Raw genomic sequence first — 230686 nt, forward strand, 5'->3', positions numbered from 1 at the left:
GTAGAAGACCGCCGTCAGTGGTTTTTGCATCATTCAGAGAAACGTCCTCTCTATGTGAAAACAGATGAGGAAGGAAATATCTACGGCTGGCTCAGTTTTGAAACGTTTTACGGCAGACCTGCATACAACGGTACTGTTGAAATGAGTATTTACTTGAACCAAAACTATCGAGGAAAAGGTTTAGGGTCACTGTTCTTACAAGAGGCGCTCGAATTGGCACCCTCATTAGGCATCCGAACGTTACTTGCCTTTATTTTCGGCCACAACGAAGCCAGCATCAAATTATTTAAGAAGCACGGATTTGAGACTTGGGGACATTTGCCACGCATCGCAGAAATGGACGGCAATCGGTACGACTTAGATATTTTAGGAAAAGAATTATAAACTGAGCGTCTCTTGAAGAAAGAGACGCTTTAGATTGTTGACAAAGGGCTAAAATGAACTTGATTTTAGCCCTTTGTTTTCTTTTCAGCGTGATAGAAAACCTTTGCAGCCCGAGGAAGGACGAGTACTGGCGCGGAGCGAATGTCACATTCGTAAGCACCAGCACGCAGGACTGACAAAGAATGCGAGGGTTTGTCTACACGCTGGAGCGTCTCTTGAAGAAAGAGACGCTTTTTTTATGAAGCATGCACCAACTGCTCAAATTGCTTCGCATTTTGAAGCGATTTTCTTTTCAGAATGATACCATGTTCATCAATCAGAAGCGCTTGCGGAACAACTGTTACTCCATACAACTCCATAATTTGTGATGAGCGCATATAAACAGCTTGCTCCGGCAGCAATTGAAGAAGCGAGGCATCATCGGCTTGTTCATCTCCATTAATAACAATCACATGAGCATCATCATGTGAAGTTTGAGGCTGTACATCAGACAAAATACTTTTACAAGTCATACAAGTAGAATTCACAAATAACAGCATCACAGCTCGCCCATTTTGCAAATACTCCTTCAAGATCACCTTTTCACCTACATGCGAATAACTGCGAAATAACGGAGCCGGGTCACCAATATCCGCTTCCTTCAATTCAATTCCATCAAGAGATTTTATTTTATTCATAAATCTCCCGATAAAACGGGCAAGCAAAAACACGACAGCCAGCTGGGCAATGACAATTAATAACACAATGATTAATAAAATATCTGTCATTTCATTTTATCTCCTTCTATAATTGATCCATCTGCAATCTGGAATGAGTCGATCCACTTTCGCTTCAATAGCACAATTTCTTGGCTGACCGCTATGATCAAACAGACAGCCGCTGCAATGAGAAAACAAATCATTTTCAACCGCAATGAAATCATTTCAACACTAGGATGTACATAAAATAACCCTGCCACAAGAGTAAGCATCAGCAGATTGCGAATCACAATCCCCCAATGCAGGCGATCGTTTTCCAGTAATCCTCCACAACCGCACGAAATATCACGATGCCCCCTCATTAAATTGAACGTAACCGCTCCAGTGTAAATACATAACAGGGCTGTAAGGCCCACTGCAGGCAGGACAGACATGTTCCATATAAACAAATGAATCGTACAAACCAACTCAATCAACAAAAATACATAAAACATGGGTGCCGCGAAAGAAGGCGGCAGCAGCCGATAAGCATTGATCTGCTGGACATGTGCCTTCTGTTTCCTTGCTTTATCCAGCCATGCACCTGCAAAAATGATTCCTAGTAAATAGACTCCTATGAAATAAAAGACACTCACCTTACACCATCTCCTTTTGTTGAAATAGTTGAGATTGTGCCTCGTATAGCCTTCTGTATTCTCCGTGTAATGCCATCAGTTCATCATGGTTGCCCTCTTCAATGAAAGCACCATCTTTCATGACGATGATACGGTCTGCTAAGCGGGCCGCTCCCATACGATGTGTAATAAACAAAACACCTTGATCCTGCGTATGATCGAACAACTTTCGAATGAGTGAGATCTCCGACAATGGATCGAGAGCAGAGGTCGGTTCATCTAAAATAATAAAATCACTTTCTCTAAAGAAGGTTCTCGCCATCGCAAGCTTTTGCCATTGTCCGCCAGACAATTCATGTCCCTCTTCAAAAAAGCGACCTAGCTGCGCATCATATGTGTCTTCCATTTCATTAATTCTTTTCTCTATACCTGCTTGACGGGCGGCTGAAATCAACCGCTCTTCCTCTTCTATATCATCAATACGGCCAAACCCTATGTTTTCTCTCACAGTGAATTCGTACTTCATAAAATCTTGAAAAAGAACAGCCATTCTCGCATGATAGGTCTTTTTATGGATGGTGGAAATATCCTCTCCATTGACTTTGTGCATATTCTGTTGATCTGGATCGTATAAGCCGGTTAAACATTTGATTAAAGTGGTTTTACCGGACCCATTATCTCCTACTAATGCAATTCGTTCACCTTTATTCATATGAAAATGAATATGCTCAATCGCTGGTTTTTTCATATTCGGATAAGTAAAAGAGAGATTGTCTAATGTAATGGACTGGATATGCTCAATTCCCTGAAGCGACGCTGCCTCTTCCGTCTGTTCATGCATTACCTCTTCTCTCTTTAGAAAAGCTCTCATTTCATCAACATATAGGCTCGTTTCATATAAACTAGAACATTCCCTCGTTAAATCTTGAAACCCACTTTGAATGTTTTGTACAGCTTGTAGCACTGCAACAAACGTACCCGCAGCTAATTTTTTTTGAAAAATAAGAAAGACAATCAATAAACCACAGCACACATAGGCCAATGTCATGAGCAACCCGCCTGCCATCTCCCAGCGCACTTGGCGTTTCAGCAAATTATATTTTTCATCTGCACTTTTAACGTAGTGACCTCTCCACTTTTGAAGAAGATAATTCCCTATTCCATATAAACGAACTTCCTTTAAAGAATCTCGCTGTGCGACGAGATCAGATACATAAATTTCTCTTCGATCATTAGCCGTTAACAAACGATTTAATCGATAACGTGCGCCTCCAAAGAAAAGTTCAATCCATAATACAGGCAAGGTAAACAAGAACAATATGACCGCTAAGCCCCAATGAATACCGATCATATAAATAAGAAGTGATACAACAGTAATCAACGCGCTCATCATTGTAAAAATACTTCTCACCATACTGAGAACATGCTGATGACTGTTCATCACACGTTGACTTTCATTGTAAAAGGACGGGTGCTCAAACGTAATAAACGGCAGTCTTATCGCTTTTTGAAGCAATTCACCTTTCAAATGGAGACCAATCAGATTTGTTGCTTTCTGTTGACTAAGCTGAAGAATAAATTGAAGCCCATATCCTAAAATCACAATGACCATTTGCAGTCCAAATAACCACAAAACCTTTTGGATGTCACCTGAAGACGTCATAAATAAAATAATTTCATTAATCAAAGTTTGAATAATCCAGACACTAGCCAAAGGCATAAAACCAACGATCACTTGAATGAACAAAGTTAAAAGAAGATAAGAACGACTTTTTTTCCAAGTATAGGAGATTGCATATAAACAATGGTTCACTGTACTCATGAGATGCTCCACCTTACACCATTTAGTATAATTGACATATTTTTGATATTTGTAATATGATAGCTTTGCGTAACTTCACTTTGAGAGGACGATATACGATGAATTCAATTTTTCTTATACAGCTCGCTCTTATGATTTGCAGTCTTCTATTAACGGCTGGAATTATCATCTATTTAAAACAACAGATGCAGCTTATCATCTTACCTATAGAACACGTGGGGCAGAAACTTGCGCATCCACTTCTCGAACAGCCATCACCCATTCACATGAATGATCTGCTGCAAACAAATCGTACACAACAATTACTGATCTTCACTGACACAGCATGTCCGCACTGCATTCCATCACTCGAACAATTCCTAGAAACAAAAAAGCAGCGTAAACTAAACGTTTCATTGAGTATTTTGTTGAAAAACGGGCAAAAAAAGGACCAAGAATTATATCGTGATAACGAAACAAACTTGCGAATTATTCCGGTAGACGAACAATTGATAAACGCATTCCAAATTCAGGAGTTCCCGTTCTACATCATGGTAGAAGACAATGATACCATCTCATATGCAGCACCTTTTCCAGACGGTCTTTATTCAAGACTATCTGCAAACTAAAGATAAATGAGGCATGTGAAGAGCATCAAACACATGCCTCATTTTTTATTATTGTGAATTTGGCTGAACATCCTTCCTTTTTTCCTCTGCAGCGATTTCATTAGCTTCGCTTGAAGCGGATGTTTGTTCCTCAGCTTGTTCAAACTCACTGCGAGCTTCATTTGAAATGTCAACTTGATCACCGTGCTGATTCACAGTAACGGAAGAAGACCCCTCTTTTTGAACCTCTTTCTCTAGTTCCTTTAATTTAGAAACATGAAGCTCTAAATCTTTTCCTTGCTGAACTAAAGTCAGTTGTTGAAATAACGCCTTTCTCTCTTCTGGAGAATGGTCGCCTTGAACAATTTGCGCTGCTTGGGTCAAAAAAGAATTTGATGTATGGCCAGCTTGACGCTTATTTGACGTCTGCATAGCATTTGTTACTAATGAAATTGGAGTTATGCTCATGCGTTCACACCCTAATAAATAAGATACTTAAATTTAGCAGCCACATTTAACGCGTTCTTGGCTAGTACAAATCTCACCTGTGTCACGATCCACATAGTAACGGAAAGTTCCAACGCCTTGAAGGAAACAAGTTGGTGCTGATTGGCAAGAAGTTACCAATCTTTGCAAAATACATCTAGCAGCTGCAGGTTGAACATTGGTCATTTTGTTTAAAATTCGATCTAACATATGAATTCCACCTTCCAATTTTTATGGTAATACAATACAATAATAACCAATTGATAGACAACTAACAACATATTTTGATAAATTTTCTAATTACTTCAAACTACTTTTCTTATTTACGACAAAATTTTTCGATTATAATTGTAGTAATTGTTACTTTTTTCTTATTCGAAAATAATTTATTTATCCATAAAAAGTAAATAAAAGATAGAAATAAGGTCAATTCACTCTTCCTAAAGTACTACTTGCTCAAGTATGATATAGAGTGAATACATAAAGGAGTGAACACAATTGCAACAAACTGAGAAAATCATTCAATCTCTTCATTCAATAACAAAGTGGGGAAAGGTTGGGAGCATCTTTCTTTATATTTCAGGTGGTCTATCCATCCTCAGTGGGTTTTGGCTTGTTCTTCCTGCTGCCATTGGCGTTTTTCTGATTATGATGGGAATTCATGTCCAAAAATCCGTGAAAGCAGCTGAACAATTGATTCAAGCGCCTGATACTTCTTACGAAGAATTATTGGAACAATATGCTAAGATGATGAAAATGCAGACACTGTTTGCCATTTCAAGTATTGCCGCAGTTATTCTCTCATTCATCGCTATCGTTTTGATGTTTATACTAGGCGGGCTAGCCTTTCTCCAAGAGCTTCCTACCGATGTCCAACAGTACGAAGATTATTACGAAGAAGAACTTGGTGACTTTTATTAATAGAAAGGGGTATCAATAAAATGCGATACCCCTTTTTTATTTGAGTTGGCATAGCCTTGATACTAAACTTGACAATCAGCCTTTATCATTTTAAAATACAAATCGTAATCATTACGGAATAAAGGAGGGTTATAGCACTTATGCGCGTGAAAATCACCTTAGCCTGTACAGAAACAGGTGACAGAAACTATATCACTACAAAAAATAAACGAACGAACCCAGACAGATTGGAGTTAAAAAAATATTCTCCACGATTAAAGAAATACACCCTTCATCGGGAAACAAAATAATTTTTGGGATTCAAATCGTAACAATTACTATTTAAGCGAGGCGGCATACAAAATGATTATGTTCAAAAGGACTAAACCAAATGGATAAGAGAATACCTGTCACAGTTCTAAGCGGCTTTTTAGGAGCTGGAAAAACCACGATATTAAATCATGTTCTACAGAATCGTAAAGGGCTAAAAGTAGCTGTTATTGTCAATGACATGAGCGAAATAAATATTGATGCAGAATTAGTTAAGCAAGGCGGAGAACTCTCTCGATCAGATGAGAAACTGGTTGAACTATCTAATGGTTGTATTTGTTGCACATTGAGAGAAGATTTATTAATTGAAGTAGAACGCCTTTGTAAGGCTGGGAATATCGATTATATTGTCATTGAATCTACAGGTATTAGTGAACCAATTCCTGTCGCTCAAACTTTCTCTTACATTGATGAAGAAATGGGCATAGATTTGACACGTTTTTGCAGATTAGACACGATGGTAACGGTGGTAGATGCAAACCGTTTCTGGACAGATTTCCAGTCAGGAGAAAGTTTATTGGATCGTAAAGAAGCAGTTTCAGATGATGATGAACGAGAGATTTCCGATTTACTTATTGATCAAATTGAATTTTGTGATGTGCTCATTATCAATAAATGTGATCTTGTATCAGCATCAGAACTAGATCGGCTTGAGCACGTGTTAACCAAACTTCAACCAGAAGCAGCCATTATTAGAACCTCTAAAGGTAACGTACAGCCTAGTGATATTTTGAATACTGGTTTATTCGATTTTGAAAAATCTAGTGCTTCTGCGGGCTGGATCAAAGAAATTAATGCTGGACACTCTCAGCATACGCCTGAAACAGAAGAATACCAAATCTCATCTTTTGTTTATGAAAGAAGGCTTCCTTTTCATACTGGCAGACTGAATGCATGGTTAGATCAAATGCCAGAGCAGATTGTTCGAGCGAAAGGATTTACATGGCTAGTGACACATCATGATTTAACCATTTTAATTTCACAAGCCGGAAAATCTGTTGCAATTGAACCAATCGCATACTGGATTGCTGCCTTGCCTGAGCAAGAACGATCACGGATCTTAAATCAGGAACCAGAAATTTTAGATGAGTGGGATGCAGAGTTTGGTGATCGACATACAAAACTTGTCTTTATCGGTGTAGATTTACCTAAAGCAGATATTATTCGTACACTAGATCAATGCTTACTCACACCTGAAGAATTTGATCAAGATTGGACAACGTTTGAAGACCCCTTTCAATGGAACATACACACTTAAACCAGGAGGGTTTTAAATGGCAAAGAAATCAAAAATAGCAAAAGAAAAAAAGCGGCAGCAGCTCGTTTTGAAATATGCACAATTAAGGAAAGAGCTAAAAGAAAAAGGTGACTATGAAGCTTTGCAGAAACTACCTAGAGACTCTTCACCCACTCGCTTAAAAAACCGCTGTGAATTAACTGGCCGTCCTAGAGGTTACTTGAGAAAATTTAAAATGTCTCGAATTGCTTTTCGTGAGCTTGCCTATAAAGGACAGATTCCAGGAGTGAAAAAATCGAGTTGGTAAAGATTGATTTGATCTTAGCATAGTTCCTGTAAATGTAAAGCAGGACAAAATGAATAAAAATCTTTTTTTCATCCTTACTCCGTCAATTTTGAGGTACAAAATAGCATTTTAAAAAAACAGCAGAATCTCTGCTGTTTTTTTATGGGGATGAGCTTATAGGAAAGATTGTCCTGATGTTAAAAGAAGATTTTCAACAGTGATTATAGCATTTTCTCTTCTTTTCAAAAATCGATGATCATGATACTTTGTTGTCATTACCCGCCGATATAGGACATCTCAACTTTTTTCTGATCTTTCTTTTGCTCTCTCTCAGCTGAATATTGATCCTGTCTGTTTGACCAAAGTTCCTTCAATATGTTCACTAGATATTCATCATTTTCTGAATTACGGATGAATCGTCTCAGATCAAAACCCGATGATGCAAAAAGACAGGTGAATAATTCGCCACGTGCAGATAGTCTAGCTCTATTACACGATCCACAAAAAGCATCTGAAACGGAAGAAATAATGCCAATCTCTCCTGACCCATCCTCATAAAAATAACGCTTGGCTACTTCACCTTGATATCGAGGGGGTTCTGGTTTGATAGGGTATTTTGAATGAATTAGCTCCATAATCTCTTTTTTCGTCAATACATGCTTGAGATTCCATTTGTTCGTATTGCCAACATCCATGAATTCAATAAATCGTAGAATGTGTCCTTCTTTTTTAAAATAGGCTGCCATTGGTAAGATATCTTGATCATTCACACCTTTTTGGACAACCATATTGATCTTAATAGCAAGTCCAGCTTTTTTTGCAGCCTCTATCCCATCAAATACTTTTTGGATAGAAATGTGTCTTCCATTCATCTGCTTAAAACGATCTGGATTTAAAGAATCTAAACTAATGGTGACTCTATTCAGACCTGCTTTCTTTAGCTTATCTGCGTACAAAGGTAACAGCGTTCCATTGGTTGTCATCGCGATGTCTTCAATACCTGGAATTTTTGCGAGTTTTTCTATCAAAACGGGCAAATCTTTACGCATTAAAGGTTCACCACCCGTAATACGTAATTTCACCACACCTAATTCCTTTGCAAAAAGCGCAGCAAGTCGTTCAATTTCCTCAAAGCTAAGCAGCTCTTCTTTATCTAAAAAAGGATAATCTGGTCCAAAGATTTCAGCAGGCATACAGTACGTACATCTAAAATTACAGCGATCTGTTACGGATATTCTTAAATCGCGCAATGGTCGATGTCTTTTATCCAAAATACTGACCATACTTAGCCTCCTATTCTGTAATACGCTGATGATGAGTATAGATATTAAAAGATTCTCCTCTTACGAATCCAACTGTTGTTATATTTAATTCTTCTGCCATTTTAAGTGCTAACTCAGTAGGAGCTGATTTTGATATGACGATTGATACCCCTAATTTTGCTGCCTTCAACAGAACTTCAGACGATATCCGGCCGCTAAATACAAGGATTTTATCTCTCAGTGGGATTTTATGAAGTAAACAATATCCATAGATTTTATCCAACGCATTATGCCGTCCTATATCCGTCCTAGTGATGAATAGCTTTTCTGTATCACACAGTCCAGCATTATGGACACCACCAGTATGTTGAAATAACTGACTTTCCTCCTGTAAACATTTCATTAAATGAATACAAGTTTCAGCAGAAATACTGATTCGGTCAATGGCTGTTTTTGCCGTCTTCACATCTTGGAGAAAATAAAAATGTCTTCCTTTCCCACAGCAAGATCCGATCACTCGTTTTGTAAAATCTGAGGATTGGAACTGAGTTGAGTGATGTAAGTCAACATATGCAAAACCCATACTTTCATCTATTGTAAACCTTTTAATCTCTTTTTCAAATCGAATGACTCCTTCTGAAGCTAAAAAACCGATCACCAATTCTTTCAAATGATCCGGTGAACAAACGAGTGTGACAAACTCTTCACCATTCACCAGCACGGTTAAAGGGAATTCTTCTACAACTTCATCTGTTTTACATGTCATTTGACCACTGCGATATTGGTGTATGCGTCGTTTCGTTTTAACAGAAGGATTCATGATCTGATCTTCCTTTCAACACAAATTTAGTTATATGAACCAGACGAATTGTGATATTATTTTAAAAAGTCATAAAAATGTAACATATTTCTATCTTATCAAACTTTTTGTTTGCTTTATATGGAGGGAACACAATGAACAAAACAAAAAACCGTTGGCTTATCGCTACAAGTGCTGTGGGGATTCATTTATCTATCGGATCTGTTTATGCATGGAGTGTTTTTACGAATCCTTTACATCAAACCTTTCAATGGTCATTAACAGAAATAAGCCTGACATTTAGCATCGCTATTTTATTTTTAGGTTTATCGGCTGCCTTTATGGGGCATTTCGTTGAAAAGTATGGGCCGAGGGCATCAGGGCTCTTCTCAGCTATTTTCTTCGGCATTGGGATGACTGGATCAGGGTTTGCTGTTCACATGTCTTCATTACCTCTCCTCTATTTATTTTATGGTGTACTCGCTGGAATCGGATTAGGTGTAGGCTATATTGCACCAGTTTCAACATTAGTCAAATGGTTTCCAGATCGAAGAGGACTCGCAACGGGTTTAGCCATTATGGGTTTTGGATTTGCTTCTCTTATTTGCAGTCCCATTATTCAATTTCTCATTGAAAAAGTTGATATTACAAATACCTTCTATATTCTCGGAATCTCTTATTTTATCATCATGGTCGTTTCATCTCTTTATTTATCACCACCAACACCTGATGATGTCAAACAATTTAACGTGCTAAAAACAAGCCAAAGGAAAATTCCTCAAGATTTATCACAGCTCACAGCAAATGAAGCCATTAAAACACGGCGTTTTTATTATTTGTGGGTCATGCTCTTTATTAATATCACATGCGGAATTGCCATTATTTCTGTAGCATCACCGCTTGCTCAAGAAAGTGTTGGTTTCACGGCCGGTGCAGCAGCTACTCTTGTTGGAATTTTAGGTGCCTTTAATGGGCTAGGACGGATCGGATGGGCATCTTTCTCTGATTATATTGGAAGGCCAAATACGTATACGATTTTCTTTACTATACAGCTCATTGCTTTTCCCTTACTTCCCTACTTAAAAGATCCGCTCATCTTTTCAATCGTGATGGCGATCATTTATACGTGCTACGGAGGAGGGTTTGCTTCAATTCCAGCCTATATAGGAGATTTATTTGGTACGAAGCAGCTAGGTGCTATACACGGTTATATTCTCACCGCTTGGGCCGCTGCTGGTTTAGCAGGACCTTTATTTTCCTCCTTTATTCGTGACATTACAGGCAATTACACACAAAGTCTCATGGTCTTCTCTGGCCTATTTTTCATTGCGTTTATCATATCTCTTCTCATTCGGAAGGATATTAAACAACTTCGTGAATCAAATCTTACTGCTCCTTCTTCTGTCACGGTCCACTCTTAATATGAATTTGACAGAATGACAATCTACAGGTAATTTTTAGATATGAAAACGCTTTACAAAGTAATAGGAGGGTGACGATATCATGGGAAAAACAAAACACAAGGGGCCTATTAAACTCAACAAAAAACCCTCACCAAAGCTATGGGCCTCTTTTGCTCCTATGGGGCTTGGAAAAGTAAAACCGAAACACATTCGAGACACAATGAAAGTGGCATGGGAGAACAAAGATAACCTCCCCTATGCGTACCGTATATTGACTCAGGGCGTTTGTGACGGCTGTGCTCTTGGTGTATCAGGTTTATACGATCAAACACTAGCAGGACCCCATATATGCACAACAAGACTGAATGTGCTACGGCTTAACACAATGCCAGCTATTGATCCAAAATGGTTCGAAGATATTGAGCGGCTCAAACAAATGGATAGCACGTCTCTTCGAAAACTTGGGCGTATTCCTTATCCCCTGATTCGAAAAAAAGGTGAGAATGCCTTTACACGCATTTCTTGGGATGGTGCATTAGATCAAATCGCCGCTAAAATCAAATCGATTGATAAACGTCAGCTTGCTTTCTATTTAACAGCTAGAGGGATTACGAATGAAGTGTACTATACTGCGGCGAAAGCTGCGCGATATATTGGAACAAATCATATCGATAATGCTTCTCGTATTTGCCATTCACCAAGCAAAACCGCTCTTAAACGCTCCCTTGGTATAGGTGCATCCAGCTGTAATTACAGTGATTGGATTGGAACAGATGTATTGATTTTTTGGGGCTCTGTTGCAGCAAACAACCAGCCGGTTTCCACTAAATATATGTACGCCGCTAAAAAGAAAGGAACCAAGATCATTGTCATCAATCCATATAAAGAGCCTGCAATGGAAAAATATTGGGTCCCTTCTATCCCAGAAAGTGCTTTATTCGGCACAAAAATAGCGGATGATTTTTATCAAGTCAATATAGGCGGCGATATTGCGTTTATGAATGGTGTCATCAAACATTGGTTTGAAATGGAAGAGCAAGCGCCTCATTCCGCTCTTGACCATGAATTTATCCAAGCGCATACAACCGGCATAAAAGATGTAAAGCAGCATGTCACTCAGTTAAAATGGTCGGATCTCGAAGCATCGTCAGGCTTATCTAAAGAAAGAATGAAGGAATTCGCTGTACTTCTTTCCAATGCCAATTCAGGCGTGTTTATTTGGAGTATGGGTCTCACTCAGCATCGTTTTGCAACTGATAATATATCACAAGTCGCAAACCTTGCCATGTTACGCGGGTTTATTGGCAGAAAACATTGTGGCGTTATGCCTATTCGTGGCCATAGCGGTGTCCAAGGTTCAGGCGAAATGGGTGCTGATCCATTCGTATTGCCCGGCAGTGATTTTGATGAAGAGAATATTAAAAGAATCGAGAAGATATGGGGATTTGATATTCCAAAATGGCATGGTGACACGATTGGGCAATCATTTGAAAAAATGGCTCTTCCAAAAGAACACCCGCAAAAGCTGAAGATGCTGTTTACTAGCGGTGGAAACTTTTTAGAAACGATGCCAAATCCTGAAGCGATTGAAAAAGCACTATCCGAGCTTGAACTTCGTGTCCATCAAGATATTATTTTGAACACCTCTACACTGGTAGAAGCAGAAGAGACTGTGATTGTTCTGCCTGCAATGACAAGATATGAACAGCCAGGCGGCGGTACATCAACCAGTACGGAACGCATGGTGTATTTCAGTCCGGAAATTGAAGGGCCACGCATTGAAGAAGCCAGAGCTGAATGGGACATTTATATTGACCTAGCAAAAAGGGTTCGTCCAGAAGATGCGAAGCTGATTCATTTTGACCATGCTGAAGACATTCGTCGTGAGATTGCCATCGCAAATCGGAACTATGATGGGATCCAGCATTTGCGTCATAAAGGGGATGTCTTTCAATGGGGTGGCGCATGGCTTTGCGAAGATGGGGTGTGTCCAACACCGGATGGAAAAGGACACCTGCTCCCAGCACAGCTGCCCCAATATCGAAAAACTGAGGGGCATTTCAATATCACGACAAGACGAGGCAAGCAATTCAACTCTATGATTTACAGTGAAAAGGATGCCTTTAATGGCGGAAAGCGGCATTCTATCTTGATGAATGAAGAAGATGCGAAAGAGCTTTACGTCCAAGAAGGCGATCCTGTTGTCCTTTTCAATCAATATGGATCCTACCAAGGAGTTGCTCAATTCGGAGAGCTGAAACGTGGAAATATTGCAGTTTATTGGCCTGAAGGAAACGTGTTAATACCAAAAGGAGTTTACGAAAGCTATTCCCAGATTCCAGAATACAATACCACCGCGATATTAGAAAAAGCCGAAACCTTTCATGCAAGAAAAGATCAGCACTACGTGGAGAAACGGATTGATGAATTAGAAACGACTTTAAATTGATCCTTTATGAAAAAACAGCTGGGGGTTTCTCCCCAGCTGTCTATTCACATCTTATTGACCAAAAGAGTTCGCTTCTTTTTGAAGAATATGATTTAATTCTTCTGCATTTGCTGCTGGTTGATATTGTCCACCACCAGCTTTGGCAACAGATTTTAGACTTTTTGCTTCTTTTTCATTTACATCGAAGCCAATGATATTGACGATTGTGTCAATACCTTCTTCATGTAATTGCTTCGCTGCTTGTGATGGGCTTCCGCCACATGTTTCCTCACCATCGCTGACAACATATACAATATTTTTTCCTTCAGCTTGGTGATCTTCAAAATCTTGTTTCGTATCAGTTAATGCTTTGGCAAGTGGTGTCCAGCCTGTTGGACCATACACATTCAGCGCTTGTTGAAAGGCTGCTTGCTCATATGTTCCAAATCCATAAACTGCTTCGGAACTTGCACAAGAAACGGCTTTTCCTGCATTTTTATTCGTTCCTTCATGACCAAAAACACGAAGCAAGACTTGTGTATCTTCTGATAAAATACTTGCGAAACTTTGGATCGAGCGTTTTGCGATATCGATTTTCTTTTCGCCTTCAACCGATTGTGCCATGCTTCCGCTTAAATCAAGTAAAATTACCACATGAGCAGGCTCCTTTTTCGTTACAGCATGAGCTGGTGAAGAAAGAAGCAGAACAAGACTCGCTAAAATGGTTAATATAATATTTCTTTTCATTAAAAAATCTCCCTTTTTTTCATTTGTACAGAAAAAGAGAAACGAAAGCATCAATCAATCGTTTCCCTTTTCTTCAGCAAGTTATTCGTGTAGTTTTAATGATTCTGCTGTAAGGATAGAACCCATTTCTTTCCCAGTGCTTGCTTGGTAGTAATGACCTTTACCAGCTTTAGCTACTTGCTTCAATTGACCTTCATAGCCATCGTTAAAGTCTAATCCAATCACATTGACAACAGTAGATCCCTTTGAGTTATGAAGCTCTTTCGCTACTTTCACTGGATCTCCACCACAAGTTTCTTCACCATCAGTAATTAAGTACACAATGTGTTTTGTTCCCTTATGAAGCTGTTTATCCGCTTGCTTTGCACTTTCAAGAGCACGTGCAATCGGTGTCCAGCCATTTGGTCCAAGACCGTTTAGAGAGTTTTCGAAACTATCCTTTTCATAAGGCTGAACGCCATATACGCCTCTAATGACTTCACATGATTGAGCTTTACCTGAGTTTTTGTTGTTTCCTTCAGACCCAAACAAACTCATACGGATTTTAGCATCTTTCGGAAGAGACTGAGCAAATTTAAATACCTCTTGTTTTGCTAAATCGAATTTGCGCTCTCCATCCACTTTTCTTGCCATACTTCCACTTGCATCAAGTAAGATGGTCACTCTTACATCTTTCTTATGTTTTTTGGCTGATGCTGCTTCTGCAAATACTGGTGAAGAGATTGACATTGATAATGTCAATACAGCTAAGGTTACGAGTGTAAATACTTTTTTCAACATGCTTTTCCTTCCTCCTTATGTATTTGATTGAAACATCTTAATCGTAAAATATTCTGTCTTGGAATGGTATAGGACTCGATCCCTTTTTCTCTTTCATCAAAATCACTAAAATTCTGTCAGATGTCTAGATATTTTCACCTAAAGACTCTTTTGTCACCCTCGTTTTCTCATTCTTTCGAGGGGCTTTGTATCGGCCATCGGTTCTTGTCGGGATGTAAATGTTTAAGATTTCCTGAGGTGCGTCTTAAGTCGCAATTTGTCACATTCTGTTCAAACCTCTTCACACATAAAAAAAGATGCCCCCATTTTGAGGCACCTTTGCTTTTATTTCTTAGCCATATATGTGTTCAGAAAGCGATCAGCTGATTCAATTTTTATCCCTTGATAATAATGTTTCACGATCGCCTCTACTTTTTTGCCTGACTGTGCCATATAATGTGCACCATACTGACTCATGCCCACACCATGGCCATACCCTTTTGTCGTAATCACGATTTGTTGACCCTTTCGTTCCCATGTAAAGTCTGCAGAGTGCAATCCTAGTGATTCGCGAATGTCTCTGCCCGACAATGTTGTTCCGTTAATGACGGCTTTGGCTACTTGATTGCCTGGTGTTCGTTCTACAATTTCTCCCACCTGCTGCTGGCCAAGGGTCACACCCAGTTTTTGCTGAAATTCACTCACTGTGATGGTTTTCTTGTTTTGGAATTTGGGTGATTTTTCGTCCCATTTACTTGAGACGCTTTTCAAATAAGGGATTTCATTTTTCCAATAAGCTTCTGCATTTTCGGTTTTCCCATTACTTGTTGAAAAGAAGGAAGCATCAATTGGTTTTTCGTCATACGTCAGTACTTTCCCTTGTGTACTGGCGACCGCTTCTGTGACCTTTTTTAATTTCCAATTGTACGCTTTTCCCCAAATTTTCTTCAGTTCCTGTTTATTTTTGTACACTTGGAACATTTGGGTGTCATCTACAAGGGAACCCTGTGGAGATTTGACGGTTTTATCAATGATCATTTGTCTGACGATATACGTTCTAGCGGCGAGTGCCTGTGCCTTGAGCGCCTCTATTTCAAAATCGGCTGGCATTTCTGAAGCGACGACACCGATCACATACTCTTCTAAGGGGATGTTTTCTACCTGCTGATGCGCTGAACGGTAGACGGGAATGGAGACGGGTGATTGTTTCAATTTGACTGAACCTTTCACTTCTTTTTTAACTGATAGTTCTGCTGCTACGTGTTGGCTGGCTGCTGGTTTTCCTTGGAACGTCGGCAACACGAGTAAGGTTGGAATCATTAAAATGATGATGCAAATTCCTGCGATTGTCCATATCATTGGTTTCATATTGGCTGCCCCCATTTGTCATTGAATCTCTTTTATCCTATGGGCAAGGACAAGCTAATATGACAGCTTCTTTCATTCATTGGACAAGTCTTTTGGTGATATGTTGGTGCTCTTGATTTACTGTTCGTCTTTATGAATAAAATTTAAAACGATTGGATACACTAATGATAAGCTTTTGAAAATGAAACCAGTCTATGATTCTAAAAAAAAATCAGCATGCCCAAATGGACACACTGATTTCTTTTATGATTATGCGTTTAGATCTGATACAACTTGTTCTTGTGTCACATCTGCTGATTCATCATTTACTCTTTCAATGTCTGCACCGATTGCTGCTAGTTTTTGGTGGAAGTTCACATATCCACGGTCAATATGCTTCAATTCAGTGACACGTGTATGACCTTCTGCCACTAATCCAGCAAGTACAAGTGCTGCTCCTGCTCTTAAATCAGTCGCTGCCACTTCAGCACCTTGAAGTTGAACAGGTCCATTGATAATCACAGAGCGACCCTCAATTTTAATATCGCCATTCATGCGGCGGAATTCTTCAGCATGCATAAAACGATTTTCAAACACAGTTTCTGTGATCATGCTTGTTCCGTTCGCACGAAGCAATAGCGCCATCATCTGAGATTGCATATCCGTTGGGAACCCAGGATGCGGCATTGTTTTTAGATCGATTGGCTTGAGCTCAGATGGTCCAATGACTCTTAAACCTTCTTCTTCTTCAATGATCTGAATACCCATTTCTTCCATTTTTGCCACAAGTGAAGTCATGTGCTCAGGCACAGCGCCTTTTACAAGAACATTTCCTTCAGTAATGGCTGCTGCCACCATAAACGTACCAGCTTCAATTCGGTCAGGGATGATGTTGTGTTTTGCACCGTGAAGTGTTTCTACACCTTCGATTTTGATTGTACCAGTTCCAGCCCCGCGAACCTTACCGCCCATGGCATTGATGTAGTTTGCCAAATCAACAATTTCAGGTTCTTTTGCTACGTTTTCTAAAATCGTCGTTCCTTCAGCCAATGCTGCTGCCATGATGATGTTTTCAGTTGCCCCTACACTTGGGAAATCCAAATAGATTTTTGCACCTTTTAAACGGCCATTTACTTCAGCCTCGATGAAACCATTACCTACTTGAATTTTAGCTCCCATTGCTTCAAAGCCTTTTAAATGCTGATCAATTGGTCTTGAACCAATCGCACAACCACCAGGTAATGCAACTCTTGCATGACCTGTTCTAGCTAAAAGTGGTCCCATGACGAGCACAGATGCTCTCATTTTACGGACGTACTCAAACGGAGCCTCAGTTTCTAGTGCATGAGATGCATCTACTGATACTTCGTTATTTTCAAAATGTACTTCTGCTCCTAAATGACGTAACACTTCATTGATTGTATATACATCGGAGAGCGTAGGTACATCACAAATTACGCTTTTTTCTGTACTTGCTAACAAAGATGCAGCGATAACTGGTAAAACGGCATTTTTTGCGCCTTCTACTTTAACTGTGCCGTTTAACTTTTGACCGCCGCGGACGATGATTTTTTCCAAGGTCTTCCCCTCCGCGTCCCAAATTCTCTATATTAATATTCAGTCGTTACGATTGGTGTGCCAACCGTAATCGTATGATTTTCGTTCATTTCCGAACTTCTGATGGCAATTTGAACATTCATTTTATCATTTGAAGTCATAATGAACTGTTCCCACTTCTCTGTGTAAGCGGAAAGCGACACAAAATTAGACTCAACGAGATACTCAACTGGTTTTGCTTGAAATTCATTTGCTATCATTTCAGCTTTTTTTTGCAAAACAACATCCATCATACCATTTACATGACCATCGAGACAAGTAAAAATCACAAATTTTTCTTGTAATATGCTTTTTGCATGACGTACGAACTGATCATATGTATGCTCCCAGGTATTCAGTGGGCGAGCACCTTTTTGCTCATATAATAAATACGACTTTTGGTTTGATTTTGTGTCGGTCTTCACGAGTAAAATTTTCGATAATGTATCATTTTTTTCATCTTTGTAAATTCCTGTGACTTTGGTGACATGTTTCTCTTTTTTTTCGGTCCACTCATACTGTCGTAGTTCGTCTTTCAAACGTTTCACTTTTTTTGAAAATTGTTCGGATGAAATGTCTATATTTGTTTTGGCATGAAGCGTCCATCCACTTACTTCGATTTGCTGGTTTTTCATACCTTCTGCTATTTGGGCGAGCGTGGATGTTTCTTCCGCCCGAACACCTTGAATCATCAGAACAAAAAAAAGAATAAATGCAAATAATGGCCAACCTTTTAAATACTTTCTCACTTGTCATTCCCCCTTGCTACAAGTGTTGCCGCAAGGAGATCAATGCATACGTGGAAAAGTCATCAAAGGCCATATTTTTGACACTTCTTTTTACGTTCCCGCAGAAGGCAGTGACCAAACCTTTTATGTTAAAACATATAAGGGATTTGTCTGGAGAAATTTAAATAATCAAGGAAGAAATTGCTGACTGCCGATGCAATAGCAATCGTGAGCAGCATCATGAGCAATCTAGCTTGAATAATTTTTCCTTTTTTAATCAGTGGATCAATATTCACCGCAAGCAATGCCCACCACGTAATGGCGATAAAAAATAGGTGGATCACAATACTGACAATTGCTTGTTGTCCTACGTCTTCCATACACTTGAATCCTCCTTTTATTGATTTCTGTAAAGGAAAACTCCCTTTCATTATATCCTCCAAAATCGGAAAGATGAATCATTTGGAAAAAAGAGCTACATTTAGAGTGAATCCCCTCTTATTCTGATGCGAAGGAGATGATATACTGCGGTGGAAGGAGCTGATCATATTTGAAAGATTCTTTTCCTGACTTTGTTGATTTGTACGGAGAACTGGTTCCCTCATTTGAACATGAATGGGAAGCCATTGCTTTCTACTTTGATTATAGACAGACACAGCTAGAAGAATTAGCACAATTGTGTCATTTTCATAACATTTCTTTGGATTACTCAGAGGAAAGTCTTTATCAGTTAGAGTCATTATACTTCGATGCCTTCCGTCAGCAGCTTTTTGCTGAGTGGAAAATGCCAATAGATGCATTAGAAGCGATGTTGAGTGTGTACATGGGAGAGGTTGTCATCAAGCATCATTCAGATGCTGATTGGGTCGTGCGGCCTTATATGGACTCTTCGCACCAATATACGCTTGGCTTACGCAGAAACAATAAAACATGGCATTGCAGTACGCAATTTTGCGAGCAGTTATATCTAGAAAAGCAAGCATCTCATCCGTATGTGTCGATGTATCAATCTCTCATGTCATCCTAAAAAAATCCTTCTTATCACAGTGATAAGAAGGATTTTCTGTTTTATTTCCCTGCTACATTTAAACGGTTTAATGCCCGTTTTAATGCGAGTTCCGCCCTGCGTACATCACTTTCATTCGGGTGGTTCAAATGCTCTTCAGCACGCTGTTTCGCTGACTTTGCACGATCGACATCAACTTTGTCTGATGTTTCAGCAGCCTGAGCAAGAATGGTTACTTTTTCGGGGCGAACTTCAACAAATCCACCGCTTACTGCAACCAATTCAGTTGATCCACTATGTTTTAAGCGAACTGCACCGATTTTTAGCGGAGCAACCATTGGAACGTGGCCAGCTAAAATCCCAAGCTCACCGCTTTCTGCTCTTACACTGACCATTTCCACATCCGCTTCATACACTGGGCCGTCGGGAGTAACGATATTGACTTGAACGGTCTTCATGCTTTTACCCTCCTAAGGACCAGATTAGGCCTCTACACCCATCTCTTTGGCTTTTTCAACCACTTCTTCAATGCGGCCGACTAAGCGGAATGCATCTTCTGGAAGGTGATCGTATTTACCAGATAAGATTTCCTTGAAGCCTTTAACAGTTTCTTGCAATGGCACATAAGAACCTTTTTGGCCAGTGAACTGTTCTGCTACGTGGAAGTTTTGAGATAGGAAGAATTGAACACGACGAGCTCTGTGTACCACAAGCTTATCGTCCTCAGATAATTCATCCATACCTAAAATGGCAATGATATCTTGCAATTCTTTATAACGTTGCAATGTTTGCTGAACTTCACGCGCGATCGCATAATGCTCTTCGCCAACAATCTCAGGTGCAAGGGCACGAGATGTTGAAGCAAGTGGATCTACCGCTGGGTAAATCCCCATCTCTGTCAACTTACGCTCAAGGTTTGTCGTTGCATCAAGGTGAGCGAACGTTGTAGCTGGAGCTGGATCTGTATAGTCATCCGCAGGTACATAGATCGCTTGAATCGATGTAACCGATCCTACGTTTGTAGACGTGATACGCTCTTGAAGCTGACCCATTTCTGTTGCAAGAGTTGGCTGATAACCTACCGCTGAAGGCATACGTCCAAGTAGGGCTGATACTTCAGAACCTGCTTGTGTAAAGCGATAGATGTTATCGATGAAGAACAATACGTCTTGACCTTGTTCATCACGGAAATGCTCTGCCATTGTCAAACCAGTTAGAGCTACACGCATACGCGCACCTGGTGGCTCGTTCATTTGGCCGAAGACCATCGCTGTTTTTTCGATAACGCCAGAATCTTTCATTTCGTAGTAAAGGTCATTTCCTTCACGTGTACGCTCTCCAACACCAGCGAATACAGAAATACCGCCGTGTTCTTGTGCGATGTTGTTGATCAATTCTTGAATCAGAACGGTTTTACCAACACCGGCTCCACCGAATAGACCGATCTTTCCACCTTTGATGTAAGGAGCAAGAAGGTCAACAACTTTGATACCTGTTTCAAGAATTTCAACTTCTGTAGAAAGTTGATCAAAAGAAGGCGCTTGTCTGTGGATTGGGTCTCTTTGCGCTTCCACACCAAGTGGCTCATCTAAGTCAATGTTATCTCCCAGTACGTTGAATACACGTCCAAGTGTTACGTTACCAACTGGTACTGAAATTGGTTTTCCAAGGTCTACAGCTTCCATACCGCGCTTCACACCGTCTGTTGATGCCATTGCGATGGTTCTCACTGTATCATCACCTAAATGTAGTGCTACTTCTAAAGTTAAGTCGATATCAACTTCACTTTCGCTTTCCGCTTTATGCGAAACTTTGATCGCATTATAAATCTCAGGCAAGTGACCGTCTTCAAAACGAACGTCTACGACTGGTCCCATGATCTGACTGATGCGTCCTGTTTTCATTGCATTCCCTCCTGACAATTATTTCTATTCTAAGGCAGCTGCTCCGCCGACAATTTCTGTAATCTCTTGTGTAATCGCTGCTTGACGAGCACGGTTGTAAGAGAGTGTCAGGCTGTCGATCAATTCTTTTGCGTTGTCTGTTGCACTCTTCATTGCTGTCATCCTTGCAGCATGTTCACTTGCTTTGCTGTCAAGAAGCGCACCGAAAATCAAACTCTCTGCATATTGAGGAAGGAGAACTTCAAGAATTTCTTCTTCAGAAGGCTCAAACTCATAAGATGCGGAACGTTTATTTGGTGTCGCTGCGGCCGAAAGGTCCGTTAGCGGCAATAATTTTTTCTCTGTTACTTCTTGTGAAATGGCACTGACGAAATGGTTATAGAACATGTAAAGCTCATCAAACGCTTCATCAGAGAACATTTGCACTGTACTGCTTGCTAATTCTTTAATATCAGCAAACGCTACTTCGTCTCCAAGCCCTGTTACTTCAGAAATAACTGGAATACCACGCTTTTTGAAGAAGTCGCGTCCGATTTTACCAATCACAATCACCGCATATTCATCAGCAGATTGATGACGAGATTGAATGGCTTGGTAAGCGGCACGTAAAATCGAGCTGTTAAAAGGTCCTGCAAGTCCTCGATCAGATGTAATGACGAGATACCCTGTTTTCTTAACAGGTCTTGAAAGAAGCATTGGGTGCTTAGCACTTGTTCCAGTTGCGATTGCCGCAACGACTTCTTGGATTTTCTCCATGTAAGGAACAAAGGACTTCGCATTATTTTCAGCACGATTCAGTTTCGCAGCTGATACCATTTGCATCGCTTTTGTGATCTGACTCGATTTTTTTGTTGACGTGATCCTTGACTTAATATCGCGTAATGAGGCCAAAGATTTCACCACCTTTTTTCAGGAATCCGTGTTCATTTACGTGAAAAGAGAGAAAAAGAGAATCTTTTTCTCTCGGAAAGATTACTAATTAGTTGCTTGGTGCAAACGTACGTTTAAAGCCTTCGATCGCTGTTTTCCACTCTTCATCAGCAGGCATGTTTCCTGTTTGAGAGATTGTGTCAAACAAGTCTTTATGGTTTTCTTCAATGTACATGAATAACTCAGCTTCAAAGCGTTTGACATCAGCAATCGCTACATCATCTAAGTATCCTCTTGTCAGTGCATAAAGAATCGCTACTTGTTTTTCAACTTTCAGCGGTTTGTTCAAGTCTTGTTTTAAGACTTCAACTGTTCTAGCACCACGGTTTAATTTGGCTTGAGTCGCTTGGTCTAGATCAGATCCAAACTGAGCGAATGCTTCAAGCTCACGATAAGAAGCAAGATCCAGACGAAGTGTACCTGCTACCTTTTTCATCGCTTTGATTTGTGCAGAACCACCTACACGAGATACAGACAATCCTGCGTTTACCGCTGGACGTACGCCTGAGAAGAAGAGATCAGATTGTAAGAAGATCTGTCCATCTGTGATTGAGATAACGTTTGTTGGGATATATGCAGAGATATCACCAGCTTGCGTTTCTACGAAAGGCAATGCTGTGATAGAACCGCCACCCTTTTCATCACTAAGCTTCGCTGCACGCTCTAATAAACGAGAGTGAAGATAGAAAACATCACCAGGGAATGCTTCACGGCCTGGAGGACGACGAAGCAATAATGAAAGCTCACGGTAAGCTGCCGCTTGTTTAGAAAGGTCATCATACACAACAAGCACATGCTTGCCGTTATACATGAATTCCTCACCCATCGTTACACCTGCATAAGGAGCAAGGTAAAGAAGTGGAGCTGGCTGTGATGCAGAAGCTGTGACAACGATTGTGTAGTCAAGCGCACCATGCTTACGAAGTGTTTCAACAACACCACGAACAGTTGATTCTTTTTGTCCGATCGCTACATAGATACAGATCATGTCTTGATCTTTTTGGTTCAGGATCGTATCGATTGCAACAGATGTTTTACCTGTTTGACGGTCCCCAATGATCAATTCACGCTGTCCGCGTCCGATTGGAATCAAGGCATCAATTGCTTTAATTCCCGTTTGAAGCGGCTCATGTACCGATTTACGATCCATAACGCCTGGTGCTTCACTTTCGATTGGACGTGTTTTGCTTGTTAAAATTGGTCCTAGTCCATCAACAGGCTGACCAAGTGGGTTCACAATACGTCCGATTAACTCTTCTCCTACTGGAACCTCCATGATACGACCTGTACGTTTTACGTCGTCACCTTCACGGATATCTTTGTAAGGTCCTAAGATTACGATACCTACGTTAGACTCCTCAAGGTTTTGAGCCATACCCATTACACCGTTAGAGAACTCAACAAGCTCTCCTGCCATAATGTTGTCAAGGCCATGTACACGCGCGATACCGTCCCCTACTTGAATGACTGTACCGACATCTTTTACTTCAATTTCAGATTGATAGTTTTGGATTTGCTGCTTTATCAGCGCGCTAATCTCTTCAGCTTTGATACTCACTAAGGTTTCACCCCTTCTAACGATTTTCGCCTGCAAGCTGACGTTCAATGCGGGAAAGCTTTCCGCTGACACTGCCGTCATAAATGCGGTTTCCGATACGGATTTTCACTCCGCCTATTAGATCCTTGTCAATCACGTTTTCAACACGCAGTGATGTGACTCCGGCTTTTTTGGCAAATACTTCAGATAAAGATTGAATTTCAGCTCCGCTGAGCGGTTTAACTGAATACACGATCGCATCGTCTATTTGTTTCGTACGGTTTGCAAGTTTCACAAACTCAGACGCCATTTCAGGAAAAATATTCGTGCGCCCGCGGTCAATCAGTAAATACATTGTGTGCAAAACATATGTCGAAACACCTTTGAAAGCTTCTGCAATCAGATGTTTCTTTTTGTCTGCCGTAATCTTCGGATGAACAAGAAAGTCATTTAATTCTTGGTCAGCCTTCAGAACTTTTTTGATCTCATTCAGCTCTTTTTCAGTTTCGTCTACTGCCGAAGAAGCAAGAACGATGTCAAAAAGAGCAGAAGCGTAACGCTTAGAGACAATAGTCACGCTCATCGGCTTTCGCCTGCCTCTTTAAGATACTCTTGGATCAATTTCTCTTGTGCTTGCTCATCAAGTTCTTTTTCAATCACTTTAGAAGCAATTAATACAGAAAGTGATGCAACTTGCTCGCGCAGTGCAGCCACAGCTTGTTCTTTTTCTTTCACGATTTCAGTTCTAGCAGACTCTTTCAAGCGCTCTGATTCTTGACGCGCTGCTTGAATGATGTCTTCTTTTTGTTTCTCACCAATCTTTTTCGCATTTTCGATGAGTGTATGTGATTCTTCGCGTGCTTCTTTCAATAAGACACGTTGTTCTTCAAGCAGCTTTTCAGCTTGAACGTGCTTTTCTTCAGCACTTGAAATTTCATTTCCTATATAATCTTCACGCTGTTTCATAATCCCTAATAAAGGCTTAAGCGCAAATTTCTTTAAAAGTGCAAGCAGGATGAGCATAGCGATCAGCTGGAATATGATATCTCCGGTGTTTAGACCTGCTCCTAAAACTACTGGTAACTGAGACATTTAGTACGGCAACTCCCTTCTTTAAATAATATGTTAAGAAACAAAACATAAAGGAATGGCGAAGTTTCGAACTAATCTGATCTTCGCCATTAAAATTCATATTAGAACGCTTCTCACATATTAACCAAAGAATGCCAAGAATGCGATAACGACAGCGATAATTGGAAGTGCCTCAACTAAAGCTACCCCGATGAACATAAGAGTTCTTAGTTCTCTACCAGCTTCTGGCTGACGAGCGATTCCTTCAACTGTTTTAGATACGATTAGACCGTTACCAATACCTGCTCCTAGTGCTCCTAAACCGATTGCAATTGCTGCTGCTATTAAATTCATTAAAAAGCTCCTCCTTTAAAATAACGTCCTTTTTGGACTCTCAATTTTTTAGTGTTCGTCGCTGACTTTATGGGAGATATACACCATTGTCAGCATAGTGAAGATAAATGCCTGGATGGTTCCGACAAACAAACTGAATGCCTGCCATACAATCATCGGCACGATGGCACCTAATGTACCAATGATACCTAGTGCAAGGTTTTGCGAATAGAAATTAGTCGCAAGTCCTGCAAGTAAACCAAGAAGAATCTCTCCAGCGAAAATATTTCCATAAAGACGCAAACCAAGTGTTAATGTGTTTGCAAATTCTTCAATAATTTTCAGCGGTACTAAGAGTGGGATTGGTCTAAAGTAGTCTTTTGTATATTCCTTGACTCCTTTTGCTTTAACACCATAGTAGTGTGTCAATCCCATGACCATAACCGCTAGTGTCATTGTGATTGCAGGATCAGCAGTTGGTGATTTCCACCATAAGTTGTGATCGACCGTAATCGAGAATGGCAGTCCAAGCATGTTTGAAACAAATATGTACATGAGTAATGTAACGCCAAGCGCTAGAAATGGGGCTCCTGTTTTCATGTCCATCGAACTACCTATGATATTTCGAACAAAATCAACAATCCATTCCATGAAGTTCTGCGCCTTTGTCGGACGAATAGCCAGAACACGAGTAGTCAGCACCGCTATGAGAAGAACGATGATACTAGCAATCGTAATCATGAGAACATTGGATAAGTTGAACGTTAACCCTAAAAATTCTGTAGTTTTTGAACTGTGACCCAAAGAGTATTCACCTCTCTTCCATAGTAGAACGTTTAAGTTGAATGAAGGAATCTATCATAATGACAGGATATATTGTCATTAATCCTATAACAACACCTGCCAGATGAACTTCGTTAGGGTAACGCCAAGCAATCGCTACTGCGAGAATTGCGTTGGCCCACCTGGCTGTACTTCCCATTGAACGAATAGATTTTCCTTTTTTAACTGCTCGATCAAAAGCATGCATTCTCCGAATAAGCAGGAATAAATTAAAGAAAGCAAAAATTGTGCCGATAATGAAACCAAGAAACAGTGGTTTAAAACCAGGCATGGCATAGCCAAACACAAAAATTGCCAATAAATAGAACATATATTTACTCTGTCTGCGGAAAATGACGTTTGGATCGTTCATTCATCTGACTCCCGATGAAAAATATTGTAAAAAAGGTGATAAATGGTGATGAAAACTGCGTAGAAGACGCTTATAATAAGCCGTCCTGTTTGAAAAAAATCAATCACCCATCGGTCTAATTGTGCAATCAGACTTGAAATCTTTAGATCTATGGGATTCTGCTTCATTCGCTGATACAAACCCTGATTATTAAAGGGTTCACAATGAGGATTAGTAGAGTGCTATAGGCTATGAAAACCTTACCATAATACCCTCGTTTAGCATACAATAGCGTCTATGATGTGTCAATCCGTTGAAAGTTAAAAAACTTTTCTATAATGAGAGAGCACACAAAATGTTCACAATTTCATCAAACTTTAGGAGAGATGTGACATTCATTCAAAAAAACTGCTAATGTTCAGTATACATTGATTTTTCTAAGAACGATATCAACCGTTTGTCATATTTTTCAAAAAAGCCCACATGCACGTTTGCATGTGGGCTTTTCATGAATCATTCTTATTTTGTTCCATACATACGGTCACCAGCATCACCAAGACCTGGGATGATGTAACCTTTTTCGTTTAACTTCTCATCTAATGCTGCAATGTAGATATCAACATCTGGATGATGCTTTTGCATTTCTTCTACACCTTCTGGCGCAGCAATCAGACACATGAAGCGGATGTTTTTCGCACCGCGTTTTTTCAAGCTGTTTAATGCTTCTACTGCTGATCCGCCCGTTGCAAGCATTGGGTCTACTACGATAAATTCACGCTCTTCCACATCAGATGGAAGCTTCACATAATATTCAACAGGCTTTAATGTCTTCGGATCACGGTATAAACCGACATGTCCCACTTTGGCAGCTGGAATGAGTTTCAAAATCCCGTCTACCATTCCAAGACCTGCTCTTAAAATCGGCACAACTCCGAGTTTTTTACCTGAGATCACGTTTGATTTAGCGACTTGTACAGGTGTTTCTACATCTACCTCTTCAAGCGGTAAGTCTCTTGTGATTTCAAATGCCATTAATGTTGCGACTTCATCCACTAGCTCTCTAAATTCTTTTGTTCCTGTATGAACGTCACGAATATATGTAAGTTTGTGCTGAATAAGCGGGTGATCAAATACATAAACCTTTGCCATTGCTTGCTACAACTCCTTTTCTGTCATCTTCCGGTGAACTTTGCACACTTCCTACAATTCTACATAAAAAGACATCATCTTTCAATATGATTCGCAAATCCTACAAAAAAAACCCACATGCCAAAAATAGGCAAATGGGTCTGCATTTTAATAATCTAATTCATGATATAGAGGGAAACGAGCTGTCAGATCAGATACACGCTTTTTCGCCTCTTCTAATTTCGCTTCATCTTCATGATGTTTCAGAGCAAGCGCAATAATGGAACCGACTTCTTTCATCGCTTCTTGATCGAAGCCACGGCTTGTCACTGCTGCTGTACCTACACGTACACCACTTGTAACAAATGGTTTCTCTGGATCATAAGGAATCGCATTTTTGTTCACTGTGATACCAATTTCATCAAGAACGTTTTCTGCAATTTTTCCTGTAATGCCAAGAGAGCGCAAGTCGATGAGAACAAGATGGTTGTCTGTTCCACCAGATACAAGCTGAATATCCTCAGATAAAAGTGTTTCAGCTAGTTGTTTTGCGTTATCAATCACGTTTTGTGCATATGTTTTGAAATCTCCGTTCAATACTTCACCGAAAGAAACAGCTTTTGCAGAGATCACATGCATGAGTGGTCCACCTTGAATACCAGGGAAGATCGATTTGTCGATCTTTTTACCAAACTCTTCACGGCATAGAATCATTCCGCCGCGAGGTCCGCGTAATGTTTTGTGAGTTGTCGTTGTCACAAAATCAGCGTAAGGAACTGGATTTGGATGAAGACCTGCTGCAACAAGACCCGCGATGTGAGCCATGTCCACCATAAAGTAAGCACCGACTTCATCGGCAATTTCACGGAACTTTTTGAAATCAATTTGACGTGGGTAAGCACTTGCCCCCGCTACGATTAGTTTCGGCTTATGCTCACGTGCTTTTTCAAGTACATCTTGGTAGTCGATATGCTGTGTTTCTTTATCTACACCGTATTCTACAAAGTTGTACTGTACGCCGCTAAAGTTTACAGGGCTTCCATGTGTTAAATGCCCGCCATGTGATAAGTTCATGCCTAGCACTGTATCGCCATGCTCAAGGATTGTAAAGTATACGGCCATATTCGCTTGAGCACCTGAGTGAGGCTGTACGTTCACATACTCAGCGCCAAAAATTTCTTTTGCGCGGTCACGTGCGATATCTTCTACAACGTCTACATGTTCACAGCCGCCATAGTAGCGTTTACCAGGGTAACCTTCTGCATATTTGTTTGTTAAGACAGAGCCCTGCGCTTCCATGACTGCTTCGCTTACGAAGTTTTCTGATGCAATTAATTCGATTTTGTCCTGCTGGCGTTTCCGCTCTAGTTGAATTGCTTTGAATACTTGTGCGTCTTGCTCAGGTAAATGTTTCATCAGCGAAATCCTCTCCAATCTATTTCCATTCGATGTTTTCACCATCTCATTGTACACGGTTTTTGAGTAAAATGTAAAAGTTTTTTTTGGAAAATCGACTTCTTTTTTATGAAAACCCGAATATTCAAGGGGTGAAGCGTCTTCATCATTCAACATTATATTAGAAATATATCCGAACTATGATCTTGTATAAACGGCTCGTTCTCCGCCAATCAGCTTTGGACGAGTTTTTGCAAACGTCACATGTGCTTGTCCTAATTGATGACGGCTGAGACGGACCGGTACGGCTACCCGCTTTAAGTGCATGCCGATGAATGTATCACCGATATCAATACCTGCATGCGCTGAAATGGATTCAACCAGCACAGGGTGTTCCATTTGCTGATACGCATGAGCCGCCATAGAACCACCCGCCTTACGGACAGGTACTGCCGCTACAATCTCTAAGTTAAGCCGGTAAGCCACCTCTTCTTCCACAACGAGGGCACGATTCAAATGCTCGCAGCATTGGAAGGCCAATTCAATTCCTATCTCGCGCCTCAGTTGATCGAGCTCTTGATAAATAGCTTCAGCAATTTGCTCACTTCCCGCTGTCCCAATGTGCTCGCCAGCCACTTCTGACGTACTGCAGCCAATCACTAAAATGTGGCCGGCTCGCAGTTCAACTGTTTGATGAAACTCTTTTAACATCTCAAGCCAATCTTGACCAATGTTCATGTTAAGCGCTCCTTACAGGTGCTTTTCTTCGTAATCAGCGATTTTACCAATCCGCACAGCATGACGTCCTGCAGTAAATTCTGTTGTCAGCCAAATGTGAGCAATCTCTCTTGCCAATCCTGGTCCAATGACTCGTTCTCCCATCGCAAGAACATTTGTATCGTTATGTTCTCTCGTCGCCTTTGCACTGAATGTATCATGCGCCAGTGCACAGCGGATGCCTTTCACTTTGTTTGCTGAAATGCTCATACCAATACCTGTCCCGCAAATCAAAATGCCACGATCGACTTCTCCGTTTGCCACCATATTGGCTACAGGAAAAGCATAGTCTGGGTAGTCTACAGAACCTGATCCACATTCACAACCCATATCAATGTATTCAATCTTTAATTCATCCATTAGTTGTTTGATTTCTTCACGAATATTTGTTCCGCCGTGATCGGATGCAATGGCTACTTTCATCGGGCAATTCCTCCTAAGGGTGAGTTGATCTGTCATGTCTTACATTCATTCTTTATTTACAGTTATATTTTAACCTCTGCCTAGTCATTTGCAAACAAAAGCAGAAAAACCGTTTGCGCAACGGTTTTACAGGTTGTCCATTTATGAGGATTTGTGATCCTGTTTAAGCTTTTTAGCAAGTTGATACAATAGCGTTTCTAGTTCATCTCGTGTCTCCTGATAAATGGAGAGACTCCCTCCAAATGGATCCGACACGTCACCTTCTGATCCTGTCGCAAATTCTTTTAGAGTGAAGACCTTGTCTTTCACATGAGCATATTGCTCCACAATCAACTGCTTATGCTGAATCGTCATGGTGAAGACATAATCTGCTTCATGAAGAAGTTCTTCTGTTAGTTTAGACGATGAGTGATTCAGTGGAATGCTTTTCTCAAATAATGCTTCGACTGCTTGAGGAGAAGCCTTCCCTGCATCAGAGGCGAAGATGCCCGCTGATTTTACAGTGACCTGTAAGCCTTTTTCATCTGCAATGGAGGAAAAAAGGGCTTGAGCCATCGGACTTCTGCAAGTATTTCCCGTACAAACAAATAAGATATTCATCTTTCGACCTCCTTTTCTTCTATTATATAGCATTTCATTCTACATGTTATGTAAGGAGACTGGCTAGAGCGGAAATAATAATTTGATTCCAAAGGCTAGTAAAATAAACCCGCCAAGCGCCCCGCTGTATGAACCTACCCATGACCGAACCTGTTTACCGAGTAATAATCCAAGCCATGTGAGCATCATACTAAAAAAGCCAAACAATAAAATGGTCATCAACACCCGAGAACCGTAAATCCCCAGGCTTAAGCCAACGGAAAAACTATCTAAACTCACACTTGTTGCAAAAAGAACGAGACCGGCCCCAACAGGTGCGATAAATGGCTTATCTTCTTTTCGGATAGAAGCGATGATCATTTGCAGACCCAGCACCAAAAGCAGCGCCCCGCCAATATAGGTTGCTAGGAGCCCAAGCCAGCCAGATAAAAACTGACCTGTCAGCATGCCAAAAAGAGGCATAAACATATGAAATATCCCAATGACAAGTCCAATATAAAGGATCTGGCGGAATCTCAGCTGAATCATCCCCATGCCGAGTCCAACCGAAAAGGCATCCATTCCAAGTGCAAAAGCCATGATACTGAGTGTCAGCAATTCGCCAGCTAGTTCATTCATGTAAATCCCCCTTGGACACGCATTCTCCTTTAACCTATGTTTGTCCAAGAGAGGTTAGAACTATTTGAACGAAGAGAGGGTACGCCCTCCTGCCGCTTTTTGCAGACGGTTCATGATCGCAGAACCAACTCCCTGCTCTGAGAAGGCTTCTGAAATGATTAAGTCTACATCCGTTTCATCAAATTGTCTCAGCACACGATATAAGTTTGCCGCAACCGTTTCAGGCTTTTCTCTCCATCCACAGCTAAAGATAACATCTGCCGCAAACCATTCCTTCTTTTCTTCTGTCGTCAGCACACCTACTTTTAGCCCTTCAGCTCGGTACTTCTGAATGTGCAGCTGCATGTCTTCATCACTTCCATGAAATATATACATTTGTGCTTCAGGTGCATAATGTGTGTATTTCATTCCCGGCGATACAGGCGCCTCATCCTTTTTCGTCAGCCCTGGATCTATGTTGACTGTTCCTACGACCTCTTCTAACGCTTCTTTTGTAATACCGCCCGGCCTTAAGATCACTGGAATCTCGTCTATACAGGATACAACCGTTGACTCCACACCAATACCTGTTGAACCACCATCGACAATGCCAGCAATTCTCCCATCAAGATCACTCGCGACATGGTCCGCAAGTGTCGGCGACGGTTTTCCCGAACGGTTGGCACTTGGTGCGGCAATTGGCAGACCAGCTGCTCGGATGAGTTCAAGCGCAACAGGATGATCAGGCATTCTTACGCCTACTGTAGATAAACCTGCCGTCACCTGCTTTGATAATGTGCCCGGCTTACAAGGTAGAACAATGGTGAGAGCGCCTGGCCAAAAGGCATCCATCAGCGCTGTTACTTTTTCATTTTCTATTTGCGCAAATTCATGAAGCTGTTGAACGTCCGCAATGTGAACAATCAACGGATTATCACTTGGGCGTCCTTTCGCTTCATAAATTTTTTTCACAGCCTCTGTCTCTTTTGCATTTGCCCCTAGTCCATAAACCGTTTCTGTCGGAAAAGCGACCACTTCATTCTGCCGCAACAACAGAGCTGCTTGTTCAATTTGTGGATAGTATGTGGATAAATCCTTTTTTAAATCCACAGACCACCTTTTTGTATTTAACATCATACAAACTCCTTTTAAAAAAGATAAAACTGTTGATATATCTCAATTATCCTTTTGAAAGTATAAAAGATGATGCTAAATAAAACAAGCGTTGTCCACAATTTGTGGATAACGCTTGTTTTACAGTGGATAAGTATGTGAATAAGTCCGGTGTTTTGTGATTAACTAGCTGTTTTTTGCAGCACAACCGCCTGCTCTTTTCCCAACGACTCTTTTGCATGCGCAGATACCCACACACTTTCTGGGATTTCCTCTATAGGCGTAAAGCCCATCAGCGCTAAAAAATCATGCGAGGAGGAGTGATTGGCTACAACATAAAAGGTGTCCACACCTTGTTTTTCCCCTAGCGTTTGAACACTTTGGAACAGAGAAACGATATGCCCCTGACCCAGTTTATCTGATATCACAAGTGATCTTAGCAATCCTTCTTGTTCATTTAGTCGTTCAAGACCTAAACAGCCTGCAAGCTCACCGTCTGCATCTTCCATGACCACAAATGACGTACGCTCTGCAATCGTCACCCCGCCTTTTGCTTGGCCTTTTTCAAGAAAGGCATTAATGGCCGGGGCATCTTCTTCTGTCGCTATTCTTAATTGATAATACATGCTTTCACCTCTTTTTGTTCTCTTACTTCAACTCTATGAGGCAAAAACAGATTTAGACCTTTTTTAAGAGAAAAGACTAGAGACCCATTCGAACAGAAAGAATTTCACTTCACCCGTCTCTTCTTCTTTTACCACTTCATTGACAGATTCATTTGATGGCTCTGCGGCTACCTGCTCTTTATCATCTCCTTCTGGTGAGGCGATCGCTTCTCCGTTTGAAAAATCGATAAAGCAGAGAGGTGGGAATAACACACACCACCAATTGGCTCCGTCTCCTTCCCCTAACGTAATCAAAATGGCTTCATATTTCCCAGCAGGATAAACAAAGTTGCCATATAGCTTTGTTGGAAATGAGGCTTTTTGAAAGCTGACCGATACGGATTGATCAATGTGTTGTTCCTTTAATTTTGCTTTGGCAATACGATTGATGTCTGGAAGCTTTGAACGAATCACACGTCTAGCTTCTTCAATGGATGTGAGGTCTTTCACCCACTCCGTTATATTGGCATTGACCTCATCTCGAATACTTCGTTTCACATCTTGATCTGCCGACTGGTCACTGTTGGCTAAAATGCGTAAACGAATGGCTTCATCTGGAATCACAACAGGCTGATTGGCAGAAGCAGCCGCCGTCTCCTCTTTTCCAAGGTTTGCAAAAGCACCACATAATAATAAAAACATATAAAGACAAATCATCATTTTACTTTTGAACATGATGTGTTCCCCCCACTTTTTCTCTTCGCTACAAACATTGTGTCCAGGAAACTCATCTCGTAAACAGCAAAAATGATTTTTTTAATAGATTATGAGTAAAAAACAACTACATGAGGTGAGCGAATCAATGTTTTTTTGCATGCAAAAAAGCCATTCAACAACTTATGAACGGCTTTTTAGTGAGGATTGGTAATCGGAAGGGTACAGTCTCCCATCCCAATCTCGGCTGATTTTTAATCCCGAATCTGTTTTGATCACTGTCATTGCACCTTTTTTCTCAATTTCCTTTTTGACCTTTCCTTTATGGTCAATAAATTGAATGATCATTTCATAGTCAAATTCAATCCTGTCATCGCTTTCATCTGAAGGTGTAAACGTAATTTTTTTCAGTTTAATTTGACAATCTTGATCTTTTGCTGCTTCTAATACACTTGGAAACATGCTGTCTTGTGTATATTCTTGATATTCATGCTCGGTTAAATAATCCTTTAACTTCTCCTTCATGTCAGATAGGTCATCCGTCCGATTCACTGTGTATTGTGCTTTTTTATAGTTTTCCCCAAATGCTGCTGCTTCTTTTTTAAAGCTCGGTTTACCGCAAGCACTCACAATCAATAGTACACTGACGATGACCAACACCATCGCATACCTTCTGTTCACACCATTCGCTCCTTCAAAACAAATTTATGTAAAAAATCATGATCAGAATGTTCATTCTTCTATATATACGTTTCCCTTTTACCATAAGTTTCATCTTTACATAATAAAATAGTCCGACTTTATTCAGCCGGACTTCCGTTTTGAATGTGTGCGCAAACCGCTCGATCCTTTCCGTTGATGTCCTTGATGATATGAACATCAGCTGAAGGGAACGCCTGCAAAAGAAGCGCTTTTACATCTTGTGCTTGTGTATGTCCTATTTCAAAGACAACCACTGCTTGCTGATGAAGTACCTTGTGGAGATCACAAGCGATACGCTCATAAAACCACAGGCCATCACGTCCATCTGTCAGCGCATTGACAGGTTCATGCTTTGTGACAACCTCTGATAAACCATCCATTTCTTCTGCCGCAATATAAGGAGGATTGGAAATAAACACATCGACTTTGATGCCTTGAGCCATAATCGGTTCAAGTAAATCCCCTTGGACAAAATGAACGTCTGCACCAAGCGCTTCTTGATTTCGCTTTGCTACTTCAAGTGCTTCATGTGAAATATCCGTCGCTGTCACAGTGAGAGATTCTTTTTCAAGAGCTAACGTAATCGCAATTGCACCGCTACCTGTTCCTACATCAACAGCTTTGAGCGGCTGATCATTAGGAAACACACGATTCATCATGTTTAATGCCGCCAGCACCACTTCCTCCGTTTCAGGACGAGGAATCAGAACATGTTTGTTTACCTCAAAAGGACGCCCATAAAAAAATTCAACACCCGTTAAATGCTGCACAGGCACTCCACGCTTGTGCTGCGCGACGAACTCACTGAATTGTGAATCTTGCTCCTCTGGCAGTGGATCATGAAAACGGGCAAGAAGTTCACTTCTGCTCCATCCAAGCACATGCATCAACATTAACTCTGCTGCGTTTTGGTCTCTGCCCGCTTCCGTTAACAAAGAAGAAGCCCATTTAAGGGCTTCAAAGATCGTTCGCTCTTTATTTTGCATTTTGAAGTTTTCTTGCTTGGTCTTCCATAATTAATGCATCAATGACCTCGTCAAGTTTTCCTTCTAAAATTTGATCAAGCTTTTGAATCGTTAATCCAATGCGGTGGTCCGTCACGCGGTTTTGTGGGAAATTGTACGTACGGATACGTTCTGAACGATCCCCTGTTCCAACAGCAGATTTACGGGTTTGATCATATTCAGCTTGTGCTTCACGCTGGAATTTATCATAAATTCTCGCACGCAAAACTTTCATCGCTTTTTCTTTGTTTTTGATTTGTGATTTCTCATCCTGACAGGAAACCACTACACCTGTTGGAAGGTGAGTCAAACGAACAGCAGACATTGTGGTATTAACACTTTGTCCCCCAGGTCCGCTTGATGCGAATGTATCCACACGAATATCTTTTTCGTGGATATCAATTTCAACTTCCTCAGCCTCTGGTAATACAGCAACTGTCGCTGTTGATGTATGAATACGGCCGCCTGACTCAGTTTCAGGAACACGCTGCACGCGGTGTGCACCGTTTTCAAACTTTAGTTTAGAATATGCACCTTTACCGCTAATCATAAAGATGATCTCCTTATAACCGCCAGTTCCAGTGACACTCGCTTCCATGACTTCCGTTTTCCAGCCTTGCATTTCAGCATAACGGCTGTACATACGGTACAGGTTTCCTGCAAACAGCGCAGCCTCTTCTCCGCCCGCTGCACCACGAACCTCCACAATAACGTTCTTATCGTCATTCGGATCTTTCGGGATGAGCAAGATTTTCAGCTCGTCTTCTAAACGTTCTGTTTCCTCTGTGAGCTCTGAAATTTCTTCTTTGACCATGTCGCGCATATCGGCATCGAGCTTATCTTCCAGCATGGCTTTCGCATCACTTAGCTGATCATATGCCGCACGATATTGTCTATATACCTCAACAGTTTCTTGAATATCAGATTGTTCCTTCGAATATTCACGAAGCTTCTTAGGGTCGTTCACCACTTCAGGGTCACTTAAATATTCATTTAGCTTTTCATAGCGTTCTTCAATTGATTTTAAACGGTCTAACATGGTCTTCACCTCTGTTTTGTGCGTAACAGTCTAATTATAGTATAGCGGGGTATGACAGTCAAAAAAATTTCCAAAACAATTGATTTTCTGCAATTTTTCACTAGAAAACACGATCTTTGGCGATTGGTTACTTGTTTTGTCTAACGTGAAGGAACGGATGCTCACGAAAGAGAATGGTACTTGTAATTGAAAAAAGGGAGGGCATTTGGTTTGAATACAAATGAGGTTGCAAAGGAAATTGGTGTATCTTCAAAAACCATTCAGCGCTGGGTCAAACAGCTCAACATCCCTGTCGCCCGGAATGAACTTGGACATTACGAATTTCATGATGACATTGTCCAGCTGCTCAAAGAGGTCCAACACCAAATGAACGAAGGTGTGATTCTCCATGACATTAGACTGCCGATCCATGAAGAAACCGCCCAGCAATTATCACCTACTGTAGAAACTTCTGACTCATCAAAACGGATAGAAGCCTTAGAAGAACAAGTGAAACAGCTCCTTCAAGAGCAATCACATGTCAGTCATATTGAAGCCCGTTTTCAAGAATTAGAACGGAAACTCGCTAAGAAAGCAGATGAAGGCGTTTCCTACCAGCTCCTCCAGCACAGAAGAGAAATTGAAGAATTAACTGCAAAATTAGAACGCCTCACAGCCACATTGACAAAACCAAAACCATCAAAAGAAGAAGAAAAGGAAAAGGCACACCCCGAAATGAAAAAAAAGCGTGCGCTCTTCCCTCTGTTTCATTCATTTCGCTAAGAAAGGCTGCCTAACGAGGCAGCCTTTCTACTATATTATACGGTAAGTGCAATAATGATCGGTAACGTAATGAGTGACATGATCGCACTGATCACAAATGCGGATGCTGTTTCTGCTTCCTGTTTCTCAAATCGAGTGGCGATCATGGCCGCAACAGCTGAACCTGGGAAGGCAACAAGCAATACAGCTTTTGTAATTTCATCCGCCGAAAGACCCATAAGAATGGCGATAAAATACATAAGTAACGGTTGTACAGCTACTTTGAGCAATGCGATACTGAAAGCTGGTAAGCTCAGTTTAATCTTGCGGATACCGACTGTGACACCGACTGCAAAGAGCGCAACCCCTGATGTCACACTTCCAATTTCCTCTAGCATTTCATGTCCGATTTCAGGAAGTTTAAATCCTAAAAGAACAAGAATGATACTTGCTAACGGTGCAAGCGCAAGCGGCTCTGATAAGCCGTGTAAAATCGCTTTCGTCGTCATTTTTAGGAAACTTTCGCCGTCTTTGGCTTTTCCTTTTGTTTTTTCACCGACAGTTGACACAATAATAGCAATTGGATCAAGCAATGCATTTACAACTATTCCGGTAATAGCAATCGGAATTGCAACTTCTTGAGCCCCAAATAAACTGCCCAAGACCGGAATCCCCATAAATGCAAAGGTCGGTTGTGCTGAGTTTAATGAGAAAACAGATGAATCTGTTAAATCATATTTAAAAGCAAATTTCGTAACTAAAAGGATAATGATATAAAAGCCTACGATTCCGAAAATCAATGCAACGAAAAATGGAATTTGACTATAGAATTTATCTTTTGGTGTTGACAGAATGCTGGCGATAAAGTGCGCTGGCAAAGCATACTTTGTAACAAGTGTACTTACACCTTTTGCAGATTTAGCGTCATAGCTGCCGAAGTTCCCTGCGAACCAACCCAGCGCGATAACGAAAAAAATCGGTGCTAGGAGGATCAAAATATTTAAAAAGTCCATCTTACTATTCCTCCTTGAATCCTTTACATGTTTCTTATTTTATAGCGGCATTGCTTACATTACCCGAAACAATGCCGCGTTACACATTTTATTATGCTCTTACAATTTTTTTATATTCAGGAATCCACATAGCATCTTTCACAGCTTGTTCAATGTTTTCAGGTGTTTTTCTTGCGACACCATCTTTAATTGCTGCTTTTGCCACTTCAATAGCTACTTTGATAGAAACTTCTTGTAACTTATCAATGCTTGGAAGTAGACCAGCACCTGGTTTATCATGATCAACCATTTCAGCAATCGCATCCGCTGAAGCAACGAACATGCCTTTTGTGATGATTTTTGATTCCGTTACGATTGAACCAAGACCAAGTCCAGGGAAAACGAACGCATTGTTTGATTGTCCGATTTCATGTTCAATTCCGTTATACTCGACATTTTCGAATGGGCTTCCAGTTGCAACAAGCGCACGACCGTCTGTCCATTTGAATAGATCTTCCGGTACTGCTTCAGCAAGTGGTGTTGGGTTAGACATCGGCATGATCACTGGACGCTCTGTATGAGCTGCGATTTCTTTAATAATTTCTTCAGTGAATGCGCCGCCTTGACCTGATGTACCAATAAGAATAGTTGGCTTCACCTTGCGAACAGCTTCAGCAAATGAGATTTGTCCTTTTTCATCACGAGCCCAGCCTTCTACTTCATCAGAAGAACGAAGGTATGGTTTTTGGAAATCAAGCACTTCATCTTCAAACTGATCTGTTAGCAATCCTCTGTAGTCTAACGTCCAGAATGCATTGTTTGCTTCTTCTTCACTTAGACCTTCAAGAACCATTGTGTCACGCATTTGATCGGCGATTCCGATTCCAGCTGATCCAGCTCCGAAAATCATCACACGGTGATCTTTCAATTGAGTACCAGTTTTCTTGACAGCTGCAAGAACACCCGCTAAAGTAATGGCACCAGTACCTTGGATATCATCATTAAATGTTAAGATGTTGTCGTTGTATTTTTTCATGATGTTACGCGCATTTTTGTTTCCAAGGTCTTCCCAGTGAAGCAATGCTTTCGGGAAGAATTTAAGTGCTGCTTTTACATACGCATCAATGAACTCTTCGTATTTTTCACCTTGTACACGTTTGTGGTGGTTCCCGATGTACAATGGATCATTTAATAATTTCTCATTGTTAGTTCCAACATCTAATACAACTGGAATCACGCGGCTTGGATCAATCCCTGCTGCAGCCGTGTAAACAGCTAATTTACCAATTGCGATGTTGATACCACCAACACCCCAGTCACCAATTCCAAGAATACTCTCAGAGTCAGTTGCTACGATGAGGTCGATGTCGCCTGCTGTTGCATGTAAGTTTTCAAATGCTTTCTCAATACCGTCAATGTTGTCGATTGAAAGGTAGACACCATGAGGTCTTCTGTATTCATGGCTGTATTCTTGAATCGCTTCACCAACAGTTGGTGTGTAAACAACAGGAAGCATTTCACGAAGCTTGTCCGTTAGAAGCTTATAGAATAATACTTCGTTACGGTTTTGCAAATCACTTAAGTATACGTTTTGACGAAGACGATCTGGCTGAGCTAGAAATTGTTTGTATGCTCTCTCTGCTTGCTGTTCTAAAGTCAGAACAGTTGGAGGAAGTAATCCTTCTAGTCCAAGCTCTTGTCTTTCTTCTTCAGAGAAAGCAACGCCTTTGTTCAACGTTGGAATCGATAATACATCTTTACCTGTCAAAGTGGTTTCGAGGTACCCTTCTTTTGTTTTCTTCACGTTGTTCATCAAAAACTACCCTCTTTCTAAAATATAAATAAAGTGAACTATTAATACAAAGAACGATCAAGGAGAAAAATCCTTAATCAAAAAAATTATGACAAGAAATCGAACTTTTCGTTTAAATGCTTTACACTACAGTTAGTCATTTTATGCCTGCTTATACCAAAACGCAAGCGTTGAAAATTAGATAATTTTTTCGTAGCGTTATTTAATTTATTTAAGTACAAATGATGGGTGTTCAGCCAAAAACTCGAAAAACGAAACACAGCGGCATTTGCTATTTTTTTAATTGTCAAGTGTTGTACCAACATCTAGTTTTGGTACTTCATGGTGATGTCTGCATCGTGCTTCGTATGATTCCTGCGCACCTACTAAAATAATGGGATCATCATAGGATGCGGGTTTACCGTCGATCAAGCGTTGTGTTCTACTCGCTGGGGAGCCGCATACCGAACAAACTGCTTGAAGTTTTGTTACAAGCTCTGCACATGCCATTAAATGTGGAACAACACCAAATGGCTCTCCTCTGAAGTCTTGATCAAGGCCTGCAACAATGACTCGGTAGCCTTTATCAGCCAACTGAGTGACAATATCAATGATTGTCTCATCAAAAAATTGCACCTCATCAATGCCAATGACATCGGTTCGTTCTGATATGTGCGTTATTATGTCTTTTGGTGAGGTTACTGCAATCCCATCGACGGATGAACCGTTATGTGACACAACTGAGCTTGTGCTATACCGGTTATCAATCGCTGGTTTGAATATTTTTACTTCTTGTTTGGCAAAGGTGGCTCTTTTGGCTCTCCGAATCAATTCTTCCGACTTTCCAGAAAACATACTTCCGCAGATGACTTCAAGCCAACCGCTTTGTTTCATCACATACATAAGGTCTTCTCCCCCGTTTTAAAGTTCCATCAATCCACGTAAAAAAACAGGCAAGAACGGATTCCTGCCTGTTTATTGTATCTATTATTACTTAAGACCGTATTTTTTGTTAAAGCGGTCAACACGTCCATCAGCAGAAGCGAATTTTTGACGGCCTGTATAGAAAGGATGGCACTCAGAGCAAATCTCGATGCGTACCTCTTCTTTTACTGATCCAGTTTCAAACTCATTTCCACAAGCGCATTTGACTGTAGCTTTTTTGTAGTTAGGATGAATTCCTGTTTTCATCTACTGTCATCTCCTTCCGCCCTGAATCCAATTCGGAAACAGAGTTAATATCTCAGAATAAATTCTGAAACGCACATGATAAAATTATAACAGTGTGAGTCTATGATTGCAAATGTATTTTTTCAGGAAGCTATCTTCTTGATGCAGACATATTTGCTTGTTTCCACTCTTGCGTTAAAATATCGAAAAATTCTTGGTTTGTCTTTGTTTTTCTCATTTTGCGCATGAATTTCTCAGCGAAATCAGGTGTATCTGACATTGATTTTCTCATCGCCCATAGACGATCAAGATGTTCTTTAGGCACAAGCAGTTCTTCTTTTCTTGTACCGGAACGACGAATGTCGATGGCTGGGAAAATTCTTCTTTCTGCAAGAGAACGATCTAAATGGAGCTCCATGTTTCCTGTTCCTTTAAACTCTTCATAAATCACATCATCCATACGTGATCCCGTATCAACAAGTGCAGTAGCTAAAATGGTCAAGCTTCCACCTTCTTCGATGTTACGCGCAGCACCAAAGAAACGTTTTGGGCGATGGAAAGCAGCTGGATCAATACCGCCAGAAAGCGTTCGGCCGCTTGGTGGAATGACCAGGTTGTATGCACGGGCAAGTCTTGTGATGCTGTCCATTAAGATGATGACATCTTTTTTATGTTCAACTAGACGCATCGCACGCTCTAATACAAGCTCTGCTACTTTAATGTGGTTTTCCGGTACTTCGTCAAAGGTTGAGCTAACGACATCACCTGCAACAGATCGTTCGATATCTGTTACTTCCTCTGGACGTTCGTCAATAAGAAGAACAATCAGTTCCGCCTCTGGATGATTTTCAGAAATGCTGTTGGCAATTTCTTTGAGTAAAATGGTCTTCCCTGCCTTAGGCGGCGCAACAATTAATCCACGCTGTCCAAAACCAACTGGTGCCATCATATCCATAATTCTAGTAGACAGATGATTAGGCTGTGTTTCAAGAATCATTTGACGATCAGGGAATAGCGGTGTGAGAGCAGGAAAGTGAACACGTTCCTTTGCTGATTCTGGGTCGTCCCCATTTACCGCTTCTACATGAAGGAGGCCATAGTAGCGTTCATTCTCTTTTGGAGGTCGTACCTTTCCAGACACCTTATCACCATTTCTTAAATCAAAGCGTCTGATTTGTGAAGCAGAAATATAAATGTCTTCAGAGCTTGGGGAATAGTTAATTGGTCTTAAGAAACCAAATCCCTCTGACTGAATAATTTCTAGAACCCCTTCCATAAATAAGAGATCCTCTTGCTCAGCGTTTGCCTTTAAGATGGCAAAAATTAATTCTTTTTTTGTTAGTTTGCTGTAATAAGAGATTTTGTACTTTTTTGCTAACTCATACAGCTCTTTTAATTTCATATTTTCCAAAGATGAAATCGAAACATCTTTCAATATGGACACCACACTTTTCTAGTCAATGTATTTCATTACAAATGCATGACCATTGTATTTGATTAGCTTTTAATTCCGTTTTTTGTTGGAATGACCTTGCTCTCATGGTAACGCTCCCACTCGTTTTATCGTAAAGATAGGAACAATGTGAAATAGAGCTTTGTCAACATAGAGAAGGATAATGAGTATATCGTCATGATGCGGCAGTATTTAAACTTGTTGAAGCTTAAAAGAAGTAAATTCGCAGAAAATTTCGCAGCACTCTTTAGTTTTACCTCATTTGCAGGGAATATTCAACTTTAAAAAGAAAATGATATATATTTGACACCTATATGAAAAGCGGGTAAAGAATACCCGCTTTCAGATTACGGACGAATGACAAGATTCGGTTTTTTCTTTAAACTGTGTCTGCCATCGACGAATCGAACAGTACCTGATTTCGCACGCATGACAACACTATGTGTTGTTCCAACAGAGCCTTTAAATTGAACACCTTTTAATAACTCGCCATCTGTTACACCTGTCGCTGCAAAAATGGCGTCATCGCCTTTCACGAGGTCTTCCATTCTGAGGACTTTTCCAACATCCAGTCCCATTTTCTCACAGCGTCTCAGCTCTTCTTCACTTTGTGGAAGAAGCTTACCGTGGATTTCTCCACCAAGTGCTTTAAGCGCAACAGCAGAAAGGACACCTTCAGGCGCTCCACCTGAACCAAATAGAATATCAACACCTGTGTGATCAAATGCTGTATTAATGGCTCCTGCAACGTCACCATCATCGATCAGCTTGATTCTTGCTCCAGCTTCTCTCAGCTCAGCAATGATCTTTTCATGTCGCTCTCTGTTTAAAATTGTCGCAACAACATCTTCAATATCTTTGTTTTTCGCTTTTGCAACAGCACGAAGATTGTCAATGACAGGCGCTTCAATGTCGATGCAGCCTACCGCTTCTGGACCTACTGCGATCTTATCCATGTACATATCAGGTGCATTCAGCAAGTTGCCATGATCTGCAACAGCAATAACAGCTAAAGCATTCCAGCCGCCGCTTGCCACAATATTTGTTCCTTCCAATGGATCAACAGCGACATCCACACGAGGTCCATATCCGTTTCCAAGCTTTTCCCCAATATAAAGCATTGGTGCTTCGTCCATTTCTCCCTCGCCGATGACCACAGTTCCCTTCATCGGAATCGTATCAAATACATCACGCATGGCACTTGTTGCAGCATCATCCGCTTCGTCTTTTAAACCTCTACCCATCCAACGAGCAGATTTTAATGCAGCTGCTTCTGTCACCCGTACTAGTTCCATCGATAAACTTCTTTCCATTTTTGTCCAAATCTCCTCTCACAGTCAAAGCCTTATGAATTTTGAAGTTCTTCTATTTCTTGGTCATTCAGCTTTTCACGCCAGATGGTTGCACCCAAGCCTTCAAGCTTCTCCTCAAGCATACTATATCCTCTGTCTATATGTTCAAGCCCTGTGATTTCGGTCACACCGTCTGCCATTAACCCTGCAACAACGAGACAAGCACCTGCTCGCAGATCACTTGCTTTGACCTTTGCACCTTGAAGCTGCGTTTGACCTGTAATAATGGCAGATCTTCCTTCCACCTTCATGTTAGCACCCATTCGACGCAATTCGTCAATGTGTTTAAAGCGGGCAGAGTAAATGGTATCTGTCACGACACTCGTGCCTTTCGCTTTTGTTAACAAAGCCGTCATCGGCTGTTGAAGATCGGTCGGAAAGCCCGGATACACAAGGGTTTTGATATCGACAGGCTTGAGTCCTTCATTTCTGCCAACGATCAGCATTTGATCGTTGCTTGTTTCAATTGTAAATCCCATCTCTCTAAGTTTCGCCGTAATTGATTCTAAATGAGTTGGGATCACATTATCAAGCACAACTTCATTCCCCATCGCTGCACCTGCAATTAAAAATGTACCTGCTTCTATGCGGTCAGGGATGATGGAATGCCTGCAGCCATGAAGAGATTCCACACCTTCGATCCGAATCACATCCGTCCCCGCACCTTTGATTTTAGCTCCCATGCTTGCAAGCAGTGTTGCTACATCAATAATTTCGGGTTCTTTTGCGGCATTTTCAATCACTGTTTTCCCTTCAGCTAGCACGGCTGCCAGCATGATATTGATGGTCGCACCTACACTGACAACATCAAGATAAATACGGGCTCCGACTAATTTTTCAGCGCGCAAATAAATCGCACCCTGTTCGTTTGTCACCTCGGCTCCAAGTGCTTCAAAGCCTTTGATATGCTGATCGATCGGTCTAGGTCCTAAGTGACAGCCCCCTGGTAATCCAATGACAGCCTGCTTGAATCTACCGAGCATGGCGCCCATTAAATAATAGGATGCTCGTAGTTTCTTCACTTTCCCATTAGGAAGCGGCATGCTGATCATGGAGGCAGGATTGACAACCATCTCACCTTTTTCAAACGTGACCTTTCCGCCAATCTCTTCTAACAGATCTCGTAATGTGTCAATATCTGAAATATGCGGAAGGCCTTCAATGGTTACTGGAGAATCAGCGAGAATCGTGGCAGGAATCAGTGCCACAGCACTATTTTTCGCACCACTAATATGTACGGTCCCGCGCAAGGGGTCACCGCCGGCAATGTTTAACTTTTCCATATTTGTCTCCCTTCTTAAAGAAGATCACTGTTGGAGTTATACTGTTTGTGGATGTCGCGCTTTAAAAGGTCTTGTCCAAAATTTAGCCAATATCAAGAGAAAGAATACAGGTTAAACGAAATTTGTCGGAAGAAAAATAATCGAAGCTTTGCGAGGCTGTGATGTTCTCTTCTTTGCACAAAACATTTCTTAGCGTATTTAAGGAAAACTGCGGCAAACGGATGCGTATCCGTCTGCCACAATCACTTATTTATTCCAGTCTGCTAAAAATTGCTCAATGCCTGCATCCGTTAATGGGTGTTTTGTCAGCTGCTTGATGACTTTCAGCGGCATTGTGCCGATATGAGCACCTCTAAGCGCAGCTTCTGTCACATGTTGCGGGTGACGAATGGATGCAGCAATGATTTGTGTATCTAATCCATGAACATCAAAAATGGTTTTCACTTCACTAATGAGATCAAGACCATTTTGGCCAATGTCATCTAAGCGGCCGAGGAATGGAGAGACATACGTCGCACCAGCTCTAGCTGCAAGAAGTGCCTGGTTTGCACTAAAAATCAACGTGACGTTTGTTTTAATCCCAAGGTCTGTTAACGCTTTGACCGCTTTAAGACCGTCTGTTGTCATTGGGATTTTAACTGTAATATTTGGTGCAATAGCAGCAAGCTCTTTTCCTTCTTCGATCATTTCTTCTGCTTTGAGGGAAATGACTTCCGCACTAACTGAACCTGATACCACGTCAGTGATTTCACGAAGGCGGTCGTGGAACGATACGTCCTTTTCTTTCGCTACTAAACTAGGGTTTGTTGTCACGCCTGCTAAAATGCCAAGCTCGTGTGCCTCTTTGATGTCTGCGATATTCGCTGTGTCTACGAAAAATAACATAACTGTGCCACTCTCCTATCAATAAATTGTCTGAAATGTAAATTTGATTGCGCTTTCTCAAGATATGGAGAAAACCGCCTGTGACTCAGGCGGCTTTCGGTTCTCATCAAATTATGCTTGGTTAGAAGAACCAAATTCACGCATTTTGCCGATAACAGTCGCTTTAATTGCGTCACGAGCTGGTCCAAGATATTTACGTGGATCATACTCTTCTGTTTTTGCAGCAAGTGTTTCGCGAACTGCTTTCGCAGAAGCAATTTGGTTTTCAGTGTTTACATTGATTTTTGCTGTACCAAGTGAAATCGCACGCTTGATGTCAGCAGTCGGGATACCTGTTCCGCCGTGAAGAACAAGTGGAAGTCCAGTTGTTTTACCAATCTCTTCCATTTCAGCGAAACCAAGGTTTGGTTCACCTTTGTATGGACCATGAACTGAACCTAGTGCAGGCGCAAGGCAGTCAATACCAGTACGTTCTACAAGCTCTTGGCACTCTTTTGGATCAGCATAAATAACGCCCTCAGCGATGACGTCGTCTTCTTGCCCACCAACAGTTCCAAGCTCAGCTTCTACAGATACACCGTGGAAATGTGCAAGCTCAACTACTTTTGCAGTTGTCGCTACGTTCTCATCAAATGGATGGTGAGAAGCATCAATCATCACAGAAGTAAATCCTGCATGAATAGCTTTTGCACAAGATTCAAAGCTTGAACCGTGATCTAAATGAATCGCAACAGGAACTGTTACATTATATTCTTCGATTAACGCTTTTACCATTGCGACAACTGTTTTGAAGCCGCCCATGTAGCGTCCTGCTCCTTCAGATACTCCTAAAATCACTGGAGATTTCTCTTCTTCAGCAGCTTGTAAAATCGCTTGCGTGAATTCTAAGTTATTTAAGTTAAACTGTCCAACAGCGTAACCTTTTTCCTTTGCGTCTTTCAACATTTCTGTCATTGAAACTAAAGGCATGATGAAAAATCCTCCCTATGTAGCTAATTTGCTTACTAAAAAAAGCTCTCCACCCTAGCATGACCAGAATTTCTCGCCATATGTAAACTTTCAAAGTCAGATCGCTTTCTTCTTCTTATCTAGAATACCAATTATTCGACAAATCGGCAACAGAATGACTTGATTCAATCATTTCCATCTAGCCATTTGTTTCGAGTGGCAAGTATTCTTTGACTGCATCACGGATTTCATCAATATCAAATGGTTTAGCAAAATGCGTTAATGCACCGAGCTCTTTAGACTCTTGAATCATATCTAGTTCGCCATAAGCTGTCATAATGATCACGCGGATGTCTTCATCAATTAATTTCATGCGTTTTAAAATCTCAATGCCATCCATTCCGGGAATCTTCATATCAAGCAGGACGAGGTTTGGTCTATGGTTTTTCACAATATCTAATGCCTGTAGTCCATTAGCGGCTTGAAAGGTTTGATAGCCTTCTTTATGAAACACTTCATTCAGCAATATTCTAATACCGTACTGATCATCGACAATTAAAATTTTCTCATTCATCTGTTACACCCCATTGCTTTCATTTTTCGCCATAAAAAGAGCTGTTGTTAAATAATTCTGTTTGATTTTCACATTTCCTTTAATTATAATAGTTTACTTTACGACATTTTCTGAGCATTTTTCCTAATATTCTCTTTATATTCTATTATAAAATGATCTGACAGAAGGAGGAAATGAGTCTTGTTAAAAATTTTCACTACCCAATTATCAGGTATTTTTTCACGTATTGGAGATAAGCAGGCCGAAGCGATCGAAGACGGTGCACGCCTTCTTGCTCAGGCCGTTGTCAGTGGACATGCCGTGTATTTTCATGGCAAGAATGAACTGGCGGCTGTAGCCTTAGAGGCATCCGAGAGCAAGGAGACGTTTCCGGGTGCGAAGGTTCTGCCGCTGGATCAAAAGGAGCGCAGCTTACTTCATCCAAGTGACAGGGTGCTTTTATTTTATTCAGATCCAGAAGATCAAGAGATTCAATCCCTTGTCAAAGAGCTGCACGAACAAGGCACACCTATTGTCGGTGTCGGTCCTGCACAAAAGGAGACATCATTTATTGAAGAGCATTGTGATGTCCACATTGATTTTCAGCTCAAAAAACCACTTGTGCCTGCTGAAGATGGAACAAGGTTCGGCTATCCTGCACTGATGACCTGCTTATATGTCTACCATGCTCTATCGTTTACTGTGAAAGAAATCGTTGAGGAATATGAATAAAAAAACTGCCGAGAAGATGATATTCTCGGCAGTTTTTTGTTTTATTTTGATTCAGATGCCTGTAGTGAAGCACCAACGAAATCTCTAAATAACGGCTGTGGTCTTGTTGGTCTTGAAATGAATTCTGGGTGGAACTGAGAAGCAAGGAACCATGGGTGATCCTTCAGTTCAATGATTTCAACAAGGCGTCCGTCTGGGCTTGTACCAGAGAAGACAAAACCTGCTGCTTCCATTTGCTGTCTGAATTCGTTATTAAACTCATAGCGATGACGGTGGCGTTCGTACACGACTTCGTCATTGTATGCAGCAAATGCTTTTGAGTCTTCGTTTAATTTACAAGGATATAGGCCGAGGCGAAGTGTTCCACCTAAGTCATCAACATCCTTCTGTTCTGGAAGAAGGTCGATGATTGGGAATGCTGTTTCTGGATCAATTTCAGCGGAATGTGCTCCCTCTAAACCTAGTACGTTTCTCGCATATTCGATAGATGCGACTTGCATACCTAAGCAGATTCCGAAGAATGGCACTTTGTTTTCGCGCGCATATTGTGTTGCAATGATTTTTCCTTCTACTCCGCGGTCTCCGAAGCCTCCAGGAACAATAATGCCGTCTACATCTTGAGCGAAATCAGCCATATTTTCTGCTGTGACTTCTTCTGCGTTGATCCATTTGATTTGAACATCCGCATCAAATGCATAGCCCGCATGACGAAGGGATTCAACGACAGAAATGTATGCATCTTGCAGCTCAACATATTTCCCTACTAGACCAATCGTAACTTGTTTTGAAAGGTTTTGTACTTTATCAACAAGCGCCGTCCACTCCGTCATGTCCGCATCTTGACAGTCAAGCTTCATGTGCTCACATACAAGCTTGTCTAATCCTTGTTTTTGTAAATCAAGCGGAATCGAATAAAGGGTATCTGCATCCTGACATTCGATGACTGCTTTCGTATCAATATCACAGAATAGCGCAATTTTGTCCTTCATGTCTTGTGCCAATGGCATTTCAGTTCTGACCACAATGACGTTTGGCTGAATACCAAGACTACGAAGTTCTTTTACACTATGCTGTGTTGGTTTTGTTTTCAGTTCGCCTGCTGCACGGATGTAAGGAACAAGGGTACAATGAATGTACATCACGTTTTCACGGCCGATGTCACTCTTCATTTGACGAATCGCTTCAAGGAATGGAAGGGATTCGATGTCTCCTACTGTTCCACCGATTTCTGTAATGACCACATCTGCACCCGTTTCTTTTCCGGCACGGTACACACGGTCTTTGATTTCATTTGTAATGTGGGGAATAACCTGTACTGTTCCACCTAAGTAGTCGCCGCGGCGCTCTTTCTTCAAAACAGTAGAGTAGATTTTACCTGTTGTAACGTTGCTGTACTTATTTAAGTTAATGTCAATGAAACGCTCGTAGTGACCTAAGTCAAGGTCTGTTTCAGCACCGTCGTCTGTAACAAATACCTCACCGTGCTGGTATGGACTCATTGTCCCTGGGTCTACGTTGATATATGGATCAAATTTTTGAATGGTGACATCCATCCCTCTATTTTTCAGAAGGCGGCCTAACGATGCAGCCGTGATCCCTTTTCCAAGTGAGGAAACAACTCCTCCTGTTACAAAAATATACTTTGTCATTTCGTATGCTCCTCTCTTTTTTACCCTTGCATGACTAGACATGCACAGCTTCATCCTTTTAGAGTGTATCCCTAAATCTCTTGAAAAATAAGAAAGCTCCCTTTCAAATAAATGAAAGGGAGCGTAAATGAACGTATCTTTACGTACTCTTTTTTAGAGAGCCCAAAATACATACTACATAGTTCGCTCTGGAAAGTCAAGACGGTTTTGTCCTGTTTTCAGGACCGGTTTGTGAGGGTTATTTGTCTTCCTCATCATCGTCTAAATCGTCTTCATCAATTTCCGTTAAGCCGTCATCATCTTCATCATCATCTTCGTCGAAGTCTTCTATCTCTTCATCGATTTCTTCATCATCTAGGTCAAGGTCCTCGTCGTCTTCAACAAGATCAAGATCTTCTTCAAGCTCGTCGATTTCTTCTTCCTCTTCAATATCATCGAAGTCTTCTTCAACGACAGCAGCTTTTGTTTTTTTCTTTTTCGCTTTTGTTTTCACAGCTGGCTGAACTTCTTCTTCGATTTGATCAACTGGATACCAGCTGCGAAGTCCCCATCTCTGATCACCTAACGAAATAAAGCGGCCATCTATATTTAAGTCTGTATAAAATTGAGCAAGTCGATCATCAAGATCAGATTTTTGTATCCCTTGCAAACGGACCATTTCATCTATTAACTCGGAAAACGTAATCGGCGTTTTGCTGTCTCTGAAAATTTCATAAGCAAGTTCAACTAAAGACATTTGTTTGAGCTGTTCCTGTGAGTATTCTTTCAAACTCAAGGTCAGACACTCCCTTTCTATTACATGTATGTATCCATTTATCAGTGAAATAATAAGTATTTATACCTTATTCTTACGACAAACCATACCTCTCATTATAAACAAATTAGGGGAGTTTATGCCACCTTTATTGATGTTAATTTTTGATTTTTTCACAAGAGGAGCCTCTAGCGGTCAATCATTTGTGCCGAATTGGCACAATTCATGTGTGAAGCACACGTTTTGCATGCTTTTTTGTCTTCTCTTTTGATGAAGACAAAGCCATTTACTCTTCTTAAAAAAGGGGATTTATTCCTTCACAAAATGTTCACTTACGACGAATTGATACAGAAATCTATAATAAATAGACTAATTTTGAGAGGTTGATCGAATTGCCAATGACAAAAAAAGAAGATATACAATTTGGTGTCTTGATGTGTTTTTGTATGTTTTCAGTGATGTTCTTTTATAACCTATTTCTAAATGGACGGCTTGGACATATGACATGGTTAGAAGGTGTACTCACCTATGTGATCGGTTTTGCCATCACGTTGTTGATTGAGATGTTTATTGTTGGGCCTTCAGCAAAAAAAGCAGCCAACCGTTTTGCCCCAAAAGGCAAGAAAATCTATTTTATTCTCACTCTTTCTATCTTTATCGTGTTTGGGATGGTGTGTCTCATGTCTTTATGCGGATATGTCGTTCAAAGCATCAGCACAGGATTTCAAACACAATCGATTCTATCTGATTACTTAACGATTTTCGGTCATAATGTCATGTTGGCGTTCCCTTTGCAGATGTTGATTATGGGACCACTTGTCTGTTTTGTTTTTTTCAAATGGGTGAAATTAAAACAGACAGCAGCGGTTTAGTCGAATGGATAGGTTACAGCTGAATATTCTGAATGAGTGAAAAAACCAAAGGTACGGTGAATAAAGTGCCCGCAGACACGAGTACAATGAGTTTTCTGCGGCTGTTTTCTTTTTCTTCCTTCTTTTTTGGAGACTTTGAAAGCTCTGTGGAGACCATAATCCATATGATCATCGTGACGATTCCTAAAATGCCAATCAATGTTGTGTTCATCATGATAACCTCCATTTTGATTCTTTTTCCAATTTTACCATAACGATCAGGTGATATGAGATCACATTGGAGAGGATTTCACATTTGAGACAAAAACAGACCACCTCACATCAGGTGGTCTTTACTTGGTTTCTACATATCTAGCAGTTTCCGTGAGATGACCAGCCGCTGGATTTCTTGTGTACCTTCATAGATTTGAGTGATTTTCGCATCACGCATGTAGCGTTCGACTGGGTAATCCTTTGTATAGCCGTATCCGCCGAAGATTTGTACAGCTTCTGTCGTCACCTTCATGGCTGTATCACCGGCAAAGAGCTTGGACATAGCTGATTCTTTTCCATACGGAAGCCCTTTCGTTTCAAGCCATGCTGCCTGATAGGTGAGCAGTCTTGAGGCCTCAATTGCCGTTGCCATATCCGCTAACTTAAAAGCAATGCCTTGCTGCTGAATGATTGGTTTACCGAATTGTTTGCGCTCCTTTGCATAATTGACTGCTGCATCCAGAGCACCTTGAGCAATACCAACAGCTTGTGCGGCAATACCGTTTCTGCCGCCGTCAAGTGTCATCATCGCTATTTTAAATCCCTCTCCTTCTTGACCAAGCCGGTTCCTTTCGGGTATACGACAGTCTTCAAAGATGATTTCTGTCGTTGGCGATGAGCGTATGCCCAGTTTGCTTTCTTTTTTGCCTATTGAAAAGCCTTGCGTCTCTTTTTCTACAATAAAAGCGGTTGTATTGCGCGATGAAGCATCCTGGTCAGTAACAGCAAACACAATATAATAATCCGCAATGCCTCCATTGGTAATAAAAATCTTTGCCCCGTTCAAGACGTATTCATTCCCTGCTTTTACTGCTGTTGTTTTCATTCCGCCGGCATCTGAGCCCGAGCCGCTCTCGGTCAGTGCGTATGCGCCGATCTTCTGTCCCTCTGCAAGCGGCTTTAAATACGTCTCCTTTTGCTCATCTGTTCCGAATGTATAGATCGGCCATGAGGCGAGTGATGTGTGAGCAGATAGGGTGACGCCTGTTGAGGCGCACACTCGTGAGAGCTCTTCAACCGCTATGACATAGGCCAAATAATCACTACCAATCCCCCCATTTTCTTCTGGCCAAGGGATTCCCGTTAAACCAAGCTCTGCCATTTGACGAAAAATAGCGGGATCATACGATTCTGTTTCATCTCGCTCTGCTGCTGTTGGCTCCACTTCATTTTTCACAAAATCTCTCACCATTTTTTGTATCATTTCGTGTTCGTCACTTAATTGGAACTGCATCATGAGCCACCTCACTTCATATTAGCTGTTTACAAATAACCAGCCTTTGTATTTCACTTGTTCCTTCATAAATCTCACAAATTTTCGCATCACGAAAGTACCGCTCTGCTCGGTATTGCTTCGTGTAACCGGCTAGACCAAGCAAATGGATGACTTCTGTACTAATATCAACCGCTGTTTTAGATGCAAATAACTTCGCCATCGACGCTTCCTTCGTGACAGGGCGATTGGCCTCTTTATAAGAGGCGGCTTGATAGACAAGAAGTTTTGCCGCTTCCAGCTTGGTGCCCAGATCGCCCAACCGAATGGTCGTTTCAAGGCCAGCTGGGTGCTGCTTTAAATACGTCACCGCCTCATCTAATGCGGCTTCTGCAATGCCAAGGCTTTGAGCCGCAATGCCAATTCTCCCCGCATTTAAGCTAGACATGGCAATCCGAAAGCCTTCTCCTTCTGCACCGAGCAGCTGTTTTTTTGGAATTCGAACACCGTCAAAATGAAGTGTGACTGTTTTTGATCCATGCAGGCCCATTTTCTTCTCATCTTTTCCGATCGTAAATCCTGGTGTCCCCTTCTCCACAATGAACGCTGATATATTTTTCTTAGCAGAAGCAGGGTCCGTCACGGCAAATACAAGATAGACTTCCGCTTCACCGCCGCTTGTGATAAAAATTTTCGTTCCATTTAACACATAGTGATCGTCTGCCTGCTCTGCTTTCAACTGAATACTAGAGGCATCTGATCCTGCCTTCGGTTCAGTTAGACAAAAGGCGCCCAGCTTCTGCCCGGACGCAAGCTTGGGAACGTAGGATTCTTTTTGTTCAGTCGTTCCAAACGCCAAAATCGGCATCGTCACAACGGATGTATGAACGGATACAATGACACCGATGGTTGCACTTACTTTGGAAAATTCATGAATCGCCATGATATAGGTTGTGAAATCTGCCCCTAATCCGTGATACTTATCTGGGATCGGAATGCCTAAAAAGCCTTGCCGACCCATTTCAGCTAAAAGCGTTTTCGGGAACACGCCCTGTTCCATCGCTTCTATTTCAGGGAATACATGCTGGCGTGCAAATTCTGCTACTCGTTTTCTCCAAAGACGTTGTTTTTCTGTCAGCAACACATCCATCTTGACTCCCCCTATGAGTGGTCGTGGTAAGTGTAAAAACCTCTCTTTGTCTTTTTGCCCAGCCAGCCTGCGTTCACATATTTTTTCAAAAGAGGACAAGGTCGATATTTGCTATCTCCAAGACCCTCGTGAAGGGTATTCATAATAAATAAACAAGTATCGAGCCCGATGAGGTCGGCGAGACGAAGCGGGCCCATTGGATGGTTCATTCCAAGCGTCATGATGCCGTCAATACTTTCTACATCTGCCACGCCTTCATAAAGGGTATAAATGGCTTCATTGATCATCGGCATCAAAATGCGATTTGACACAAACCCAGGGAAGTCTTCCACTTCAATTGGGGTTTTGTCTAATGTCTTTGCGGTGTCAAAAACAAATTGGTACGTGGCATCATCCGTTTGTAGCGCACGGATTACTTCCACAAGTTTCATCACGGGAACTGGATTCATAAAATGCATGCCAATCACTTTCTCAGGCCGTTTCGTCACGGCTGCTAATTCTGTGATCGACAAGGAAGACGTATTTGTCGCAAATATCGTGTCATCAGGTGCAAATTGATCGAGGGTTTCAAAGATTTGTTTTTTGATCTTCATTTGTTCAGATGCGGCTTCAATCACTAAATGCGTCTGCTGTACATCCTTTAGATCTGTTGAAACAGCCAGTCGCTGTGTAATATCACGGACTGCCTGATGTGCCAGCTTTCCTTTTTCTGCTCGTTTCGTCAGTTGTTTGGTCATAGAGGAAATGGCTCGATGAATCTGCTCCTCTTCCGTATCATGGAGCAGGACGGTATAACCTGACTGTGCAAATACTTGGGCAATACCCGAGCCCATTTGACCAGCCCCAACGACCATGACGGTTTCTTCTATACTCATGACAATGAACGCCTCCTTTTTAATCCACCTTGATCATGATCGCATCACCTTGACCCCCGCCGCTGCAAATCGCCGCAATGCCGATCCCCCCGCCTCTTTGTCTGAGTGCATGGATCAAGGTCAATATAATACGTGTTCCGCTTGCTCCAATCGGGTGACCAATCGCGACTGCTCCTCCGTTCACATTCATTTTCCGCCGATCCAGCCCAAGCATTTTTTCGCATGCCAATGCAACCGCTGAAAAAGCCTCATTGATTTCAAACAAATCGATATCCTCTACTCGCTTCCCTGTTTTCTTTAACACTTTTTCGATGGCATAGGCTGGTGTTTTCGGAAAGTCCTTTGCCTCTACTGCCACTTGCGCATGCCCAAGCACAACTGCTAGAGGTTTTTCACCTTGCTGCATGGCGTATGTGTCTTTCATTAATAGAAGCGCACTTGCACCATCATTGACACCCGGTGCATTGCCAGCGGTAATCGTACCTGCCTGATCGAAAACGGGCATCAGTTTTGACAAACGTTCATATGACGTATCACGCCTCGGGGCTTCATCTTCTGAAATCAGCTGATCTCCTTTTTTATTCTTGACGGTAACGGGGATGATCTCATTTTTAAAAAAGCCGCTTTTTTGCGCCTCAATGGCTCGTTCATGACTTCTTAACGCCCAAAGGTCTTGTTCTTCTCGTGTAATGCCAAGCTCTTTCGCCGCCATGCTTCCATACTCACCCATATGAACACCTGTAAACGAACAGGTTAATCCATCTAAAATCATGGCATCTTGTACAGCACCATCTCCCATTTTGTAACCCCATCGTGCTTTTTTCAGAAGATAAGGAGCATGAGACATGGATTCCATACCGCCTGCCACGATCACATTGGCATCTCCCGCTCGAATGATTTGATCGGCTGTCGTGACACTGCGCATTCCTGAAGCACAGACTTTGTTGATGGTTTGCGTCGGAACCGACCAAGGGAGATCTGCATGTCTAGCTGCCTGTCTTGAAGGAATTTGACCTTGTCCTCCTTGAAGGACACTACCCATGATGACTTCATCCACTTCATGAACATTTGAGGCTCTTTCCAGCGCAGCTTTTATCGTCATCCCGCCTAATTCTGCAGCAGTCAAACGACTTAAAGTTCCACCTATTTTCCCAAATGGTGTTCTCGCTCCAGATACAATGACCGTCGTGCTCATTTCTTTCCCCTCCTATTTGTTACCGCTTACATAAATGCTAGACAGCTCATAAAATATCGGTGTCCACTGGCCGATGAACAGTCGATCCATCGGCCTGACACCTTTATGAAGCCTGCGTTCTCGTTTCGCCAAACACTGATTTTTCAAGAAGTTCTGCAACATCAAATGTGCCGACCTGCTCTTCTACTTCCTTCGCTTTCGTCCCATCCCCAAGCATGGTTAAACAATATGGGCATCCTGAGCTGATGATGGACGGCTGTACCTGTAAGGCCTGCTCCGTCCTCGCTGTGTTAATTCGAGTACCTGTCTCTTCTTCCATCCACATTAAGCCGCCGCCGGCACCGCAGCACATCCCGGATTCACGATTCCGTTCCATTTCTTTCAGTGTCACACCCGGAATGGATTTTAAAATATCTCTTGGCGGATCATAGACCTCGTTATATCTGCCTAGGTAGCAAGAATCGTGGAAAGTAATGACTTCGTTCACTTCATGAATAGGCGTTAATTTTCCCTCTTTTACTAGCTCTGCCAGTAATTCTGTATGATGGTACACCTCTGCCTCGAGCCCGAAGTCTGGGTATTCATTTTTAAATAAATTGTAAGCATGCGGATCGATCGTGACAATTTTGGTTACGTCATTTTTTTGGAATTCTTCGATGTTCTTTGCAGCAAGCTCTTGGAACAAAAATTCATTCCCAAGTCTTCTCGGTGTATCGCCTGAGTTTTTCTCTTTATTGCCTAGGATGGCAAAAGAAACCCCTGCTTCATTGAGCAGTTTTGCGAAGGCAAAAGCAATCTTTTGGCTTCTATTGTCATATGCCCCCATCGATCCAACCCAGAATAAATAGTCAAAGGTCTGATCTGCTTTTTTCAGCTCTTTCACTGTCGGGACATGCACATCTTCTCTTAGTTCACGCCAGTTTTCTCTTTCTTTTCGGTTCAATCCCCATGGGTTCCCTTGGCGCTCGATGCTTGTCATCGCACGCTGTGCATCTGCATCCATTTTTCCTTCTGTCAGCACTAAGTATCTGCGCATATCAATGATTTTGTCGACGTGTTCGTTCATGACAGGACACTGATCTTCACAGTTTCGGCATGTCGTGCATGCCCAGATTTCTTCTTCTGTAATGACCTCACCAATGAGAGAAGGATGATACATTGCGCTCGCCGCAGATTCTTCCGCTCCAGCTCCTCTTGCCTGCATCGCCAGCTGATTTCCTGTCGTCTGTTTGAAAGCAAGTTGCGGAACCCACGGTGTCTTTGAAGTAATGGCAGCCCCTTTATTTGTTAAATGATCTCTTAATCGTAAAATCAAATCCATTGGAGACAGCATTTTCCCCGTCCCAGTCGCCGGGCACATATTCGTACAGCGCCCGCACTCCACACAAGCGTAAAGATCGATCAGCTGAGATTGACGGAAATCTTCAATTTTCCCAACGCCGAACGTTTCTTGTGTCTCATCTTCAAAATCAATTTTTTGCAGTTTGCCTGGCGGGTCCAATCTGCTGACAAATACGTTGACCGGGCCAGCGATGAGATGGGCGTGCTTAGACTGCGGGACGTACACTAAGAACGTCAGTAAAATAAGAAGATGCACCCACCATGCGACATAGAAAACAATTGTTGCCGCAAGTGGTGACAGCCAGCCCAGCAAGAAAGCAATGCCGGAAGCAATTGGCTCAGTTGCTGATAGTGAGTGCCCATGCCAAATGATGTTCATTCCGTTTCCCAGTAATACGGTCAGCATCAATCCGCCAATAAACAAAAGGACAAGCCCTGACTTAAAGCCCCTTTTTAAACGGACTAACTTCTCGACATATCTTCTATGGAACGCCCAAACCACCGCCACTAAAATGAGAAGTGTGACCACCTCTTGGAAGAATGTAAAGACACCGTAAAGCGGACCTAATGGTAGCCCGCTGTCTGGAACAAGTCCCTTCATAATAAAATCAAGGGCTCCGAACTGCACTAAAATAAATCCATAGAAAAACAGCACATGAATGATGCCGCTCTTCTTGTCCTTGAGCAGTTTCTTTTGCCCAAACACATTCACCCAAACACGTTCTAAACGTTTTTTCATGTCTTTTTGAAATTCTTCTTTTTTGCCAAGACGAATATACGCCGCTCGTGTTCGAATGAGATAAATAAACAAATACACAGCGTAAGCGGTCACTGCCGCAAATGCAATCAAGTTAACAATTAAAAGGCTATTCATCTTGCTCCCCCTTTCATTCCCCAAGACCCACTTTGTTCCGTTTCCATGTTGTACCTCTATCATAAATAATGAATGAGTATTCAGTCAATATTTTTTGCCCATTTGGGTACACTATCGTCATATGTAAAAAAGGAGGAACCTTCATGATCGCATGGATCATTCTACTCGTCGTCTTCGTCATTGTTCTACTCGTCAGGCTAGATCTTTATATAGGGAGAAAATATTTTTCTACCCATGCTTTTGAACGGTCTTTTGACCAAACAAGCGGCGATGCAGCCTTTTATCATGATGGCGAACCACTGTTTGATCAGCTTCTTACGGATATACAGCAAGCCTCTTCTTCTATTCATATGATGTTCTTTATTGTAAAGAACGACAAGATTGGGCAAAGGATTCTGCAAGCACTTAAAGCGAAAGCAGAGCAAGGTGTTTCGGTTTTTTTGCTCACTGATCGGTTAGGCTCCTATCCATTTGATCAAACATCCATTCAGATGCTAGAAAAAAGTGGCATTCGATTTTACTTTTTAAATAAACCACGCTTTCCTTTTTTCATTTATCGTTTAAACATGAGAAATCACCGAAAGATCACGGTGATCGATGGGAAGATCGGCTACATTGGCGGGTTTAATATTGGAGATGAATATATAGGGAAAAACGGCAGGTTTGGCATTTGGAAAGACTATCACCTGCGCATGACAGGACAGGTTGTCGCAGACCTACAGCATGTGTTTCTGAATGATTTGTACCGGTCATCTGGTATTCACCAGCTGCAATACGAGGTTTTTCCTGCACTGGAACCGGGAACATTACAGTGCACTACACGTGCGACGGCAGGTTTTTCTTTAGAGGCCTTATTTCTTCACGATATTCAACAGGCGAAAAAGCAAATCACCATCTGCACGCCCTATTTTATTCCATCTGCTCCTCTTCTAAGCGCCCTTCTTGACGCACGGAAGCGAGGCGTGACTGTCGACATCATCATCCCAATGAAGGCAGATCACCCGCTTGTGAAAGAAGCTGGATTTCATTATTTGAAAGATCTGATTGCTGCTGGATGTCTTGTGTATCGTTTTTATAAAGGGTTTTATCATGCGAAAGCCATTCTCATCGATCATAGCCGTTGTATGATCAGTACGGCGAACTTTGATAAACGAAGTTTGTTTTTCAACGAAGAAGTGGATGTGGCCATTGATGATCCCGCCTTCACCGCACATGTAGAGGAAAAGATTCGTGAACACATGGAAGTGTCAGAACTGATGACTGAAGAAAAATACAAACAACGCCCACTTCTCACGCGTCCAATTGAGTGGATAGGCGCCCTGTTCTCATATTTTTTATAAAGGAGTTGACCTATGCGTTATCGATTTGGTTATGTATCCAACGCCGTCACTTTATGGGAAGCTTCACCTGCCAAGTCGCTGACCTTTGCAAGATACAGTAAGCTCTCAAAGGAAGAGAGGACAGAGGCTCTATTGCGAACGACGAAAGCCAACCTCGTCAATACATTAAGAACGCTTTATTTTGCGATTGCCCATGATATTCCGCTTTACCGTTTTTCAAGCTCGATTGTCCCTCTCGCCACCCATCCTGAGGTGCGGTGGGACTTTGTGACACCCTTTCGCAAAGAATTTCTAGAGATTGGTCAACTCGTAAAGCGGCACGGATTACGAGTGAGCTTTCACCCCAATCAATTTACTTTGTTCACAAGTCCAAAGCCAGCCATTACAGAAAACGCCGTCATTGATATGACCTATCATTATGAAATGCTTGAGGCCATGCAGCTTGAAAAGGAAGGCTATATGAACATTCATGTCGGAGGTGCATATGGCGACAAAGCATCTGCTTTACAGCGTTTTGATGAAAATATAAAGCAGCTTCCTGCACATATCAAGGCGAGAATGACGCTTGAAAATGATGACAAAACCTATACGTCATTAGAAACGCTTGATGTTTGTGAAAAGCATAGCATCCCGTTTGTATTTGATTACCACCATCACATGGCAAACAAAGATGATGATGCGGCGCTTGATGACATTCTGCCAAGAGTGTTTGACACGTGGGCAAACACTGGCATACCGCCTAAAATCCACTTATCCTCACCAAAATCAGAAAAGGCGATACGGAGCCATGCGGATGGTGTGGAGATGTCCTTTGTATTGCCACTTTTTCAAGCTTTAAAGCCGTATGGTCGTGATGTGGATTTTATGATTGAGGCAAAGAAAAAGGATCAGGCTTTGCTCCGTCTTGTTGAGGAGCTGTCAGCGATCAGAGGCAATCGGCGGACGGGCGGAGGCACCATTGAGTGGAAATCGTAGAGAAAGGTTTACCTCTATCACAACGGGGGTAACAAAGCTATTGTGAGAAAGTATTTAACAGGAGGATATGAAGATGTCACAAATCTATTCAATCCGAATTGCTGCGAAAGCATTGAATTTACATAAGCTTATTTCTCTATACGAAAAGTGCCAGCACGCTCAGCATCGTTTATATGTATATTCTAAAAAAACAATGTGCAACATTAAGAACATCGTAGAGCTAGAAACCTTTAGGCTCACTCATTTAGAATCAGACTATTTAATCGTGGTAGAAGGAAAAGAGGCACAAGACCTTCTACAGCCATTTGAAAAAGAACATGCTTCGTAAAGAAGAGCAGTATTAGAACTGCTCTTTTTCTATATCCACGCTTCTGTCAGCCAAACCTCGCGTGACGTTGCATTCATTTTTACTTGTGTACCGATTGGCATCGTGAGCATCGGATGCGTATGGGCACTGTCAAATTCTGCGATGAGCGGCCTCTTTGTATCTCCCAGTACTTCAAGTAAGAGATCGTGCGGCCTTTTGCCCGTTCCTTCATCATCAAACAGCTCATGTTTCCCTAAGAGGATACCAGATACCCGTTCAAACACACCATTTATCTTTAACAGAGAGAAGTTCTTTTCGACGGTGGAGGCGGTTTTCATACAATCTTCAATGAGAAGGATATCGCCTTTTTGGATTTGAGGCATGAATTCACTTCCCCATATGCCATACATGGCATTTAGGTTCCCGCCGATCAGTCTACCTTCTGCCTGCCCTTCAATGACGCACATCCACTCGTTTGGACGTTTTTCTTTGTCTCTTATTTTCTCTTCCCAGTTGATCCGTTCGTCCGTCCAGAAGGGCGGTTTTTTCACCTGATATGGGATGGGCTGCGGATGAATGAGAATATCCTCGAAAGATTGATATGTATGATCGACAAATGGTTCAAACTCTCCAAAAGACGGCACAAGTGCAGGCCCGTAAAAAACAGGCAGACCCGTTTTTTCATAAGCCGCTAAAAGAATCGCCGTCGCATCTGAATAACCAATCATGATTTTCGGATGCTTCATCAGCAGCTCAAAGTCGAGATAAGGAAGCAAACTATTCGAGTTCGTCCCCCCAATCATTGACATGATACAAGACAAATCTTCTCTCGCCATCAGCTCATTCAGCTCAGCTGCTCGTTCTTGAATTGTTCCCGAACGATAGTGATCCTCTTTCCCTGTTAATGATCCTGGTACCACATTGAATCCTTTTTGTTCAAGCCATTCCTTCGCCCGCTCATACCTAAGAGGGAAGGTGGCAGATGCTGGACTTGAGGGAGAATAAATACCTATTTTATCGCCCTTCTGTAAACGCCGAAGCCCCTTCATTCCATCAGATCCTTCCTACACGAGTTTTTACTATCCTAGCAAAAAAAGCCCTTTTTCAAAAGGGCTAAGATTTAATATAAGAGCTTAAACAGCCCAAACAATATGACAGCAAAACTGATGGCGAGCGTCGCAAATATCTTTTTTTTGCTCAGAGAACTACCTATGATGTTCACTCCAGTATTGATGCCAAACAAAATCATTCCCACATAAAAAAAGACTGGATTGAGTCCAGCGGGAATGATTAAGATAAATAAGCCAACGAGCGTCAAATAGTGAATGCTTTTGATCATGACTGTTTTTGCCGTTTCACTCAAGCCATCCTCTCCTTTTGAATCCAATTGCCTTATAGTATATCAACATTCCATTTAAATGGAAAAGAAGATTTTATCCTATCAAAAAGAGCCCAGCTTAATAACTGGACTCATTCAATCACTTCTCTTCAATGACCAAACTGCGCTTCATGCAGTCTGCTATAGACGCCGCCCATTTGAATTAAATCTTGGTGACGGCCTTGTTCTTCAATGCCTTCCTCTGTCACGACGATGATTCGGTCTGCATGTTTAATTGTCGCAAGGCGGTGAGCAATGACGAGTGTCGTCCGGCCGACTGCCAGTTCGCTTAGTGCGTCTTGGATTGCTTTTTCTGTTTCTGTATCAAGTGCTGACGTCGCTTCATCCAAAATAAGAATAGACGGGTTTTTCAAAAACATCCGTGCAATTGACAGGCGTTGCTTTTGACCGCCGGATAGCTTAACGCCGCGTTCACCAATGACCGTATTCAATCCTTCTGGGAACCGCTGAACGAGCTCCTCTAAATGGGCACGTCGCACCGCCTCCCAAATGTCTGCATCACTCGCTTCTAGGTTGCCGTACGCAATATTCTCACGAATGGTGCCTGAGAATAAAAAGACATCCTGCTGCACAATGCCAATCTGCTGTCTTAAAGAGGACAAGGTCATCGATTTTGTGCTCACACCATCAATGGTGATGTCTCCTTCGTCCACATCATAAAAACGAGGCAGCAGACTGCAAATGGTCGATTTCCCCGCTCCTGATGGCCCGACAAACGCAACCGTTTCTCCTTGTTTGATCTTTAAGTTGATATCCTTCAATACATGACTGTGCTCATCGTAGCCAAATGTCACGTTTCGATACTCAATTTCACCTTTCAAGCCGTAAATATCACGTGCTCCTTCTGTATCCTTCACATCTGGCTCTGTTTCAAGCAAATCGACATAGCTTTTAAAACCGGCAATGCCTTTTGGATACATTTCAATCACCGTGTTGATCTTATCAATTGGTCTGAATAACACATTTGTGATCAAGACAAAGGCGATAAATCCGCCTGCCGTTAATTGACCTTGAAGAACAAACCATGTACCTGCCAGAAGGACAAACAGCGTCACAAGCCTTGTGAGAATATAGCTGATTGATCCGTTAACCGACATAATTTTATAGGAAAGAAGTTTCGCTTTTCGAAAGCGGTTGTTATTTTCAGCAAAGCGCTTTTTCTCAAAATGTTCATTTGCAAAGGCTTGAACAAGACGAATACCGCCAATATTGTTCTCAACCCTTGCATGAAAATCTCCAATGTCATTGTTGAGTTGTGTAATTGCCTGTGTCATTTTTTTATTAAAATGAAGGGCTAACCAGATGATGACTGGCATAATCAAGAACGTTAAAATGGCAAGCTGCCAGTTAATCATGAGCATAACGGCAAAAGCGCCAAGAATGGTCATAATCGCAATAAACAAATCCTCAGGTCCGTGATGCGCCACCTCACCAATGTACATGAGGTCATTGGTCATTCGAGACATAAGCTTACCCGTTTTGTTGTTATCAAAGAACTTAAATGAGAGACGCTGAAAATGATCAAATAGTTTTTTTCTCATATCTGTCTCAATATTAATGCCAAGCATGTGCCCCCAATACGACACGATAAATTGCATCACTGAGCTGAGTGCGTAAATGACAAACAGCGCAAGTGCGGTCCAGGCAATGACCGTCCAGTTCCCTGTCGGCAGTAATGTATCAATGAAGTAGTTCACGATCAGCGGGAAACCTAGTTCCATGAGTCCGACGGCCACAGCGCAAAAGAAATCTAAAAAGAACAGACCACGATAGGGCCTGTAATAGGCAAAAAAGCGTTTTAGCATATGTAAAAGAACCTCACTTCCTCTATAATTGATAATCATTTTCAATTATAGAGGAATCATTATAGAAATACTAGATCAGGAAATGATTTCTTCCCCTGGATTCCCTCACAATACACCTGAAAACAACCGAGCAAACGATTCCTTTAAACGTTCCTTTAAGCCCCTTTTATAAAAATGAACCGGCCCCATTTGCTCACATTCCTTCATATCTTCCTCATAATGAGCCATCAATTGCTCGATCGGTTTCTTTGCCGCTGTAAAGACATTGACCTCAAAATTGAGTTGGAAGCTTCTCATATCAACATTGGCCGTTCCGACAGAGGCAAGCTCTCCGTCTGCAATCATGACCTTTTGATGCATGAATCCTTTTTGATAGTGATACACCTTGATGCCTTCTTTCAAAAGCTCAGAAAAATAAGATCGTGTGGCGTATTGCGTGAGAAAGCCATCGTTTATCTCAGGCACCATCACACGCACATCCACCCCTCTTGTGGCCGCAATTTTTAACGCTGTGCGAATGGATTCATTTGGGACAAAATAAGGCGTCGCAATCCAGACAAATTGCTGTGCATTCGAAATGAGTGCGTCATATAAATCACTCATACTTTCCTTCATATCAGGTCCAGTCGGCACGACCTGTATGACATCTTCTCCTGTCACAGGATGCGGGGTGTGATACTTCGGATCATCAATTAACACTTCATCTGATACATACTCCCAGTCCAGCATAAATATGGAGTGAAGTGTCTGAACGGCTTCACCCTTTAACATCGTATGCGTATCACGCCAAAAGCCGATGTTTTCATCGCGTCCTACATATTCCTTCCCCACATTGAGCCCACCAACAAATCCTGTTTCTCCATCAATAATCACGATTTTTCGGTGATTTCGGAAATTGAATTTTTGATTAAAGAATCCGTATTTTAATGGCAGAAAAGGAGCGACCTTTATCCCCGCCTGCTTCAATCGTTTAATATCTTTTCGTGAGAAGCGAATGCTGCCAGCCGCATCATAGATGAATCGAACCTCTACTCCTTCTTTCACTTTTTCAATCAAGATCTCCATCATCCGGTGACCGAGAAAATCAGATTTGAACATGTAATATTCTATATGGATGAACGTTTTTGCCTTTTTTAATTCTTCAAAAATACGTGGAAAGGTTTCCTCTCCATTCTTTAAAATCTCCATATCACTATTTGTATTTACATGCATACCTGTTGCTTTTTCTGTGTAATGAAAAAAAGCACGCTGATTATCGGTTAAACGCGTCTCATCCGGTTTACTCTCAAGCTCTGATATTCTGCGTAATTTTTCTCGGTTATACATTCTCTTTGATTTAAACAAATGTCCTTTGACATAAAGCTGCCCCGAGAACAAATAAAACATATAGCCGATGATCGGGAAAAAGATCAGTACATACATCCATAACAGCGTGTGCTGTGATGTCCGGTTCTCTAGCATAAGCGAGATAATACTAAATAAAATGATGGCGATATAACTAGCTGCGTAAAGCTGAAAACCCCACGCTGGAACCGGCCACCAAAACACCACATATGCCCCAAATATCATGAAATATAAAAATAGAAATTCCAGTCTCCTCTTTTTCACATTCTCCGCCCTCATTCGTTTCTGTCTTTTTCTCTTCCATACCCTTTGCACAGCTCGTCTGAAACGCACGGTTTGCTGCTTTCTTTTAGCTTTTACAGACTGGAGCGTTTTGATCCGATATAATGGAAAATATGTGAAGGAAGGGACGAATGACTTATGCGTACACCACCTGCTTTAAAAAAGGGAAGCCACATTCGGGTAATTGCTCCAAGCCGAAGTGCCAGCATTTTATCAGAAGAAGGAATGGCTCAGGCGAAAAAACGTTTAGAGGCATTAGGGTTCACTGTTTCTTTTGGACAACACGTGTTTGAATGTGATCTGCATTCCTCTTCTTCTATTGAACAACGTTTATCTGATCTACATGAGGCATTCTCAAATGATGAAGTCGACGGCATTTTGACAGCAATCGGCGGCTTTAACTGCAATGAGCTTTTGCCTTATATAGATTATGATTTGATCCGTCAGCACCCAAAAGTTCTTTGCGGCTACAGTGATATTACCGCACTTGCAAACGCCATTACCGCCAAATGTGACATGGTGACGTACTCAGGTCCTCATTTCTCCAGTTTCCAAATGGAACAAGGACAAGAGGAGCAGACAGACATGTTTCAAGCGTGCGTGATGAGCAGCGAGCCATTTGATTTCACCCCTTCTACAAAGTGGAGTGATGATGCGTGGTATCTTGATCAAGCAAATAGGCAGTTTCATCCGACAACATGGGGGATTTATCAGGAAGGAACAGCTGAAGGCACCTTGTATGGCGGAAATCTTTGTACACTGAACTTATTGCAAGGGACACCCTTTATGCCTCACATCAAGGATGCCATCTTATTTGTGGAGGATGATGACTTGGTCTTTCCTGAAATGTTCGCCAGAGACCTTGCCTCGCTCTTGCAGCATGCCGAATCCATTAAAGGGTTAATCATCGGACGTTTTCAAAAGAAATCCAAGATGACAGAGGAACATTTGAGGTTCATTCTAGATAAACATCCAATGCTCAAACACATCCCGGTGATCTATGATGTAGACATAGGACATACACAGCCAGTCTTCACCTTGCCGATTGGCGGGAGTGCCGAGCTATCCTGCTACGACGGACAAATCCAATGGCGTGTTCATGCATAAATAAAACCTAAAAAGCACCCACATATGAGGGTGCTTTTTCTATGCCTTTATTTCTTTTTAAAATTTTTTTAGAAAAAGTGATCCAATCCTTCATCCCCTTCGTTAAGTAGATGTAAAAAGAAAAGAGAGGAGGCAAAAACATGTTCTCTGATGTACTTAGCCAATTATTCGATTCTATCTCTAACATTATCAATACACTTGGATAATCCCATTAACGCACACATACTACATGCTTGCCGAAGGGAGGATACAAACTATGTTCTCTGATGTACTTAGCCAATTATTCGATTCTATCTCTAACATTATCAATACACTTGGATAATCCCATTAACTTACACATACTACATGCTTGCCGAAGGGAGGATACAAACTATGTTCTCTGATGTACTTAGCCAATTATTTGATTCTATTTCTAACATCATTAACACACTTGGGTAATTCCTATGACACGCACATACTACATGCTTTCTGAAAGGAGGATACGCTCATGTTCTCTGATGTACTTAGTCAATTATTCGATTCTATTTCTAACATTATTAATACGCTTGGTTAATGTTCAAAACCCGCTATCTCTCGAGAATAGCGGGTTTTTTTATATAAAGAAGCCCCGCTCATAAAATAGAGCGGGGCTTTGTGCATTACATTTTTTCCGGTGCAGATACGCCAATGAGTTTTAATGCGTTGGCTAGTGTAATTTGTGTCGCCTTCATCAGCGATAGACGTGCTGTTGTTTTTGTTTCATTTTCAACATCAATGACCTTCTCGGCATTGTAGAAACTGTGAAGGGCTGATGCTAGATCATAGATATAGTTTGTGACGCGGTGCGGAATACGTTTTTCTGCTGCTTCTGCTACAACCTCTGGGAAGCTGCCGATGATTTTCAGAAGATCGTATTCTTTATCGGACTGAATGTGAGAGAAATCTGCTTTTTCAAGGTTTGGCTCGTAGCCTTTTTCTTCCCCTTGACGGAGCATGCTGCAAATTCTCGCATGTGCATATTGCGCGTAGTACACAGGGTTTTCGTTAGACGTAGAAATCGCTAAGTCTAAGTCAAAGTCCATATGTGTCGCCGCACTTCTCATCGCAAAGAAATAACGAGTAGCATCTAAGCCCACTTCTTCAATCAAGTCACGCATTGTGACGGCTTTACCTGTACGTTTACTCATTTTCATCTTTTCACCGTTTTTGTAAAGGTGAACAAGCTGAATGATTTCGACTTCCAGTTTGTCCTCTGGATATCCGAGTGCTTGGATCGCCGCTTTCATTCGAGGAATGTACCCGTGATGATCCGCTCCCCAAATGTTGATGAGCTGGTCAAAACCTCTGTCCAATTTGTCCTTGTGATATGCGATATCTGGAAGCAAGTACGTGAAGCTGCCGTCTTTTTTAATCAGGACACGGTCCTTGTCATCACCAAAATCAGTTGAACGTAACCATGTTGCGCCATCTTCTTCAAAGACATAGCCTTTAGCGCGAAGTGTTTCTAGCGCTGGTTCGATTTTTCCGTTTTCATATAAAGACGTTTCAGAATACCACACATCAAATGGGACACGGAAATTCTCTAGGTCGACACGTAGTTTTTCTAGTTCATATTTTAAACCGTACTCACGGAAGAATTTCATACGCTCTTCTTCTGATTCATGCACGAAACGGTCACCAAATTCATCAGCCAGTTTCTGCCCGATGCCTTTGATGTCTTCTCCTCTGTACCCGTCCTCTGGCATTTCTTTTTCAAGACCGAGCGCCTCAAAGTAACGTACTTCTACAGATAGAGCAAGGTTATTGATCTGATTGCCTGCATCGTTGATATAGTATTCACGGCTCACATCGAAGCCTGCTTTATCAAGGATGTTGCAAAGAGAATCTCCTACAGCGGCGCCGCGGGCATGTCCAAGGTGAAGGTCACCTGTTGGATTGGCTGAGACGAATTCGACTTGCACTTTTTGACCGCCGCCTGTATTCGTTTCGCCATAAGCCTCTTTTGCCTCAAGAACAGCTGGAATAAGCTTTGTTAAATATTGATTGTTCATATAAAAGTTGATGAATCCTGGACCTGCAATATCCAGTTTTTCGATTGACGCTTTGCCTTTATCAAAAGCTTTCACAATGTCCTCGGCGATTTGACGAGGTGCTTTTTTCGCAATGCGAGCAAGCTGCATCGCCATATTGGTGGAATAATCACCGTGAGTTTTGTCTTTTGGCACTTCCAAAAGAACATCCGGCACCTGGCTTTCATCAGCAAGTCCTGCTTTGACGACTGCCGCAATGATTTCTTCTTTTAACGCATCTTTGACCTGTTCTGCGATATTCATGAACGTAAATCCTCCTTATATGAAATCGATAATGTATGTAAATGCTTTTGATCTTCACCTGTCAGCATATCGTACGTAATGTGCAGAAGCCCATTGTCTACATCAAGATCAATGCCATGTGTGTGCACATCGAGCTGAAGTGTGCCAAATGGCATCGTGTAATGTGTCACGGTCGTTTCTCCAGTGAGAAAGCGCTGCTTCATTTGAATCGCACCTGATCTCATGACAAAAATTTCTTTTTCACTTATTTTGACAACAGTTTTTACTTGACCCATTTCATGTTCTTCATGGTAAGTGAGATACGTTTTGTCATTCTTCTCTTGATACGTTCCAGTTGTGCGGAATTCGATCGTTTCAGCCGGTTCCGTCTCTGGTTTCATCACTGACTTTACATGAATTGAAATTTGGTTTTGTGTCATTTTGCACTTCCTTTGCTAAGACCCGTTTAACTAAAATAGTATACCATAATCCCGATTGCCTATCATCCCATCATTTCTCATCTTCGTGTGGATGAAACCCCATTTTTGATCTTCACCTGTCTCTTTAGAAAAAAAGAAAAATGAAGCTCACCCCTATCACGAGTCCAGTCTTGAGCCCTGCGCTTTTTCGATTGATGAGATAAAACAGTGCTTGGATACCTGAACTTGCCAAAAATGCCTGAAACAAATCAAATGGGAGAAGATGCCCTTGCTTATAAACAAACTGCATCAACAGCACGATTCCAGTGAGATAGAAAAAGCCTCGATCCTGAAACAGATGAACCATCTCATCCTTTGCCTCTTTTTTCGAGGTGAACGTGGGCGGACTCGCTGCAAGCTCTCTTTTCAACGTAAGAAAGCCTGCCGCTAATACACATAAAGCGAGTAATACCATCAATACAGAAGAAAACATGACCTGCCTCCTTTATCATGTCACCAATGTAAAAAAAGAGCTTGTCCATATGAGATGACAAGCTCCTCTATCAATGTTATTTCACAAATCCAAGCAGCATTTCTCGTAAAAGTTTGCTTGCTGTATTCGCCGTTTGATCGGAATGATCATATACAGGCGCTACCTCTACAAGGTCTGCACCGACGACATGCACATCAGAACCTGCAATAGCATGAATGGATGCCAGTAATTCTTTTGACGTAATACCGCCAGCATCCACCGTTCCAGTACCAGGCGCATGTGCCGGGTCGAGTACATCGATGTCAATTGTCACATAAACTGGGCGGCCTTTCAGCTTTGGTAATACTTGTTTCAATGGCTCCAGCACTTCAAATTTAGAAATGTGCATACCTGCTTCTTTTGCCCATTCAAATTCTTCTTTCATCCCAGAACGGATGCCGAAAGAGTATACATTTTCAGGTCCAATAAGTCCTGCAACTTTACGAATCGGTGTCGAATGTGAAAGCGGCTCACCCTCATATTCCTCACGAAGATCGGTATGTGCGTCCATATGGATGATGGCCAAATCAGGGTATTTCTTATACATCGCACGGAAAACCGGCCAAGACACAAGATGCTCGCCGCCCATTCCTAATGGAAACTTCCCTTTTTCTAAAATGCTGTCAACATACTCTTCAATTAAATCTAAGCTTTTCTGTGCATTGCCAAATGGAAGCGGGATGTCGCCAGCATCAAAGAATGGCACCTCGTGCAGTTCACGATCTAAATAAGGACTGTATTCCTCTAATCCAATGGATACTTCACGAATACGGTTCGGGCCAAAACGTGAGCCTGGACGGTAACTGACGGTCCAATCCATCGGCATCCCGTATAAAATGACTTTCGCATCTTCCCATGTCGGATGACTTCCAATAAACACTTTTCCTGAGTAAGCCTCGTCGAATCTCATGCAAGATTCCTCCTTTTACGCTTCAAAAAATGCGCAAACTGACATTTGCGCATTTCCATTTCGCTTGATTTATTTGATTAAATCGCTCACAAATTTCGGCAGAACGAATGCCGCTTTGTGCAATTCTTTTGTGTAATATTTCGTATCAATATCAAAGAAGCGGCTGTCTTCTACAGCAAGTGGATCATACTTCTTAGAACCGATAGTAAATGTCCAAAGACCGCTTGGATATGTTGGGATATTCGCTGTATATAACTTGGTAATCGGGAAAATTTCTTTCACATCACGCTGTACATTTGTAATTAACTCAGGTGTGAACCAAGGGTTGTCCGTTTGTGCAACGAAAATACCGTCTTCTTTGAGTGCTTTTGAGATTCCTGCGTAAAATCCTTTAGAGAACAGGTTTACAGCTGGTCCAACTGGCTCAGTTGAGTCAACCATGATCACGTCATATTCGTTGTCGGCTTCCGCAATGTGCATAAAGCCGTCTCCGACTTTCACATCTACACGAGGATCGTCTAGTTTCCCAGCAATTGAAGGAAGGAACTTCTTCGAGTATTCAATGACCTTGCCATCAATATCAACAAGTGTCGCTTTTTTCACACTTGGATGCTTCAGGATTTCACGAATAACACCACCGTCTCCTCCGCCTACAACAAGGACATTTTCCGGGTTTGGATGAGTGAAAAGAGGAACATGTGCCACCATTTCGTGGTATACAAACTCATCTTTCTCTGATGTCATCACCATACCGTCTAAAAACAGCATATTGCCAAACTCTTCTGTTTCCACCATTTCTAAATGCTGAAAATCTGTTTGTTCTGTGTGAAGGGTTTTGTTCACCTTCAATGTAATGCCAAAATTCTTCGTTTGCTTCTCTGTATACCAAAGTTCGCTCATTGTTCATCTTCCTCTCATCCAATAATAAACAAACATCTATTGTTAGCGCCTTTTATCGGCTATGACTATATCGATTGTCCAAGAAAAAAGTATAGTGGATTCGTATCAAATTGTAAAGAACCGCATGAGATAACTTCATTTTTAAAGCGCACCCTTGCAGTCGCCTGTTTAAAACGGTTTTCTTTGTCCCATACTGATAAAAAATCGTCAAAATGGGGGCTTTGCATGGACACAATCATGAGTAATAAAAAAATCCGCATGACCGTGAAAACGATTCGGGCCTGTTTTTTTATCGGCTTGCTCGCTTTTCTATTTGCAGGCACAGTCTTTTTGACGATTCTTTTACTTGCTAAGTGGCAAGGCGCTCCCTCTGTTCAAGTTCCCCAATCCACGACCATTTATGCAGCCGATGGGTCTAAACTTGGCGAATCGAGCTTTGGAGAAAAGAGATACTGGGTTCCGTTAAAGGACATGTCTCCTCATATACAGCAGGCAGTGGTCGCGGTTGAGGATAAAACCTTTTATCAGCATCACGGCTTTGATGTGAAACGAATGGCAGGTGCTGCGGTGGCAGATATTCGTGCAATGGCAAAAGTACAAGGCGCCAGCACGATCACCCAGCAATACGCACGAAATTTATATTTAGATCATGATAAAACATGGAAGCGGAAGTGGAATGAAGCCTTTTACACGATCCGCTTAGAACAAAACTATACAAAAGATGAGATATTGGAAGGATACTTGAACACCATATATTATGGCCACGGCGCATACGGCGTGGAAGCGGCATCCCGCCTTTACTTTGGAAAAAAAGCAAAGAACTTAACTTTAGCTGAGTCTGCCTTGCTTGCCGGTATTCCTAAGGGGCCTTCTCTCTACTCCCCTTATGTGAACGAAGAAAGAGCCGAAGCAAGAAAAAAGATGATCCTAAAGCAAATGCAAGAGGATGGCATGATCACAAAAAAAGCGGCTGCTGATGCCAGCAAGGAAAAGCTGTCCTATCGCCCGCTCAAGCAAAAGCAGCTGCAAGCAAAGCAGGCCCCGTATTTTTATGATGATGTCATTCGCGAACTGAAACAAACGCTGGGTTTAACCGAGGAACAAATTGAAACGTATGGTCTTCATATCGAAACGACCTTACAACCTGAATTACAAAAAATCGCTGAAAAGACTTTAACCAACATCATGGATTCTGAATCAGGTATCCAAATTGGCTTAACCGCCATCCATCCCCAAACAGGGCATGTGCTTGCACTCATCGGGGGAAGAGATTACGAGAAAAGCCCATTCAACCGGGTCACACAAGCGAAAAGACAGCCCGGTTCAACAATGAAACCACTTCTCTATTACATGGCTTTGCAAAATGGGTTTACACCAGCAACGGTGATGCGCAGTGAGGAAACCGTTTTTGAACTGGATGAGCAAGGAAGCGGCGCTGCTTATTCACCAAGCAACTATCACGGCTATTACGCCAATGACGGTATTACGATGCTTCAGGCTTTGGCTCTATCTGATAACATTTATGCGGTCAAAACCCATCTGTTTTTAGGAATGGAACAGCTCGTACGTGCAGGCAAGGCGTTTGGGATTCACGAAAAACTAGATCAAGTGCCTTCACTTGCGCTAGGTACCTCACCTGTCAAACCAATCGAAATGACCAATGCTTACGCGATGCTGGTCAATGGAGGAAAACGCGTCAAACCAACCTTTATTACGAAAGTAACGGACGCAAAGGGCAACGTACTATTTGAGGAGAAACAAAAACGAGAGCAAGTACTAGATGAAAAAGCAGCATTTGTCACCACTGACATGATGTCAGGGATGTTCAATGATCAATTAAATGGCTATACAAGTGTCACAGGACGTACCATTTCAAAAGATCTTACCAGAAATTATGGAGGAAAATCAGGGACGACAGGCGCTGACAGCTGGATGATCGGCTTCTCTCCCCAGCTCGTCACAGGTGTGTGGACCGGCTATGATAAAGGACGCACCATTGACTCGGTCAAAGAAACCGCCTATGCGAAAAAGATATGGGCTTCCTTTATGGAATCAGCCCTCTCAAACCAGCCAGCCTCCTCCTTCATGCCGCCAGACGGTGTAAAAGGCGTATATATCAATCCAAAAACCGGTGATCTCGCAGGCCCAGGATGCGAATCAAAGGTATTTACCTATTTTATAGAAGGAACGGAGCCGACCGGTGTCTGCTATGGTGCCGAGAACAAAGCATCTGAGCAAGACACGGCTCAGGATCAACAGCCTAAGAAATGGTGGGAAAAGTGGCTGAAACGTTAAAAATGGACATGAAAAACCCCGAGATCTGCATCTCGGGATTCTCCATGTCCTAGCTTTAACACCAGTTTACTGAAAAAACGACTGGAATTGGTATCCATTCATCATTCTTCACAAAAATTTCACAATTACTCAGGAACAGCCAATCCTTCTTTTAATTCATCTGTGGATGCTTCCCATAACGCCTCATTGTGACTCTTCAAGAAATCAGCGAGCACCTTTTTCGAACCATCATCCATATGACTGACAACGATTTTACGCTTCATGGATTTATCCATTAAATTCACATGCTCAGGAAGCGACTTATATCCTCTGCGGATCGAGCGGTCAACCGTCATTTCACAAGCTGTGACTCCTGCATAATATGGCCCCTCTTCTCTACGGTCAATTGTCACCCATACGAGCCAGTAAGGTTTTCCGTTAGGTACCTCTTCTTTGGTTTTTAAAAATTTAATTCCTTTTTCGACGGCACTTCTTGCATGCATCGCACCAATATCAATGACGGCTTCCTTTTCCTCCACATCAATGATCACTGGCGAGATATTATCAAGGCTGAGGGCACCTGCCCCAAAACCTCCATGCCCATCCGTTGCATCTGTTTTTTTAATGATATTAAAACCAATTGGTTTCTTCTTTTTACCTTCCATTCATTAAACCTCCTAAAGCAGCGGCTTCAAAATAAGATTAAACCAGTATATGATTTGATCCCGCATTCCGATCAACGGAACAAAAACAAACTGACCTAGCGGCGTGATGACGAAGATGAGGAAAATGATGATTCCATACTGTTCAAATTGCGTCATCTTTGCACGGATGCCGGGACTGACAACATCCTCAATAATACGATATCCATCCAGCGGCGGGATCGGTAATAAGTTAAATAGGAACAAAATCACGTTCAAGTTAATAAAGATTTGGAAGAAATAATCGATCCCCGGCTCAAAGCGAATGAGCGACTCCCCGTCAAATTTCTGAAGAAGCGCATACACACAAAAGCCCAAAAATGCCAAAACCAAATTGCTTAAAGGTCCAGCGATCGACACACATATCCCTGCGAGACGTGGGTTTTTGAAATGGTACCGATTCACAGGTACAGGCCTCGCCCAGCCAAACCCAGCCACAAAGATCAAGATCGTCCCGAAAATATCAAGGTGCTTCAATGGATTGAGCGTCAGTCTCCCTTGATTTTTAGCTGTCGGATCTCCAAAACGATACGCAACATATGCATGCGCCAGCTCGTGCATCGTAAAAGCCACAACAAGCGTAATGGCGACATATGGAATCAGTTCTAATGGATAAACAAGAAATTGGTCCAAAGGCATGAATCCCTCTTTCTTTCTATACAATGATTTACTTCATTCAGTATACTATAAGAAGTCCCTTAAACTAAAGGGAAGCGTAGCATGAAAGGAAAAAGGAGGTTTTCGCCATGCCAATTATCACCGTTCAAATGCTTGAAGGAAGAACAGATGAGCAGAAAAGAGCTCTTGTGGAGAAAGTCACAGATGCCGTTGTTGAAACAACAGGCGCAGGTGCAGAAAAAGTCTCTGTCATTATTGAAGAAATGAAAAAAGAACATTATGCTGTAGCAGGAAAGCGAATGAGCGACCTGTAAGCATATAAAAAGGACAAACACTTTTTCGGTGTTTGTCCTTTTGTCTCTTACCTTATCTGTACCAAGCTTTATTACGGTTCACTTGATTTTTATGAGCCGCATCGAAGTAATCGACAGTGTAAGAATAATCATAATTCATTAAGCAGACAATTCCGCTGCCTTGAGGGTCATGCGGCAAACCAAAGTTATGGCCGTATTCATGTGTAGCCGCTTTTGCTGTATTCGCTGTTCCTTGATCAAGGTTGACACTGAATGCACTTCCGCTCGGTGCACTATTGTAAACATAAGCGATTCCGCCAGCATCAAAGTTTGGATTTGCTGTAAATCCTGTGACAAAATCGTATCCTCTGCCATCAAAGCTGCGCTGAAGGTTAGACAAAATTTGTGATGCATTTGATCCTGAAGACGTCCAAGACCCTACGGCTTGTACGACAAAGTCCACATCATGATCACGGTTAAATGTCACATCCGCTTGCTCAATGATGCTGACAATGCGCGTCTGCCAATCACTATATTTCGCACGATACTGCGCATCAGCTACTGCATAGACGGTCACTTTCTGACTGCCTGTACTAGCTTTTGTTGAAATCGAATCTCCTGTATTTGCTTTAAAGGTTCTAGACCCTACCTGTTTACCAGACTCATCTAAAATCTTTGTTGTCACATCTCTTTCAATAGGAGGTGCCTTCGTCAAATCTTTAAAATCGTTTGCCTTTGGCAACCCTTCACTAATATGTGTTTCAAACGGCGCATGACCATGATCATGCCCATGACCTGCACTTGTAACTGGTGCAGAAGCTGAACTTACCCCCGGTAACAAACTACCTACCAATAAAAATGACAAAAAGACTGAACGCTTTTTCATTCCTATCCCTCCTTTGTTTTTCACAAGGTTATATATTCACTGAAAATTCACCATTTCCCTTCTATTCAGTCAAAAACAGGGAATTGGATATACAGGAAGAAAGTCGAAACATGTCATTTTCACTAATTTTTCGGATATTTTGACACACATTTCATCAAAAAACAGCACTTTTGGTCTGGGTCATTTACATAGTAATCATCCGCCTTTTTCTAAAATGATGTCATAGACCCAGCCACATCATATAAGGGAGAAAAAATTGATATTAGAAAAGATAAAGTCAGACTTTACTGATACCAATTATACTTCTCTGCGAATCTCCCTTATGATGAAGAACATAAAAACAATGCTACTTCAAAACAGAAGGGACGATCCACATGTCTGAAAAAAAGCACATACAATTTGGATTAATGTTACATGGTCCAGGAGGTCATATGAATGCATGGAAGGATGAATCCGTTCCAGCAGATGCAAGTGTGAACATTGATTATTATCAAGCAATGACAAAAAAGGCAGAAGCAGCGGGTTTCCGTTTTGTCTTTGTCGCAGATGGCTTATATATTCATGAACATTCAATTCCTCATTTCTTGAACCGATTTGAACCATTAACCATCTTATCCGCTCTTGCAGCGGTCACCAAACAGATTGGACTTGTGGGCACCGTATCCACTTCTTACAGTGAGCCCTTTACCATTGCACGGCAATTCGCATCCCTAGATAAATTAAGTAAAGGCCGGGCCGGATGGAATGTTGTGACTTCCCCACTTGAAGGCTCTGCTGAAAATCACATCATTCGTCCGCATCCAAGCCATTCACTTCGATATGAAATTGCAGAAGAATACTTAAAAGTAGTGAACGGCCTATGGAGCTCATGGGAAGAGGATGCTTTTATAAGAGATCGATCAACAGGGGTTTTCTTCGATCGGGATAAACTGCACACATTAAACCATCATGGCAAACACTTTTCTGTCAAAGGTCCTTTGAATATCGAACGATCTGAACAAGGTCAGCCCGTGATTTTTCAGGCAGGTGCGTCAGAGGCAGGAAAGGATTTAGCCGCAAAAGAAGCGGACGCAGTATTTACGAATGCAGACTCACTTGAGAAGGCGAAAGCATATTACCGCGACGTGAAAAATAGAGCCGCAGCGCTGGGCAGAAATCCAGCTGATATCAAAATTTTCCCTGGCATCCACCCGATTACAGGGAGAACAGTCGAAGAAGCAGAAGAAAAATATGAAGCCATTCAACATCTGGTTTCTATTGAAGAAGCCCTTCATTACCTGGGCAGGTTCTTTGATCACTTGGACTTCAGTCAATTTCCACTTGATGAGCCATTTCCTGATATCGGTGATGCCGGTTCAAACAGCTTTCAATCCACAACAGAATCGATTAAAAAAATGGCGAAAGAACAAAACTTGACCTTGAGAGAAGTCGCTCTACGAGTGACCACTCCCAAAAGTGCTTTTTTCGGAACTTATGAACAAGTGGCAGACCAGCTGATCCAATGGATCGAAGAAGATGCCGCAGATGGATTTATTTTTGGCGCGCCTATTCTAGCAAGCGGTTTATCTGAATGGACGGAACACGTCATTCCGATATTAGTAGAAAGAGGATATTACGACCCGAATTATCCAGCTCATACCCTTCGTGAAAATTTGGGTCTGCCTATCAAGAAGAATCAGTTTCTTAAACAAACCGTGAAATAAACATGAAAAGAGGGGTGAGCTCAAAGGCTCCCCCTCTTTTCATGTTGGTTGATGCAGTCGATTTTCGATGAGATCAATGAATTGAAGTACGGCTCTTCCTGGCGAATCATTTGTTTTTCTCAATAGACCAACTGGCGGAGAAACATGAATGCCCTTTATCTCTAATACCTTGGTGCCTGGAAGGGTAAAGGAATGAGCAGTTCGTGTAAAAAGAGAGACACCTAATCCAGCCTGAACATAATGTTTATGGGACATGCTGCTCGTAATCTCTAACTTATTGTAATTGGTCCCAATGACATCGACGATTTGTTGTTCGATTTGAATACGGATGGGGCAATTGTGTGGCGTGAATAAAATGGTCTCATCCTTTAAATCGGTCACCTCCACTACCCCTTTTTCCGCTAATCGATGGGAAGACGGGACGAGCAGCACGATATCATCTTGAAAAAGAGGCTTATAGCTATTCTCCATCGAAGCTTCTGGTGCTCCGCAAATCGCAAAATCAATCTCATCATGAGAAAGTAAGGAACTCAACGTATTCGCATCCGCTACTTGCACAGAAAATTCTACATTCGGAAACCTTTCCTTGAATTCTGCAATAAGTGCAGGAAATTCTAAGCTGGCTGTAGGCTCAGAAACACCGATTCTAATGAACCCCGCAATGCCCACTTCTAAATCTTGGAGTGTTTTCGTCAATTTCTCATATTCATTGAGTAAAGAATTGGCTCTTTCATAAAAAAGCTGTCCTGATGCTGTTAACTTTAAGGTCTTCCCTCTTTCTAGAAGCTTCTCTCCAATTTCCTCTTCTAAATGTTTGATGTGCAAAGTGATGGTTGGCTGAGAATAATTCAGCGCTTCTGCTGCTTTTAAAAAATTTCCGTATTTCACGATCGTGGCAAAGGTGCGTATCGCTCGAATCTCCATGAAAACCCCTCTTCTCCCTGTATTTTAAATATCTGAATCGTGTATTTATGATTACTAATTATACTTTTCTATTGGTTTGCCTTATTATAATTTATATTATCAACTATTCCAAGTTGTTTAGAAGGAATTATCAGAAATGGAGGAGACGAATTGGCAAAAGTAACGATTATAGCAGGCGGGCATTCCGTCCAATCTCGGTTAACCGGTGTCCTGCAACACATCCATCATCGTTTGGCGTTACATGGGATTGATGTTCATGTCATTCAAGTCCACCAGCTTCCTAGCAGTGCCTTAATAGGAGCAGATTTTTCAAACGAAGACATTGTCAAAGCCATTGAGCTTGTGAATGAGAGCGACGGTGTCATTGTGTTAACACCTGTCTACAAAGCGTCTTTTTCCGGTATTTTAAAAACTTTTTTAGATCTACTCCCCCAGAAAGCGTTACAAGGGAAACCCGTTCTTCCCTTTGTTTTAGGAGGAACATACGGACATTTGCTCGTCATTGAATATGCACTTAAACCGATCATTCATCAACTCGGTGCAACCGTCGTTCAATCTGGCGTGTATGTTGTCGATCAACAGGTCTCAAAGCAGGATTCAGATAGCTATGTGCTTGATCCAGATGCCACAAACAGATTAAACCTCGCACTATCTCAATATCAAAGTCTAATAGGAGGAACAGCCAATGTCGCTCACCCTTAGTATTCTTGATCAAAGCCTCGTCAGTGAAAACGAGAAAGCAGAGACCGGTATTCAGCATACTGTCAGATTGGCTGAAGCAGCAGATCAGCTTGGTTATCACAGGTTTTGGGTGTCTGAACATCACAATAATTCTCAAGTGGCAGGATCATCCCCTGAAGCCCTCGCCGGTTATCTTTTAGCAAAAACGAACCATTTGCGAATTGGGTCTGGCGGTGTCATGCTTCAGCATTACAGCCCGTTTAAGGTGGCTGAAACATTTCATGTACTGGCATCACTAGCGCCTGGCAGAGTCGATTTAGGCGTTGGGAAAGCACCGGGAGGGTTGAACCTCTCGACACAAGCGCTTCAGGAAGATTATCAAGCGTCACGGAAAGACTTTTCTCAAAAATTAGTGGATCTCAAAACGTATCTTACTGAACAAGCAAATGAGTTAAATGCTCAGCCAATTCCTAGCGTATCACCCGACATGTTCCTTCTAGGCGGCAGTAAAGAGAGCGCGGAATTCGCAGCGAAACTTGGGATATCCTTTGTGTTTGCCTATTTTATTAACGGGGATGACGCATTATTAAAAGAAGCAAGAGAGACTTTTCAAAAATTCAAGACACAGAACACGCACCAGCAATTTCTTCTCGCCATCACCGTATCTGTAGCGGAAGACCACAAACAAGCCATCTCGTACATCAAGCAAAAGGAAACAGTAAAGGTCTCCTTTTCCGATGGAAGAAAGCTTAATGTGACGTCACTAGAAGATGCAGAAAAGCTGGTGAAAGGAACAAAAAAAGAACACTACAACATTCACGTTCAAAAAACCGGTTATACCGCTGGCACAAAAGAAACCGTTCATCACCGGCTGACTGAACTAGCCGAGACATATGAGATCAACGAGTTCATTGTGCTATCTCCGATTGTAGACATTGAAGCAAGAATAGCGTCTATCACATTATTAAAAGAAGCATTTGATCATGAACTAACAGCCAAAAACCAAATAAACCAAGAGGTGAGCGTCTAATGTCAAATAATCAAAAAATCATTTTATGGAGCAAAAAAGGATGCAGCTATTGTCAGGACATTCAGTCCTATTTCAACGAACAGCACATTACTTATTCAACCATTGATGTAACAGAACATGATCATTACAGAAATATTTTAGAAGAAAAATACGGCGTCCGTTACGTGCCAGTAGTAGAAATCAGCCGTGATCCCCACGTGTATCAAGCATTGCTGAATCCAGATATCGATGCGTTACGAAAAGCGTTGAGCTGACATTACACACTACCCTTTTGATTGGAGGTTTGTCATGAGTCGAGATATTTTTCGCATCGCTACCGAAGAAGATGCACCGGCTTTTCTAGAATTGCTGTCCAGTGCATTTAAACCGCTTGGAGAAATGGGCATTGATTGGCCATCCACGAACGCCACACTTGAAATGGTCACAGAAAACATCAAACAATCCGTTGCTGTTGTGTTAGAACGAGACGGGCGTCTCATATCAACCATCACCATACGTTTTCCATGGGAGAGCACTCAACCGGTTTCAGGCTATCCATTTGTTTGGTGGTTTGCCACAGCTCCTGATTTAGCCGGTCAAGGGATCGGAAATAAACTGCTCGATTATGTAGAAAACACCTTGCTCCGGCAGACATTTAAAGCACCAGCATACACACTGGGCACTTCTGGCCGAAAGCACCCCTGGCTTCTAGAGATGTACGAACGAAAAGGCTATACAGCATATATTGAACGTGAAGCCGATAATGGCGACTTAGGTGTATTAATGTATAAAGTACTCATCCCTGAACGGTTCGATGCCGCCATATTAGGCGCACCGCCATCAGAAGAAAAAGTCCAAACGACTTCAACATAGGAGGTGATTCAACATGGGGGAGTTTTTCAAATGGGAGTATGTCGTCACACTCTTCCCTAAAGTATTGTCAGCCCTTCCAACAACCTTACTGATCGTTTTATTTGCCACTTTGATTGGCAGTTTTCTTGGATTCATTCTTGCTTATTTTCGAATTGAGCGTATTCCCATCCTGCATCAGCTCAGTGCAATTTATGTCTCATTTATTCGCGGAACACCTATCCTTGTTCAAATGTTTATTGTGTTTTATGGCCTGCCTGGTGTGCTTGCAACAATTGGGCTTGATATCTCCATGTGGAACAAATTGATCTTTCTGTATATTACATATGGACTCAATACAGCTGGGTATTTTTCAGAAATATTCCGATCTGCCCTATCGAGTGTCCCAGCATCTCAATATGAAGCGGCCGCCTCGATTGGACTGACGAAATGGCAGATTTATAGAAGAACGCTTATTCCTCAAGCAGGGAGAATCGCCCTTCCTAATATCGGCGTGGCCATTGTCAACTTATTACAAAATACCTCCCTCGCCTTTACATTAGGTGTGATGGACATGATCGGAAAGGTTCAAACATTAGGGGCTTTATACTATCGCGTTTTAGAAGGATACTTTATTGCTGCCGTTATATTTATCATTTTAAGTATGGTGTTAGAAAAATCATTTGACCTATTGGAAAAACGGATCAATACACCGAAAACAAAAAAACAGCGTCAGACGGCATTGCTTCCCTTAAAAAGAGCCGAAGCGGCCTTCACTGTAGAAAAACGTGCAAAATAAACTGAGGAGGAATTTACATGAAAAATAACAGAATATTCAGTAATCATTACATCATCGGCCTGCTTCTACTTGGTTCATTGCTCCTTGCCGCCTGCGGAAATAATGAGCAATCGGATGAAATCAAAGCAGAAGCAAACAATAATGACCCAGATGCAAAAGAAATCGTCATTGGGACAGGGAACGCCTATCAGCCCTTCGTTTACTTAGATGAAAACGGCAAATTAACAGGCTACGAGAAGGCTGTATTAGATGAAGTGGATCAGCTGCTGCCACAATATAAGTTTAAATATGAATCCTTTGAGTTTAAAAATATTCTGCCTGCTTTAGATGCCGGTAAAGTTGATCTCGCTGCACACCAATATGAAATCAATGACGAGCGTCAGAAGAAATATCTATTTGGAAAAGTTGGCTACACAGATTATACAAGCTATGTGGTGGTGAATAAAGCATCCGGTCATGACTTTCAAAGCCTGGACGATTTAGCCGGACACAAAGTGCACACCTCTACAGGAAGTAATTTCGCTTATCTTCTAGAGCAATATAACGCAAAGCATGATCGGAAAATTGACATTGTCTACGGGGATGGCGGGAACGAAATTTTAGTCAAAAACCTGCAAAATGGCACGGTCGATGCTGCCTTACTCACAAAGTATGACGTCAATAAGCTAAACAAACAGTTCAATGCTCATCTTGTGACATCCGGAAAGCCTGTAAACGTATCTAAAACGTATTATTTATACCAAAAAAACAATACGAAACTTCAAAAGGACATTGATCAAGCCCTGCAAAAACTGATTGATAACGGCAAGCTCGCTGAATTGTCTAAAAAAATATTGGGCGGAGACTTTACTACATCATAAGAAAGGAGCGATCTGAGTGGATTTTGACGTTGCTTTTATGTTTCAGGCCTTTGTAGCCGCACTTCATTATTTGCCAACGACGCTGCTATTAGGCTTTCTTCCGCTAGTATTCGGCTCCATCTTTGGCTTTGGTATTGCCCTTATCCGTTTTTATCAAGTGCCTGTATTGTCTCCATTGTTCAAATGGTTTGTGGCGATTTTTAAAGCCATTCCTGTTGTATTAATCTTGCTCGTATCTTATCTTATTTTTTCCGATTCGCTCGATCAATTGGCTGCATTTCTTTCGCTGCCCATCCGTTTTAGCGATTTAGATAGACGATGGGTTGCCATTTTCGCCCTTTCTTTATATGCCGTCAGCGGGTTATCAGAGATATTTCGAAGCTCTCTTGCGTCCATCCCAAAGGGTCAATTTGATGCCGCTCTATCCGTTGGTTTCACAGGCAGGCAGGTGTTGCGAAGAGTGATCATTCCACAAGTCTTTCCCATCTCTCTTCCTTTACTGAACAACATGCTCATCAGTTTAATCAAAGCCTCTTCTCTCGTCTCTATGGTGTCTGTGGTCGATATTTTAAACGGCGCTTTAATCAAAGCCAATGTGAATTACCGTTATCTTGAAGCATACATTGCTGTTGCCCTTATTTACTGGGCTTTGTGTGCCTCTATTGAAGCCATCACTGCTGGATATGAGAAATATGTACACAAAAGTAAAAGGGGGCGGTTCGCATGATTCACATCAAACAAGTGCATAAAGCATTCGGTCAAAACCAGATTCTAAAGGGAATTGATTTAACGGTGGAAAAAGGCGAAGTCGTTGTCATTTTAGGTCCGAGCGGCTCTGGGAAATCAACATTTCTCAGATGCTTAAATTTTCTTGAGCGTGCGGATCAAGGTGAAATCAGCATTGATCAGACCACTGTCACATTCAATCAAGCAAAACCGAAAGACATTCTAGCAATTCGCAGAAAAACAGCCATGGTCTTTCAGCAATACGACCTGTTTATTCATAAGACAGCACTTGAGAATGTCATGGAAGGCTTAGTCATTGCCCGTAAACAACCGAAAGACCAAGCCTATGACACAGCACTCCAATTGCTCAAAAAAGTAGGGTTACTAGAGAAAAAAGATGCCTATCCGCATCAATTATCTGGCGGACAGCAGCAGCGAGTAGGTATTGCAAGAGCACTTGCATTGAATCCGGAAGTCATTTTGTTTGATGAGCCGACCTCCGCTTTAGATCCCGAGCTTGTAGGTGAAACACTTGACGTCATTAAACAAGTGGCACAAACCGGGGTCACCATGATCATCGTCACGCATGAGATGAGCTTTGCCTATGATATTGCCGACAGGGTCATTTTCATGGAAGATGGTGTGATTGTCGAATCAGGCACACCAGAAGAAGTCTTTGAACAGACGAAAGAAGAACGGACGAAACAATTTTTAGCAAGATTTTCTTATCATCATTCCTAAAAAACAAGTCGATCCATGAGGTCGACTTGTTTCTGTTTCTATATGCGTACAAAATAAAAACCAGTCTGTTCTAGCCATTGGCTATCACAAACTGGTTCTTGTCGTTAGTTCAATTCCTTCAACTGATCAATATAAGCAAGAGCTGCCTCAAATTCTTCGTCCGTATAGCGCTGCTTGCTTTTAATGGTGAAGACCTTTTCCTTTACCTCATCTTTTGGCAGATCATCAAAGTATAAAATCGTTGAGACAAGCTCTAGAAAACGAGACGATTGCTCATTCATCTGCTGCGTCAGCACTTTGAGGTCAGGCATGTCCACTTCACACTGATCGAGAAACTCTTTCCCATTGTCCGTCAGCGAATAGCGATATTGATAGTATCCGCCCTTTTTTTCCTTCATTTCGTCCAAGAATCCAAGGTTGCACAGCTCTTCAATTCTGAGCGTCAACTCCTCTGAATAGGGGCCATAAAAATGAAAATCGTATTTCTCGTAAAAAGGCAAATCTAGCTTTTTTGCTATGTAAATCATTTTTTGCAGCTTCTTCCGTCCAACGATTTCCCCAGATTCAGAGAACACCTTCATCAACTTTGCATGCTCTTTCAACAAATTCCCGACATCTCCTTTTTCAGTACTTCCTTATCCCAATCCAAGCAGCTTCATGATCGCCTTCTTTTCTTCAGCTTTTTCCGACATATCTACAATTAAGTCCATCGGGAAATAAAGTTTATGATCGGTTCTTCGTTTACCGGAAATGGCGTCAACAATATCTGACTGTCTCGACAGCTCTTTAATATGACCACTTTGCGTCAAAAGGTGGATCGGCAGCCGCTCTTCTTCTTCGCCCGGTCTATAAAAGTCATAAGGCAAATCAGAGGAAGAGTCGACCACTAAATAATAGTCAGGATCAATTCCTGCTTCTTTGAACAAAGCCGTCAGCTTGAAATATTTCGTCATTTCTTCGTTAGGATTAAACTCTGTATATTGGAATAAACGGCGGTTCATAAAACGGCGGCACAAATCAGCCAGCACGTGATCTTCTTCATCTTCCCACGCCTGAAAATAAAATAAGACAATGGATTCATCCAGCTTAATATAGTCCTCTGTGGTGACATTTCCTTCAAAAATTGAATAAAAATGCACAGGAGCATGTGTGAAAATATATCCCGTTTCATGCAGCTCTTTTGCACGATGGAGGATTTTTGTTAAAATGACCTCCGCGCTGCGGGTCACTGGGTGGAAATACACTTGCCAGTACATTTGATAGCGGCTCATAATATAATCCTCTACGGCATGCATCCCGCTCTGTTTCATCACAATCTGATCTTCTCTTGGACGCATCACGCGTAAAATACGTTCCATATCAAAGTGACCATAGCTGACGCCTGTATAGTAAGCATCACGCTGCAAGTAATCCATTCGGTCGGCATCAATTTGACTTGAAATCAAACTGACCACCTGTTTGTTTTGATACGTTTTGGCAATGACTTCTGCTACATGCTTTGGAAAATCGTCACTGACCCGGCGCAGCACTTCATTTACTTCCGTCTGCCCTAAAATGATATCTCTTGTAAACGATTCATGATCTAAATGAAAGACCTTTTCAAAGGAATGAGAAAACGGACCATGTCCAAGGTCATGAAGCAGGGCGGCACTCAGTACAAGCTCACGCTCCCCTTCATCCCATTCGGGTCTTCCTTTAAACACATCATCCACAATTCGTCTGACAATCTCGTATACACCGAGTGAATGATTAAATCGGCTGTGTTCTGCCCCATGAAACGTTAAATAAGTGGTGCCTAGCTGTTTAATTCGTCTAAGGCGCTGGAACTCTCTCGTTCCGATTAAATCCCATATCAATGCATCCCGTACGTGAACATAGCGGTGCACAGGATCTTTAAATACCTTTTCTTCGGATAATTTCCCTTTTGGATACGCCATCGTTTCGTCCCTCTTTTTTTAAGACGTGTTTCTATTATATCGGGTAACTTTTCCCGAAAACATCCTTGAATTTGCTGGCGAATGTGTTCTCATAGATTGAACGGACGTAAAAAGCCCGACCTGACAGGGACGGACCTCTTTTTAGGTCGACTGAACACATTCAGTGACATTTATTTGACTTTTTTTTGAACCTTTTCGAGTAACTCATCTTCTGTTGGTGCGGATAATGGGCGATTGTTCACAAACGCAAAAGCCTTTTTTCGTCCTGGACCGCAATACGATTGACAGCCAATCTCAATTTTTGCATCAGGGTCAACCGATTTAAGTCGAGGCAATAACGTTTTTAGGTTCGTCGCATCACAATCGTCACATACGCGAAACTCATTAGCCATGTTCTTACGCTTCCTTTCAATGATGAAACTTCATTCTATATGAAACAGTTGGACAACTAAGAGTGAATAATATACCACCCAACATTGTACATCGAAGCGACTGGAGTTGCAAGAAGCATTGTCAGCACAGAGACGTATTCACATAAAAGCTAGTATTTTCCACTATCCTTTTAGCAAACTTGTATAAACCTTCTTCAACTTGGCTAATCTAATACCATCAAATCTTATGGGGGTTTAAACACATGTCAAAACAAAGACAAGATGCTTGGTCAGAGGAAAATGATCTCCTTCTGGCAGAAACCGTCTTACGTCACGTCAGAGAGGGCAGTACACAACTGAACGCATTTGAAGAAGTTGGAGACAAGCTAAACCGTACCTCAGCGGCATGCGGATTTAGATGGAATGCTGTCGTGAGGCATCAATATGAAAAAGCATTGGCACTTGCCAAAAAACAGCGTAAACAACGCATGCGTGCACTCGGCAATGGACAGCCTGCGAAAAAACGTTTGCTCTATCAGCCGCAAGTTGAAGAAACGATCACACAGGAAGAGTTCTCTCAAGAACTGGAACCTGCGCAAGAAGAAACGTTTGCACCTGCAGCCGAAACAGCCGACCAGCTTCAGTTTGTGGATCAAAGCTACAATGAAGAGTTAGCTAGTTTATCACATTTATTGTCACAGGCTTCTCAAGTGACAGAGAAAAAGCCAGAAGCCAATCCATTTGGGCAGCGCCAAGAGCTAACCATTGAAGATATCATTGATTTCTTACGCCGCTATGAAGGCAATGGGCAGCAATCTTCTGCCTTACGCATGGAAAACAGCCGGTTAAAACAAGAAAACAATGAACTTTCACATAAAGTGTCGCAGCTAGAAGCTGAAGTGAAAAAGCTTGAAAAGGATCAGCTCACGATTCAAGAAGATTATGAAACACTCGTCAAAATCATGAACCGTGCAAGAAAACTAGTTTTGTTTGAAGAGGACGACAGTGCCGCACCAACCTTTAAAATGGATCGTAACGGCAACCTTGAAAAAATGGCTGAATAACCAAAAAGTGCTCCCCACCTGCGGGAAGCACTTTTTTAAATATCCAAAAATAGCATCACACTAAAAAGGACATTGATCAAGAAGACGAACATAAAAATATACCTAACTTGCCTCACCTGAAAATCACCAAACATAAAAATATAAAGCCCTGCGATACCAAGCGTCAGTACAGGCTGAAGAAACGGCACGAAAAGCGAAATGCCGTAGCCGGCTCCTATGATGACAGGAAGCCATAGTAAATAGAGGTAACCGCCATTTTTAGATTTCAAGAAACCACTCCCTCTCTTTCTTCTATCTGCTTGATTTCAGGCTGAACAAACTTGAGTCCGGCCATTGTACGTCTGCGTTTTTGTGATGTCCAAACCGCAATCGCCGGCTGATCCGTTAGAGACTCTGTGTCAATGGTGATCAGCACTTTCCCATTTAATTCAATTGAATCTTCAAACTCAATTTTGCACCCAGATAAACTGATATCATGTATGATCACCGGCACCTTCTCTTCTAGTCGGTCCTCATAGGCGATCGTGCCTGTCACACCTTGCAATGGCCTTCTCATCCATTTGCGACGCAGAGCCTTTGGTACCTTCTCCGTTTCTCTTAAAAAGCGGAGAAACGTCCGAACAGCATGAGATTTTTTCTCACGATCCGTCATCGCTACATGCTCTCGTGTGAATAAGAAACGGATCAGTGATAAATACTCTGATTTTTTGGTGTCAGTAAAAGCAACACCAACCATCAGCTGGTCTCCCTCTGGATAGCTCCAAACCACGTCACACGACACGCTTTCATTCTCTGAAAAAAACAATTGCGTTTGTCCTTGATAAAGAGAAGACGCTTGGTCCAATGGAATGGATAGACGCGCACCTGAATCACTCATATCTAGTAGAAAACAAGCAATCGACTGATCTTGATGATCAGAACGAAGATGCCCCTCTTTTTCAATGACAAATCGCTCTGATTTCCGGTAACGCGGTCGATCAAACGCCACAAGCAGTGCCATGAATAAGCCTGCACCGTTATAAAGCACCCAAAAAATATTAATCAACATGAGATCAGCGTTCATCGTCCCATTTACCTTCACATCGTAACCTATTTTCACAAGGGCAAGCAATGAGAGCAGCAAGAAGATCAGATGGGGAATCATCGTTTTTAAATGGAAATGCCTTTTGTCCGTTTGAATTCCCTTCGGTGTCACCAGAAATTCAACCCGTTTTTTCAAGAACAGTTCACTGAGTGCCACACCAGCTAAGTGGAATGCCATTGAACTTTCATAAATATGACTCCAAAACATACTTCTTTTTTGATTCGACACAAGTTTAAAAGCTAAATACGAGCTAAAGAACGCCGGCAACCAAAACATGAAAACGGACTGGAAATCTGCCCAGAAACTTTGAATACCAAACAATAAAAACAAAATCGGTGTGAGAATGTAAATCATTTTAAACAAACCGTTAAACCAATACACAATGCCATCTAAATAAAGAACACGCTGCATCAGCGTTAAGCCGCGCACCTTCAAAGGATTAAACTTACGGGCACACTGAATGTTCCCTCTCGACCAGCGATCTCTCTGCTTTAACAGATCAAGCCAGCTTTCAGGTGCCAGACCGACGGCTAATACTTCTCCGACAGACACAGATTTGAATTTCCCTTGGAGAAGCATTCCTGTTGCCATGTCTTCTGTAATCACTCCAGTAGCAAATCCGCCAATTTCATCTAATGCCGTTCTTCTAAATACCGTATTACTCCCAACATACATGACGGCATTAAACCGATCCTTACCAGCTTGGAGAGTTTGCATGAAGAAGTCCTGCTCATTTGGAATTCGATCTTTCGAGAACATATTATATTGGAAAGGATCTTCGTTATAAAACGCCTGTGGAACTTGAACAAACGCAGTTGCCCCATCATGAAAATAGGGCACTGTTTTTTCTAAAAATGAAGGAAGAGGGACCATATCTGCATCAAGCGTCAGAATCAGCTCCCCATCCGTTTGAAACATCGCATGATTTAAATTACCTGCCTTAGCAAATCTGTTATCTGTTCTTGTCAGATAATGAACACCAAACTCAGAAGCAAGCTGCTCTACAACTTCCCTATTGCCATCATCACATAAATAAATTTGAACGCTTTCCTTCGGATAAGAGAGATTCAAACAACCTGCAACAGTGCGTTTCAGCACCTCAATCGGTTCATTATATGTAGCTATGAAAATATCAACTGTCGGCAGCCTGTCAAGATCACTGATCATGACTTGTTTCCGATTTGAAGGCTTCCAAACCAGTGTATAAAACACAAGCAACTGGATAAACCCAATGCATTCACAGGCAACAAGCAAAATGCCCATGACAATATTAAAAGTACCTTCATGCGGCAATGTAAAGAAGAGACGCCAGCAAATATAGGCAGCATTTGTTAACACACATAGCACAATGATGACTTTTTTCACAGTAGAGGCCATTGGCTGGATACGATATATCATATACAACAGAGACAAAATACAAAGCATAAACAGCGGGTAATACGTGGTGATGAGTGACAAAACATTTTCCTTCTTTCTTATGTCATAAAGGACGATCACATATAAAATGTCATAGCAAAGGAGGGGATTCTTCCATTACATTGCCCCTCCATGTCTATATAAATCATTTCCACAATCGATCTAACTGATTTGAATAAAAATCAATGGCCTTTCGATAACTCAAAATAGCAGGATCATTTGTCGTTTCAGTTAAACAGTTCAATAGTATTTCCATGGCTTTGCTATGTTCATTTAAATTATACAAAGTCATGGCATAAAACGTTTGAATGGCTTTATTATGCGGATAAGCTTCCATCGCATGGAGGAATATCTGTTTTGACTTTTCATATTCCCCTAAGGTTCTGTATGTACTTCCTAATCCTAAAAAAGCATCTTCTCTTTCTTCTGAAGACAAACCTAGCTCAAGCGCCCTCTCATAAAAAAAGACAGCTTGTTTTTCCTTCCCTAACACATCATAACTCCAAGCACATTGATAGTGAATGGAGGCATGATCTGGATACTTTTCTACAAGACGGATGAGCATGTCATTGGATTCTTGAAGTTGTCCACTTTCTCGAAGTTCAATCGCTTTCAGAAGTTTCGTTTCCATTACATCACCCCTATTTTCAAGATGGCTGGAAAGATATGTTTACGAGAACACTTTCTCATTCCGCTCAATCATCCGCGTCATGTTTTTCTCAAACTCCAGCTGTTCCTCGGTGGTCAACCCTGAAGCGGTCAGTTGCTCGCTCAGCTTTTGAAGTTCTTCTAGTAAAAGACGCATGAGAAGCGCACAGTCAATGGGTTTTCCAGTTAATTCTGATAGGGATGCCATCGTATCAGGCTGTATATCAGGGAATACCGCTTTCACCTCATGCCGTTTATCCTTTAAAGCCGCCTCATAAAAACGGCGAATCAAATCAGCTCGTTCCCGGCCGCTTCCATCTGCACACAAATAGATTTGCACAGCGACCCCTCCGCGTAATCTACGCTGAGAAATGCCGGCAAATTTCTTTCCATTGATGCTCAAATCGTAGCTACCTGGACAGTAAGAGCCGACAATTTCATAGGCTTCAATGTCCACCTCATACAGCGACAGCATCCGGCGGATCAATTCCACCATCGCATCATATCCTCGGTCAATATCAATGCCCTTCTTTTGTTCAGCAAAGATTAAAGACACATTCAGTACGCCTTCATCCAGCACCACAGCAAGACCGCCTGAATTGCGCACAATCACGCGATATCCCTCTTCCTCAAGAAGCTTTACACCATCTTGGAGAAATGGAAGTCTTGTATCCTGAATCCCAAGAACGATCGTATTGTGGTGCACCCAAGAACGCGCTGTCGCTGGCGAGAGTCCTTTCCCGACCGACGCACAAAGCGTATCATCCATCGCAAAAGATTGCTTTGGGTCTACATAGAGACCAAGGCTCGATTGATCTATGATTCGCCATGTCGGCTGCGTCAATAACTCAATAGGTTCATTTTTCATGTCCTGCATATCCTCTCGTTCATAAACTGTGTTTATTATAACATGGAGGGAGAATGAGAGAGAAAAAAGCTCTATGACAAGGAACGTCACAGAGCTTTTCAACTGGATGCTTTGGTTTTCTTGTTCTTCCTTTTCGAGATGAAATAAACAGCTGCAATCAAAACGACAGGAACCCCAACCACGAGGCCCGCAGCGATCAATGTGTTCCACGGCAAATCGATCATCTCCTTAATAGACTAAACTTCTATGCAACAGCCGTGACTTACCCAACTTAACAAGTCTTCAGCCACCAATTCCGCATGCTGAGGGTCCATCACACCAGCATCGACAATCCACACTTTTTGCTCCTCTTCTGCCTGCCGCATAAGAAATACTCGCCCGCCGCCATCGTCACCAATGGCTACATAGCCGCTTGCATAATGATGGACTTCCCATGTTTTATTGCGTTCCACTATGTCTTCAGTTCCGTATAAAAGCAGGTCGCCTTCAATGGAACATCCATTTGATTGTTTCAGTAAGACTTGATGAGCATGAGGAAACATCATATTTAGTTCAGCTTCTGCCTCTTTGATATGTATGTCACTTGCTGGTTTGTTTATGACCAGGTTGGGAATCTGAGAAAAATGAATCATTTTGAACGCCTCCTAAAAGGTTGAACTAGCGTTTATTCAGCTGATTTTGTCATAATCCTTTTATACACCCGCAGGAGCACCTTTAATAGAAAATAGAAAATGATGACATCGAGTATAAAACCTAAAAATAGAAATTCAACACCATAATTTGAATGCAGGACTAGCCAATCAATGGGAAAACCTCGATAATCCGAACCGGCATGTGGGACATAAACCCCTCTCATAAAAGCTGTCCCAATGACGAGAAGAACACTGATGCTTAATAGCCAATTGACTGTTTTTTTGTTGATGTGTTTTTTCTGATTCATACGAATTCCTTTCTGTGTTTTTGTATCGCTTTCTAATACAAAGACTTCTACCTATCACTATATAATCAATACAACAATTCTTTTAGTAGACTTTCCGCTTTATGTAATTCATCTAAAAATGGATTTAGATAGTCATTATGACTATCCAAGTAAGCCCTAACTCCGCCAATGATAAAGACTTTTTGGAGATCATCATTGGCTTGCATGATTCTTTGGGCATTCTTGTATCTTCTATATATTAATTCAAGTACACCTTGATGGATCTCTTGCGAATATTCTTTTTCTAGGATGTTGATGACCGTTTGGATTTGTTTCGTTAGTTCTTGTTTTTTGTGCATTTAATGCTCCTTAAGACTTTGGCTCATACTAATAAATATCTAACCGTTGACAATTAAAACTTATAAAATCGCCTTCATTTATATCTCCCGGTATATTGTAATCTAATTCTAATAAAAGTCCGCCTACCTTCACTTTTTCATCACGCTTATCAATTAATTGTCCTAAAAAACTATAACTGAAATTATCATCTAATTTTTCAATTCTATACTCTGACAATTCAGCTTTCACTAAGTCTGACACGTCTAAACAATAAATAGGTTCTAATAGTTCATTTTCTTCAAGGTAATTTAATGGTTGAGCAAAACACATTATTTCCAGTTCGCCATCTGTTACAATCACTTCAGCTTCTGAGGCTTCTTGTGAAATCCAGTTTATTTTTTTTATTTTCAATACGATCACCCTTTTTTACTTCTTTGTTTTTATCCCTAAACTTGGTGCTTTTTTAGAAAGTTCTTTAACCGATTTTATATGAAATGTGGTGATATTTCCTGTTTTTCTATCGAGCCCAACAAATCCGTATTTTGCACTTCCCTTTCCACCAACAATTCTCACATATCCATTCAGTTCTGGTACATATTGTCCCTTCTGAATAAGGTGATTTGCATCTTCAAGATAATTTTTAATATTGTATTTGTTTTTGCCCATTGCACCCATTATCTCTTTACTATGCTTTTCAAAATGAATAATAGCTTCATCACCTTTGAATTTAATCAGTTCACCCGTACCCTTTCTTGTCTTCTCAACCCTCTTCACCACATTCTTCCCTTGATCAATCTTAAAGACATATTTCCCGCCTTTAATGATTTTCATAAATGGGATAATAGAGGCTGCGGATAAGGCTTGTTCTGTGCTACTAATATTTTTGCTGGTTTCTGGGTCTTTGCCGGTGACGGCTCGATAACCGTCATAGATTCCGCTGTATTCTAGGATGATGTTTTCGGTTGTTGAGACAACTTCACCGTCTAATATGCGTTTCGCATTGCCTCGGCTCCGGCTTTCTGGGATGTTGTCGACTTCTTCTATTCTAACTTCACCGTTTGCGATATACGTTCGGATGATTTGTTTATTGGCGTAAACGGTGTATCGACCGCCAATAAAATCAATATCGGATGAGTCGGTGACGACTTCATCTGCTATATCGAATTCTTTTAATTTTTTAATGCCTTTGACGTTGTACAGTTTACCATTTATGACCCTGATGTCTCTATGAATCTTGTTTTTCCCGTTCACAGCTTCCCTTTGCAATATCGTAAGTGATGGATCGTTTGCTGTGACTTGTTGATTAATATTTTTATGAGATTCGTCCCGAACCACCGTCTCCACATCCGCCTGTTGTTTCTCTCTCAGCTTCTTCAACATGATCATCATCGGATTGTCTTTCGGGTTGTCTATTTTGTCATTCAATCCGCTGATCGTGCTGCTTATTTTTTCTTCTTTTCCATTTTTGAAAATAGACCCTTTTTGATAGCTCGTGATGTCGATTTTTGGGCCGGTGAACATGGTGCTTAGCGTGTTGATGTATTGCTTCATTGTTTGCAATGCACTTGTTGTTTCATTCATAGCACTTGTTTGTTCTCTGTCAAAGGCATGGAGCAATCCAATGGTTCTGGATGTCTCAAGCCACGCTTTTTGATAGCTCTGTTGAAAAGCAGACTCGTCTACGTGAGGCAAATGAACGATATGACTGACCCTGCCGATCGCCTGGCTCACATCTGAAACGATGTCAGAAATCGTTCGCTCCGCTTTTTTTAAACCTTGATCAAGTTCGTGTTCAATAAATGCTTGTGATATAAAGCCGTGCTGATTTGATTCAAGGGTATGAAGTGCCTGCTTTGTTTGTTTGAGCGCAGAGCTGTATTCCTCAATGACAACCTGAAAAAATTGCAGGAAGGGAATATGGCATTCTGTATAAAAGGAGCGGATGGCTTGTCCCGCCTCTCCCTTTAGTGCGCCATCAAGTGAGATGATCTGTTGGATTTGTTTTTCTATGGAGCTAATCTGTTGTGATTGCTGCTTTAATGTATTCAGCGTTTGGTCAATTCCGTTTATTAGCGCAAAAGCATCAAGGGTTTTCATTGCGTTCTCCTTTATTTTCTTTTACTGCTGGAAGCAAGCGCCTTGTCCGTTTCGATCATGGTGTTCACCGCTTGTTCTGTTTGTACAAGTTGTTTCTGAAGAATGTCTATATAGGATGTACTTAATTCGTTCAGCTGCTGATTGATTTTTTCTAATGTGTCTGCCGTCAGGAGCTGATTTCTTCCTTTGATGGTTGTTGGAAGTGTGGCATTCATTTGAGCGCCTGATTGTTTTGCATGCTGTAATACTCGTTTGACCTGACTGGCATCTATTTTAATTTCTCTGCTCATGTGACTACCCTCTTTTTTCTTCCAGTTGTTTCTGTTTTTCTTTCTCTATTTTTCTTTCAACCGAATGAATTTCATGTTCTAATGAATGGATCTCTGATTTTAAGTCGCTGATTTTCTCATCAATTCGATTCAATAGATTGGTCAGCTGTATACTTTTTATCTCTTGACTGGCGGATGCCATCTCGTTTCGAATGTCATCAAACGTATCTGCGAGATGGCCAAACCATGTATGTGAAGTCAAATCTGGATGAGTCATTTTCTTGTTAGCATCTGCCAGAGCAGACTTTGCTTCTTTTATTTCTTTTCGACACATGTTCAGTTCTATGATTTGTTCTTTTTTTATGGATATGTCTGCCTTTAACGAATACAAGGCTGTTGTATAACCGATGATAGCTCCAGACATCGTCAAACACCTCTATTCCTCAAATAGTCCTCCGTTATGTTACCATTTACTAGCACAAGAGGCATATGATTGAAAACGAATTCACTAAAAAATGAATCGTATGTATTGGGTTTTTATACCTAATTCACACGCACAAAAAAGCTGAATTCATCAACTGAATCCAGCTTTTCATGCTTATTTGAGCGAATCACCTGCTGATGCTGATGGATGATCGCTAAATGAGGTGTCTTTCTTCTCAGGGATATAATGGAGTGAAAACCCGACAAGGCTAAAAAAGGCACTTAACACCAGTGTTGGGTTTTTAAATAGGTTCGTACTAGCAATGATCATATCTCCCTTTTGCAAGAGTATCCCTAGTATTTGACCGAATACCAACAACGTTCCTGACGTTAGGAATAGGACAAGCAGCACTTTAAATAAGAATTCCATCAATACTCTCATCTGTTTCTCCTTTCTATACGGGAAGTATCTCCATTCCAATGAGCCAGCCAATACCAACGATCGGAAGCATATAATAGAGGATCAGTGGGATAAAGGTTTTTTCTGGTCTGGCCCCTGCAAGACCCGAAGCAATGAAAATTGATCCTGATGCAGGCGGGGAAGCGCCTTCAGTTGATGAAAAAGCAAGAATGGCAACTACAGCCACAACTGGGTCCACTCCAACTGAGATTAAAGCTGAAAATGAGACAAGCCCAACTGCTGTTAATGTCGCTGTTGAAGATAGAGGGCCTGCCACCAGTGTGACAAGAACACCCACAATGAGCACCATGAGCCATTTCGGAATGGCAAGTACTGATGTGATTTGCGTCAAATCATCTGCGAGCCCTAATTCAGCAAGCACTTGACTAGCAGCCACTGCAAACAGCATCAAAGCGCCAATCGTTGTGAATTTAGGAATGGCTGATTTGAAAAATTGAGACCAATCTAAAGCAGACGCCTTGCTTCTTCCAATTGTTAGACTAATTAATATCATGAGAATCGGAATCCACGTAATTAAAGAAATTTGATCCATTGCCTCCGGTCCGATGTTTGGATTACTTTTTAAGTAGTTTGCAAACGGACCAATGGTGATCATGATAGGAATCAAGGCACCGAAAAAAATAAAGATCGACTTCCACCCTTGTTTTACCGCTTCCCAGAAAGGAAGAATATCATCTGGCGGCATGGCCTGAATTTTATTCTTTTTCACCAGAAGATACACCAAAATAAATCGGTATACGACTTGATACAGTCCTCCTATTAGAAGGGCAATATATAAATCTCCCTCAGATACAAGGGCGGCAACTGGTGCAAACCCAAGCATGATAAACATGGAAGAGTTCGGAGGCAGTGCCGCTCCAAGTCCGCCATTCCCTGCTAGAATCGTGGCCGTATGGGTCCGGCTCCACCCGGATTTAATCATCCAAGAGGCCGTGATAGAGCCAGTCGCAGCTGTGTTTGCAGAATTTGAACCTGAAAGAGCGCCTAACACTGCTGAACCTAACGTACTCATATAAGCCGCTCCACCAGGAAGTTTGCCTACAACCGAATTTAGGATTCGTAAGAGTGCATGAATTAATTCCAACTTTTCGATTAAATAGGCCATGAATACAAATGCGACAGCTGCATAAAGCACCTCATATGTGGATGCAAATATTAAACCATCCCAGAAAAGTCTTAACGCATCTAATCCGCCAAATAATGTGGTCGCAATAAAGCCTAGTAGCATGGCTTCTCCCATATTCCGTTTCACGACGACATTCCATATAATGATGACAGCTATGAACACAATCAACGCAATAAAACCCATATCGTTTCTTCGCCTCCCCTTTATTAAATAAAACGCTTACAATTTATTCCCCTTGCTGCATCACGTCAATGACTTCTTCCCAGCTAGCAGGTTTTACCCCGTCAAATCGTTCAGCAAAGTGAAAGTCTGCTAATCTCTCAAGCTTCTGTTGTGCTGCCCGAGACATACTGGCATCAATCTCTGCTTCATCTAGCATTTCAATAGAGCCAAGCAGCTCAACCGCCCGTCTTTTTGCATGCAATGCACTCCCTGTCACAAGACGGTTCATGGTCTCTTCAAAACTTTTGCTATCGATTGTATCGCTTAGTGAAGAAATCACTTGATGTTCCACATTATATTTTTTGGAAATTTCCAAAAATTCAATCAAGAGACCGACAATCCCCTTCATATAAATGCTTCTGATTAGCTTTAGTGCCGAAGCATCTCCTGGCTGGTCACTAATTTTTGTGATATTCATGCCATAAGCATTCATCACTTTCATGAATTGGTCAACTCCACTGCCGCTTGCCGTGATCGGAACCTTGTGTTTGTTGATTGGAAGAGGCCCTAGCATGGCGGCATCTACAAATAGAGCTTCTTGCTTTTCAATTTCGTTTGCTACTTGTTTTTTGATGTCTGGTGTTGATGCCGATACATCTACATATAATTGATTCTTTTTCAAACTTCCCGATACGGATTGTGCCACTTCTAAGGTTTTATTCGCTGGCACAGCTGCAATCACAAGATCAGATTTCTCAATGACTTCGCTAATACTGCTCGTTAATTGAACGCCTGTTTGCGATGCTTTTTCTTTCAACGAGCCAGCTAATTTCTCACTTAGTAATAGGACATCATACGCATAAAATTGGTCTAATCCTTCTGTTTTCAATCCCGTTGACAGCTCATATGCTGCTTCACCATATCCGATAAAGCCTATTTTCATCACCGATTCCCCTATCCTTGAAATTTTTTCATTCTGCCTTCCAGCCATGCCGGTGCTAAGAGACTGATGTCTTGCTTTCCTTCGTCCACATACTGTTGAATCGTTTTTAATCTCTGATGTTCATACGCTTGTTTCTCTTCCGCTAGTGTCAGCAGGTGTTCCGCCTTTTCCTTTGGAACGATGACGACTCCATCATCGTCAGCAATCACTAGATCACCTGGGGCTACTTTGACACCGCCGCACGAGATGGTTTGATTCAATTCCCCAGGACCATCTTTAAAAGGTCCGTTTGGCATAAATCCCTTGCTGTAGATTGGAAAAGCCAGCTCCTCTAAAGAGAGTTTGTCGCGAACAAGCCCGTCAATCACGATTCCTTCTATTCCTACAGCCTTTGCTGAATGTGCCATCAATTCCCCTAAATAGGCATGACCCTTATGGTCTTTTCCATCAACAATCAGTACATCTCCTTCTTTAGCAGAGTAGATCGCTTGATGAAGAAATAAATTATCCCCTGGCCGTAAGCTAACAGTAAAAGCTGTGCCGACTACATTCATGCCTTTCGCAACTGGTTTGATTTGATGATCCATCGCGCCGGTGCATCCCATTACGTCTGACAGCAAGGTCGAGTTAAGCTTTTTTGCCCTAGCGATAAGATCATTTGACACGAAATGAACAGTACTCATTGTTTCCATCATCCCCTTTGAGTTATATTCATTACACTTATTTTTATTAAAGTAATATTTATTACTTTCGTGATATGATCATACCACCTCATTTTCAATTAGTAAAGCGCTTTCAAAAATAAAAAAATGAGTTCCACACGACTAATGTGTTGTGTGGTAACTCATTTTCGTTAACATATGATTGATTTGATCTAAACGTGGTTTTGTTCTTTCAGGATCATTCATCGCTAAGGCACTTAAAATGTAATCGACGATAAAGATAGCAGATACGACAGAGTTATGAGAGCCTACACTTGCTGAGGAACATGGTAATACATATTGTGCATATTTGGTTAATGGAGAGCTGTAGCTGTCTGTAATTAAAAGGACTTCCACCCCATAAGACTTCGCTGCTTCCATCAAATCTTTCATACGCTTTGCATAGCGCGGATAGCTGACAGCTATAATGAAATCACCCGAGTTGAAATGAACCAAATCATCCACCCAGTCGCTTTTGTCTGCATCAATGTATTGGCAATTCCCCAATAACCGATTGATTCCGAGTGACAGATACTCACCAACAGGTCTTCCACTTCGAACACTTGTACACAAAACGTGGCGTGCGCTGGCTATTTTCCCAACAATCTGCTGAAAGGTTTCTTCCGTGATATTGTCTAGTGCATACTGGATATTTTGAAATTGCAGTTCTACATGGTCATGCAGGAGCTTATTTTTATTTGAATGCTTGAGATTCGCTTCAAGTCTCGTTTGAGGGTCGGCTTTATGCTTCATAGCTGATTGAAGCTCTTTTTGGAATTCAGAAAAACCGGAATACCCCACAGCAGCAGAGAAGCGCATGATCGTTGCTGTACTCGTCCCGACTTTTGACGCCAATTTATCGACAGTTAAAAAAGCGACTTCCATTGGATTTTGTACGATATAATCTGCAATTCTCCTCTGCGCATCGGTTAATTCCACGACCTTATGCTGAAGTTTATATATTAAATCCTCCATTATAGCACCTGCCTATCCTATCGGCTTTATCTACGATTCGTGTTTTCTTTTCACTCTTTATTGTACACATTTGGACAAAATAAAAAAACAGCCAGCACGAATCTATCGTACTGACTGCTCTAGTCGAGATGCTATTTTATAGTGCTTGAGCTGCTGTAATCAGCGCAAGATTGTAAACGTCTTCGGCATTACAGCCTCTTGAAAGATCGTTTACTGGCTGATTTAGACCTTGTAGGATTGGACCTACAGCTTCAAAGTTACCTAAGCGCTGGGCAATTTTGTAGCCAATGTTTCCTGCTTCAAGGCTAGGGAAAACAAATACGCTAGCATCGCCTTTGATGACGGAATCTGGTGCTTTTTTCGCTGCCACTGAAGGAACGAAAGCTGCATCGAATTGGAACTCTCCATCAAGAACAAGCTCAGGTGCTTTTTCTTTTGCAATGCGAACCGCTTCAGATACTTTGTCTGTTTCGTCTGATTTTGCTGAACCTTTTGTAGAGAAGCTAAGCATTGCTACACGTGGTTCGATGTCAAACATTTTTGCTGTGTTTGCACTTTCGATCGCAATTTCAGCAAGATCTTGGCTGTCTGGTGCAATGTTGATCGCACAATCAGCAAACACATATTGCTCTTCGCCGCGAGCCATAATGAAGACGCCAGAAGTTTTCTTTACGCCTTCTTTTGTTTTAATGATTTGAAGTGCTGGGCGCACTGTGTCAGCAGTTGAGTGTGCTGCTCCGCTTACAAGGCCGTCTGCAAGGCCTTTATACACAAGCATTGTACCGAAGTAGTTTTCATCCAGTAATGCTTTTCTCGCTTGCTCTTCTGTCGCTTTGCCTTTACGTCTTTCGACGAAAGCTTGTACAAGATCGTCAAAACCTTCATATGTATGAGGATCATACACGTCAACACCATCAAGTGTAAGACCTAATTCTTTTGCTTTTGCTTCTACTTCTTCCTTCTTACCTACAACAATTGGCTGCAATACTTTGCCATCTGCTAGTTTTTGAACGGCTGTTAGAATGCGTTCGTCCATTCCCTCAGGAAAAACGATCTTAACTCCTTTACCTGCAACCTTTTCCTGAACTGTTGAAAAAATATCTGCCACTTCAATACCCTCCTTGATTTTACAAAAAAAGCGTTCTCTTTTAAGCATACTCTTCTTCTACATAAATTCAAACTACCAACTTACATTATAGCGCTTACAATTTAAATTCTTATTTTTCAAACTAATTAAATCAATTTCTAGAAAAGCGTTTTCGTCGTTCAAGTTTTGATCACATCTTCATTTGGACAAACTATGTTATAGTTGGAACAGATGGAAAACTGTAAATAGGAGTGAAAGAAATGAGCGAACAACATACAACAAATGAAGCAGCTCAAACACTAGATGGCTGGTATGCGCTGCATGATTTTAGAACGATCGACTGGACAGCTTGGAAGCTGCTGACAAGCGATGAGCGTCAAGCCATCATTCATGAGTTCACAGGTCTATTAGAAAAATGGAAAACAGCCGAGCACCATCAGGCTGGAAGCCAAACAATCTATAGTATTGTCGGCCAAAAAGCAGATATTATGCTCATGATTTTACGTCCGACCATGGAAGAACTAGGTGAAATTGAACTTGAATTCAACAAGACACGACTAGCTGAGTTTACGATTCCAGCTTATTCTTACGTGTCAGTTGTTGAACTCAGCAACTACTTAGCAGGAGGCGGAGATGGCGGAGACCCTTACGAGAACCCGCATGTACGTGCGCGCCTCTATCCAGAGCTTCCTACTTCTCAATATGTCTGTTTCTATCCAATGGATAAAAGACGTTCTGGCAATGACAACTGGTACATGCTTTCAATGGATGAGCGTAAATCCCTTATGAGAAGCCATGGCTTAATTGGCAGAAGCTATGCTGGGAAAGTAAAACAGATCATTACAGGTTCTGTTGGCTTTGATGATTATGAGTGGGGCGTCACTCTTTTCGCTGATGATGTGCTTCAATTTAAAAAATTGGTTTACGAAATGCGATTTGATGAAGTGAGTGCACGTTACGGCGAATTTGGTTCCTTCTTTGTTGGAAACCGATTAGCAAACGAGCAGCTAGCGTCTTATTTCCATGTATGATAAACTCTTAAGGCTTCGGATCTCTCCGAAGCCTTTTTATGTATTTGTTTAGAAAGGTGATCTCATCATGAAAAACTTCCCCATCGCTATTTTTGCGTTAACGCTCGGTGCGTTTTCGATTGGCATGACTGAATTTGTGATCATGGGACTTTTGCCAAATGTCGCAAATGATCTCCATGTATCTATTTCTGCTTCAGGTCAACTGATTACCGGATATGCACTCGGTGTCGCAGTTGGCGGCCCTATTTTAACGTTATCAACTGGAAAAATGTCGAGAAAACGTCTCCTCATCCTATTAATGATTCTTTTCGTGGCGGGAAATGCTGTCGCCGCTGTATCGACTTCTTATGGTCTCTTGATGGTTGCACGTATTTTAACGTCATTTGCTCATGGTACCTTCTTTGGTGTCGGCGCCATTATGGCTGCACGGCTTGTTCCTAAGGAGCGAAGCGCAAGTGCGATCAGCTTCATGTTTACAGGACTGACAGTAGCCAATGTACTGGGTGTGCCATTTGGCACCTTTATCGGAAATCAATTCGGCTGGCGCATGTCATTTCTCGTCATTGCCGTCATTGGTCTCATTTCCTTAATCGGTATAATCAGTTTAGTACCAAATCAATCGAAGGAAGAAGTATTAGATATTCGAAATGAAATATCGGTGTTGAAAAAGCCGCAGGTTCTCGTCTCCTTTGCGATGACGATATTCGGTTTTGCGGGTGTGTTTACCGCCTTTACGTATATCAGCCCGATCCTACTGCAAGTGACTGGCTTTCAGGAAAACGGGGTCACCCTCATTCTTGTCCTCTTTGGGCTTGGGGTCACCATTGGGAATTTAGTCGGCGGAAAGCTTGCCGACTGGAAGCTGATGCCGAGTATAATCGTGACACTTATGATGCTGATGGCTGTCCTGTTGTTATTCACATATACATCTGCCTTTAAAGTGCCTGCCGTGCTGACGATTTTTGTTTGGGGAATTATTTCATTTATTCTCGTTCCTACCTTGCAATACCGCACGATGAACATGGCACATGAAGCCCCGACACTCGCATCAACGCTCAGTCATTCTGCCTTTAATATTGGAAATGCAGGCGGTGCAGCGCTAGGCGGTCTTGCTATTGAAATCACACATTTACAGCTTGTCCCGCTCTTTGCGGCAGGCGTGACATTCATTGGATTGATCATTACGATCATGAGCTATCAGTCAGATAAACGAATCAAAAGGACCTGAGGGCAGGTCCTTTTTCTATTTCACCACGGTCATTTTTGGCTCTTCTATTTGTTTCACACGTTCCTGAATGGGATGAGTAAAGGAATGCTCTGACAAGACAATATGGGAGACCGTTTTTGTGAAGCCAGACACATCTTGAATAAAGGCTTCAATTTCTTCAAGAGAAGAAACAGACAGCTTAATGAAAAAACAGGACTGTCCTGCCACTCGATAAGCAAAGAACGCACGTGGATGCTGGTTCATAAATGTCACAAAACGCTGATACTCCCCATTTAATACGGTGACTTCCAGTAAACAGTCTATCATCAGACCCAGCTTTTTATAATTGACTTGAACAGAATACCCTTCGATAATCCCTGCATCCTCTAGTTTTCGCACTCTTTCTGCTACCGCAGGCGCCGATAAATTCACTCGTTTGGACAATTCCCTCATTGATAAGCGGGCATCTTCTCTCAATTCGTTTAAAATATCCACATCCACATCGGTGATTTTCATTCGTTACGCTCCTATCCCAAAATCGTTCCATTTGAAAAGTATTTTATGATGATACTTATGATACGAAATGTAAAATAAAACTAAATAATGGTAGAATTTATTTTAACGGAATTGAATGAAAAAGCAAGTATGGAGGGATCACTTGATGAAAGAATCTTTAGACAGCCAGGCTTCTAAAACATTTCCCATCACACTTGCCATTGCACTCACACTTGGCGTTTTTGCGGCGGGATCGGAGGAACTGGTGATTTCACCACTGCTGCCTGATTTATCAAACTCCTTTCAGCACTCTCTTGATGTTCTCGCTCTTTCCATCAGCATTTATGGGTTAGCTGTGCTGGTTGGAGCTCCGCTACTCGTTCCTTTAGGGGACCGATATTCAAGAGAGCTGTGTTTGATAATTGGGCTGTCCTTCTTTTTAATTGGAACAGTGATGTGTGCTGCTGCCCCAAATTTGGCCGTGTTTTTTGCAGGCCGTGCTATTTCTGGGCTGGCGACAGGTGTATTTGTGCCAACAGCCTATGCTCTTGTGGGCGACCGGGTTCCATACGAATACCGCGGCAAAGTGATGGGACTCATTGTATCGAGCTGGTCTCTTTCTCTTGTCCTTGGTGTGCCCATTGGCGCCTTTATCGGCCAGAGTTTAAACTGGCGCTGGACGTTTTGGATCTTCGCTATGATGAGTCTCATTGTCCTGCTGCTCGTCATCCTTGAATCAAGAAAACAAGTCAGAGCAGCTGATCCGAAGGCACCTCAAGCTAGAGAGAAAACAGGCTCTTTATGGGGAGCTTTGAAAATTGATCGCGTGCCTGCCTATTTGACTGTGACGTTTTGCAATATGCTTGGATTTTACGGCATGTACTCGTTTTTAGGTGCTTATTTGCAAAGTCTGTTTGATGGCGGACAATCAACAGCTGGACTTCTTATTATGGCTTATGGCGTCGGCTTTTCTATGAGTATGTTTACTGGAAAATTAGCAGACTGGTTCGGTAAAACCCGTTCCCTTGTCTTTGTGCTGGGTGGAATTGCGCTTGTTCTAGCCTTGCTTCCTTATGCGCCATTCTCGTGGATGTTGCTGATTTTCGCCCTATTTATTTGGGGGGCTATGCAAAGCTTATCTGTCACGCTTCTAAGCACCGTTCTAAGCGACTGCTCTCAAACCCATCGCGGCAAAGTGATGGCTTTTTACAGCCTGGCCTCCAACCTTGCTGTTATGCTCGGTTCCGCACTGATGGGACCCGTTTATGTCCATTTCGGATATCATACGGTAGGTCTTGTCTGTGCATTGATCACACTTGTTGGTTTTATCATCAGCTTTGGCAGCTATAAACGAGAACGTGCCTTACAGAAAAAACAGCCAACTACTCTTGAAACGTAAGCACATTTCACTGCACATCTCGATATGTGCAGTTTTTTAGATCAATTTTTAATATCATCGTAAAATACATTTTTTATAAAATTTGTTGACAATTGCCAATTTTAAATTTTATAATCTAGTAAAAATTTGAAAAAGATTGGATGGTAAACATGATCCTAAAGAATGATGATGTGTTTCATTTCAAAGAAGAGCCTATCCCTTCACCCAAGATGTTTACAGTCAACACACTAGGCCCTAAGGGGACAAGCAGTGAATACGCAGCAAAACATTTCATCTCTCAATCCACCACTACACTCGGCACTCATACGAAACTATCCCTTTATGACACATTCGAAACTTGCATTGAACATACTCTCTCTCAACCACTTCAATTTACTCTCGTTCCACACGCATATGAAGGCATCAAACACTTCTACATGAGACCAGATCTACAGCTTTTACAAATTTTCAGATGTGACACGCCCATGTATGGTTTGGCTGTCAGACCTGATTTCCCATTCAATGAACAAATGCTCCACCATTTAAAAATTGTCTCACATCCTGCACCTGTCAATTTAATTCAATATTTCATTCACCAAAATGCTGAATTTGAACTTGTTAATTCTACAAGTACTGCCGCGCAGAAAGTAAGGGACGGCGAATTTGATTTTGCTTTAACGAATGAGGTGGCAAGAGCCACATATGGCCTCATCTTCATTCGAACGTTTAAAAGTATACCCATGAGCTGGTCCATATTCGGAAAAGGAGAGATATAAGATGCAAACTGAACAAAAGACGCAAGAACGATATTTTCCTCAAGCGAAAAAATTAGAATGGGATAATGGCGTTATCCAATATTCCACTGTAAGAGGCGGTACGGAAGTGTTAATTTCATACGTCCCTCCCCGCACGATCATTGAACCTCACGAACATCCCGAAGCACAAATCGGTATTGTATTAAAAGGGGAGCTTCAAATGACTGTCGGCCAATCGACTCAACTGCTCACCCCATTAGAATCAGCCTATATCGCACCACCGTTTGTCCCTCACGGCGCTTCAAATCTGACAGATGAAGAAGTGATCGCCATTGATATTAAGAGATTAAAGGATGACGAAGAATATACAGCGCCCCCCACTTATTTCTTAGACATTTTCAAAACACGGGATTTACTCCCTGGCATGGAAGTGACTTTTTTTGTGGAGGATTGGATGGAGCTGATGATTGCCAATATCCCTGGAAACGGCGGAGAAATGCCTTTTCATAAACATAGAAATGAACAAATCGGCATTTGCATCAGCGGAGGGTATGATATGACGATCGAAGGCTTTACAGAAAAGATGGAATTTGGCACCACCTATTTCTGTGACCCAAGGGAAGATCATGGGGCCATCAATCCAAAGCCAGAAGCATCAAAGTCTATTAATCTCTTCTTCCCTCCCCGCTATAATCGCTTGAAGCCAAAGGCATCTAAGGTGAAGAAATGAAGCTGGATGGAAAAGTTGTCCTCATTACAGGAGGTGCGTCGGGGATTGGGCTTGCTGCCGTCAAGCTCTTCCTCGAGCATGGAGCAAAAGTAGCTGTCGCTGACATCAATGAAAGCAGCGGCAACCAACTCATTGAATCATTGCCGCATGAGCACCTTGCATTTTTTAAAACAGATATTACGAAGGAGTCTGACTGTCACCAAACCGTTCAGAACGTGCTGAGCCGATTCGGTGCCATTGATGTCCTCATTAACAATGCAGGCATCGAAATTGTCTCACCTATTCATGAGATGGCACTGGAGGATTGGCATCGTATTCTTCAGGTCAACCTGACCGGCGTCTTTCTCATGAGTAAGCATACATTGCCGCATATGCTTGAAAAGAAGAGTGGAAGTATTATCAATACCGGATCTGTCGGAGGTCTTGTGGGCTGGCCTGACATTCCGGCATACAATGCAACAAAAGGCGGTGTCATTCAGCTCACCAAATCAATGGCCATCGACTATGCCGCTCATCAAATCAGGGTAAATTGTATTGCCCCTGGCATCATTGATACGCCACTAAATGAAAAGTCCTTTTTAGACAATCACACAGAAAGTCTCGAGATCGTCAAAAAGGAAAAAGCAAAGGTGAATCCTATGCTGCGGCTTGGAAAACCTGAAGAAATTGCTGGCGTGATGCTGTTTCTCGCCTCTGACCTATCCAGCTATATGACTGGAAGTGTCGTCACTGCAGATGGCGGTTACACCGCTAGATAAAAGGAGTGCTTTCATTGAGTAAAAAAACTGTACTTGTCATTGCTGACTTAGGAGGGTGCCCGCCCCATATGTTTTATGAAAGTGTGGCGGCATCGTATCATATCGTTTCTTATATCCCGAGACCCTTTGCGATTACAAAGGGACATGCCGAGCTAATCGAAAAATACTCCATTGCGGTCATCAAAGACCGTGATTATTTTGAGACACACCCTTCTTTTGAACACCCTGATTCTATTTACTGGGCACATGATGATTATCCGAAATCAGAAGAAGAGGTTGTGGAAGACTTCATTCAAGTGGCTTCCTTTTTCAAAGCAGATGCAATCACCACCAATAATGAATTATTCATTGCACCGATGGCAAAGGCCGCTGAACGTCTTGGGCTACGAGGTGCCGGTGTCAAGGCAGCCGAAATGGCGCGTGATAAAAGCCAAATGAGGGCTGCATTCAACGCCTCTGGCGTCAAAGCGGTGAAAACTCAGCCTGTCACGACTTTATCTGATTTCCAAAAAGCCATTGAGTCTATCGGAACACCGCTCATTTTAAAGCCTACATATTTAGCCAGTTCTATTGGCGTCACCTTGTTTCATGACAAAGCCGGAAGTGATGACTTGTTTTTACAAGTACAATCGTATTTGGAAACCATACCAGTCCCAGACGCTGTCACGTATGAAGCACCGTTTGTCGCTGAAACGTATTTAGAGGGTGCTTACGAAGATTGGTATCAAGATGAAGGTTATGCTGATTATGTCAGTGTAGAAGGGCTGGTCGTAGAGGGCGAATATCTCCCTTTTGTCATACATGATAAAACCCCTCAAATCGGTTTTACAGAAACGGCTCATATCACTCCGACGATCTTAGACAATGAAGCCAAGCAAATCATCATTGAAGCAGCAAGGAAGGCAAATGAAGGGCTAGGTCTTGAACATTGTGCAACCCATACAGAAATCAAACTCATGAAAAATCGAGAAACTGGACTGATCGAATCAGCGGCTCGATTCGCTGGCTGGAATATGATCCCGAATATTAAAAAGGTCTTTGGCGTCGATATGGCCAAGCTATTGATTGATGTATTAGTTGATGGAAAAAAGGCTGTACTGCCAAAACAGCTGCTTTCTGGACATACATTTTATGTAGCGGACTGCCACCTGTACCCTCAGCATTTTAAAGAGAGTGGGCATATCCCACCTGAATCCACACATATCACCATTGATCATGTGTCTATTCCGCAGGAAGCATTCGTTGGAGATACTGCGATTGTCAGTCAATCATTCCCTGCCAAAGGGACTATGGTGGATCTTGCTTTATTTGAAGCTTTTAATGGAATCGTATCTCTTGAATTAAAAGGATCATCCTCACAAGACGTTGCCGCGTCCATCCGCAACATTCAGAAACAGGCAACGATTCAGTTAATGGATGAATTAGTGAAGGGATAGAAAGAGAGGCTGCTGTGGTGAAAATGTTAGCATCTAAAATGATTGAACGGCTGCCTGAACAGAAATTCGGCACCGTCTTTGAAAAAATTGCTCAAAAGACAAAAAACGGAGCAAACATCATGAATCTAGGTCAGGGAAACCCTGATCTACCAACTCCTCCCCATATCGTGAGTGCCCTACAGGAGTCAGCGGGTGTTTTGCCATTTCAACAATATGCCCCTTTTAGAGGCTTTGACTTTTTCAAACAAGCCATTGCAGATTTTTATAGATCGGAATTCGGTGCTGAGATTGATCCGCAGAAGGAAATTGCTCTTTTCACTGGCGGAAAAACGGGGCTGTATGTCATGAGTCAGTGTCTGCTTGATCCAGGAGATATCGCACTCGTTCCCGATCCAGGATACCCTGAATATCATTCAGGCATTTTGATGGCGGACGCCAAGCCATACAGTATCAAACTTGAAGAGAAAAATGGCTATTTACCAGATCTCTCCTCAATTGATCCTGACATAGTCAAAAAAGCAAAAGTACTGTTCTTGAATTATCCGAATAACCCCACGGGTGCTGTTGCAAATGAGGCATTCTTTGAAGAGGCTGCTGCCTTTGCGGCCACTCACGAGCTGTATGTTATTCATGATTTCGCCTATGGTTCATTTCATTATGAACAAACACCCGTGAGCTTCATGAATACTCCTCTCGGGAAAAGTGTAGGAGTGGAATTATATTCTCTATCAAAGACTTTTAATATGGCAGGATGGAGAGTCGCTTTTGCTGTTGGAAATGAGGAGATCATCCAAGCCATCAACACCTTCCAAGACCACGTGTTTGTCAGTATGTATGGCGGATTTCAACACGCTGCGACTGCTGCCTTGCAAAGTGATGACTGTCATATTCAATCATTAAGGGCGATATACCTTGAACGAATCAATTTCTTCATCCGGCAAGCGGCGAGAAAGCTTGGCTGGACAATCGAACGTCCACCCGGCGCCTTTTATTTATGGGCTCCGATTCCTGATGACTTTGAACATTCTCATGCCTTTGCTGACTATTTACTCGAACATGCCGATGTTGTCGTCACGCCCGGAGGAGTATTTGGAACCAATGGAAGCCGTCATGTACGCATTTCAATGGTTGCCCCGATTGAGGAGCTTGCTCTCTTTATCGACCGCCTGTCCATCCTCCCCATTCGATTTCATCAAAAAACCCGCCTATAGCGGGTTTTTTTCAGTTTATATACTTTTCATCGTTCCACCGTCTACGGAGATTTGTTGACCTGTGATATAAGAAGCTTCCTCTGATGCCATAAAAGCTGCCAATGACGCCATCTCACTCGCTGAGCCCACTCTTTGCATTGGAATACCTGATGCGACAGCTTGTACAGCCTGCTCTCGTGACAATGCCTGATTCGTCATCATATTGCCGATAAATTGTTCATACCGATCGGTTGCAATAAAACCTGGATTTAAACAATTTACCGTAATACTAGACGACGCGAGCTGTGTCGCTGCATTTTTACTGGCATTAATAATCGCTGCATTCATCATACTATTCGTAAACATTTGTTCACCAGGTTCCTTCCACAGGTTCCCGACAATTTGAATGATCCGTCCATATTCATGTCTTTTCATCAATGCGGCTGCACGCTTCATTGTATCGACGTAAGCGATGGCTTTTTGGGAGAAAGCATCCAGCATCTGGTCAGTTTCACATGAATCAAATGTATCTGGCTTTCCTCCTGGAATGTTATTGATCAGCACATCGAGTCTGCCAAACTCCTTTTCTATTTCTTCAAAGGCTTCCGACCTCACTGCTTCAAGCGACATATCTCCACAAAATAGAGACAGCGGTTCCTTTGTTTCTGTCATATCTTGAATGTGCTGTTTCGTCTGTTCAAGTGAGGTCATATTTCTAGAGTTGATGATCACCTTCATATCGCTCTGAGCGGCAAGTTTTATTGCGATTGCCTTTCCAATGCCTGTACTTGCCCCTGTTACAAATGCAATTCTTTTAGACAAACTCATCCACATCCCTTTTCATCAATATACATAAAATGACACATACAGAATGTATTTCAACAATAAAAGACCTTTCTCCTGCGAAAGGCCTCTCTTCTCTATTTAAATGTCGTTTCCCAATTAAATCCGATCGACTCATCATTCCACGCAATTCTCTTCTCATCTGGGTTTTTTGGGTCGTACGATTCTGTTGTAAAATACACAATCTGCAGCGGCGTCTCCCCTAATACGCGGTAGCCATGGGCAACTCCCTTTGGGATGAGGAGCAGCATCGGATTATCTTCTCCCATATAATACACATCGGTTTGATCCTTTGTCGGAGAATCTTCTCTCAAATCGTATAAAACGACCTGTGCATGACCTGCTGGGAAAAACCAAACATCGTCTTGTTTTTCATGATAATGAAAGGCTTTGATGACTCCTGGGAAACTTTTCGACCACGACGCCTGCCCAAAGCGCTTCAGCATCGGTTCGTCATCTCGAATAAGCTCTGCGAAAAAGCCGCGATCATCACAATGTTTCATGAGTTTTTTCGTTTGTACACCATCAATCATGCTGCTCGAATCTCCCTTCTTTCTGCAAGTATTCATGAAGTGAATCTTTCCAATGTCTTGGCTTCCAGCCTGTCGCTTCAATCGCTTGCAGATCTAAAACAGAGTAGGCGGGCCGAGGTGTTTGGAAACCATACTCTTCAGTGGAAATGGGTTCAATTATCGTAGACAGACCGCTTGCTGCCACAATTTCTGTCGCAAAGTCAAACCATGAACAGCTAGCTCGGTTACTGACATGATAAATACCTGCTTTCTGGTCAAACAAGTGAATCAAAGCTTCTGCGGCATCCTTTGTATAAGTAGGAGACCCTAACTGATCATTGACGATGCGCAAATGATCCTTCGTTTCAGCCAGTCGAAGAATGGTATTCACAAAATTATGTCCCTCATGTCCATAAAGCCACGATGTCCGAATGATCTTCACTTCATCTGACACAAGATGAATCAATTCTTCTCCAAGTTTTTTACTCTTTCCATAAATGGTTTGTGGATCTGCTTGTGCGTCGATTTGGTAAGGGGTATCCGCTTGCCCATCAAATACATAATCTGTGCTGACATGTAACACATCAGCCCCTACGTTCTTAGCCTCAAGCGCTGTATAGTAGGCGCCAATCCCATTCACAAGATAGGCTTTTTCCGTTTCTATTTCGCATTGATCCACAGACGTATAAGCAGCCGCACTGACAACAATATCCGGACGGAAATGTCTCATTGCATGTCTGACTGCCTGTTGATCTGCGATATTCAGCATACTCCTTGTTAAAGCAATGACGGTGATGTCTTTTTCTTTCAGCTGTTTCGTCAATTCTTTCCCTAATTGGCCGCCTGCACCGGTGATTAAAACTTTCATCGGTCACCCTTCTTCACTTTGATCATATTTGGCACGATACCAATCGATCGTTTTTTCGATACCTTTTTCGAATGAAGTTGCCTGCATCCAGCCGAGCTCTTCTTTTAGCTTACTGGCATCAATGGCATACCGCCTGTCATGCCCTTTCCGGTCTTGAATAAACGCGATTTGGTCATGAGAGATGCCTAGATGTGTGAGAATGGTTTTGGTTAAATCAAGATTTGTTTTCTCGTTGCCTCCGCCAATATTGTACACCTGACCGGCTGTTCCGTTTTCTACTACTTGTTTTACGGCTCTCGCATGATCCTCTACATAGAGCCAATCGCGAATCTGCTGGCCGTCTCCGTAAATCGGAATCTTTTCACCATTGACCGCTTTTCTAATAATGGTTGGGATTAATTTTTCTTCATGCTGATAAGGTCCGTAGTTGTTGCTGCATCTTGTGATCATGGCGGGTAATTGGTGGGTGTGGATATAAGATTTCACAAGCAGGTCTGAACTTGCCTTGCTTGCTGAATAAGGATTATTCGGTGAGAGTGGTGTTTGTTCTGTGAAAGCAGGATCATCCGGCTCCAAATCTCCATATACTTCATCTGTGGAAATATGAATGAGTTTATTCGCCTTTCCCTTTAAGACAGCTTCAAGCATACGATAGGTACCAAGGACATTTGTTTGGATAAAGGGTTCTGCTGACTCAATACTGCGATCGACATGTGATTCTGCTGCGAAATGAATGATGGCATCATAGGCTTCATCAAATACTTGATCTAGTTCGTCTTGTAGCGTGATATCTCCTTGGACAAAACGGACATGAGGCAGCTTTGATAAATATTCCATCTCCTCTGGATGACTGGCATATGTTAATTTATCAAATACGGTAAGCCGGACATCAGATTCTTGAAGTAGCAGCTTCACAAAATTCAGTCCAATAAACCCTGCTCCACCTGTAATTAAATAAGACTTCGTCATTCGTATCCCTCTTTTTCCTTCATCGTTTCAAACATTTTTGTTGATGCTTCGTGGAGAGATTCATGAGTTCCTGCATCAATCCACCACCCTTTTAACATATCATAGGTCAGCTGGCTATTTGAGATGTAGAGATTATTCACATCAGTAATCTCTAGTTCACCTCGATCTGACGGCGAGATTTCCTCGATATATTGAAAGACGTCTTGATCATAAAAATAGATGCCTGTGACGCAGTAAGATGACGTCGGGTGCTCTGGCTTTTCTTCTATTGATAAAATTCGGTGATGAGCAGGATCAATTTCTGCAATGCCAAACCGTTTTGGATCTGCCACCTCTTTCAATAAAACCTTGGCTCCGCTTTCTTGTTGCCTAAAGGCGTCGACAAAAGGGCGTAATGAATCTTCAAATACATTATCACCAAGCATCAGCACAAATTTTTCCCCATGAGCAAAGGGCTTTGCATAGGATAAACCATCGGAAATACCAGACGCTTCTGGCTGTACTTGATACACAATGTTCATCCCAAGTTCACGATCATCTTCCAGTAACTTTTGAAACAACGGAATTTGTTCTTCCTGTGAAATCAGCATCACATCTACAATTCCTGCTTCTTTCAGTTTGAATAATGACCAATAAATCATCGGGTATGGACCAACCGGCAGCAAGTGTTTGTTGAAAATCTTCGTTAATGGTGCCAGCCGTGATCCCTTTCCTCCTGCTAAAATAACTCCCTTCACATCTACACATCCTTATGTTCTTTTTGGTGTGAATTCATGAGGTGTATAAGAATGTTTTTCACTCGTTCGATTCCTTTTCCATCAATGAGTGAACGTCCATTAAGATGAATGCTTCTGCGGAGAAAATAGCTGTCAGACAGTTTTTGAACAGCTTGCAACAGGTCTTTTTCTTCCACAAGGGCACCTAATCCAAGGTGAAAACAAGCGCCCTTTTGCGCAAACATGCTCGCTGTCACTGCTTGGTGGTCTACTTGCGATAGGACAATGCTGGGCACCCCGATACAAATTACCTCATATAACGTCATACCGCCTGCTACGATAGCCACATCAGCTTCTGATAAAAGAACCGGTAGTTGATCTGTATGTTGAATGAATTGGATATGTTCCGCCTCTACTTGCTCTTTGATGTGAGAGGCTTTTCCTGCGACCGCTAAAATGTCTAGGTGATTTGTTTGAAGAAGCGCCGATACAGCCTTTGATAACAGGCCGCACGGATCACTGCCCCCAAGGCTGATGACCACCTTTTTACATTCTTTCCGAACCTCATATGTGTCTTTGAATCGATTAATCTCGTGATCTAACAATAAATAGGGCGTTCCATGATAATAAGCCGTGCCATTAAGCTGCTCGTGCTTCCCGTCCAGACCGCCATAAATGCCGTTTATGACCGTGTCTGCAAGCTGACAGGCTTCCTCTCTTTTTTCCTCAAATAAGACCAGCCTCGCACTATCGCAGGAATCTTTGATCGTTTGAAGAAACTGAAGATCACAATCAAGGACATCTATGACTAAAAGGTCAGGCTTTAGCTTTTTGATGTCTTGTTGGATTTGTAGAAGCGCATTCGACTCATGCACCATCTGAACGTGCCACTCTGGGTTCGAAAGCATTTCTACACAAATCTGATCATTTGTATAGAAATATAAATCGTTCCCTTCCTGAAGCAGTTCTTTTGCCAAACGTTTCATTCTGACGACATGACCCATTCCTCTTAAAAAACCCCCATAAACAACAATCATGATTTTTTTGTTCATTCAGCATCCTTCTGTCTCACAGATTGATTCAAACGAACAATGTCTGGATGTTGTTCACAGATGGAAATGAGCTCAGCTGTCGGCACAGCAATAGAACCACCAGCTTTCTCTAATAAACGGGTAGCAAACACATAATCTTCTTCTGTATCAATCGTGAATCGATAAGCAGGATATGCAAGTTCTTTGGGCGGTGTGAATAATTGAAGGTGAAATTGCTCGGGATGCTTTCTGATATACAGCGTGACATGCTCACGTTCTGAATAAGTGAGGGGAAATTTGTCGATTTCACATAAAATAGATGCCTCAATCATTTCCCCGGAAATACCGAGTGGTGTTCCGTTCGTATATGTGTAATCAGCCTTTTCCTGTCTATGTTTTTCAAGCATTTTCGACAAAAGCGAAGGATCTATAAATGGATTGTCTCCCGTTAAACGTACAACCGTTTTAGGTTCAAATTGGCGGACAATCTGCGCAAACCGCTCAAGCACATCTGCCTCACTGCCTCGAAACACCTTATAGCCCTTTGACATACAATATTGAGCCAAATAGTCATCCTCTGGCTCGACCGTTGTGGCAATCATAAGGTTTTGCATGTTGTGATGGTAATCATCTGATTGCTTCACCCGCTCCACAATCAAATCAATCAGCGCCATGCCGCCGATCGGTTTCATCACTTTTTTAGGCAGTCTTGTTGACCCCATCCTAGCCTGAATGACAAAAAGCACATCATGCATCATCATGAGACTCCTGCTGCGTCAGTACGTCTTTCCACGAAACGCCTGTATGAGCTGGGATGTCTCTCACAGCCATTGTGCCAAGTAGAACCGGCATATATCGCGGATGCAACCCCTGATTTTTTTGTCCGGGGCGCAGCACGGCTACATTTTCTGACGTGAGGGTCTCACCCTTTGCAATGCCTTTTGTCGTAAAAATTCCTCGATACGCAAATTCTCGAATCTGTCCTTCAATGGCTGTTGTCGTTTTATAAGAACTGCCAAGAAGCTCCTCTGGTAATGAATGAACGTCTATTTCTGCTTGATTCCGCTGCTTTTCTGCTGCTCGAATGTGCTGAACCATTTCCTTTAATTCTTCAGGATTAAGAGCAAATGAATGATCCGCTCCGGGTAATGTTTTATCTATTGTAAAATGTTTTTCAATCATTGCTGCCCCGAGCTTCACAGCGGCTACTGGCGCTTCCGTCGGGTGTTCACTATGATCTGAGAAGCCAATGACTGCTTCAGGGAAAGCGGATCTTAAGGTTTGAATCACCCGCAGGTTCGTATATGCTCTAGGCGCTGGATACTTTGCCACACAATGCATGATAGCGACTTGCTTATTTTGCTGGCTCGTAATCGTTTCGTATGCTTCATGAACATCTGCAATGGTGGCTCCAGCTGTTGAAAAAATGATCGGCTTTTGAAAAGAAGCCGTATGACGCAAAAGAGGCAAATGGTTGATTTCATAGGATGCCAGTTTAAAAGCAGGCGGATTCGTTTGATTCAATAAATCAGCCGATTCTTCGTCACACACGGTGCTTAAAAACATCAGTCCTTTTTCCTTACAACGTGTCAATAAGACAGGCAGCCATTCTGGCGGCAGCTCCATTTGTTCCACTAAAGAAAAAATAGACACTTCTTCTCCTTTGGCCGTTTCGTATAACCCCGGTTCCTTTTGATACATCCGATCCGCTTGAAACATTTGAAACTTCACCGCATCAGCCCCTGCTTCTTTTGCCACATCAATTAAAGCAAGTGCCTGATCCAGCTTTCCATCATGGTTAATGCCTGCCTCTGCAATGATAAAGACAGGCGCATCATCTCCCACTTTGCGATCTCCGATATAGAAATGCGCCATCTTACCTCTCTCCTTTTTTCGGCCACACATGGTAATACAAAAAGGCATTTGTTGTTCTAAACCCCATCTTTTCGTACAGCTGGATGGCTGTCGTATTATGAAGCTGTGTCCCCGCAGAAATGAAGTGATGCCCTCTGTCATGAGACACTTTCATCATCTCAATAAACAGCTTTTTTCCGATCCCTTTTCCTTGAACATCCGGTCTAATCGCAAAAAGCTCAAGCCCCATCTCATTCCCCTTTGTCATACCTTGAATCAAGCCAACCACTTCATCATTTACCTTGGCAACGAGGTTGATATCTGCGCGTCCGAGTAGGTTGTTTCTCATCCACTCCTGATAAAAATGCTGAACAACACGCTGGTCTAAATATGGATCAAGGGCATAACGACTTTTCACAAAAGCCTGATCACCTAGTAAGACCGCCTCATCGTAATCCTTTTCATCTGGCACACCCATCACCACATCTTGATCTGATAATGGCATCTCCATGAGAGCAGGCGGTGCCTCAAGCCTAGTGAGACCACCGACATAATACACATGGGATAGTTTTTGAACAATGCGGTTTTTTTCAAGATCAGCTGCCTCAAGACGTAAAAAGAAAAAATCACATTTTTCTGTTCTCATCCAATTGATGAATCTCTCCATCAATTCTTTAAAGAGCGGCGCTGATTCAGCTTCCACAAACTTCACATGAAAAATATGCTTGTCAAAAATGCCGCTCTCCCATTTGGACCATTCGTATAACAGCACTGCTTTGAGCTTAGCGCCGCTGACAAGAGCAAACTGCTTGAATCCTGCCATGCGTTCCGCTTCATGACCATATGTTTTCAGCCAAGCTGCCAGCACCTGATCGTCTATTGCATGAACGACTTTCATGAAGAGGCCTTCTTGTCTTTCAAAATAGACACGACTGCCGTGATGACATCCTGCACATCTTCATCTGTCATACTTGGATAGAGCGGGAGCGAAAGCGTTCGTTTGTAATAAGTGAGTGCCTCAGGGAAATCCTCTGGTGAATAGTTGTAGGTCTCTTGATAATATGGATGCAAGTGAACGGGAATAAAATGAACACTCGTGCCGATTTTATATTCCTTTTGCAGCTGATCAATCATGTCATCGCGTGTGATCAGTGCTTCTTTTGGATCAACTTGCAGCACATATAAATGCCACGCATGTCTTCCCTCATCATGTACAGGCGGCAAGATGAGACCAGCTTCATGTTGAAATGCCTGATTGTATGTCTTCGCAATCTGTTCTCTGCGTGTCTGCATCTCCTTCAACCGGCTTAGCTGAACGAGCCCTAACGATGCTTGCACGTCAAACATGTTCATTTTATAGCCCGGTTCCTCGACCTCGTAATACCATGTTCCCTTTTCTCCATAACGATTCCACGCTCCCTTACTCATCCCGTGAAGCGCCAGCCTTCTGATTCTAGCCGCAAGGGCATCATCATTTGTCGTCAGCATGCCGCCTTCACCAGTCGCTATGTTTTTCGTTGCATAAAAGCTAAAAGCGGTCGCATCACCAATTGATCCAATCGGTTGATCGTGATAGGTCGTATAAAGGGCATGAGCGGCATCCTCCAGCACGAACAAATCATACTTTTTGGCAATCGCTAAAATTCGGTCCATATCACACGATTGACCAGCAAAATGTACAGGGACAACCGCTTTTGTATGTGGTGTGATGGCCGCTTCTAATTTCTCCGCATCTAGATTGAGTGTCGCCGGATCAATATCCACGAAAATAGGGGCTGCCCCCGTATGGATGATTGTATTGGCTGTTGCGCAGAACGTCAGAGGCGTTGTGATGACCTCATCACCAGCTCCAATGCCTCTCGCCTTTAACGCTAAAAATAGAGCAGCTGTACATGAATTCACTGCTATTGCGTGCTTCGCTCCAGTCAGCTGCCTAAACTCTTCTTCAAACTGTCTCACTTTTGGTCCGGTGGACAACCAGCCGGACTTTAATGTTCCAATGACTTCATCAATTTCTTCCTGTTCAATAAAAGGCAGTGCATAAGGAAGAAATTGTGCTCTCTTTTGTCCCATATCGCTTGCACACCCCTATCTTCATCTCTGAAAATCCACGCCTGTTTTTGTTTTGAGCAGAGAAAGCAGAACATCGGTCGATTGTGCATGCGGATAATGTTCTTGAATGAAACGAGCCCCTTGCTGTTTCGCCAGCTTCATTTCTTGTTCATCCGATAAAATACGGATCGCTTTCTCGGCCAGCTCAATAGGGTTTTCCATGTGGCAGCTGCCAAGCGACTCGTAATAAGGGTATCTTCTGCCTTCTGTCATTTTTCCAATCAGTACACTCTTTTTAAAGAGCATTGCTTCCAGACCAACTGTTGATGTGAGCGTAATGACCATATCCATATACGGCAGGAGGTCATACAAGTCGATCTCTTTTTTAATTAATCTCACATGGTTCCCCGCGCGCTCAATCGCTGTATAGTCATTTAAACGATTTCGAGCGATTTCCCACGGGTGCGGCTTCATAATCAGCTGAATGTCTTTCCGTTTTGCAATCGTTTTAAGAATATCACCGTAAAAGGCTTCTGAAAACGGCTGTGTCGCCACGAGCACAGTCTTTTTGGCAGGGTTGAAGTTCAATTTACGAAAGACCACTTCCTGTTGAAGCGGTGTTCGCTCCTGCACCAAATCAAATCTCGGGTGACCTGTGATCTCCACCTGCTCAGGCTGACAGCCTTTATCTACATACCAGTCCTTTTCATATTTTCCAAACACTCCGTGGCAGGTGGTGAAAATCGGCAAAAAGGCTTCGTCTCCCATGAGCGCACCGTGCTGAAGACAAATACTTGTGAGATGGCGCTTCACGGTTTGCAAGGCGAGCACACGGCTATAAGCATCCTCCGTCGTACCAACCACTACAGCTGTGATAGGCTGCATCTCAAATAGCGTTTCTATTTGGTCAATCACATCAATAAATTGCACAATGTCCTTCCGAAGCTTTTCTCTAAAAAAGACATTGCCAAAGACAGGATGCTGGGCGTAAGGTTTCAATAGAGCATTTGCTTTTTCAATATATTCAACATGGGCTTCTTTATTAACCTCTCCGGCTAATTCCGGCTTGCTGATCACTGGTAATCCGAAATAATCAGCCTTCTTCCAGCGCGCGAGCACCACTGTTTGGTTCGGATGGAACCGCGTGTAATTTTGTTCAGTAAAACGTAAGTGTTCAAAGTGAAGAAGCACCTTTCCATGACTCGGACGATAAGGGGTACGCTTGATCTGCTGTTTATGCTGATCAAAAAAGGGCTGAATGTCTTGCGGCTTTGGACAAGTCGTTGACAGCTCTTCACCAAACGCCTCATCTTCCATACGTTCTCTCACTTCTGGGCTGATGTATTGATAAAAATTACTGATTAACCCAAGGGGTATATGGCGATAGGATAAGTCTTTCATCAGATTCACATACTCAAAGTACACTTGCCAATAATGATGAATATAATGCGACACTTAAGGTCACCTCCCATGTCTCTGTTTTAATATATGGCGGAGCTCCCTGCAGGTAGACTGCGGAGGAAGTGCTTGAATAAAATCGCTTTTCTCATCTTCTGCCAACTGATAATGAATAGACTGTTCTGTGATGTAGTTTGTATCCAATACCTCATCAAAAGGGTAGAACGGATAAAAGTGATTTAATCTAAAAAAGAACCGGGCATCTCCTATTCGATAAAAATGCGGACTCTCGTCCCAGTAGGATCCAAACTCAGCACGAATCTTTGTTAAAATGGATGCACGATGTACAACCGAGCAGTGATCAATGGCACAAGGTGCATTCCACTGCACCGTTTGCGCAGGTCGAATCGTTTCCTTTACTGGCTCTTTTTCGCTATTTAAATAGATAACTTTTGAACTAGAATAGACAATTTCTTCATTCGGACGAGCATCTAAATATTTCGTGAGCTTCTCTAAACGGTCTGGTGCATAGACATTGTCATCTGTGGCATAGGAAATATACTCGCCCTTTGCCTGTTCTAATGCTTGATTAATGAGGACGGCATAGCGTGTTTTCGCCGTTCTTTCCTCCAGCGTTTTCACCCCGCTTTGGATAAAATGGACGCGTGGATCTTTACGGAAAGGCTCAATAGCAGCAAGGGTTTGTTCGTTTGATCCATCATCCATGATAAAAAGTTCAAGGTCTGACAAGGTCTGCTGCAGCACCGCTTCAATTGATCTGCCAACGTAGGCCGCTTTGTTGTAGCTCGTCATAATGACCGTTACTTTCGTCAATTTTTTCACCTCGGTCTCTTTTAAACTATGGTTATCATATGTGTCTCCTCTTAAAGAGACTGTAGAGTGACCTATTTTTTATAAAATTGGATTTTTTTCATGATCTACCTTTGAAAAACGTAAAAATTTTGGTAATATAAGTAATCATTTATGTGTATTAAAGGAGTAAAGAACATTGGAGTATATGAAGAGTGATCTCTCCCAAGAAGAGGAAGCAAAAGGTTTTTTTCGATTCTTTAAAATTTTTGTCGCGACAAAAACGATTATTCGCTCATATGAACATACCTCTATTCCCATGTGGCTGATGATACTCCTTGCAAGTATCGCTGGTACAAGCTGGATGTACGAAGGGTATTTTAGTGAGTATATGGGCAATCATATTCCATATCCTTTTATTCTGTTACACGGAGCAGGTTTTGGTATTTTAGTAGGCAATTTTCTTCTATTTTTCGGTTCATTCATTTTACAGTGGTTAGGACGACTGTTTTTTGGCAGTAAAGCGCCGTATCGAGATGTGCTCAAAGCTTGCACACTGACGGTCATTTTTCCTTCCACCTTATTTGCTCTTACTTGGATTATTACTGTGGGGTTGCTTGGTCCGTATACATTTGTGAAAATCTCACCCTATTTAGACCAGCACTATGAAGTATGGTATTATCTCAGCGTTTTACCACTGGTTGATGCGTATACCAAGGCATGGATATTTGGGATGGCTGTTTTAGGCCTTGTTGCTGTGATGAAGCTGAGAATATGGCAGGCCTTTATCATTGCCATCGCACCGATCGCCTTATTTTTTCTCACGATGACCCTTCTCTATGACGTCCAGCGGGCTATGAATTGGTTGATGTAAAGAGGCATTCCTTAAATTGTTGGAAACCTTTGCAATCTAGGCAGTACGAATAAGGGGTTTGTCTGAATACTGAGGAACTGCACAAAGCAGTTCCTTTTTTTCGTTCAATGTACATATTCTCTCTTCCTGTCTCATAGTGTGAAAGAGAAAAAGAATGCTATACAAACAACAGGCGCTTTTCTGCCTTCTGTTTAGAACACCATGAGGAAAGAGGAGGAACGTTATGAAATTGAAAAATCAATTTGGGCAAGGTTCGGGTTTCGAAGGTCAAGATTTTCGCCAGCAACAATATGGAGCAAATCCGTATCCTGCGCAGCAGATGGGTTATTCAGTCCCTCCCCAAACGCAGGGTCAAATGCAAGGTCAAATGCAGCAGGGGTATTCGCCAATGCCGTCTACTGGTACTTCACAAGGAGGCCAAGGTGGGCAAAGTGGCGGGCAGCCCTATCAAATTCCTTCGGGACCGATTTATCAGCAGAACGTCACCGGTCAGCTGCCGCTTGAGCAGTCCTATATTGAAAATATTTTACGATTAAACCGCGGCAAAGTAGCCACGATCTATATGACGTTTGAGGCAAGTAAAGAATGGAACTCTAAGATTTTTAGAGGAGTCATTGAGGCCGCAGGACGTGATCACATTATCATTAGTGATAACAAAACTGGGACACGATACTTATTGTTAACAATCTACCTTGATTACATTACGTTTGATGGGGAAATTCAATATGACTATCCATACTCGATGTCTACGTATTCTCCGAGATAACCTCAAGGTCATATTAGCAGCAAGGTGCAGACGCCCTTGCTTTTTTCTTTTGTCTAGGTTTTTGACACACCTTCGGGGGAAGGCTCATAAGATGCCTAGTAGTTTTTATTAAACGCCTAGAGGTGACATCAATGACTGTTGAGCTGGATTATACATCGCCGAATGTCAAATATTCATTTGATTTGAACCAAAGCCCCCTTGTGAAATATGACCAACACAACCTGATTAATGTTTTAGGAAAAAAACAATTAAATTCGCTCGATCAAGTATCTCTGCTGGATATATATTTGAGTAAAAGCAAAGTAGTAGAGCCTCATTATCATCAAAATGCTGCCGAGCTTGTTTATTGTATCGCCGGCTCTGCTGCTGTATCCATGCTGAACCCTTTTACAAAAAAGCTGTCCACCTACACCATTACCCCCGGGCAGGTAGCCAATGTGCCACAAGGCTGGTGGCATTATGAAGTCGCCTTGCAGGACAAAACCCATTTGTTAGCTATTTTTAACGCATCGACGCCAGAAGTCATCTTAGGTTCAGATCTTCTAACCCTCACGCCTTCTCACATCATGGCACATACTTATTGCATGAACGAAACGCAGTGGAAGCAGGCGACGCAGCCTGTGAAGCCTGGTGTGTTTATCGGGCCTTTCTGCCACCGGGAGGAAGAGGCACAAACGCACCCTGTCCCGCCTTCTCACTATGTACCTTATTATCAAGCACCTCCGAACTATTCTCCTTATTGGAGTTAAGAAAAAAACCGATGCCCCTATGAGAGCATCGGTTTTTCTGGCTTATAAATTTTTTGCTGCTGCAATCACTAGCATGATCCAAGAAGCGATAAACGCCACTCCGCCAATTGGCGTAATAGCACCTAAAATCTTCACCTGAGTCAAGGCAAGCACATAAAGGCTTCCTGAGAAGAAAAGAATGCCTGCCAGCATCACCCAGCCAGCGGTCGGCACTAGAGAAACACCTGACAGCTTATCTGCCAGAAAGGCGACAATAAATAGGCCAATGGCATGGAACATCTGATATTGAACCCCTTTATTCCATATCTCAATATACTTTTCAGGAATTTTCCCTTCCAGTCCATGTGCACCGAAGGCTCCAAGACCAACCGCAAGCATGGCGTTAATGGCACCTAATATGAAAAATAGTTTCATTCGTCATTCTCCTTATCTCATCAATTATGTTTATCATAGCGCGGGTCTCATCCAACATTCAACTTTCCTATGATGCTGACACGAGATTGTCGGATTTCTTTTTCTTTCGCAGTAGCACTTGATCGACCACAATTGCAATCAGCGTACCAAGCACAAGACCATTGCTCAATAAAGAAATCAGCACAGGATGCATGCCTTTCAATGCCCCCTGCGGCACAAACATTGCGCCCACGCCTGCTAAAACAGCGATGCCAAGCACAAATCGAATGCGCGGGATGTCTTCTTTTTCATACTGATCGAATTCAGACATGGCAATCCCAATCATAGAAGAGAACACCACAAAGTTCACAGCCAGCCCCACAGGTGAAGGCAATGCAGAGAAAAAGCTCATCAATAATGGAAATAAACTAATGAGGACAATGAGCAGACTGCCAAGGAAAAATGGCTTTCTCGATGGAATTTTGGTTGTTTGTATAAAACCCGCTGCCCCTGAAATAGGGACAGGCGCAATCGCACCAATCAGTCCGCTTAGCAAATGACCAAATGCGGCGACAAAACCAGCCGGTCTGGCTCGTTTCCGCTCACGCAGTTCACCAAATGCCTTGACGGAACTTTCCACAATTCGAATACTTGCCAGCATATTCACAATGAGTAAGATCGTAATAAAAAAGGACGTAACAAGCAGTCCACTGTCAAAGACTGGCATGCCAAATGGAAATAGCTTTGGAAACTCAATGATCTGCTCAGGAATGCGAACAGGCTTCGCTAGTCCGAGTAAAGCAAATAACAGCCAGCCGCCTGCAAGTGCGAATAACACAGAAAACTGTCTTAAATAATGCCATTTTGAGCGGCTGATCATGAAGGTGATGACAATAATCAAGATCGATAGACAAAACACAAGCCCATCTACCTGATTTCCCCGATAGCCGATCCCCATCAGCCCTTTCATGATTGGCTGACTTAACTGCACAACAAGTAGCAGCAAATAAATACCTGTGACAACCGGCGTAAATAAAGACGCAAGCCAATTAATGATTTTAAAAAGACTAAAAATAAAAAAGAACGCAGCACTAAAAATTAACGCCCCTTGTAACGCTTGCAAGGTTTCAGGATATGTAGCAAAAATCGTCCCTGTCATGCCTGCATAAAGGGTATATACCCCCCACCACAGCCCTGCTGGACTTTCATTGATCGGCAGCATATGACCGCATAAACACTGCACCATCGCCACAAGTCCAAGTGAAAAGAATGTACTCTGAATCAGTTCCGCCGACTGCACTTGATTTAATTCAAATGCTTGTGCAATCGCAATCGGCACAGCAATAGAAGCTGCGATAAAAAATGCCATCCACTGAATGGCGCCCAAAAATAGTTTCAACCCGATCACCTTCCCTTTGTCGTGACAAGACCATTAAAAATCAAAAATAGAGTCACCGTTGCCATCTTTCTCTTGTTGACCCTCTTCTTTATGCTGAAATTTCTTTGCACCGCTAGTGCCCATCAATTTCTCTAGCATGGCTTGATCCGTAGACACAGCCGGTGCAGATGGTGTCTGTATAGATGGAGGTGGTGAAATAACCGAAGACTGCGGCATTTGCAGCTGTGATGATGTGTCGAGAATGACATCACATAGTGAAGAAATGACCGCCGCTTGACGTTTCACCTCTTCATCATTTCCACTTTGTTTTGCTTTTTGAATGGCTTCCTCCATTTTTTGAAGCAGACTTGATATATGAATATTCAAGGGTAGACCCTCCAATCTAAAAAATTCGTTTTCCAACATTATTTTACCAAATGAACAAACCGAATGGGCTCATTTTTTCAAAGCTGTGTGCTTCTGTTCATCTGATTTGACCCTTACCCAAGATTCACACATAATAAAAAAGAAACAATATCGTCTTTGAAAGGACTGAAAGATGAACAAACTCACTGAACTCATTCACAAACAAAAAAACGTGCAAACACCAGCGGTTCAAGATCGAATCCGTCTTCTTAACGATTTAAAAAAAGCCATTAAACATCATGAAAAGGACATATTACAAGCCTTAGCCCATGATTTACATAAATCCGAACAGGAAGCCTATACAACAGAAATTGGCATGGTATATGAAGAGATCAATCATACCGTCAAACATCTTCACAAATGGGCCAAACCATCTCGCGCGAAAACACCTCTGACCCATATCGGATCAAAAAGTATGATCATTAAGGAACCGTACGGAAGTGTTCTAATTATTGCCCCTTGGAACTATCCTTTCCAATTGGCCCTTTCGCCATTAGTTGGAGCCATTTCTGCGGGAAATGCCGTTACTTTAAAACCGTCAGAATTAACGCCGCACGTCTCAAACGTGATTGGCACGATTGTGGAAAGCGTGTTTCAAGAAGATCTTGCAGCGGTCGTTGAAGGCGGTGTGGATGTCAGCACAGAGCTTCTGAAACTGCCTTTTGATTATATTTTCTTTACTGGGAGTGTAGCCGTCGGCAAAGTCGTCATGGAAGCGGCCGCAAAACATCTCACACCTGTCACACTTGAGCTCGGCGGAAAAAGTCCATGCATTGTCATGCCTGATGCAGACATCAAACTCGCTGCAAAACGAATCACCTTTGGTAAATTCACGAATGCTGGTCAAACATGTATTGCACCAGACTATTTACTTGTTCATGAATCGATCAAAGAGGACCTATTACGTGAAATGACGACCTGTATCCGTGACTTTTACGGGGACCAGCCTGAAACAAATCCGCATTTCGGAAAAAATGTCAGCCAGCGTCATTTTGATCGACTTTCAAAATTTCTCTCAAATGGCACGATTGTGACAGGTGGACAGCGCAATGAACAAGAGCTCAAAATCGCACCGACCATTTTAGATCATATTACATGGGAAGATCCTGTGATGCAGGAGGAAATTTTCGGACCTATTTTGCCTGTCATCACATTTGACTCTCTTCAAGAGGCAGCTGACATGATTAAGGCAAGACCAAAGCCGCTCGCTCTTTACTTATTTACAACGAATAAAGAAACAGAAGCCTATATTCTAGACAACCTCTCATTTGGCGGGGGTTGCATCAATGATACGCTGATGCATGTCGCCACTCCATACTTACCATTTGGAGGCGTTGGTGAAAGCGGTATCGGACGATATCATGGAAAAGAAAGCTTTTTCACCTTTACGCATGAAAAAAGCGTCCTGCGCCAGACCAATCGCTTTGATTTTTCTTTCCGCTATCCAAATGCGAAAAACGGACTCGACATTGTCCGTAAATTTTTAAAATAAACAGGACGAAGGGATTTCCCCTCGTCCTATTTTGATTCGATGTCCTTGATACACCAGTTGATTTCATCGATCCCCATTTGTTTTAAATAGGCGTTTACTTTTGAGAACGGACGACTGCCAAAAAAGCCGTTTCTTGCGGAAAAAGGACTTGGATGAGGTGACTCAATGATGTAATGCTTGCTTTGATCAATACGTTCTTTTTTATTTTGCGCATGTCTGCCCCAAAGCACAAAAACGACTGGCTGATCTCGGTCATTCAGGACGTCGATGACGCGGTCTGTCACACGTTCCCAGCCTTTGCCTTTATGCGAGTTCGCTTCCCCTTTTCTTACAGTGAGCACGGTGTTTAACAGCAAGACACCCTGCTCTGCCCAGCTGACAAGCGAGCCATGGTTAGGGACCGGACAGCCGAGGTCATCCTTTAGCTCCTGAAAAATATTTCTCAAAGATGGCGGATGCTTGACACCAGGCTGAACAGAAAAGCTTAATCCGTGTGCCTGTCCTGGGCCATGATAAGGGTCTTGTCCCAAAATCACGACCTTCACATCTTCATACGACGTCAAATGGAGGGCACGATAAATGTCATCTGGCTTTGGAAACACGATCTGCGTACGATATTCTTCCTTTACCCACTCACGTAATTCCTGATAATATGGCTGTTCAAATTCACTTTTCATCACAGCCCACCAGCTATCATTTAAAAATGGCTTCATTTCGGTTGTCCTCCTTCTGTCTGCTGTGCCAATCTTGAGATCATCGGTTTTCCATCCCATACAATCTCACTCTCTGATTCTCGTTTTTTCATCGCTGGTTCTTCTAATAGGACAGCAAAGTTCGCTGTCGGCAAATCACCGAGCCCATGCTTTTCACTCAGATCATCTAAATAGTTCTTCCTTGTTTCACCAAGATCACTCGACTGATTGCCCCCACCATCAAAGAACGCATAGATCACACTGGCAGCTGGCACTCGTTTGGCTCGTGCATGCTGCGTAACACGCAGGAAAAAGTCCCAGTCCCAGTAGTGATGCATCGCTGGATCAAAATAGCCGATCTCATCATGTATGCGGCGTTTGTACATACTGCCAGAAGGAACGTATGTAGAAAAAACACGCATGTCCTCAATGTCCGCTGTATAAGCAAACAAACGTCTTGATACTGGAAAACGAGTCGCACCTCGTTCTTCAAACGAAACAATTTCCGCATCCGAAAAGACAAAATCAGCGTCTTCCAACGCCTTGCTCATACGTTCAATATGACAAGGTGTAAAATAATCATCGTCATCACTCAGCATAATGACGTCACCTGTCAGCTCCCGCACGCCAACATTTCTTGCGTTCACATGCTGGACATTCTCATCTAAATGAATCAAGCGGATTGGCAGCTCTGGATAGAGTTCCTGAATCACGTCCACTCGCTCTCCTGCATCATTTACGACCACAATTTCAAAAGGCTGTACACTTTGTCTCGAGATGGATTCAAGCAGTTCACACAATGCGCTCAGCCGGTTATGTGTCACAATTAATAAAGATATCTTCATATCGGCCTAACTCCTTTAATAGATTCGTCTTTTTCATTAAAACATAAATCGGCTTTCTTCTCATGATATAAAAGGCGGTTTGATTGATCGAGAAAATGGGAATTTTTGATGAAAAGGAGTGATGATGATGGAATTTTTCACAGTTGAGAATAGTAAAGAAGCCAAACAGACGATCGAACAGATACAATCAGCAAAGGACGATGTGTTTGTGTTTGCGTATGACCCCGAACGCTCTGATACCGTTACTGAGTACACGGAAGCAAAGAGCATGACAGCTGTCGATCAAGGGATTTTAGATCAGATCGCCAATGTCATTCGCACCAGGGATGATGAACTGATGGCCAAAATCATGTCGACCGGTGCCGATCAAGAATTAGCCTTAACGCTTTTAGAGGAGCTGAAAAAAGGGAAATTGGTGATTTGTAAAAGATAAAGAATGAGGCGTTCCATGAAGAGTGGAACGCTTTTTTATGCCGTTTCATTGTGATAAATGGAAAAGCTGATTATAATAAGGGATAGAACAGTAACTGTTACACATCACATTGGAGGTTCAGCAACTATGTCTATGAATAAAGCACTCACCATCGCAGGTTCGGATTCAAGCGGCGGTGCAGGTATCCAAGCAGATTTAAAAACGTTTCAAGAAAAAAACGTCTACGGGATGACAGCTTTAACCGTTGTCGTTGCAATGGATCCTCATAACAACTGGGATCATCAAGTGTTTCCAATCGATACATCAACCATCCGCGCACAGCTCTCAACGATCGTGGAAGGCATCGGTGTAGATGCGTTAAAAACAGGTATGCTACCAACAGTTGACGTCATTGAACTCGCAGCTGAAACGATCAAAACATATGAGCTGAAAAATGTCGTCATTGATCCTGTTATGGTATGTAAAGGTGCGAACGAAGTCCTTTATCCAGAGCACGCTGAAGCATTGCGCGAAAAGCTTACACCACTAGCAACAGTTATCACACCTAACCTTTTCGAAGCAGGTCAATTAAGCGGCATTGGCGAGATCAAAACGATGGAACAAATGGAAGAAGCCGCAAAACGCATCCATGAACTTGGTGCAAAATATGTGGTCATCACTGGCGGCGGCAAGCTAAGCCCAGATAAAGCGATTGACTTGCTTTATGATGGACAAACCTTCGAACGCCTTGAAACAGACAAGATCGACACAGAATACACACACGGCGCAGGCTGCACATTCTCAGCCGCAGTCACAGCTGAACTAGCCAACGGCGCAGACGTGAAAGAAGCCATTTATGCAGCAAAAGAATTCATCACAGCTGCCATTAAAGGCTCTTTCCAACTAAACGAATACATCGGACCAACGAAACATTCCGCACATCGTTTGGACAAATAAGTTGAAAACTCAAAGGATACAGAAGCAACGCAATAAACCATATGTATAAATAAATTTCAAAGTAATTTATAAAACTTACAGAGCGTATTGATGTGTAAACTAGTCATTCCTTTAATATTGCACAATTCATCAACAGTTGAACTCCCTTTTTATATTTGTTGCATTCTATATGTAATAAGTCAATTTTGGGGGTTCAACTTATATCAGTATTACAAGCCTTCCGCTCAGTCATTATAAGAGTTCTTCCACTTAGATATTTCCTGAATTCTCCTATTTTTATAAACTCCGAATGTTCCATTCATTTGATTTAATCAATCTTAATTCGTTTTGATACTATCTTTTCCAAAGATACCTTTCCACATCTTCCGTGGAACATAGAGTTCACATAAAGTTGCAACACGACAATTTTTGGTACTCTTTAAGTCGAACTTTTCCTGATTTCATCTCGTAGCAGTTATTAATATTAGGCGAGAAATCATCATCACGACAAATATTCTTATTTCAACCCGCAAAATAAACACAATTTTAATACTCAAATAAATATTAAACCAAGGTCAAGAAAAATAAGAAAAATTGTCGCCATTATGAATACATATGATGTTTTTCTATCTTCATTCCAAAAATAAAAAATTAAAATAAAAGATACTATTGTAGTGATTAAAGCCCAAATTATCATTTAGTCAACTCTCCTCTATATTTGTAATGCTGTTTATAAATAGTTCTCTACGCTTTTTTCAATTTCCAGGATTTATTATATTATGGTATGAACCATTCATAACATTTTAGTCAAATAAGACTGAAAGGGGACATTAAAATTGCTTAACAATATAGGACAGACTATGCGATCAATTAGAAAGAACAAAGGATATACTCAGCATTATGTTTCTAGTGGTTTGCTATCACAAAGTGCTTATTCAAAGTTTGAACTACATCGAATCGACATACTTGCGTCATCTTTTATGGCTTTACTGGAAAAAGTAGACGTTTCTTTAGATGAGTTTCACTATATTATGAACGATTTTCAATATACTCGAAGGCAAAAGTTTATTAACGATTTTTTTCGTACGACTTTCAATCATCCGAACAAATTAAGACAATTGATAACAGAATCTGAAAGGTTGCTATCAGATTCGGAGGACCAATTGGTCAGTGATATTCAATGTATTTGTACAGCTTTAATAGTGCTTCATGAAACGGGTAGTATTGAACAAGCATGCAATCACGTAGATACTGTTTGGGAACGTCTTTCTAAGCATGAAAATTGGTACCTGATTGATATTAGACTGATAAACTCTATACTTTTTATATTTCCTATAGAAACCGCTATACATATAGCAAAGAATGCATTGAAAAGACTTAATATATATAAGAATTTTCAAGATACTTATAAAATTGAAATTAATATTCGAGTTAATTTTTCGCTTCTTTTAATAAAATACAATAAATTTAAGTCGGCATTAGTTGTATTAGAAGAAGCAATCCCTCTCTGTAAAAGACATGGTGCATACAGGGAGATGGCAATCTGCTATGGTCGTAAAGGGATATGTCTAAAAAACTTAAACATGGATTCACCTGAAGAGTATACTGAAAAAGCTGTAACAGTCCTTAGTATACTAGAGGAAAAAAAACTAGAAGAAATGTTATATACGGAGATCAAAAACTATTATTAAAGCCATAAAAATAAATTCCACAATTCCATAAGATACAAAATACAATAATTGATCTCACTTTACTGGATTGAAAGTGGGTTCAAGAAATACATAAAAGAATTTCAAAAAATAATCCTAAGACAGACCTTAGGATTATTTTTACTATCTACTCATATATTAAATAAAATATGGATATCAGTTCTCTGTTTTGAAAAGAATGGTTATCCTTCCGCATTGTAATGTTTCTTGACTTTTATAACTCATATACATTAAATATTCTATCTACAAATTTCTATTATCTTCATACATTAAGATTTAGAATAAAACTGACATAGATAATCTTTAAATAAAAAAAGCATACCCGCTCCCAGGTACACTCTTTCACCATAATTTTTCACCTACTTTTGCTGATCAGATTCTTTCGCCATTTTTCGAATAAAGGCTTCAATGGATTCAACAAATAAGGCATATTCTTTCATTTGTTTATACGTATCTGACAGCTTCTCTTTTAATTCTTCCTGCTCTAGAGAAGGTTCACCGAGAATAGATTGGACTTGAATTAGCAATTCTTTATATTCTTCACGTTTATCTTCAACATGATCTGCCATTGTCTCCAAGCGTTTTCTAGTCGTCGGCTGCTGTTTTGAATTCAAGTAAACAACCCCTTTTTGTCCTACCGCATTTGGATAAACGTCAGCCTCAGCTGTATATATTTTAAAATGATACCATAATTGAACCTGTTATCATATATGTAAAACGTCATCAAACCGCTTTAGGCCAACCTTGTATATACATGATATAGGCTTTAAGATACAGGCTGATCTCACTAGAAAAAGCAGATCAATGACCTGCTTCTTTTTGCAAATGCCACGTCTTCAATTTAAGCTTCGTTTCATTTCTACCACTGATGGAGATTGATTTATTTCCCGGGGAAGGAAAGTAACGTGCAGTAAATACTTCCCGGCCTCCGTTGACAAAAATCTCAATCGATGATGCATCAATAAAAATATGCAGATCCTGTAGTTCCTCAATTTCTACTTCACGAACTTCCTTTGTTCGATCTTCAAATCGATCTCTCTCTAACGTTAGTTTGCCATCATCTTTATCATAAATGATACGAGCAGCAGCACGAATACAGCATTCAAACCCTTTTTGTGTTTCAATTTGATCAATGAATACCTCTGCGCTCGTCAAATCTTCAACAGGAATGGAATGAACAGATCGTTTAACGTGAAAAACATGCTCCTGCTCATTTGTCCGCATAGATCGAAGTTCACTTACCGGCTGTTGAATAAGACGTCCCTCATCATCTAAACGAAGCTCTCTCGGAATCGTCAAACAATGGATCCATTGATAAGAGATGGTTGGATGATGCTCTTCCCCTTGATCTGGTACACCCATCCATCCCATTAAAATGCGTCTGCCCGATTCATCTTGAAAAGTCTGCTGTGCATAAAAGTCAAAGCCACGATCCAGCTCCTCAAACGCTCCATGCGTATATTGGTAGGTACGATCATCCAATGTACCAACAAAATAACCAGATTGATGTGTATTGTTGTATTTGAATCCATCAGGCTTCAGCCCCTGTGGTGACACGATCAATACATCCTGACCGTCTAATTCAAACAGATCTGGACATTCCCACATGTATCCGAAATGATCTAATCCATTCTTTCCACTGCCTGCAATAATGCCTTGAAACGTCCAATTGTCTAATGTATCAGATGTGAATAAGACAAGATGTCCTTTGAGATCTTCACTTTGTGCTCCAAGGACCATGTACCACTTTCCATTCCGCTTCCACACCTTCGGGTCACGAAAATGTGCAGTGAATCCTGCTGGCAAAGTCGCCACGACACCTTTTTTCTCAAAATGAACTCCATCCTCTGAAACAGCTAAACATTGATATGTCTCACGGTTCCCTTGCTCATCACGGACATTTCCGGTATACATCACATACATACGACCATCGTCAATGACTGCACTGCCAGAATAACAGCCATTTTGATCAAACCAATCACTTGGGGTGAGGGCAGCCTCTTCATGCTGCCAATTCACTAGATCGGTTGATGTGTAGTGACCCCAGAATTTTGCCCCATGTCCTGTTTTAAATGGCTGCCATTGATAAAACACATGGTAGACTCCCTTCCACTGAATCAATCCATTCGGGTCATTTAAAAGACCGACTGGCGGCATTAAATGGAAGTTCTGACGGTACACATCTTTTTTCACCAAATGCTCATAGTTTCGAATACGATCTGTTACCTTTTGACGAAGTGCTGCGTCCGTTGTTGTCATCACTGTGACCACTCCTTGATTATTTTTCGACTTCTTTGACTTTAAAGATGATGGTAAGAATAAATGAAACAGCAACAGCTATTAACATACCAATAACATAATTTACCACATTTTGTAAACCAAATGGAGCTGCAATGGCAATCATCGGAATCCCTGTTAAACCATAAGCGTTGGCGGCTACCTTCGTGAAGACGACAAACGCCCCGCCTAATGCACCTCCGATCATTGCAGCAATAAATGGCTTACGATAACGAAGATTCACACCGAATATGACCGGCTCAGTAATACCTAAGAAAGCAGAAAATGCTGCTGGTAATGCAATTTCTTTTGTTTTTGCACGCTTTGCTAAGAAAAAGACCGCTAGCCCAGCTCCGCCTTGAGCGACGTTGGACATGGCCCAGATCGGCAGCAAATAATTCCGTCCAATATCATTCAGAAGTCCTGCCTCAATCGCATGGAAGCTATGATGAACACCTGTCAGTACAATTAAAGAATAAGCGCCTCCGAAAATCAGTCCAGCTAAGAATCCTGCATGGTCATAAACATAAGTGAGTGCATTCGAGATCCCTGTTCCAAGCATTCTCCCTAGCGGTCCTACAGCAATAAACGTCACAAATCCAGTCACAATCACCGTCACAAACGGCGTCACAAGTAAATCAATACTGTTCGGCACAACTTTTCTTAAATTCTTTTCAATCACGCACATGATATACACAGTTAATAACACGGGAATGACCGTTCCTTGGTAACCAAGAAGAGCAATATCAAAGTTGAATAGATGCATATATTCTGGTTTTGCGTCTGTCAGTCCCCATGGATTCAGCAAGCTCGGGTGAATCATAATGCCCCCAATGACAGCTCCTAAATATGGATTTCCACCAAACTCTTTGGCTGCACTAACCCCAATTAAAATCGGTAAAATGATAAAGGCAGCACTTGAGAACATATCTAGCATTTGGAAGATGGCAGAGCTTGGATCAGCCCATTTGAAGGCTTTCATCATACCTAATAGGCCCATTAATAAACCGCTTGCTACAATCGCTGGAATGATTGGTACAAAAATATTCGATAGCGTCTTGGCAAAACGTGCAAGTGGATTCATTTTTTGCTTCACGGCTTCATCATGGCTGGCTGGTTTTTGATTCTCGTCGTCTGCCTCAAGACCCGCCTCACGCGCAAAAGGCTCATATACTTTGTTGACAGAACCTGTTCCAAATATGATCTGGAATTGACCCGAGCTTGAGAAGGCACCCTTCACACCCTCAAGTTCTTCAATGGCATCTTTGTCAATCAACGCCTCATCTTTCATCACCAATCGGAGTCGTGTGGCACAATGTGTTGCGCTAATGACATTTTCTTTGCCGCCTAATAATGTTGTTAATTCTTTGGCTGTTTTTTGATAATCCATGTTGTCTCCCCCTTTTTTTAAAACAAAAAAGACCTAAAATTCACCAACGATGAAAGGACATACACGTCCCCTCGTTACGCAAATTTTAGGTCTTGCCTGCCTGACAGTCACAATCCCACGATATTGGTTTTTGATTACGCTTTCATCATAGTATAGGAGCGTGACCTGCGTCAAGCTATTTTTTCGAATCAAATGACCCATATACACTAATTAGAGTAGTGTGCATAAAAAAAAGCCTGCGGACAGGCACAACCTTTACACCAATTCGGCATCCTGCAGACGCTGGACATGCAGCGTGATGTAGCCGATCTCCGATTCAGGGAGATGAAGTCCATATTCTTTTTTCAGCAAATCAGCCAGTCCAAGTGCACACCGGTAAGCCGAATCATACTTTGTTTGGATAAAAGTCAGCATGTCATCGTCCATGATTTGAAATGCTTCATTCGATTCCAACCTGCCTAATGCATACCTCAAATGTGTCACAAGGCGCTGATATGAAATACTATCCTCATCAATCGAGCGCTCAAAAACGCTTTCGATATGCTCGATCATTTCTTTGATCATCGTTGTGTATTTGACCGTCTTCTTCATGGACTCCGTATTCATTTTGGCCGTATGAATATGAAGTGCCACATACCCTGCCTCATCGTCCGGCAGGTCAACCCCAAGCCGCTCCTTTACATAACGAATGGCATACTTTCCAATATCATATTCCTGCTTATATAAGACTTTGATCTCACCAAGCAATTTATTATATAAGACAATGCCTTTTTGAACGCGTTCAATGGCAAAGGATAAATGATCTGTCAGTGAAATGTGGATATGATCACTGAGCGGCATCATGAGTTCACCCTCTGCATAACTAATAATATGCTCTGCCACCTCAATATGCGCTTCTGGCAATGTCGCAAGAATTTGTTTAAACTTCTCATTTTCTTCACGCACAACAAAAATCTTCTCTATTTTTTGAACGGGCACGACGTCATTTTTCCCCTTCTGAAAAGCAATTCCGGGCCCCATCACAATTTTCTCCTGATCACCCTCCTTTACAACCACTGCATTGTTATTCAATATTTTATATATCTTCAAGGGGCATCCTCTCCCACAGATAACGTGTCTTATGTGGGATTTTACCCTGTTTCAACTTTTCTGTAAAGATAAGAACGGACCGGCACGAGCCTCTCTCGTTGTCTTTTCATCAAGCATCATCAGACTTTCTTGAAACGGCTTTTCTCTCCTGCGCTTCTTCTTCTTTTCATCTGCCAGTTTCTCTAGCTTTCTCTCATTCACCGCAAGAAAGAATCCTCCATCCACTGCTGCCACTTTCACCCCTTGCTTCTTCAGCAGCTCACCAGGATTCACAAGCACATTCATCACAAAACCAAACCATACACTCAACCAGTTCTTCCATTTCTTCACTGAACATCCCTCCGCTTTCCTTAGAATCTAGCAGTTCTAGCAAATTAACTGTTCCTATCATATCCCGAGAAAAAAGAGAGGTTTGTCACAATCTGGGTGAAAAAACGAACTAGTTTTCAGAAGTTTTGTTGAAAAGTGCAGAAGATGATCATGTTCCACAATGTTTCTATGAAAATTTTATACACACACTATCCCAAAGATAAGCACATCTTATCAACAGGGTTTATCCACATATCAACACCCTCTTACTAGATTTTGTGTATGAGATTTTTTTATTTTCCATATATATATATCTGAATAATCGAGTTATCAACAGATTATTGTGCATAAGTGTGACTTTATAAACAAAATAGTTCTTTATGACTATGTAAAATAAGACCATTTTAGTAAAGGAATTGGTTTCATCGTATGGAATACTTAATAACGGGCAGTGAATCTTTCCTATTTATCCACAAAAAGAAAGGCTATCTCCCTAAATACACAGCTAGAAAGGGGAAAATTAATTGAAAAAAGTAATCTCTCGTTCTTCTGTTCTATTGTTCTCCACTATTTTTACCTTATCCACATTCTTTTCAGGTCAGGCTGCTGCCGCTCCATCGAACAAACAGGTGGAACTGGAAAAAGCAGAAATCTTCGGCGAAATCAATGTTAAGTCTAGAAAACACACCACTGTCATTGTTGAATTAAAGGAAAAATCCTTAGTTGAAGCCAAGCAAGAAGGCGAAGCACAAACAAAGGCCTCCCTCAAAAAATCTCGAACGAAAGTAAAGAATGCAGCACTCAAAAAGCTAGATAAAGCGAGTGTTCATCAAGAATATGAAAAAGTCTTCTCTGGTTTCTCTATGAAACTTCCTGCAAACGAAATCCCGAAACTGCTCGCAGTTGACGGAGTAAAAGCCGTTTATCCGGATGTTACATATCAAACAGATGAAGTGAAAAAGAAAAGCGTCCAGCTTCCTAATGAGGATGTCTCTCCACTCATGGATAAAAGCGCCCCATTTATCGGTGCCCCAAAAGCTTGGGATGCCGGCTACTCTGGAAAAGGAGTAAAAGTCGCTGTCATTGATACTGGAGTAGATTATACCCACCCTGATTTAAAAGGAAACTTCGGATTATACAAAGGCTATGACTTTGTTGATAATGACTATTCTCCACAAGAAACACCAAAAGGAGATCCTAGAGGCGAATCGACAGATCATGGTACACACGTCGCAGGAACAATTGCGGCAAATGGACAAATTAAAGGTGTCGCAAAAGATGCTACCCTTCTCGCCTACCGTGTCCTTGGACCAGGCGGATCAGGAACAACTGAAAATGTCCTAGCAGGCATCGACCGGGCTGTCACTGACGGAGCCGATGTCATGAACCTCTCTCTTGGAAACAGTGTGAATAACCCTGATTATGCAACAAGCATCGCACTGGATTGGGCCATGTCTGAAGGGGTTGTCGCTGTGACATCAAATGGAAACAGCGGGCCAAACAGCTGGACCGTTGGATCTCCTGGGACATCAAGAGATGCTATTTCTGTCGGAGCCACTCAGCTTCCGTACAGTCTATACAACGTGAAATTCCCGAACTATTCAACAGCAAAAGTGATGGGCTACTATCAAGAAAATGATTTAAAAGCACTTGACCAAAAACAAGTCACACTCGTCCAAGCAGGCATCGGTGACGAAAAAGATTTTGAAAACATCGATGTCAAAGGAAAGGTGGCAGTGATTGAACGTGGAGCCATTGCCTTTGTTGATAAAGTGGACAATGCGAAGGCTGCTGGTGCGATCGGCGTTGTCATGTACAACAATACAGATGGAGAAATCCCTGTGGATGTACCAGGTCTAGCCCTTCCGACGATTAAGCTGTCAAAAGCGGAAGGAACAGCACTTGTTAAAGCCATTGAGGCTGGTAACAATACAACAACTTTCTCGATTCAATTTGTGAAAGAGTTAAGTGAACAAGTCGCTGACTTCTCATCTCGCGGACCTGTTGTCGATACGTGGATGATCAAACCAGATCTTTCAGCACCTGGCGTGAGTATTGTCAGCACCATTCCGACACACGATCCTTCTCAGCCATACGGCTATGGATCGAAGCAAGGAACAAGCATGGCATCTCCTCATGTAGCCGGAGTAGCAGCGATTATTAAACAAGCAAAACCATCGTATTCTACAGAGCAAATTAAAGCGCTGATGATGAATACAGCAGAAACATTGTATGATCCAAATGGCAGCCCGTTCCCTCACAATACGCAGGGCACAGGCAGCGTTCGAATCATCGAATCACTTCAAGCGTCTTCTATTGTGTCTGATGCAAGCTATTCGTACGGCACTTTCTTAAAAGAAAAGGGCGTTCAAATCAAAACGAAGAAGTTCAAGGTAGAAAACCTGTCAAAAGCACCGAAAACCTATACCATTGATTACAAGTTCGATGGCAACGGCATTAGCACAAACGGCACGAAAAAAATCACAGTAAAAGGGAATTCCACAGGGTCCTTTACTTCCGCAGTACAAGTGAATTATGGAAAAACGAAAAAAGGAACGTACCAAGGCAGTATCACCATTCGCGAAAATGGCAGAAAGGTCACTGAAATCCCTACTTTATTGATTGTAAAAGAGCCTGATTACCCGCGCGTCACTTCGGTTTCCGTAGAGCCGGATAACCGTGCTGGAAGCTATGTCATTAGTAGCTATCTCCCAGGCGGTGCTGAAAATCTTGCATTCCTCGTCTACTCGACAGATGGAAAGTATTTAGGTGAAGCAGGAGTTTATCAACATGTTGATAAAGGAGAGCATCGTGTGAAATGGAATGGCACGATCAATAAAGGACAGAAGTTAGAAGCAGGTGAGTATACAATGCTTGCGTATGCAAGCCTGAAAGGCAAATCAGATACGGTTCAAACAAAAGAACCATTCGATATTTATCCTGAATAAACAAGAATCACATAAAAAGCCTTGTATGAGCCCATCAGCTCAACAAGGCTTTTCTATCATATATGGAGGAAAGAGAAATTCATGTTGATATGGCTATGGATCGTTTCTTTTATGACGGCTTTTTTTCTCACGATCACCTTGGTTTATTTTTTTACCTTTTTACATGCAAAACAGCCTCGTCCTTTTCATCAAGCATGTGAACTGACTGTCTATACCACCTGCATTTATCCGCTTAGCTTGGCGGTGACAGCTGCCTTTATTCTCACCATGATGCTCCTCTATCCCTTTTATTGGCTGCGCAGACGGTAAATTTACATAAGTTATGCGTCAAAAGCTTCTTTTAATAAACGATACGATGTGAGACGGTCTTGCATGTGATGTGTGATGGTCACAGCGATCACTTCATCTGTACGATACGCCTTTGCGAGTTCTGTCAGCTGCTGCTTCACAGAGGCTGGCGTGCCAACAACCATTCTCTGTCGATTGGCTGCTACTCGTTTTTGTTCATATGGACTGTAGGAATAGTCCTTTGCCTGTTCAAATGAAGGAAAGCCGCCAAGGTTCTGTCCTTGTTCGTTAGCTAATAATGATAAATCTAAGCTAACAGCCAATTTTTCTGCCTGTTCCTCTGTTTCTGCACATAAAACGAAGACCGCAAGACTGACACGCGGCTCAGCACCAAATTCTGAAGGTTCAAATCGGTTGATATACTGCGACACAGAGTCTTCTCCGCCTTCTCCATTAATGAAAAGAGCAAACGTATAGCCTGCACCTGCTTTTGCGGCAAGCCGTGCACTTCCTCCAGAGGAACCTAACATCCATACCTCTGGGGCAGTATCTACTTTCGGAGAAGCGGTCAGGTGAGGCAGCGGATAAAATTCATCGGCTAAATCATGTAAATACACCCTTAATTCTTCTACCTGCTCAGGGTATTGATCACCAAGTCGCTTCCGTTCTCCATGATGAAGGGCAATGGAGGAGATCGGCATACCTCCAGGAGCACGTCCAATGCCAAGATCAATTCTGCCCGGAGCCAAGGCTTCGAGCACTCTGAAGTTCTCTGCTACTTTATAGGCACTGTAGTGGGGCAGCATGACGCCACCTGAACCAATACGGATATGTGACGTCACAGCTGATAAATGACCGAGAAGCACCTCTGGACTCGATCCTGCGAGCCGGTTTGAAAAGTGATGCTCTGATACCCAAAATCGATGATAACCCCATTTCTCTGCCTGCTTCGCCAGCTCGACTGTTTGCTTCAGCGCCTCAGCAGGCGTCGCATCTCCAATCAATGGAGATTGATCCAGTATACTTAATTTCATGATGTCGCACCTCTTACAGAAATCCCCCTCTCTCACTTGAAAGGGGGATTTCCTGATTTATTTTCGATTAAAGCCCTTCTCTTTCACAAAATCTCCGAGGAAAGCACGTTTTGGCTGGCTAAAGCCTCGAAGCATTTGCTCAGACCATGTATCTTTTCTCTCACCGTTTGTTCGTTCTTCATAATATGATGAAATACGATCATCGTATTCTTTTAAATAACGATCCACATGAGCTTCGTCTTGCTGATATGTGTTTTCATGATAGATCAGCTCAACGGGCAACCGTTCCTTTTGAGATGATGAATTGGCAGGATGTCCTATGGCCAGGCCGAATAGCGGCAGCACATAGGAAGGCGTTTCAAGTAATTCTGATACTTCCTTCAGCTGATTACGCAGTCCGCCGATATAGCAGATGCCAAGTCCCATAGATTCTGCGGCGACACTGACATTTTGCGCAGCGAGCGCCGCATCAATCACACTGATCAGAAAGGCTTCAGTATTCTCAAGCGCTTCTTGATGGTTTTTCCCTGCTTTTTTTGCGATATAGTCGTGGCGTTTCAAGTCTGCACAGAAAACAAAAAAATGCCCATTCTTCTCAACGTATGGCTGATTTCCAGCCAGTTCAGCAAGCTTCGCCTTCTTCTCCTGATCTGTTACACCAATGATACTATACGCCTGTACATAGCTTGATGTCGAAGCAGCCTGTGCACTTTTGATAAGTGTCAGCACTTCTTCGTCTGTCAGACGCTCATCTGTAAACGAACGGATGGACCGATGATTTAAGATGGTTTCTATCGTTTTATTCAATTCGAAGACCTCCTTCACTCCTACTATCATAAGACAAATGAATATTGCTTTTCAAAAGTTAGAACTCACACCAAAAAGGCAGCCTACGCTTAGACTGCCCTTTACCCGTTTTATTTAAATAAATAACTTTGATATTTCGTTAATTGAACACTTGCATTATAGGCGATACCAAATCCAATCAGAACAGATAAAACAGAGCTTCCCCCGAAGCTGATGAATAAGAGCGGTATCCCTGTTACAGGCATGACGCCTATGTTCATGCCAATGTTCTGGAATGTATGGATGACAATCAATGCTGTATATCCTACACAGAAAAATGACGCAAACCGGCTATAAGGATGGATACGGTCAATCAACACAACAAGCCTGTAAATCAGGAAGAAGAACATGATGACCACAAATGCGCAGCCGACAAAACCAAAGGCTTCCCCTATGATAGAGAAAATCATATCTGTCTGTGCTTCTGGAACATAAACTTTTAAGTTTTTAACACCGTTCCCGAAAATTTGTCCTGCCCCAATTGCCATAATGGCTTGCTCGACTTGATATTTATCAGATCCAGATGCATCCTGTGTCTGGGCTTGGTTGGCTGTCGAAGAACTATCAGGCAGCCAAGCGGTAATCCGGTTGATCTGATACTGCTGAATCCCGATCTTTTGTGCGAAATCAGGGAATAGAATAATCACGGCTAACACAGCGGCAACTAAGAGCACAACCACTGAACCGATGAGAGAGATCAATTTCCAGTTGACCCCTGATAAAAAGACCATGACAACGACAATAAACATACATACCGCAGCCGTACCTGCATCTTGCAAAAAGATGAGTCCGACTGGTACAGCAGCCACGCCGGCAATTTTTAATAGTAGGAAAATATCATCTTCTAATGTTCGTTTTCCTCTTGGGGTTGCCTTCCCAATGACAGAGGCGAGCATCATAATCAAACCAATTTTCATGAACTCTGAAGGCTGAAATGTTCCAATTCCCGGTAACACAAACCAACTTTTTGCACCATTTTTAATTGGAGCAAAATCATGACCTGCAATTTGTGCAGGAGCAATTTTTAAAAGAATTAAGAGCATAATGCCGCCTATAAAAATATATAGGCTTAACTTTTCTAATTGTTCCAGATCGAAGTAATTAATAGCCACAATACAGATGACCCCGACCATGTAGTAAATGATCTGTCTGGTCCATGCATTAGATCCATATTGCCCAAACTGTCCCGCAGCATAAATAGCGATGACACTGATGGCAAAGAAGGCTAAAAATATAAAAATCAAATCTCCCTGATAGTAAGGAGATGTATTCTGCTTGTTCATGAACTAACCACCCTTATTACAAAACATAAAAGCCCTTATTTATATTAGATTGAAATTTTCACAAAAGCAACTCACCTTAAATATGACGGAAGTGACACCTGAAAGGTTCCATTCTATTTTCAAAAAATGAAATACTTTTCATCCTAACAATAGGAAAAAATTCCTTTCCACTCTATCATGACAACCGATCATAAGTCCTTTAAAAAGATTATTTTACAGATTTTAAGGGGAAAATTCAATGACTTATGTGGCGATATGAAAGGTGAACATCTTGCCAACATAAGCTTAACTGAGGTATAAGAAAAAAAACAAATTCTGCGGAATAAGGCCCATTTTCCAATTATTGAGTTTACTTCAAAGTCAATTGTGGTATAATATTTGTAACAAAATGTTCACAATATCTCCTAAAAACAGACACAATTGCATCCTGACCTCTCATTTGAATTTGGACATCAACTTACAAAGGAGTTGGATACGATGGATATGTTCTTTGCGTACCTATGTATTGCAACAGCTACACCCCTGTTTTTATGGTTGGAAAACAGAAAGATTGCATTAGCATCTATTCCACCCATCATGATTATGTGGATTTTCTTCGGTCTTTACATGACAAGCAGTTTATCTCCAGCAGGACATACCTTCATGATCGCATTCTTTGCCATTAACGTGATTCTGGCTCATATTGCAGCTTTCCTCATCTATGGACTTCCATTCATTCGCAAAAGATTCAGTAGCAGATAGATATTGCATCATCAATTGGAAGCGTTATCACAATCAGCATAAAAACCACTCATCTATGAAAGATGAGTGGTTTTTTATTATTTCTCTGAATGCTCAGACTGCTTTGGCGCAGATGGTGAATAACCGTCTTTGCTGTTCTCTCCGTGGCTGTAGTGAGCCGCGAAGATCCAAACAGACCCGATGACGAAAATGATCGCACAGAACAGACCAAACAAAGTATTTCCGACTTGAACAGTCCCGTTCTCACTCTCTGTCATGTGCATGAACATGAACAGCTGCAAGAATGCTTGAATGAAGGCAAAACCAAAGATAATCCATAGTTTTGCGGAACTGCCAATTTCAGCTCCGATGGCAATCCAGAATGCTAAGATGGTTAGCACAATGGAGAGAATGAAGCCAACTACGTGTTTCCAAGGGAAGTGTTCGTGCTCTGCTGAGGAATGTGTTTTTCCAGCCATATCACAAAAGCCCCCCTAATCCGATCAAGTACACAGCTGTGAAGATGAAAATCCATACAACATCAAGGAAATGCCAGTATAGACTTGAGATAAAGATCTTCGCTGCTGTTTGTGGTGTTAATCCACGTTTTTTAATTTGGAACAAGATGCCCGTAATCCAGAAGATACCAATGGATACGTGTAATCCGTGAGTTCCTAAAAGAACAAAGAATGCAGACCAGTATGCACTTGTATGGATGCTCGCACCCTCATGTACATAATGGAAGAATTCGAAAATCTCAAAACCAACGAAGCCTGCACCTAGAAGCAGTGTCAGAATCGTCCAAATGACAACCCCTTTTGTACTTCCACGGCGCATTTCATGAACGGCAATCCCGCATGTAAATGAACTCACCAATAGCAGGAATGTCATGATCAATACAAGCTTCATATCAAATAGCTCAGCTGGCAAAACGCCGCCAGCTGTTCTGCCATGAAGAACAAAGTAGGTCGCAAAAAGTGTTGAGAATAACACGATTTCCGCGCCAAGGAATATCCAGAAACCAAGGATGTTTAAACGTCCTGTTTCAGACTGATATTCAAGCGGTGCATTTGCATAGCTGCTATCATTATGTCCCATTACTTCTGCGCCTCCTTATTCTTTTTCTCTGTTTCAATCACTTCTTCAACAGGAATATAGTAGCCATCGTCATATTCAAATGAACGTAAAATCATTGTTGCGAATACACCGATTAAGCCGATAACGCCAATCCAGTACCATTCAAATACAAGACCGAATGCACCAAGTCCGAAGAATGCAGACATGATAAGCGGTCTGCCTGAATTGTGCGGCATGTGAATTTTCTTGAATTCTTTTTCAGGATGAACGTCTACATTGTTTTGCTTCCAATGATGGAATGCATCTGGTGACGTCACTTCTGGAAGTGCTGCAAAGTTATAATGCGGCGGAATTGCAGAAGATGTCGCCCAGTCAAGCGTACGTCCTTCTCCCCAGCTGTCTCCAGACACTTCACGTTTCGCGTGTCTCCAGCTGTAGTAAATGTTATAGCAAAGGATGATGAATCCGATACCCATCATGAATGCACCAATTGTTGAAATAAAGTTTAGTGCAGTCCAGCCATCTTCTGGTCCATACGTATAAATACGTCTTGGCATTCCTTGCAGTCCTAAGAAGTACTGCGGGAAGAAACAGATGTTAAATCCGATCATGAATACCCAGAAGAACCATTTGCCGATTCGTTCGTTTAACTTGTAACCAAACATTTTCGGATACCAGAAAACAAGACCTGCAAAACAAGCAAATACAGTACCTGCGATTAATACATAGTGGAAGTGGGATACTAAGAAGTACGTGTTATGGTACTGGTAATCCGCAGCTGCCATCGCAAGCATAACCCCAGTCACACCACCGATTACGAAGTTCGGGATGAAACCAAGTGCCCAAAGCATTGGGGATGTAAAACTGATACGGCCTCGATACATTGTAAAGAGCCAGTTAAAGATTTTCACACCTGTTGGTACAGAAATCGCCATTGTTGTAATCGAGAAGAATGAGTTAACCGCTGCACTGTTCCCCATTGTAAAGAAGTGGTGAACCCACACAAGGAAACTAAGAACAGAGATTGCCACAATCGATACAACCATCGCTTTGTAACCAAACAACTGCTTTCTTGAGAACGTCGCAAAGATTTCTGAGAAAATACCGAAAGCCGGCAGGATAACGATATATACCTCAGGATGTCCCCAAATCCAGAAAAGGTTCGCCCAAAGCATTGGCATACCGCCCGCTTCGAGTGTAAAGAATGCTGAACCGAATAAACGATCGAATGTCATAAGTGCTAAAGCAACTGTTAAAACAGGGAATGCGAAAACGATAATGACAGACGTGATCAATGTTGTCCATGTAAACATCGGCATACGCATAAGCGTCATACCTTTGGTACGCATTTTTAAGATGGTCACCATGAAGTTAATACCTGTCATTAGTGTACCAATACCTGCAATTTGGAGCCCGAGCAAGTAGTAGTTCTGTCCAGGTCCTGGTGAGAAATCATTTCCGGCGAGCGGCATGTAACTCGTCCAGCCTGCACTTGGTGATCCTCCAATAACGAAGGAAATGTTGAACAGCATTGCTCCGACCATAAATGTCCAGAAGCTCAAGTTGTTCAAATACGGGAATGCAACGTCACGTGCACCAATTTGAAGAGGAACCACGACGTTGATTAAACCAATTAAGAATGGCATCGCCATGAATAAAATCATGATCGTACCATGCGTTGTGAAAATTTCATTATAGTGGTTTGAATCTAAAAACGTATTATTAGGAAGCGCCAGCTGCGCGCGCATCATCAGTCCGTCTACCCCACCGCGGAAGAACATAATCACAGCAGCAAGGATATACATGATTCCAAGCTTTTTATGATCAACTGATGTCAGCCATTCTTTCCAGAGCCATTTCCACTTTTTGAAGTAGGTTAAAACAAACACAATGGCAATGGAAGTAAGAGCGATAGAAATTTGCGCACCAAGAATTAATGGGTCTCCAGTTACAAAAAACTCATCCCATTTTAAATGCATAACGGCCTCCTCCTTTCCTTAGTCAGTTTATTCGTTTTCTAGTTTTCTTTTATAGTTCTTCACATTCTCGAAAGGATCTGTCTTGGAATGCGGAGAAACTGATTGGTAACCTAAACGTTTGCGTGCTTGGAGTGCATATTCAGAATCCTCTCCGTGCTTCGCAAAAGATAAATGTGTTGATGAGAATGTCTGCACATCTGCAGCATCAGGAAGCATCAAGTAGTCATACGTTTTCTTCGTTAACTTTGGTGCTTCTTTTTTCGTTTTATTTACCCATTTATCATAGTCAGACTGCGTCATCGCATTGACTTTGAATTTTTGCTGAGCAAAGCCTTCGCCTGTGAAGTTGGCGTTTCTTCCTTCATATGTGCCTACTTCATCAGCTTGAAGATATTGTTCCATTTCCATTCCAGCCATCGCATACTTCTCCCCGCCTAGCTGAGGAATCCATAGTGATGCCATTGTATCAGCGGAAGTGATTTTAAATAAAACCGGCTGATCTTTTGGAATGTTTAAGTAGTTCACTGTTTCAATATTTTCCTCTGGATAGCTGAAGATCCATTTCCAATCAACTGCTGTAGCATAAACGACAAGTGGATCTTTATGACTTGTTGCTTGAGGCGCCTCTTCCAAAGAGTAAATGGTTTTTACAGTTGGAACTGAAAGGGCAGCAACGATTAATATTGGGATCACTGTCCAGACAACTTCTAGAAGCGTATTCCCGTGTAGTTCTGGGTTATAAGAGGCGTTTCCAACGTCCTTACGCTCACGGTATTTAACCAAAATGATGGTAAACAGTACAAATACCGCACCAACGATAAAGAGCATGAATCCAATAGATAAAAGGATTAAGTCTTTTTGTTGTGCTGCGACTGGTCCTTTAGGATCTAAAACAGCGATATTGCTGCAACCTCCTAATACAAAAACACTCACGAGCATCGCTAATAAAAGCATAGGTTTAATGGCTCTGAACAAGAAGATCACCATCCTTCCTTAAATAATGTATAAATTGCTGAATAATTGTGAAAAGCCATCTGCCTTCGAAAACTTTTCTTCCCTTTGTAATGCTATCAAAATCTGTTGGAGTTAGCTCCCCTTTTTTCAAAAGTTCATTTATTTTTCAACAGATTTCTATTGAAATGTCATAAATTCGCCATAAATTTATATTATTGCACACACAATAAATTTCTAGGAATTTGAAAAGTTGAGAGTTGAAGGCAAAGGACAAACAATCAAGAACTTTGTCAAATTTAGGTTTACCACAATAAAAAAGTTTGGTCAAATTTCAATTTAACTTTATGAAATTTTATCTAGGTAAACAATTCTAAAATAGGTATCCCCATATTTAACAAAAACCTTACTCATTTTAACGCAAGTCGACAAGAAAAGAAAGTATCGATCCTCCCCCTATGCGCTGTAATGATTGGTAATGGTGATAAATGAGTGGAAACTCGCTAAAGACTTCCAGCAAAAAACCGGCTCATCGCCGGCTTCTCATTATTCGTCTCTCACCAAAATGTCTGGTCGTCTATAGATGCTTCCTTCATGTTCTATGTCTATATACGTCCACTTGCCTGTATAGGTTAAAAAGCGATTTCCTTCTTTCTCGACGACCATCGTATCTTCTGATTTCAATCCTGGTAAGGAAGGATTCCAAGTGAATACTTGATGAAGCTGGATCTCTTCCACGGATGAAGGAACTGCAATGATCTCTCTAGACACAAATCCAGTCTTGCCTCCTTGGTGAAGCTTTTTCCAGCTATCAGGAAAGCCTTCTTTTTCATATTGAGCAATGCCTGCCTTCAATACATCTCCAATGGTGTTCCCTGGACGAGTGGCCGCATTCATGACCGTGTCAATTCGCGCAAGCCTTTCTTTGTTTTCTTCAAGCTCCTTTGGTAGCTGTCCAAAGTAAACGGATCTTGTGACATTTGCCACGAGTCCATGCCGTTCAGCACAAAGGACAACCAGTGCATGCTTTTGAAGTGCTTTTTCTGTTGGGATCGGGTGGCGATATTGATGAATCCGGTCATCTGTCGCCACAAGCAGCACTTCTATCGTCATCCCCTGCCCAATCGCTCTTTGAGCAACAAGCGAAGCAATTTCATGCTCCGTCTGTCCTGGAACGATTTCTTGACAGACACTTTCTACAATAACCGCTGTGTCATGACAAAGGGTTTCGTATTGGCTGAGCTGTGGCGCTGAAAGGATCGATCGAACACGAGACAAATCGGGTTCGATCCACTCCACTCCTTCCATGTGAATGTCCGCACCGATTCGTTTGTCTTTTATGAGTGTTTGAATGTAAGGAGTCTCATCCTCAAACCAATCCATTGTGACGACTTGAAAGGGATGGTCAAAATACGCCATTTCTTCTTCAATGATTCGTTTTTCTTCCATTTGATTCACAACTAGAACAATGTCGTCTTTCAACACAAGTAGCTGACAAACGCCCTCTGGCGTGTTTAACACAATGTGGTTTCTTCTTCCTCCTGTAAGCCAAGAAAAGTTATTACGCTTTTGAATCAGAACACCATCGAGTTGTTTTTCTTCCATTAAAGTTCTTACCTGTTCAATCATCAACTCATCACCTGCCTGTATGGAGTGTTTGAACGAAACGTTTAAATGCTGTTTTCCCTTTCTCTGTTCTTTTAAACACACCCGCCTGCGCGAGTATACGAGAAAAAATGAGGCCGATTTCTTTTTGTAAAATGGTTTCTACGTTGTCCTTCGTAAAGGTATTCTCTTCGATCAGACGCTCTGCCCATGACTCGTGCTTCATGATAGGCGGACAGGCTTTGATTTCTTCAAGAGGGTTTTTGGATAGCAGCGCCGCTTTTAGCTGGCTTAATTCCGCTGCTAATCTTCCAGGAAGCACGGCGAGACCCATGACTTCGATTAATCCGATATTCTCTTTTTTAATATGATGAACTTCTTTGTGCGGATGGAAGATTCCGCCTGGGTGCTGCTTGTCTGTACGATTATTTCGTAGCACGAGATCTAATTCGTACTCATCCCCATGGCGGCGTGCGATCGGTGTAATGGTATTGTGCGGGGTCTCTCCTGTATGTGAGAACAGCCCCGCTTCTGGATCTGAATACATTTTCCACTCATGTAATATAAAATCCGCTGCCTCCGCAAGCGTCTGCTGGTCGCTGCTTTGAAGCCTGATCACTGACATCGGCCATTTCACAATACCCGCCTTCACCCTCGGAAACTTTTCGAGAGAAAACACTTCTTCCATCTTTGCTTTCGCCATCGGAAATTCATGAGCACCACCTTGAAAGTGGTCATGACTTAATATGCTGCCTCCAACAATGGGAAGATCAGCATTTGATCCTATGAAATAGTGCGGATATATAGATATGAAGGAAAGCAGACGCTCGAAGGTCTTTTTAGATATCTGCATTGGTTCATGCTCGCCCTTGAACACAATACAATGTTCGTTGTAATACACATACGGCGAGAATTGCATAAACCACGACTCATTTGTAAGTGTTACCGGAATAATCCGGTGATTCTGTCTTGCTGGGTGATTGATGCGTCCCCCAAACCCAACGTTTTCTTTACAAAGGAGACAAAGAGGATATTGCTTTTGACTAAGCTGTTTGGCTTCAGCGATCGCTTTTGGGTCCTTTTCCGGTTTCGATAGATTAATCGTGATCTCAAGCTCACCATCTTCTGTCGGTGTAAACCACTGCACATTTTTGGCGATTCTGCCTGTATGAATATAGTGGGCATGCTGCTGCATTTCATAAAACCAGCTTGTCGCTGCCTTTGGTCCGCAATGCTTGCGTTTCTCTTCAAACTTTGCATAGATGACACTCGGAGGCGCCACCAAGCAGCCCATGATTTTGGCATCTAATAAATCACGATACGTATCTGTCCCGTCAGGAATAAGACCTGTTTCAACTGCCCAATCGAGCATCGGCATTAAGATGTCTTCAAGGTCGCTGTCTCCTGAGACTGTTCTTGCCTCAGCATCATCGAGACCAAGCACCTCTAGCAGCCGGTTCCTTGTATAATCCATATCTAGTGGTGATATCAGCTCTTTATTAACCCCATATTGAATCAGCTGTTCTAGCTTTTCAAAAATATCAATCGCCATTCCCTTTGTCTCCTCCCCTGCCTGCTACACGTTACTCACTTTGATAGCCATCTGGATGTTTCTGAAACCAATCCCATGCACTTTGAATGATGGTGTGGAGATCTGCATATTGCGGCTTCCATCCTAGTTCTTTCAGCGCTTTTTCTGATGAAGCAATCAGCTTAGCTGGATCACCCGCACGTCTTTCTGCCACCTGTGCTGGAATGGCATGACCCGTCACTTCTCTTGCGGCTTCCACGACCTGCTTCACAGAGAAGCCTGTGCCGTTCCCTAAGTTGTACGTCGTGCTTCCTTTTCCTTCACGCAGACGCTCAACCGCTAGAATGTGCGCCTCTACTAAATCCATGACATGAATGTAGTCTCTAATGCATGTGCCATCCTCTGTTTCATAATCCTCACCGTAAATCATGATTTGATCACGTTTTCCTAATGCCACTTGCAAAATAATTGGGATTAAATGCGTTTCTGGCTGATGATCTTCCCCGACAATCCCTTCTGTATGAGCACCGGCTACATTAAAATAACGAAGCACAACATATTCAATACCATATGCCTGCTCAGACCACTTCAGCATTTTCTCAATCGCGAGCTTTGTTTCCCCATAAGGATTTGTTGGGTTCGTCTCATCCGTTTCAACGATCGGTACACGCTTTGGTTCACCATATGTCGCAGCAGTTGAAGAGAATACAATGCGTTTCACATCAAATTCATTCATCACCTGAAGTAAAGCCGTTGCCCCTCCGACATTGTTGTCATAGTACTTCAGCGGGTCTGTTACACTTTCTCCAACAAGTGAATCTGCCGCAAAGTGCATGACCGCTTCTATGTCATGCGTTTGAAAAACCCGTCTTAAAAAAGCATGATCCCTTAAATCTCCCTCTTCTAATACGGCACCCTTTACGACTGCCTCTTTATGACCTGTCTGCAAATTATCCACAATTACTACTTGTTCTCCTTTAGCCAAAAGAGCCGCTACCGCATGACTGCCAATAAAACCTGCTCCCCCACATACTAAAATTGCCATCAAAATTCCTCCTTCGTTAATTCTCTAGCGCCGCCTCCAATTCCAGCTGTGTAAAAAGAGGCTTGAATGCCTGTTTTTTCTTGATAAATCGCACCTGTTTCTTCTATAAATGAGTCCAGAAGCTCTTCTTTCACAATGCTGACGGTACAGCCCCCAAAGCCAGCACCTGTCATACGGGAACCAATCGCCCCTGGATGTTGCCATGCGGCTTCAGCCAGTGCATCTAGCTCAAGCCCAGTGACTTCATAATCATTCTTTAAAGAAAGGTGAGATGCCTTCATGAGTGCACCTAGTTCTCCCATTTTATCATCTTTCAGAAAATTTACTGCTTTCATGGTCCTCTCGTTTTCCGTGATGGCATGTCTTGCACGTCTTCTACACGTTTCATCTTGTATCAAATGTTCATGCTTAGCGAATTCATCCGCCGTGAGCTCACATAAATGCGCAATATCTCGTTCTTTTCTAAGATCGTTTAAAGCAGATTGACATTCTGAACGGCGTTCATTGTATTTGGAATCTGCAAGTGTTCGTTTTTTATTTGTATTGGCAATGACAAGTGCCAGACCCTCTTGCCGAAATGGGCTGTATTCAAAGGAAAGCGTGTCACAATTGAGCAAAATAGCGTGACCTTCTTTTCCAAGACTAATTGAAAATTGATCCATAATGCCGCAGTTCACGCCAATAAACTCATTTTCAGCACGCTGCGCAAGAAGGGCTAGGTCGATTTGCGTTACGCCGAATGACGACCATTCATTGATCAAGACAGCCGTGACGAGCTCAATAGAGGCAGAGGATGACAGGCCTGCGCCATTTGGGATATTGCCGGCATATACAATATCAAAGCCTTCTTTCACATCCATGCCTGCTTCGATAAACTGTTGGAATACTCCCTTCGGATAATTCGCCCAGCCGTCCGATTCTGAGAAAGCGATTTCAAAAAGGTCGAACTCTTTCACACCTTCTTCTTCAAAATTCAAGGAATACATTCTGACGCGTCCATGTGATCGTCTTGCTCCCGCAGCATATGTACCAAGAGTGAGTGCACATGGAAAGACATGGCCCCCATTATAATCTGTGTGTTCACCAATCAGATTGACTCTGCCTGGGGCGAAAAAATAGCGGAGTTCTTCCTGATCTCCAAATTGCTGGTGAAATGCTGCTCGTAATGTGTCGATCATATCCATTCCCCTTTTCTCTTCTGATAATCTTATTTTAGTTGCCCCATCAGCTGAAGTTCAATGGTAAAAAAATCGTTAAAAAATACCCTTTTTTTGCTGTGAATGGTACGATGTGATATGAGGTGTAACATGATTCAAAATAGAAAAAGGTTGTTTTTTGCTGTGAAGGAGGGTTTCCAATTTGAAGAAGGAAGCATTTGCATTTCGTTTTCACCATTCTGATGTGACATTGCCGGCCCAAATCTGGTCTGTTGGCTGGGAAGTTCAATCATCTTCGTTATACAGCTGGAATGGCGTAGAGCGGAAGGATCAGGGCAAGTGCATCTTTCAGCTCACACTGTCTGGACACGGCATGATTGAAATCGGACAGAAACGATTCAAAGTATTGCCTGGACAGGCCTTTCTGGTGAAAAGCCCCAGTGCTTATCAATACTATTTTCCAGAAGACAGTGAACATTGGGAATTTCTCTATTTAACACTTTATGGGGAAGCCTGTGACCTTTGCTTTGATCAATTTATCGATCAAGGAAAGCAGGTCATGCGTTTTCATCCGAATTCCAAACCGATCCGCCTGCTAAAGAAGATTTATGATGAAGCCAGTGAAAGACGGATTACCAATCCATTTGAGGGGTCTAGCCTTGCTTATCAATTTGTCATGGAACTGTATTCATATTTGCCAAAGCTTGAGGGACAAATGGAGAAATGGCCTGAGCCCATCGTCCAAGCGGCCTTATTTGCAAGCCACCATTTTCACGAGGAGATTGGGCCTGACGATATGGCAGCTGCGGCACGTTTATCCAAAAGTCATTTTACGAGGGAATTCAAAAAGGCAACTGGCTTCACACCGATTCATTATTTAACCAATATTCGTTTAGAAAAGGCGGAAACGTTACTGAAAACAACGAAATACTCGATTGAAGAAATCGCCACACAGTGCGGCTACCGAAACGCGAATTACTTGAATAAAGTCTTTCGAAAGAAAATCGGCATGTCTCCAAAGCAACTCCGGGAAACAAGCGATGCATAATAAAAAGCAGCCGCTTTTCAATTGGCTGCTTCTTTTACGCTTTCGTCAGGTCAACACGAATTCTCCCTTGTCTTAAAACAATGGTCATTTGCGTATCAGGGGTCATTAAATTTTCTAAAATGTCCGTCGCTGTTTGAAGCGCAATGTCCATTCGGTTGATCTTTTCCTTTTCTTGTTCAGAAAATGCTTCTGGATGTGCGGTCATTTCTTTGACTAGCCTCAACACTTGTTCATGCTGCTTTTCTGTTTGTTGATATATGGCATCATATAATTCGTCTGGCCTGCTGCTCATTTCACATCACCTATCTTTTTCATGTGTTAAATCGCATCTTCTTTTGTTTTCTTGAAGACGAACCATTTACTGGCGACATAATTGACCACGACAATCACAAAGTTAACAAGAATTTTTGCGACGGTTTCGTTGAGCGCCATTTGGCTCACAAATAAAATCATCAGCCCCAGATCTACACCTAGAGACATGAGACGGACACTAAAAAATGAAGAAAGCTCACGCATCAGGCTTTTTGTGTCACGAGCCTTTTGCTTGAAGACATACTTCTTATTGGTGATATAAGCAAAGAGCACAGCAAATACCCATGAAACAACCGTTGCTGTTTTGTAATCCATAGAAAACATCTCAACGAATAAATAGAAGCTGACTATGTTGACAATGGTTGTACACACACCCATGATCAGATACATGACAACTTCTTGATACTTTTGAAAAAGGCTATACATGTCTTTCTTCATTCCTTCTTGGTGAATTCTGTTTCTTTTAGAATACCATCTTAAGAAGAACTTCCCAAACGAACAATATGTGCGTCCTGTAAAGATGAAATTTGTTCTCGCTGATGGCATATGTCAACCTTATGGGTTTATATGAGTCAAATGATTTAGGTCTTTATCATTATTTTAATTTATAATCTTTTAACTGACTTTACAATTGTTTATTATGAGAAGTAAGAATTCAATATTTATGGGTTTTTTAGTCATTTTTTTAGGGACGTGGTAGGTGATAGATTTTACAAAATAGGTTAAATGTCATCATTTTTCGACAAAAATCTATTTTTGTACTCCATTCACATACACGTACAGTTACTAGACGGTTTGTTCAAGTCATTGGTTGCAGATGAATATGTCTTATTGAACTGGAGGATATTATGGATACGCAAGTGAAAAGAAGAGTTGACGAAGAGTGGGTTTATTTGATTCAAGAAGCGAAAAAAATTGGACTAGGCATCGAGGAAATACAAGCTTTTTTAACATCCAACGGTGATCAGAAGATGATAAACAAACCGTAATCAACGCCGTTATCCTTTGTCTTTCAGATTGCTTTGGCTAAAGTTCTAACCTGTCAATTGACCTTTTAAACATCCTTTCATGACGATACGCTACAATAATTGAACACCTCATCATACCAATCCCTTCCACTCAATGGGGTTCTGTCTTTCTATTTTTAGGAGGACAGTCCGTTCCCTGTTCTTTATATGACCCCTTTTTAGCTGTCATTCATGGAAATTGCCCATTTTCGTTATAAAACCAAGCTCCCCACCCATATATTAAGCATGAGACACAAGAAAGAAGAAAGGTGGGTGGCGCGTGAGTTCAGATTCCCTATCTTATTATCATCAAAAGAAGGATCAATATTATCACGGTGTGAACCCTGTGATTGTCCATCGTATTCGTAAGGAATGGACGTCTATCTTGGATATCGGATGCGGCACAGGCCAGCTTGGAAAAGTCTTAAAACAACAAGACCGTACCATATATGGAATTGAATCTTTTGAAGATGCAGCAAAGCAGGCTGAGAAAGCGCTGGATCATGTTTTATGCGGCAATATTGAACAGATGGCGCTGCCTTATCAGCATGAACAATTTGACTGCATCATTTTCGGAGATGTTCTTGAACATTTATTGGACCCTTGGGCCGTTTTAAAAAAGGTCAAACCTTTTCTGAAAAAGGAAGGGGTCATCTTGTCTTCCATTCCGAATATTGGTCATATTTCAACGGTTTTAGAATTACTGGCTGGGAGATTTTCTTATACAGATGCAGGATTAATGGATCAAACACATTTACGCTTCTTTACCCTTCACGAAATTCATGCCCTCTTTCAGTCAGCCGGGTTTCATGTTCGTGAGCTTGAAACCATTCGTGTACAACACCCTTCCTATACGGGCGTCATGAATGATCTACATGAATTACTCGTAAAACATGGCATCCGTTTTGATTTTAACGAGGCAGCGACTGCCTATCAATACGTGGTTGAGGCGGTTCAACTCAATGAGTAGCCCCACCATCTTATTTGTTTTATGTGTAAATGATGAGTCGATGTTTCAAGCTTGCTTCCGGCAGCTCGCTTCACTTCCTGCTCCGCACGGGTATCATGTAGAGGTTTTGCCTATTAGACATGCATCAAGTATGGCCTCTGGATACAATGAAGCTCTCACTCATCCTGCACAGTTTAAAATTTATCTTCATCAAGATACACTCATCGTCAAACAGCAGTTGCTTCTCGAGCTGATTCCACTTTTCTTGCAAAATCCGTCACTTGGCATACTTGGGGTAATAGGTGCAGAAAGTGTGCCAGACAATGGGATCTGGTGGGAGAGCCATGATTGCAGAGGGAAAGTCATTGAATATCGGCACGACACCTATCAGCTGCTAACGTTTGAATCTGGTCATCCACAGACAGAAACCCAAGGTTATATCAAAGCTTCTGCTATTGACGGTCTTTTTATGGCAACACAATATGATATCAAGTGGCGTGAGGATCTTTTAGACGGCTTTCATTTTTATGATGTGTCACAGTCTTTTGAGTTTGCACAGCAGGGATATGAGGTTGGGATTGCAAGGCAAGTGGAGCCCTGGTGTATTCACAAATGCGGAGATCATTTTGATGCAGAAGCATATGAAAAAGCAAGACAAACATTTCTTGCGCATTATCGGTAGAAAGCACCCTTTTCGGGTGCCCAGAATGTAGAGAAACTCATGTTTTTCTACATTCTTTTTTATTTTCCACGTCATGATGTTAGGTGAGAATGAATGAAAAGGCCTTCCACACATGTCTTGAAATGGCCTTTTGGTGCTTTTGAGATCTTGTGCAGCTTTCAAGAAAAGGACACGGAGCACATGCTTTCGGATCTGATTTGTAGAACCGATAACCACTCCGATCCGTTATTGTATATGCTTTTCTCTATTATAAAATGGAGAGATGTAAGTTTTAATGGGGACAATAAAGCTGTCGAGATTTCCTCGACAGCCTGACAGACCCTAAAGATCTGTTTGATTCATCAAGTAGATAATCTAGAATCACGGGTTCCAAAACGAACATCAGGATTTTCACTAGAACGGGTTCCGTTCCTCACAGCAAAATCGTTATCTTGTTGAGATAAAGTTATAAGAGGAAAATCCTCAGTAGTAACGCTACTGCCTGTAGCATTTCTTACAGTCAGATCAGTGGATTCTGGAGAAGTAGCATTTCTTGAATTCACATCAAAATCGACAGATGATAATGAGATCACACCTAGCAATGCTGAAGCACTCAAAAAACCAGTAAGAACCGTTTTAAAATTCATATGAACAGTCGCCCCTTTGGATTTGTTTTCGGGCGTACATCACTTTTTCATACATTTTTACAGATTCATCCATACGCCCATTCTCATTATAGTACCGAGCCGCTTCGAGCGCTAGGTCTTCCATGTATGGATAACCCCTCTCATTCTCTAATTTTTCCAATGAGCTCAAGACTTCACTTAGGTTTGCTGTTTTTAAAAATAAAATGTCCAATACCATCAGTAACGATAAAAATAGATCATTTTTTCTATTCTTCGCTTCTTCCAAGCCTCTTTTGAAAAATTTTTCACCCTCAATAAATTCCTTTTGACTCAAATGAAATAACGATAATTCATAATAAACCAAAAGCAACTCTGTAGCATTAATAGGCTCTCCTTCTAGAATCACCTGATTAAAATAAGCTAGTGCCCTATTAAAATCACCTAATCCTTTAAAACAACACCCAATATTAAATAATGACTTCACAATCATTGACTTATTAGACATTGCCTTAGATTTTTCTAAAGCTGACAATAAATGAGGAAGCGCCTTTTCTCTGCATTCAAAATCAATGAAATTACCTGCCATAACAGTTAGACAATTAATTTCTCGAATCATATAAAGAGAATTGCTCTTATGTGCCTTATAAGTATCATAAGAAAGACCAACGTAATACATAGACACGTGTGTCTGTTTCATGTGATAAAACACTTCTGATAATTTATAATAAAATTCCGCTCTCTCTAACTCATCCCCTACTTGCTCTAGGCGCTTTTCCGCGCGCTTATAGAACACAATAGCTCTAATAAACTCTCCTTTTTTGAATTCATACATCCCTTGAAAAAAATTAAAATAGTATTCAAGGATGGCTGACATCTTCTTTCCTTGTCCTTCTACAGCTTTCAAGTAATCCGATTTTTCAAGTGGTTCTTTAGAAGGCTGCACATAGTCTGTCATCAATTGATGACGGAACTCCATCAACTGAAAATAAAGAACCGCCTGTTCATCTTCTTCCATGACATCGATTTCTTTTCTAACCTCTTCTCTTAGCTTCTGAGCCTCTTTAACATTGAATCTTTTTATTTGCTTATACCATTCATTTATCTTGATCGCTACAACTGGAGACGGTATAGAAGCCATTTACAATCCCCCTAGAAAACCAATTTTTAATAAATGTTAGCATAACAACTCCTAATAAAACCCTATTTATCCATTGATTTGTAAAATTTTCGGCATATCGCAAGCACTTTTTAAGCAAATAGGGCACAAGACATATCGGTTTTTATACGTAATCGCAGTGGTGTTTTTGAAATAGGCGCCATGTATTTTAAGTAACAAAAAACAGGCTCTTCAGCCTGTTCTTTATTATCCAGTAATGACCATATTGATGAATGGGACACTCAATAAAAAGAAAACAACAGCAAAATAACAAGCACCATTTAACATCATCAATACTGATATTACCGTCATCATACATTCGCCTCCCATATAAAAGAACCTAAATTGCGGTCACCGCAACCCAAAAAGAAATTTTCCAATGAATTCCCAAATTCAAACCGATCAATGATAGGATGAAAACATGTCAAAAAAGGAGGGAGTACTATGAATTATTATGCTGTTGTATTTTTTTACGCCGCCACTTAATAAAAGCCACTGAAAACACAAGAAGTAAAATCGCAATAAGCTTGAAAATAAAGCGAGTGAAGAAAGTAGCATCTTCGAACTCCGTTGCAAAGATACAAGCCCCTATGATTATCCCGATCATGCCTACTACCCAATTCCAAAACACATCAATCACTCCTCAATTAACTTTTTTTAAAAGAAAAGCATTTTTTATCCATATGTTTATTATTGCACAAAAAACAAGGGGGAAATATCCAAAATGAAAAAGTTCATAATCGGGCTTTTAGGCATGACGCTATTTTTAACAGTTCCATTACAAACCGTAGCCGCAGTAACCCTAGAACCTCAAGGAATTAAAGAATCTTATCAAACTGAAATTGAAGGCAAACTACATACTTTCAATTCTGTAGTTAAAGGCAGCACTCAAACAATAACGATTGATAATGGTGAACAAATAGATACCGTCTCTTTTGATCGGGCAACAGAAGAACTTCGTATCAACAATGAACTAGTAGACATTAAAGAATTTAAAGAAGCTGGACCAGAATTATTAAGTGAAGACGGCGAATTTAACACAAAATCAAACAAAGATTATCAATGGAGACTTGTAAAAACCTATAAAAACAAATTTAACGTTACTCTTGCTATTGTCGTTCTTGTGACAACAACAATTTTGGCATTACCGACAGGGACCGGTGCTGTAGCTGGCGCAGTCTTGACACTAAAAGTAATAGCCATACTCGCTACAACAGTAACTACAGCTTCAGGATCAACAGGTCAAAAAGTCTTTCATTACACATTCAAAACATACTACAGCCCGAAAAATGGTTACTGGAACAACAAATTTGTCTTATCTGTCTACAAAGATTCCAAGCGTAAAAAGCATGTTAAAACAGTTTCACATACGACACGTCTTGGGAAAAAATATTAAAAGAGAAGCAGGCTCCATCAGCCTGCTTCTCTACATGTTTATGTAATGTAATTCTTGATGTTAATATGCCAACGCATTGACCTCAAATGTTTCATTTGCTAAATCGAATCTACAGACTATGCGACAATGGATATCACAGAGTTTTTTTCTTTGATCTTATATTTGATTTCCAGCTTCTTGTTTTTATTTTCATTTTCCCAATATTTATATCCACAATTGATCAGGCTAAGCACCCTTTTCGGGTGCCTTTTTTATGATATACTGTCATAAACAACCAGATCGTCTCATATGCATTGGAGTACCTTGTCCCTAATTCGTACAAAGGAGGAAACAATGGCAGACAAAAACGTTCATTATAAGAAGGTTGCCGCTTCAAAGGATTTTCGAAAACTTCTTGAGGAAAAACGCAGATTTATCGTACCGATGACGATTTTCTTTTTTCTCTTTTACTTTTCACTTCCGGTTGCTACATCCTACTTCACCTTTTTGAACACGCCAGCAATTGGAGCGATCACGTGGGCTTGGTTATTTGCCCTCACGCAATTTGTGATGACATGGGTTTTATGTGGGCTTTATGCAAAAAAAGCAGCTCAGTTCGACAAATATGTAAGCGCTTTAAAAATTGAATCAAGAGGTGATGACGAATGAGCATGACCGCTTTTATTTTATTCATAGCGATCGTAGGGCTCACATTGGTCATCACGTATTTTGCTGCGAAAAAAACAAGCAATGCGAGCGATTTTTACACCGCAGGCGGCGGATTGACTGGATTTCAAAATGGCCTTGCCATCGCCGGGGACTATATGTCTGCTGCTTCATTTTTAGGGATCGCCGGCATGATCGCCTTAAATGGATTTGACGGCTTTTTCTATAGTATTGGTTTTCTTGTAGCGTATCTTGTCGTCCTTTATGTCGTGGCTGAACCGCTTCGAAATCTAGGAAAATATACGATGGCTGATATGATTGCTGCACGATTCAAACGCCCTGCCATTCGAGGGGTAGCCGCATTTAACACAATCACAGTCTCAACTTTTTATATGATTGCACAGCTTGTTGGGGCAGGTGCATTAATCAAACTGCTTCTTGGCATTGATTACTGGATTGCGGTGCTGATCGTAGGTGTCTTGATGACCATTTATGTCGTGTTTGGCGGCATGATCGCAACAAGCTGGGTACAGATCACGAAAGCTGTGCTTCTCATGCTGGGCACGCTGATTATTTCGCTGCTTGTGTTTGCCAAGTTTGATTTTAGTCTGCTGAAGATGTTTGAGCAGATGAAAACAGCGACCCCGCTTGGTGGGGCATTTCTTCACCCGGGAAATAAATATGATGTGCCTTTAGAGACCTTGTCTCTGAACCTTGCACTTGTGCTTGGAACAGCAGGTTTGCCGCATATTTTGATCCGTTTTTATACGGTGAAGGATGCCATTTCTGCGCGTAAATCTGTTCTATCCGCTACGTGGATCATCGGGATTTTTTATTTAATGACGGTTTTCCTCGGCTTCGGTGCCGCTGCTTTTGTCGGAACAGATGCAATTACGGCAGCCGATGCAGCAGGAAACATGGCAGCACCACTGCTTGCACAGGCCCTAGGGGGAGATTTATTATTTGCCTTTGTTTCCGCTATTGCCTTTGCGACCATTTTGGCAGTGGTCACCGGTCTCGTTTTATCCGCCGCGTCTGCCTTTGCTCATGACTTTTATAGCCAGATTATCCGCAAAGGAAAAGCGAGTGAACGTGAACAGGTGAAGGCGGCACGCTTTGCTTCTATCGGCGTGGCTATCCTTTCCATCATTCTTGCATTATTTGCGCAATCTTTAAACGTCGCTTTTCTTGTGTCACTTGCCTTCGCAGTGGCAGCAAGTGCGAATTTACCGTTGATTATCTTCACTGTCTTTTGGAAACGATTTAACTCAACAGGTGCTATCGCAGGAAGCTTAACAGGTCTTCTGAGCGCACTCCTGATTGTGTCACTCAGCCCAAGCGTCTGGGACCCATCAGGGGCAGCCATTTTCACAGGAGAGCCGCTTATCCCACTGTCGAACCCTGGGATTATCTCGATCCCGCTCGGATTCCTTGCGGCTTACTTAGGCACCATTTTCTCCTCTGAAAAAGCAGATGAAGACACCTTTACAGAAATTCAAGTAAAAGCACACACAGGTATGCATATGGATACAGATTGATGAGAAAAAGCCGGCTGCTCTGCCGGCTTTTTCAGTGTTCTTGCTATTTCAAAACTGTACTCAATATGGGATAAATTGGCCTTTTAATCTCTCTTTATATCTTTCTAACTTGTCACATTTCCTCAACGTGATCAACGAACAGCATGTGATGATGATCAGCAAAATTTCATGAACTTCTCCTCTGTTATCAATGATTCTTTTCAACCCTATTACCCCCATAGACTTCAATTCTCTTGTTATTCTTATGTTATCATTTTAAACACATACTGGAAATTCACCCCACAAGGAAGAAGTGAAACATATGCATAAATTGTACTCAGCAAAATTATTATTTGAATCTAGCTCCTCACCAAAGGTGAGACCGGATAAAATCTTTGAGGAACGAATCATTTTAGTGAGAGCAAAAAACAATCGAAAAGTGAAACAAATCGTCAAAGACCATTTTCCAGATGAGACATTTGAAAATGGGGATCATGGACAAACAACCACAAAACTAGTAGCCGTACTAGATATCTTTGAGCTAGTTGAAAACTTAGACGAAGGTCCCCTGCATTTAAGCGAAGTGTACAGCCGATATCTTCTTTTTGATCAAGAAACATCTGCTAAAGAAGCGATCGACGCTTATTCGTTAGACAAATAAAAAAAGCCGGCTGCTCTGCCGGCTTTTTAATATCGCTGGAATAACTCTGGGTTTTTCGGGACGTTTTCTAAATAAACGATCTTTCCTTGATCATCCAGCTCCGCAATATCAATGCCTTCTGCTGTATATACACGACCGTCTGTTAACTTTCCGCAAACAGCCCAGTTTGTTTCATACTTTCCATCTTCACGTTTCACCCAGCCATCCCACATGTGCTTAATGTCTTCATGTACGTGGAAAAATGTGTTCAAAAACTGTGTGAACGATTGGATGCCAGGCTTTTCAGCACCATTTAAGACAATCATGACATCATCAGAAAACAATGCCAGCAATTCGTTCATTTGCTCTTGCCCTTTTCCCGCTTCATCATATCGGCGAAAATACGTATCGAGCACTTCCATGATTCATTCTCCTTTATTTACCTGTCATTTCGAAGAAAATCGAACAATTAGATTGTACACAATTGTATCTCTTCTGTCTATTTTTCACGCAAGTAAGAAAAGACATGGATGAGTCAATCCATGTCTTTTACAGATGAAAGAGCTGCTTTCTCTGACTCGACGAGAGATGTTAGTTCTTCCGCAGCTTTTTTCGGATTAGCGCTTTGGCTAATGGCGCTAATGATGCTAATGCCATCGGCTCCCGCTTGGATGACTGGTGCCGCATTTTCATATGTGATACCGCCGATGCCCACAATAGGAATGTGAAGAGCGTGTTGACGTACTTCGTTGATTAAAGAAACACCTTGGACACTGCGTGTATCCTTTTTTGTTTCTGTAGGATAGACTGGACCCATCCCAACGTAATCTGCCCCGTCCTTCATCGCTTGCCTCACTTCATCTAGATTGTGCGTGGACACGCCTAATATTTTATTCCCGATTCTTTGCCGTACATCTTGTGCAAGTGTATCTTCCTGCCCAACATGGACACCATCTGCATCAAGATCGATTGCAAGCTGTACATCATCATTTACGATAAAGGGGATATTCGCTTCTTGGCAAAGTGCTTGAATCTGCCGAGCGATTTTTTTCTTTTCTTCACCTTGCAGAGCACCTTCACCCTTTTCACGAAACTGAAACATCGTGATCCCGCCTTGAATGGCCTCTTTCACCACATCAAGCGGATGCCGGCTTGTATTCGCTGTTCCCATAATAAAATAAACCGATAATTGCTGTTTGATTAGCTGCTGATCAACCTTCGTCATGCAAAACTCCCCCTATTTTTCCTAACGTGATCACATCTTGACCATTTGTATTGGACAGCGCGTTTAGCAATTCGATTTGAAAGGTCCCTGGCCCTTTCTCATCTGTCTGCTGAGCTGCCTTTTCTGCAGCGACACCATAAAACAGCAGAGCTGATGCCGACGCATGAATTGGACGTTCCCCTGTTGCACAAAATGCCCCTATGACAGAGGTGAGTAAACAGCCGGTCCCTGTCACCTTGGTTAACCATTCGTGTCCATTATGAATAGACAGAACCTCTTCTCCATCTGACACGACATCCACTTTCCCTGTAATCGCCACAACGGTTTGAAGGGCTTTTGCCGCCTGCTTTGCTAAAGACGATACATCTCCATTTGCCCCTTTTGCATCAACCCCTTTTGACTGCCAGCCATTCACTCCAATTAAATGAGCTATTTCAGCAGCATTCCCTCTGACAACAGTGATGTCCACTTGCTGTAACAGCTGTTTCGCCGCACTCGTCCGAAACGTTGTCGCACCAACACCAACAGGATCTAATAGAACCGGTACACCTTTTTCATTGGCCGCTTGTCCAGCAATGACCATCGCCTCCACCGTATCCTTTGTTAGTGTGCCGATATTCAGCACAAGTGCATCCGCTAATTGCGCCATTTCTGCCACTTCTTCTTTGGCGTTTGCCATGACTGGAGAAGCACCTAAAGCAAGCAGTCCATTCGCTGTAAAGTTCGTCACAACTTGGTTGGTGATATTATGGACAAGCGGATTTTCCGCTCGAACCTTTTCCAAAAGATGAGACACGCAGCTTAATTTCATCTGTATCGTCCTCCCTTTTACTCTGCATCCCACACATAGGATTTTGTATGCTTTAACCATTCTCTTGCAGCAAAAGACAAGTAGCGGTCCTTTCGCCAAATGACACCCAAATGCCACGGAATAGACGGATTTAAGGAAATGATCCTCACTTTATCAGGATCTAGATCACGGCAAATCCGTTCAGGCAGAAGCCCGATTCCAAGGTTCTCAGCAACCATTTCACTGATGAAATCCCATTGTGACGTTTCATAAATAACGTTCGGCCTGAATCCCGCATTCATACATTCATTTAAGATTCGGCTGTGCAGAACGAAATCTTCTCGAAAGAAAATAAAAGACTCTTCCTTTAAATCAGCCAAATGAACCTCATCACGTCCTGCCATCGGATGTGATGGATGGGTGACAAGCTTCATATTCTCTTTAATGATGGTGTATGTATGAAAAATTTTATCATTTGCAGGCAGAACAATGACACCAATATCTAATGATCCATCCTCTACCCCTTCCTCTACTTTAATGGAGCCGTGCTCCACCAATTGAAAGGTGACATCTGGATACTGCTGGCGGAATTCCCCCATCACATTTGGGAAAAAGCTTGATCCAATCATGGGCGGCAGTCCTATTCGGATATGTCCTTTTTTCACATTCATTAAATCATTTAATTCACTCGTTAAATTCTGAAAGGATTGTGTGATTTCACTCGCCTGTGTATACATGGTTTGTCCAGCATCTGTCATTTCAACCTGTCTGCCATTACGGTAAAACAACTGCACACCTAGCTCATCCTCTAGGTTTTTGACCATCTTGGAAATGGTCGGCTGCGACACATAGAGCGATTGCGATGCTTTCGTAAAACTCTTTAACCGTGCCACTTCTAAAAAATATGTTAAATGTCTGATGTCCACATGGTTCACCCTTTCTATAGACAAAAGGAATACTAACTATTCGATATATGTATTTTACCTATAATAGAACGTGCTGTACACTTTAAAGTAAGCTCACCAATTAGAACGTTGTGTTGTTTTTGTGAAACAGTGAACAATTTATATAGAAAAAGGAGTGAACAGAAAGTGCAATTGCTCAAAACGTCGCTGATTGCTACCCTTCAGATTATGGCTTTATTTGCTTTTGCGAAATTGATGAATGTGCTGGCGGCCTTTTTGCATTTAAGAATTCCGGGCACGATCTTAGGCATTCTTGTCATTTTCTTATTACTTCATTTTAACATCATTAAATTAAAATGGATTGAACTTGGCGCCGTTTGGCTGCTTGGAGAACTGCTGCTCTTCTTTATCCCTTCAGCAGTAGGTGTGATTGATTACGGAACATTACTTTCTCAATCTGGCACAAGTATTGTCCTTGTGGTTTTACTTAGTACCTTTGTGGTCATGCTCTCGACTGGCATGATGACGCAGATGATTGCGAAAAGAAAGGAGCGAAAAAAGCTATGTTAGTTGGTGGACTATTTTTGATCTTAACCATTCTGATCTATCTCGGATCAAAAGCGGTTTATAAACGTCATCCGAAAGTCTATGTCTCCCCTTTACTTGTAACACCGGTTGTTCTTGTGGTCTTGCTGTTAATCGTGAACATTCCTTACGATGCTTACAATCAAGGCGGAAAATGGCTGACAAATATGCTTCAACCTGCGACTGTGGCATTTGCCATTCCTTTATATAAGTATTTTCATATTCTGAAGAAGCATGCAGTAGAAATTATTTTGAATGTGGCTTGCGGTTCTATCGTTGCGATTTTATCAACAGCGTTTATCGCTAAATTGTTTCATTTGGACACGAGTCTGATCGAGAGCCTCGTCCCAAGGTCCGTCACAACACCCGTTGCAATGAGTGTGTCTGAAATGATTGGCGGGATGCCGTCCGTTACGGCTGTATTCGTCATTTTAACAGCATTATTTGGTTCAATCATTGGGCCATTGGTTATCCGTTATTTCCGCATTGATAATGACATTGCAATGGGCGTTCTGCTTGGTACAGGAGCACACGGTGCAGGCACATCGAAGGCCTTTGAACTGAGCTCCGTCTCAGGCACGATCTCAAGTGTGTCCATGATCATTTCGGCCATTATTACATTATGTGCAGCGCCTATCCTGATGTCGTTTGCCTTATAGAAAAAGCCATTTCCCCTTATGGAAAATGGCTTTTTCTTATGCTTGGATGAAGACAACCTTTAAATAGTTCCCCTCAGGATAATTTTTCGTTGTACGGAAGTCCTCAGGAAGTGTATATTCCTCAAGAATACGATACGTTTTCCCAGATTCTTTAAAGGCCTGTGCAATAAATCCTTTAAACTTTTTCATCCCAAATGCACTGCTATTGGTTGACGCCACAATGACGCCGTTCTCAGCTGTGATCTGGATGGCTTCTTTTAATAGTTTCTTATAATCCTTCGCTGCACTGAATGTGTGTTTCTTCGTTCGTGCAAAGGAAGGTGGGTCCAAGATCACAACATCATAGCTCCAGCCTTTTTTCGCCGCAAACGGGAAATATTTAAAGACATCCATGACTTTGATATCCTGCCCGTCTACATCAATGCCATTCACTTCAAACTGCTCGGATGTTTTTTTCAAACTGCGGTTTGCAACATCTACACTTGTCGTACGGCTTGCCCCGCCAAGCGCTGCTGCTACAGAGAAAGCGCCGGTATAAGAGAACGTATTAAGGACGGTCTTTCCTTTTGCATAGCGATCTCGAATTGCTTTTCGCACATGACGCTGATCAAGGAAAATACCTGTCATCGCACCATCATTTAGATAAACCGCCACGTTCATCCCATTTTCTTTGACGATAAGAGGAAATTCACCTTTCTCCCCTTTTACAAAATCGTCATCTTCGATATATTGTCCAGACGTATCAAATCGTTTCTTTTCATAAATGCCTTTATAGTCAGGGTACACCTGCTCAATCGCAGCCAATACATCTTCTTTTAATGTAAAAACACCTTCGCTATACCATTGGATGAGATAGAATCCATCATAATAATCAATCGTGATTCCACCAATTCCATCCCCTTCCCCATTGAACACACGGAAAGCCGTCGTCTGTGCATCACGAAATAGATGCGTTCTGCTTTTGGATGCCTGTTCAAGTTTAGAAACAAAAAAGGCCTGATCTATTTTTTCGTTAGCGTCAAAGGAAAGCACCCAACCGATGCCTTTATTTTGCACACCATAATATCCTTTCCCTAAAAAAGAGCCTCTTTCATCTACCCATTCAATTAGCTCGCCTTCCTGTACACCGTTCACACGCGACACAGCATCTTTTGAAATAAGCGGATATCCCTTTTTCACTTGTTCTGCAAATGTTTGTTTTAATGAGATTTTTTTCATTTGTGTCATCCTTATCCTAAATTGACTCTCTCTATCCTACCATATGAATGTATACGTTACTTCTATTATGATAAGATGAGGAGAAAAATATCAACTCGACATAGAGGAGGCTCTTTTTTGACAACATTACGCTTAGATCATACAGGGATTATGGTGACAAATATTGATCAGTCCATTGATTTTTATGAAAAAGTGGTGGGCATGAAATTAAAGGATCGCATCACTCATACAAACGGAGTCATTGAACTTGCCTTTCTTGGCTTTAAAGACGAAGCGGAAACGGAAATCGAACTCATTCAAGGGTATAGCAGTGACCTTCCATCTGAAGGAAAGGTTCACCATCTCGCCTTCACAACAGATAATATTCACGCTGAATTTAACCGTATTCAAAAGCTGCAAATTGAGCTAATAGATGAAGAAATCACAACATTGCCCAATGGCTATTGCTACTTCTTTTTCCGAGGGCCAGACCAAGAGTGGATTGAGTTCTTCCAGCGATAATATTTCCTAGGAAATGCATGCGAATCGGTATATTCATTCTCGTCACAAAAGAAAAAGAGTAAGAGCATACCTGCTCTTACTCTTTTTTTATAGCACCTTACTAAGAAATGATTTGGTACGCTCGTGCTGCGGGTTTCCAAAGAGTGCTTCTGGTTTGTCTTCTTCGACGATATATCCGCCATCCATAAAGATCACGCGATCTCCCACTTCTCTTGCAAAGCCCATTTCATGTGTGACGACAATCATCGTCATTCCTTCGACTGCTAATTGTTTCATAACAGCTAAAACATCCCCAACGACCTCAGGGTCAAGAGCAGATGTCGGCTCATCGAATAAGAGCACTTTCGGGTCCATCGCCAAGGCTCTTGCAATGGCAACACGCTGTTTTTGTCCACCAGATAATTGGTTAGGGTAACTTTTGGCCTTGTCTTTCAAGCCGACCTTTTCAAGCAAGTCTAATGCTTTATCGACTGCCGCTTTCTTCTCCATCCCTTTTACTTTCACCGGTGCGATCGTGATATTTTCTAACACGGTTTTATGAGGAAATAAATTAAAGTGCTGAAACACCATGCCAACTTCTTGTCTTACTTTATTGATATTCACTTTTGGGTCTGTAATCGTATGTCCGTGGACAACAACTTCCCCAGCCGTAATATCCTCTAATTTATTGAGACATCTTAGAAATGTGCTTTTCCCTGATCCTGAAGGACCAATGACACATACAACCTCTTTTTCCTCGATGACTGCATTAATATCCTTTAAGACTTCGTTATCACCAAAGGATTTCTTCAAGTTTTTCACCGTAATCATACTCATTTCACATCAAATCTCCTTTCTGCGTAGCTAGCCAGTAGAGAAAGTAAATAAATGATCACGAAATAAATGACACCGACAATGAGCCAGACATTCAAAGGATCAAATGTAGCCGATGCTTGAACTTGTCCCCGCTGCATGATATCAGCAATACCGATAATCGATAAGAGAGAGGTGTCCTTCAAACTGATGATGGCTTGGTTCGTAATGGCTGGAAGCATACGGCGGAATGCCTGTGGAAGAACGATAAAACGCATGTTTTGTCCACCTGTGAATCCTAAAGAGCGTGCGGCTTCTGTTTGTCCTTTATCAATGGACTGAATCCCTGCACGAATGATTTCTGAGAAATAAGCTCCTGCATTAATCGCTACTGTAATAATCCCTGCCGGCACTCGATCAAGCGAAATGAATTCAAGTGTATTAAGCCCAAAATAAATGAAGAATAGCTGTACGATAAATGGCGTACCTCGAATGGCATTGACAAAAACGAGTGAAATAAAGTTCAAGATTTTAAATGGTGACAGGCGGAATAGCGCCACAATTAACCCGATGATAAAACCTAAAATGATAGCAACAACAAAGATATATAAAGTGGTTTGCAAACCATCCATTAAATACGGAAATGCATTAACAATCGTATCCATGTTTCTCCCTCCCTAATTCACATACGGTTGACACATAAAGAAAGCGCGCTCTGAGCGCGCCTCGCTTGTGTTATGACTTCAAATATTTCTCAATAATTTTGTCATATTCACCGTTTTTCTTTAGGTTCTCAAGCCCTTTATTGATTTTCTTCAATAAGTCCTGATTTTTCCCCTTCATGACTGAGATCCCGTATTGGTCGCCATTCAAGCGGTCTCCAACTGTTTTCAATTTCAAGTCTTGCTGTGCGATCGCATACGTAATGACAGGATAATCCTCAATTAAAGCATCTGCATTTCCATTAGATACTTCTTGGAACATAGATGGACTGTCATTGAATTGAACTACTTCATACCCATATTTGTCTGCGTTATCTGATGCAAATTTTGCACCTGTTGTCCCATTTTTAACAGCTAGCTTTTTCCCCTTTAAATCATCAATCGATTTGATGCTGCTGTCCTTTTTCACAACAACTGTCAGACCAGCGTCGAAGTATGGATCTGAAAAATCCACTTTCTTTTTACGCTCATCTGTAATACTCATACCACCCATTCCAACATCAAGCTGACCTGCTTGCATCGCTGGAATGATCCCTGAGAAATCCATTGCTTCAAGCTTCACTTTGAAGTCTTGGTCTTTTGCAATTGCGTTAATTAAATCAACGTCTATTCCCTCATATTTACCGCCCTTTTCAAATTCAAATGGCGGATATGTTGTATCTATCCCGATTTTATATGTGCCTTTGCCTTCCCCCGAACCGCTGTCCGATTTTGAACCACAGGCTGCCATGACGAGCACAACAATTAGTCCCATGATCAGTAACATCGATTTCTTCATAAAACACGACCCCCAATTGTCAGTTTTGTCTAAATATTCGCAACAACAATCTTACTATACCACGCTAAAGCTATACTGTGTGATATTTTTTATCAATACCAAAGATCCATACAATTCTAGATCGATAGTCTCTTTAAATTTTACTTTTTTGCGAATAACTCATTTTATTCTGAAAGAAGCATGTTTCACAATATTCATGTGATATAATCTCACAAAAAACCGCGAACACTCCTTTATAAATACCACTTCTTTCTCACCTATGAAAAAACCCTCTTTCACTGTCTCTCTTCCTCTATTGATATCCTGATATATTTTTTCAACATCCTCTTTTTACCTAAAAAAATGTAAGCGTATACAATTCGATCACTACTCCCTAATTTTTTCACTACTGGTTGAATTTACATCAAAAAACATGTTTTACAAATTGAGATAGACCGCTTAAAATATAAGAAGATACTTAATATGGAAAGATGATTCAGACAAATAAGAATCAGCAGAAATGAATAGGTGAAGAAAGGAGGATACCAATTGGCAGAAACAGGTGTTTTGTCATCCGTTGATGTAGCAAATATGCTAAATGACTGGTATGTCTTGATGAAAAAAAGAGACATACAAGAAGCAATACAGCTAAAAGAAGAGATTCTTCAAGCATTTGATCGAATGGAAGAGAATCAAGATGTCTTACTCTACTATCAACTTTTAGAATACCGTTTCAAAGATTTAGTCGAAGATACAGCTTCGTTAGATCACAGTCTTTTTGTGGATGAAAATGCGATTCGTACAGATGATATGCTCAGCTACTATTTCTATTTCTTTAAAGGCATGTATGAAATGCGCAGAGGGAATCAAGATACAGCATTTCACCATTTGAAATTGGCCGAGGATAAATTAGATCTCGTACATGATGACATTGAAAAGGCAGAATTCCATTATAAAACAGGATGTCTATACTATAATATAAGATCCACACTTCTCTCCATCCACCACTTAAAAAAGGCTTCGTCTATTTACGACGCAGATCCATGTTATGTGAAAAAATCAATCAGCTGTCAAATGATGCTTGCTCTGAATTATGCGGATCAATCTAAATATGATGAGGCAGAAACTTTGTTTCAACAGGTGATTTACTCACTAGAACAGATGGAGGATCCGGATTTACTTGGCCACGCATATTGCAATGCAGCTTTTATTAAAAGTCTAAGAAATGAATACAGTGAAGCTGTGCCGCTCCTAGAAAAAGCTTTATTGATTGAGTCATTCGAAACTTCTTCCCCAGGCGGCTATTTACTGGCCTTGTATGCCTACACAAAAGCGCTGTTTAAGCTGAAAAAGCCTGGTTTGTTCCACTATTATGTACAGCTTTCACTTCAAAAAGCAGAAAATTTAAAACAACGAAACATTTCACTTAAATTATCCATTTTAGAAACATTGATGCTCCAGCCCAACAACATGATTGAGCAGATCATTTCTTATTGTGATCAATTGGAATCTATGAATTTCCTTGTTGATCTTGAGGCTATCTGTCAGGATGTAGCCGCCTACTTAACTGAAAATGGTCTTCCGAAAGAAGCAATTTATTTTCAGAACAAGGCATTGTCATTCAAAACTTGTTAAGAAGATGGAGTGATGTATGATGAAAAAATGGCTGATCTCAAGTGCGATTTTTACGTTCTTGATTACAGGTGTTTTGATTGGCACTTCTACTCAAAAAGAGAGCCAGTCTGCACAATCGCAAGATGACGGTACGATCATTCAAAAGAGAGATCGAGGCACCAACCCTTAATAAGACTAAAAAGAGTAGCTGTCATTCAAAACAGCTACTCTTTTTTATTGGTTAATCAATTTCTCGTTTGATATTTTGCATTTTTTCATCTAAGTAGTGAGCGATATCTGCCGCTTCCTTTAGTTCATCGGTGAGCTGATGAGGAACATCGTTTTGCAGTTTATAATAGATTTTATGTTCGAGACTCGCCCAGAAATCCATCGCAATGGTCCGCACCTGAATTTCAACCTTCACATGCTCCACACGATTCGTTAAGTAAACAGGAATTTCAACAATTAAATGAAGACTTCGATAGCCATTTGGTTTCGGATGCTGAATGTAATCTTTCACTTCAAGGATCTTTAAATCCTCTCTTTGCCTCAGAACATCAATAATGTTATAGATATCTTGAATAAACGAGCAGATGATGCGGACACCAGCGATATCATGTATGTACTCCTTGGCACATTGTGTGGTGATGTCACATCCTTTTCTCGCTAGTTTATTCACGATGCTTTCAAAGGATTTGATCCGTGATTTTGTATGCTCTATTGGGTTGTGTCCATGGATTAAATTATATTCCTGACTAATAATCGAAAACTTTGTATCCATTTCATCTAATGCAAATTTATATACTAATAATTCATTTTTCCAGTCTTCCATGACACTTTTCAAATCTTCTACATGAGTTGCTGACATATTCATTTCTTTTTGTCATCTCCTTTTGGCAAACAGCTGTTACACTGCTTTCCGTTTACTAGACGGAGAGAGAACGCAAATGGTTTTAAAAAAGTACATCTTACCCCCGTTGTTTGTAATAAGTCAGCGCGAGTGCCAGTGCAAGCACAGATCCTTTCACGATATCCATTGCATAATACGGGACAGACATCATCACAAGTCCATTTTGCAAAATACCGATGAGCACCGCACCAATAAACGTACCGAATGCGTTTGGTTTACCTGCTCCCATGACTGAAAACCCAATAAAAGCAGCAGCTACCCCATCCATTAAATATGGCGTTCCTGCGTTAATTTCTGCTGTCATCACCCTTGATGCCAGCACGATACCACCGATCGCCGCAAATAAGGCAGACAACAGATATGCTGCGATTTTGTATTTGTTCACATGAATACCAGATAATCGAGCGGCTTCTTTATTTCCACCAATGATATACATCAATCGCCCATGCTTTGTGTAAGTCATAAAAACATGTGCAAAAAGCACAATGGCCGCCATAATCAAAATGATATAGGGGACCTGCCCAATCTTGCTGAAAAAGGCAGGGATGGTGCCAGTTGAAAAAGTGCCATCAGGCAGCACCATATTTTCAGAAATGGTCGCACCTTTCGTATAGGTTTGTGCGAGCCCTTGAATGATAAACATCATGGCTAGTGTCATGAGCATATCTGGAATCTTCATTTTGACAATCATCCAAGCATTCAGCAAACCGACAATAAGAGAAGCCGCCAGCGCAGAAAGGATCGCAATGAGTGGGTTTTGCGAGAACCATACAAACATGGAAATCACTATTGCATTTGATAACGTTGCAACTGAGCCTACAGATAAATCAAAGCCATTCACTGCTAGTGAGATCGTCAGCCCTACCGCAATGATGGTTACAATCGAGATCGATCGTAAAATATTGATGATATTTCCTGACTGTAAAAATGCCGGATTGGCTGCCGCAAAGACAACAATCAATACGACAATCGTTAAGATGGTGCCATATTGATAAAAGAAATCAAACAGATGAAAGGATGGCCGCTGTTTCTTGATTTGTTGAACTGGGGCTGAAACTTGTCGTTCACTCATGATTGTCCTCCTGTTGAATGATATAAAAGCTCTTCTTCAGTCATTGGTGCCGTCATTTCCCGGGCAATGCTGCCATCATATAAGACGTATACTCGGTCGGCGATTCCTGCAATTTCTGAAAGCTCACTTGAAGCATAAATAACCGCTTTTCCTCTTTCAGCTAGTTCTGCAATGAGAGAGAAAATGTCCTTTTTTGCTCCAACGTCTACACCTTTGGTTGGTTCATCAAAGAGATAGACATCCGCCTCAGCCAACAGCCATTTTCCAATCGCAATCTTTTGCTGATTTCCACCAGAGAGATGCTTCACCTTCGCTTCAAGAGAAGGTGTCTTGACGCCAAGCCGCTTGACGATTCCATCTGCTGCCTTCCGTTCCTTAGAACGATGTAAGAAGCTGAACGGCCGTGTAAACGAACGTAGACTTGCAGCTGTTACGTTCCATCCAACAGTTTCTTCTGTTAGAATCCCTTCTTTTCTCCGTTCCTCAGGCACAAGGGCAATACCCGCTCTCACGGCGTGATGAGGCGACTTGATATGAATGGTTTGACCATGCAGCTGCACAGTGCCTGACTTTTTTTCTGAGGCGCCGAATAGGGCTTTGCACAATTCTGTTTTACCAGCACCGACTAGTCCTGCAATCCCGAGAATTTCTCCTTTTTTCACATGAAGATGAATGTTGTTTAATTTATGCTGGTCATGCAACTCTTTCACGTCAAGCACAATCGGTGCATCCTCAAGCGGTGAACGGAATGGGAATTGATCCTCTAATGGCGCGCCAAGCATTTCTTCAATGACCTGCTTTGGATCGGTTTCTTTAATGAGGTGCGCCGCCACATCGGTTCCATTCTTCATCACAGTCAGTTCATCACAGATGTTGAAAATTTCTGGCATGCGATGCGAGATAAAAATGATGCCTGTGCCGTTCTTTTTCAATTGATGAATCATTGAGAATAGCTTGCTTGTTTCTGCATGACTAAGTGGAGCGGTTGGTTCATCTAAAATTAAAATGCTGCATTTGATCGACACAGCCTTGGCAATGAGCACCATTTGTTTTTCTGCCAGTGTCAAATCACTCACAAGACGCTTCGTCGAGATGTCAATGTCCATCTCTTTTAACAGCTGTGCTGCCTTGCGGTGAATCTCTTTCCAGCGGACGAATGGATTTTTCTCAATTTCATGGATCATCATATTTTCGCCAACACTTAAATATGGCACTAGAGCTGTATCCACTTCTTGATGGACGGTCTGCACACCGTATGAGGCCGCATCCTTCGGTGTATGAATGGTCGCCGCCTCGCCATTGATGTGGATGCTTCCTTCAAAATGTGAATGAGCACCAGAGAGAACTTTCATTAACGTTGACTTCCCAGCACCGTTAGCCCCAATCAGGGCATGGACTGTGCCTCTTTTTAATGTGAAATTTGCTTGATCTAACGCTTTGACTCCTGGGAATTCAATCGAAATGTTTTTCATATGAACAAGCGGCGTTGTCATAGGTGTCCTCCTTCTCTCCTGATCGTCAATTGAAAAACGAAACACCCTCTATGAAAAGAGAGTGCACGTTGTTTATTTTGCATAATGCTTCTTCAAGGTCTTCATCCAGTCTTCTTCAAAAGCAGTCGAAGAACCGAATCCTTTTACTTCATCTGCAAGATTGACCATATTGATGGCCTTTCCTGCATCCTGAAGCTGCTTTTGTGAAATGAGAGAGGCCTCAAGGTCATAGGAAGATGGCGTTTTCTCGCCAGCTAGTTTCTTCGCAAGAATCCTTACGTCGATTGCACCAATGAGCTTCGGATCGACAGCGGCAGTGTACTTCCAAGGACTGTCTTTCGCAGTCATTTCTTGGAGATCGGCATTAGATACATCAATACCGTAAATCTTCACTTCGGTTCTCCCCGCTTCTTTTAAAGCTCTTGCAGCACCAATCGCAAATGCATCCCACGTCGCAAAAATCGCATCCAGTTTACCCTTTGGATATTTATTCAGCATCGCCGCAACCGCATTTTGTGTTTGAACTGATGTATCAGAGGCCGCAACGCCAAATCGGTCAAGTTCCTTGATCCCTGTATGCTGTTTGAGCGTTTCTTGGTACACCTTGTTTCGTCTCACCATTGGAGGGAATCCGTCTACCCAAAGATACGCAATATTTGCTTTCCCTTTAAAATCAGCCACGAGTGCATCTAATGATTTTTTCGCTAATTGCTCGTCATCTTGAGACGTCACTGTGACTCCTTTGATATCCTTCAGCTTCGGATTTGAATCAAACGCCACAACTGGAATGCCTTTCGCTGTGATCTTCTTCACATCAGCAACTGTCGCCTCATCATCCCCATGAGAGATGATAAAGCCATCATAGTTTTCTTCTAGTGCTTGAGAAATGGCATCATGAAACTTCGCCGTATCACCATTTGCCGTGTAGACATCTACTGTAAAGCCTAGCGCTTCCCCTTCTGCCTTCGTTCCTGCTAAAAACTGAGCAGTATGATCGTCCCCGCCAATTTTACGGATGACTTTAATTTTTGCTCCCTGTCCTTTTGCAAATCGCTTCGGGACATTGTCAAAGGAGACCTTTTCGTTTGCATTAGCCTTTGAGCCTGCGCTTGATCCCGTACCGCAACCAGATAATAGCACGGTCAGGACCGTCAATAATACAAGAGATGATGTCCAATATTTACGTTTCATTGCTGTTCCTCCTCAAGTTGTTTTATTTTTCACATCGGAAAACTAGGTAAAAAAGTGGAAATATGCCTGTGAACCCAGTCTTTTGATTCTAAAAAAAGAGATCAAAAAAGCCTCTCTTGATAAAGAGAGGCTTGATCACCGTTGCATGAAACATGTATCGGGAAGTCTTCCTCTCTTATCTGTCAAAGCTGTAACAGCTTTGCAGGAATTAGCACCAATTTCTTAGATAGAAACGGTTGCTGGGCGTCATAGGGCCAGTCCCTCTGCCTCTCTTGATAAGAGATCCGTTATGAAATTTGTTTTAGTTGAAATGTCTTCTTTACTTTAATGTGATGTCTCATCAATGTCAATGACTTTTTTGAAAATTTCTAAAATGATCATTTGCACCGAATGCCTTGTTTAACTGCCGATGATTTTCTTAGCAGGTGATGATGCCTTAAGACGGAAATCATATTTTTTCTCATTCACAAATTGGGGATTGAGGTGTGCTGAACCTTTATCTTGACCGCTTTTCGAGCGATACGTTTTGTAGCCTTCCAGCCATTTCCCGCGCCATACCCACTGTGAGGCTTTTGCACCTTTGCGGTCATCGTAGACATTCTTTTGGAATGTATTCTTCTTGTTCACTTCGTAGAGATTCACGACTAAGTAATGCGAAGCACTGGCTGTCATGATATTATTCGTGATTCGATTGTTCACCGATTGATATTGCATGAGCAATTGACCGCCTTCTAAGCCGGCTGTGTCATTTTTGTACAAAATATTATGGGAGATGGTCGTGTTTGTGGTTCCGCCCCGCTTCTTGTCATAGCCGCCAATGGAGATGCCTGTATAACGATTTAAATATACTTGATTGTGCTCAATGCGAATGCGTTCGGCCATCTTCCCTTTATGTTCACTTGTGACCTCAATCCCAAGGTCATTATGATGGCTAATGTTATGATCAATCACGATGTCTTTCCCGCCATCCACATAGATTCCTCCTGCGGAGATGTCCTTGCCGTACGCTGGATTCCCAACACTCGTAATCTCATAAACTTTGTTTCTAGATACGACACCATTTCTCACTTGATCATACTTTTTAGAAGGTGCGACATTCTCAAAACCAATTAAATCAATCCCGATATTGTCCGTATGCCGGACTGTATTATGTGTCACGCGGAATTTTTTAACGTTTCCGTTTAGCACAAGGGCTTCACTAAAACCTAGCTTTAACTTTTCCACAGTGTTTCCTTTGATTTCGATGTCTTCAATGGCTGCAGGTGCTTTCGTTCCATAGACCGCAATGCCATGAGCATTCCCATTTTGATGTGTCGTCTGAATGTCGTACACACGGTTGTTAAGCAGTTTGACGCCTTTGCCGCTGCCTGTGATGAATATACCGATGGGTGTCACATCTTCTTGATTCGTTTTAATATGACCGACTGTCAGCCCTTTCAGGGTGATATAGCTTTTTTGATCAATCTTCACAAGACCACCGTCTGCTTGATTTCCTTTAAGAGATGCTCCGCTAATGACAGGCTTCTCTTTTCCATACGCTTGAAAAACAACTGGTGCTTTCTTTGTTCCAGAATGGCGGACAATCAATTTCTCTTTGTATGTACCGCCTCTCATATAAACTGTTGTCCCAGCTTTCGCGATACTTGCCGCTTTTTTCAGCGTACGGAAAGGCTTTTGCTTTGTCCCTGGATGTTTGTCGTTCCCATTTGTTGCGACGTAATAGGCAGTACCTTGCTTCGCACCAGCCTCCTCCGTCATCGCTTGACAGCCAAAACTAATGGCGGTCATCAATAAAATCAATAAGGCGCCTGATATCATTCGTTTCATCTCGTTGTTTGCTCCCTTCCACTCTCTTCTACCTTTATCGGTTAAAAAAAAGAGGATTAAAATATGGCAATGCCCCTTGCAATGTACTAGTCAAAAGGTGTATGGTTGAAAGAATATCTTACAGGAAAACAAATCGCTTTTAAATTGTCAGATTAATCAGTTAATAATGAAATTGGATTTTATTTCTAAGGGGAAACTTCAGTAAAACCACAACAGAGAGGAGGAAAGCGCTTTAACAGATTTTTCTTGTCTGAATTCCAGAAAACCTATTGCTAATATTTTGTGAAGGTATAGAATAGAATCATAATTATTTCATATTATTAGAATTTTCAAATAATCAAACAGCAAGGAGATTTACGATGCCAAAACAACCCATCCGCGTTGAACTTAGTTCAACAAAAAAACCAAAACCTCAATCTGATCAACTTGAATTCGGAAAAATCTTCACAGACCACATGTTTGTGATGGATTATTCAATTGATAAAGGCTGGTATGATCCGAGAATTATTCCTTATCAGGCGATTCCAATGGACCCAGCTTCTATGGTTTATCATTATGGCCAATCTGTTTTTGAAGGCTTGAAGGCGTATGTGTCTGAGGATCAAAAGATTCTCTTATTCCGTCCCGAAAAAAATATGGAACGCTTAAACAGATCAAATGACCGCCTATGTATCCCGCAAATTGATACAGAAACGGTTTTAGAAGGCTTAAATGAACTCATTCGCATTGATAAGGATTGGGTACCTGATGCAGAGGGCACTTCTTTGTATATTCGACCATTCATTATTTCTACTGAGCCCTATTTAGGTGTTGCACCGTCAAGCACCTACAAGCTGATCATCATTTTATCTCCAGTAGGTTCTTATTATAAAGAAGGCATCCATCCGGTCAAAATTGCGGTGGAAAACGAATTTGTCCGCGCTGTTAAAGGCGGAACAGGAAATGCCAAAACAGCTGGAAACTATGCATCGAGCTTGAAAGCACAGCAAGTTGCTGAAACAAAAGGATTTTCACAAGTCCTGTGGCTTGATGGCATCGAGAAAAAGTACATTGAAGAAGTCGGCAGTATGAATATCTTCTTTAAAATCAACGGAGAAATCGTGACGCCTGAACTGAACGGCAGCATTTTAGAAGGGATCACACGGAATTCTGTGCTTGAGCTGTTAAAGCATTGGGAAATCCCTGTGACAGAACGTAAAATTTCAATTGATGAGTTAATTGAAGCACATCAGTCAGGTGAACTTGAAGAAATCTTCGGAACAGGAACGGCAGCCGTCATTTCTCCTGTCGGTGAATTAATTTATCACGATCAGCCGTACGTCATTCAAAATGGTCAAACAGGCGAAGTATCGAAGAAATTGTACGAAGCGATTACCGGAATCCAAAAAGGAACTCAGCCAGACATCTTCGGCTGGACAGTAGAAGTCGATTCGGTCGTCAAGCAGGCATAAGCAAGCGAAAGAACCTTTCATTTGATGAAGGGTTCTTTTTTTGTTTCTTTATCTCCTCCACTCCCTCATAATGGAAAATGTGGATCTATTCCACACTTAAGGAGTGATGGTATGTTTTTTACTTATTTACTAGCGTTCTTTGGGATTTGCATCGGATCAATCATCATCGCTACAGGTTTCGACGATTCACCGTTCTTCACCCGTTTTCTATTTAAGTTTCTCGGGATTTCTATCTTTGTTCTTTCCATTACTTTTGTAAAAGTGAGGCGAAAGAGGTTGCGCAACAAAAAGGCGAAAAAGACTTAGATGTCCATCAGCCTCTCATCAAATCGTGCACCAAAACAAGACCGTTATCCCCACAATGGCCCCTGCATATATCCACTGTTTCCCTTTGATACTCCGCTTTCTCTCGATCAGTAAAAAGATCTCTGGTAAAAAGACGATGATGATTTCTAGGATAAAAACAAGATGATAAACTGGCGGCATCGGCTGGAAATCAAAGTCTCTTTCATCTCCACCGATGGTTGCGAAATACATTAACAGATTGGTTACTGGAATGGTAAAACAAACGAGCAAGCGGAGAACATACATCCACACATCCTGTCTATGCCGAATCAGGCCAATAAATGAAGCGATGATTCCATACAAAAACAAAACCACTGTGCCGTAACTAAGTAGAGGTTGAACGATAAAGCCGTAAAGCATTAACCCAATTGCCACCATATTCTAACCGTCCTTTCTTTGAAGCAGTACATGTTGTTTTTTCTATCATACACTGCTTTCTCCGGTTTCCATATGAAAAAATCATAAAAAACGACCCCATAAAGGGGCCATTTTATTTTACGCATTTACTGATTTGAAGAACTGCGGTAAATATTCACGGTGCGCTTCAAGCATTTCATCTAAGATTTGTTTTGCAATTTCATCAGATGGAACGAGTGGATTGATGGTCATAGCGACAAGAGCCGTCTCGTAATCTCCTGTCACAGCTGCTTCAGCTGCCACACGCTCGAAAGACTTGATTTGTTGAACGAGTCCTCTCACAGCCACAGGCAGATCACCTGTCGCGATTGGTTTCGGTCCGTCCTTTGTAATGATACAGTTCACTTCAACCGCTGATTCGGCCGGAATACTGGCAATCGCTCCTCTGTTCACTGTATTTACTGGTTGAATGTCATGTTTATCATTATAGATGGAGCTGATCAAATTACATGCTGCATCGCTGTAATAAGCCCCGCCTCTTTTTTCGAGCTGCGGCGGTTTAATCGATAAATCTGGGTCTTTATATAACTCAAACAATTCATGCTCGACTTGCTGCACAACCTCTGCTCTTGTTCCTTTTTCTTGAGCCGCTTTTTGTTCTTCCTCCAGCATATCTTTCGTTTTATAGTAATAACGATGATACGGACATGGAATGACCCCTAAGCCTTTGACGAAAGAAGGCTCCCAGTTTTTCGCTTCAATATTCCTCATGGACCACTGGCTATTTGGATTTCCTAATTCATCGAGCACTTGATCCATAATGCTGACCCCGTCTAAATACACATCTAAGCCATAGACCATGTGATTGAGGCCTGCAAATTGTACTTCAATGCGTTCGACATCGACATCCAGCGCTTTTGCAATGCCCATTTTGATTCCAATCGGCACATTGCATAGACCGACCACTTTTTTCAGATTCGTGTAGCGTAACACCGCCTCTGTGACCATGCCTGCTGGATTTGTAAAGTTCACCAGCCAGGCATCTGGGCAAAGCTCTTCCATATCCTTCACGATGTCTAGAATGACTGGAATGGTGCGTAGACCTTTAAATAACCCGCCTGGACCATTCGTTTCCTGTCCAATGACGCCATATTTAAGCGGGATTCTCTCATCCTTGGCTCTGGCTTCGAGCAGTCCTACACGGAATTGTGTCGTGACAAAGTCCGCATCTTTCAGAGCTGCCCGGCGGTCAAGGGTGAGGTGCACTTCAATCGGCAAACCTGCTTTTTCAACCATACGTTTTGCAAGAGCACCCACGATGTTCAACTTTTCCTGACCTGCTTCAATATCCACAAGCCATAACTCCTTTACAGGCAATTCTTGATATCGTTTAATAAACCCTTCGACGAGCTCAGGCGTATAGCTTGATCCACCGCCTATTGTGACAATTTTAATTCCGTCTTTCATGAATTGACACCTCCGAATTGCTTCATTTTTTCATGGAGCTCAATGATTTCAGCTGCAAGCTCTTTGACGGTCATAGCGTTCATCAGATGATCCTGTGCATGAATCATCAAGAGACTGACGTCGGTTTTCTCTCCTCTGATTTCTCCTTGGATTAGCTCTGTCTGTGCGTGATGCGCCTCATTTAACGCGTCTTGTGCTTCCTGCAATTTTTGCTTCGCCTCATCAAAATTGCCTTGCTTTGCACATGTAATGGCCTCCATGGCCGAGCTTCTGCCATTACCACCGTGCAAGATGAGTTGAAACACAATTTGTTCCATTTCCATCGGCCGCATCCCCCTTGTTCCCTCTATTACATGCTGACAACATTTTCATCTGTTGATGCTTTTGCTTCAAGCTCATTTTCTTCTTTCAATTTCTGCTTATCCCACATTCTAAAGAATGGATAGTATAGCGCAAATGACAAGGCAAGGTTAATCAGCTGCATGACCGCGCCAGAGATTTTCCCGCCTGTTGCGAGATAGCCTGAAATGATTGGCGGCATTGTCCACGGGACAGCGATCCCTGCCGGTTTTGCTACAAGTCCTGTGCTCATTCCGATATATGTGGTGATGATCATCATAATTGGCGTAAGGATAAACGGAATGAGAAGCATTGGGTTCATCACAATCGGCATTCCAAAAATGATCGGTTCGTTGATGTTAAAGATGGCTGGCCCAATCGCAAGACGGCCAAGCTGTTTCATTTGTTTACTTCTCGCACGCAAGATCATGGTCAGTACCAAAGCAAGCGTCGCGCCGCTTCCGCCGACATTGATAAAGATTTCAAAGAACTGCGCTGTGAAAATATTCGGCAGCACTTCTCCTGCTTGGAAGGCAAGACGGTTTTCATCCATCGCACCGAGCCAAATCGGACCCATGACTCCTCCGACAATGGTGGCTCCGTGAATACCACATGCCCAGAGGAGCATTTGCACACCGATGGCAACGATACTTCCGCCTAAGCTTCCACCAAGAATGGATAGTGGTGTGCCGATTAAGACCGTGATGATATTATGAATACTCTCAAAAGGTGTCATCTCAATCAGAAGCCTAGCGACCCAGATCAGCGTGATGACCACAAAACCTGGAATAAGTGCGATAAACGATTTACTAACTGCTGGCGGTACACCATCAGGCATTTTGATGACGATATTCCGCTGTACAATAAAGCGATAAATTTCGGTGGAAAGCATGGCAATAATCATGGCAACGAATAGCCCTTTACTGCCCATCAGTGTGACGGGAATACCGCCATTCACTAGGATAGCTTCTGTTGATCCTTCAGGTGTGAACGGTACTTGATAAGGTGTGGCTAGGAGGAAAGCTGCGACAGCAATTGCACCAGATGACAGTGCATCGACTGCATACTTTTCAGCTAACCTGTACGCGATCCCAAAGGTCGCAACAAGTGCCATAATGTCAAAGGTGGCATTCACAGGATAGGATAGTTTCGTGGCCCATTCGGCTCCGAAGACACTTGCCATAAAATCGCTATATCCCGGAATCGGAAGGTTGGCTAAAATGAGAAACAGTGAACCGACGATAATGAGAGGCATGGTTAAAACAATTCCGTCACGCAATGCTTGTAAATGTCTTTGAGCGGCAATCTTTCCTGCAAACGGCATAACCTTCTCTTCTAGAAATCGGTTGAATCCATTCATCCCTTCCGCCCCCTTTATCCGTTCACTAACTGTTCAGCAGATTTTAAAACCTCAGCACCATTACATACGCCATAATGCACGGTATTAATCACGTCTACTGGAATTCCTTTGTCTTCTCCGAGTTTTTTCATTTGCGGTAATAAATAACGAACTTGAGGTCCTAATAAAAGCACATCGGCTTGATCAATATGATTTTTTGCAGCATCTCCAGATACTGCCCAAATACGATAGTCTTTTCCTTGTTCTTGTGCACTCTTCTCCATTTTTGTGACAAGTAAGCTTGTTGACATACCTGCTGCACAAACTAATAAAATGTTCATTGTAAACGCCCCCTTTTTGAAGTATGAAGCTTTTCTTTACACATTCATCATATTATGAAACCGCTTTCATAAACACCCATACTTTTTCCTTTAGGAAGCGGAAAAAGTTAATATCACACCATTAGTTCTTGTACGAAGGCGCTTTTTTATCCATGACATCCAGCATGTCTTCAAAGGTGTCACAGGTGATGAGGTGCTGAATAAATTTCACATGATGGACAAGCTCTCCAAGCAGACGGTACATGCCTTTTAAATCTTTGGCATTCTCTTTTTCGACACAAAGCAAGCACACAAATTGAACTTTTTTCTCTCCCCAAATAATCGGTTTTTCTAATGTACAGATCGCCCAAAACGTCTCTTCTGTCAGCGGGGTCATCGGATGCGGAATCGCTGTATAATGCCCAAATGAAGTCGGTGCAGACTCTTCTCTTTCCATCACAGATTGTGTAAGTTCTACTGGCGCTAAGCCCATGTCAATGACCTTTTGCGTGAGAAAGTGTATGACCTCTTCCTTTGTTTGAAAGGCGCATTTTGTAAAGACCAATTCCTTTTTCATATATTGCGTGGCTAATGTCACTCTTGTTTCACTTGTCAAAGCTTCTTCTATTTTTAAAAAATCACTGCCTCCTAAAATCGTGTTCACTTGAATGACAGGAATCGGTAAATCCATATGAATGGGAATGGTCGTAATAATTAAATCCAATGCATGTAAAGAGACATGCGGAAGGGAATAAAGCTCTGCTGTTCCTAAAATGGTCAGCTTCGACCCAAATTGTGACCGCAAACGATCTTGAAGTAGCCTTGCACTCCCTGCACCAGACGCACAGACAATCAGGCATCGCTTCGGTGGTATCTCCATTTTCCTGCGCTCTAAGGCCGCACCAAAATGAAGTGCCATATAGCCGATCTCATTTTCATGAATGGACAAACCTGTCTCTTCTTCAATGACCCTGCTCGCCACAATCCCTGCTTCAAAGGCAATTGGATAGCCCGCTTTGATCTCATCAAGCATTGGATTTCTTAAATTCATTCCATACTTACACCGATTGATCGCTGGCTTTAAGTGCAAACTGAGGCCAATCAGCAATTCCGCATCTCCCGCTAAATCCAGCTGCAATTTTTGATCAATGGCTTTCAGCATCAGCTGAACAAGACGGCTCGTGTCATCATCCACAATTTGTTTTTGACCGCCCGTTGAAAAAGACTGTACCATTTTGGCTGTTCCTAGCAAATGAATGGTGATATAAACGATTTCCTCTTGTGGGAATGAGACATCCAGCAACCCTTCAAGACGCTCAACCATTTTTTTGGCTACCTTGTATTCTGTTGCCCTTGGGATTTCGTTGATTTCTTCAGGCAGCACAGATACATAGTTTCCGTGTCTAATCCGTTTACAGGCAATAGCAATATGAACAATTAAATTATTCATGCAAATGTCTGATAGATTCATTTTTTCCTCGTTGATATAATCAATCATGGTTCTCTGAATCAATTCCAGCTCATGTTTCGGCAAAATCGTAACCGCCGTGTTCAGCATGGTTTGATAGGAACGCCGTTCATTGAATAAATATTCTGACATGCAATAACGGATTTTCATCTCAGATCCTTTAATCCGGCAGCCTTTATTCGGCTTTGCTTCCAGCTTCAGATCAAAGGGTTCGAGCTTACGTTTGACCCATTTCATGTCATTACTCATCGTCGATTTACTAATAAACAGCTGCTCCTGTAAGTCTTCCAGCTTCACATATGATTCCGCTAGAAGCAGCTTTTTCAAAATAAATCGAACTCGCTCTTCTGGAAGAACAGCAAGCGGTTCTTCCTGTTCGACTTCTTCCTTCATAAAACGGCGAAAGGCATTCTCATCGTTGATCAACAGCTCATAGCCAGCGCCCCTAACAGCTGATACAGCTGCTTGATAAGGGGCTAGACGCTCATTCAGTTCCTTGATGTCTGTTCGGATGGTGCGGCTTGTCACTTGTAAACTGACAGAAAGCGCAGCGCTCGTGAGAGGAGTCTCAGCTGCCATCAGCTGACTTAAAATGTGCGCCAGTCTTTTACTCAGCATTAGGTCGGCCTCCTTCATTTAGGGTGGAAAATCTGCCTTGTTTGGACAGGTTGTATACGCTTACAGTTCTCTTCATTACTCATATTCTACTGAAAAGAAATAAAAATTGCCAACTCATTTATATGACAAACGCCCCTATTTATACATCCAACCATATCTAATGACCTATGAATCTTCTTCTAAGATGCTGTTGTGGAAATCATGAAAAAAAGGCGTTACACCTCCGTGTATCCGCCTTTTTCTTATGAGGAAATCAGTTGTGTAAAGACAACCAATCTTTTTTCATGTGTACCGGCTGCATGATCAAAAGTTCCCGTACATGTGATGAAATTGAGATTCCGTGTAAAGGCGTACCCGAAAAAAGCATTTGGTTTCTCTTCGCGCGGATAGCTTTTCACCTTGAGAACCTCAAAGGTTCGCTTTTCCCCTGACGAGGATGTCACAATGACTTTGTCTCCCTTTTTTAGCTCCTTTAATCGATAAAAAACAGCTGGACCCCATTTATTATCAACATGACCATTTATGACAGCATTCCCTTTATCACCAGGCTTCGGACCATCTTCAAACCAAGCCGTGTGATCTGTATTTTGCGGAACACCCATACTGCCATCCTTTGATAAAGTCGTTTTCTCCACTTTTGCTTGGACATCAATCGCTGGAATGGAGATGTCAGCGGGTACAATACCCGATGGCTCATCTTTTAACGTGTCGTGTGAATGAGATGGATTCTTGGCTTGTTTTGCTGTCATTGGCTCAGGAGATGATGCAGTTTCAGAGGATGACTTTTCATCTATTGATTGGGATGCGCAGCCCGTGATGATGAGAAGCGTAAGAATACTAAACAGCCATCTTTTCACGCAAGTCGACCTCCTTTTGAAGAAAGGAACGGCACGATTGTGCACGTTCCCTCTTGTCTTGACGCCTGCTTAATTTGATGGTTTACGGCGAATGAGGAAGAACGCGCCCACTGCACCTCCGGCTAAGATGAGACTTGCCATCATCCCAGCAAATGCTTCATATGACATACCTAATGGACCGGCTGTGCCTCCCATACCTGTTTTCGGCATCTCATTTGGCATGTTGGATTTGAATAATTCAGGATGCTGATCGACAATAGCTGATGCGACATCTTGACCAACCATGAACATATGGCCGTATGCTTCTCTGACAGTCGGGTACAGCTGATCATATTCGCCATTGTGATAAGACGTGTACGTTTTGATGAGCTCATCAATATGGGTTTTCAACCCGGCTTCTAAGTCAGCCGCCTTCAAGCGGCCATCTGTCGCTTGATCTAAAAATTTTGCTTGTTTCATACGGTAAGCATCTAAATCTTTGACGGCCTTTTCTTTTGCTTGCTCGTCTCCTGATGCATCCGCTTTGACATAATCAACTAAGTAACCGATATGGCTTGACCAGATCGTTTTAAATTGTTTTCCTGCATCTTTTCCATAAACAGAAGCGATCGCATCTGATAAATCATTTGTATTTTCATTTAAGGCTGCAGCCGCTTGGTCAAAGTCCTTGCTGCCATCATTCCCTTTTTGCATAGCCACTACCGCGAGTGCCAAATGCTCTGAGAACAAGTAGTTTAAATCCTCACGAAGATCTGCGGCTGGAGTATCCACTGATTTTTGATCAAATTTCTCAGGAAATTGATCTGTAATCGCCCATGATACGCCTTTACCTACTTCAAACATATGATGAATGGATTTTCTGACCGTTTCATAGGTTGTATCAAAATCCTTTTCCGTGTAACTGTCAAAAGCTTTTAGCAGTTCATTGACGTGCATTTTTAAACCTTCTTCAAGTTCACTTGCTTTCAATCTTCCATCCGTTGCTTTATCAAGCATATCAGCTTGTTTCATGCGGTATTGATCAAGCTCTTTGACCGCTTTCTTTTTACCTGCTTCATCTTTTTTCGCTGTTGCTTGTACATAATCAACAAAGTAACCGATATGGCTTGACCAAATCTCTTTGAATTGTTTCCCTGCTTTTTTTCCATACACAGAGGCGATCGCATCTGATAGATCATTCGTGTTTTCATTTAACGCTGCTGCTGCTTGATCAAAATCTTTACTGCCATCAATTCCTTTTTGCATCGTGATCACTGCTAAATAAGCATGCTCTGAGAACAGCTGATCAAGCGCTGCGCGAAGATCCGTTGCTTTATTTGACACCTCTTGTGATGATGACGACTTTTTTGCATCCCCATGCATATGTCCTTCGTGTGCACTTGCCATTTGAGCAGTTGGTAATAATAATGCTGCACTAAGCGGGATCGTTAAAAATGCTTTTTTCATTTTCATCTGTTTTGCCTCCTCTTTCCGTTTGTTATGTACTTAACGGAGAGAGAAGTGAAATGGATCATTCCCACAGCATATTTTTTTGTTTCATTCATTTCATAAAAAAAAGCCGGATTACCCGGCTGATACGTTACGACTTTTGGATGCTTTTCGTTCTTTGTATATTTTCCTCACCACTGGATAAATCACTGGTGCCCATTTGACAATTTGTTTCAGCCACTTTTTCATTTTCTCCCGCGCCTCCTTATTGTCATTCTTACAAGACAATTCCCGATCTTGTCATGAAATAAACAGGTGCGGGAGAGCAGGAGTTAAATGACGCCTTGTGCGATCATGGCATCTGCCACTTTGCGAAATCCTGCAATATTTGCGCCTACCATTAAGTTTCCAGAGTGTCCGTATTCTTCAGCAGTCTCGGTACACTGACGATAAATCGACTGCATCATTTGTTTCAACTGACCATCTACTTCTTCAAAAGTCCAAGACATTCTCGCACTGTTTTGCGCCATTTCTAACGCCGAAACACCCACTCCGCCAGCATTTGCCGCTTTTGCTGGTGCAAACAAAATATCATGTTGTTCAAATACTTTGACGGCCCCAAGTGTGGACGGCATATTGGCCCCTTCTCCTACAGCGATGACACCGTTTGCCACTAGCTGCTGTGCTTGCGACTCTGAAATTTCATTTTGGGTCGCACATGGCAGCGCAATGTCACAAGGAAGAGACCAAATTTGTTCGCAATCTTCAATCAATTCAGCATGCGGGTGAATGTCTATGTAGGCAGCAATTCGCTGGTTGTCGACTTCCTTCAGCTGCTTCACTGTCTCAAGTGAAATGCCTTGAGGGTCGTAAATGGCTCCGCTTGAATCACTACAAGCCACAACCTTTCCGCCTAATTCCAATACTTTTTCCATCGCATAAATCGATACATTCCCTGAGCCAGACACAACAACAGATCGCCCTTCAAATTGCATTCCGTGGGCTTTTAACATTTCTTCCATAAAGTACACCAGTCCATAGCCTGTCGCTTCTTTTCTCGCTAAGCTGCCTCCAAAACCAGGACTTTTTCCTGTCAGGACACCTGCTTCATACGCACCACGCATTTTTTTGTACTGTCCGAACATATAGCCAATTTCGCGTGCACCTACCCCAATATCTCCTGCCGGTACATCTTGATCAGGTCCAATATAACGACTGAGTTCACTCATAAAACTTTGAACAAAACGCATGATTTCTCCATCAGATTTCCCTTTAGGGTCAAAATCTGATCCACCTTTCCCTCCGCCGATCGGCAAACCTGTCAGTGCGTTTTTAAAGATTTGTTCAAATCCTAAAAACTTGATGATGCTTGCATTGACCGATGGGTGAAACCGAATGCCCCCCTTATAAGGACCGATGGCACTATTAAATTGAACCCTGAATCCTCTGTTCACCTGTACTTTGCCTTCATCGTCTACCCACGGTACACGAAACATCACAAGCCGCTCAGGCTCAATTAAGCGTTCTAAGATCCCTTGTTTTTCATACTCTGGGTGTTTTGCAAAAACCGGGACGAGGGATTCCAGAATTTCTTTCACGGCTTGCTGGAATTCCGCCTCGCCTGGATTCCGTTTTTCTACATCCTCTAGCACACGGTGGATGTAGCTTTGTGCTGTTTGTGCTGCTCGATCTAAGGTCAACATGTCTCATCTGCCTCCTTGTCAATATCTCACTCTTTGGTTGTTAGATTTTCTAACGCATATTGAGATTAATTTAACACCATTTGTAAAAACTGATCAATATTGATAACAGATGAAAACGATGCCGAAATGAGATAGATCAAGCAGAATCACTTTTCATCATGAAGATGACCCGCTCAAAGAATGACTATCGTGCTAGAAATGACGAACTGGACGTTCAACATCCCGCTTTCTTTGACACATTCATGAAACTTTCACTTTTTCTAGATGATGATCATTCAAAAAAAAGGTCAAAAGTTTTACAACGTCTTTCAATCTTTTCTGAGCTTTTCTCCTCTTTTCCGATCAGGTAAGACAACACACAGCCAATATAAAATAGAAGAAGATGGGAAGTTGATTAACCCAATGATGCCCCAGAACCATTTATAACGCCCTCTTTTCTTGGCATCCATAAATAAGAGAAATCCTTGTGCAAACAGTAACGGCAATGCGCACAATAAGATGATCATTTCCGTCTGACTCATAAGGAAGACCCTCCTTTAATCTGTTGATATTCCTTGATGCCGACAACCACACAGAGTGGCACGCTCACCACTTGGAGAAGAATGAAGATGATGGGCAAATGAGTAATGGCAGCTGCAAAAAGTGTCATGATGGTCAGACTGACGATGATGTACGCCAGCACTTCTTGTTTAAAACGTTTTTTCTCTTTTTCCTTTGCCTGCTTTAGCATCAACATCAAAGCTTGTTCACTCGGCTTTTCTACTTCAATTTGTTCATCGAGCTCCTGCAGCTCCTCTTTTAAACGATCAGCGAAACGATCTTCTTTCATCAGTCCCACTCCTTTCGAATTTTTTTGATCCCATGATGAACCCTCGATTTCACCGTACCTTCTCTCACCCCGAGCATCGAAGCGATTTCAGGGTAAGTAAAGCCATAATAATAATGGAGAAGGATCGGTGCTCTCTCCTGAGCCTTTAACTCATTTAAAGCATCCCACATGTCATGCCAAGTATGGCCTTTTTGCTGAACATCCCATTTGAACCGGCGGATGGCTTCTTGATTCGCCTTCCCTTCTCTCGTTTGTTCACGTTTTCTTTTCTTTTGATGATCTAAAAATTGTCTAGATGCAATGGACATGAGCCATGTTGAAAATAATGAATCTCCTCTAAAAGAAGAAAGTTTCATGTACGCTTTGAGCATCGTTTCTTGCATGATCTCCTCTGTCAGCTCTTGTTGAAGGGTCAATTTCATCAAATAACGGTAAAGAAACGAATAATGATGCCGATAAAGGGCGGTAAATGCAGCATCATCCCCCTGTTTTGCCCGCTTGATCCATAAAGTCTCCTCGGTCTGCTCCAAACACGTCCCTCCTTCCTTTCTTTCTCTTATTGATTAGACGACACCGGTGATCGCATCGTTTAAAATAGACCTTCTTTTTTTAAATTGGAGCCTTTTCTACCTGCTGTTCAGCGCATGGATCTATTTGATATCCATTTTTTTCTTATGTAATGATTATGACATGTCTTTGTCTCTAACAAAATGACGCTTTTGTAATCATCTTGATTTTCCTTCAAATGGGGAACGTCCTTTTCATAATCACTAGGTTACCCCAATACCTATCGTCAATGATCCTTGTCTCATGTAGATAAATTGAAATAATCATTGCCTTAGTTTCCTTGAAAATCGTGGAATACTTCGTTTCAATTCTTAGCCGATGATACCTTTTTGCGTGCTATGCTCTTCCTACATTCCGAAAGAGGCGATGCTGGCGAAGGAAGGAGGAGCGATTGAATCGCAGCTTATTTTGGAAACGTTTACATTAAAACAAAATATAGAATGGAGATGTTCATGTTGAAGAAAAAAGTTCCAATGTTAGCTGGTGTGTTAGCGGTTGGTCTCGTGACTTCATTATTTGCGCCAAATGGGGAGGCAAAAGCAGCAACGAAATATCCAGAAAGCCCTTCGATTATGGCCAATTTTAATCAGCAAGGATTCTCCACATTAAATGGCGGTACAACAGGCGGTGAAGGCGGTAAAACGGTGACGGTGAAAACCGGAAATGAACTATTAGCTGCCCTCAAAAGCAAAGGAACAAATGAAAAATTGAAAATCGTGGTAGACGGAACCATTACTCCTTCTAATACTTCAGCCAATAAAATTGATGTGAAAGATACAAACAATGTCTCCATCGTCGGTAAAGGGACAAACGGCGAATTTAACGGGATTGGTATTAAAGTATGGCGCGCCAATAACGTCATCATCCGCAACCTCAAAATCCATCACAGCAAAATCGGTGATAAAGATGCCATCGGAATCGAAGGTGCCTCTAAAAACGTATGGGTCGACCATAATGAACTCTACAACACTTTAAACTCTGATAAAGATGACTATGATGGGTTATTCGATGTGAAAAATGACTCTGATTACATTACGTTCTCATGGAACTATGTCCATGACAGCTGGAAAACGATGCTGATGGGCAGCTCCGATAACGATAACTACAACAGAAAAATCACGTTCCACAACAACCGTTTTGAAAACTTGAACTCTCGTGTACCGTCTATGCGCTTCGGGGAAGGCCATGTGTATAACAACTATTATAAAAACATCCTAACAACAGCGATTAATTCACGTATGGGCGCGAAAATGAGAATTGAACACAACGTATTTGAAAACACGAAAAATGCCATCGGCAGCTGGGACAGCCGTCAAGTCGGTACTTGGCATGTCATCAACAACTCTTATATTAACAGCACAGGTAGCCTGCCAACGTCTTCAACAGGTACGTACAACCCTCCTTATAACTACTCTTTGCTTAACGTGAACAATGTGAAATCAGAAGTTGTATCAAATGCGGGTGTAGGAAAAGTAAATCCTTAATCTCAAAAAAACGTTCGGGCAGAAATCTTCTGTCCGAACGTTCTTGTCATCCATTTTTTACACGACCGAAAATGGACGGTCCATTTCATACAGCTTTTGATAACGCACATTTTCTTTCAGCAAATCATGATGCTGCCCCTGCATCTCAATGCGTCCATCTTCAATAAACATCATACGGTCACATGCCTCACAGCCAGTGAGATGATGGGTGATCCAAATGACTGTTTTTCCTTTTAACACACGGAAGATTGTTTCAAGCAATTCACGCTCTGTGCGTGGATCAAGCCCGACGGTTGGCTCATCTAATACAACAATCGGTGTGTTTTGCAGCAAAATCCGAGCTAGGGCCATACGCTGCCTTTCTCCACCAGAGAAACGAACCCCTGTCTCTTGTACACCTGTGTGATAACCTTCTGGCAAAGACTCAATGTAATCGTGCAGCTGCACTTGCCGCGCGGCTTCTTTTACTTGCTCTTCTGTCGCTTCTGGAGAACCTAAGCGAATGTTGTTTAAAACAGATGTATCGAATAAATAGGGCTGTTGATTGAGTACAGACACATAGGAGGAAATCTCCTCTTGAATGCTTTGTACCGGTTTCCCCTGAATGCTGACAACCCCTTGATTTGGCACGACTGCCCCTTCTAACAATTTTAAAATGGTCGATTTGCCTGCACCGCTTTTTCCTAAAAGAGCGAGCGATTCACCTTGCTTCAGTGAAAACGAAAAATGCTTTAGTACATGTTGATTGACTTCATATCCGAAGGTGACTTGATCAAAACAGACCGCTTCAACGCCATCAGAGACGGGTGTCTCGTCTGCTGCCTCCCTCTCCACTAATCCTTCATACGATTGCTTTTCATAATGATTTAATCTGCTGACGGCATGCTGATAAACAGGAATATCGCCTGCTGCATCTGACAGCGGAAGAAAGGCTTCTGTTAATGGAAACAGTACAAGCACAAAAGCTGCGATCAGCGTGTGCGGCATAGAACCAGCCTGAACGACTGAGCCGCTCCAATACACGACAAAGACGACTGCTCCTCCAATGACTAGCTGTGCTAAAAATTGGCGCAGACGGATAAACCGATGCTTTGCCGCTTCGAGTGCTAATAGCTTTGCTTCTTTTCGTTCATAGCCTTCAACAAAATCGTTCTGTCTGCCGCTAAACAACCAGTCACTCACGCCCATGACGGCATCTGTTAAATGGCTGTAAAGTTCATTTCTGCCTTTCTTCATTTGAATTTGTCTCGCCCGGTTCACAAGTACTGTGATGTATGGGAATACAAATACGAGCAGCGCCATATAAAGCAGCATCAATCCGGCAAAAGGCCATGAAAAAAGCCCAAGTGCTCCAATCGAAGCGGCATATAAAAGCAGCGCACCGATGGATGGAAAAATTGTTTTTAAATACGCATCCTGTAATCTCTCCACATCTTCTGATAACAGCCCAAGCATTTCACCTGTTCCAAGCTTAGTCTGTTTGGCACTTCGTTCAGCCATATCATAAAGACGTACCCGCATTTTTTCAATCATCGTCAAAATGAGCTGATGGCTCGCCAGTCTCTCTGCATAACGAGCAGCTGAGCGTGAAATACCAAAGGTACGTACTGCCACGATTGGGACATAGACCATCAAGATATTCTCAGGTCTTGTGGCAGCTTTTGAAATGAGGAACCCTGACGTATACATGAGCATAGAAGCAGAAAACACCGCAATCGCCCCTAAAAAAAGCACCAAGGCAAACAGCTTTTGATTCTCCTTGATATAAGGTATAAACCAGCCTTTACTGACCATGTGTGACCGCCCCCATTTGTTCCTGTACCAATTGATAGTACACACCTTTTCTTTCCATTAATGATTCATGAGTCCCCATCTCTGCAATCGTCCCATGATCCATCACAATGATTTCATCCATATCCGTCATCCAATGAAGTCTGTGTGTGGCTAAAAACACAAGTTTATTTTCAAACAATGGAAGCATTGTTTTCTTTAATTCATACTCTGTCTCAATATCCAGATGAGCCGTTGGTTCATCTAACAGCATAATGGATCGCTGGCCGAGCACTGTGCGAGCGAGTGCAATCCGCTGCGCTTGTCCGCCGCTCAGTCCTCTGCCCTGTTCGCCAATGACCTCATCCAGTCCATTGGGGAGATCCGCTACGAGCTGAGACAAACCTGCCTCTTGCACCGCTCTTTCGACGTCTTCATCGGTTGCATTCGGTTCATAAAAACGAATGTTTTCTCTCAGTGTCATGTGAAATAAATAAGGATGCTGCGGCATATAAACGACTTCTTTTTGCCATGCCGCCAGCTGTAAATGAGCAAGCGGCTTTCCGTTTAGGATGATTTCACCTGCAGACGGTTCAACAAAACCACCGAGAACATCCGTTAACGTCGATTTCCCCGAACCACTGGCACCGATGATCCCAATTTTTTTCTTTCCTTTCACAGTGAGGTCCACATCCTGAATCGAATATGGTGCATGCTCATCATGCAAGACACTGACATCTTGCAGTGTGAGCTCAGATTGCTCATTCCACTCGTTCAGCTGCACGGATTGTGTCTCCTGCTCTCGGAAGCCCTTTTCCTCTAAAATCACTTGAATCGCCTCATTCGCTTCTTTACCGTTTAACGTCGCATGATAATCATTTCCCACTTCACGGACTGGCAAAAAATATTCTGGCGCGAGCATCAGTGCGGTCAAAGCCGGCAATAACAAAAGATCTCCTTCAATTAAGCGCAAGCCGAGAAATACAGCGACAGTCGCAATGGACAGCATAGAAAAGAAATCGAGAGCAAAAGATGAAAGAAAGGCGACTTTCAGTGTGCTCATCGTCGCCTTTCGATAACGCTTTGAGACCTCTCCAATATTGCGAGAATGCTTTTTGCTAATCCCTAAGTAGCGAAGCGTTTCCAGGCCACGGAGAGAATCAGTAAAATGATTGGATAATTTCTCATACGATCTCCATTGTTTGGCCGCTTTACGCTGAGCGACAAGTCCTAGCAAAATCATAAAAACAATTAAAATTGGCAGCGTGACAATGAGAATGACAGCAGATGTTTCATCTAATGTCCAAACATAGACAAGCACCATCACCGGAATAACTGCCATGTTCACCATTTTCGGCAAAAACAGCTGTAAATACTGACGATATTGGGCAATGCCCTCCATCGCCAATGTCACAAGCTTTCCTGTTCCTTTTTTCTTCGTGAAAGCTGGCCCTAAACGGAACAGCTGGTCCAACAGCTGCTTTCTGACGTCTGCTCCAATTCGGGAAGAATAGGTGAACATGACCTTCTCCCGCATCAAGGTGAGACCGTGCCGCACCAGAAAGGCAGCAAGAAACAGCAAGACATAAGGTGTTGCCTGCATGAGGCTCTTCCCGTCAAACAGCGTTGTTATGGCATGTGCCAGCCACTGTGCTTGAAAAATGATACTTGCTCCTTGGATGATTGACACAATACCTAAGAGGGCAAGAAGCCCCCTCATTCCTTTTAGTTGAAGCAAACGTTTATCCATTAGTAGGTCATTGGCTCCTTACCGCTTACACGTTTACGGAAGACATAGTAGCTCCAGATTTGATACCCAAGCACAAAAGGCAGCAAAGAAATGGCAACAATCGTCATGACCGTCAGTGAATAAGATCCTGATGCAGCGTTTTGAATGGTGAGGTCGAATGCATGGTTGATCGAACTAATCATGACACGCGGGAATAATGCTGTGAAAAGCATGGTCACTGTCACCATAATACCTGCACCTGTGAATAAAAATGTCCATCCATCACGCTCTTTTCTCATAAAGAATAGAGCCGCTACATAACAAACCACAATGAGTACAGTTAAAGGGATTGTGATGATCGGACGTACGGTATAAATGTCTGTTTCAAGAATAGACACACCAACAAATAGAACAAGAACTGGTAGTGCAATCAATAAAACACGCTGACCGAGCTTTCTTGCACGATTTCTTAAATCACCCTCAGTGCGGAGTGTGACGAAAATCAATCCATGCAGAAGGCAAAGAACCGTCACAGCTACCCCGCCGATCACTGAATAAAGATTCACAAAGTCTGTAAATCCAGCGTACATATTCATGCTTTGATCAATGGGCATTCCTCGTAAAATACTTGTGAATAGCACGCCGAGTAAAAATGGCGGAAGCAGGCTGCCAAAGAAGATCACCCAGTCCCACGTTTTGATCCATGAAGCCTTCTCGACCTTCCCTCTAAATTCAAAGGCGACCCCCCGCCCAATGAGCGCTAGCAGGAGAACCGTAAACGGAATATAGTATCCGCTGAACATCGTAGCGTACCAGTGAGGAAAAGCGGCGAAAATAGCTCCGCCTGCTGTAATCAACCAGACCTCATTCGCATCCCAGAAAGGGCCAATCGTATTGATTAAAATGCGGCGCTCATGTGCATCTTTTCCAAGAAGCTGCATGGACATCCCGACACCAAAATCAAATCCTTCTAAGAAGAAAAATCCAACAAACAGTACTGCGACAAGAATAAACCAAATCTCGTTAAGATATGCCATGATATGCGCCTCCATCAAATGGATCTGTAGACAGGTCCGTTTCATCCTTTTGATCTGTATTCTCTTCAGAATGTGCACCTTTTTTAATTTCTCGAATGAATAAGTAGGCAAGCACGATGGCAAGAATCAGATAAATGGTCGTAAAGCTAATGACTGAGAATAGCAACATGCCGTACGATACGTTTGGTGAAATGGATTGTGCGGTTGTCATCATACCAAAGACTGTCCACGGCTGACGCCCAATTTCCGTCATGATCCAACCAGCTGAGTTTGCAATAAACGGGAACGCAATCATCCATACCATGAAGCGTAAATACCATTTGTTTGATTCTAGTTTTTTTCTAAAGCTCAAATACAAACCAATCATACTAGCAAAAATCATCAACATGCCGGCACCCACCATGATTCTAAAGCTCCAGAAGGTTGTTTTGACTGGAGGAATGTAATCTCCAGGACCAAACTTGGCTTCATATTCTTTTTGAAGGGTCAGCATGCCTGGCACATCTCCACTAAACTTCGAATAAGCCAAGTAACTTAAAGCAAACGGAATATTGATCTCCGCAGAGTTTTCTTTTTTATCTGTGTCAATGTTGGCAAATAGTGTCCAAGCCGCTGGATCTCCACTATCCTTCCAAAGGGCTTCACTTGCTGCCATCTTCATCGGCTGTGATTCCATTAAGTGCTTTGCTTGATCATGTCCAGAGAACGCCACACCTAAGCCAGAAATGAAAGCAAGCACCATGGCAATCTGGAAAGATTTTTTGAAAAAGGTCACTTCTTGTTTTTTGATCATTTTATAGGCACTGACACCCGCGATAAAGAAAGCACCGGTTGCCAATGCACCAAACAGAACGTGCGGGAACTCAACCCAAAGTTGCGGATTTGTCACGAGCGCCCCAAAGTCATTCATTTCTGCACGGCCATTTCTAATCACAAATCCAACTGGCTCCTGCATAAATGAGTTGGCGAGTAAAATCCAAAACGCCGAAAAGATCGTACCAAGAGAAACGAGCCAAATACATAACAAATGAATTTTTTTCGGCAGACGATCCCAGCCGAATATCCAAAGTCCAATAAATGTCGATTCAAGGAAAAAGGCCAATAACGCTTCAATGGCAAGCGGTGCACCAAAGACATCACCGACAAACCTTGAATAATCAGACCAGTTCATCCCAAACTGGAATTCTTGCAGAATCCCTGTCACCACACCTACTGCAAAGTTAATTAAGAAAAGGTGACCCCAAAATTTTGCCATCTTTTTATAAATCTCTTTTTTCTTGACGACATAAAGGGTTTGCATCAATGCAACGATAAATACCAAACCTATAGACATAGGAACAAAAATAAAATGAAATAATGTCGTTGAGGCAAATTGAAATCTTGCTAAAAACAGCTCACTCACAGCCTTACATCCTCCCTTACTTTCGCATGCCGAATGATTCGAGATATTTATGCTCACCATTTCACAAAAAGTTCACTATTTGTTCAATGATTCACAAGCGGAAGTCCATTTGATATAGTTCACTCGGTGAAATTTTACTCTTGATTTTCATTCGGTTAGTTATTTATACCTGTACTTTACACCCATGCGATTCAAAAATAAAGTAAATTTTACCTAAAATTTGGATGGGATTGTGTCAGTTGTTTGAATACTTTGTCAAAAATATGTGACGGAAAGAGACAATCACAAAAAAATAGCGCTGCTTCTTCGCTGCAGCGCTTTTGAATATTTAGGCTTTTTTCTGTAAAGCAGGTCTTGTGACTTGCACTTCATAGTACGTAATTTTGTTTTTTAACAGGCCTTCAGGTTTCGCCTTTCCATGAGCGTGCGCATCACCAAATGCCTGAGATTTTGTCCAATTCACAAAGTCTTCTTTTCGATTCCAGCGGGTGTGAATGGTTACTTCATCGTAATCAGTTGTCTGCTGAGTGACCCATACTTCCATTCCTAAAAAACCTTCCATAAATTCTACTTGCCCCTGCTTGTTAAACCGTTTAACAAGGTGGTCGGCACTGCCTTTTTCTACTCTTACTTGGTTATTTACAATAATCATGTTTGGTTCATCTCCCTTTTGTTGTTGAATGGAGGCAATGGGGATAATGAGTGGATGCGGTCCGTCTAAGTGAACCTCTGCCTGAATCCCAAAAACCTCCTTGAAAAAGTCTTCTGTTAACACTTCTTTTGGTGAGCCAATTTGATGCACCTGACCTCGCTTCATAGCAATGAGACGGTCACAATATTTTGCGGCCTGCTGCAAGTCATGGAGAACCATTAAAATGGTGATGCCATGTGTTTGATTCAGCTGTTTGAGCAGCTCCAGTAATTCAAGCTGATGCGCAATGTCTAAATAAGTGGTTGGCTCATCCAGAATGATAGTCTCTGTCTTCTGAGCCAGTGCCATTGCAATATATGCCTTTTGTCTTTCTCCGCCTGATAATGTATGGAGCATTCTGTTTTCATTCATGCGGCTATTCGTCACCTCAAGCGCCCACTCAATCGCTTCATGATCTGACGTGGTGCTTTTTTTCCAGATGGAACGATGCGGACTGCGTCCAAGTGCGACCAGCTCACGTACTGTCATCGATGGAATGGCGGTTCTTGTTTGCATGAGAACTGCCACCTCCTTGGCGATCTCCTGTGCCGTCATCTCTTTTTGTGGGATGTCGTGAATGTAAATCATGCCGCTTTCGATTGAGGTCAGTCGTGCGGCCGCTTTGATAAAAGTCGACTTACCTGACCCATTCGGGCCAATGATTCCGGTCACACTCCCTTTAGGAACAGCTGCTGAAATGGAAGACAGCCGAAAGCCGCCTTGACTGAGACTCACGTCATCCATTGCAATGACATCCATCTTAACCCCTCCCTTTCTTTTTTAATAAATAGAGGAAGAAAGGTGCACCGATGCAGGCAAGCAAGATCCCTACAGGCAATTCAACCGGTGTAAACCAGACCCGTGCCGCTGTATCGGCAAAGACCACAAGCACGCCCCCTCCAAGCATTGAAATCGGTAGCAAATACCGGTAGTCATCTCCGATTAAAAGACGGATAAAATGAGGCACAACAAGCCCTACAAATCCGATTAAACCACTGACACTGACAGCCGCTCCAGCTAAAAGAGCGGCCAGCGCAATGAGAAAAAATCGAGTCCGCTCTACTCGAAGACCCAATAACTGAGCCGATTCATCGCCAAGCAAAAGGAGATTGGACGGTTTAATGGCGAAAAAGCAAAGACATAATCCAGCCAGCGCATATGGCGACACAAAGCTAAGATGATGCCAGCTCCGTCCGTTTAATCCCCCTGATAGAAAAGGCAAAACAGCCTGCACACGCTCACTATAAAGCACCATAAACCCATTCATTACCGCACCAAGGAGCGCATTGACGGCAACACCTGCCAAGATCAATTTAAGCGGTGAAACCCCTTGATCAAATGCCAGCATATACACGACAAGAGCTGCTAATAAGGCGCCCAGAAAAGCGGCTGCCGGAAGCAAATACGTGAATTGTGGAAGAACAATCATGCTGAGTACAGCAGCTAACCCGCCGCCCGCAGTCACACCAATGATCCCAGGGTCAGCCAGTGGATTTCGGACAACTCCTTGTAAAATCGCCCCTGATGCAGCGAGGCAGGCCCCAACGAGAAAACCAATGAGCACACGGGGCAGCCGTAAATCCATAACAATTTTTTCATGAACAGGCAGACCTGATCCCGTGAACACAGCCATTAAATCCGTCAGCGATAATTGGACAGAACCTACCGCAAGTCCTAGACAGACGCCCACACATAAAGTGAGAAACAATCCTGGTAACAGCCATTTTCGTCTTGACTGCCTTTTTTGAAAATCTAGTTCTGCATTCATCTTCATGATGACAATCGCTTCAATTTCTTCTCTAATTCATCGATTGCTCTGATGACTTCTGCGCCTGGATTTGTCCCAAATAGGTCACTTGGCAGAATCTCAACGTGTCCATTTTTGACAGCTGATACATCGTGCCACGCCGCATTTTGCTTCATTTCACTCATAAAGCCTGCTTTGACATCTTCAGGATTGCTGTGTGTCATCAGCAAAATGAGATCTGGATCGGCCTCGATTACCTTTTCTGCATTGATTTGTGCATATTGCGGAAACTTTTCGAGTGCTGGTTCATTTTCAGCAATATTCGCCCCACCAGCGATCCGCAGCAGATCACCGCTTAAAGATTGCGGAAGTGCCGCCATATATGTGCCGGGTGCACCATACACAACGAGCGTCTTTACTTTTTTCTCAGGCTGCTTCACTTGCTTGATCCGCTGATCGATTTGAGCATTGAGCGCTTTGGCCTTTTGCTGCTTTCCAAGTAAATCACCAAATAAAGTAACTTGACGCTGGATATCCTTCACTGAGTTGGCACTTGTCAAAAGAAGCTGTGAACCAATTCCTTCTATAGTAGAGATATCCTTGCTGTTTAATGATTCATTCCCAAGCACCACATCGGGCTTTAAACTCGTGATCAGCTCGACATCAAATTGATGGGTTGTGCCAATTGATTGTACGGACTTTGCCTTTTGTAGATTGTCTGGCAATTCGGCAGTTGGCCGGCCGACAACCTGACCACCTAGAGCATAAATGATGCTCATGTCGCCAGTTGACAACGAGACGATCCGTTCAGGTGATTCATGAAACGATAATGTTCTGCCGGCAAAATCCTGAATGTTGAGCGCACCTTGCCCGCTCCCATTCTCGACAGGCGCCGCCTGGCTGCATCCGCCGAGGAGAAGCACGACGACGAGTCCTGCCCAAATCACATGTAAACATTTCAACCGTCTGTCTCTCCTTTTCTAGTAAACTTTCTTTAGCTTCGCCTGTACCACGAGACGCTTGTTTTTAGGTGCCAGCACATGATCACAGGTCGATAATGTGAGAATCAAGTCATCTGTGGATACGTCTGTTTTCGTTTGATAGATGGACTTCTTACGCACAGCTTGCAAGTAGTGCGCATATTCACCAAGATCCTGAAAATCAGTCTGAATATAATCGAAATCGACTGTCGTCTCATACACAGCAAAAATCTCTGCTTCATAGCTTTGGTACAGCGTATCGTACTGAAATGTGCGATGATCTTGGAAGAAATCTTTTTTCAAATAGTTTGTGAGACCAGCAAACATAGACCCATCCCTCATCCGATGACCGTACACCACTGTATTGGGACTTTCATGCAAGACGTCATTACGATAATCCATAAAGATACTGCCTGCCCGTGTGTCATCCTTTACATAATTACGAGTTAAATAGAATGCATTATCGTTTGACTGAACAATTGGATACTGAATCATCGTGTCCTTCATATCAATCCAACCGACAATGTCTTCATTCACCTTTCGCAAATCATCAAATGACTGACGAATTTCTCCAGGTTTTCGCTGTTTCATTCCATCCTCGTGTGTGTAAAGTGTCTGAGCCTTTGCAAGCACCTGACGATTTTGATAATAGCCAAAGAGCTCCAAGCCAATGGCAGTACCGCTATATAGGAAAACACCTAAACAGACGATCGTCAGCATTCGCTGCCCGATCCTTTTCCCTCGTTTCACACTGTCTCACCTGCTTTTTGCACAACTTATATGCCTACAGGCACGATATACATCCCTGTTTCTGCATCCTGCTTAATTGTGACGGACACATGATAAATGTGCCGCACCATTTCTTCGGTTAACACATCATTGGGCCGCCCTTCGCGGATAATTTGTCCATCTTTCATGGCGATGATGACATCACTATAGCGAATCGCCTGATTCATATCGTGCAGGACCATCACGATGGTTAATCCATGCTCGACATTGAGCTCTCGAATGAGCTCAAGAATGTCAAATTGATAATACATATCCAAATAAGTCGTCGGTTCATCTAAGAAAAGCATCGGTGTTTTTTGCGCTAAAGCCATCGCAATCCATACACGCTGCCGTTCTCCACCTGACAATGAGGCAAGAGGCATCTTTCGCTTATCCGTCAGCTTGGTACAGGACAGCGCCCACTCGATTGCTTTCTCATCTTCTTCCTTGTCACTGCCGCGCATCGTTTGGTACGGCGTTCTCCCAAATGCCACGACTCGTTCGATCGTTAAATCGAGCGGCGCTTCATTTTGCTGATGTACGACTGCCAGCTTTCTTGCGAGTTCCCTTGGCTTGAACGCATTCAGCTCTTGCCCATCTAAATGTATCTGTCCTTTATGTGGACAATGGTTATGTGCCATCAAAGAAAGTAACGTGGATTTGCCCGAGCCATTTGGACCGATAATGGTCGTGATTTTTCCTTTTTCGATGTGCGTGGTGACCGATTGAACAATGTCCCTCTGTCGATCATAGGAAAACGACACCTCACGAATGTCCATGCAGACGATCCCCCCTTCTTAATAAAAAGATCAGAAACGGTCCGCCAATGACAGCCATGATTGTAGAAGCAGGGATTTCATTTGGTGCCACAAGCGTTCTGCCGAGCGTATCAGCCGTCAAAATGAGCAAGGCCCCGCTTAACGCAGAAAATGGAATCAGTACCCGATGGTCCGAACCGACGAGCCTTCTAGAGATATGGGGAATGAGCAAACCGACAAAGGCAATCACGCCCGCTACCGCAGCAGTCACCGCTGCTAATAACACCGCCGTGATTGAAATCAAAAGGCGCATTCTGGTCACACGCAATCCTAAGTTTTTCGCCGTCTTATCCTGAAGGGCAAGCAAGTTACACCATCTGCTAAAGAAAAGCGCAACCACAAGCCCAATGAGGCCATAGACACCGATTAAACGGACATCTCCCCACGTTTTCATCGTCAGATTCGACTGTCCCGACTGATTAATGGTGATATTGAAATAGCTGCAAATGGTCACAAACGCTTCTGCCATCCCTGTAAACATGGCATTGATGGCGATCCCCACCAAAATCATTCGAATCGGGCTTAAGCCGCCTTTCCAAGACAACACGTATACGAGGAAGCAGGCAATTGCCCCGCCTAAAACTGAAAATAAAGGAGAGTAGAAATAAAATTGAGGAAGCGCTGTAATTGCCATTAAAGAAAAGAAGCTAGCTCCCGATGAAATACCAATAACACCGGCATCTGCTAATGGATTCCTCATCACAGACTGCAAGAGGACACCGGAGACAGATAAAGCCGCCCCTGTAAACATCGCAATGAGCATGCGGGGGATTCTTAAATCTTTAATGATTTCTACCTGTGCATGTTGACCGGTCATAAGCCCTTCCAATAATTCAATCGGTGTAACATGAATGCTCCCCGTAATGGCGGAATAAATAAATACGCCGGCTAGTAAGAGACTGACTATCAGAAATAAAATCCCTGTTTTTTTCATCTTGAACGTCCTTTTATCATTAAGATTCGCCGCTTATGACGGGTACAACATACGAGTTAATTCATCTAATGCCTCTGCTGCCTTTAAGTTGCCTGTTGTCCCGAATAAGCTTTCTTCGAGGTCGTACACCCGGTCTTGTTTGACCGCATTAAAATGTTTCCAAATATCATTTGTTTTAAATTCTTGATCAAACATTTTGACGACTTCATCCGGCATCCCATGTGCAGCTCGGAGAATGATATCTGGATTGGCTTTTTGTAAATACTCCGTATTGGATGCCAAATACTCCATTTTCTCACCTTTTACGATGTTCTTTCCTCCTGCAATACGCACAAGATCACCGATATAGGAATTCTCTGTTGCCACTAAATAACTGCCTGGTACACCAAGCAAAATGAGAACGGATGGCTTCGTCTTTCCCTTCGTTCTCTCTTGTATGTCTTTCTTTTTTTGTTCAAAATCATCCACAATGCGTTTCGCTTGTGTCTTTCTATCATATTTTTCTCCAAGCTTTGTGATGGCGTTCTCCATCTTGTCCAAGCTCTCAAGGTTGAGGTATGTCGCAGGGACAGAAGCTTGTTGAAAAGGCGTTTCTAAATCATATTGAAGGGTCGTGACAGACAGGACATCTGTCGGTTGAAGTGATTGGATGATTTCCATGTCCGGGCTCATTGGGTTACCGACTGCTGGGAGTCCTTTGTATCGAGCCGGCAAGGATTTTTGACTTGTTGGCACCCCGACAAGATCTACCTCTAGCGCATCCATGATCTCAGCAGCAGCTACAGTCGTTGCCACAATGCGGGCACTTGATGCTGCGCTTTTTTTGCCTTTCGCTGAGCTTTCAGCTGATTGTGAGCAGCCTGCTAAGAAGACGCACACACATAGAGCCGTGATCAGGGTACATAACATTCGATGCTTCAAAAAACGGAAGCCTCCTTTCGAAAAAAGGAAGTGGATGCGCCTAGATGAATGGCGCACCTCACTTAACATAGATTCTTTATCTTGTACGAGTTTGATACTTTCTGACGAGCACGAATAGTGACCCGCCGAATAAAAGAATGTACACCCAAAGAAGTGAAGTATCTCCTGTTTTCGGGTTCAGCTGACCTGTCTCAGACTTGGTTTGGTCATCTGATGGCGTAAAGGTCATCTGCTCTGCGCCCGTTTCCTCTGGTGCGAGATTCGCAAGCTGGTTTGGTTGAGAATCGTGATCATTCGGATTTTTCACAAAGCCGATGCTCTCATCGTCTCCGATCACCGTCGCAATTCCGCTTCCTTCACCACTTGCGATGCCTTTCGTATCATAGACAAGTTTGACATCGTACTGCTCATGATAATTGGCAGCTGGAATGTCAATTTTCACGCGTGCTGCCTGAGCACTACTCAAACTTTTTGCTTCATATTGAATCACTCGTGTATCTGCTTTTTGATCAGCCTTTGCAACTAGCGTCTCTTCAAATTTACCGCCGGTTCCTACTTGGAACGACGTGATGGCTGAGCTGTTCTTGACAGTGTATGAAACGAAATGGCGGCCATTTTTCACCACCAATGTCGCAGGGCTCACGACGTAATCGTTCATGCGAGAAAGCTCATCTTTGTCTGCTTTCTTCATTGAAAAAGGAAGCTTGTACACCCCGTCTTTTAGCTGAACTGTCTCTTGATTCGTTCCGCCGTTCGTTGTGTCTGGTGCTGGTTTATTTGGTTTTGGTGTTTCTGGTGTAGCCGGTGTTTCTTCCTCTATTTGACCGTCCTTCAGTGGAACGATACTTTTTGAATCAAATTGAAAACGAATATCGTACGTTTGATCATAGTGAGCTGCTGCTACTACAATGTGTACTTTTCCGTTAACTGCTTTTTTCAGATCAGACACTTCAAATGAAACCACTCTTGTGTTCTTTGCTTGATCTGTGCTCACGTTTTTCACTTCTTGATAAGAACCGTTTTTCTCTATTTTCAAAGAATCAACTGACGTATGATCCTTCACCGTAAAGGAAACGGTTTGCGTTCCATTTTTAACGGTTAACGATGCTGGATGTGAGAAGTATTGGCTCATCCGAGATGCCTCATCCTCATCGCCCTTCAGCACACTGTAGTTGATACGATACACACCATCTTTTAATTGGTTCTGCGTCGAATCAACTGGTGTTGTGCCGTTTTGATCATCTGGCTTTGTTTCGCTGTCGCCTGGCGTCGTGCCACTTTGATCATCCGGCTTTGTTTCGCTGTCACCTGGCGTCGTACCATTTTGATCATCTGGTGTTGTTTCGCTGTCGCCTGGCGTCGTACCGTTTTGATCATCTGGTGTTGTTTCACTATCGTCTGGCTTCGCAGGCGTGACAAGTGTGAGACTGCTCTCGTCGAAAGCGAGCTGTACGTCATACGCCTCATCATAAATAAAGCCGCCTAAGTCCCAGTAAATTTTGACCCAGCCATTTAATTTGGCTGATACATCGGCTACATCAAATTTGATCACACGCGTATTCGCTGTCTCATCTTCACTGACCGTTTCAGTGGTGACGAGAGAGCCATTTTGTTCGACCTTGAAATCTGTGATTTCTTTGCTTTGCTTCAGCGTAAGATAGGCAGTCGTCTTGCCATTTTCGATGATGAGCTTAGCTGGCTTTTCTGTATACGTATCCATCATGGATGCTTCAGTGCTGCCATTTTTTAAAATGGTGAATCCGGCCGTATATTCACCATCAACCAATGATGCCGCCTGAGCCGTTCCTTGAGGCAGCTGAAACGCAGTCAACAAACTGAATAAAACGAGCAGAATAGCTGTCTGTAGATGAAAAAGACGTTTCAAAAGATGACACTTCCTTCCGTTAATGCTTGATGATCCACTTTCTCGCTAAAAACCCGCCTGAACATAAGACAAGCACAAGGAGCCATCCCATCTGGCTTGTATCACCAGTTTGAGGATTTTCTTCTTGTTTTGTTTTGGTGGATGAATCAGTTGTTTTGGTTGTTTCTTTTGATGATTCTTGATGTTTTGCTGCACCTGCTGTTTCTTTTGAACTGTCAGAAGAAAGTGACTTGATGCTGCTTTCATCGAATTTCAGCTGGATGGTATAGTCGTGATCATAATCAGCCGATTTGACTGTGACATGGATTTTTGACTTGATTGGTTTAGACAAACTCTGTGCTTGGAATTGAACAAGCCTTGTATTGGCTTTCTTATTCGTTGATAGGACCGTCGTATCGACATAGCCACCATTTCCCGGCACTTTAAATTCCGTTACCCAGCTGCTGTTTTTAATGGTCATTTGCACAGTCAGCTTGCCATTTTTCACGATCACTTTTGCCGGCTTCAGCCAGTAATCATTTGCCATCGAAACGGCAGTTCCTTCGGCCTTCATCACAGTGTAATTGACGGAGTATGTACCATCATTTAATGAGGCAGCCTGTGCATTTGAAAAAGGCAGTATAAGTGCCAGCAACAATGCAGCCACAAAGGCTGGCATCCTGATCCATTTTTTCATCAGATGAATTTCCTCCCTTTTTATTGAACAGTTGCTGCATCAAACTTGACGCGAATATCGTAATTGCCTGTATATCCAATGACCGGTACAGTCACACTCACTTTAGCTGGTACAACATCTGTCAGGCTGTTGACATTGAACTCTACCGTTCTCTTATTAGCAGCTGTGTTTGTACTGATCACCTTTGCATCTTTGTAGACACCTTGATCCAATGTTTTAAAGCTTGTAATCCAAGAGCTGTTCGTTAACGTGACTTGCGCTTTGATTTTTCCATCCTTCACAACAAGCTTAGCTGGTTTTTCAAAATACGTATTTGCTGTTGACGTTGAATCACTGTCTGCTTTCCATACCACATATTGTGCTGAATATTGACCATCTGCTAAGCCTGCTGCTGAGGCAGAGCTAACCGGGGCTAGAGCAAACAATAGAACAAAGCTAAAGAATAATAAGACGTGTGATGCTGAACGAAGTGATTTCATATATATCCCCCTAATTGATATTGATAATTATTCTCAATAGATAATAAAAAAAATAACCTTTATCAGCGTATGAATCACACTCATAAATGATTATGATAATCATTATCAATTGAGTTTAAAAAATAAATCTTTGCTTTCGACAAGTCAAAGATGTCTGCTGCTACATGATGTAGTGATACACGGTTTAGGTAATCTGTCCCATTCATGATACCATGGCATAACCTCCCCATTCCATTACAGGGAAAAGAACCCTCTTCTCCTTGATATTATATGATGAATGAATTTATTGTCAACATCATTTTTCATACTATTGACTTAGATTTCTGGAAAATCACAAAAAAAAATCGATCAGGGGCACTGATCGAAATCGATTAAGAAGGGACATGTTCACCCTTTTCACTATTTTTTCGCTCTAAAGACCAAGCATACATTTCCCGTATGACTGGTTCAATTTTCTTTCCTTGTTCTGTTAGTTCATATTCAATCCGCACGGGAATGTCGGGATATACTTTTTTCTCAACAAGACCTTCAGCTTCTAAATCTTTCAGCCTTTCTGATAATAACCGTCCGCTGATGTTCATTTCATTTTCTAGCTGACAAAAACGTTTTGGCCCTGTCAAAAGCTGATTGATGATGAGAATCACCCACTTCTTCCCTAAAATCTCCATGGCATCTGTAATTGGGCAGCCATCTACTTGAGCCATACTTTACTCCCTCCTGCTTTTCTCTACTTTTTTTCATTATAACATAATTAATTACTTGAAATAAGTCACTAACTATTATATAGTTTAGTTACTAAAAGTAACAAGGTAATCATTTTTATCAATTTTCAATAAACCATTGAACATGCAGATGCATATAACATGAAGGAGATGACCGAGCTTTGAATACAATAGAGCAGGTAAGATTAGGTGTAACAGAATTACATGTGTCCAGCTTTGAGCGTTCTTTGCCTTTTTATACAGACATTTTAGGTTTTACTTTATTAGAACAGACGGATTCTACTGTCACGCTTGGCAGCAACGCAAAGGAACCAATCCTTGTGCTGAAAGAAGATGTGCAGCTGAAAGAGAAGCCGGATCATGAGCCAGGACTTTATCATTTTGCGGTTTTATTACCTACCAGAAAAAACCTGGGCACATGGCTGGCGCATGTGATCAAAAAAGGCTATCCTTTAATTGGAGCGAGCGATCACTTTTTCAGTGAAGCCATTTATTTAAGTGATCCAGATGGCATCGGCGTTGAGATTTATGCTGATCGTCCTCAGGACATATGGGTAGGTGAGCATGGAGAGCTGAAAGGTGGCGGAAATGCTCCGCTTGATGGAGATGGTCTCCTGCAAGAAGCCGCTGATTCCACCTGGGATGGACTCCCGGCTGGTACAGTCATGGGACACTTGCATTTCCATCTCAACCCAGAAGAAGCCGATTCCTTTTATGTGAACACGCTCGGTTTCCATATCCGAATGGCTCCCCCAGCCAGCTTATTCGTTGCTGGTGGCGTCTATCATCATCACCTTGCCTTTAATGCATGGGGACGCGGGAGAAAAGGAGCCATTGATCCACGTTTTTCAGGAATTAGAAGCTATACACTGGTTTTCCCAAAAGAAGACGATAGAACATCCGTCGTCGAACGTCTGACAAAAGCAGGCGCTCACATGAACACGACAGGAAAAAGCAACGAATTTATTGATCCATTTGGCGTTCTCGTTCGTTTACAGATTGAAGAAACAGACAAAAAAGAAGGTGTAGAATATGGACAAACACACAGAGGTTAAAACAGCCATTTTAAAAGATAAAATCAAACGAGTACAGCAAGAAGACGGATTTATATATATCACTGGACCTATTAAACTGCCAGTGAATTTAGACGGTAGAACGGTCATGTTTAACTGGTATTCATGGTTAAAAGACGATGGGAAAGAACCATTATCAGATGAAGCTTTAATCGAAAGCCTTTCCTCTCGTGAACTTGCAGATCACCAGCAATCAAGTGTCCTTGTTTACGGAGATTTCGAACATGCTGATGAAGCGCTGATCCGCATGCATTCCATCTGCCACACCGGCGATATTTTCGGAAGCAAACGCTGCGATTGCGGGTTCCAATTGAAACAGTCTATGCGAATGATTGAGGACAATGGAGCAGGCGCACTGTTTTATTTAGCCAACCATGAAGGACGCGGGATCGGTCTTTTCAGTAAAGCCATGGCCTACATCTTGCAAGAAAACGGCTACGATACAGTAGAAGCAAACGAAGCACTGGGCTTTGAAGATGATACACGTCAATATGAAGAAGCGATTGCTGTTCTTCAAACATTGCGTACAAAGCCAGTCAGACTTATTACCAATAATCCGAAAAAGACGGATGCTATCAGTCATGCAGGCCTTTCTCTTTCTGGACGGATTCCACTTTGGGGTGATGTCTCTGAGTTCAATGAGAAATACTTGCAGACAAAAATTAACCGCTCAGGTCATATGAAGGCGGATCAAGAGGTGCGTACGATTGCCACATCATGAGCGATATATGAAACTAGCCCTTGAAAATGCCGAAGCAATGAAAGGTCAGACATCTCCCAATCCGCTCGTCGGGGCTGTGATTGTGCGAGAAAATGAAATTGTTGGGGTCGGGGCGCATATGAAGGCCGGCGAACCACATGCAGAAATTCATGCACTTAAAATGGCTGGAGAGAAGGCAAAAGGTGCCACGATCTATGTGACACTAGAGCCTTGTTCCCACCATGGCCGCACAGGCCCATGCGCTGAAGCACTTGTGAAAGCTGGCGTAGAAAAAGTCGTCGTTGCTGCACTGGATCCGAACCCGCTTGTTGCCGGGCGTGGGATTGCCATTTTACAAGATGCAGGCATTCAAGTCATCACAGGCGTCATGGAGCAAGAATCCATTCTCATGAATGAAGTGTTCAACCACTTTATTACGAAAAAAACGCCTTTCGTGACACTCAAAGCAGGCATTACGTTAGACGGAAAAATTGCATCTGCTACGTCTGACAGCAAGTGGATTACATCAGAAACGTCCCGTTATGATGCACATCACATTCGCAGTATCAACGATGCGATCTTGGTCGGTGCGCAAACCGTCATTCACGACGATCCTTCATTAACAGCACGCATTCCAAACGGTCATCATCCAATTCGAATTGTCTTAGACTCTAAGCTGTCTATCCCGCTGACGGCAAAGGTGGTCACAGATCAAATGGCGCCAACATGGATCTTTACAACAAAACAAGCCGATGAAGAAAAACGAGCCGCTTTAGAAGCAGCTGGCGTCAGCGTCATCATGACGGATAGCGATATCCGAGTGCCCTTACAAGAAGTACTTCAAGTGCTTGGAGAAAGAAATATCTCCTCCCTAATGATTGAGGGCGGCGGGCAAGTCAATGCCTCATTTTTAGAACAGCAGCTTGTCGATAAACTCGTCATCTACATGGCGCCCAAGCTCATTGGCGGACGACTCTCTCCTTCTTTTTTCGGAGGCGAAGGCATACGCCTCATGAGTGATGCAATTGAACTCGATCAACTCTCTCTTGAACCACTCGGAAAAGATATAAAGATAACGGGTTATCCTGTTTATCAATAACATACTTTCATAAAATAAGGATGTCGAGATTTTCTCGACATCCTTATTGTTTCTCACAAGATTTATTTTCTACAGTCTCTCTAAAAATTCAATTCGATTTCCAAATGGATCATCTACATAAAACCTGATGGCTCCATCTAACGGCTGATCTTCCTTTATAAGAATGTGATGTTTCATCAATGTCTCTTTTACATTTGATAATTTTTTTACTTGAAAAGCTGGATGAGCTTTTTTCGCTGCTTGAAATTGATCTTCAATGCCAATGTGAAGCTGTTGATTGCCACACTGAAACCAAACACCACCACGTTTTGCTAGGTGAACAGGCTTAGGTATTTCCTCCATTCCTAGAATCTCTCCAAAAAACAAACGTGCTTTCTCTTCACTCCCCTTTGGGGCAGCTAACTGGACATGATCAATTCCAAGAAAATTTGACATCTTTGCTCTCTCCCTTTTCACATCATTTAAAAAACATTATGTGTGACGATCACGTCTGAAGAATATACCTAGATGTTACTCAAGCCCTATGATGTTGTCGATCCACAAATCATCTCCACGAAACGTGTCGTAAAATGTTTCATGTGAAACATCTGTGATCTAATATTGATCAATTTCCCTCTATCAGCCTGCCAAAGCTTTCGGGTGAAAGTCCCGGTGAAATGCGCAGGCGATGTAAGGACATCATGCCTTGTTCTTTCTTCGCATGTCCTGGTTCAGTGGTTACAGCCATTTCATATCCTGCTTCCTTCGCCAGCTTCAGCGTGTCTTCGTTATAGCGACCGACCGGATAGCTGACCATGATCGTTTGTTGAGAAAACCGCTGGTCAAAGAATACCTTCGATCCTTTTAATTCTTCTTCCTGCTGCTTCTGTGTTAAACGATTGAGTTCTAAATGATGAATGGTGTGACTCTCTATTGAAATACCATGCGCCACCATATCATCCATTTGGGCATCGGTTAAATGATGCGGACGGCCGATGGACTGCTCGATCATAAAAATCGTGGCTTTCATTCCATATTCCTTTAAAATCGGAAATGCCTTTGTGTAGTTATCCGTATATCCATCGTCAAATGTGATAAGAACATACTTTTCACTTGGTGTCGAATTGGTCGCGAGAACTTGATATGCCTCTTTCGGCGACAGCGTGACATAGCCGTTGTCTTTCAGCCATTTCATATGAGCTGCAAATTCGCTCTTTGGCACACGTAACGAATTACCGCTAGAGATACTGTGATACATCAAGATTGGAAGCGCAACGGGTTCCTTTTGCTGAATCCAGTTTTGTTTGTCTATCTCTGCCGCTTCAATTTGCTGCGTTTCTGTTGTTTCTTTCGTTTGTCCTTGACCCTTTACCTCTTTGATGGCTTGCTGGTTTCCTTCTGTTTGCTGTTTCGTACCCATACAGCCCGAAATGAGCAGCATGACTAAACCAACTGCAAGCCACATACATGTTTTTTTCATTCACCAATCCTGCTTTCTCTTTATCTACCGAATGATTATAACAGAAATTGGTTAATAACTGATATCTATTTTGACAGGGTATTCATTTTTTTACACATTTCGATCATTTCAATGGCAAGCAGATGGATGGTCTCTGTTGTGAGCATTTGGTCTTCTGCATGTATGAGCAGTAAAGAAAAGGGAAGCTGTTCCCCTGCCGCCTCTTTTTGTATCAGTGACAAGTGCAGGTCATGGATGCTTCGAAACGCTTCCTCCCCTTTTTCAATCAACTGCTGCGCTGCTTCAAAGTCATCCGCTCTTGCTAGACGAATGGCTTCTACATAATGGCTTCGTGCCTCACCTGCATGGGCAATGATTTGAAAGGCTGCTCCCTGCATTTCCTCTAATACCGTCATCTGCTTCTCCTCCGATTGCTCAAGATTCATTTGCTAGTTTCAGTGCATGTTCTAGAATTTTTTCTCCATTCGCTGTTCCATATAATCTTACATTTACCACATCGACAGGTATATGATAAGGTGCCGCTGTTTTTTCTGCTGCCTTTCTCATAAAGCTAACTTGCGGTCCTAGCAAAATGACCTTTACATCGTCCCCATGCTCTTCTAGTTCATCCGCAATGGCCCCTTCAGGTATCGCATAAATTTCATAATCCAGCCCTTTTCCTTCTGCGGCTGCCTTCATTTTAGATACCACAATCGACGTTGACATTCCTGCTGCACAAGCGAGAATGATTCGCTTCATATCCCATCACTCCTATTGATAAATAAAATCTGGTTCATCCCTTAATTTCCTCGTTTGGATTAATGTCTTGTACCAGTATCCTGACGCTTTCATCTGACGATTCCGTTCATTCTCCAGCTGGATCTCTACTAATCCGTAGCGATTCTTGAATGCATTCATCGGTGAGACATTATCCGTAAAAGCCCACAGCATATATCCCTTGCAGTTTGAACCTTCTTTTTTCGCTTGAAGGGCTTTTTTTAAATGCTGACTGATAAATGAAATTCGGTACTGATCATCAATGATGCCGTCTTCGTTTTTAAACCGTTCTTCCTGCTCGACCCCCATACCGTTTTCAGCCACAAACCACTCGATATTCCCGTATTCCTCTTTTATTCTCATACCCATATCATAGACAATATTCGGATAGATTTCCCAACCTCTGAATGGATTCATTTTTCTCCCTGGGAGCTCAAATAGATCGTAATAATAAGATGGATGAAACGGTGTATTTTCGTTCCAAGCCTTGCTAGGTGCCTTAACGCGATGCGGATAGTATAAATTAAGACCGACCACATCGACTGTATGATCTTTAATGATCTGAAGCTCTTCTTCCGTTGCATCGAAAAGAATGTCATGCTTTTTCAATACATCAAGCAGTTCTTCTGGATACTCGCCTTTAATGGAGGGATCTAAGAACACTCGATTAAAAAACAAATCATACATGCGGGCAGCTTCTTGATCATGCGACGCAGTCGATCTCGCATACGTCACTTCTGGATTGAGAATGACCCCGATTTTTGCACCGGCTGATTCCTTCAAGCCCATTTCCTGAAACAGCTTCACCACTTTTGCTGTCGCCAAGGCTTTATGATAGTTCCACTGCATCCACTTCTTCGTATTTTGCTCGAAAGGATAACGAATAGCATCTAGATACACACGAGTCTGAACAACAATTGGTTCATTAAAGGTAAACCAATGTTTGACCCGGTCTCCATAGCGTTCAAACACTTTTTCTGCATAAAGAACAAACAGCTCGACAACATGTTTAGATGACCAGCCGCCGTACTTTTCAAGTAAAACGGCAGGAAGCTCATAATGCTCTAAGCAAAACATCGGCTCTACACCTGCTTCAAGTAATTCATTGATGAAATCATCAATATAACGAGCATAGGCCTCATCTACAATTCCATTCTCGTAATCTATGAGAAACCTCGACCAATTGATCGATGTCCGGTAATGAGATAACCCAATTTCCTTCATAAGGGCTACATCTTCAGGATAGCGCTCGTAAAAATTCGTTGCTCCCGCTGGTCCGTATCCTTCATGCCATACGTGATACCCCTCCTTATACCAAAGGTCTATATACGAATCCTGATGCGGTTTCTTCCCTTTCCAACCCTCTGTCTGCCAAGCAGAAGCCGCAGCACCTAGAATAAAGTCATTGGGTATGTCGATTTTGTTCATGTTGCCACCTGACCTTTCTTCGTGTGAATTTGAAGTCCTTCCCACATCCCTTGTAAATACATAGCTCCAAGTGCCCGGTCGTATAATCCATAGCCAGGTCTGCCCGTCTCACCAAAGATCATTCGTCCATGATCTGGCCGGACATAGCCAGCAAATCCTTCCTTAAACAATGCGTTCACAATCGCTCCCATATCGAGGCTGCCTGCTGACGACAGGTGTGCCGACTCTTCAAAATCACCGTTTTCATACAAATTGACATTGCGTAAATGAGCAAAGTGTATACGCCCCTTTTTGGCATACTTTCTCGCAAGTGAAGGAACATCATTTTTCGCATTACAGCCTAGGGAACCGGAACAAAAGGTCAGTCCATGCTGTGAGCGTTCATCGAGCTGAAGGATACGATCTATTTGTTCTTCACAACTGACAATGCGGGGCAGACCAAATATGTTCCCAGGAGGGTCATCTGGATGCAGTGCCATGTTCATGTTCTCTTCCGCTGCAACTGGAAGGATATTTCCCAAGAAATAGTCTAGGTTCTCAAACAACCCTTCCGCACCCAATGCCCTGTATGCAGCCATCAACTTTCTCATTTCTTCCTGCGTATAAGACGTATCCCACCCTGGCAAGGAAAGTTGATCTTTTTCTATATCCATCTGTTCAAGCTGATGCTGAAAATAAACAAGGGTCGTCGATTGATCAGCTAGTGGGAAATCGAGCTGTGTTCGTGTCCAATCAAGGACTGGCATGAAGTTATAACAAATGACCTTCACACCATGCCTTGTTAATCTCCGGATATTTTCTTGATAATGCTCGATATAAGCATCCCGGCTAGGCTTTCCCAGCTTAATATCTTCATGGACCGGGAGACTTTCTACGACTTCAAAAGCAAGATCGTGACGTTCGATTTCCGCTTTTAAATGAGCAATACTTTCCTCCGGCCACAGATCACCAGCCGGCACATCATAGACTGCACTGACAATCCCTTTCATGCCGGGAATTTGCCGAATATATGAAAGGGAGACAGGATCTTCTTTGCCATACCATCTAAATTGCATGTTCATTCATGAGCCCTCCTTCTATTCTGAATCAGGTGCTGCTTCTGGCTTCCGGTTGGATAAGAGAACAAAAGGTAAATAGATGAAAACAGCGACAACAATACAGATAAGCTGTGTGATGACAGCCCCCATACTGCCAGCGGTAGACAGCCAAGCATTCACAATCGGAGGTGTCGTCCACGGCACCATCACCACCGCTTTCCCCGCAAAACCTGTAGCGGTTGCGATATAACCAATCGTACCTGTCACGAGTGGTGTAACGATAAACGGAATTGCCATCACAGGGTTCAACATGACAGGTAATCCGAAAATAACTGGTTCATTGATGTTAAACAGTCCAGGTCCTGATGAAAGCTTGGCAATGCTCCGCATCTCTTCTCTTCTTCCTGCTATAAAAATGGCGATCAACAGACCAATCGTCACACCCGAACCACCAATGCTCATATACACATCCCAAAATGGCATCGTGATAATATTTGGAATCTCTTTGCCCTCTTGAAATGCTGTCATATTCACTGCAATTGATCCTAATAACAGCGGCTCGCGAATCGGTTTAATCATTTGGTTGCCATGAATACCGATCACCCAGAAAAATTGAGCCACAAACATTAACGTTAAAATACCAGGCAGTCCCTGCACAACACTTTCAAGCGGACGCTGCACGACGTTATACACCGCTTCATGCAAATAAATGCCTGTCACACGATGAAACGCAAACCCGAATGAACTAATGATTGTAATCGTAATAATTGATGGGAAAAGTGAAGAAAAAGACGTCGCCACATTTGATGGAACAGAATCTGGCATCTTAATTTGCAGCCACTTCACCTCGGTAAGCTTACAAAAGATCTCTACAGAGACGATGGCAATGATCATACCCAAAAATAAGCTTTTTGGATCGGAGAATTGCCTCGCCAACACATCGACAACCTCACGCATCGATCCATCGACTTCAAGAAGAAGTGTCGTCGGAATAACGGATATAAATGAAATCAATGCCATTAATCCTGGGAATAATGATTTATGTCCATTGATTTTCCCAAGCTCAATCCCGATGAGGAACACAGCCCCGATCGTTAAAAAGTTCAGCGTGGCATAATTGATTGCCTTCATAATTGGCTGAAGCTCTGCTAAAAACCTGAATATCTCAAAATGGGCAAGCCCCGTTTCAGGGCTCATGATCATATTTGCGACCAGTACAGCAAATGCCCCCGTAATGATGATTGGCATTAATGTGACAAATGCTTGCTTAATCGCCATAATATATTTCTGATTTGTAATACGATAAGCGACATGTCCCATGACGTCGGCCGCTCTCTCTTTAAAGCTCATGATCCGTCTCCCCCTTTACAAAAACTCGTGATCATCCTCCTTTTTGATGTTATTTTAAAAGCGCTTTCATTAACATCTAATCTTTTTCCTCACAGATGCGGAAATGGGTGTCCTTTTTTTTTATCTGGCTGTTCCAACACGTGCAGCGCCACCGTCAGTTCTTCAAATGAAGCAGCTTTGATGATTTGCTCCACCACTTCCTTCTGCTCTGTCAAACGCACAAGAAATTGATAAAGTGACTGCAATTCTTTCTGATACGTCTTCTGTATACTTAACAAACAGACGACCTGTACCCGATCGTCGCCCCACAACACTGGTTTTCTCAACGTACAGATCGCACAAAACGTATCATCTGTTGCCGGTTTGATTGGGTGAGGGATTGCGACCAAATGACCGAACGACGTAGGTGACACTTCCTCTCTTTCCAGTAATAGCTGTTCAAAATCATCCGGGATTCGGTTTTGTTCTTGCAATACATTCACGAAAAATTGAAGAACCTCTTCCCTTGTTTGTAGATCTTGCTGAAAAAAAGTCATCTTCGGACTGAGATATCGCAAGACCCCCATTTCTTGTGACCCCTGTACAAATCGTTTCAGCCTCAACATATCGTCTTCACTGAGGATCGTATGTACATCAATCACTGGCACAGGTAGTGTGTTCTGAAGCGGGATGGTACTAATGATCAAATCGATACTTCTCAAGTCATACGACAAAAGGTCACTGACACTTGCAGTACCAGCAATCTCTAGCCTTTCGCTAAAGGCGGCCTTCAGCTTATGGAGAAGAAGCTGACTGCTCGCGACACCCGTTGCGCACACAATCAAGCATTTTTTTCTCACAGTCTGAGTTTTTGTCCGCTCTATGGCAGCACCAATATGCAGCGCCAAATATCCGATTTCATCTTCATGAATCTCTACATTCTCTTTTTCCTTCAGCCATCTTCCCATATAGACACCTGCTTCAAAAGCAATCGGATAATGCCTTTTTATGTCTGATAAATAGGGGTTACGGATGTTCATATCATATCGGAACCGATGAATCGCTGATCTCAGGTGAAGACTTAGTCCCACAATCAATTCCTTGTCTGTCTGAATATCAAGTGACATGTGCTCTTCGACATAACCAAGTAATTGATGAGTTAAACGGAAATGCTCTTCATCAAGCATGTGAAATAGCGTGTGTCCCGTTTCTCCATACGCCATCATTTTTGCCCCCATTAAATGAATCGCAATATAGGCCATTTCAGATAATGGAAAATCTATACCGAGTACGTGACGCATATCTTCTGCCATTTGCCTCGCCACTTGAAAAGCGGGCTGTGTTTGAATGTCTTTGAGTTCTCCTTCCGGCATCATCACCAATTTTTTCTCTTCAATTCGTTTGCACGCAATGGCGATATGTGTCACTAAGTTGCTTAAACCGATCTCTGAGACATGAAGGCCGCTTGCCTTTGTACGTGAACGCACCATATCTTGAATCAATTGATACGTTTCTTCAGGTAAAAGGGCAGGGTTCGGATGCTCTTGCTGAAACACATGCTCAGCTAGACAATACCTTAATTTCATTTCATCTCCACTCAGCCTCAGTCCATATTTAGGTCGGTGTGCAACAGAAAGTCCATGTAAAGAAAATAGATGCTTGACTGCTTTCAGGTCATTTTTCACAGTAGATTCACTCACAAATAATTCCTCGGCCAATTCATCTAATTTCATATAGTCTTCGGACAATAAAAGCCTTCTCAATAAATAAGAGATACGATCCTCCGGCTGATTTGGAATAACTTGATTCTTTTTTTCATTTCTTTCTCTCATTGAGTTTTTCAAAAAAGTACGAAATGCTCCATAATCTTCGACAGTCAATGTATACCCTGCTCCACGTTTCATATGAAGTGTTGCCCCATGTACTTCTAATATTGATTTAAGCGCTTTCATATCTGTTCGAACTGTTCGTGATGTGACGCCTATCAGGCGTGCAATTTCTTCACCTGTCAGCTCCTGCTCTGCCTGCATTAACCGCCTCAACAGCTCCTCCTGACGTAGAGATAACATAGACTCCCCTCCCTTGGTCAATTACTTTTGCCTATCATCATAAACGAAAATAGAACTCTTTGCCCAGTTTTTCTTTCCGACCGGGAACTTTGTTATGGCTCAAACGTATGAATATGAAACAAGAGGAGGGATACATCATGTTTGTTATCATCATCATACTAGCTTCTTTAGGCGCCATTACCGCCCACATGTTTACACCAAAAGATAAGCGTTCATCTTCTAAGCATTCTGCACATCACAGTTCAACAACCAGTAACTATACTGATTCGTATACACATCACGCTTCTGATGCCTCCTGCGGTGGTGATTCAGGTGGTAGCGGCGGATGTGACTAAACCAAAAAAAACAGCCGCTTGTTCAGCCGGCTGTTTCGTTTATTTTATTAAAGAGCTTTCCAGCCCCGTTCAATTAAATGTTTGACATCCTTTGCAAAACCCTCGCCTTTTTCCATCACATCTTGGGCTCTTCCTGCAAAATTACTAGCGACAGCGAGTTCCATTTTTTTTAACTCAAAGTGCATAATTTTTTGGTCTATCTCCGTAATATAGGTTTCATACTCATTGTTCACAATGTCGTGCAGCACGTGATAGGCTTCTTTCCGATGACGGTGAAAGTCCGTTCCTCTCTCACCTTTCCATGACGAATCTAGAGCAGGCTTCTTGATTTCCTTTATGTCAGACTGCGCAAGATCTTGTTCTGTTCGAATATTACTTTTGGCTGTCTTTAACCGAGAGATCATTTCGTCAAATTCTGCACGTTTGTTTTCAATCCCCATATGCAGATGGTGCAGCATCTCGGATAAACTCATGTCATCCACCTCTATTAGACCTCATAAGAAAGCACGGCGTCAGCGTTTTTGAAACCGGGCAGATCATCTGCTTTTTCCAGTCCTGACATTTCTATCGTTCGCTTTCATTAAGTATAGTATAAGGTGAAAAGCCTTAGGCTTAAATAGGGAAAAGGTGTCCTTTTAACATGGTGTTTGGAAGAAAAACGGAATAATCTAAGGTCATAAATCCCGAATTATATATGAGTCTTTACGACTATATTTTACATCGTACTCAGCTACGCTATCAATAAAACGATTGGGGCTTATGATTTTGCCGCAATCGCTTCATCCTGTTCTTTTAGCGTCTTCACATTTGAGCGTGTATCCTGAACGTTTTTGATTAAGGCTTCTTTAAAGCTTGAGACCATTTCGCCCACCTCTGCTTCACGTGCCGTCCATTTGGTTACAAATTCAAGGCTGTTTTCACCAGCTTTATCTGCTGCTTTTTTCATTGTTAAAGCTTCAACTGCTTGGGAGACTTCATCTAGTTTATCCATCACTGTTTGGTAGTTTAACTTAATTTGTCCCATTATGATATCCTCCAGATTGGTTCAGCATGAAGCTCGCTTACAAGCTGCTCCATGCTTTTGAGATCAAGCGTTTTGCGTCTTCTACTGCGTCTTCTCCTTTTTCAGCCAAACGTGCGGCATCTCCAGCTAAAGAGCTGGCAAAGGATAAGGCAGCCTGCTCTGCTTCTAGTGTACTGATTTTGAATTCGATTCGGCTCACGTAGCGTGGATATTTATCGCTTACGATCGTTTGCAACGCATCATGCGCTTCATTTCGTTCTGTTTTGAAATCTTGGCTCCGCTCACCTTTCCAAGAGGCCCCAAGCTTTGGCTGCTTGATTTGTTTTAGGTCTGTTTCTGCGGCATCTTGTTCACGTTCAATCTTACTTTTTGCCTTTTTGAGTCGAGCAATTTTCTCTTCGATCTCTGCCTTTTTATTTGAAATGCCACCGTTAAGGGCAGACAGCATATCCGATAAGCTCATATGGGTTCCTCCTCCTGTCAAAAATAAAAACGCTGCTTAGAGTCCCTCTAAACGAGCGTAATGGTGAATCGCACTTTTTCCAATATTGTTATTATAAGGTTCAAAGACTCATGTTTGAATAGGGATTTGTGCCCTTTTTATGGTATAAATATGCTTTCAATCTGCTTCACACCACACCTTAAGCCCTCTTTTATAGGGGGTCAAAATACACAACCACCCTTCTGGAAACACACATAGTCTTACGGTCCTAGGACAAACAAAAGCCGCCCGGGGGAGGGGCGGCTTTTGCAGTGGCTTATGATGCCGATTCTTCTGAGTCTTGTTGATTTTTCACGTACCAAATGAATTTCCCTGTATATCCGTAGATGATGGCAAGACCAATGGCAACAAAGCTCAGCCACATAAATGGTAAATAAGAGAATGTCGAGACGCCTAGAATCCCTGCCATGTAAATTCCGTTATCTGACCATGGAACCATACCAGACGTAAGTGTTCCACCAACCTCAGAGTTTCTAGATAACACACGTCTGTCTAATTTTAATTTGTCATAGCTTTTTTCCATGATTTTTGGTGTAAGAATTAATGAGACATACATTGCACAACCAAAGATATTCGCAAAGAATGCTACTACAAGTGTAGACAGTGTCACATTTCCTGCATTGTGCAATTTTTTCTCGAATGTTGCGACGATCACTTTTAACACGCCTAAGTATTCAAGAACTCCACCAAAACCAAGTCCAAGAATAATGACCACTAGAGATCCTAACATATTCACAATACCGCCACGGTTCAACAGTGTATTTAAGAAATCTACATCTGAATTAATAGAGAAGCCGTTATAAGCTGTACCAAGCGCATCAGCTGGGTTCATTCCTTGGAATGCCATCGCCCAGACTGCCCCAAGCAGTGCACCAATTGCGATAACAGGCATTGACGGTTTTTTCAATACAAGTAATAGGACAACAATGACTGCCGGAATGATCATCCAAATATTAATCGTGAATGTATCCTGCAATGCTTGTTTCAAAAACTCTACTTTATCTTGATCAATATTTCTTCCACCATACATAAATCCAGTAATTGTAAACATAATAGCCGTAATCACAAAGGCCGGTATGGATAAAACCATCATGGCTCTTACATGCGCCAGCACGTCCACTTTTGAAAGAGAGGAAGCGAGCACAGTACTATCAGATAGAGGAGATAATTTATCACCAAAATAAGCGCCAGATAAAACAGCCCCAGCTACGATCGGTAATGGGATACCCAATCCTTCACCAATCGCAATCATCGCAATACCTGCCGTTCCAACTGTACCCCAAGACGTACCAGTAGCAACAGACATAATAGAACAGATAATCAGTGTAGCTAATAAGAAGATATTAGGATGAATAAATTCCAGTCCGTAATAAATTAACGTGGGTACAACACCGCCAGCAATCCATGTACCAACAAGTGCACCTACTGCAATTAAGATTAAAACAGCCTCTAATCCATTTGATATCCCTTTTGTGATCGCATTTTGAAGGTCTTTGTACGAATGCCCTAAACGAATTCCTAAAGCAATAACCATAAACCATGAGATGAACAATGCTAGCTGAATATCTAGTTTGAAGTAAAGAGTGAATGATAAAACAATTGCTAAAAATAAGCCAAGTACAGACACGACTTCTAAAATAGACGGTAGACGTGGTGTTTTCATTTTGTTTCCTCCCTTTGTGCGTGCGTTAAGCGTTTTCAAAATATTGTGAAAAAAGTGTGTCAATTCGAAAGAAAGTGAATTGCCTGTTTTTCTCTATTTCACAGGCAATTCCACATATTAATAAAATAAAATTTTTGATATTATTATCGCTCTAGGAGCTCTGCACCCGCAATGCCAGGCTTTGTCATCTCGTAAGGATTCAAAATAATATCAAGTTCTTCTTCTGTTAACACATCATTTTGCAGGCAAAGATCTCTGATCGATTGTCCTGTTAAAATGGCTTCCCTTGCGATTCTAGCCGCGGCTTCATAGCCTAAGTGAGGGTTTACCGCAGTAATGACACCTGCACTTTTTTCGACATATTCTTTCAAACGTTTTTCATTTGCTTCGATGTCCGCTAAACAATGATCTGTGAATGAGCGGAATCCGTTATTCATTATACTAATAGATTGAAGCAAGTTAAAGACCAGAACAGGCTCCATCACATTTAACTCAAGCTGGCCTGCTTCAGAAGCAAGACAGATGGTGTGGTCGTTCCCAATGACCTGGAATGCGATTTGGTTAATGAGCTCTGCCATGACTGGATTGACTTTTCCAGGCATAATGGATGATCCCGGCTGACGGGCTGGCAATGCAATCTCAGCAAGACCTGCACGTGGGCCAGATGCCATTAAGCGAAGGTCATTCGCAATTTTAGACATGTTCATCATGCATACTTTTAAGGCAGCAGATACTTCTGTGTATGCATCTGTATTTTGCGTCGCATCGACGAGGTGCTCTGCGCCTACTAATGGCAGTCCAGAAATATCAGCAAGCTTTTTCACTACGATTTCGATGTAGCGAGGATCTGCATTGAGGCCTGTTCCAACAGCGGTCGCACCCATATTCACTTCATATAAATGCTGTTTTGATTGGTTGATTCGTTTAATATCACGACTGAGCACACGGCTGTATGCTTCAAACTCTTGTCCTAAACGGATCGGAACAGCATCTTGTAAATGAGTACGCCCCATTTTGATCACATGATCGAATTCTTTTGCTTTCTTTCGAAATACGTCATGCATGGCCTGCATCGTCTCAAGTAAAATGTCTAACTGCTTGAGCACTGCAATATGGATCGCCGTTGGGAACGAATCATTTGTCGATTGTGACATGTTCACATGTGTGTTTGGACTTAAATGAATGTATTCGCCCTTTTGATGTCCCATGATCTCGAGGGCTCTGTTTCCAATGACCTCATTGGCATTCATATTCATAGACGTTCCTGCGCCGCCTTGAATCGGGTCTACGATGAAATATTCATGGAATTTGCCTTCAATGACTTCATCTGAAGCTTGAACGATCGCATTTCCAATTCCTTCATATAAACGTCCGACTTCCATATTGGCTTGAGCTGCTGCTTTTTTGACAATGGCAAATGCTCGAATGAGTTCTTCATGCATGCGATATCCTGTAATTGGGAAATTCTCTTTTGCACGAAGCGTTTGAACACCATAATACACGTCTGCGGGAATTTCTTTTTCACCTAGAAAATCCTTCTCGTAACGATAAGTTGCTTGAACCATCTCGTATGACCTGCTTTCTATAGAATAGTTAAATCACTAAATCTTCTGCGATTGGCGTTTCCATAATCTTTTTCACTTCTCGTGGATCTGTTGTTTTACCTAATGCCCACATGAGCTTTGGCACGATGGCTTCTGTGTTCATGTTTCTTGAACGAGCAACCAGTTCTTGATTGATTTTACGTCCTACTTCATACACACTCATGTCTTCTCCTTCTTCGAGACACTGAGTGGTGATCACAACAGAAATGCCTTCTTCCAGCAATTCGTTGATTTTTTCTAAAAGGTTTCTTCCTTCGAAAGGAATTCCGCCGCTGCCGTAGCTTTCAATGACGACTCCTTTGTACAATCCTTTGATTGAATCTAAAAACTCAGGCTTCAGTCCTGGATGCAGTTTTAATAAACAAACGTCTGTGTTCAAGGATGCATCTAATTTAAGCGGTTTCATTGATGATCTTTTTACTTTGCTATTGTATTCAATTTGATGATTTTCAATCGATGCAATATATGGGTAGTTAATACTTTCAAATGCATCGTAGCTTTTCGTTCTTAGTTTGATTGCGCGAGTTCCTTGAATGACTCTGCCATCAAACACGACGTATACGCCGCCAACACCGTCACATGCAAAACGAATCGCATCTGTAATGTTTTTCTTCGCATCTGTTTTCTTAAACGTAATTGGGATTTGTGACCCTGTAATGACAATTGGCTTATCAGGATTTTGCAGCATATACGATAGTGCTGCTGATGTATAGGCCATTGTGTCCGTACCATGCGTGACGACAAATCCGTCATATTGATCATAATTTTCATAAATGGCTGTTGCGATATCAACCCAGTATTCAGGCTGCATATTGGTACTATCTATACTCATTAGGGACTTTGTGTCCATTGTGTAGTCTGCATTAATTTCGTTTAAATAGCTTAAAAGGTCCTCAGCTTTAACACCTGGAGCTAAACCATTTTCACTTTCTACAGATGCAATCGTCCCACCAGTGGTTAAAAGCAATAATTTCTTCAACAGGTCCACCTCTTTCAGTAAAATTACTTCGTTTGTCACACATATTATAAGCCAGCTTGTGCTATTCTATAATATACGCTTTACGCGTACCTTCATTGCCATTATAGTCACATAACGCGAATTAATCAAGAAATTATTACGCATAACGCGTACACTCTTTGTCAAAATATGATATACTGTTGTTGTATATAAAGGAGCGTTCATGTATGATACTCGATCGTTTAACCACCCTTAGAAAAAAGAAAAAATGGTCTCTCCAGCATACGGCAGATCGCCTAGGTATCGCCAAAAGCACCTATGCCGGTTACGAATCTGGGTACCGACGACCTTCGCTTGAAGCAGTAAAACTGCTGGCTGATTTGTATGATACGTCCATTGATTTTTTACTTGGTAGAACGGACGAGCCAGAGATCCAACGCAAAATCTCTGATATCAAAGTTGAACTGACGGAAGCAAAAGAAGGAACCATCCATGTAGACGGCGTTCCACTAACAGATGAAGAAATTAAACAGCTTGTTGCCTTTATTCGGGCGAAAAACACTCTGAAAGTATAAACAACACAAAAAAGAGAGGTCCCTGTCATAGAGGGACCTCTCTTTTTCTGCTTACGACAGCTCACTTAATTCCTCTAACCGCCGCTTCGCTTCTTCTTTATTAAAGGAACTATAATAGCGATAATTCTCATCATCTAAGATGCGGTAATGCTGGCTTAGCACATTTTGCTGGAGACGAAACGTACCTTTTCTCACAGACGTCCGCCACCAAACCTTTCCGCCAATCGTACGTTCAACAGATAAATGCAATTCATCGTGGGCGACGACTTCCAAAATCTCAAGCGGATCATCCCCAAGTGTCCCTTTTAAAATGTCACTATCCCTGAATAATGCACATACGGCCGCAGATTGCGTCCAGTTGAGGCGAAGACGATTCTTTTCTACCTGCTGCAAATGCCGTTTGGATAGCCCAAGCACCTCAGCCATGCGGTCCTGTGTATAGTCTTTTTCTTTTCGAATTCGTGCCATTTGTTCTGTGACGAGGTCAATTACCATTTCTTTGTCCATCTCTCATCACCTCTTGATTGTTCAGTCTTTACTGACATCATACACGATTTCTTAAAAAAAGTGGCGTCTCACCTCATGGAATGATGGCGAAAACATCTATTGATTCTGCTTTTCACCATGACCATGCTGCTGTTTCCAATTCTCTTGGGCGGTCTCATGTAAATATGGATAAATGTCTTGTTTCACCGTTTGCTCAAATACTTCTTCATCTAAAATACTGTACGCCGGAATCTTGATCAATTTCCCATCCATTTTCCGAATGAGCACATCCATGAACAGAAATCCCCTGATACTGTAACGATGCCTGCGCATATCAATAGATTGAATGTCTTGAAAAGGGATTGTTTGTTGCCGGTATAAAACAGCGCCATTCTCTCCACGCTGAATGCGAAAAATCACATTTCCCCTCTTCGTAAAAGCCGGAAGAATCATCAAAAAAGAGATCCACCCATAGACAATGCCTAATAATCCGCCTAAAAATAAAAACAACGTATAATTCGATTCAAATGTAAGAGCTTCTGAAAATAACCAAATACCGATGATGCCAAACCCGCCCGTTGCTAAGAATGCCCATACTCTTAGAAAGGGTCTGCTCCTCACTTCTATTACTTCACTTGGATTCAAGCGCCATTCTCCTTTTCTCCATTAGAATATAGAACGTAATCCGTCCCTATGAGCCGTCTCTATCCGAAATTCATTTTCCTTCATGCCCGACACTAGCCAAGAATGCTTCTGCCCCGGAATAACAAATATCATAGACTCTACATCCGGCGTATTATTTTTATCATAAGTGACCTTCATCAAAGAATCCATTTTTCCTTTTCTGACCCTTACATCAGAAGCAAATGCCCGCACAAGC

At 42.1% G+C, this 230686-nt stretch carries 246 protein-coding genes and 1 riboswitch (2 of these 247 only partly in view); of the genes, 66 read left to right on the top strand and 180 right to left on the bottom strand.

The window, feature by feature from the left end; all coding sequences use genetic code 11:
* Positions 1-384: the 3' portion of a GNAT family N-acetyltransferase gene (locus MHB38_RS17335; protein WP_017360024.1), read on the top strand. It extends 114 nt beyond the left edge of the window; the window shows 384 of its 498 coding nt (coding positions 115-498); the start codon falls outside the window, past its left edge; its stop codon occupies positions 382-384.
* 236 nt (positions 385-620) lie between these two features.
* Here the strand turns inward: MHB38_RS17335 and MHB38_RS17340 are convergent, their stop codons facing one another.
* Genes MHB38_RS17340 through MHB38_RS17350 form a run of 3 tightly spaced genes read right to left on the bottom strand, consistent with a single transcriptional unit; the run spans position 621 to position 3518 of the window.
* Complete coding sequence (locus tag MHB38_RS17340; RefSeq protein ID WP_007497592.1) at positions 621-1151, bottom strand: TlpA family protein disulfide reductase; 531 nt, start codon at positions 1149-1151, stop codon at positions 621-623.
* Positions 1148-1717 carry a MauE/DoxX family redox-associated membrane protein gene (locus MHB38_RS17345; protein ID WP_017360025.1) on the bottom strand — a complete coding sequence of 190 codons (570 nt, stop codon included), beginning with the start codon at positions 1715-1717 and terminating at the stop codon, positions 1148-1150. The genes MHB38_RS17340 and MHB38_RS17345 overlap by 4 nt, the downstream gene beginning before the upstream one ends.
* 1 nt (position 1718) lies before the next feature.
* Positions 1719-3518: an ABC transporter ATP-binding protein gene (locus tag MHB38_RS17350; RefSeq protein ID WP_341004069.1), complete on the bottom strand. Its 1800-nt coding sequence runs from the start codon at positions 3516-3518 to the stop codon at positions 1719-1721.
* A gap of 98 nt (positions 3519-3616) precedes the next feature.
* Here MHB38_RS17350 and MHB38_RS17355 point away from each other — a divergent pair, with 98 nt between their 5' ends.
* Entirely contained in the window at positions 3617-4126 is a 510-nt protein-coding gene (locus MHB38_RS17355; RefSeq protein ID WP_341004070.1) for a thiol:disulfide interchange protein, read from the top strand.
* Positions 4127-4174: 48 nt separating this feature from the next.
* On the opposite strand, the gene MHB38_RS17360 is transcribed toward MHB38_RS17355, so the two are convergent.
* Positions 4175-4573, bottom strand: a complete 399-nt coding sequence (locus MHB38_RS17360) for a hypothetical protein (RefSeq protein ID WP_017360028.1) — start codon at positions 4571-4573, stop codon at positions 4175-4177.
* A gap of 516 nt (positions 4574-5089) precedes the next feature.
* Here MHB38_RS17360 and MHB38_RS17365 point away from each other — a divergent pair.
* The 4 genes from MHB38_RS17365 to rpsN all read left to right on the top strand — a co-directional run bounded on the left by MHB38_RS17365 (position 5090) and on the right by rpsN (position 7365).
* Entirely contained in the window at positions 5090-5512 is a 423-nt protein-coding gene (locus MHB38_RS17365) for a DUF5362 family protein (protein WP_007497598.1), read from the top strand.
* A gap of 140 nt (positions 5513-5652) precedes the next feature.
* Complete coding sequence (gene rpmG, locus MHB38_RS17370; protein WP_003214771.1) at positions 5653-5802, top strand: 50S ribosomal protein L33; 150 nt, start codon at positions 5653-5655, stop codon at positions 5800-5802.
* A gap of 80 nt (positions 5803-5882) precedes the next feature.
* Positions 5883-7079: a GTP-binding protein gene (locus MHB38_RS17375; RefSeq protein WP_017360029.1), complete on the top strand. Its 1197-nt coding sequence runs from the start codon at positions 5883-5885 to the stop codon at positions 7077-7079.
* Positions 7080-7095: 16 nt separating this feature from the next.
* Positions 7096-7365 (top strand): 30S ribosomal protein S14, encoded by a 270-nt coding sequence (gene rpsN / locus MHB38_RS17380; RefSeq protein ID WP_008343369.1) that lies wholly within the window; start codon positions 7096-7098, stop codon positions 7363-7365.
* A gap of 254 nt (positions 7366-7619) precedes the next feature.
* On the opposite strand, the gene moaA is transcribed toward rpsN, so the two are convergent.
* Positions 7620-8627, bottom strand: a complete 1008-nt coding sequence (gene moaA / locus MHB38_RS17385) for a GTP 3',8-cyclase MoaA (protein WP_017360030.1) — start codon at positions 8625-8627, stop codon at positions 7620-7622.
* A gap of 10 nt (positions 8628-8637) precedes the next feature.
* Positions 8638-9426: a formate dehydrogenase accessory sulfurtransferase FdhD gene (gene fdhD / locus MHB38_RS17390; RefSeq protein ID WP_017360031.1), complete on the bottom strand. Its 789-nt coding sequence runs from the start codon at positions 9424-9426 to the stop codon at positions 8638-8640.
* A 134-nt stretch (positions 9427-9560) separates the two neighbouring features.
* On the opposite strand from fdhD, the gene MHB38_RS17395 reads away from it, so the two are divergent.
* On the top strand, positions 9561-10826 hold the full coding sequence (locus MHB38_RS17395; RefSeq protein ID WP_202734170.1) for an L-lactate MFS transporter: 1266 nt from the start codon (positions 9561-9563) through the stop codon (positions 10824-10826).
* Positions 10827-10908: 82 nt separating this feature from the next.
* Positions 10909-13257: an FdhF/YdeP family oxidoreductase gene (locus tag MHB38_RS17400; protein ID WP_046344660.1), complete on the top strand. Its 2349-nt coding sequence runs from the start codon at positions 10909-10911 to the stop codon at positions 13255-13257.
* A gap of 51 nt (positions 13258-13308) precedes the next feature.
* Here the strand turns inward: MHB38_RS17400 and MHB38_RS17405 are convergent, their stop codons facing one another.
* The 6 genes from MHB38_RS17405 to MHB38_RS17430 all read right to left on the bottom strand — a co-directional run bounded on the left by MHB38_RS17405 (position 13309) and on the right by MHB38_RS17430 (position 18793).
* Positions 13309-13983 (bottom strand): VWA domain-containing protein, encoded by a 675-nt coding sequence (locus tag MHB38_RS17405; RefSeq protein ID WP_026050166.1) that lies wholly within the window; start codon positions 13981-13983, stop codon positions 13309-13311.
* Between the two features lie 81 nt (positions 13984-14064).
* Positions 14065-14763 (bottom strand): VWA domain-containing protein, encoded by a 699-nt coding sequence (locus MHB38_RS17410; protein WP_008343379.1) that lies wholly within the window; start codon positions 14761-14763, stop codon positions 14065-14067.
* 324 nt (positions 14764-15087) lie between these two features.
* Positions 15088-16110, bottom strand: coding sequence for a stage II sporulation protein D (spoIID, locus tag MHB38_RS17415; protein ID WP_341004074.1), 1023 nt, complete (start codon positions 16108-16110; stop codon positions 15088-15090).
* Between the two features lie 249 nt (positions 16111-16359).
* Positions 16360-17667 (bottom strand): UDP-N-acetylglucosamine 1-carboxyvinyltransferase, encoded by a 1308-nt coding sequence (gene murA, locus MHB38_RS17420; protein ID WP_007497616.1) that lies wholly within the window; start codon positions 17665-17667, stop codon positions 16360-16362.
* Between the two features lie 32 nt (positions 17668-17699).
* Positions 17700-18434, bottom strand: coding sequence for a YwmB family TATA-box binding protein (locus tag MHB38_RS17425; protein WP_008343385.1), 735 nt, complete (start codon positions 18432-18434; stop codon positions 17700-17702).
* Between the two features lie 128 nt (positions 18435-18562).
* Complete coding sequence (locus MHB38_RS17430) at positions 18563-18793, bottom strand: DUF1146 family protein (RefSeq protein ID WP_008343389.1); 231 nt, start codon at positions 18791-18793, stop codon at positions 18563-18565.
* Between the two features lie 170 nt (positions 18794-18963).
* Between MHB38_RS17430 and MHB38_RS17435 the strand changes: the two genes are divergently transcribed.
* Positions 18964-19440 carry a hypothetical protein gene (locus MHB38_RS17435; protein WP_017360036.1) on the top strand — a complete coding sequence of 159 codons (477 nt, stop codon included), beginning with the start codon at positions 18964-18966 and terminating at the stop codon, positions 19438-19440.
* Between the two features lie 41 nt (positions 19441-19481).
* Here the strand turns inward: MHB38_RS17435 and MHB38_RS17440 are convergent, their stop codons facing one another.
* The 21 genes from MHB38_RS17440 to prfA all read right to left on the bottom strand — a co-directional run bounded on the left by MHB38_RS17440 (position 19482) and on the right by prfA (position 36465).
* Positions 19482-19877, bottom strand: coding sequence for a F0F1 ATP synthase subunit epsilon (locus MHB38_RS17440; RefSeq protein WP_008343393.1), 396 nt, complete (start codon positions 19875-19877; stop codon positions 19482-19484).
* A 24-nt stretch (positions 19878-19901) separates the two neighbouring features.
* On the bottom strand, positions 19902-21323 hold the full coding sequence (gene atpD / locus MHB38_RS17445) for a F0F1 ATP synthase subunit beta (protein WP_008343395.1): 1422 nt from the start codon (positions 21321-21323) through the stop codon (positions 19902-19904).
* 24 nt (positions 21324-21347) lie between these two features.
* The gene (locus MHB38_RS17450) at positions 21348-22214 is read right to left on the bottom strand and encodes a F0F1 ATP synthase subunit gamma (RefSeq protein WP_007497628.1); all 867 of its coding nucleotides are present in this window, start codon (positions 22212-22214) and stop codon (positions 21348-21350) included.
* Positions 22215-22302: 88 nt separating this feature from the next.
* Entirely contained in the window at positions 22303-23811 is a 1509-nt protein-coding gene (gene atpA / locus MHB38_RS17455; protein ID WP_035389793.1) for a F0F1 ATP synthase subunit alpha, read from the bottom strand.
* A 16-nt stretch (positions 23812-23827) separates the two neighbouring features.
* The gene (locus MHB38_RS17460; protein ID WP_007497632.1) at positions 23828-24373 is read right to left on the bottom strand and encodes a F0F1 ATP synthase subunit delta; all 546 of its coding nucleotides are present in this window, start codon (positions 24371-24373) and stop codon (positions 23828-23830) included.
* The gene (gene atpF / locus MHB38_RS17465; protein WP_007497634.1) at positions 24370-24882 is read right to left on the bottom strand and encodes a F0F1 ATP synthase subunit B; all 513 of its coding nucleotides are present in this window, start codon (positions 24880-24882) and stop codon (positions 24370-24372) included. Before atpF ends, MHB38_RS17460 begins: the two co-directional genes overlap by 4 nt.
* Positions 24883-25002: 120 nt before the next feature.
* On the bottom strand, positions 25003-25215 hold the full coding sequence (gene atpE / locus MHB38_RS17470) for a F0F1 ATP synthase subunit C (protein ID WP_003214968.1): 213 nt from the start codon (positions 25213-25215) through the stop codon (positions 25003-25005).
* 48 nt (positions 25216-25263) lie between these two features.
* Positions 25264-25998 carry a F0F1 ATP synthase subunit A gene (gene atpB / locus MHB38_RS17475; protein WP_007497637.1) on the bottom strand — a complete coding sequence of 245 codons (735 nt, stop codon included), beginning with the start codon at positions 25996-25998 and terminating at the stop codon, positions 25264-25266.
* A gap of 7 nt (positions 25999-26005) precedes the next feature.
* Complete coding sequence (locus tag MHB38_RS17480) at positions 26006-26389, bottom strand: ATP synthase subunit I (RefSeq protein ID WP_007497639.1); 384 nt, start codon at positions 26387-26389, stop codon at positions 26006-26008.
* Positions 26390-26887: 498 nt separating this feature from the next.
* Entirely contained in the window at positions 26888-27517 is a 630-nt protein-coding gene (upp, locus tag MHB38_RS17485) for a uracil phosphoribosyltransferase (protein WP_003214553.1), read from the bottom strand.
* A gap of 147 nt (positions 27518-27664) precedes the next feature.
* Positions 27665-28912 carry a serine hydroxymethyltransferase gene (glyA, locus tag MHB38_RS17490; RefSeq protein WP_026050167.1) on the bottom strand — a complete coding sequence of 416 codons (1248 nt, stop codon included), beginning with the start codon at positions 28910-28912 and terminating at the stop codon, positions 27665-27667.
* Positions 28913-29089: 177 nt separating this feature from the next.
* The gene (locus tag MHB38_RS17495) at positions 29090-29629 is read right to left on the bottom strand and encodes a TIGR01440 family protein (protein ID WP_017368208.1); all 540 of its coding nucleotides are present in this window, start codon (positions 29627-29629) and stop codon (positions 29090-29092) included.
* Between the two features lie 12 nt (positions 29630-29641).
* Positions 29642-30091, bottom strand: coding sequence for a ribose 5-phosphate isomerase B (gene rpiB / locus MHB38_RS17500; RefSeq protein WP_003214714.1), 450 nt, complete (start codon positions 30089-30091; stop codon positions 29642-29644).
* Between the two features lie 141 nt (positions 30092-30232).
* On the bottom strand, positions 30233-30691 hold the full coding sequence (locus MHB38_RS17505; RefSeq protein WP_017360042.1) for a low molecular weight protein arginine phosphatase: 459 nt from the start codon (positions 30689-30691) through the stop codon (positions 30233-30235).
* A gap of 63 nt (positions 30692-30754) precedes the next feature.
* Positions 30755-31309 (bottom strand): manganese efflux pump MntP, encoded by a 555-nt coding sequence (locus MHB38_RS17510; protein WP_017368209.1) that lies wholly within the window; start codon positions 31307-31309, stop codon positions 30755-30757.
* A gap of 60 nt (positions 31310-31369) precedes the next feature.
* Complete coding sequence (locus tag MHB38_RS17515) at positions 31370-32422, bottom strand: L-threonylcarbamoyladenylate synthase (RefSeq protein WP_017368210.1); 1053 nt, start codon at positions 32420-32422, stop codon at positions 31370-31372.
* A 161-nt stretch (positions 32423-32583) separates the two neighbouring features.
* Positions 32584-33027, bottom strand: coding sequence for a GNAT family N-acetyltransferase (locus MHB38_RS17520; protein ID WP_007497650.1), 444 nt, complete (start codon positions 33025-33027; stop codon positions 32584-32586).
* A gap of 63 nt (positions 33028-33090) precedes the next feature.
* A complete protein-coding gene (gene spoIIR / locus MHB38_RS17525) occupies positions 33091-33741 on the bottom strand; it encodes a stage II sporulation protein R (protein ID WP_017360045.1) in 651 nt (216 codons plus the stop codon).
* Between the two features lie 162 nt (positions 33742-33903).
* Complete coding sequence (locus MHB38_RS17530; protein WP_017360046.1) at positions 33904-34383, bottom strand: hypothetical protein; 480 nt, start codon at positions 34381-34383, stop codon at positions 33904-33906.
* 137 nt (positions 34384-34520) lie between these two features.
* Complete coding sequence (gene prmC / locus MHB38_RS17535) at positions 34521-35408, bottom strand: peptide chain release factor N(5)-glutamine methyltransferase (RefSeq protein ID WP_035702317.1); 888 nt, start codon at positions 35406-35408, stop codon at positions 34521-34523.
* Entirely contained in the window at positions 35398-36465 is a 1068-nt protein-coding gene (prfA, locus tag MHB38_RS17540) for a peptide chain release factor 1 (protein ID WP_008343422.1), read from the bottom strand. The genes prmC and prfA overlap by 11 nt, the downstream gene beginning before the upstream one ends.
* A gap of 210 nt (positions 36466-36675) precedes the next feature.
* On the opposite strand from prfA, the gene racA reads away from it, so the two are divergent.
* A complete protein-coding gene (gene racA / locus MHB38_RS17545) occupies positions 36676-37227 on the top strand; it encodes a chromosome-anchoring protein RacA (protein ID WP_039962987.1) in 552 nt (183 codons plus the stop codon).
* A gap of 35 nt (positions 37228-37262) precedes the next feature.
* Here racA and MHB38_RS17550 read toward each other — a convergent pair whose 3' ends face one another.
* The 10 genes from MHB38_RS17550 to MHB38_RS17595 form a co-directional block, all read right to left on the bottom strand.
* A complete protein-coding gene (locus tag MHB38_RS17550) occupies positions 37263-38219 on the bottom strand; it encodes an AEC family transporter (protein ID WP_017368214.1) in 957 nt (318 codons plus the stop codon).
* A 91-nt stretch (positions 38220-38310) separates the two neighbouring features.
* Positions 38311-40011, bottom strand: a complete 1701-nt coding sequence (gene malS, locus MHB38_RS17555; protein ID WP_017368215.1) for an oxaloacetate-decarboxylating malate dehydrogenase — start codon at positions 40009-40011, stop codon at positions 38311-38313.
* Between the two features lie 279 nt (positions 40012-40290).
* Entirely contained in the window at positions 40291-40893 is a 603-nt protein-coding gene (locus MHB38_RS17560; RefSeq protein ID WP_007497666.1) for a thymidine kinase, read from the bottom strand.
* 87 nt (positions 40894-40980) lie between these two features.
* A complete protein-coding gene (gene rpmE, locus MHB38_RS17565; protein WP_003215407.1) occupies positions 40981-41181 on the bottom strand; it encodes a 50S ribosomal protein L31 in 201 nt (66 codons plus the stop codon).
* Positions 41182-41311: 130 nt separating this feature from the next.
* A complete protein-coding gene (rho, locus tag MHB38_RS17570) occupies positions 41312-42595 on the bottom strand; it encodes a transcription termination factor Rho (protein WP_007497667.1) in 1284 nt (427 codons plus the stop codon).
* Between the two features lie 365 nt (positions 42596-42960).
* Positions 42961-43926, bottom strand: coding sequence for a class II fructose-bisphosphatase (gene glpX, locus MHB38_RS17575; protein WP_007497670.1), 966 nt, complete (start codon positions 43924-43926; stop codon positions 42961-42963).
* A 32-nt stretch (positions 43927-43958) separates the two neighbouring features.
* The gene (locus tag MHB38_RS17580) at positions 43959-45248 is read right to left on the bottom strand and encodes a UDP-N-acetylglucosamine 1-carboxyvinyltransferase (protein WP_048001110.1); all 1290 of its coding nucleotides are present in this window, start codon (positions 45246-45248) and stop codon (positions 43959-43961) included.
* A 246-nt stretch (positions 45249-45494) separates the two neighbouring features.
* Positions 45495-46133 carry a fructose-6-phosphate aldolase gene (gene fsa / locus MHB38_RS17585; protein ID WP_003215343.1) on the bottom strand — a complete coding sequence of 213 codons (639 nt, stop codon included), beginning with the start codon at positions 46131-46133 and terminating at the stop codon, positions 45495-45497.
* A gap of 111 nt (positions 46134-46244) precedes the next feature.
* On the bottom strand, positions 46245-47102 hold the full coding sequence (locus tag MHB38_RS17590; RefSeq protein ID WP_007497678.1) for a class II fructose-bisphosphate aldolase: 858 nt from the start codon (positions 47100-47102) through the stop codon (positions 46245-46247).
* 178 nt (positions 47103-47280) lie between these two features.
* On the bottom strand, positions 47281-47655 hold the full coding sequence (locus tag MHB38_RS17595; RefSeq protein WP_003214681.1) for a response regulator: 375 nt from the start codon (positions 47653-47655) through the stop codon (positions 47281-47283).
* A 180-nt stretch (positions 47656-47835) separates the two neighbouring features.
* Here MHB38_RS17595 and MHB38_RS17600 point away from each other — a divergent pair, with 180 nt between their 5' ends.
* Positions 47836-48366 (top strand): DUF2529 domain-containing protein, encoded by a 531-nt coding sequence (locus tag MHB38_RS17600; RefSeq protein WP_202734168.1) that lies wholly within the window; start codon positions 47836-47838, stop codon positions 48364-48366.
* A 41-nt stretch (positions 48367-48407) separates the two neighbouring features.
* Here MHB38_RS17600 and pyrG read toward each other — a convergent pair whose 3' ends face one another.
* Together pyrG and rpoE are read right to left on the bottom strand one after the other, a co-directional pair.
* Complete coding sequence (pyrG, locus tag MHB38_RS17605) at positions 48408-50015, bottom strand: glutamine hydrolyzing CTP synthase (RefSeq protein WP_017360053.1); 1608 nt, start codon at positions 50013-50015, stop codon at positions 48408-48410.
* A 238-nt stretch (positions 50016-50253) separates the two neighbouring features.
* Positions 50254-50790, bottom strand: a complete 537-nt coding sequence (gene rpoE, locus MHB38_RS17610) for a DNA-directed RNA polymerase subunit delta (protein ID WP_035389808.1) — start codon at positions 50788-50790, stop codon at positions 50254-50256.
* 377 nt (positions 50791-51167) lie between these two features.
* Here rpoE and MHB38_RS17615 point away from each other — a divergent pair, with 377 nt between their 5' ends.
* Positions 51168-51641: a DUF2798 domain-containing protein gene (locus tag MHB38_RS17615; protein ID WP_341004324.1), complete on the top strand. Its 474-nt coding sequence runs from the start codon at positions 51168-51170 to the stop codon at positions 51639-51641.
* Between the two features lie 13 nt (positions 51642-51654).
* On the opposite strand, the gene MHB38_RS17620 is transcribed toward MHB38_RS17615, so the two are convergent.
* The 6 genes from MHB38_RS17620 to MHB38_RS17645 form a co-directional block, all read right to left on the bottom strand.
* The gene (locus MHB38_RS17620; protein WP_041091402.1) at positions 51655-51852 is read right to left on the bottom strand and encodes a hypothetical protein; all 198 of its coding nucleotides are present in this window, start codon (positions 51850-51852) and stop codon (positions 51655-51657) included.
* A gap of 132 nt (positions 51853-51984) precedes the next feature.
* On the bottom strand, positions 51985-53127 hold the full coding sequence (locus MHB38_RS17625) for an acyl-CoA dehydrogenase (RefSeq protein ID WP_341004082.1): 1143 nt from the start codon (positions 53125-53127) through the stop codon (positions 51985-51987).
* A 16-nt stretch (positions 53128-53143) separates the two neighbouring features.
* The gene (locus MHB38_RS17630; protein ID WP_341004083.1) at positions 53144-54256 is read right to left on the bottom strand and encodes an acyl-CoA dehydrogenase family protein; all 1113 of its coding nucleotides are present in this window, start codon (positions 54254-54256) and stop codon (positions 53144-53146) included.
* 11 nt (positions 54257-54267) lie between these two features.
* A complete protein-coding gene (locus tag MHB38_RS17635) occupies positions 54268-55131 on the bottom strand; it encodes a 3-hydroxybutyryl-CoA dehydrogenase (RefSeq protein ID WP_007497692.1) in 864 nt (287 codons plus the stop codon).
* 19 nt (positions 55132-55150) lie between these two features.
* Positions 55151-56326, bottom strand: a complete 1176-nt coding sequence (locus MHB38_RS17640) for an acetyl-CoA C-acetyltransferase (protein ID WP_341004085.1) — start codon at positions 56324-56326, stop codon at positions 55151-55153.
* 103 nt (positions 56327-56429) lie between these two features.
* Entirely contained in the window at positions 56430-58541 is a 2112-nt protein-coding gene (locus MHB38_RS17645; RefSeq protein WP_144609996.1) for a (Fe-S)-binding protein, read from the bottom strand.
* A 143-nt stretch (positions 58542-58684) separates the two neighbouring features.
* Between MHB38_RS17645 and cls (MHB38_RS17650) the strand changes: the two genes are divergently transcribed.
* The 3 genes from cls (MHB38_RS17650) (at position 58685) to MHB38_RS17660 (ending at position 61184) form a co-directional block, all read left to right on the top strand.
* On the top strand, positions 58685-59881 hold the full coding sequence (gene cls / locus MHB38_RS17650; RefSeq protein ID WP_129547944.1) for a cardiolipin synthase: 1197 nt from the start codon (positions 58685-58687) through the stop codon (positions 59879-59881).
* Positions 59882-59893: 12 nt separating this feature from the next.
* A complete protein-coding gene (gene uvsE / locus MHB38_RS17655; protein WP_129547945.1) occupies positions 59894-60856 on the top strand; it encodes a UV DNA damage repair endonuclease UvsE in 963 nt (320 codons plus the stop codon).
* Positions 60857-60929: 73 nt separating this feature from the next.
* Entirely contained in the window at positions 60930-61184 is a 255-nt protein-coding gene (locus tag MHB38_RS17660; RefSeq protein ID WP_017360064.1) for a hypothetical protein, read from the top strand.
* Between the two features lie 29 nt (positions 61185-61213).
* Here MHB38_RS17660 and MHB38_RS17665 read toward each other — a convergent pair whose 3' ends face one another.
* The 4 genes from MHB38_RS17665 to cls (MHB38_RS17680) all read right to left on the bottom strand — a co-directional run bounded on the left by MHB38_RS17665 (position 61214) and on the right by cls (MHB38_RS17680) (position 65975).
* Positions 61214-62212: a S66 family peptidase gene (locus MHB38_RS17665; protein ID WP_017368227.1), complete on the bottom strand. Its 999-nt coding sequence runs from the start codon at positions 62210-62212 to the stop codon at positions 61214-61216.
* 71 nt (positions 62213-62283) lie between these two features.
* Positions 62284-62526, bottom strand: a complete 243-nt coding sequence (locus MHB38_RS17670; protein WP_017368228.1) for a hypothetical protein — start codon at positions 62524-62526, stop codon at positions 62284-62286.
* Positions 62527-62651: 125 nt separating this feature from the next.
* Positions 62652-64367: an ABC transporter ATP-binding protein gene (locus tag MHB38_RS17675; RefSeq protein ID WP_041091393.1), complete on the bottom strand. Its 1716-nt coding sequence runs from the start codon at positions 64365-64367 to the stop codon at positions 62652-62654.
* A gap of 105 nt (positions 64368-64472) precedes the next feature.
* Entirely contained in the window at positions 64473-65975 is a 1503-nt protein-coding gene (cls, locus tag MHB38_RS17680) for a cardiolipin synthase (protein ID WP_025208143.1), read from the bottom strand.
* A gap of 156 nt (positions 65976-66131) precedes the next feature.
* On the opposite strand from cls (MHB38_RS17680), the gene MHB38_RS17685 reads away from it, so the two are divergent.
* A complete protein-coding gene (locus tag MHB38_RS17685) occupies positions 66132-67100 on the top strand; it encodes a S66 family peptidase (protein ID WP_341004088.1) in 969 nt (322 codons plus the stop codon).
* Positions 67101-67738: 638 nt separating this feature from the next.
* Here the strand turns inward: MHB38_RS17685 and argS are convergent.
* The 5 genes from argS to speE all read right to left on the bottom strand — a co-directional run bounded on the left by argS (position 67739) and on the right by speE (position 72152).
* Positions 67739-69412, bottom strand: coding sequence for an arginine--tRNA ligase (gene argS, locus MHB38_RS17690; protein ID WP_017368232.1), 1674 nt, complete (start codon positions 69410-69412; stop codon positions 67739-67741).
* Complete coding sequence (locus MHB38_RS17695; RefSeq protein WP_008343509.1) at positions 69409-69831, bottom strand: DUF1934 domain-containing protein; 423 nt, start codon at positions 69829-69831, stop codon at positions 69409-69411. The genes argS and MHB38_RS17695 overlap by 4 nt, the downstream gene beginning before the upstream one ends.
* A 124-nt stretch (positions 69832-69955) precedes the next feature.
* Positions 69956-70303, bottom strand: coding sequence for a hypothetical protein (locus MHB38_RS17700; RefSeq protein ID WP_008343512.1), 348 nt, complete (start codon positions 70301-70303; stop codon positions 69956-69958).
* A 76-nt stretch (positions 70304-70379) separates the two neighbouring features.
* The gene (gene speB / locus MHB38_RS17705; RefSeq protein ID WP_017360073.1) at positions 70380-71252 is read right to left on the bottom strand and encodes an agmatinase; all 873 of its coding nucleotides are present in this window, start codon (positions 71250-71252) and stop codon (positions 70380-70382) included.
* 69 nt (positions 71253-71321) lie between these two features.
* Positions 71322-72152: a spermidine synthase gene (gene speE / locus MHB38_RS17710; protein WP_003214614.1), complete on the bottom strand. Its 831-nt coding sequence runs from the start codon at positions 72150-72152 to the stop codon at positions 71322-71324.
* A gap of 225 nt (positions 72153-72377) precedes the next feature.
* On the opposite strand from speE, the gene MHB38_RS17715 reads away from it, so the two are divergent.
* Complete coding sequence (locus tag MHB38_RS17715) at positions 72378-74447, top strand: transglycosylase domain-containing protein (RefSeq protein ID WP_116306392.1); 2070 nt, start codon at positions 72378-72380, stop codon at positions 74445-74447.
* Between the two features lie 125 nt (positions 74448-74572).
* Here the strand turns inward: MHB38_RS17715 and MHB38_RS17720 are convergent, their stop codons facing one another.
* Complete coding sequence (locus MHB38_RS17720) at positions 74573-75091, bottom strand: YwhD family protein (RefSeq protein WP_007497712.1); 519 nt, start codon at positions 75089-75091, stop codon at positions 74573-74575.
* Positions 75092-75103: 12 nt separating this feature from the next.
* Positions 75104-75766, bottom strand: coding sequence for a site-2 protease family protein (locus MHB38_RS17725; protein ID WP_341004090.1), 663 nt, complete (start codon positions 75764-75766; stop codon positions 75104-75106).
* 107 nt (positions 75767-75873) lie between these two features.
* Here MHB38_RS17725 and MHB38_RS17730 point away from each other — a divergent pair, with 107 nt between their 5' ends.
* Positions 75874-76059, top strand: a complete 186-nt coding sequence (locus MHB38_RS17730) for a 2-hydroxymuconate tautomerase (protein WP_008343530.1) — start codon at positions 75874-75876, stop codon at positions 76057-76059.
* A 52-nt stretch (positions 76060-76111) separates the two neighbouring features.
* Here MHB38_RS17730 and MHB38_RS17735 read toward each other — a convergent pair whose 3' ends face one another.
* Positions 76112-76924 (bottom strand): zinc-dependent metalloprotease, encoded by an 813-nt coding sequence (locus tag MHB38_RS17735; protein WP_017360078.1) that lies wholly within the window; start codon positions 76922-76924, stop codon positions 76112-76114.
* Positions 76925-77298: 374 nt separating this feature from the next.
* Between MHB38_RS17735 and MHB38_RS17740 the strand changes: the two genes are divergently transcribed.
* A complete protein-coding gene (locus MHB38_RS17740) occupies positions 77299-78627 on the top strand; it encodes an LLM class flavin-dependent oxidoreductase (protein ID WP_025208149.1) in 1329 nt (442 codons plus the stop codon).
* Positions 78628-78666: 39 nt separating this feature from the next.
* Here the strand turns inward: MHB38_RS17740 and MHB38_RS17745 are convergent, their stop codons facing one another.
* Positions 78667-79551 (bottom strand): LysR family transcriptional regulator, encoded by an 885-nt coding sequence (locus MHB38_RS17745; RefSeq protein WP_008343536.1) that lies wholly within the window; start codon positions 79549-79551, stop codon positions 78667-78669.
* Positions 79552-79701: 150 nt separating this feature from the next.
* On the opposite strand from MHB38_RS17745, the gene ssuE reads away from it, so the two are divergent.
* The 8 genes from ssuE to MHB38_RS17785 are packed head-to-tail and all read left to right on the top strand — an operon-like array spanning position 79702 to position 85216.
* Positions 79702-80253 carry an NADPH-dependent FMN reductase gene (ssuE, locus tag MHB38_RS17750; protein ID WP_008343538.1) on the top strand — a complete coding sequence of 184 codons (552 nt, stop codon included), beginning with the start codon at positions 79702-79704 and terminating at the stop codon, positions 80251-80253.
* Positions 80237-81262 carry an LLM class flavin-dependent oxidoreductase gene (locus tag MHB38_RS17755; RefSeq protein ID WP_156061385.1) on the top strand — a complete coding sequence of 342 codons (1026 nt, stop codon included), beginning with the start codon at positions 80237-80239 and terminating at the stop codon, positions 81260-81262. Before ssuE ends, MHB38_RS17755 begins: the two co-directional genes overlap by 17 nt.
* Complete coding sequence (locus MHB38_RS17760) at positions 81262-81516, top strand: glutaredoxin family protein (protein WP_098680525.1); 255 nt, start codon at positions 81262-81264, stop codon at positions 81514-81516. Before MHB38_RS17755 ends, MHB38_RS17760 begins: the two co-directional genes overlap by 1 nt.
* A 34-nt stretch (positions 81517-81550) precedes the next feature.
* Positions 81551-82114 (top strand): GNAT family N-acetyltransferase, encoded by a 564-nt coding sequence (locus tag MHB38_RS17765; protein ID WP_008343543.1) that lies wholly within the window; start codon positions 81551-81553, stop codon positions 82112-82114.
* A 13-nt stretch (positions 82115-82127) separates the two neighbouring features.
* On the top strand, positions 82128-82889 hold the full coding sequence (locus MHB38_RS17770; RefSeq protein ID WP_008343545.1) for an amino acid ABC transporter permease: 762 nt from the start codon (positions 82128-82130) through the stop codon (positions 82887-82889).
* 17 nt (positions 82890-82906) lie between these two features.
* The gene (locus MHB38_RS17775) at positions 82907-83749 is read left to right on the top strand and encodes a transporter substrate-binding domain-containing protein (protein WP_008343547.1); all 843 of its coding nucleotides are present in this window, start codon (positions 82907-82909) and stop codon (positions 83747-83749) included.
* Positions 83750-83765: 16 nt separating this feature from the next.
* Positions 83766-84476, top strand: coding sequence for an amino acid ABC transporter permease (locus MHB38_RS17780; RefSeq protein ID WP_265154607.1), 711 nt, complete (start codon positions 83766-83768; stop codon positions 84474-84476).
* A complete protein-coding gene (locus tag MHB38_RS17785; protein ID WP_046526747.1) occupies positions 84473-85216 on the top strand; it encodes an amino acid ABC transporter ATP-binding protein in 744 nt (247 codons plus the stop codon). The genes MHB38_RS17780 and MHB38_RS17785 overlap by 4 nt, the downstream gene beginning before the upstream one ends.
* Positions 85217-85320: 104 nt before the next feature.
* On the opposite strand, the gene MHB38_RS17790 is transcribed toward MHB38_RS17785, so the two are convergent.
* The 3 genes from MHB38_RS17790 to MHB38_RS17800 form a co-directional block, all read right to left on the bottom strand.
* Complete coding sequence (locus MHB38_RS17790; protein ID WP_007497715.1) at positions 85321-85821, bottom strand: YwgA family protein; 501 nt, start codon at positions 85819-85821, stop codon at positions 85321-85323.
* A gap of 30 nt (positions 85822-85851) precedes the next feature.
* A complete protein-coding gene (locus MHB38_RS17795; protein WP_007497716.1) occupies positions 85852-87153 on the bottom strand; it encodes an HD domain-containing protein in 1302 nt (433 codons plus the stop codon).
* Positions 87154-87323: 170 nt separating this feature from the next.
* Positions 87324-87545, bottom strand: a complete 222-nt coding sequence (locus MHB38_RS17800) for a DUF1450 domain-containing protein (RefSeq protein WP_003215259.1) — start codon at positions 87543-87545, stop codon at positions 87324-87326.
* Positions 87546-87787: 242 nt separating this feature from the next.
* Here MHB38_RS17800 and MHB38_RS17805 point away from each other — a divergent pair, with 242 nt between their 5' ends.
* Complete coding sequence (locus MHB38_RS17805) at positions 87788-88588, top strand: RsfA family transcriptional regulator (RefSeq protein WP_340968392.1); 801 nt, start codon at positions 87788-87790, stop codon at positions 88586-88588.
* Positions 88589-88623: 35 nt separating this feature from the next.
* On the opposite strand, the gene MHB38_RS17810 is transcribed toward MHB38_RS17805, so the two are convergent.
* The 17 genes from MHB38_RS17810 to pta all read right to left on the bottom strand — a co-directional run bounded on the left by MHB38_RS17810 (position 88624) and on the right by pta (position 102147).
* The gene (locus MHB38_RS17810; protein WP_035702387.1) at positions 88624-88857 is read right to left on the bottom strand and encodes a DUF5970 family protein; all 234 of its coding nucleotides are present in this window, start codon (positions 88855-88857) and stop codon (positions 88624-88626) included.
* On the bottom strand, positions 88854-91130 hold the full coding sequence (locus MHB38_RS17815) for a glycosyltransferase (protein WP_340968393.1): 2277 nt from the start codon (positions 91128-91130) through the stop codon (positions 88854-88856). Before MHB38_RS17815 ends, MHB38_RS17810 begins: the two co-directional genes overlap by 4 nt.
* Positions 91131-91233: 103 nt before the next feature.
* Positions 91234-91719: a tetratricopeptide repeat protein gene (locus MHB38_RS17820; RefSeq protein WP_017360088.1), complete on the bottom strand. Its 486-nt coding sequence runs from the start codon at positions 91717-91719 to the stop codon at positions 91234-91236.
* Between the two features lie 39 nt (positions 91720-91758).
* Positions 91759-92604 carry a lipoate--protein ligase family protein gene (locus tag MHB38_RS17825; RefSeq protein WP_216099204.1) on the bottom strand — a complete coding sequence of 282 codons (846 nt, stop codon included), beginning with the start codon at positions 92602-92604 and terminating at the stop codon, positions 91759-91761.
* A gap of 236 nt (positions 92605-92840) precedes the next feature.
* Positions 92841-93236: an SMI1/KNR4 family protein gene (locus MHB38_RS17830; protein ID WP_341004099.1), complete on the bottom strand. Its 396-nt coding sequence runs from the start codon at positions 93234-93236 to the stop codon at positions 92841-92843.
* A 32-nt stretch (positions 93237-93268) separates the two neighbouring features.
* Complete coding sequence (locus tag MHB38_RS17835) at positions 93269-93544, bottom strand: hypothetical protein (protein WP_216099206.1); 276 nt, start codon at positions 93542-93544, stop codon at positions 93269-93271.
* Positions 93545-93609: 65 nt separating this feature from the next.
* Positions 93610-93882, bottom strand: coding sequence for a hypothetical protein (locus MHB38_RS17840; protein WP_099496912.1), 273 nt, complete (start codon positions 93880-93882; stop codon positions 93610-93612).
* A gap of 28 nt (positions 93883-93910) precedes the next feature.
* The gene (locus MHB38_RS17845; protein WP_017360093.1) at positions 93911-94273 is read right to left on the bottom strand and encodes a hypothetical protein; all 363 of its coding nucleotides are present in this window, start codon (positions 94271-94273) and stop codon (positions 93911-93913) included.
* A 15-nt stretch (positions 94274-94288) separates the two neighbouring features.
* On the bottom strand, positions 94289-95959 hold the full coding sequence (locus MHB38_RS17850) for a T7SS effector LXG polymorphic toxin (protein WP_341004100.1): 1671 nt from the start codon (positions 95957-95959) through the stop codon (positions 94289-94291).
* 11 nt (positions 95960-95970) lie between these two features.
* On the bottom strand, positions 95971-96249 hold the full coding sequence (locus tag MHB38_RS17855; protein ID WP_008343583.1) for a YwqI/YxiC family protein: 279 nt from the start codon (positions 96247-96249) through the stop codon (positions 95971-95973).
* A 4-nt stretch (positions 96250-96253) separates the two neighbouring features.
* Positions 96254-96652: a YwqH-like family protein gene (locus MHB38_RS17860; protein WP_138826637.1), complete on the bottom strand. Its 399-nt coding sequence runs from the start codon at positions 96650-96652 to the stop codon at positions 96254-96256.
* Between the two features lie 174 nt (positions 96653-96826).
* Positions 96827-97093: a hypothetical protein gene (locus tag MHB38_RS17865; RefSeq protein WP_017360098.1), complete on the bottom strand. Its 267-nt coding sequence runs from the start codon at positions 97091-97093 to the stop codon at positions 96827-96829.
* 13 nt (positions 97094-97106) lie between these two features.
* The gene (locus MHB38_RS17870) at positions 97107-98441 is read right to left on the bottom strand and encodes a TRAP transporter large permease subunit (RefSeq protein WP_025208160.1); all 1335 of its coding nucleotides are present in this window, start codon (positions 98439-98441) and stop codon (positions 97107-97109) included.
* A 43-nt stretch (positions 98442-98484) separates the two neighbouring features.
* The gene (locus MHB38_RS17875; protein ID WP_025208161.1) at positions 98485-99363 is read right to left on the bottom strand and encodes a prephenate dehydrogenase/arogenate dehydrogenase family protein; all 879 of its coding nucleotides are present in this window, start codon (positions 99361-99363) and stop codon (positions 98485-98487) included.
* A gap of 11 nt (positions 99364-99374) precedes the next feature.
* A complete protein-coding gene (locus MHB38_RS17880; RefSeq protein WP_079919313.1) occupies positions 99375-100046 on the bottom strand; it encodes an RraA family protein in 672 nt (223 codons plus the stop codon).
* Positions 100047-100187: 141 nt separating this feature from the next.
* A complete protein-coding gene (locus MHB38_RS17885; RefSeq protein ID WP_017360100.1) occupies positions 100188-101039 on the bottom strand; it encodes a MurR/RpiR family transcriptional regulator in 852 nt (283 codons plus the stop codon).
* Positions 101040-101175: 136 nt separating this feature from the next.
* Positions 101176-102147, bottom strand: a complete 972-nt coding sequence (pta, locus tag MHB38_RS17890) for a phosphate acetyltransferase (RefSeq protein WP_017360101.1) — start codon at positions 102145-102147, stop codon at positions 101176-101178.
* A gap of 239 nt (positions 102148-102386) precedes the next feature.
* On the opposite strand from pta, the gene hemQ reads away from it, so the two are divergent.
* Entirely contained in the window at positions 102387-103157 is a 771-nt protein-coding gene (gene hemQ, locus MHB38_RS17895; RefSeq protein ID WP_144683390.1) for a hydrogen peroxide-dependent heme synthase, read from the top strand.
* A gap of 67 nt (positions 103158-103224) precedes the next feature.
* A complete protein-coding gene (locus tag MHB38_RS17900) occupies positions 103225-104385 on the top strand; it encodes an MFS transporter (protein WP_341004108.1) in 1161 nt (386 codons plus the stop codon).
* 15 nt (positions 104386-104400) lie between these two features.
* Here MHB38_RS17900 and MHB38_RS17905 read toward each other — a convergent pair whose 3' ends face one another.
* Positions 104401-104880 carry an Lrp/AsnC family transcriptional regulator gene (locus MHB38_RS17905; protein WP_341004109.1) on the bottom strand — a complete coding sequence of 160 codons (480 nt, stop codon included), beginning with the start codon at positions 104878-104880 and terminating at the stop codon, positions 104401-104403.
* 145 nt (positions 104881-105025) lie between these two features.
* Here MHB38_RS17905 and MHB38_RS17910 point away from each other — a divergent pair, with 145 nt between their 5' ends.
* The 6 genes from MHB38_RS17910 to MHB38_RS17935 all read left to right on the top strand — a co-directional run bounded on the left by MHB38_RS17910 (position 105026) and on the right by MHB38_RS17935 (position 111127).
* Positions 105026-106258, top strand: a complete 1233-nt coding sequence (locus MHB38_RS17910; RefSeq protein WP_046526758.1) for an MFS transporter — start codon at positions 105026-105028, stop codon at positions 106256-106258.
* Between the two features lie 149 nt (positions 106259-106407).
* Positions 106408-107013 carry a bacilysin biosynthesis protein BacA gene (locus MHB38_RS17915; RefSeq protein WP_025208164.1) on the top strand — a complete coding sequence of 202 codons (606 nt, stop codon included), beginning with the start codon at positions 106408-106410 and terminating at the stop codon, positions 107011-107013.
* Position 107014: 1 nt separating this feature from the next.
* Complete coding sequence (locus MHB38_RS17920) at positions 107015-107722, top strand: cupin domain-containing protein (protein ID WP_017368257.1); 708 nt, start codon at positions 107015-107017, stop codon at positions 107720-107722.
* Positions 107719-108480 carry an SDR family NAD(P)-dependent oxidoreductase gene (locus MHB38_RS17925; RefSeq protein ID WP_056704159.1) on the top strand — a complete coding sequence of 254 codons (762 nt, stop codon included), beginning with the start codon at positions 107719-107721 and terminating at the stop codon, positions 108478-108480. Before MHB38_RS17920 ends, MHB38_RS17925 begins: the two co-directional genes overlap by 4 nt.
* A gap of 14 nt (positions 108481-108494) precedes the next feature.
* Positions 108495-109916, top strand: coding sequence for an ATP-grasp domain-containing protein (locus MHB38_RS17930; RefSeq protein WP_046344715.1), 1422 nt, complete (start codon positions 108495-108497; stop codon positions 109914-109916).
* Between the two features lie 17 nt (positions 109917-109933).
* Positions 109934-111127 carry an aminotransferase class I/II-fold pyridoxal phosphate-dependent enzyme gene (locus MHB38_RS17935; protein ID WP_212338434.1) on the top strand — a complete coding sequence of 398 codons (1194 nt, stop codon included), beginning with the start codon at positions 109934-109936 and terminating at the stop codon, positions 111125-111127.
* Between the two features lie 15 nt (positions 111128-111142).
* Here the strand turns inward: MHB38_RS17935 and MHB38_RS17940 are convergent, their stop codons facing one another.
* The 12 genes from MHB38_RS17940 to MHB38_RS17995 form a co-directional block, all read right to left on the bottom strand.
* The gene (locus MHB38_RS17940; protein ID WP_341004116.1) at positions 111143-111934 is read right to left on the bottom strand and encodes an SDR family oxidoreductase; all 792 of its coding nucleotides are present in this window, start codon (positions 111932-111934) and stop codon (positions 111143-111145) included.
* Positions 111935-112026: 92 nt separating this feature from the next.
* A complete protein-coding gene (locus MHB38_RS17945; RefSeq protein WP_135226438.1) occupies positions 112027-112482 on the bottom strand; it encodes a dTDP-4-dehydrorhamnose 3,5-epimerase family protein in 456 nt (151 codons plus the stop codon).
* Positions 112475-113329, bottom strand: coding sequence for a dTDP-4-dehydrorhamnose reductase (rfbD, locus tag MHB38_RS17950; RefSeq protein WP_341004117.1), 855 nt, complete (start codon positions 113327-113329; stop codon positions 112475-112477). Before rfbD ends, MHB38_RS17945 begins: the two co-directional genes overlap by 8 nt.
* 3 nt (positions 113330-113332) lie before the next feature.
* Entirely contained in the window at positions 113333-114298 is a 966-nt protein-coding gene (gene rfbB, locus MHB38_RS17955) for a dTDP-glucose 4,6-dehydratase (RefSeq protein WP_108611081.1), read from the bottom strand.
* Positions 114295-115035, bottom strand: coding sequence for a sugar phosphate nucleotidyltransferase (locus MHB38_RS17960; protein ID WP_098680518.1), 741 nt, complete (start codon positions 115033-115035; stop codon positions 114295-114297). Before MHB38_RS17960 ends, rfbB begins: the two co-directional genes overlap by 4 nt.
* Before the next feature lie 2 nt (positions 115036-115037).
* Positions 115038-116066: a glycosyltransferase gene (locus MHB38_RS17965; RefSeq protein ID WP_341004119.1), complete on the bottom strand. Its 1029-nt coding sequence runs from the start codon at positions 116064-116066 to the stop codon at positions 115038-115040.
* A complete protein-coding gene (locus tag MHB38_RS17970) occupies positions 116063-116803 on the bottom strand; it encodes a cytidylyltransferase domain-containing protein (protein ID WP_202734149.1) in 741 nt (246 codons plus the stop codon). The genes MHB38_RS17965 and MHB38_RS17970 overlap by 4 nt, the downstream gene beginning before the upstream one ends.
* Complete coding sequence (locus tag MHB38_RS17975; protein WP_191219016.1) at positions 116793-117920, bottom strand: N-acetylneuraminate synthase family protein; 1128 nt, start codon at positions 117918-117920, stop codon at positions 116793-116795. Before MHB38_RS17975 ends, MHB38_RS17970 begins: the two co-directional genes overlap by 11 nt.
* A 1-nt stretch (position 117921) precedes the next feature.
* Positions 117922-118797, bottom strand: a complete 876-nt coding sequence (locus tag MHB38_RS17980; protein ID WP_202734147.1) for a GNAT family N-acetyltransferase — start codon at positions 118795-118797, stop codon at positions 117922-117924.
* Entirely contained in the window at positions 118794-119972 is a 1179-nt protein-coding gene (locus MHB38_RS17985) for a DegT/DnrJ/EryC1/StrS family aminotransferase (protein WP_202734145.1), read from the bottom strand. The genes MHB38_RS17980 and MHB38_RS17985 overlap by 4 nt, the downstream gene beginning before the upstream one ends.
* Positions 119973-119993: 21 nt before the next feature.
* The gene (locus MHB38_RS17990; protein WP_202734143.1) at positions 119994-121406 is read right to left on the bottom strand and encodes a capsular polysaccharide export protein, LipB/KpsS family; all 1413 of its coding nucleotides are present in this window, start codon (positions 121404-121406) and stop codon (positions 119994-119996) included.
* A 6-nt stretch (positions 121407-121412) separates the two neighbouring features.
* A complete protein-coding gene (locus tag MHB38_RS17995; RefSeq protein ID WP_035702641.1) occupies positions 121413-122183 on the bottom strand; it encodes a glycosyltransferase family 2 protein in 771 nt (256 codons plus the stop codon).
* Between the two features lie 175 nt (positions 122184-122358).
* Here MHB38_RS17995 and MHB38_RS18000 point away from each other — a divergent pair, with 175 nt between their 5' ends.
* The 3 genes from MHB38_RS18000 (at position 122359) to MHB38_RS18010 (ending at position 124548) form a co-directional block, all read left to right on the top strand.
* Entirely contained in the window at positions 122359-123033 is a 675-nt protein-coding gene (locus MHB38_RS18000) for a YIP1 family protein (protein ID WP_008343625.1), read from the top strand.
* Positions 123034-123256: 223 nt separating this feature from the next.
* On the top strand, positions 123257-123799 hold the full coding sequence (gene gerQ, locus MHB38_RS18005; protein WP_007497781.1) for a spore coat protein GerQ: 543 nt from the start codon (positions 123257-123259) through the stop codon (positions 123797-123799).
* 131 nt (positions 123800-123930) lie between these two features.
* Complete coding sequence (locus tag MHB38_RS18010; RefSeq protein ID WP_007497783.1) at positions 123931-124548, top strand: cupin domain-containing protein; 618 nt, start codon at positions 123931-123933, stop codon at positions 124546-124548.
* Positions 124549-124590: 42 nt separating this feature from the next.
* On the opposite strand, the gene MHB38_RS18015 is transcribed toward MHB38_RS18010, so the two are convergent.
* The 3 genes from MHB38_RS18015 to MHB38_RS18025 form a co-directional block, all read right to left on the bottom strand.
* Positions 124591-124962 (bottom strand): DUF423 domain-containing protein, encoded by a 372-nt coding sequence (locus MHB38_RS18015; protein WP_003215282.1) that lies wholly within the window; start codon positions 124960-124962, stop codon positions 124591-124593.
* A gap of 67 nt (positions 124963-125029) precedes the next feature.
* On the bottom strand, positions 125030-126340 hold the full coding sequence (locus tag MHB38_RS18020) for a purine/pyrimidine permease (RefSeq protein ID WP_007497786.1): 1311 nt from the start codon (positions 126338-126340) through the stop codon (positions 125030-125032).
* A gap of 33 nt (positions 126341-126373) precedes the next feature.
* Entirely contained in the window at positions 126374-126706 is a 333-nt protein-coding gene (locus MHB38_RS18025; RefSeq protein WP_202734141.1) for a YwdI family protein, read from the bottom strand.
* Between the two features lie 172 nt (positions 126707-126878).
* On the opposite strand from MHB38_RS18025, the gene MHB38_RS18030 reads away from it, so the two are divergent.
* The gene (locus MHB38_RS18030) at positions 126879-128237 is read left to right on the top strand and encodes an aldehyde dehydrogenase (RefSeq protein WP_202734139.1); all 1359 of its coding nucleotides are present in this window, start codon (positions 126879-126881) and stop codon (positions 128235-128237) included.
* A 26-nt stretch (positions 128238-128263) separates the two neighbouring features.
* On the opposite strand, the gene MHB38_RS18035 is transcribed toward MHB38_RS18030, so the two are convergent.
* Positions 128264-128950: a uracil-DNA glycosylase gene (locus tag MHB38_RS18035; RefSeq protein WP_017360124.1), complete on the bottom strand. Its 687-nt coding sequence runs from the start codon at positions 128948-128950 to the stop codon at positions 128264-128266.
* Positions 128947-129774: a glycosyltransferase family 2 protein gene (locus tag MHB38_RS18040; RefSeq protein ID WP_008343643.1), complete on the bottom strand. Its 828-nt coding sequence runs from the start codon at positions 129772-129774 to the stop codon at positions 128947-128949. The genes MHB38_RS18035 and MHB38_RS18040 overlap by 4 nt, the downstream gene beginning before the upstream one ends.
* A 127-nt stretch (positions 129775-129901) precedes the next feature.
* On the opposite strand from MHB38_RS18040, the gene MHB38_RS18045 reads away from it, so the two are divergent.
* The 3 genes from MHB38_RS18045 (at position 129902) to MHB38_RS18055 (ending at position 132813) form a co-directional block, all read left to right on the top strand.
* Positions 129902-130207: a general stress protein gene (locus MHB38_RS18045; protein ID WP_017368274.1), complete on the top strand. Its 306-nt coding sequence runs from the start codon at positions 129902-129904 to the stop codon at positions 130205-130207.
* Positions 130208-130333: 126 nt separating this feature from the next.
* The gene (locus MHB38_RS18050; RefSeq protein WP_039963025.1) at positions 130334-131143 is read left to right on the top strand and encodes a bifunctional hydroxymethylpyrimidine kinase/phosphomethylpyrimidine kinase; all 810 of its coding nucleotides are present in this window, start codon (positions 130334-130336) and stop codon (positions 131141-131143) included.
* A gap of 815 nt (positions 131144-131958) precedes the next feature.
* The gene (locus tag MHB38_RS18055) at positions 131959-132813 is read left to right on the top strand and encodes a helix-turn-helix domain-containing protein (RefSeq protein ID WP_056704120.1); all 855 of its coding nucleotides are present in this window, start codon (positions 131959-131961) and stop codon (positions 132811-132813) included.
* Positions 132814-133190: 377 nt separating this feature from the next.
* Here MHB38_RS18055 and MHB38_RS18060 read toward each other — a convergent pair whose 3' ends face one another.
* From MHB38_RS18060 to MHB38_RS18080, 5 genes are all read right to left on the bottom strand, one after another.
* Complete coding sequence (locus MHB38_RS18060; protein WP_008359596.1) at positions 133191-133445, bottom strand: hypothetical protein; 255 nt, start codon at positions 133443-133445, stop codon at positions 133191-133193.
* Between the two features lie 187 nt (positions 133446-133632).
* Positions 133633-135090, bottom strand: coding sequence for a glycoside hydrolase family 32 protein (locus tag MHB38_RS18065; RefSeq protein WP_202734135.1), 1458 nt, complete (start codon positions 135088-135090; stop codon positions 133633-133635).
* A gap of 19 nt (positions 135091-135109) precedes the next feature.
* Complete coding sequence (locus MHB38_RS18070; protein WP_008345474.1) at positions 135110-136498, bottom strand: sucrose-specific PTS transporter subunit IIBC; 1389 nt, start codon at positions 136496-136498, stop codon at positions 135110-135112.
* Positions 136499-136753: 255 nt separating this feature from the next.
* Positions 136754-137587 carry a PRD domain-containing protein gene (locus tag MHB38_RS18075; protein ID WP_026050173.1) on the bottom strand — a complete coding sequence of 278 codons (834 nt, stop codon included), beginning with the start codon at positions 137585-137587 and terminating at the stop codon, positions 136754-136756.
* A 51-nt stretch (positions 137588-137638) separates the two neighbouring features.
* Positions 137639-137917 (bottom strand): hypothetical protein, encoded by a 279-nt coding sequence (locus MHB38_RS18080; RefSeq protein WP_272754592.1) that lies wholly within the window; start codon positions 137915-137917, stop codon positions 137639-137641.
* Positions 137918-138420: 503 nt separating this feature from the next.
* On the opposite strand from MHB38_RS18080, the gene MHB38_RS18085 reads away from it, so the two are divergent.
* A complete protein-coding gene (locus MHB38_RS18085) occupies positions 138421-140844 on the top strand; it encodes a S8 family peptidase (RefSeq protein WP_202734132.1) in 2424 nt (807 codons plus the stop codon).
* Between the two features lie 81 nt (positions 140845-140925).
* The gene (locus MHB38_RS18090; protein ID WP_017360133.1) at positions 140926-141153 is read left to right on the top strand and encodes a hypothetical protein; all 228 of its coding nucleotides are present in this window, start codon (positions 140926-140928) and stop codon (positions 141151-141153) included.
* Positions 141154-141164: 11 nt separating this feature from the next.
* On the opposite strand, the gene MHB38_RS18095 is transcribed toward MHB38_RS18090, so the two are convergent.
* The 3 genes from MHB38_RS18095 to MHB38_RS18105 form a co-directional block, all read right to left on the bottom strand.
* Entirely contained in the window at positions 141165-142169 is a 1005-nt protein-coding gene (locus MHB38_RS18095) for an LLM class flavin-dependent oxidoreductase (RefSeq protein ID WP_311754398.1), read from the bottom strand.
* A gap of 54 nt (positions 142170-142223) precedes the next feature.
* The gene (gene nfsA / locus MHB38_RS18100; RefSeq protein ID WP_017360135.1) at positions 142224-142973 is read right to left on the bottom strand and encodes an oxygen-insensitive NADPH nitroreductase; all 750 of its coding nucleotides are present in this window, start codon (positions 142971-142973) and stop codon (positions 142224-142226) included.
* 110 nt (positions 142974-143083) lie between these two features.
* The gene (locus tag MHB38_RS18105; protein ID WP_008345489.1) at positions 143084-144295 is read right to left on the bottom strand and encodes an FtsW/RodA/SpoVE family cell cycle protein; all 1212 of its coding nucleotides are present in this window, start codon (positions 144293-144295) and stop codon (positions 143084-143086) included.
* A 477-nt stretch (positions 144296-144772) separates the two neighbouring features.
* Here MHB38_RS18105 and MHB38_RS18110 point away from each other — a divergent pair, with 477 nt between their 5' ends.
* A complete protein-coding gene (locus tag MHB38_RS18110; RefSeq protein ID WP_008345491.1) occupies positions 144773-145036 on the top strand; it encodes a spore morphogenesis/germination protein YwcE in 264 nt (87 codons plus the stop codon).
* A 77-nt stretch (positions 145037-145113) separates the two neighbouring features.
* On the opposite strand, the gene qoxD is transcribed toward MHB38_RS18110, so the two are convergent.
* The 8 genes from qoxD to MHB38_RS18150 form a co-directional block, all read right to left on the bottom strand.
* Complete coding sequence (gene qoxD, locus MHB38_RS18115; RefSeq protein ID WP_007497818.1) at positions 145114-145494, bottom strand: cytochrome aa3 quinol oxidase subunit IV; 381 nt, start codon at positions 145492-145494, stop codon at positions 145114-145116.
* Position 145495: 1 nt separating this feature from the next.
* On the bottom strand, positions 145496-146113 hold the full coding sequence (gene qoxC / locus MHB38_RS18120; protein ID WP_008359616.1) for a cytochrome aa3 quinol oxidase subunit III: 618 nt from the start codon (positions 146111-146113) through the stop codon (positions 145496-145498).
* Entirely contained in the window at positions 146113-148071 is a 1959-nt protein-coding gene (gene qoxB, locus MHB38_RS18125; protein ID WP_008345496.1) for a cytochrome aa3 quinol oxidase subunit I, read from the bottom strand. The genes qoxC and qoxB overlap by 1 nt, the downstream gene beginning before the upstream one ends.
* A 27-nt stretch (positions 148072-148098) precedes the next feature.
* Positions 148099-149055 carry a cytochrome aa3 quinol oxidase subunit II gene (gene qoxA / locus MHB38_RS18130; RefSeq protein WP_089374137.1) on the bottom strand — a complete coding sequence of 319 codons (957 nt, stop codon included), beginning with the start codon at positions 149053-149055 and terminating at the stop codon, positions 148099-148101.
* 513 nt (positions 149056-149568) lie between these two features.
* Complete coding sequence (locus MHB38_RS18135; RefSeq protein WP_008345497.1) at positions 149569-150651, bottom strand: M24 family metallopeptidase; 1083 nt, start codon at positions 150649-150651, stop codon at positions 149569-149571.
* A gap of 7 nt (positions 150652-150658) precedes the next feature.
* The gene (gene galT, locus MHB38_RS18140) at positions 150659-152179 is read right to left on the bottom strand and encodes a UDP-glucose--hexose-1-phosphate uridylyltransferase (protein WP_341004130.1); all 1521 of its coding nucleotides are present in this window, start codon (positions 152177-152179) and stop codon (positions 150659-150661) included.
* A gap of 31 nt (positions 152180-152210) precedes the next feature.
* Positions 152211-153203 (bottom strand): UDP-glucose 4-epimerase GalE, encoded by a 993-nt coding sequence (gene galE / locus MHB38_RS18145; RefSeq protein WP_202734131.1) that lies wholly within the window; start codon positions 153201-153203, stop codon positions 152211-152213.
* Positions 153203-154381 (bottom strand): galactokinase, encoded by a 1179-nt coding sequence (locus MHB38_RS18150; RefSeq protein ID WP_419465665.1) that lies wholly within the window; start codon positions 154379-154381, stop codon positions 153203-153205. Before MHB38_RS18150 ends, galE begins: the two co-directional genes overlap by 1 nt.
* Before the next feature lie 181 nt (positions 154382-154562).
* On the opposite strand from MHB38_RS18150, the gene MHB38_RS18155 reads away from it, so the two are divergent.
* Positions 154563-155408, top strand: a complete 846-nt coding sequence (locus MHB38_RS18155; protein ID WP_008345501.1) for an AraC family transcriptional regulator — start codon at positions 154563-154565, stop codon at positions 155406-155408.
* A gap of 34 nt (positions 155409-155442) precedes the next feature.
* On the opposite strand, the gene MHB38_RS18160 is transcribed toward MHB38_RS18155, so the two are convergent.
* Both MHB38_RS18160 and MHB38_RS18165 read right to left on the bottom strand, forming a co-directional pair.
* Positions 155443-155700 (bottom strand): hypothetical protein, encoded by a 258-nt coding sequence (locus tag MHB38_RS18160; protein WP_008345502.1) that lies wholly within the window; start codon positions 155698-155700, stop codon positions 155443-155445.
* Between the two features lie 26 nt (positions 155701-155726).
* Complete coding sequence (locus MHB38_RS18165) at positions 155727-156110, bottom strand: GtrA family protein (RefSeq protein WP_024719496.1); 384 nt, start codon at positions 156108-156110, stop codon at positions 155727-155729.
* A gap of 458 nt (positions 156111-156568) precedes the next feature.
* On the opposite strand from MHB38_RS18165, the gene MHB38_RS18170 reads away from it, so the two are divergent.
* The 3 genes from MHB38_RS18170 (at position 156569) to MHB38_RS18180 (ending at position 158358) form a co-directional block, all read left to right on the top strand.
* On the top strand, positions 156569-156709 hold the full coding sequence (locus MHB38_RS18170) for an anti-repressor SinI family protein (protein ID WP_008345506.1): 141 nt from the start codon (positions 156569-156571) through the stop codon (positions 156707-156709).
* Positions 156710-157007: 298 nt separating this feature from the next.
* On the top strand, positions 157008-157697 hold the full coding sequence (locus tag MHB38_RS18175; RefSeq protein WP_017368290.1) for a class I SAM-dependent methyltransferase: 690 nt from the start codon (positions 157008-157010) through the stop codon (positions 157695-157697).
* The gene (locus MHB38_RS18180; RefSeq protein ID WP_081114245.1) at positions 157690-158358 is read left to right on the top strand and encodes a glycosyltransferase family protein; all 669 of its coding nucleotides are present in this window, start codon (positions 157690-157692) and stop codon (positions 158356-158358) included. Before MHB38_RS18175 ends, MHB38_RS18180 begins: the two co-directional genes overlap by 8 nt.
* Before the next feature lie 341 nt (positions 158359-158699).
* Here the strand turns inward: MHB38_RS18180 and MHB38_RS18185 are convergent, their stop codons facing one another.
* Positions 158700-158984 (bottom strand): hypothetical protein, encoded by a 285-nt coding sequence (locus tag MHB38_RS18185; RefSeq protein WP_017360144.1) that lies wholly within the window; start codon positions 158982-158984, stop codon positions 158700-158702.
* Positions 158974-160101 (bottom strand): response regulator aspartate phosphatase, encoded by a 1128-nt coding sequence (locus MHB38_RS18190; protein ID WP_017360145.1) that lies wholly within the window; start codon positions 160099-160101, stop codon positions 158974-158976. Before MHB38_RS18190 ends, MHB38_RS18185 begins: the two co-directional genes overlap by 11 nt.
* A 742-nt stretch (positions 160102-160843) precedes the next feature.
* Between MHB38_RS18190 and MHB38_RS18195 the strand changes: the two genes are divergently transcribed.
* From MHB38_RS18195 to MHB38_RS18210, 4 genes are all read left to right on the top strand, one after another.
* On the top strand, positions 160844-161515 hold the full coding sequence (locus tag MHB38_RS18195; protein WP_048001151.1) for a hypothetical protein: 672 nt from the start codon (positions 160844-160846) through the stop codon (positions 161513-161515).
* A 333-nt stretch (positions 161516-161848) separates the two neighbouring features.
* A complete protein-coding gene (locus MHB38_RS18200) occupies positions 161849-162163 on the top strand; it encodes a DUF485 domain-containing protein (protein ID WP_017360149.1) in 315 nt (104 codons plus the stop codon).
* Positions 162160-163698, top strand: coding sequence for a solute symporter family protein (locus tag MHB38_RS18205; RefSeq protein ID WP_017360150.1), 1539 nt, complete (start codon positions 162160-162162; stop codon positions 163696-163698). The genes MHB38_RS18200 and MHB38_RS18205 overlap by 4 nt, the downstream gene beginning before the upstream one ends.
* A gap of 301 nt (positions 163699-163999) precedes the next feature.
* Complete coding sequence (locus MHB38_RS18210) at positions 164000-164338, top strand: DUF4288 domain-containing protein (RefSeq protein WP_017360152.1); 339 nt, start codon at positions 164000-164002, stop codon at positions 164336-164338.
* 26 nt (positions 164339-164364) lie between these two features.
* On the opposite strand, the gene MHB38_RS18215 is transcribed toward MHB38_RS18210, so the two are convergent.
* From MHB38_RS18215 to cidR, 4 genes are all read right to left on the bottom strand, one after another.
* The gene (locus tag MHB38_RS18215) at positions 164365-164739 is read right to left on the bottom strand and encodes a nuclear transport factor 2 family protein (RefSeq protein ID WP_017368295.1); all 375 of its coding nucleotides are present in this window, start codon (positions 164737-164739) and stop codon (positions 164365-164367) included.
* 113 nt (positions 164740-164852) lie between these two features.
* A complete protein-coding gene (gene thiE / locus MHB38_RS18220; RefSeq protein ID WP_144716442.1) occupies positions 164853-165542 on the bottom strand; it encodes a thiamine phosphate synthase in 690 nt (229 codons plus the stop codon).
* Positions 165529-166353: a hydroxyethylthiazole kinase gene (gene thiM, locus MHB38_RS18225; protein WP_116306455.1), complete on the bottom strand. Its 825-nt coding sequence runs from the start codon at positions 166351-166353 to the stop codon at positions 165529-165531. Before thiM ends, thiE begins: the two co-directional genes overlap by 14 nt.
* 17 nt (positions 166354-166370) lie before the next feature.
* Positions 166371-167258 carry a cidABC operon transcriptional activator CidR gene (gene cidR, locus MHB38_RS18230; protein ID WP_008345526.1) on the bottom strand — a complete coding sequence of 296 codons (888 nt, stop codon included), beginning with the start codon at positions 167256-167258 and terminating at the stop codon, positions 166371-166373.
* Between the two features lie 165 nt (positions 167259-167423).
* Here cidR and MHB38_RS18235 point away from each other — a divergent pair, with 165 nt between their 5' ends.
* A complete protein-coding gene (locus MHB38_RS18235) occupies positions 167424-167807 on the top strand; it encodes a CidA/LrgA family holin-like protein (RefSeq protein WP_008345527.1) in 384 nt (127 codons plus the stop codon).
* Positions 167801-168481: a CidB/LrgB family autolysis modulator gene (locus MHB38_RS18240; protein ID WP_007497850.1), complete on the top strand. Its 681-nt coding sequence runs from the start codon at positions 167801-167803 to the stop codon at positions 168479-168481. Before MHB38_RS18235 ends, MHB38_RS18240 begins: the two co-directional genes overlap by 7 nt.
* Before the next feature lie 36 nt (positions 168482-168517).
* On the opposite strand, the gene MHB38_RS18245 is transcribed toward MHB38_RS18240, so the two are convergent.
* Positions 168518-169699, bottom strand: coding sequence for a class I SAM-dependent rRNA methyltransferase (locus MHB38_RS18245; protein WP_144716443.1), 1182 nt, complete (start codon positions 169697-169699; stop codon positions 168518-168520).
* 117 nt (positions 169700-169816) lie between these two features.
* On the opposite strand from MHB38_RS18245, the gene MHB38_RS18250 reads away from it, so the two are divergent.
* The gene (locus MHB38_RS18250) at positions 169817-170200 is read left to right on the top strand and encodes a VOC family protein (RefSeq protein WP_008345541.1); all 384 of its coding nucleotides are present in this window, start codon (positions 169817-169819) and stop codon (positions 170198-170200) included.
* An 87-nt stretch (positions 170201-170287) separates the two neighbouring features.
* Here MHB38_RS18250 and MHB38_RS18255 read toward each other — a convergent pair whose 3' ends face one another.
* From MHB38_RS18255 to MHB38_RS18265, 3 genes are all read right to left on the bottom strand, one after another.
* Entirely contained in the window at positions 170288-171016 is a 729-nt protein-coding gene (locus MHB38_RS18255; protein WP_025208197.1) for an amino acid ABC transporter ATP-binding protein, read from the bottom strand.
* Entirely contained in the window at positions 171013-171657 is a 645-nt protein-coding gene (locus MHB38_RS18260; protein ID WP_007497860.1) for an amino acid ABC transporter permease, read from the bottom strand. Before MHB38_RS18260 ends, MHB38_RS18255 begins: the two co-directional genes overlap by 4 nt.
* Before the next feature lie 70 nt (positions 171658-171727).
* A complete protein-coding gene (locus MHB38_RS18265; RefSeq protein ID WP_045033805.1) occupies positions 171728-172492 on the bottom strand; it encodes a transporter substrate-binding domain-containing protein in 765 nt (254 codons plus the stop codon).
* Between the two features lie 528 nt (positions 172493-173020).
* Here MHB38_RS18265 and MHB38_RS18270 point away from each other — a divergent pair.
* The gene (locus tag MHB38_RS18270) at positions 173021-174106 is read left to right on the top strand and encodes a Rap family tetratricopeptide repeat protein (protein ID WP_008345544.1); all 1086 of its coding nucleotides are present in this window, start codon (positions 173021-173023) and stop codon (positions 174104-174106) included.
* Positions 174107-174125: 19 nt separating this feature from the next.
* A complete protein-coding gene (locus tag MHB38_RS18275) occupies positions 174126-174275 on the top strand; it encodes a hypothetical protein (protein WP_017358698.1) in 150 nt (49 codons plus the stop codon).
* Between the two features lie 51 nt (positions 174276-174326).
* On the opposite strand, the gene MHB38_RS18280 is transcribed toward MHB38_RS18275, so the two are convergent.
* The 5 genes from MHB38_RS18280 to MHB38_RS18300 form a co-directional block, all read right to left on the bottom strand.
* Positions 174327-174959 (bottom strand): GTP pyrophosphokinase, encoded by a 633-nt coding sequence (locus tag MHB38_RS18280; RefSeq protein WP_007497867.1) that lies wholly within the window; start codon positions 174957-174959, stop codon positions 174327-174329.
* Positions 174960-175053: 94 nt separating this feature from the next.
* The gene (locus MHB38_RS18285) at positions 175054-176067 is read right to left on the bottom strand and encodes an ABC transporter permease (protein ID WP_017368303.1); all 1014 of its coding nucleotides are present in this window, start codon (positions 176065-176067) and stop codon (positions 175054-175056) included.
* A complete protein-coding gene (locus tag MHB38_RS18290; RefSeq protein ID WP_057078886.1) occupies positions 176064-177560 on the bottom strand; it encodes a sugar ABC transporter ATP-binding protein in 1497 nt (498 codons plus the stop codon). The genes MHB38_RS18285 and MHB38_RS18290 overlap by 4 nt, the downstream gene beginning before the upstream one ends.
* 72 nt (positions 177561-177632) lie before the next feature.
* On the bottom strand, positions 177633-178751 hold the full coding sequence (locus tag MHB38_RS18295; protein WP_007497873.1) for a sugar ABC transporter substrate-binding protein: 1119 nt from the start codon (positions 178749-178751) through the stop codon (positions 177633-177635).
* Positions 178752-178923: 172 nt separating this feature from the next.
* Positions 178924-179033, bottom strand: a riboswitch (SAM riboswitch).
* A 117-nt stretch (positions 179034-179150) separates the two neighbouring features.
* A complete protein-coding gene (locus MHB38_RS18300; protein WP_099496937.1) occupies positions 179151-180578 on the bottom strand; it encodes a DUF1565 domain-containing protein in 1428 nt (475 codons plus the stop codon).
* A 359-nt stretch (positions 180579-180937) separates the two neighbouring features.
* Between MHB38_RS18300 and MHB38_RS18305 the strand changes: the two genes are divergently transcribed.
* The gene (locus MHB38_RS18305; RefSeq protein WP_008345553.1) at positions 180938-182029 is read left to right on the top strand and encodes a branched-chain amino acid aminotransferase; all 1092 of its coding nucleotides are present in this window, start codon (positions 180938-180940) and stop codon (positions 182027-182029) included.
* Between the two features lie 324 nt (positions 182030-182353).
* Here MHB38_RS18305 and MHB38_RS18310 read toward each other — a convergent pair whose 3' ends face one another.
* The 13 genes from MHB38_RS18310 to sigY form a co-directional block, all read right to left on the bottom strand.
* A complete protein-coding gene (locus tag MHB38_RS18310) occupies positions 182354-182752 on the bottom strand; it encodes a hypothetical protein (protein ID WP_008345555.1) in 399 nt (132 codons plus the stop codon).
* Positions 182753-182869: 117 nt separating this feature from the next.
* A complete protein-coding gene (locus tag MHB38_RS18315; RefSeq protein WP_007497885.1) occupies positions 182870-184198 on the bottom strand; it encodes a 6-phospho-beta-glucosidase in 1329 nt (442 codons plus the stop codon).
* Entirely contained in the window at positions 184195-184521 is a 327-nt protein-coding gene (locus MHB38_RS18320) for a PTS lactose/cellobiose transporter subunit IIA (protein WP_008345561.1), read from the bottom strand. The genes MHB38_RS18315 and MHB38_RS18320 overlap by 4 nt, the downstream gene beginning before the upstream one ends.
* 26 nt (positions 184522-184547) lie before the next feature.
* Positions 184548-185897 carry a PTS cellobiose transporter subunit IIC gene (celB, locus tag MHB38_RS18325; RefSeq protein ID WP_007497888.1) on the bottom strand — a complete coding sequence of 450 codons (1350 nt, stop codon included), beginning with the start codon at positions 185895-185897 and terminating at the stop codon, positions 184548-184550.
* A 14-nt stretch (positions 185898-185911) separates the two neighbouring features.
* Positions 185912-186217 carry a PTS sugar transporter subunit IIB gene (locus tag MHB38_RS18330; RefSeq protein ID WP_007497889.1) on the bottom strand — a complete coding sequence of 102 codons (306 nt, stop codon included), beginning with the start codon at positions 186215-186217 and terminating at the stop codon, positions 185912-185914.
* Between the two features lie 121 nt (positions 186218-186338).
* Complete coding sequence (locus MHB38_RS18335) at positions 186339-188282, bottom strand: BglG family transcription antiterminator (protein ID WP_341004138.1); 1944 nt, start codon at positions 188280-188282, stop codon at positions 186339-186341.
* Between the two features lie 242 nt (positions 188283-188524).
* Positions 188525-189139 (bottom strand): class F sortase, encoded by a 615-nt coding sequence (locus tag MHB38_RS18340; RefSeq protein WP_017368312.1) that lies wholly within the window; start codon positions 189137-189139, stop codon positions 188525-188527.
* Positions 189140-189208: 69 nt separating this feature from the next.
* Positions 189209-190591, bottom strand: a complete 1383-nt coding sequence (locus tag MHB38_RS18345; RefSeq protein ID WP_017368313.1) for a hypothetical protein — start codon at positions 190589-190591, stop codon at positions 189209-189211.
* A 111-nt stretch (positions 190592-190702) separates the two neighbouring features.
* On the bottom strand, positions 190703-190816 hold the full coding sequence (locus MHB38_RS18350; protein ID WP_008345567.1) for a hypothetical protein: 114 nt from the start codon (positions 190814-190816) through the stop codon (positions 190703-190705).
* A gap of 83 nt (positions 190817-190899) precedes the next feature.
* Positions 190900-192270, bottom strand: a complete 1371-nt coding sequence (gene gdhA / locus MHB38_RS18355; RefSeq protein ID WP_058213462.1) for an NADP-specific glutamate dehydrogenase — start codon at positions 192268-192270, stop codon at positions 190900-190902.
* 308 nt (positions 192271-192578) lie between these two features.
* Positions 192579-192791: a hypothetical protein gene (locus MHB38_RS18360; protein ID WP_008345569.1), complete on the bottom strand. Its 213-nt coding sequence runs from the start codon at positions 192789-192791 to the stop codon at positions 192579-192581.
* Positions 192788-193099 carry a YxlC family protein gene (locus tag MHB38_RS18365; RefSeq protein WP_008345570.1) on the bottom strand — a complete coding sequence of 104 codons (312 nt, stop codon included), beginning with the start codon at positions 193097-193099 and terminating at the stop codon, positions 192788-192790. Before MHB38_RS18365 ends, MHB38_RS18360 begins: the two co-directional genes overlap by 4 nt.
* Entirely contained in the window at positions 193099-193629 is a 531-nt protein-coding gene (sigY, locus tag MHB38_RS18370; RefSeq protein WP_007497895.1) for an RNA polymerase sigma factor SigY, read from the bottom strand. The genes MHB38_RS18365 and sigY overlap by 1 nt, the downstream gene beginning before the upstream one ends.
* Positions 193630-194118: 489 nt before the next feature.
* On the opposite strand from sigY, the gene MHB38_RS18375 reads away from it, so the two are divergent.
* Entirely contained in the window at positions 194119-195150 is a 1032-nt protein-coding gene (locus MHB38_RS18375) for a pectate lyase family protein (protein WP_017358687.1), read from the top strand.
* 57 nt (positions 195151-195207) lie between these two features.
* On the opposite strand, the gene cydC is transcribed toward MHB38_RS18375, so the two are convergent.
* The 15 genes from cydC to MHB38_RS18450 all read right to left on the bottom strand — a co-directional run bounded on the left by cydC (position 195208) and on the right by MHB38_RS18450 (position 211691).
* On the bottom strand, positions 195208-196944 hold the full coding sequence (gene cydC / locus MHB38_RS18380; RefSeq protein WP_017358686.1) for a thiol reductant ABC exporter subunit CydC: 1737 nt from the start codon (positions 196942-196944) through the stop codon (positions 195208-195210).
* The gene (gene cydD, locus MHB38_RS18385) at positions 196934-198670 is read right to left on the bottom strand and encodes a thiol reductant ABC exporter subunit CydD (protein ID WP_048001165.1); all 1737 of its coding nucleotides are present in this window, start codon (positions 198668-198670) and stop codon (positions 196934-196936) included. The genes cydC and cydD overlap by 11 nt, the downstream gene beginning before the upstream one ends.
* On the bottom strand, positions 198670-199686 hold the full coding sequence (cydB, locus tag MHB38_RS18390; protein ID WP_039963052.1) for a cytochrome d ubiquinol oxidase subunit II: 1017 nt from the start codon (positions 199684-199686) through the stop codon (positions 198670-198672). The genes cydD and cydB overlap by 1 nt, the downstream gene beginning before the upstream one ends.
* The gene (locus MHB38_RS18395; RefSeq protein ID WP_035389919.1) at positions 199673-201088 is read right to left on the bottom strand and encodes a cytochrome ubiquinol oxidase subunit I; all 1416 of its coding nucleotides are present in this window, start codon (positions 201086-201088) and stop codon (positions 199673-199675) included. The genes cydB and MHB38_RS18395 overlap by 14 nt, the downstream gene beginning before the upstream one ends.
* A 328-nt stretch (positions 201089-201416) precedes the next feature.
* Entirely contained in the window at positions 201417-202538 is a 1122-nt protein-coding gene (isdG, locus tag MHB38_RS18400; protein ID WP_035702523.1) for a heme oxygenase, read from the bottom strand.
* Between the two features lies 1 nt (position 202539).
* On the bottom strand, positions 202540-203553 hold the full coding sequence (locus tag MHB38_RS18405) for a FecCD family ABC transporter permease (RefSeq protein WP_341004146.1): 1014 nt from the start codon (positions 203551-203553) through the stop codon (positions 202540-202542).
* On the bottom strand, positions 203550-204488 hold the full coding sequence (locus tag MHB38_RS18410) for an ABC transporter substrate-binding protein (RefSeq protein WP_008345587.1): 939 nt from the start codon (positions 204486-204488) through the stop codon (positions 203550-203552). Before MHB38_RS18410 ends, MHB38_RS18405 begins: the two co-directional genes overlap by 4 nt.
* Positions 204489-204506: 18 nt before the next feature.
* Positions 204507-205256: a class B sortase gene (gene srtB / locus MHB38_RS18415; RefSeq protein ID WP_017358682.1), complete on the bottom strand. Its 750-nt coding sequence runs from the start codon at positions 205254-205256 to the stop codon at positions 204507-204509.
* A gap of 26 nt (positions 205257-205282) precedes the next feature.
* On the bottom strand, positions 205283-206053 hold the full coding sequence (locus MHB38_RS18420; RefSeq protein ID WP_341004148.1) for an ABC transporter ATP-binding protein: 771 nt from the start codon (positions 206051-206053) through the stop codon (positions 205283-205285).
* Positions 206040-207026: a FecCD family ABC transporter permease gene (locus MHB38_RS18425; protein WP_017368325.1), complete on the bottom strand. Its 987-nt coding sequence runs from the start codon at positions 207024-207026 to the stop codon at positions 206040-206042. Before MHB38_RS18425 ends, MHB38_RS18420 begins: the two co-directional genes overlap by 14 nt.
* A gap of 33 nt (positions 207027-207059) precedes the next feature.
* On the bottom strand, positions 207060-207947 hold the full coding sequence (gene isdE / locus MHB38_RS18430; RefSeq protein WP_113746841.1) for a heme ABC transporter substrate-binding protein IsdE: 888 nt from the start codon (positions 207945-207947) through the stop codon (positions 207060-207062).
* A gap of 76 nt (positions 207948-208023) precedes the next feature.
* Positions 208024-209832, bottom strand: a complete 1809-nt coding sequence (locus tag MHB38_RS18435; RefSeq protein WP_217816020.1) for an NEAT domain-containing protein — start codon at positions 209830-209832, stop codon at positions 208024-208026.
* 19 nt (positions 209833-209851) lie between these two features.
* A complete protein-coding gene (gene isdC, locus MHB38_RS18440) occupies positions 209852-210508 on the bottom strand; it encodes a heme uptake protein IsdC (RefSeq protein WP_035702537.1) in 657 nt (218 codons plus the stop codon).
* Between the two features lie 20 nt (positions 210509-210528).
* On the bottom strand, positions 210529-210987 hold the full coding sequence (locus MHB38_RS18445) for an NEAT domain-containing protein (RefSeq protein WP_007497924.1): 459 nt from the start codon (positions 210985-210987) through the stop codon (positions 210529-210531).
* Between the two features lie 371 nt (positions 210988-211358).
* Complete coding sequence (locus MHB38_RS18450) at positions 211359-211691, bottom strand: winged helix-turn-helix transcriptional regulator (RefSeq protein ID WP_007497926.1); 333 nt, start codon at positions 211689-211691, stop codon at positions 211359-211361.
* Between the two features lie 179 nt (positions 211692-211870).
* On the opposite strand from MHB38_RS18450, the gene MHB38_RS18455 reads away from it, so the two are divergent.
* Genes MHB38_RS18455 through ribD form a run of 3 tightly spaced genes read left to right on the top strand, consistent with a single transcriptional unit; the run spans position 211871 to position 214581 of the window.
* On the top strand, positions 211871-212764 hold the full coding sequence (locus MHB38_RS18455) for a VOC family protein (RefSeq protein ID WP_108611101.1): 894 nt from the start codon (positions 211871-211873) through the stop codon (positions 212762-212764).
* The gene (locus MHB38_RS18460; protein WP_008345606.1) at positions 212742-213503 is read left to right on the top strand and encodes a GTP cyclohydrolase II; all 762 of its coding nucleotides are present in this window, start codon (positions 212742-212744) and stop codon (positions 213501-213503) included. The genes MHB38_RS18455 and MHB38_RS18460 overlap by 23 nt, the downstream gene beginning before the upstream one ends.
* Positions 213490-214581, top strand: a complete 1092-nt coding sequence (ribD, locus tag MHB38_RS18465) for a bifunctional diaminohydroxyphosphoribosylaminopyrimidine deaminase/5-amino-6-(5-phosphoribosylamino)uracil reductase RibD (protein ID WP_046526789.1) — start codon at positions 213490-213492, stop codon at positions 214579-214581. Before MHB38_RS18460 ends, ribD begins: the two co-directional genes overlap by 14 nt.
* Positions 214582-214650: 69 nt before the next feature.
* On the opposite strand, the gene MHB38_RS18470 is transcribed toward ribD, so the two are convergent.
* From MHB38_RS18470 to MHB38_RS18505, 8 genes are all read right to left on the bottom strand, one after another.
* Positions 214651-215016 (bottom strand): VOC family protein, encoded by a 366-nt coding sequence (locus tag MHB38_RS18470; protein ID WP_008345610.1) that lies wholly within the window; start codon positions 215014-215016, stop codon positions 214651-214653.
* 169 nt (positions 215017-215185) lie between these two features.
* Positions 215186-216040 carry a polysaccharide deacetylase family protein gene (locus tag MHB38_RS18475; RefSeq protein ID WP_008345612.1) on the bottom strand — a complete coding sequence of 285 codons (855 nt, stop codon included), beginning with the start codon at positions 216038-216040 and terminating at the stop codon, positions 215186-215188.
* Positions 216041-216105: 65 nt separating this feature from the next.
* Positions 216106-216435 carry a PTS lactose/cellobiose transporter subunit IIA gene (locus MHB38_RS18480; protein WP_008345614.1) on the bottom strand — a complete coding sequence of 110 codons (330 nt, stop codon included), beginning with the start codon at positions 216433-216435 and terminating at the stop codon, positions 216106-216108.
* Between the two features lie 19 nt (positions 216436-216454).
* Complete coding sequence (locus tag MHB38_RS18485) at positions 216455-216778, bottom strand: PTS sugar transporter subunit IIB (RefSeq protein WP_008345616.1); 324 nt, start codon at positions 216776-216778, stop codon at positions 216455-216457.
* Positions 216779-216790: 12 nt separating this feature from the next.
* Complete coding sequence (locus MHB38_RS18490) at positions 216791-218224, bottom strand: glycoside hydrolase family 1 protein (protein WP_081114262.1); 1434 nt, start codon at positions 218222-218224, stop codon at positions 216791-216793.
* On the bottom strand, positions 218221-219285 hold the full coding sequence (locus MHB38_RS18495; RefSeq protein WP_108611102.1) for a mannonate dehydratase: 1065 nt from the start codon (positions 219283-219285) through the stop codon (positions 218221-218223). The genes MHB38_RS18490 and MHB38_RS18495 overlap by 4 nt, the downstream gene beginning before the upstream one ends.
* A 15-nt stretch (positions 219286-219300) precedes the next feature.
* A complete protein-coding gene (locus tag MHB38_RS18500) occupies positions 219301-220611 on the bottom strand; it encodes a PTS sugar transporter subunit IIC (protein WP_024719533.1) in 1311 nt (436 codons plus the stop codon).
* 89 nt (positions 220612-220700) lie between these two features.
* On the bottom strand, positions 220701-222659 hold the full coding sequence (locus MHB38_RS18505) for a BglG family transcription antiterminator (RefSeq protein ID WP_341004160.1): 1959 nt from the start codon (positions 222657-222659) through the stop codon (positions 220701-220703).
* Positions 222660-222796: 137 nt separating this feature from the next.
* On the opposite strand from MHB38_RS18505, the gene MHB38_RS18510 reads away from it, so the two are divergent.
* Positions 222797-222994, top strand: a complete 198-nt coding sequence (locus tag MHB38_RS18510) for a hypothetical protein (protein WP_017358669.1) — start codon at positions 222797-222799, stop codon at positions 222992-222994.
* 47 nt (positions 222995-223041) lie between these two features.
* Here the strand turns inward: MHB38_RS18510 and MHB38_RS18515 are convergent, their stop codons facing one another.
* The 6 genes from MHB38_RS18515 to MHB38_RS18540 all read right to left on the bottom strand — a co-directional run bounded on the left by MHB38_RS18515 (position 223042) and on the right by MHB38_RS18540 (position 228766).
* Positions 223042-223467 (bottom strand): YwqH-like family protein, encoded by a 426-nt coding sequence (locus tag MHB38_RS18515; RefSeq protein ID WP_341004162.1) that lies wholly within the window; start codon positions 223465-223467, stop codon positions 223042-223044.
* Between the two features lie 284 nt (positions 223468-223751).
* Positions 223752-224018, bottom strand: coding sequence for a YwqI/YxiC family protein (locus MHB38_RS18520; protein WP_008345634.1), 267 nt, complete (start codon positions 224016-224018; stop codon positions 223752-223754).
* Positions 224019-224055: 37 nt separating this feature from the next.
* Positions 224056-224481 (bottom strand): YwqH-like family protein, encoded by a 426-nt coding sequence (locus MHB38_RS18525; RefSeq protein ID WP_341004164.1) that lies wholly within the window; start codon positions 224479-224481, stop codon positions 224056-224058.
* 295 nt (positions 224482-224776) lie between these two features.
* Positions 224777-226183 carry a Na+/H+ antiporter NhaC gene (gene nhaC, locus MHB38_RS18530; protein ID WP_017358666.1) on the bottom strand — a complete coding sequence of 469 codons (1407 nt, stop codon included), beginning with the start codon at positions 226181-226183 and terminating at the stop codon, positions 224777-224779.
* Positions 226184-226326: 143 nt separating this feature from the next.
* Positions 226327-227748 (bottom strand): aspartate ammonia-lyase, encoded by a 1422-nt coding sequence (gene aspA / locus MHB38_RS18535; protein ID WP_025208223.1) that lies wholly within the window; start codon positions 227746-227748, stop codon positions 226327-226329.
* 28 nt (positions 227749-227776) lie between these two features.
* Positions 227777-228766: an asparaginase gene (locus tag MHB38_RS18540; protein ID WP_017358664.1), complete on the bottom strand. Its 990-nt coding sequence runs from the start codon at positions 228764-228766 to the stop codon at positions 227777-227779.
* A 206-nt stretch (positions 228767-228972) separates the two neighbouring features.
* Here MHB38_RS18540 and MHB38_RS18545 point away from each other — a divergent pair, with 206 nt between their 5' ends.
* A complete protein-coding gene (locus MHB38_RS18545; protein ID WP_008345648.1) occupies positions 228973-229320 on the top strand; it encodes a helix-turn-helix domain-containing protein in 348 nt (115 codons plus the stop codon).
* Between the two features lie 51 nt (positions 229321-229371).
* Here MHB38_RS18545 and MHB38_RS18550 read toward each other — a convergent pair whose 3' ends face one another.
* The 3 genes from MHB38_RS18550 to MHB38_RS18560 all read right to left on the bottom strand — a co-directional run.
* Positions 229372-229827, bottom strand: coding sequence for a helix-turn-helix domain-containing protein (locus MHB38_RS18550; RefSeq protein WP_008345651.1), 456 nt, complete (start codon positions 229825-229827; stop codon positions 229372-229374).
* Positions 229828-229923: 96 nt separating this feature from the next.
* Complete coding sequence (locus MHB38_RS18555) at positions 229924-230451, bottom strand: YfjD family protein (RefSeq protein WP_008345653.1); 528 nt, start codon at positions 230449-230451, stop codon at positions 229924-229926.
* A gap of 21 nt (positions 230452-230472) precedes the next feature.
* Positions 230473-230686: the 3' end of a hypothetical protein gene (locus MHB38_RS18560; RefSeq protein ID WP_035389955.1), read on the bottom strand. It continues 545 nt past the right edge of the window; 214 of the gene's 759 nt are visible here — the last part of the coding sequence; the start codon falls outside the window, past its right edge — the gene reads right to left on this strand; the stop codon is at positions 230473-230475.

The sequence above is a fragment of the Bacillus sp. FSL K6-3176 genome (assembly GCF_038003325.1).
GTDB classification, from domain to species: Bacteria; Bacillota; Bacilli; order Bacillales; family Bacillaceae; genus Bacillus; species Bacillus altitudinis.

Coding starts and splice junctions, on each gene's coding strand:
- MHB38_RS17340 (WP_007497592.1), bottom strand. CDS start 1,151: ATGACAGATATTTTATTAATCATTGTGTTATTAATTGTCATTGCCCAG.
- MHB38_RS17350 (WP_341004069.1), bottom strand. CDS start 3,518: ATGAGTACAGTGAACCATTGTTTATATGCAATCTCCTATACTTGGAAA.
- MHB38_RS17355 (WP_341004070.1), top strand. CDS start 3,617: ATGAATTCAATTTTTCTTATACAGCTCGCTCTTATGATTTGCAGTCTT.
- MHB38_RS17360 (WP_017360028.1), bottom strand. CDS start 4,573: ATGAGCATAACTCCAATTTCATTAGTAACAAATGCTATGCAGACGTCA.
- rpmG (WP_003214771.1), top strand. CDS start 5,653: ATGCGCGTGAAAATCACCTTAGCCTGTACAGAAACAGGTGACAGAAAC.
- MHB38_RS17375 (WP_017360029.1), top strand. CDS start 5,883: ATGGATAAGAGAATACCTGTCACAGTTCTAAGCGGCTTTTTAGGAGCT.
- rpsN (WP_008343369.1), top strand. CDS start 7,096: ATGGCAAAGAAATCAAAAATAGCAAAAGAAAAAAAGCGGCAGCAGCTC.
- moaA (WP_017360030.1), bottom strand. CDS start 8,627: ATGGTCAGTATTTTGGATAAAAGACATCGACCATTGCGCGATTTAAGA.
- fdhD (WP_017360031.1), bottom strand. CDS start 9,426: ATGAATCCTTCTGTTAAAACGAAACGACGCATACACCAATATCGCAGT.
- MHB38_RS17395 (WP_202734170.1), top strand. CDS start 9,561: ATGAACAAAACAAAAAACCGTTGGCTTATCGCTACAAGTGCTGTGGGG.
- MHB38_RS17400 (WP_046344660.1), top strand. CDS start 10,909: ATGGGAAAAACAAAACACAAGGGGCCTATTAAACTCAACAAAAAACCC.
- MHB38_RS17405 (WP_026050166.1), bottom strand. CDS start 13,983: ATGAAAAGAAATATTATATTAACCATTTTAGCGAGTCTTGTTCTGCTT.
- MHB38_RS17410 (WP_008343379.1), bottom strand. CDS start 14,763: ATGTTGAAAAAAGTATTTACACTCGTAACCTTAGCTGTATTGACATTA.
- spoIID (WP_341004074.1), bottom strand. CDS start 16,110: ATGAAACCAATGATATGGACAATCGCAGGAATTTGCATCATCATTTTA.
- MHB38_RS17430 (WP_008343389.1), bottom strand. CDS start 18,793: ATGGAAGACGTAGGACAACAAGCAATTGTCAGTATTGTGATCCACCTA.
- MHB38_RS17440 (WP_008343393.1), bottom strand. CDS start 19,877: ATGAAGACCGTTCAAGTCAATATCGTTACTCCCGACGGCCCAGTGTAT.
- atpD (WP_008343395.1), bottom strand. CDS start 21,323: ATGAAAACAGGACGCATCAGTCAGATCATGGGACCAGTCGTAGACGTT.
- MHB38_RS17460 (WP_007497632.1), bottom strand. CDS start 24,373: ATGAGCGTGACTATTGTCTCTAAGCGTTACGCTTCTGCTCTTTTTGAC.
- atpF (WP_007497634.1), bottom strand. CDS start 24,882: ATGTCTCAGTTACCAGTAGTTTTAGGAGCAGGTCTAAACACCGGAGAT.
- atpE (WP_003214968.1), bottom strand. CDS start 25,215: ATGAATTTAATAGCAGCAGCAATTGCAATCGGTTTAGGAGCACTAGGA.
- MHB38_RS17480 (WP_007497639.1), bottom strand. CDS start 26,389: ATGAACGATCCAAACGTCATTTTCCGCAGACAGAGTAAATATATGTTC.
- upp (WP_003214553.1), bottom strand. CDS start 27,517: ATGGCAAAGGTTTATGTATTTGATCACCCGCTTATTCAGCACAAACTT.
- glyA (WP_026050167.1), bottom strand. CDS start 28,912: ATGAAACATTTACCTGAGCAAGACGCACAAGTATTCAAAGCAATTCAA.
- MHB38_RS17495 (WP_017368208.1), bottom strand. CDS start 29,629: ATGAACATTGGTCAAGATTGGCTTGAGATGTTAAAAGAGTTTCATCAA.
- rpiB (WP_003214714.1), bottom strand. CDS start 30,091: ATGAAAGTAGCCATTGCATCCGATCACGGCGGAACAAATATTCGTGAA.
- MHB38_RS17505 (WP_017360042.1), bottom strand. CDS start 30,691: ATGAATATCTTATTTGTTTGTACGGGAAATACTTGCAGAAGTCCGATG.
- MHB38_RS17510 (WP_017368209.1), bottom strand. CDS start 31,309: ATGAATGAACTAGCTGGCGAATTGCTGACACTCAGTATCATGGCTTTT.
- MHB38_RS17515 (WP_017368210.1), bottom strand. CDS start 32,422: ATGTTAAATACAAAAAGGTGGTCTGTGGATTTAAAAAAGGATTTATCC.
- MHB38_RS17520 (WP_007497650.1), bottom strand. CDS start 33,027: ATGTATTATCAATTAAGAATAGCGACAGAAGAAGATGCCCCGGCCATT.
- spoIIR (WP_017360045.1), bottom strand. CDS start 33,741: ATGTTCAAAAGTAAAATGATGATTTGTCTTTATATGTTTTTATTATTA.
- MHB38_RS17530 (WP_017360046.1), bottom strand. CDS start 34,383: ATGGTGTTGGTCATCGTCAGTGTACTATTGATTGTGAGTGCTTGCGGT.
- prmC (WP_035702317.1), bottom strand. CDS start 35,408: ATGCAAAATAAAGAGCGAACGATCTTTGAAGCCCTTAAATGGGCTTCT.
- prfA (WP_008343422.1), bottom strand. CDS start 36,465: ATGTTAGACCGTTTAAAATCAATTGAAGAACGCTATGAAAAGCTAAAT.
- MHB38_RS17550 (WP_017368214.1), bottom strand. CDS start 38,219: ATGGACTTTTTAAATATTTTGATCCTCCTAGCACCGATTTTTTTCGTT.
- malS (WP_017368215.1), bottom strand. CDS start 40,011: ATGAACAACGTGAAGAAAACAAAAGAAGGGTACCTCGAAACCACTTTG.
- MHB38_RS17560 (WP_007497666.1), bottom strand. CDS start 40,893: ATGTATGTGATGAAACAAAGCGGTTGGCTTGAAGTCATCTGCGGAAGT.
- rpmE (WP_003215407.1), bottom strand. CDS start 41,181: ATGAAAACAGGAATTCATCCTAACTACAAAAAAGCTACAGTCAAATGC.
- glpX (WP_007497670.1), bottom strand. CDS start 43,926: ATGGAAAGAAGTTTATCGATGGAACTAGTACGGGTGACAGAAGCAGCT.
- MHB38_RS17580 (WP_048001110.1), bottom strand. CDS start 45,248: ATGGAAAAGTTAAACATTGCCGGCGGTGACCCCTTGCGCGGGACCGTA.
- fsa (WP_003215343.1), bottom strand. CDS start 46,133: ATGTTATTTTTCGTAGACACAGCGAATATCGCAGACATCAAAGAGGCA.
- MHB38_RS17590 (WP_007497678.1), bottom strand. CDS start 47,102: ATGCCTTTAGTTTCAATGACAGAAATGTTGAAAGACGCAAAGGAAAAA.
- MHB38_RS17595 (WP_003214681.1), bottom strand. CDS start 47,655: ATGAATGAGAAAATTTTAATTGTCGATGATCAGTACGGTATTAGAATA.
- pyrG (WP_017360053.1), bottom strand. CDS start 50,015: ATGACAAAGTATATTTTTGTAACAGGAGGAGTTGTTTCCTCACTTGGA.
- MHB38_RS17615 (WP_341004324.1), top strand. CDS start 51,168: ATGACAAAAAAAGAAGATATACAATTTGGTGTCTTGATGTGTTTTTGT.
- MHB38_RS17620 (WP_041091402.1), bottom strand. CDS start 51,852: ATGAACACAACATTGATTGGCATTTTAGGAATCGTCACGATGATCATA.
- MHB38_RS17625 (WP_341004082.1), bottom strand. CDS start 53,127: ATGCAGTTCCAATTAAGTGACGAACACGAAATGATACAAAAAATGGTG.
- MHB38_RS17630 (WP_341004083.1), bottom strand. CDS start 54,256: ATGGATGTGTTGCTGACAGAAAAACAACGTCTTTGGAGAAAACGAGTA.
- MHB38_RS17635 (WP_007497692.1), bottom strand. CDS start 55,131: ATGAGTATAGAAGAAACCGTCATGGTCGTTGGGGCTGGTCAAATGGGC.
- MHB38_RS17640 (WP_341004085.1), bottom strand. CDS start 56,326: ATGAGCACGACGGTCATTGTATCTGGAGCGAGAACACCATTTGGGAAA.
- MHB38_RS17645 (WP_144609996.1), bottom strand. CDS start 58,541: ATGAATAGCCTTTTAATTGTTAACTTGATTGCATTTGCGGCAGTGACC.
- cls (WP_129547944.1), top strand. CDS start 58,685: ATGATCGCATGGATCATTCTACTCGTCGTCTTCGTCATTGTTCTACTC.
- uvsE (WP_129547945.1), top strand. CDS start 59,894: ATGCGTTATCGATTTGGTTATGTATCCAACGCCGTCACTTTATGGGAA.
- MHB38_RS17660 (WP_017360064.1), top strand. CDS start 60,930: ATGTCACAAATCTATTCAATCCGAATTGCTGCGAAAGCATTGAATTTA.
- MHB38_RS17665 (WP_017368227.1), bottom strand. CDS start 62,212: ATGAAGGGGCTTCGGCGTTTACAGAAGGGCGATAAAATAGGTATTTAT.
- MHB38_RS17675 (WP_041091393.1), bottom strand. CDS start 64,367: ATGCTAAAACGCTTTTTTGCCTATTACAGGCCCTATCGTGGTCTGTTC.
- MHB38_RS17685 (WP_341004088.1), top strand. CDS start 66,132: ATGCGTACACCACCTGCTTTAAAAAAGGGAAGCCACATTCGGGTAATT.
- argS (WP_017368232.1), bottom strand. CDS start 69,412: ATGAATATCGCAGAACAGGTCAAAGATGCGTTAAAAGAAGAAATCATT.
- MHB38_RS17695 (WP_008343509.1), bottom strand. CDS start 69,831: ATGACACAAAACCAAATTTCAATTCATGTAAAGTCAGTGATGAAACCA.
- MHB38_RS17700 (WP_008343512.1), bottom strand. CDS start 70,303: ATGTTTTCTTCTGTATTGATGGTATTACTCGCTTTATGTGTATTAGCG.
- speB (WP_017360073.1), bottom strand. CDS start 71,252: ATGAGATTCGACGAGGCTTACTCAGGAAAAGTGTTTATTGGAAGTCAT.
- speE (WP_003214614.1), bottom strand. CDS start 72,152: ATGAGCGAACTTTGGTATACAGAGAAGCAAACGAAGAATTTTGGCATT.
- MHB38_RS17715 (WP_116306392.1), top strand. CDS start 72,378: ATGGACACAATCATGAGTAATAAAAAAATCCGCATGACCGTGAAAACG.
- MHB38_RS17720 (WP_007497712.1), bottom strand. CDS start 75,091: ATGGAAGGTAAAAAGAAGAAACCAATTGGTTTTAATATCATTAAAAAA.
- MHB38_RS17725 (WP_341004090.1), bottom strand. CDS start 75,766: ATGCCTTTGGACCAATTTCTTGTTTATCCATTAGAACTGATTCCATAT.
- MHB38_RS17730 (WP_008343530.1), top strand. CDS start 75,874: ATGCCAATTATCACCGTTCAAATGCTTGAAGGAAGAACAGATGAGCAG.
- MHB38_RS17735 (WP_017360078.1), bottom strand. CDS start 76,924: ATGAAAAAGCGTTCAGTCTTTTTGTCATTTTTATTGGTAGGTAGTTTG.
- MHB38_RS17740 (WP_025208149.1), top strand. CDS start 77,299: ATGTCTGAAAAAAAGCACATACAATTTGGATTAATGTTACATGGTCCA.
- MHB38_RS17745 (WP_008343536.1), bottom strand. CDS start 79,551: ATGGAGATTCGAGCGATACGCACCTTTGCCACGATCGTGAAATACGGA.
- MHB38_RS17755 (WP_156061385.1), top strand. CDS start 80,237: ATGTCGCTCACCCTTAGTATTCTTGATCAAAGCCTCGTCAGTGAAAAC.
- MHB38_RS17760 (WP_098680525.1), top strand. CDS start 81,262: ATGTCAAATAATCAAAAAATCATTTTATGGAGCAAAAAAGGATGCAGC.
- MHB38_RS17765 (WP_008343543.1), top strand. CDS start 81,551: ATGAGTCGAGATATTTTTCGCATCGCTACCGAAGAAGATGCACCGGCT.
- MHB38_RS17770 (WP_008343545.1), top strand. CDS start 82,128: ATGGGGGAGTTTTTCAAATGGGAGTATGTCGTCACACTCTTCCCTAAA.
- MHB38_RS17775 (WP_008343547.1), top strand. CDS start 82,907: ATGAAAAATAACAGAATATTCAGTAATCATTACATCATCGGCCTGCTT.
- MHB38_RS17785 (WP_046526747.1), top strand. CDS start 84,473: ATGATTCACATCAAACAAGTGCATAAAGCATTCGGTCAAAACCAGATT.
- MHB38_RS17795 (WP_007497716.1), bottom strand. CDS start 87,153: ATGGCGTATCCAAAAGGGAAATTATCCGAAGAAAAGGTATTTAAAGAT.
- MHB38_RS17800 (WP_003215259.1), bottom strand. CDS start 87,545: ATGGCTAATGAGTTTCGCGTATGTGACGATTGTGATGCGACGAACCTA.
- MHB38_RS17805 (WP_340968392.1), top strand. CDS start 87,788: ATGTCAAAACAAAGACAAGATGCTTGGTCAGAGGAAAATGATCTCCTT.
- MHB38_RS17820 (WP_017360088.1), bottom strand. CDS start 91,719: ATGGAAACGAAACTTCTGAAAGCGATTGAACTTCGAGAAAGTGGACAA.
- MHB38_RS17825 (WP_216099204.1), bottom strand. CDS start 92,604: ATGAAAAATGAACCTATTGAGTTATTGACGCAGCCGACATGGCGAATC.
- MHB38_RS17830 (WP_341004099.1), bottom strand. CDS start 93,236: ATGATTCATTTTTCTCAGATTCCCAACCTGGTCATAAACAAACCAGCA.
- MHB38_RS17835 (WP_216099206.1), bottom strand. CDS start 93,544: ATGAATCAGAAAAAACACATCAACAAAAAAACAGTCAATTGGCTATTA.
- MHB38_RS17840 (WP_099496912.1), bottom strand. CDS start 93,882: ATGCACAAAAAACAAGAACTAACGAAACAAATCCAAACGGTCATCAAC.
- MHB38_RS17850 (WP_341004100.1), bottom strand. CDS start 95,959: ATGAAAACCCTTGATGCTTTTGCGCTAATAAACGGAATTGACCAAACG.
- MHB38_RS17855 (WP_008343583.1), bottom strand. CDS start 96,249: ATGAGCAGAGAAATTAAAATAGATGCCAGTCAGGTCAAACGAGTATTA.
- MHB38_RS17860 (WP_138826637.1), bottom strand. CDS start 96,652: ATGTCTGGAGCTATCATCGGTTATACAACAGCCTTGTATTCGTTAAAG.
- MHB38_RS17865 (WP_017360098.1), bottom strand. CDS start 97,093: ATGAGAGTATTGATGGAATTCTTATTTAAAGTGCTGCTTGTCCTATTC.
- MHB38_RS17870 (WP_025208160.1), bottom strand. CDS start 98,441: ATGGGTTTTATTGCGTTGATTGTGTTCATAGCTGTCATCATTATATGG.
- MHB38_RS17875 (WP_025208161.1), bottom strand. CDS start 99,363: ATGAAAATAGGCTTTATCGGATATGGTGAAGCAGCATATGAGCTGTCA.
- MHB38_RS17880 (WP_079919313.1), bottom strand. CDS start 100,046: ATGAGTACTGTTCATTTCGTGTCAAATGATCTTATCGCTAGGGCAAAA.
- MHB38_RS17885 (WP_017360100.1), bottom strand. CDS start 101,039: ATGGAGGATTTAATATATAAACTTCAGCATAAGGTCGTGGAATTAACC.
- hemQ (WP_144683390.1), top strand. CDS start 102,387: ATGAGCGAACAACATACAACAAATGAAGCAGCTCAAACACTAGATGGC.
- MHB38_RS17900 (WP_341004108.1), top strand. CDS start 103,225: ATGAAAAACTTCCCCATCGCTATTTTTGCGTTAACGCTCGGTGCGTTT.
- MHB38_RS17905 (WP_341004109.1), bottom strand. CDS start 104,880: ATGAAAATCACCGATGTGGATGTGGATATTTTAAACGAATTGAGAGAA.
- MHB38_RS17910 (WP_046526758.1), top strand. CDS start 105,026: ATGAAAGAATCTTTAGACAGCCAGGCTTCTAAAACATTTCCCATCACA.
- MHB38_RS17915 (WP_025208164.1), top strand. CDS start 106,408: ATGATCCTAAAGAATGATGATGTGTTTCATTTCAAAGAAGAGCCTATC.
- MHB38_RS17920 (WP_017368257.1), top strand. CDS start 107,015: ATGCAAACTGAACAAAAGACGCAAGAACGATATTTTCCTCAAGCGAAA.
- MHB38_RS17925 (WP_056704159.1), top strand. CDS start 107,719: ATGAAGCTGGATGGAAAAGTTGTCCTCATTACAGGAGGTGCGTCGGGG.
- MHB38_RS17940 (WP_341004116.1), bottom strand. CDS start 111,934: ATGAGTTTGTCTAAAAGAATTGCATTTGTAACAGGGGCAAGTACAGGC.
- MHB38_RS17945 (WP_135226438.1), bottom strand. CDS start 112,482: ATGATTGATGGTGTACAAACGAAAAAACTCATGAAACATTGTGATGAT.
- rfbD (WP_341004117.1), bottom strand. CDS start 113,329: ATGAAAGTTTTAATCACCGGTGCAGGCGGCCAATTAGGGAAAGAATTG.
- rfbB (WP_108611081.1), bottom strand. CDS start 114,298: ATGACGAAGTCTTATTTAATTACAGGTGGAGCAGGGTTTATTGGACTG.
- MHB38_RS17965 (WP_341004119.1), bottom strand. CDS start 116,066: ATGAACAAAAAAATCATGATTGTTGTTTATGGGGGTTTTTTAAGAGGA.
- MHB38_RS17970 (WP_202734149.1), bottom strand. CDS start 116,803: ATGATGCATGATGTGCTTTTTGTCATTCAGGCTAGGATGGGGTCAACA.
- MHB38_RS17975 (WP_191219016.1), bottom strand. CDS start 117,920: ATGGCGCATTTCTATATCGGAGATCGCAAAGTGGGAGATGATGCGCCT.
- MHB38_RS17980 (WP_202734147.1), bottom strand. CDS start 118,797: ATGAAAGTCGTTCATGCAATAGACGATCAGGTGCTGGCAGCTTGGCTG.
- MHB38_RS17985 (WP_202734145.1), bottom strand. CDS start 119,972: ATGGGACAAAAGAGAGCACAATTTCTTCCTTATGCACTGCCTTTTATT.
- gerQ (WP_007497781.1), top strand. CDS start 123,257: ATGAAATTGAAAAATCAATTTGGGCAAGGTTCGGGTTTCGAAGGTCAA.
- MHB38_RS18010 (WP_007497783.1), top strand. CDS start 123,931: ATGACTGTTGAGCTGGATTATACATCGCCGAATGTCAAATATTCATTT.
- MHB38_RS18015 (WP_003215282.1), bottom strand. CDS start 124,962: ATGAAACTATTTTTCATATTAGGTGCCATTAACGCCATGCTTGCGGTT.
- MHB38_RS18030 (WP_202734139.1), top strand. CDS start 126,879: ATGAACAAACTCACTGAACTCATTCACAAACAAAAAAACGTGCAAACA.
- MHB38_RS18035 (WP_017360124.1), bottom strand. CDS start 128,950: ATGAAGCCATTTTTAAATGATAGCTGGTGGGCTGTGATGAAAAGTGAA.
- MHB38_RS18040 (WP_008343643.1), bottom strand. CDS start 129,774: ATGAAGATATCTTTATTAATTGTGACACATAACCGGCTGAGCGCATTG.
- MHB38_RS18045 (WP_017368274.1), top strand. CDS start 129,902: ATGGAATTTTTCACAGTTGAGAATAGTAAAGAAGCCAAACAGACGATC.
- MHB38_RS18050 (WP_039963025.1), top strand. CDS start 130,334: ATGTCTATGAATAAAGCACTCACCATCGCAGGTTCGGATTCAAGCGGC.
- MHB38_RS18065 (WP_202734135.1), bottom strand. CDS start 135,090: ATGACAACAACGGACGCAGCACTTCGTCAAAAGGTAACAGATCGTATT.
- MHB38_RS18070 (WP_008345474.1), bottom strand. CDS start 136,498: ATGGATTATCAAAAAACAGCCAAAGAATTAACAACATTATTAGGCGGC.
- MHB38_RS18090 (WP_017360133.1), top strand. CDS start 140,926: ATGTTGATATGGCTATGGATCGTTTCTTTTATGACGGCTTTTTTTCTC.
- MHB38_RS18105 (WP_008345489.1), bottom strand. CDS start 144,295: ATGAACAAGCAGAATACATCTCCTTACTATCAGGGAGATTTGATTTTT.
- MHB38_RS18110 (WP_008345491.1), top strand. CDS start 144,773: ATGGATATGTTCTTTGCGTACCTATGTATTGCAACAGCTACACCCCTG.
- qoxD (WP_007497818.1), bottom strand. CDS start 145,494: ATGGCTGGAAAAACACATTCCTCAGCAGAGCACGAACACTTCCCTTGG.
- qoxC (WP_008359616.1), bottom strand. CDS start 146,113: ATGGGACATAATGATAGCAGCTATGCAAATGCACCGCTTGAATATCAG.
- qoxB (WP_008345496.1), bottom strand. CDS start 148,071: ATGCATTTAAAATGGGATGAGTTTTTTGTAACTGGAGACCCATTAATT.
- MHB38_RS18135 (WP_008345497.1), bottom strand. CDS start 150,651: ATGATTGAACAGGTAAGAACTTTAATGGAAGAAAAACAACTCGATGGT.
- galT (WP_341004130.1), bottom strand. CDS start 152,179: ATGGCGATTGATATTTTTGAAAAGCTAGAACAGCTGATTCAATATGGG.
- galE (WP_202734131.1), bottom strand. CDS start 153,203: ATGGCAATTTTAGTATGTGGGGGAGCAGGTTTTATTGGCAGTCATGCG.
- MHB38_RS18150 (WP_419465665.1), bottom strand. CDS start 154,381: ATGATCGACACATTACGAGCAGCATTTCACCAGCAATTTGGAGATCAG.
- MHB38_RS18160 (WP_008345502.1), bottom strand. CDS start 155,700: ATGAGCAGCAGGCCAGACGAATTATATGATGCCATATATCAACAAACA.
- MHB38_RS18165 (WP_024719496.1), bottom strand. CDS start 156,110: ATGTATCTGATCATGGGTGTGTGTACAACCATTGTCAACATAGTCAGC.
- MHB38_RS18170 (WP_008345506.1), top strand. CDS start 156,569: ATGGATACGCAAGTGAAAAGAAGAGTTGACGAAGAGTGGGTTTATTTG.
- MHB38_RS18180 (WP_081114245.1), top strand. CDS start 157,690: ATGAGTAGCCCCACCATCTTATTTGTTTTATGTGTAAATGATGAGTCG.
- MHB38_RS18185 (WP_017360144.1), bottom strand. CDS start 158,984: ATGAATTTTAAAACGGTTCTTACTGGTTTTTTGAGTGCTTCAGCATTG.
- MHB38_RS18190 (WP_017360145.1), bottom strand. CDS start 160,101: ATGGCTTCTATACCGTCTCCAGTTGTAGCGATCAAGATAAATGAATGG.
- MHB38_RS18195 (WP_048001151.1), top strand. CDS start 160,844: ATGAAAAAGTTCATAATCGGGCTTTTAGGCATGACGCTATTTTTAACA.
- MHB38_RS18200 (WP_017360149.1), top strand. CDS start 161,849: ATGGCAGACAAAAACGTTCATTATAAGAAGGTTGCCGCTTCAAAGGAT.
- MHB38_RS18205 (WP_017360150.1), top strand. CDS start 162,160: ATGAGCATGACCGCTTTTATTTTATTCATAGCGATCGTAGGGCTCACA.
- MHB38_RS18210 (WP_017360152.1), top strand. CDS start 164,000: ATGCATAAATTGTACTCAGCAAAATTATTATTTGAATCTAGCTCCTCA.
- MHB38_RS18215 (WP_017368295.1), bottom strand. CDS start 164,739: ATGGAAGTGCTCGATACGTATTTTCGCCGATATGATGAAGCGGGAAAA.
- thiE (WP_144716442.1), bottom strand. CDS start 165,542: ATGACGAAGGTTGATCAGCAGCTAATCAAACAGCAATTATCGGTTTAT.
- thiM (WP_116306455.1), bottom strand. CDS start 166,353: ATGAAATTAAGCTGCGTGTCTCATCTTTTGGAAAAGGTTCGAGCGGAA.
- MHB38_RS18240 (WP_007497850.1), top strand. CDS start 167,801: ATGTTAGTTGGTGGACTATTTTTGATCTTAACCATTCTGATCTATCTC.
- MHB38_RS18245 (WP_144716443.1), bottom strand. CDS start 169,699: ATGAAAAAAATCTCATTAAAACAAACATTTGCAGAACAAGTGAAAAAG.
- MHB38_RS18255 (WP_025208197.1), bottom strand. CDS start 171,016: ATGAGTATGATTACGGTGAAAAACTTGAAGAAATCCTTTGGTGATAAC.
- MHB38_RS18260 (WP_007497860.1), bottom strand. CDS start 171,657: ATGGATACGATTGTTAATGCATTTCCGTATTTAATGGATGGTTTGCAA.
- MHB38_RS18265 (WP_045033805.1), bottom strand. CDS start 172,492: ATGAAGAAATCGATGTTACTGATCATGGGACTAATTGTTGTGCTCGTC.
- MHB38_RS18275 (WP_017358698.1), top strand. CDS start 174,126: ATGAAAAAATGGCTGATCTCAAGTGCGATTTTTACGTTCTTGATTACA.
- MHB38_RS18280 (WP_007497867.1), bottom strand. CDS start 174,959: ATGAATATGTCAGCAACTCATGTAGAAGATTTGAAAAGTGTCATGGAA.
- MHB38_RS18285 (WP_017368303.1), bottom strand. CDS start 176,067: ATGAGTGAACGACAAGTTTCAGCCCCAGTTCAACAAATCAAGAAACAG.
- MHB38_RS18290 (WP_057078886.1), bottom strand. CDS start 177,560: ATGACAACGCCGCTTGTTCATATGAAAAACATTTCGATTGAATTCCCA.
- MHB38_RS18295 (WP_007497873.1), bottom strand. CDS start 178,751: ATGAAACGTAAATATTGGACATCATCTCTTGTATTATTGACGGTCCTG.
- MHB38_RS18300 (WP_099496937.1), bottom strand. CDS start 180,578: ATGAAACGAATGATATCAGGCGCCTTATTGATTTTATTGATGACCGCC.
- MHB38_RS18305 (WP_008345553.1), top strand. CDS start 180,938: ATGCCAAAACAACCCATCCGCGTTGAACTTAGTTCAACAAAAAAACCA.
- MHB38_RS18310 (WP_008345555.1), bottom strand. CDS start 182,752: ATGGTGGCAATTGGGTTAATGCTTTACGGCTTTATCGTTCAACCTCTA.
- MHB38_RS18315 (WP_007497885.1), bottom strand. CDS start 184,198: ATGAAAGACGGAATTAAAATTGTCACAATAGGCGGTGGATCAAGCTAT.
- MHB38_RS18320 (WP_008345561.1), bottom strand. CDS start 184,521: ATGGAAATGGAACAAATTGTGTTTCAACTCATCTTGCACGGTGGTAAT.
- celB (WP_007497888.1), bottom strand. CDS start 185,897: ATGAATGGATTCAACCGATTTCTAGAAGAGAAGGTTATGCCGTTTGCA.
- MHB38_RS18330 (WP_007497889.1), bottom strand. CDS start 186,217: ATGAACATTTTATTAGTTTGTGCAGCAGGTATGTCAACAAGCTTACTT.
- MHB38_RS18335 (WP_341004138.1), bottom strand. CDS start 188,282: ATGCTGAGTAAAAGACTGGCGCACATTTTAAGTCAGCTGATGGCAGCT.
- MHB38_RS18345 (WP_017368313.1), bottom strand. CDS start 190,591: ATGAAAATGAAAAAAGCATTTTTAACGATCCCGCTTAGTGCAGCATTA.
- MHB38_RS18350 (WP_008345567.1), bottom strand. CDS start 190,816: ATGAAAAAGTGGCTGAAACAAATTGTCAAATGGGCACCAGTGATTTAT.
- gdhA (WP_058213462.1), bottom strand. CDS start 192,270: ATGTTGACCTTAGATCGAGCAGCACAAACAGCACAAAGCTACATCCAC.
- MHB38_RS18360 (WP_008345569.1), bottom strand. CDS start 192,791: ATGAGTCAGACGGAAATGATCATCTTATTGTGCGCATTGCCGTTACTG.
- MHB38_RS18365 (WP_008345570.1), bottom strand. CDS start 193,099: ATGAAAGAAGATCGTTTCGCTGATCGTTTAAAAGAGGAGCTGCAGGAG.
- MHB38_RS18375 (WP_017358687.1), top strand. CDS start 194,119: ATGTTGAAGAAAAAAGTTCCAATGTTAGCTGGTGTGTTAGCGGTTGGT.
- cydC (WP_017358686.1), bottom strand. CDS start 196,944: ATGGTCAGTAAAGGCTGGTTTATACCTTATATCAAGGAGAATCAAAAG.
- cydD (WP_048001165.1), bottom strand. CDS start 198,670: ATGGATAAACGTTTGCTTCAACTAAAAGGAATGAGGGGGCTTCTTGCC.
- cydB (WP_039963052.1), bottom strand. CDS start 199,686: ATGGCATATCTTAACGAGATTTGGTTTATTCTTGTCGCAGTACTGTTT.
- isdG (WP_035702523.1), bottom strand. CDS start 202,538: ATGGATGTCATTGCAATGGATGACGTGAGTCTCAGTCAAGGCGGCTTT.
- MHB38_RS18405 (WP_341004146.1), bottom strand. CDS start 203,553: ATGAAGATGAATGCAGAACTAGATTTTCAAAAAAGGCAGTCAAGACGA.
- MHB38_RS18420 (WP_341004148.1), bottom strand. CDS start 206,053: ATGGACATTCGTGAGGTGTCGTTTTCCTATGATCGACAGAGGGACATT.
- MHB38_RS18425 (WP_017368325.1), bottom strand. CDS start 207,026: ATGAAAAAAACAGGGATTTTATTTCTGATAGTCAGTCTCTTACTAGCC.
- isdC (WP_035702537.1), bottom strand. CDS start 210,508: ATGAAAAAATGGATCAGGATGCCAGCCTTTGTGGCTGCATTGTTGCTG.
- MHB38_RS18445 (WP_007497924.1), bottom strand. CDS start 210,987: ATGAAATCACTTCGTTCAGCATCACACGTCTTATTATTCTTTAGCTTT.
- MHB38_RS18450 (WP_007497926.1), bottom strand. CDS start 211,691: ATGGCTCAAGTAGATGGCTGCCCAATTACAGATGCCATGGAGATTTTA.
- MHB38_RS18460 (WP_008345606.1), top strand. CDS start 212,742: ATGGACAAACACACAGAGGTTAAAACAGCCATTTTAAAAGATAAAATC.
- MHB38_RS18470 (WP_008345610.1), bottom strand. CDS start 215,016: ATGTCAAATTTTCTTGGAATTGATCATGTCCAGTTAGCTGCCCCAAAG.
- MHB38_RS18475 (WP_008345612.1), bottom strand. CDS start 216,040: ATGAAAAAAACATGTATGTGGCTTGCAGTTGGTTTAGTCATGCTGCTC.
- MHB38_RS18480 (WP_008345614.1), bottom strand. CDS start 216,435: ATGACGGTATTAGAGGAAATGCAGGGAGCAGCCTTTCAAATCATTGCC.
- MHB38_RS18485 (WP_008345616.1), bottom strand. CDS start 216,778: ATGAAGCGAATCATTCTCGCTTGTGCAGCAGGAATGTCAACGTCGATT.
- MHB38_RS18490 (WP_081114262.1), bottom strand. CDS start 218,224: ATGAACAAAATCGACATACCCAATGACTTTATTCTAGGTGCTGCGGCT.
- MHB38_RS18495 (WP_108611102.1), bottom strand. CDS start 219,285: ATGAACATGCAATTTAGATGGTATGGCAAAGAAGATCCTGTCTCCCTT.
- MHB38_RS18500 (WP_024719533.1), bottom strand. CDS start 220,611: ATGAGCTTTAAAGAGAGAGCGGCCGACGTCATGGGACATGTCGCTTAT.
- MHB38_RS18505 (WP_341004160.1), bottom strand. CDS start 222,659: ATGTTATCTCTACGTCAGGAGGAGCTGTTGAGGCGGTTAATGCAGGCA.
- MHB38_RS18510 (WP_017358669.1), top strand. CDS start 222,797: ATGTTTGTTATCATCATCATACTAGCTTCTTTAGGCGCCATTACCGCC.
- MHB38_RS18515 (WP_341004162.1), bottom strand. CDS start 223,467: ATGAGTTTATCCGAGATGCTGCACCATCTGCATATGGGGATTGAAAAC.
- MHB38_RS18520 (WP_008345634.1), bottom strand. CDS start 224,018: ATGGGACAAATTAAGTTAAACTACCAAACAGTGATGGATAAACTAGAT.
- MHB38_RS18525 (WP_341004164.1), bottom strand. CDS start 224,481: ATGAGCTTATCGGATATGCTGTCTGCCCTTAACGGTGGCATTTCAAAT.
- nhaC (WP_017358666.1), bottom strand. CDS start 226,183: ATGAAAACACCACGTCTACCGTCTATTTTAGAAGTCGTGTCTGTACTT.
- aspA (WP_025208223.1), bottom strand. CDS start 227,748: ATGGTTCAAGCAACTTATCGTTACGAGAAGGATTTTCTAGGTGAAAAA.
- MHB38_RS18545 (WP_008345648.1), top strand. CDS start 228,973: ATGATACTCGATCGTTTAACCACCCTTAGAAAAAAGAAAAAATGGTCT.
- MHB38_RS18550 (WP_008345651.1), bottom strand. CDS start 229,827: ATGGACAAAGAAATGGTAATTGACCTCGTCACAGAACAAATGGCACGA.